Below are 230,686 nucleotides of genomic sequence, written 5' to 3' on the forward strand. Positions count from 1 at the left end.
CGGTGGTGACAGGGGATCCCGCCACCAGGACGACCACCAAAGGCTTGTCCGTCCCACCCAAGGCCTTGATCAGGTCGACCTGGTTGCTGGGAATGTCCATGTGGGAACGGTCCAGGCCCTCGGATTCGCTGCGCTCGTCCAGGCCCACGCAGGCAACGATTACATCAGCCTGGTCGGCCGCAGCGACGGCCTGGTCGATCAAAGATTGGTTCTTCTCGCCATGGCGTTCATATCCTTGACTGTAGGAGGCCAGCTCCAGGCCGTCGCCGTTGCCCTGCCTGAGCAGGTCCAGCATGCTCTCCTGCTTGGCCGCGTTGACCTTTGAGGACCCAGATCCTTGGAATCTTGGAGTCTCGGCCATGTCGCCGACCAGGGCGACCCGTGTGCCGGCGGCCAGTGGTAGGCGTCCCTCCCGATTGACTAGAAGAACGGCGGATCCCTCTGCAATGCTCCTCGCCACCTGATGGTGATCCCGTATCTGGTCTGTGGTCAGGTTCCCATCGAGGTCCATGTCGGAGTGATAGGTAAGCTTGGCCAGTCGGGCCACTTCTTCGGCCCGGGCATTCAGGTCGGCCTCGTCCAGGCGGCCTTCCTGCACTGCCTTGGCTATCTGGCGGACGGAGTCGTACCCGGCTTGGGGCATTTCAAGGGAGGAGCCATTGGCGGCTGCAGCGACCGCACTGTTGGAGCCGCCCCAATCCGAGACCACCATGCCGTCGAAGCCCCACTCCTTGCGCAGGATGTCCTTGAGCAGGTGGGGATTCTCGTTGGCATAGGTGCCGTTGACCATGTTGTAAGAGGTCATGATGGCCCAGGGATGGGCCTGGCGTACGGCGATCTCGAATCCGGTCAGATAGAGCTCGCGCATGGTGCGCTCATCTACCACGGAGTCGGATGCCTGGCGGCGCAGCTCCTGGCTGTTCATGGCGAAATGCTTGGGGGTGGCGGCTACTCCCTGTGACTGGATGCCTTCAATAAGGCCTGCAGCCATATGACCAGCCACCTGGGGGTCTTCGGAATAGTATTCAAAGTTTCTGCCACATAGGGGGTTGCGCTTGATGTTCATACCCGGACCCAGGACCATGTTGACGCCCAGGCTTCTGGCCTCGCTACCCAGCGCCTGGCCCATGGTCTTGGCCAGCTCCGGGTCCCATGAGCAGGCTACAGTGCCGGCTGTGGGGAAGCAGGTGGCGGGCTTGGATTTGCCCATGCCCAGGTTGTCCCCTGATCCGGTCTGGCGCCGCAGGCCGTGCGGACCGTCGCTCAGGACCATGCTCGGGACGCCCGCCTTCTTCAAGGCTCGAGTCGCCCAGGTGGATTTTCCGGAGAGCAGCGATGCCCGTTCCAGAACTGTCAGATCTTTGACTTCCATGGTGTTCCCTCTCCACGACTACTTCGGTGGCTAACCGGCCAGTCTCCCAGAGAGGTCAAGACCTATCTCGAAGTTCTCTTCAGGTTCAGAAAACACCGAAGTTTTCTGATAATGGCTCAGTTCTGCTTTGTTTGTATTATCAGCGACTATGCCTTCAAGGGCACAACCCTGTTCCTAATCTGTTTTATCGGGCGCATAAATAGTCTCTTATCGGTCTATAGGCGTCTAATTCTGGCTTCTTTTGGAGGTTGACCTCAGCCACTATCTTCCTTATCTCAAAGACGAGGCCACGATAAAAAATCAACCCGGATCACTGCAGGGAACCGAAGAGCGGCGAAAGAGTCAAAGTACAATAGTGTAAGGGTCCAGGGCTCGATGACTTAGTTTGATCAGTCAGCGGATCAAATCCAACTGGGCGCACCTGTATGACCTGCTTTTAACAGTCGTTAAGAACGAGTTGTGCCCTAAGGCTTCTTTTCTGCTTGATGCTTCAGTCTCAGCGTTTTTATTACCGGTTTGGGAAACCCGCATTTGTGCGCTATCACGTGATATTTTGTTTTCCGGTTTTGAAAATTGCCAATTCGGGTTGTGGCTCCGCCAAAGCTAATGAACTGACGTATGGGAAAGGTCAAAATTGTACAAAGGCTTAGCTTTGGTATTTTCTGAATAAGAATGCCAGGACGTAATGCCCATGACGGCTTGATGAAGTGAAGATTCTTTCCCTTGTCTTGCAAATACCGATTATAAAAAACGGTGCACCAAAGATACGGTGCACCGTTCTTCTTGCTGCTCAGATTTCAAGACATAGCAGTGATTAATCTCTGCCCGCCAAGAGTTGACTTGGATGGCACAGTAGTAGTCAGGCCTTCCTTCTCTTGATGAATCGCCTTATGGTCATGTACTCCGCCAAGGCAGCGAGGATGGCTGTGATCACCCAGACTACACGCATAGCTATCTTCCAGGAGGGTAGCTCTGCCTTCGGCTCTCCATTGGCATAGGCCCACCCATTCACCGAGGTGAAGAGGATATTGTGGCAGGCCTGCCGCATGGCTTTAACGGAGGTTGCGGACTTGTCGGTCACATGATTGGTGATCTTAGTAGTAGCAAGCATGGCATCACCACCGGCACGGATTATCTGGTCGGCGTTCATATACCCATTGCCGCCAAAGTAATCCGTGATGGTGAATCCTTGGAATCCCCATTCTTGCCTTAGCAAGGTTGTCAAGAGAGTGGGGTTGGCTCCGGCGTACGTAGGCCCCACATAGTTGAAGGATGTCATGGCAGCTTTGGCTTTTCCTTGTTTCACGCTCATCTCGAAGGGCTTAAGGAATATCTCACGCATGGATTGTTCGTTGGCCCAAGTGCAGAGCATCTGAGATTTGTTGCTCTCCTGCTCATTGAGGGCGAAGTGCTTCATGAAAGCATAGACGCCATTGGATTGTGCGCCGGATATCTCATTGGCCGCCATTGTGCCAGCTATGAGAGGATCCTCGGAGAAGTACTCGAAGCTGCGGCCGCTGAAGGGGCTGCGGTGAATGTTCATGGCTGGGGCATACCAGCCGTTCACATGCATTTCCTGCGCCATTTTGCCGATGATCTTGCCATATTCCTTCGCCAGAGCTCTATTCCAGGAGCAGGCGAAGGAAGTAGAGGCCGGGAAACCGATTGAGCTGACTTTGGTGAAGTTATTGATCAAAGCTGCAGGCCCGTCGGCCTCGGAGGTCTTGACCTTCCCGATAGAGGAGATCTCTGGTGTGGTGTACCCGCTGTTGGCTATCAAGTCATCCATTTGTGAGAAGGTCAGCTGATTGAGAAGCTTCTCCCACAGCGGGTCTTCATAAGATTTGCCCCTCAAGGAAGCCAGGCGTATGCCGTTGTCGGCACCCATCTTCGGCATCTTGTCGGAATTTCGATCGTGATCGGTTGGCTTGTAGGTCCCGTTGTTGCTGAATCGCGCCTTGGTCGCGTCACTCATGGTGAAGTTGGTGGGAGCTGCTGTGGCCTGACCATAGTTAGCAAAGTGATTGGCCCGGGAGAGGTAGGTTATATTCTCTCCCTCAGCGTCGTCGAATATATTGGTGGCAGGGATTTTGTCACCGTTGTGGGTCTGGTCCTTTCGGTTGTATGTTATGGCCTCGGCTATCTTGACAGTTTTGGAGTCAATCGCAGTGTGGGCGTCGGATTGAAGACGTATGGCATAGTCACCTGCCTCCAGCACATATGCCTTGGCGTGCAGGTAATCGTAAGATGCCATATCAGAGTCATTAAAAGCGATGTGCACCTTCTGCGAATCACCGGGCTTCAGCAGATTGGTCTTGTCGAATGCTACAAGATTGGTGGAGGCTTTCTCGATGCCGCCGTCAGTATATGGGGGGTCGTAGTAGATTTCGACTACATCTTTGCCTGCCTGTGAGCCGGTATTGGTGACTGTCACATCGAACGAGATTTTTCCCTTTTCGTGCTTGACTGGTCCCATTTCCTGTTTGAACTGGGTATAGGAGAGTCCGAACCCGAAGGGGAACTTGACCATATTGTCGTAATTGATCAGGCCTTCCTTGGCAGCCGTTTCATAGAAGCGGTAGCCGACGTAGATTCCCTCCGTGTAGTTGACGAAGTGGGGCTTCACCTCTTTCTTTTTGCCGCGAAAATCAACTATGTTCTGATTAAATTCAGAAGTGTTGTGATACTCGAAAAAGCCGAAATTATTGTATGAATTTGACTTGGTTAGATCTTTCAAGAAGGTGTCCGAGGTACGACCTGAAGGGTTGATTTTGCCCGTGAGGACTCGGCCAAGCGCCTTGAAGCCGCTCTGGCCGGCAGGGGGGCACCAGAGCACCGACTTGATCTGCGGGTAGGAATCCAGGAAATCCATCTGGAAGGCGTTCGCCCCGTTGTAGATTAGAGTCACATGCTGGAAGTTTTTGGTGACCATGTTGATCATATCTCTCTCAGACTGGTCCAGCTGGAGAATATGATCGCCGAATTTGAAGTCTTCGTACTCCTTGGTGTTATCAGTGAAGTTGATCTTCCTACCCTTATGCTTCATATCCTCACCTTTGACATTGGTGGGGAGGTCGGCACCCTCACCGCCTGTACGGGCCAGGACGACAATGGCCTGATCGGAGAAGCTTTTGGCATTTTGCATCAGTGATTGGGGATACTGAGATGCCGGTGGTTCAGGAAGGCTCCAATCCTGTCCGAACATGCCCACTTCGGGCCGGGCGCTTTTGTAATCTTTGTAGAACTTGGTTACCTGTTTGTTGGTTTCAAGGCCGGCCTGGTGGAGGCCCTCCAGAAGGGAGACTTTCGGGTATTGATCGGAGATAGATCCCGATCCGCTGCCGCCGTAAACCGGGTTGGTCGATGCCCATCCGAAAACATTGATTTTCTTTGTCTTAAGAGGAAGATTAGAGTCCTGATTCTGCAACATGGTGATGCCTTCACCCTGTGCTTTCTCAGCCAGCTTGGTGGCTTCAGCTATGGTTTGCTTAGTCAGCTCATGCTTAGATGCCGTGGCGTTGTTCAGAAGCGTGGCCATGGGGCCTTCCAGCATCATTGATATGGCTACGACCGAGCCAATTAGGGCGATGATCCATGATTCGGAATGAATGATCTTCCTAGTCTTGATGTCCCCGACGGTTTTCCTATTTACTGCGATAGTGATGATCAGTGCCAAAAGGAGCAGTACACCGGCAACCGACAGATAAGGTACCAGTGAATGCATAACGGCAACGACATCGGCCATATTGATTTGCAACACGGTTCTTGTCTCTCCTTGTTATCTTTTGCTTGAAACAAGCGGACAAAGGCCATGCGCTCGTGTTTGATAAGGAGCAACCTTGGTCTTTATCACCTGTCTTTTTTCACTATGACAAGGGGTGTGAAATGTCTCAAACAAATATCATGAATTGTCGATTAAGCCGTCTGATCTGTCAAAGTGAAGCTGGATGGAATCGAGAAAGAAGAGGCAGCTCTTATTCGCTCTTACTTCATAAATGGCAAGATCAACTGTCCCCACTGGTATTGGCAGTCTAATTGGTCGTCAGTAGCCCCACGATGCTGAGCAATTAACTCACCATGCCGGGCCACTACTTTGCCGCTCCAAGGGAAAGGACGCTTACGCCGTTGGGTTTGGTGAGTGCCGTATGACCTTTATTGTGATGCTGTAGGAATACCCGGGCCTGCTCTCTTGCTCGCTTCAGCATACGGATAAGCAGTTCTTGTGGTCTGTTTTCCGATAGAATTCCATTATGGCCCAAGGCAGAAGCTGTGTTCATCCTCAGTGTTCCACGCATTCACGTTTGTATTGGACGTGGATTAGAGGTACACGCCTTGTCTTCTCGATGAATCCAGCCCCTCGCCGTGCCCCTATTATCCTTTACCTCCATGGTGGCCCGGGCGATGCCTGCATTCCACTCACCATGCGCTACAACGCGGCCTTGGAGCGCGATTTCCGTTTCATCAACCTGGACCAGCGAGGCAGCGGTCTGTCCTACCATCCCTTTGCCCCTGGCGAGGCGGTGACCATCGATTCGATGGTCGAAGATGTTCACCAGTTCGTGCTAAAGCTTCTTCGAGCCTACGGGCAGGATTCTCTGATTCTCATCGGTCATTCCTGGGGTAGCGTCCTAGGGCTGGAGATGGTGAAGCGCTATCCCTCGCTTGTTCGTTGCTACATCGGCCTTGGGCAGGTTGTCAGCATGCGCGCCGCTCTTCGGCTAAGACGGCATTGGGGGCAACGGAATTTGGGTCCCCGGCTCGGTTCGGTCGTCAGCAGGGAGAGCGGAACCGCTGACATGGTGCTCATGATCAATGAGTTGTTGTCTCGTGGCGGGGCTGCCATGCTGTTCGGATCCCTGGGACGGATCATGACTTACCTGCGCTCGCCCTACTACAACTGGTCGCGTCTGCTCAACCACGCCAAGGGGGTGGCTCAATCCCGCGCTCGCTTGGATGCTGAGCTGGAGCAGGTTGATTTCAGCAGGCAGACTTCTTTCGTGGCACCGGTATATTTCATTAGCGGCAAGTATGACCGTCATCTGCCAGGCACTCTGGTTGAGCGGTTTGCAGATGGGTTGAAGAGCCCGCATCGGTTTATCCGCTTTGACCGGTCAGGACACTGCCCGCAGTGGGATGAACCAGAACGGTTCGCGGCGACGGTTAAAGCCCTCTGCTTGTAGTGCTCTATTGATAAGCAAGGGTTGCCTTGCCGCTTGTACCCATTCGCATGGTGGAAATACATGCTGCGCGCGACGAAAACTACTAATATGAGTCACTGGAAGGTATTGGTTTGAGCCTCGCTGGAGAGTGTGCGGGGTTCCTGGATTGACGAAGGTCGATGAAACGGGGACTATGTCGATGGAAATCGACACGCCGTAGAATCCCCGGAATCATTGGGTTCCTTCGATATTTTCCTATGCCAATTTGCGGGACAACGCAACTTCGTGTAAGTTTACTTCTTGCTGCCCGGCAGTGATGAGAACTCTTCGGAGGGCTTGGAGCTGTTGGTGTGGTGGTGGTTTGAGAACTCAAGAGCGTGTTTGTGCTACTTATAGCTTTTTGATTGCCAGTCCGATGCCTTCCTTGTTTTGGGGTTTCGTGGGAGCGTGTAATTGGTGTCGGGGTTTTTCGTGGGTTGGTTTCCTCCTTATGGAAGCTGGCCCGTCAATTATTGATGTGGGCTGTTTCGGCCTTCTTCATGGTTTTTTGTGGAGGGTTTGATTCTGGCTCAGGATGAACGCTGGCGGCGTGCTTAACACATGCAAGTCGAACGGGATCCGCCAAGCTTGCTTGGTGGTGAGAGTGGCGAACGGGTGAGTAATGCGTGACCAACCTGCCCCATGCTTCGGAATAGCTCCTGGAAACGGGTGGTAATGCCGGATGCTCCGCATCATCGCATGATGGTGTGGGAAAGGGTTTACCGGCATGGGATGGGGTCGCGTCCTATCAGCTTGTTGGCGGGGTGATGGCCTGCCAAGGCTTCGACGGGTAGCCGGCCTGAGAGGGCGACCGGCCACATTGGGACTGAGATACGGCCCAGACTCCTACGGGAGGCAGCAGTGGGGAATATTGCACAATGGGCGCAAGCCTGATGCAGCGACGCCGCGTGCGGGATGACGGCCTTCGGGTTGTAAACCGCTTTTGATTGGGAGCAAGCGAGAGTGAGTGTACCTTTCGAATAAGCACCGGCTAACTACGTGCCAGCAGCCGCGGTAATACGTAGGGTGCAAGCGTTATCCGGATTTATTGGGCGTAAAGAGCTCGTAGGCGGTTCGTCGCGTCTGGTGTGAAAGTCCATCGCTTAACGGTGGATCGGCGCCGGGTACGGGCGGACTGGAGTGCGGTAGGGGAGACTGGAATTCCCGGTGTAACGGTGGAATGTGTAGATATCGGGAAGAACACCGATGGCGAAGGCAGGTCTCTGGGCCGTCACTGACGCTGAGGAGCGAAAGCGTGGGGAGCGAACAGGATTAGATACCCTGGTAGTCCACGCCGTAAACGGTGGATGCTGGATGTGGGGCCCGTTCCACGGGTTCCGTGTCGGAGCTAACGCGTTAAGCATCCCGCCTGGGGAGTACGGCCGCAAGGCTAAAACTCAAAGAAATTGACGGGGGCCCGCACAAGCGGCGGAGCATGCGGATTAATTCGATGCAACGCGAAGAACCTTACCTGGGCTTGACATGTGCCGGACGGCCGCGGAGACGCGGTTTCCCTTCGGGGCCGGTTCACAGGTGGTGCATGGTCGTCGTCAGCTCGTGTCGTGAGATGTTGGGTCAAGTCCCGCAACGAGCGCAACCCTCGCCTCGTGTTGCCAGCGGGTCGTGCCGGGAACTCACGGGGGACCGCCGGGGTTAACCCGGAGGAAGGTGGGGATGACGTCAGATCATCATGCCCCTTACGTCCAGGGCTTCACGCATGCTACAATGGCCGGTACAACGGGATGCGACATGGTGACATGGAGCGGATCCCTGAAAACCGGTCTCAGTTCGGATCGGAGCCTGCAACCCGGCTCCGTGAAGGCGGAGTCGCTAGTAATCGCGGATCAGCAACGCCGCGGTGAATGCGTTCCCGGGCCTTGTACACACCGCCCGTCAAGTCATGAAAGTGGGCAGCACCCGAAGCCGGTGGCCCAACCCGCAAGGGGGGGAGCCGTCTAAGGTGAGGTCCGCGATTGGGACTAAGTCGTAACAAGGTAGCCGTACCGGAAGGTGCGGCTGGATCACCTCCTTTCTACGGAGATTACGGAAATCCCCTGCGTGGTCTGCGTGGGGGTCGTGCCTGCGGGCCGGCCGGCTGGCCGGTTGGCGTGGGTGTGCTGGCGTGGAACGGTCTTGAGGCTGTGGCATGGATGCGCTGTTGGGTTCCCGGACCGCCACCCTTGTGGGTGGTGTTCCCGTCGCCCGTCGGGTCCTGCGTGGGGTTTTCCCTGTGGTGGGTGCCGGCGGCGCGCTGGTGGTTTGAGAACTGGATAGTGGACGCGAGCGGATGGCTGGCCTGGTGCCGGCTGTCTGCTGTATTGTTTCGTCCGGGCCCATGTGAGTGGGTTCGGGTCGATCGTTTTGTGATCGTTTAGTGTGATGATTTGTCGTCTGGCAGTTCGCAGTTGTTGTTGTCGTGGCATGGCCTGTGGTCGTGTTGTCGGCAAGGGCGCATGGTGGATGCCTTGGCAGACAGGACCGATGAAGGACGCGTGGGGCCGCGATAGGCCTCGGGGAGCCGCCGACAGGGCTTTGATCCGAGGGTGTCCGAATGGGGTAACCCGCCGGCCGTGATGGGCCGGCACCGCATTCGTGCGGGGGGTACGCAGGGAAGTGAAACATCTCAGTACCTGCAGGAAAGGATATTCCGTGAGTAGTGGCGAGCGAAAGCGGATGATGGCCAAACCGGTGCCGTGTGAGACCCGTCGGGGGTTGCGGCATGGGTGTTGTGGGACTTGGCGTCCGGGCTCCGACGGGCCCGGCGGCAGTGATAAAGCGGCGTGTGAGGCGAACGGGATTGAATTCCCGGCCGTAGAGGGTGATGGCCCCGTAGCCGAAGGCGCGCCGCCTGCCGGTTCTTGTTCCCAAGTAGCGCGGGACTCGTGGAATCCCGTGTGAATCGGCCCCGACCGTGGGGTAAGCCTGAATATTCCTGTCTGACCGATAGCGTACGAGTACCGTGAGGGAAAGGTGAAAAGCACCCCGGGAGGGGAGTGAAAGAGTTTCTGAAACCGTGTGCCTACAATCCGTCGGAGCCTTTCGGGGTGACGGCGTGCCTATCGAAAAATGAGTCTGCGAGTCAGTGGTGCGTGGCGAGGCTAACCCGTGTGGGGCAGCCGTAGCGAAAGCGAGTCCGATAAGGGCGTTTCCAGTCGCGTGTCCTGGACCCGAAGCGGGATGATCTAGCCCTGGGCAGGTTGAAGCGCGGGTAAGACCGCGTGGAGGACCGAACGGACCTGGGTTGAAAACCGGGCCGATGACCTGGGGCTAGGGGTGAAAGGCCAATCAAATTCCGTGATAGCTGGTTCTCTCCGAAATGCATTTCGGTGCAGCGTCGCGTGAGTGCCTCCATGGGGTAGAGCTACTGGATGCTTGAGGGCCCGTATCGGGTACCGACAGCAGCCAAACTCCGAATACGTGTGAGGTGTATCGCGGCAGTGAGTCGGCGGGGGATAAGCTCCGTCGTCGAGAGGGAGACAGCCCAGATCGTCGTCTAAGGTCCCCAAGCGCGTGCTAAGTGGGAAAGGATGTGGAGTCGCATAGACAGCCAGGAGGTTGGCTCAGAAGCAGCCATCCTTGAAAGAGTGCGTAACAGCTCACTGGTCTAGTGGTTCCGCGCCGATAATGTAGCGGGGCTCAAGCACGCCACCGAAGACGCGGCAGCGCAGTTCGCTGTGCTGGGTAGGAGAGCGTTCCGCGTGGGGTGAAGCGGCGGCGTGAGCCGGCCGTGGACCGCGTGGAAGTGAGAATGCAGACATGAGTAGCGAGAGGCGGGTGAGAATCCCGTCCGCTGGATGACCAAGGGTTCCGGGGCCACGTTCGTCGTCCCCGGGTGAGTCGGGTCCTAAGGCGAGGCCGACAGGCGTAGTCGAATGGATGAAGGAGTCGATATTCTCCTACCGGCGTCAAGCCGTCCAATCCAAGACGCGGAAGCGTGCCCTTACCTGTGTCGGGTGGCGGTCTTCGGACCGTCCGATGGCATGGGACCGGCGTGTGGATGCGTGGCGGGTAGCGCGGGAGTGACACGGAACGGGAGCCGGGCCGCGGTGGTGGTTGTCCGTGGTCAAGCATGCGGCGCGTCGGGCAGGTAAATCCGTCCGGCATGAGCGCGAGGTGTGATGATGGGGGGTCTTGTGCCCCGAATCCGGTGTGCCGTTCCGTCGAGAAAAGCTTCGGCGTGAGGAGTGGCGCCGCCCGTACCCCAAACCGACACTGGTGGTCAGGTAGAGTATACCAAAGCGATCGAGCGAATCCTGGTCAAGGAACTCGGCAAATCACTCCCGTGCCTTCGGTATAAGGGAGGCCCCTGCCGGTGAGGCGCTTCACGCGCGGAGCCGGCGGGGGCGGCACAGACCAGGGGGTAGCGACTGTTTACCAAAAACACAGGTGCATGCGAAGACGTAAGTCGCTGTATATGCACTGACGCCTGCCCGGTGCCGGAAGGTTAAGAGGATCCGTCATCCCTCTTCGGAGGGGGCAGCGGTGAATTCAAGCCCCGGTAAACGGCGGTGGTAACTATAACCATCCTAAGGTAGCGAAATTCCTTGTCGGGTAAGTTCCGACCTGCACGAATGGCGTAACGACTTCCCCACTGTCTCGACCAGGAGCTCGGCGAAATTGCAGTACGAGTAAAGATGCTCGTTAAGCGCAGAAGGACGAAAAGACCCCGGGACCTTTACTATACCTTGGTATTGGCGTTAGGTGCGGACTGTGTAGCATAGGCGGGAGGCTTCGAAGCGGGTGCGCCAGCATCCGTGGAGCCGGAATGTGAAATACCGCTCTGTCCTCATCTGGCCTCTAACCTCGGCCGGTCATCCCGGCCAGGGACAGTGCCTGGCGGGTAGTTTAACTGGGGCGGTTGCCTCCCAAAGAGTAACGGAGGCGCCCAAGGGTTCCCTCAGCCCGGTTGGCAATCGGGTGTTGAGTGCAATCGCACAAGGGAGCTTGACTGCGAGACCGACGGGTCGAGCAGGGACGAAAGTCGGAGATAGTGATCCGGTGCCGGCGTACGGACGCGGCATCGCTCAACGGATAAAAGGTACCCCGGGGATAACAGGCTGATCATCCCCAAGAGTCCATATCGACGGGATGGTTTGGCACCTCGATGTCGGCTCGTCGCATCCTGGGGCTGGAGCAGGTCCCAAGGGTTCGGCCGTTCGCCGATTAAAGCGGCACGCGAGCTGGGTTCAGAACGTCGTGAGACAGTTTGGTCTCTATCCTCTGCGCTCGTTGGAATCTTGAGGAGCCCTGCCCATAGTACGAGAGGACCTGGGTGGACGAACCTCTGGTATGCCGGTTGTCGCGCCAGCGGCACGGCCGGTTGGCTACGTTCGGATGGGATAACCGCTGAAAGCATCTAAGCGGGAAGCCCCCTCCAAGATAAGGATTCCATGAAGCCCCCGGGCTTCTGAAGACCCCATGCAGAACACATGGTCGATAGACCGGACGTGGACACCCCGCAAGGGGCGGAGCCGACCGGCACTAATGGTCGAGGACAACACAACACCCGCCCTGCGAAGGGGCGGCGGCATCAACCCTGCTGCGAAGCCTGCCTGCGGCAATATGCACGAACATTCGCAGGCGATCGAAGAACACGAGACACGCGTCCACCATCCGGTCCCCAAGCCGCCAGGACACCCCGACCCCCCACGGGATCGGCAGAATTGAAGATTCGCGGCGGTCATGGCCTGGGGGAGACGCCCGGTCCCATTCCGAACCCGGAAGCTAAGACCCAGCACGGCAATGGTACTGCACCCGGAAGAGTGTGGGAGAGTAGCACACCGCCGCCACAACACGAAAATATGGGAGGGATCCTCAGGAGACAGTTCCTGAGGATCCCTCCCTTTTTTATACCCGTCTCAGACCTATATTTGAAAGTTCCTGCCTCCGTGCATGAAGACACATGCCAAGCAAGGGAACACGGTTAATCGGGACAAGTAAGGTTGCCTTTGACTTGGGCAGTCTGCGATTTGATCTTCGGAAGCACTGATGCCGCAACTGTCCTTCACTTTGTCACCTGTTGTTTATGGTCTAGGACACCTAAAATGAAAACAGCCAAATCAGGCGCGTAAATACATAGGCGAAGAAAGCGGATGAGCATGGGCAAAAGAATCATTCTTGTAGGAGCTACCGGCAGAGTGGGTGCATTGACACTCGAGGATCTCGTCAAAGCAGGCCATCAGGTTGTAGCCTGCGCACGAGGAGCCTCGAAGATTCTGGCCAGCCAGCAGGTGGAACCTATGACCCTGGATCTGCATGACCCGCTCTCCCAGATAACCGACGCGTTCCGCAAGATGCATGCGGACGCCGTAGTTTTCACTGCTGGTTCGCGTGGCAAAGACATCAACCAGATCGATGCCCTGGGAGCAATGAAGACCATAGAGGCCGCCAAAGCGGTCGGCATCACCAGGTACGTCATGTTGGGGGCCATGTATGCAGCCGACTGGCTGCGCTGGGAACAGCCCCAGGTCAAGCCTGCCATTGATGCCCTCGCCGATTACTACGTGACCAAGAACATGGCCGACCAGTACCTGATCGGCTCCGGACTGGACTACACCATCATCGAGCCGGGCAGCCTGACCGAGCAGAAGGGCACCGGAGTCATTCAGGTAGAGCCAGACGGGCCCGGACCCATACCGATCCCCGATGTGGCACAATGCCTGGCCGACTGCGTCGACCTGCCGCAGACCGTAGGCGGGATCTACAACATCGTCGGAGGCAGCACTCCCATCAGACAAGCCCTCACCGCAAAGCGGTGACAGAAACCCACCCAGTCCCTCAACAGAGGCTTTTGACGCCAACCATAGCGTGTCTGCATAGCAACAGGGATGGTACCTTGGGTGCAATGCTTGTTGCCGTAGATTGTGCGCTGGTACACCAGGCTCCTGTTATTTTTATGGAGGCGGGGGTGGCTTAGAGACAGGGCGGATATTAAGGAGGTCGTCGATGAACATTGCCAATTTTCGGGATCTGGGAGGTATACGGACCATTCATGGCCGTCTGGTCCGTCCCCATAAGTTTATCCGCTCCGGGCAATTAGTGGGTCTGGACGAAGAAACTAAGAGGGAGCTGGTCGACCGCTACCAGGTGACCCAGGTTGTGGACTTCCGCCGGCCTTTCGAGATACAGGAAAGTCCAGACGACCGGCTCGACGGTGTGACCTTTACCAACATTGATCTACTGGAGCAAAGCGGCACCAACAGCGCCAGCCTGGACGATTTCGCCTCGATAGGTTCGGCGGATCAGGTCAACGGGCACATGATGAATGTCTACCATGACCTGGTCATGAGTCCTGCGGCCCAGCAGGGGTATGGGAGGTTCCTGCGCATCGTCGTGGATAACACCCAGGGGGCCACTCTTTTCCACTGCTTTGCCGGCAAGGACCGGACCGGGTTCGCCGCGGCACTGGTGCTCTGGCTGCTGGAGGTGGACGACGACCAGATATTCGCGGACTATCTGAAGACCAACCAAGAGAGGGTCGGGGCCAACAATCAACTGCTGGACCAATTCCGTGCCAAAGGCTTCGACCAGGATTCACTGGACGCCCTGCAGATTGCGCTCTGCGTCAAGAAAGAGTACCTGGCTCATGCCCAAGAAGCCATGGTCGAGGCCTACGGGGATGTCTTCGCCTATGCGCGTCAGGCTTTGGGGTTCGGGCCGGACCAGGTGGATGCCCTGCGCAGCAACCTGCTGGAGTAACCGCACACGGCTACAAGTAGCTGGTACGGGTAGACTCGAGCCTAGACGTCAATTACGAGGAGGACATTGTGCGATACATGAATTTAGGACGGTCAGGATTCCGGGCCTCCCGTGTGGCCCTGGGGGTCATGCGGATTGATCAGAAGAGCCGCGAGGAGGCGCGGACCATTGTGGAGACGGCCATGAATGCGGGCGTGGACTTCTTTGATACAGCAGACTGCTACCATGCCGGGGCCAGCAGCCGCGCCCTGGGGCAGGCTCTGAAGGATCTGAGCGTAGACCGTGACAGCGTGGGCATCCAGACCAAGTTCGGCATTTTCCGCAACCCGGACAGCGACCAGATCACTCGCTATGACTTCTCTAAGGATCATCTGCTGAAGGCCCTGGATGAAGAGCTGGTCAATCTGCAGACCGACCATGTCGACTTCGTGCTGCTGCATCGCCCCGACACCCTGGTCGACTTGGACGATCTGGCTGAAGCCTTCAATGAACTGCAGTCCAGCGGGAAGGTTCGGCACTTCGGCGTCAGCAACGTCAACCCCATGCAGGTGGAGCTGCTGCAGAGCGCGGTAAGCCAGCGGTTGGAGGTCAACCAGTTGCAGTTCGGCCTGGGGCACACCGGCATGGTCGACCAGGAGATTCATGTCAATATGGGCGACGATCCCAGCCTGGATCACGATGGCGGTCTTCTGGCCTATTCACGGCTGAAGTCCATGACCATTCAGGCTTGGAGCCCCTTCCAGACCGGCTACTTCGACGGGGTCTTCCTGGACAATCCCCACTACCCCGAACTCAATGCCGAGCTGGACAAACTGGCCAAGCAGCATGGAGTGACCAAGAGTGCAATCGCAGTGGCTTGGATTCTGCGGCACCCCGCCGGCATACAGGTGCTCCTGGGATCCATGAACCCTGAACGCATCACCCAGATGGCAGCTGGTGCAGATGTGGATCTGACCGCCCAGGAATGGTACGACCTCTATCTGAGCGCCGGTCACGACCTGCCCTGATCCCTGCCTGCTGTAGGTAGGGTCGCTCACGTCCGTTCGGTTTCTGCCCTTGCCGCTTCAGGTTATGAAGGATTGTGCTCTGCCAGTCTGATCTTGCATCAATTTTCATGCATCATCGGTTTGCGTCATTTGGCAGGGCCTGCTTTATCGGGCATTGGGCGTCATGAGTGCAAAAGTGCGCAGAAGGATAGTCAGATCGGTTGCGAGGTAGTCGTACGCTGTCATGCATTATTTCACCCCACGACGTTGCGCTGCTACGTCCAAGATCATGTATCACGATCGGGCCAAGGCCCAGCAGGCCGCCGACCGCAGCATGGTCGAACGCAACGTTCTTCTGTGGGTCTACCGTTGCGATTACTGCGGAAGCTGGCATCTAACTAGCCATGAGCCGGGCTCCTACCAGCGTATGAGGACTGCCTCGCGAGCTTTGAAACCACACAGCCGCAAACGTGGGTACAAGCCTCGTCGCAGGTGAGGCAGTCATTGTCTCTCTGCAACCCCAGCGTTCTTGGTGATTGCCAAGCTGATTCTGATTGATTCTGACGGCCCCGAGCAGCAAGATTGGATTCCACTGATCTCGCTGTTTGGGGCCGATTGGACTTTGTCCATTCACCTAAGGCTGGTGAACTAGCCGGGTGAACTTATCGGGTGGCCATTGCGGTTGACTGGCTGGCAGGGATTTCGTCGCCTTAGCAGGCTGGGTCGAATCCCTGTCGGCGGATCGAATCCAGCATGGGTTCATGGCCGGAGGCAGGGTTACGAACCTTGTCAGCCATCATGGCGCTGAATGAACGGTGGGGATCGTCCATGTGCCGGATGTCGCGATAATAGCGGGTGACCGTCTGGTCGAAGTCGACCAGGGCATCCTTCATGTCTGCATCTTCATCGGCCCGTTGATAGGTGTTGGTGAAGATTTGCGCCTGACGAGGCATCCTGGGTTTGGGATCCGGATCCTGGGCCGGGTGACCGATGGCAAGACCCAGCACCGGATAGACCAGTTTGGGCAGCTTCAGCAGATCAATCAATCTGTTCGTGTCATTGATGACGCTGCCTAGAATGACTCCGCCCAGGCCCAAGGCATTGGCTGCGGTTTCCATGGCGTGCAGGGCCAAGACCGCATCGTTCTGCGACTGCAGGAAGACATAACCGGTGTTGAGCAGGGTGGTATCCGGGTCCAGATCATCGGCGGATCGTCGGACCAGATCTGCATTGCGACGCTGGTCGGCCAGGAAGATGTAGAGCAGCGGAGCTTCGGCTACATAGCGCTGGTGAGCTATATCCGCGATTGCCAGCGCCTCATCATGATCCGTGACTCTGATAGCCGACCATTCGTGGAAGTACCGGCTGGTTGCTGCATGCTGGGCTGCCTGCTCCAGCAGGGCGACGGTCTGGTCGTCAACCGGCTCGTCGGTGAATCCGCGGATGGAGCGTCGCTCAAGCAAGGTCCGTATGGTGGGATTGTCGGCCGAATTTGTGGCCGGGGTTTTCTGTGAATTTGCTAAGGTCATTTTGACATTCTGGCCGTCAATGCCTGCCAATGCAAGACCTTGTCGTCAAAATCACGCAATCAGCGTTATCAGGCTCAGCTTGGTTGCCGGTCAGCATCCTATGCTTTCAGCGCTGGTGGCAGCGACCAATCCGAGCCTGGGGACCACACCTGGGCAGGCCGGAACCAGGGCGGTGACGGCTGCCGACAGAACGCTGAAGAGGGGACCTGGAGGCCCGGACCATTGTGAAGAAAGTCATGAATGCATGAGTGGGTTCTCTTCCACACAGACGGGTTGCCGAGCAGACTGCGATTATAAAGTCAGCAAAACGACACTGAAGCAGCTGGATTCGTCTTGGCTCAACATATCAACGTTGCAGGCGTTTGGATGGTTGAGGCGGATTTTGGACTCAGTTTAAAAGAGGTATCCATATTCTGGAGCGGTTGCGATTGTCTCCCTGCCTACTTTGTTTTCGTTCTTTCTTATGCCGCTGGAGGTCAGAAGAGACCGTTGCCGTTGTGGGACTGTACGCCTTTGACGTTGTGCTCGATGATGCCGATTAGCGGGTCAAGGGACAGGAAGCCCTTGATGGACTCCAGGAAACCAGCCTTCCCGTCGGCGCAGGTTGAGTTGTGCTGAATGTAGTCGTCCCGCATGAACCTGTCGATATTGCTGGTGTCTCCCCGAGTGAAGACCTGATCGTAGAATGCTTGCGCCAGGGACTTGCAGGCTGCCGTTTCAGTCTCGCTCATCAGGAATCTTCGTTTTCTGCTTATACATAGGCTTTCGAGTTTTTCATGATGGGTGTTTTCGCTCAGGCTCGTAGGCACGTATAAAACCAAGATGAGCAGGTGGATGGCGGCTGACGGGAAGGCTATCAGGCCTTGAAGTGGCGCTCGTCGTTCATTGTGGCGAAGTTCAGGCCGATCAGAATGCCGCCGCCGATGTAGTTGCCCAGCATGGCCACCAGGACCACCAGGATCGCCTTCAAGGCGTTGACCCGCCCGAAGACGCCCAGGATGAGGAAGAGGGCCGAATCCGCTATCGAGTGCTCAAATCCGCAGAAGGCGAAGACGAAGACGGCCACGACCATGATGATGCACTTGGTGAAGTCGTTGGAAAGCTTGCCGTTGTAGACCATGAGCATGGCGATGTTGATGCAGAAGTTGCACAGGATGCCGCGCACGAAGAGGTCCGCGAAGCCCATGGGACCGCCTGAGACGTAGCCGATCTTGGTCGTCGCGGCCGCCAGCATCTGGTCCAGGGTAGGACCGCTGACGATGGATGAGAATCGCAGGATGACGGCCACGATCAGGGCTCCGACCAGGTTGCCCAGAAGGCAGAGGACCAGGATACGCAGGGAGGCCAGCCAGCCCAGGCGCTTGTGATAGGCGCCTATGGTGACCACCATCATGTTGGAGGTCAGCAGTTCGGAGTTGGTGTAGTAGATCAGGACCAGGGCCCAGCCGAAGGTGGTCGCCGCCAGGACCCGACCTGCCAGAATCAGGCCGTGGTCGGCGGGGTTTTGGCCGGCCTGGCCCATGATGACGAAGAAGGCCGTGAAGAAGATACCCACAAAAAGGCCCGCCATGGTGGCCCGCTGCATGTACTTGCCGGTCAGGGCGCCGCTCATGGTCTTCTTGCTCTCGACCACATCCAGGACGGTGCTGATAAAGGCCCGCCCGGGGAAGAGGGGCTGTCTCTTCTGTTGATCTGTCATCTGATTGGATTGCTCATTCACGGGGTTCATTATGGCATTCCTGAGTAAAGAGGGACCGCCCTTAGGGCCCTACTGTGCGGGAATTCACTTCTTTGCCGGTGTCACCCAGTGTCACTCAGCCTCACTCGGTGCGCAGGGCGGTGGCAGGATCCTGCTTGGCCGCCTTCCGTGAGGGGATCAAGCCGCCGATCAGAGTCAGGACCACGCTCAGAATGACCAAGGCTATCCCGCCCGAGGCAGGTAGGGCCGCATTTACCTCGGTAGTCCCCATGAAGTGATGCATGATGCTGTTGGCTGGAATGATCAGCAACAGGGTGATGCCCACTCCCAGCAAGCCGGCCAGAAGACCGATGAGGCCGGTCTCGGCGTTGAAGACGTTGGAGACGTTCCGCTTGGAGGCCCCCATGGCGCGCAGGATGCCGATCTCCTTGGTCCGCTCCAGAACCGATATGTAGGTGATGATGCCGATCATGATGGAGGAGACCACCAGCGAGACCCCGACGAAGGCTATCAGCACGTAGGTGATGACGTTGATGATGGTGGTGACCGAATTCATCATCAGGCCGACGTAGTCGGTATAGACGATCCTGTTCTTCTCCGCGGCCTTGTCGTTGTAGTGCTTGATGGAGTCGCCCACGGAATTCTTGTTCTCGAAGCTATCCGTGTAGATGCTGATGCGGGAGGGGGCATCCCGGGAGATCAGGCCGAAGTCGCTCAGGTTGTCGGCATAGGTGCCGGTGGAGACGTACTGGTTGTAGATGGCGACCAGGGCCTCCTGCGGGGCGGTGGCGATGTACTGGTCGAAGGCCTGGGCCGTCTGTTGCTCGGCAGAGGCCCCCGTGGGGATGCCTGCAGAACCTTGTGCTCTGGCAGCGGCTCCGGCCCGGCCCTGGGCTTGGGTCTCCTGGCCGGCCATGGCCGCCGAACCCTTCATGATCTCCTGGGCCATGCTGGCTTTCTGTGTGACGCCCAAGGATGCGATGTAGGCCTTGGCATCGTTGGCCTTGGCGGTATCGTCGGAGGGGGCAAAAGCCATCCCGTTGAGGACGCTGTGGCCCTGGTCAGCCTCCTGGTCGGTGACGATGGGGCTGGTCTTGGCCTGGTCAATCAGGTAATCGGTCAGCTGGCGGGTGTACCCGACGCCGACCTTGAGTGGCGTGGCCTTGGCCCCCTGGTTGGGGCGAACAATGCCGACGATGTGCAACTGCAGACCCTGGTCGGCGGCCTTGGACATCTGGTCGGTGCTGTCGCCGATGTAGTGGTAGTGGCCGTCGGTCCCTTTGGCATACTGGTTCGCAGCGGGCACCAGGGAAAGCTTCTGGTCCATGGCCTTGGCGTATTCGATGGGCTTGGTGTCAACCTTGACCTCCTGTCCGCTGTTGAGCTTGTTCATCATGTCGGTGTACTGGCTGGAGGGGAGGATGCCTAGCTTGTAGAGGCTGGTGACGGGCATCTGGTTGTTCTTGTCCAGCACCAGGACCACCTGATCCTTGGCCTTGGGCCAGGTGCCGTTCACCACCTGATAGTTGTCGGTCACCACCTTGCTGATGGTGGTCTTGGCATCGGCGCCCGGCATGATCTCACCGAAGATCTCCGGGGCCTTGTTCTTCTCGGTCTTGCCGGTCAGGTAGGACATCTGCATGGATTGGATGTCGCCCATGTCGCTGTCGGTGTTGGCCGTGGCCATCTGGCTGGCGGTGGAGCTGGCGTCGTCCTGCCCGCTCATAGTCACCTTGTCCGCAGAGACCAGCTTGCCGTCCGGATCGTGTCCGAAGACCGAAAACTTGGTGGCGTAGGAATACTGGATGCCGACGGACCCCACGTACTGGTGGATTTCGCTCTTGGGATTGTCCAAGTATTTTTTGAAGTCAGTCAGATTGTTCTGGGTGATGCTGCTGGTCAGGCTGGAAGCCCCCTTGATGCTGGAGTCGTCCGGCTGGATGGCCTTGAGATCCTTGTGGGCCTTGGCCTCCTTCTGGGATTCCTGCGCGGAGTCCACTATCTTGTTCAGGTCGAAGGACTGCTCCTGAATGGTGATGGGGTAGGAGGTCATGGTCTCCCGCTGCACCCTGTCGATGTAGCGGTTGACTCCGGTGGATACGGACAGGATCAAGGCGATGCCGATAATGCCGATGGATCCGGCGAAGGCTGTCAGCGCCGTCCGGGCCTTCTTGGTTCGAAGATTGTTGAAGCTCAGCGACAGTGAGGTCAGTAGCCCCATGGAGGCCTTGCCGAAGGTGCGGTGGCGGGCGCGGCGGATGGGTACCTGGTCGTCGGGCAGGGGGTCGGAGTCGCTGATCACGGAGCCGTCGTGCAGCTCCACGATTCTGGTGGCGTACTGGTGGGCCAGTTCGGGGTTGTGGGTGACCATGACCACCAGCCGGTCCTGGGCCACCTCCTTGAGCAGGTCCATGATCTGGATGGAGGTCTCGGAATCCAGAGCTCCAGTGGGCTCGTCGGCCAGGAGGATGCGGGGGTTGTTGACCAGGGCCCTGGCGATGGCCACCCGCTGCATCTGCCCGCCCGAGAGCTGGTTGGGTCGCTTGTTCACGTGCTGGCCCAGCCCCACCTGCTCCAGGGCCTTCCTGGCCCGCTCCCGCCGCTCCTGCCGGTGTACGCCGGAGATGGTCAGGGCCAGCTCAACGTTAGACAGGATGCTCTGGTGGGGGATCAGGTTGTAACTCTGAAAGACGAAGCCCACGGTGTGGTTGCGGTAGGAGTCCCAGTCACGGTCCTTGTACTTTTTGGTGGAGGTGCCGTTGATGATTAGGTCGCCCTGGTCATAGCGGTCCAGCCCGCCGATGATGTTGAGGAGGGTGGTTTTGCCGGAGCCGGACGGGCCCAGGATGGCCACGAACTCGTTGTCACGCAGGTTGACGCTGACATCATTCAAGGCTTGCTGGACGAAGTCCCCTGTTTTGTATTGCTTGGAGATGTGTTCGATCTGCAGCACCGTCGTCCTCCGCTTTCTGCATTCTCAATGGCTCGATGGCATGGACTTATGGACTCTTGGAGTGCCAGCTTACGCCATGAGCATGGGTAAATGCCGATATGGCCTAGTCCACCGACTTAAGAGCCTCGAGCATGTCCACATGCTTGAGCTTGTTGTTGACCATCCAGCCCAGGCCGGCCGTGATGACGGTGATCATGACCAGGGGCACGACGAAGGCCACCCAGCTGATGGAGGGGTCAAAGAGGACGTTGTCCGGAGGGACGGTGGTGATGATGTAGTGGTGCAGCCAGGCCCCGAACCCGTACCCGGCCAGGACGCCGATAGCCGATAGGAGGATGGTCTCCCGGTAGATGTACATGGTCACCTCGCGGTCGTAGAAGCCCAGCACCTTGATGGTGCTCAGCTCGCGGATCCGCTCCTCCACGTTCAGGTTGGTCAGATTGTAGAGGATGACCAGGGCCAGCAGGGTGGCCACGATGATCAGCACTTGCATGATCATGTTCAGGGACGTGACCACGGTGTCAATCTGGCTCATCAGAGTCGTGTTTTGCACCACTCCCTGGATCCCGTCGATCCGCATGAAGGAGGCGGCCTGCCTTCTGGTATTCTCCGCGCTGGAGTCCTTGAAGGTGACCAGATGGGCGTTGGGCGAGAAGTCCTGGTGGAAGACGGTCCTGTAAGCCGATGGACTCATGAAGACGAAGTGCCCCAGGTACATCTCGCAGATGCCGTCCACCCGCATGGTTCTGTTCCTGCCACCTGAATCCTGCAGGGTGATTCTGTCGCCGGTCTTGGTCCCTGTCAGCTGAGCGATTCGCTCGGAGAGGATCACACCGTCGCCCTTGAGGTTCAGGGGCTTGTGCCCAGACCGGGTGTTTATGCGGATGAAGTCGTCCAGGTGCTCGGCGCTGGCCGGCGCGATCATGGTGATGGACTGCTTGTCGGCGTTGTGGCCGGCCGTCTTACTCATCTCCTCGTAGCGCACGTTCAGGGAACGGGTCACATCGGGCTTTTCCAGCCGTTTTTTGATGGATTGACGCTGGTCGGTGGTTGCCTGGCTGTTCTCGGCAGCAATCAGGTCGTAGCGAATGACTTGGCCGAATTGGTGCTCGTTGATGGCCGAGATGGACCCCTGCACACCGAACCCGGCCATCAGGAGAGCCACTGACCCGCAGACACCGAAGATGGTCATCAGCATCCGTTGCTTGTAACGGAAGATGTTCCGGGCGGTGACCTTGTGGGTGAAGTTGAGCCTGTTCCAGATCAGGGGGATGCGCTCCAGGAAGATTTTCGATCCGGCGCTGGGGGGCTTGGGCAGGAGGAGGGCCGACGGCTTCTCGCGCAGCTCCCGCCAGGCGCTCAGGAAGGCCGGAACCACGGCGCTCAGGAAGGCCAGCAGGCAGGCCAGGAGAGTTATGGGCAGGTGGAAGCCGTAGTGGATGGGCGGCATGTCGAAGGCATGGGCATAGGCCTGGTAGACGATCCAGGGTAGGAGGGTGTGGCCGGTGATGATACCCAGAAGCGCGCCCAGGGCGGAAGCCGCTCCGCCATAAACCAGGAACTTGGCCATGACATCCCGGTCCCTGTAGCCCAGGGCCTTGAGCGTTCCGGCGTTGATCCGCTCCTCGTCCACGAAACGCGTCATGGTGGTGAAGGTGACCAGGGCAGCAACCAAATACATAAAGTAGGGGAAGACCTTGGCCAGCGAGTCCACGATGAAGGAGACGGATGCGTAGACCTTGTAGCCCTCTGAGCCGGGCGCTTCACGGCGTGAGTCCAGGGCGTAGACCGGCTTTTCCAGACGGCTCAGCTGGTCGGCCGCCTGGTTCAGCTTCTTCTGGGAGTCGTCGATCTTCTTCTGGGCGTCCGGGCTCTCCCTGTTGAACTTATCCAGTTTGGTCTGGTATTCCGCGGTTTTCTGATCCAGGGTGGCCTGGGCCTGGTCAATCTGCCCCTGGGCCGAGGCGCGGCTGCTGGCCAGCTGTTGCCGGGCCTGGGCTATCTTGGCCTTGCCTTGACCCAGCTGAGCTGAGGCTTGGTCAAGCTGTGCCTTGCTCCGGGCCAGTTGGCGCTCGCCTTCTTCCACCTTGGCTCTTGCCTGGGTCAGCTCCCGACGCTTTGTGTCCAGGATCTGTTGGTTGGTCGCAACCTGTGCCATGCCGGGGGCGTACTGGTTGGTCATGAAGGCATCGCGGCCCGCCTTGGCCTTGGTCACCAGGGCATCGATTTGCGGTGATTGCCGGTTGAGTTCTGCCAGCTGCGCCTGAAACCCGGCCTTCTTGCAGTTGAGCTCCTCCTGCTGCTGGGGGGTCAGTCCGGGCTTGGCCAACTGGGCGTCGATGGCCTGAACGAGGCCGGTGACCTGCGCAATGCCCTGTCTGCATTGCTTCTGCGCTTCCTGGGCCTGGACCACAGTCTGGTCGGCCTGGGCCTTGCCACCCTCCAGCTGCTGGCGGGAACCATCAAGCTTGGCCTGTCCCTGGTTGATGGCCTGCTGTCCCTGATCGGCCTGCTGCCTGCCCTGGGCCACCTGGCTGGCGGAGGACTGGTACTGCTTCTGCTTCCGAGCCAGTTCGGCCGAGCTCAGGTCCACCTCCTGCTGTCCCTGGTCGATGGTCGCCTGGGCCTGTACAGTCTTGGCGGCCAGTTGGTTCCTGGCGGACTGGATGCTCTGGGCACCCTGATCCAGATCCTTCCTGGCCTGGTCCAGCTGCTGCCGGTTCCCTTCGAGTTCCTTTCTGGACTGGTCCACCTGGTCCTGCCCCTGGTCCAGCTTCTGCTTCAGGGGGGCCTTGATGGCGTTCAGTCTCGCTGTAGGGCGCCCTGACAGAATCCTGTTCAGATCGTCCTTGTGGGTCTGCAGGGCCTGAATGTACCGGTCGGAATAGTGGTCCCTGATCCGGTCCAGATCCTTGAAGGTCAGGCGGGCGATCATGTACTCGTCCGAGTCGAAGGCCTTTGGCGTGGTCACTGCGTAGGAGTCCAGGGATCCGGATCCGGCTGTGGAGGGACCCATGTTGACCTTGCTCAGGATTTCGGTTGACCTGACCGTGCCCACCACGTGCAGCTTGTGGTGCTTCAAGACCTTCCTGCCCAGCTGGTCAGCCTTTTCGTCCACCTGGATGCTGCTGCCGATGGGGTGGCTCTCACCCAGGGCCGTGTCGACCGCTATCTGGTCGGGTCTGGTCGGCATGGATCCATCGACCAGCTCATAGGTGGAGATCCGGTCGGGGGCGGAGTAGATGCGCAGGCTCTTGTCGGTGCCCTTGAGCACAACGTCTTTCAGATATCCGTATTCGATTCCCGAGTTGCCGGGGGCGGTGTCGATGGCATCCTGATCCTCCTGGTCGAGCCCGTAGCTGCTGATGACCATCAGGTCGGCCAGATGGTGGTCGGACAGGTAGGCGTTGCCGGCCTGTCGCATGTCCGGGCCGGTCACGCTCAGCCCGACCAGGGCGAAGGAGCCCAGCGCCACCAGGCAGACGATGGAGATGAACCGTCCCAGGGACTTGCGCAGGGAGATCCGGATGTCGTGCCAGAGCACCTTCCTGACGGGCCGCATCCTCACCACTCCACGTTTTCGATGTCTTCAGGGCTGTCATTGGTCTGCACGGCCTGGACCCGGGCGTCGTGCATGCGGATGACCCTGTCGGCGATGGGGGCGATGGCCGCGTTGTGGGTGACGATGACCACGGTGGCGCCATTCTTGCGGCACTGGTCCTGGAGGATGCGCAGCACCTGCTTGCCGGTCCGGTAGTCCAAGGCCCCGGTGGGTTCGTCACAGAGCAGGATCTTGGGGTTCTTGGCCACGGCCCGGGCGATGGCCACACGCTGCTGCTCGCCGCCGGAAAGCTGGGCGGGGAAGTTGTCGATCCGGTCGCCCAGGCCCACGTCGACCAGGGTCTGGACCGGATCGGCGGCATCGTCCACGATCTCCGAGGCCAGCTCCACGTTCTCCCTGGCGGTCAGGTTGGCCACCAGGTTATAGAACTGGAAGACGAAGCCCACGTCGTAGCGGCGGTAGGTGGTCAGCTGCCGGGCGTCGTAGCCGGCGATGTCCTTCCCGTCTACGATCACCTGGCCCTCGTTACAGGTGTCCATGCCGCCCAGAATGTTCAGCACGGTCGACTTGCCCGCTCCCGAGGCTCCGAGGATGACCACCAGCTCGCCCCTCTCGATAGAAAAGGTGACGGCATTGTTGGCCACGATGGTCGTCTCGCCGGTCACATACCGTTTCGTCTCTCCGATGACGTCGATATAGCCCATCATGCCCTCTCGTAACCCTGACCGTGCGGCGGGGCCGTCCGACGCGAGGGACGCCCCCTGATGCTCTTTTCCCCACTACTGTATACGTTCGCGGGGTCCGGAACACAGGAGAACCGCCTGCCGGGAGGCGTCATGTTCACCGACCTTGCAAGGGCTCGGAGGCTCAGAGGGCTTGCAGGAGGTTACCCAGTTTGCGGCTGTCCCTGACCGGCCTGCCCTGGCGGAAGGTGATGAACCGCTGGCAGGTCTGGGCCAGGAACTCCTGGTCGTGCGAGATGACGACCACCATGACCCCCAGGGAGCGCATGTAGCGGATCATTGCGGTCACCTGGTTCATGTGGAGCAGATCCAGACCGCTGGTGGGCTCGTCCAGAACCACCAGGCGCTTGCCCGACAGTATGGCGGCCGCAATGGCCACCCGTTGCTTCTCCCCGCCGGAGAGGGTGTTGGGGTGCCGGCCCAGGAGCCGATCCAGGTCCAGCTTTCGCGCCACCTCCTTGAAGAGGTCGGTCCGCCTGGCCCCAAGGAGCATCTCGCCCTCCACGGTCTCGCTGAAGAGCTGGTAGTTGACATCCTGGAAGACCATATAGGAGTCCTCGATGCGCTCCCTGCTGGTCTGCCTGGTCCCGTTCAGACTGATCTCCGATCTATCGCCAGGCTTGAGCAGTCCGGTCAGGATCGAGGCGAAGGTGCTCTTGCCGGCACCGTTGCGGCCGATGATGCCGGTGATGTCATCGCTGGACAGGGTCAGGTCGTCCACATCCAGTGCTGGAGGCTGGTCGTGATGGTAGGCATAGGTCAGGTTCCTGACCCGCAGCAGGTCGGGGGTCTTCTCGCTGATGACCCTGGCTGGGGCGCTCGCGTCCTGGCCCGCATCCAGGGTCAAGGCTCGTAGCCCCATGGCCTGACGACTCGGGCCATCCAGCTCCCTCATAGCGGCTGGAGTCAGATGCTCTGCCAGCCTGCCGTCCTTCATGACCAGGAAGTCGTCGGCCAGGCCGTCCAGGTAGTAGAGGCGGTGCTCGATCAGGACCATGGTCAGGCCCCGGTCCTTCAAGCGGCCCAGGATCTGCGCCAGGCCGGCCACTGCTTCGACGTCCAGGTTGCCGGAGGGCTCGTCCATGACCAGGATCTGCGGGTCCATCATGCAGGAGGATGCGATGGCAATCATCTGCTTCTCACCCCCGGACAGGGAGAAAATGTCCCGGTCCATAAGCGGGGCGATGCCGAAGAGGTCGGCCACCTGGTCTATACGCTCCCGGATGGCCTCCGGCTGGACCCCGGTGTTCTCCAGGGGGAAGGCCAGCTCGCTGCGGACATCGGTGGTGAAGAACTGCGTCTTGGGGTTCTGGAAGACCGACCCCACCTGCTCCGAAAGCCGGTAGATGGGCCGGGCCGTGGTGGGCTCGCCCCCGATCAGGCACTCTCCCTCCAGCTTGCCCTCGTAGAGTTCGGGAATCAGGCCGTTGATGACCCTGGACAGGGTGGTCTTGCCGCAACCGCTTGGCCCGGTGACCACGGTCAGCCGACCTTGGCCCATCCGGCAGGAGACCTCCTTGAGGGATGGCTGGCTGGCGCCTTCGTAGGTGAAGCTAAGCCTGGAACATTGCAACATAGGCTCCACATCCCATAAGGACCAGACCCAGGGCACACATGAGCGCATCCAGTCTGGTGAAGGCAATCCGTTGGATGGAGGTCTTGGGTCCGGGGTCGCCAATCCCCCTGGTCAGGGCAGCCGAGGTCAGGTCGGAGGCCACATTGGTGGCGTTGTTGAGCAGGGGGACGTAGATGTATTCCATGGTTCGCATCGGATGCCGGACCATGTCGCCGGTGGTGACCGCGATCCCCCTGAACTTCATGGCCCGTCTGATTTGGGCATAATCGTGCCTGACGGTCGGGAAGAAGCGGAAGAGGACGCTGACAGGGATGACCAGCCACTGGGGGGCATGAATCTTGCGCAGCAGGTAGACCAGCTCCGAGACCTTGGTGGTGCCCATCATGAAGGCCGCCACCAGCACCAGGGGGAGGATCCTGCCCACGCCGACGAAGAGGAAGAGCAGGTAATGCCCCGGCAGGTTCTCGGGAAAGACCATGGCCAGGGAGGCGCCCAAGGCGAAGACCAGACAGACCAGAAGCCAGGCCTGGCCCTTCCTCACTCTGCCCACGATGACCTGGAAGCTGCAGAAGTAGATGTTGATGGCCAGGACCAGCGGAGTGGGGAGGGTGACGAAAATCAGGGCGTTGGCGAAGATGACCAGCAGGAATCTGGTGTAGATGGAGATGGGCCTCATTGCTTGGCGGGTATCCGGTTGAAATGCCGGTCGACGATCCGGGCGCCTATCCATGCCCCGAGCAGGGCGCCGACCAGGGTGGCCAGGATGCAGACCAGGAAAGTGGCTCCGGTGATGGGTGCGAAGACCCCGTTGATGTACTCCTGGCTCTTGCCGCGGCGGACCAGGCTGGCCACATAGGCGTCCTTCATGAACCAGAGGGGTAGGACGGGGCCGGTGCAGCCGAAGGTGAGGATGACGTAGCTCAGGTAGCGGGCCAGGTTGGGGCGGCTCTCCCTGAGCGAGGACTGAACCAGATCGGCCAGCAGGCCGCAGAAGGCGTAGGGGATGAAGGAGAGGGCGAAGTGGCCGAAGACCAGCAGGAAGAGGCCCATGATGACGCCGACGATGGTGATGGCCCCGAACCTGGGCACGCGGCGGATCATCAGCATGTAGACCGGGCCGGAGACCAGCCCCACCACAGCGGGGATGAAGAGGGAGGACAGGCCGGGCATGACCAGGCCAGCCAGGAAGACGGTGATGAAGTTGCCCACCGCCATACTGACGAAGTAGAGGGCCGTGAAAATGCCGACGTTGACCAGGTCTTTTGTCTTCAGTGCTTTCATAAAGGATCGCTCCCATCCGGGTGGCGGTCGCTCGGCCCTAGGCCATATCCGCCGATTTCAGGTTGTGCCGTCAAGTTTAGGAGGGCCGGGAGGGAAAGTAAATGATAATTTTTTATGTCTCTTGCCAGTGCTTCACAATCAGGGTATTGCCTGGCGCGCAGAGATTTTGTTAGTGTCCACTGAGAGGGGCGTATCAGAAAGGCGGCACGGAGGACAGGCATGATCAGCAAGCGACTACTTCATCTACCGGGAGCCAGGATGGGCGCCAGCCTCCTGCTGGCCCTCCTGCAGACGATCGGCGCGTTGGCGGAGGTCCTCCTCCTGCCGGTGGCCATCGCGGCCGTGGGCCGTTCCCTTGGCCTGCCTGTCCCTCATGCCCTTGCCTGGGTGCCTAATCGGCCCGGGCCTCTGGCGGTCTTGATAGGCGGGCTGATCCTGGTTCGGTTCCTGACTCAGGCGATCGCCAGGTCCGTAAGCGCCCGGCTGGCCGATGGGATGGGCAAGGCGCTCTCCCAGGCCCTGTACCTATCCGTGTTTGACCCCAATAGGCAGGAGGACGACCTGGGTGTTCCAGCGCAGACCCTGGCCAGGCTTTCGACCGAGGGGGTCAAGTCGGTCGTCTCCTACTTCACAGCCTATATTCCGACCCTGGTCCAGACTGCCCTGATGCTGGTCGTGACCCTGGCCGTCCTCCTGCCTGTCAGCCCTTTGGCTGCGGGGATTGTCGTGATCGGCATGGTGGCTCTGCCCCTGGCCTCCAAGCCCACCATGGGCGAGAACATCAAGGTGCAGCTGGGCCAGCTGCGCAAGTATGACAAGGTCGGCGTCCACTTCGAGCATGCCCTGAGGGGACTCAACACCTTGAAGATCTTCGGGGCAGACCAGCGGCAGGCCGACGACCTGGCCGAGGAGTCCGAGGGATTCCGCCGGATAACCATGGGGGTCCTTGGCGGGCAGCTGCGCTCGCTGATCAAGGCCGACGTGGTCATCTACACCAGCCTCATTCTGGCGGTGGCAGCCACGGTCCTGATTGGGCAGGACGGGCCCTCTCGAGTGCTGTCCTGTTTGGTTGTCGCCCTGGCCGGGGTCCGGCTCTTTGCACCTGAGCGCCAGCTGGTCTACATGATGCATTCCGGCATGGTCGCCATCAAGCAGGGCAAGGCCATCGATGATATTCTGCAAGCGCGGCAGGGGAGCAACGGGGAGTCGGCGGCTGCAGGTGCGACTCTTGAATCAAGCAAGAAAGTGGCTTCGGAAGGTGCTTCGGCAACGATTCCGGAGGCATCCGCGGCAGTGGATTCAGAAGCAAGTCTTGAAGCATCAGAGGGAGTAGTTCGGGAGTCCAACTCGGGATCTGCTTCGAAGTCTGCTTTGCAACCTACATCGGAACCTGCATCGGAATCCGATTTGGAACCAGCTTCGGTTGTTGTCCGAATTCCTGTATCGGGATCCGCTTCCAACCTTGCATTGGATACTGTCCAAATTTCTCCATCGGGTTCTGCCGGCGCAAGGAGGCAGAAAATTGATTCGGCGCAATCGGGCTCGGAGCAGGCAGATCAGGCAGAAATGTCTGACGACGATTCGTTGGGCATTCGCGCTCGCGATTTGACCTACACCTATCCTGACGGCTTCCAGGCCCTGACTGATCTGAACTTCGACCTGCCTTCTAAGGGGCATGTGGGTCTGGTCGGCGCTTCGGGTTCTGGCAAGAGCACCTTGGCGGGCCTGCTGTCCGGGCGCTTACAGGGATATGCCGGAGAGCTGACCATTGGCGGTCGCCAGATCAGCGATCTGTCGCGCCAGGACCTGGTCGGTCTGCAGACCGTGGTTCGGGGAACCGACCACCTCTTCACCGGGACCATCAGATCGAATCTCGATCCGGCCGGACTGGGCTACTCGGATTGGGAGCTGCTGGATGCACTGGACCGGGTCGATCTGACCGGTCTGGTCCAAAGCAAGGGCGGACTGGACGCTCACATCGATCCTGAGGGAGGCAACCTCTCTGGTGGACAGCGCCAGCGCCTATCCATTGCCCGCGGGCTTCTGAGGCGTTCTCCCGTCTATATCTTCGATGAGGCCACCAGCGCCGTGGACCGCGAACATGACGCTACACTGGCAGCCCTGATGGATGCGCTGGGCAAGGAGTCCCTGGTTCTGACCATCACCCACCGCCTGGCTGGGGTCCGCAATGCCGATTCCATCCTCTTCCTGCAGGAGGGCCGTCTGGTGGAGTGCGGCGGCTTCCGTGAATTGATGGATGCTGGGGGCGGATTTGCCGCCCAGTGGAAGGAGCAGGCCCAGTATGAGGACGGGGAGTGAAGACATGCAGCAGACGACGAGCAACCTGACGATGATGCGTCGCATGGCCCGGCTGATGAAGCCCCTGGCTGGTACGGAGGGCAAGGCCATCCTCTGCGGTAGCTTGGGCCATCTTTTCGCGGTCTGGAGCATGATGGCTGCCGCTGCGGCCCTGATTGGTCTGGTCACGGACTGGCCGCCGCTGAGTGGCCAGTGGGTCGTCTGGGCCCTGGTGGCGGTTCTGACTGCTCTCGGTCGGGGGGTCATGGCCTATGGGGAGCAGTACTACAACCATGAGATGGCCTTCAGTATGCTCCGTGACATCCGCACGACGGTCTTCGACAAGATGCGGTCCCTGGCCCCGGCCGGCCTGCGGGACCAAGCACGCGGAGACATGGTGACAGTGATCACCAACGACATCGAGCTGCTGGAGATCTTCTACGCTCACACGCTTTCGCCCATCGCCATCGCCCTAGTGACCTCCTTGGCCAACCTGGCTCTGCTCACTTGGCTCTCGCCATGGATGGGTTTGGCCGCCCTGGTCTCCTACCTGATCGTCGGTCTGCTCATACCCATCCTGAGCGCAAGGCCCACCTTCAAGGTAGCCATGAAGGAGCGGACGGCCCAAGCCAATTTGCACTCTCTGCTTCTGGAGACCCTTCAGGGCCGCGCAGAGCTGGCGGGGCTGGGCGCTCTGGCGAATACCCGTCGCCGGGTAGGAGCCGCCACGGACCAGATGCTGGATGCCAGGGGATGCACATCTGGGCGGACCATCGCCAACGATCTGGTCACCAACGTGGTCACTCTGATCTGCGCTGGAGTCTTCACATTGATGGCCTGCCACCTAGGTTCGGCAGGGTTGGTGAATCCTGCACGGGGAATGATCGGACTGGTCGGCTTCCTTTCCTCCTTCGCTCCCTTGATACCTGTAGCTCGGCTAGGCGCTGGCCTGCAGCCCACTCTGGCTGCTGCCCGACGGGTTTTCTCGCTTTTGGACAAGAAGCCGCCTGTACGTGAGGTGGAATCCGGTCATGGGAATCCCCTGACGGAGTTCACTGGAGAGGAGGCCAAGGCGGTTTCCTTCTCTTACGCTGGCAAGACTGACACGGGCAAGACTGACTCGGGTGAACATGGCGGTCGAATTGCGGTTTTGGATAAGCTGGATCTTTCCATCAAACCTGGCGAGTTGATCGGCATCCAGGGGGCCAATGGAGTCGGCAAGTCCACCTTGATCGACTTGCTGATGCGGTTCCAGGAGCGCAGCGGCGGGGACCTGACCGTCTCCGGTCTACCTATCGAAACCATCCGCACCGCCGACCTGCGCGCCCAGCAGACTCTGGTGAGCCAGGACACCTACATATTCAGTCTCACTCTGGCGGATAACATCGCTCTGGCCAGGCCCGATACCTGCAGGGCGGATATTGAGCAGGCAGCTCACGACGCGTGCCTGGATGATTTGATTGACCAGCTGCCCGATGGCTTGGATCATCTACTTGCCGACAACGGCTCCGATCTGTCCGAGGGGCAGCGGCAGCGGATAGCATTGGCTCGCGCCTTCCTGAGCTCGGCCCCCTTCATGCTCCTGGACGAGCCCACCAGCAACATGGATGCTCTCTTGGAGGGCCGGGTTCTGGCCAGGCTGATTGAGCGGAAGGATGACCGTACCTGTCTGATTGTTTCTCATCGTCCTTCGGTCTTTGCCCGGGTTGACCGGTTGCTGACGCTACAGAATGGCAGACTGCTAGTTTCTGCCTAATTATTTTTTGGATGACATGCTGACTAATTACAATGTTGACTAGAATCTTTGTATATATACAAATCTGTGTCAGCAATAAATATGTAAAAGACAAGAGAACACACTTGAGAGTTCCTTATCGCCGAACCTGAAACGAGATTACTCACTAGAGACAAATCAGAGGACATTAGTTCGAAGGGGCAAGTGCGCATTCTTGTACTGGAATGACGATACGGATCTGAAACAGGACCTTATCCGAAGATTTAGCAAGCACGAAAGGATAGGAAAGTTCGCTGATGGCTCCTATACTGATTTGGGCCGGACAGATGAACAATCAAGACTGGCTCAGTGTCATTTGACAAGATTTCAGTTTAGTGCACGAACGTGCCAAGATAAAATGCCGTTACGTTGTTCTGGCTTTCTGCACGGCTTTCTTTGGGTGAGAGGAGAGATCGTGGCGTCAATAATTTCGATAGACCAGATTTTCTTTAAATAAGCTAGGTGTAGAGTGTTTGTTATTTACATTGCCTACTAATTCGAATTGGGTCTGCGTGAGCATTCGGAGATTCTCGGAAAGCTGGACATGGGGGGCAGTTTTAATAGACTGAGGTATGACCGTAGTCATTGCGGTGCGAGCCGTCCAGGTTGAGCTTGAGCCCAAAGGAATATGTGTTGGCAAAGGCGTTAGCACATCGTACTTCCGTAATTAATGCTTCTATATTAGATGCTTAATTGCCTTATTCACTTTCCATAAGTATAGGTGCTCTATTTCTATTCACTTATCCTTATGTTGAATACTGTGTAATAATAGATATTGCTGGAGAGCGGTAAAACTCTCGAAAATGAGGTTCGGCTATAAATATACTTGCAAAAAGATATACGGATTTCTCTTACACAAAGAGCCTTTGGGTATGAATTTTCAGTTCAACAATTAGATAATTCACGTGTATTGAGCAATAGTGTTATCAAAGAGGAAGAACTTTGAGGGATCGCTGATGGTTTTGCGAATAGACAGAATTGATACAAAAGAGCAGGCGCAGATCTTTGCCGAGAGGTTGGTATCTTCATCGCAAATATATTTTCTTGATGGAGCATGGGGTAGCGGTAAGAGTGAATATCTGAAAAATGTAGAGTCATATTTGCCTAAACAATTCAAATTCGTTCAATTGACGTTATGGAAGCCTAGCAGTAAGGCTACATTGGCCAAAAAGCTGTTTGCTGTTACTAATCCTTACCTGTCATTTTTGGGCACTTTTTTGGGGTGGGTTTTGATATCCATTATGGTATTTGGCAGTATCGTATTGACCTATGAAAGTGTTATGCCGACTAGTAATACTCGAGATATCCCTCTGCTCATTACCGCAATAGCTGTCATAGTGACCACATTATATGGGTTCTTGAAAAGAAAATGGTTGGACGTAGATTGTATAAGGATGGTTATGTCCTCGTGGACTTTAAGATCTAAGAGACACCATAAAATACTTGTTGTGGACGATTTCGACCGTCTTGATGAAAATCTTCAAAGAGAGTTATATATACTTTTCAACTCTGTTAGGGCGGTACCTTCTGGTTTGCTTAACGCATTTCAGGAACCCGCACGGGTAGTGTTCGTGGGTGACTTGCGGAAGTTAAAAAATACTGAAGATAATTATTTGGGCAAAATAATAGATCAAAAGGTTGCGCTTCCCTTCCGGCTCCAATCCAACAGTGTTGCACACTACATGGCTATTAAATTGACAAATGAACTGGGCTGTGACTGTTCAATGATTAAAGGATTGTTCACTGAAGAGAAGCGTACATTACGTGACGCAAATCAGTTCCTTGCTTATGTAGAACAAGAAGTAATGGAGGAGCGAAAAGCAGGAAAAGTCCAATTAGATCAAGAGCTATTTGTTATATATCTCTATGTGTTTCATCCAGACAAATATCGCATGTTATTAGATGGCTGGTTGCCAGAGTCAAAAGGAAGTAAAGAAGTAGTTTCTCCAACCAACAGAAAAGTTGAAGATAAGAAGCATGACACGACTCTGGTTACGGAACTGATGCAAGCGATGTTTCAGCCTAGATCGTCAAATCCCCCTGATTTTCAGAAAAACAAGTCGGCTTATTTTGTCAACGAGCTAGCTACTAATCACTCGCTTTTTGAATTAAGAGAAATCATTGATTCGGATTCAGAAACTCTTGTTAGATTGCTTAGCGCTAATGAAGCTTCTAAAGATGCTTGGTATGAAGAGTTTTGTTACTTTATCGAAAACATGGTAGCAGAAGAATATGAGACGGTTCAACAGGTGCTAGAGCAATCTGCGATGTTGATCATGAGATCTGAAGTGAGGCATCAACCAAATTCTCTTATTCGTCTTATTTTCAGAAGGCGCTGCGATGCAATCATTGGAAAGAATAGAGATATTCATGATAAAGATCTCATAATAAAATATAATGAGATTTTCGCTAGTGCTGGGGTTATAAATCCCACTGAATGCATGTTTTATTACAGAACGTGTTTGGACTTATACGGTAGGTGGGAATACGAAGGAGGGTATATATCCCGTTCGGTACCATCTATTAATAATAAAAATGTTATGGAATATTTTAGTGATACTGCGAGGACGGTGGAGGCGAATCTAAATTTTGGTAAAAACGATTATGATGCAGAGGCCCTGATTGTGCAATTGGGATATAGCTATTATCTTGACGGACCAATCGATCCACATGTGAATCCTGATTTCCGATCAAAAGTCGGATCAATTGAAAAGCTAAAGCCGTCTGAATATCAAGCATTTTGGAAGACGTACAATATCCAACCTTGGGAAAACGATAGGACTGTTTTAACTGGTAGTAAAGCTTTGGATTTCGACTATAGAGGTCAAAAATATAGCGTCAACGTATTGAATCGCCTAACTCGCGGGTCTAATCAAGGTTAATATTCAGCTTCATTCGTCAGATCATACCATTGCTGAATTTGGCTAATAGTAGTATTCCAAGAGGTACTGAAGAAATATGCCTGATGACTGTGAATTGTGAGTATGTGGGTATTGAATGATAGGGAACAATTGGTAAAAGCATCTAATTCTGTTGTCATTAGTCGTAACCACTCAAAGTAGAGCAATGGCTCAATTTGGTAGTTTATCAAGATGTATCTGAAGCTATTGGTTGTAAAGCTCAGAGATATGCTCTGGCAGCAAAACGGTCAATTTGTTATTAAGCGTCTGAGTAACCTCAAGAATGTTTGGAATTTGAGCTGGTTCGGAATTGTCATGAATTCGGTTCCTTGCGATTGTTTGCCGGTAGCTAGAGCTTGAAAGTCCAGTGTCAGCAGTGACTCTTTGCTAGAAGAGTAGAGTTTTTGGTAATACGCTCTTTGGCATTATTGATGTCTAGGTCTAAGACACCTCCTCTCTCCCCCCCCCCCCCTCCCCCCAGCCGGAGGAGCTTTATCTTTACGCTTATGCGATTAGAGAGTGTTGTTTGTCTCATCATTTATACACGACGTAATGAAATTAACTTATTATTTGACACAACCCTAGTTATACTTCTGTCGGAAGAATTTCTTCCGATCCAATACTATAAATATATAGGAAACGCAGAGGAACATTAAAGAGAAAACTTAAAAACGGAGCAGTTCAAGGTGTAGATTTATAACTTGACAGCTCGCACTAAAAGACACAATTATTTGTGGAGACTATAAGGCGGTATTGTCATGTGACTTCAGCGTACGATCGAACTCTTGCCTACTATCGTAATGGTTATAGGGTCAAAGACCCCTCTGGCAGCCAAGAATGACGAGGTTAGTAAAATGAATTAGGTTTTGGCCGATTATTGAAATGCTCTCGAATGGGAATGTAACTAAAACGTGGATGTATGAAAGAGGCATAAATAGCGCAAAAAGATAACTAGTTTATTGGTGCCTTTAGAGTTTTAAAGTTTGACTATAGTATCATTTTTCCTTCTCTCTCATTTAGAAATAGCAAGCTACACGAAATCTTGTCATGTGCTATTGCTTAAAGATGCGTTAAAGATACAGTTGCATAAACAGGACCGAATTCATAGGCTCGTGACATGGTTGTCAAGATGACGGTATTTGAAGCCTAGCAACCGTTAACGCATGAATCGAGTCCTCCTCCTGGCTCCTATGGAGTCAACGAGATGATTTCACCACTGCTATCTTCGTAGTTCTAAGGGATTCTTGAGCATACGACTGGGATTGTGCGGACACCAGCAGGATCATGAGCTGATGAGGCAATTAGCGATCCTCTCGTTCTGTTCTATAAGATTAAGGGCTCCCATGTTTTCCACCACAAAACGAGATTACGTCAAGAAAAATGTGCGTAAAACCAGCTTTTTCACAGGATTTGGTTGTTGTGTAAATTGATTCATTCCATTTAAGAATAAGTTATGATTTTTCTGCTTGTTGGTCATAAACACATAAAATACTTTTCAGGCGTGATTATTGTTAATCTGTTTTTGGGGATGCCATTATCCTCGGCTCTTGAGCGCATTTCGTTATTTCGCCTAGTGTCTTCTTTTAAGCTTGTACTGCCATGATAAGTAATAGTCCATTTCGCTTGTGGATATACTTGTGCTATTTTTCTTATATACGGTGTGTCGGCTTCCCCTAATGAGTGACCGATAACAATAATCTCGTCGACTGGTTGTTTATTTATATTAGTTAGGAAAGATTCGAGGGCTTCAAAACCGGCATCGAGATTTTTTTCAGTTATAGAAATGATTGATTTACCTATACTTTCAGCAGCTTTGTTTATTTGATCATCTACTGTTTTTTGGAAGACATAGGGATTTATGTCATAAGGGGCGTATTCTTCACTTTCTTTATCTATAAGACCCCTTACTTTGGTGCTAGGACCATGACCGACGATTATTTCACCTGAAGCGGTGGAACCGTGAATATGACAAACTCGATCTGCTTTCACTGCATATTTCTTTTCAAGTGTCATTGTATAGTTGAAAGTTATAAATAGATCATCGTGCGATGGCCAATTCGGAACAGTACAGAAATCTTCATCAAGGTCGATGTTGCTAATCCATTCTTTTATATGTTCAGAAAGAGCTCCGTATTCATTAATATCTACATTTAAGACATTCTCTAACAAAAGATTATCGGGTTCAATTGGACCTACATCATCCGGGTTGCTTGAGCTAACTACCTCACGGTAAGCACTTTTAAATTTCCCAATTATCTCTTCGACATTTGGTCTGCCGAGGTTGCTCTCCAAATCTGCCCAGGGATGTTCAAGGTCATCTGGACTTTCAAACATGTCTGAATGCCATAATTGACCAGAAGGGGAAGTTATAAAATTTTCCCAACTGGTATTTAAACCATGGAGAATATCAAAGCCGTTACCAATGATATAAAGACGTCCCATTACTATCTCCATCTCTATTTCCTCTACCATTTTGCTGTTTATTAATTCAAAATGGTAATGTGCTTGGAGTGAATAACGGAATCAGTCGTGTGTATATAATTTTATTTTGTATAGTAAAATGTTGGCTCTGATGGGCTTGATAATCTTGGTGGCATACGGGAGACCCATACAATAAGCAATTAATGTGGTTACTGAGCAACAAATGATTCCTCAATAAAACTCATTGATGACCCAGAATCACGTAAACAGGAATAAATGTTTCTAAGTTTCGAAGTAACCGAAAATACATGGGATCACGTTATGCGTCTAGGCTCAGTGAACTGATGGGATACCCAGCCAATATTGTCTTGGCACTGCAGATGATGGTACTTGGATGACATTTAATTGATGCGTTAGGTATATCAAAATTGAATCATAGCAGGTAGGTCATGGAAGGCTGATTTGGAAACATAGAGATGGGCATGCCGTTACAAGAATGCAGTCGGGCGCATTAATCGACATGAGCACCAAAAAGCTCGACTACGTAATATGACAGATACAGAGGTCTGAAGTCACGCAGCAGCTAAACGAGACGCGTTTCACTTATGTTCAAAAATATAAAGAGAGCTACGGGAATCTGAGCCTAAAATAGAACGTGCATGAGCCAATCAGTAAAGGCTATACTTAAAGGACAAGGCCATTGAATGCACATGGTGGGAGGATAATAGAATAGATTTGCCGCAAGAACCAGCAGATTCATGATATGAAGTAGTCAATAAGAGATGAGTCTGTAACTGATAAATAGCTATAAATAATCTTAAAAACCTACCTGTGGAGCTAGCCGGATTCGAACCGGCGACCCTCTGCTTGCAAAGCAGATGCGCTACCAGCTGCGCCATAGCCCCGTAAATGTGTAAAGAACTTCAACCGCACAAGAATGCGTGGGCCTGGGAGGACTTGAACCTCCGACCTCATCCTTATCAGGGATGCGCTCTAACCAGCTGAGCTACAGGCCCATGCCGTGTGACCGAAGAATCACACAAGTGGATAGCTTACCATAGTGTCTCCTCAAGTCAATCTCGGCGGCGTCGCGTCGCGTCTTGGCGGAAGAATGGGGGTCATGAGGCGGAAACGGCGTGCGGAACTAGTCCGGTCGGAGCAACTGGAAATCGGTGGTGAGACGGTTCTGGTCATCAGGAAGCGGATCGCCAACGTCTATCTGCGGGTCAAGCCGCCTGACGGCCATCTGGAAGTGGCGGCGCCTCTAAAGCTGGGCGATGACCAGATTCGTGCCTTTATCGACGGCAAGCGCCGCTGGATCGCAACCACTCGAGAACGTCTAGCCCGCTCACGCGATGTATACGCCCAGCCTGGAGCTGATGGTCTGCTGTCGCCAGACCGATCCGAGGCCGAAGCAAAGAGGATTCTCCGTGAGAGGTTGCCCATCCTTCTGGATCGCTGGGTCCCTGTGGTAGGCCGTCGGCCTGAGCGCATCAGTCTGCGGAAGATGAAAACCCGCTGGGGCTCCTGCACTCCCGCCACTGGCCGTATCCGGCTTAATACCGACCTTGCTTGGCTGGATTCTGACCTGTTGGAGTATGTGTTGGTTCACGAGCTGACCCACCTCTACGAGCACGGTCACGGTCCCGGCTTCCGCGCGCGGATGGATCGTTATATGCCCGACTGGGCTGAGCGCCGTCGTCGGCTCAACCGCTATTTAGCTCTGTGACCTCCGAAGCTTCGACATCTGAAGTCATGATTTCCAGAGTCATGATTTCGGGAGCTGTGAACTCGGCGTGATTTCTAAACTTGCGCACTGCGAGCCAGTAAATTATGAACCCACAGCATCATTCGTACTGATGAGTTCCGAATCGAACCCCCCCCCCCCGCTAGGCCATCTCGTACGAACCCGATTGGTTTTTGACGCATCCTTTCGATCCTGATCTAACCTGACTATGCGGCCTGATTCAGCCCGATCTGACTTTGATTTATTTTGACTCAACTAATCTGCCTTTGATTCGTTCCGACCCTGCTCAAGGCTGGTTTAATGCGCCACATTTGTCATCGAAGACCGAAGAGAGACTGCCGCAGCCCATGATGGTGCGCTAGCGTTAAAGAAGAAGGGCGATCCTGCAGCAGCTAGGCAGGCTCCCTGCGAACCGGAGGCAAGCGTGGAGTCAATCCGGGGGAATAGATCATAAAGGAGCGGATGAGATGACGGAATCCAAGAAGACAATCAAGCGTGCCGTGGTGACCGGCGCCTCCAGCGGTATCGGCCAGGCCAGTGCTCGGGCCTTGGTGGACAAGGGCTGGAAGGTGGTCGGCCTGGCCCGGCGCGAGGACAATCTCAAGGCTTTGGCCGACCAGCTGGGTCAGAACTTCACCTATGAAGTCTGCGATGTGACCGACGAGGATTCCACACAGACGGCCGTCGATGCCGTGCTCAAGGGCGGGCCGGTCAAGGCTCTGGTCAACTGCGCCGGTGCAGCCTTCGGCAAGGACCCGGTGGCTACCTCTAGCTTGGACGACTGGCGCGGCATGTACGAGCTGAACGTCATCGGCACCCTGCGGGTCATCCAGAAGCTGCTCCCGGCCCTGAAAGAGTCGGAGGGCACGGTCCTGGTCATCTCCTCCACTGCAGGCATCGAGCCTTACGAGGGTGGCGGCGGATACTGCGCTTCCAAGGCGGCGGAACGGGTCATGGCCCGTATTCTGCGGCTGGAACTGATTGGCGAGCCAGTGCGCGTGGTCGACATCGCTCCGGGGCTGGTCCACACCGATGAGTTCTCCCTGAAGCGGTTCGGCGGCGATAGTGACCGGGCCGACGCGGTCTACGCCGGGGTGCCTGACCCGCTGACCGCCGACGACATCGCCGGATGCGTCACCTGGGCCCTGGAGCAGCCCGACACTGTGGACATCGACCAAATCGTGGTCCGCCCCCGCGCTGAGGGCTCCTACACCAAGCTCTACCGTCGCAGCTAAGCCTGATAAGGGACCGATTCTGTCAAAACTGATTCTGTCAAAACCGAGTTTGGCAGGCTGATTCTGGCAGGAACCGGGTCTGGCAGAGGTTGAGTCTTGGCGGTTAAGCCTATGTGTGCCTGGCAGAACGTAGTCGACCGGGGATGGTGCCGACAGCCACGATGAGCACGGACAGGACCGATCCTGCCAGCACGCCCAGTAGGGCTGACTCCAGATGCGGGGAACCAGCGAAGGCCAAGTTGGCGATCAGGAAGGACATGGTGAAGCCGATTCCGCAGAGCTGGCAGAGGCCAATCATGTTTCCGGTCGTGGAGCCGGCAGGCCGCTGCAGCCCCAGACGACTTGCCAGGATCACCATGGTCATGATTCCCAAGGGTTTGCCCAAGGCCAGACCCAGCGTGGCCCCCCAAAAGACCCGGTCCGTCAGCAGTCCGGGTCCCAGCTGATCCAGGGAGATGGACAGCGAAAAGAAGGCGAAAAGGGGCAGGACCACCAGGGCGCTCAAAGGGGTCAGGAAGTGGTCCAGCCGTTCAGCCGGTGATAGCGTCGGGTTGCGGTTTGGCTCAATCTCAGTTGGTTCAAACCCAGCTGGTTTGGTATTGGCTTGACTGGTCACTGGTGGATGGGTCTCGGTCGGCTCGGTACCGGATGGTTTTGTATCGGTTGGCCTATGCTCGGTTGGCTCAGTTACGTTCGGCGCGGTACTGGCCGAAGGCTCTTCCGCTTCTGTTGCTTCCGCTTCGGCCGCATTCGGCCTGGCAACAGGGGTCAATAGGCCCATCGCCACTCCCGCCAGCACCGGGTGGATTCCAGCCTTGAAGAGGCTGTACCAGGCCAGCAGACCGCCTGCGAGAGCGCCCAACAAGCAGAGAAATACCAAGGGTCGCCAGAGCGGGCAGAAGCGGTTCGCCGCTCGGACCAGCAGGGCCCAGACCACAAGGCCGGCCAGGCTGACAAGTAGCCAACTCGGTTGTCCCAAACTGGAGTAGCCCAAGGCGATCAGCAGGACGCCGACCAGGTCGTCGAAGATGGCCAGGGTCATCAAAAAGGCCTGCAGGGCGGGTCCGGCTTTGGGCAGGAGCAGTTGCAGAGCCGCCAGGGAGAAGGCTACATCGGTGGCCGTTGGGACAGCCCAGCCACGCAATCCGGCGGGGGAGCCCAGGTTGAACAGGCAGTAGATCAGGATCGGAACGGCCACACCGCCCAAAGCGGCCAGCATGGGCAGCAGGACCTGCTTGTGGTCGCGCAGAGTGCCCGTGGCAGCCTCCTGGCGCAGGTCAAGACCCATGGTCAGGAAGAATATGGTCAGCAGCCCGTCCTGTATCCAGTCCCTGAGAGACAGGTTCAGTCCACCGGGCAGGTCCAGAGGAATCCAAGCGGCAAGAGCCTTCAGCCCCGGCCCGGTCTCTGGCAGATTGGCCAGGATCAGCCCAGCCAAGGCACAGGCCATCATAAATAGCCCGGTGATCCGGTCGTTTTCAGCCAACGACGACAGGGCGGTGAAGAAGTTTGAAAGATGGAGTCGTTTGTGCCGGTCCTTGTCAGATCCGCCCTGCCCATGCTGAGGATTTGATGGTTGGGCATTCGATGGCCTGGAATCCGACGGTCCGGAATTCAGTTGGGTGTCTGAGGGTTGGGGGCCCGACTGCCTTGGATTGAAAAGTTTAAGATTCTGCTGCGAATTCGAATCGTCGCAATCCTGACGATGCGAATTGACTTGGAATGTTGGGAATGTAGGCGTGGGCGGCATGATACTCCTGGTCGGGCGGGTAGGGTTCGGTCTTCCATGGCCGACCAGTCTTCCCGGCGTGAGGCAGCGCCCGGCTGTCTCCCAAGTGCCAATTCTATCCTGAGTTCCTGCAGTCTATCTCGGTCAGAGAAAATGCCGGCGGCCCCGCACCTTCACGATGCAGGGCCACCGGCATACCGCCTATCGAGGGCGGCGATGAGTTCTCAGAACTCAGTAACTCAGTAACTCAGAACAGGTGGCTGCGCATGAACCACTGGAAGTGCTCCAGCTCCTGCACGTGGTCCTGCAGAATGTTGGAGCTGACGATGTCCAGGTCGTCCAGCTCCTTGATGGCCTCGCGGTCGCGCTTGATGAAGGTGGTGTAGTAGGTATCCAGGGCCTTCAGGTAGTCCAGAGCATCCTGGCGGCCGGTCATGGTGATGCCATCCCAGTCGCGGTTCTTCATGATGTCGTCGGGCCGTCCGGCGGGGGAGCCGCCCAAGGTGGCGATGCGCTCTGCGGTCTCGTCGGCCATGTTCAGCACCGAATCGACCTCGGGGTCCATCATCTCGTGAATGCCGATGAATTCCTTGCCCTTCATGTTCCAATGGGCGTGCTTGAGGATCAGGGCAGTCTCCTGTTCCTGGCTCAGACGGCTCTGCAGGATGGCGATGACCTTCTCGCTGGTCGCTTCGTCGAGTCCCGGTACGGTAAAGTTCAATGCCATAATCGCTCCTTAAATATGAAATTATGCCTGCGGTCGGGTCAGCCCGACCTTGTATCTCCAGACTAGAGGAAAAAGCAAGGAAACGCTTGGATTTTGCGGGAATCAACCAGTGAAATCATTCACGGACCATCGGCTACGCTGATAGTCATTTTTCCTTGACTGGCGTGAGGGCGGTCACCGGCTGACTGCTAGCCAAGCACTGGCTAGAGGATAGCTGGATTCGGTTAGACGATAGCTAGGCTCTGGTCGCAGTATCGTCTCGGCCCGCCTTGGATTGTCGTCTTCCTTCTTAGCTTCGACCAACCTCGGTCAGGTTAGAGCCGGCAAAGCTATCCTCGGTCAAGTCAGTCTCGCTCAGATTAGATCTGGTCCGGTTATCCTCAGTCCGCTCCTGCTTCGGAATTCGACCTGTCTTCACCCTTGCCATCCGCGTCGGCCTCGTCATCATCGGCGACCTGGTCCTCGTCCTGCCGCCGCCTGACCTCGATGGTCTCGATGCGCCGACCATCCACCTTGGTCACCACCATGTCATACCCGTCGTCGGAGTGGATTACGTCGCCCACCTGCCCCATGCGCCCGGTCTGGGCCAGGAAGTAGCCGGCCAGGGTCTCGTAGGGGCCATCCTCCAGCTCGATTCCGGTCAGGTCGGCGAAGTCCTCGATGGTCATGCCGCCGTCGACCGTGGCGACTCCGTTGACGAAGGCGGTTGCCTGGGGATGGGCCGGGTTCTGCTCCTCGGGCAGGTCGTACTCGTCGCGGATATCGCCCACCAGCTCCTCGGTCATGTCTTCCAGGGTGACGATGCCGTCGGTGCCACCGTACTCGTCGATGACCACGGCCAGGTGGATGCCCTTCTTGCGCAGCTTCTCCAGGCTGGGCAGGAGCTTGGAGGTGCCGGGCAGGGCGATGCCGGGCCGGGTCACGTCGGCCACGGTCTTGGCATGGGGATTGCGCACGTCCATCAGATCGCGAACGTGGACGAAGCCCAGCACGTCGTCAAAGTCGCGTCCTGTCACCGGGTAGCGCGAGTAGGGCTCGTCGTGCACGAATTCGACCGCATCCTGCAGCGGCATGTCCCCGGCGATGAAGACCACATCGGCCCGGGGGCGCATGACCTCGGCCACACTGGTCTCTGAGGCATCGAAGACGTCGCCCAGGATCATCCGCTCGTCCTTGCTCAGGTTGGTGTTGGAGGAGACCAGCATTCGCAGCTCGTCGTCGCTGACCTCGGTGTCGGTCTGCTGAGGGTCGAAGCCCAGGATGCGCACGATGAGGTCGGTGTTCTTGCCGATCAGCCAGATCAGCGGTCTGCACAGGGTGGTGAAGACATCGATGGCCGGAACGACGGCCCTGGCGATGGCCTCGGTGCGCTGCATGGCGATCCGCTTGGGCACCAGCTCGGAGATGACGATGGAGCAGTAGGAGATGATCAGGGTCAGGATCACCGTGGTCAGGGTGCCGGCCAGACCCTCGTGCACGCCCCACCCGGTCAGGACGGGCACCACGTAGGGGGTAATGGATGATGCGCCGAAGGAGGCCGACAGGAAGCCCGTCAGCGTCACGCCGATCTGCACGGCGGAAAGAAAGGTGTTGGGGTCGCGGGCGATGCGGGCCACCCGGGCGCCGCGCGCGTCCTGTTGCTCCATCTGCTCCAGCTGCGAGCCTCGCAGGGAGACCAGCGCCAGTTCAGTCCCCGAGAAGACGGATCCGAGCAGGAGAAAGAAGAGAATGAGCAGGATGTTCAGCCATAATGCCATGCCTCTAATGCTAGGGTATGGGCGCCCCATGTGCCCTATGTCACACCCCAGCGGCGAACCTCCGTCTTCCCCATGCAGCGCTTCCTGACTAGCATGAAATACGGAGACAGGTTCGGCTTCAGGCCGACGTTCCCAATGCTCCCGAAAGGATTTTTTCATGTCACAGCTTCAGCACGAATTGACTGAGTTCACCACGCAGGCCTACCAGGATAACAAGACCTTCCCGGTCTCCAAGAAGGATCTGCTGGGCCACTGGTCCCTGCTCTTCTTCTACCCTGCGGACTTCAGCTTCGTCTGCCCAACCGAGCTGGAGGATCTGGCCAGCAAGTACGAGGACTTCAAGAAGATTGGCTGCGAGATCTACTCCGTCTCCTGCGACACCGAGTTCGTCCACAAGGCCTGGCACGAGGCCAACGAGAAGATCGCCAAGGTCCAGTACCCCATGCTGGCCGATCCGACCGCAACCCTGGCCAAGGACCTGCAGACCTACAACGAGGCCGAGGGCAAGGCCGAGCGCGGCGACTTCATTCTGACTCCTGAGGGCAAGGTCGTGGCCTACGAGGTCATCTCCTCCAACGTGGGCCGCAACGCCGACGAGCTGCTGCGCCGCGTCCAGGCCTCCCAGTTCGTCTATGAGCACGGCGATCAGGTCTGCCCTGCCAAGTGGGAGCCCGGTGAGGACACCATCGAGCCCAGCCTGGATCTGGTCGGCCAGCTCTGATCCGCAGCTGCCAACATCGGGAACTCGCCGATCGGAAGCGACCAGGGCGGGTTCCCTTTTCTATATTTACGACCAGCATTCAAAACAGCATATCCGTGCATTCCTTCGGAAGAGGCATTCATGACGGAAGACAAGAATCTTTATGACGTGGTCATCATTGGTGGCGGCCCTGCAGGCCTGAGCGCAGGACTCTACCTGGCTCGGGCGCGGTATCGCACCCTGATCCTGGAGAAGGACGACTTCGGCGGCCAGATCACCATTACGGCCGACGTGGTCAACTACCCGGGCGTGGCCAGCACTGACGGCCGCAAGCTGACCGAGACCATGCGCCAGCAGGCCCAGAACTTCGGAGCCGAGTTCATGAGCGCCGAGGCCACAGGCATTGATGCCCAGGGTGACATCAAGGTGGTCCACACATCCCGGGGCGACCTGCGCACCTTCGGCATCCTGATCGCCACAGGTGCCAGCCCCCGCAAGATCGGCTTCCAGGGCGAGCAGGAGTACGCGGGCCGCGGTGTGGCCTACTGCGCCACCTGCGATGGCGAGTTCTTCACCGGGCGTGAGGTCCTGGTGGTAGGCGGCGGGTTCGCTGCAGCTGAGGAGTCGGTCTTCCTGACCAAGTACGCCACCAAGGTGACCCTGCTGGTGCGCGAGGAGGACTTCACCTGCGATGCCGCCGTGGCTGACGAGGCCCGGAACAACGACAAGATCGAGATCCACTACTCCACCGAGCTCAAGGGGGTCTCCGCAGGCCCCGGCGGACTGGTCGAGGCCACCATTTTGGACCGCAAGAGCGGGCAGACCACCACCTGGAAGCCCCAGGACGGTGGCACCTTCGGCGTCTTCGTTTTCGCTGGCTACGTGCCCCAGACCGGCATGCTCAAGGGCGTGGTGGATTTGGACGACCACGGCTACGTGCTGACCCACGACTACCTGGAGACCTCGGTGCCGGGCATCTACGCCGCCGGGGATCTGCGGGTCAAGAACCTGCGCCAGGTCATCACCGCCACCGCCGATGGGGCTGTGGCCGCCGTGGAGCTGGAGCGTTACGCCTCCAACATGTCTGACAAGACTGGTCTGGTACCGCCGCGACCCGAGGATTCTCCCTATGCCCGTTCTGAGCGGCAGGCCGAGAATTCCGCACTGGCCTCGGGCACTTCGCCCGCGCCTGTGGCCCAGGAGCACGACCAGGCCCCGGCCAAGACCTCCGGCTTCTTCGGACCGGACATCCGCAAGCAGCTGGACATGGTCTTCGGCAAGATGACCGGAAAGCTGGAGCTGGCCCTAGACCTGGACGGCAGTCAGGTCTCCAAGGAGCTGGAGGCCTTCGTGGACGAGCTGGTCGGGCTCTCCGACGGCAAGCTGACCTCCAGGGTGGACTCCCGCACGGATGAGGACGGCAAGGAATACGATCCCGCCGGCGACCTGCCCGATGCCCGACCCAGCGTGCGCATCTGCCGCGTGGACGACCAGGGCGTCTCCCAGCCGACCGGGTTGGCTTTCCATGGCGTGCCCAGCGGCCACGAGTTCAACTCCTTCGTTCTGGCCCTCTACAACGCGGCCGGCCCCGGTCAGCAGGTGGATCAGCCCACCTCGGACCGTATCGATGCCATCAAGGACCAGGTGGACGTGATGATGCTGGTCTCCCTGACCTGCACCATGTGCCCGACCACGGTCCTGTCCGCCCAGCGTGTGGCTGCCCAGAACGGCAAGGTGCGTGCCGAGGCTTACGACCTGGCCCACTTCCCCGAGCTGAAGGACCAGTACCAGGTCATGAGCGTCCCCTGCATCGTAATCCGCAAGGACGGCCAGGAGACTGTGGAATTCGGCAAGAAGTCCGTCCCCGAAATGCTGGATCTGATCGGAGCCTGATCTGGGTTCGAGCCTGAACAGAGTCTGAAAGGGCGCTGGCGTTACTGCCTTTGCGGTGTGACGTCAGCGCCTTTTCTGATTTAAGTCCCTAAATCATATTGATGAAAAAACTGCTGATGCTATCCACGGTCTACATGGTCTGCCACATTCATGGCGCATGCGGCGATTGTTGTCATCATGACCGGCTCGACACAGTCTGGAATGACTACGCTCTGTCCCACTGCATCCTTAATTGAGAAGGTCCCATGGGGGGGGGGTCGCTTACACGTTCCTGCGGAGACACTTCAATGCGGTGTTAATGGCCGGAGCAGTCAAGTAGTCTATTAATCAGGAGCTGCCTACCGCAGTGGAGCGGGCGGCTCACTGGTTCATCAAGCATTGTTGTTTTTGCACATGTGTGCCGTAGCTACCAAAGGATTTTTCATGCTCTTCCCACAGTCGGTCCATTCAAATCAGCCGCTCACCTACATGGCCCTGGGGCCCATCACCCCGGGTGCCGATATTCCTGACATCAGGGGACTGTATGCAGGCCCGAACCTGAATGGCTTGGAACAGACTCCCGCCTGGACCTCAACCCATTCGCCCCTGCTGCTGGAGCATGCGCAGAACACCTACCTGCACCCGGGCCTGACCGGGCATCGGATCGCCCACGGCCCCGAGGGCATCCAAGCCGGGCGCTCATGGTCGCCGCGATTCCTGGTGGAAAGTCAGCCCGAGCAGACCGCCGAATCGCTGACTATTAGAGCCCGTGACGAGGATGCCCAGCTTGGGTTGGCGACCAGGGTGGAGGCCATGGCCGGCGGTTCCCTGCGGATTCGCCACACCCTGCGCAACCTGGGCGTCGATCCCTTCCTGGTGGAGGATCTGGAGGTCCGCCTTCCCCTGGACGACCAGCAGACCCAGATTCTGGACTTCGCCGGCAGACACGAGCGTGAGCGCAGCCCCCAGCGCCATGACCTGGCCGACGGGGCCTGGGTCCGTGAGTTTCGCTGGGGTCGCACCGGCTTCGAGGGGCCTGTGGTCATGGTGGGCACCCCCGGGTTCAACTTCCATCATGGCAGGGTGCTCTGCGTCCAGCCGGCCTGGAGCGGGAACACCGTGCTCCGGGTGGACCGGAACAGCGCCACCCCGGCCGGCGTTAGCGCTGGCGAGCTCCTTCTGCCCGGCGAGGTGGTTTTGAGCCAGGGCCAGGAGTACAGCACGCCCTGGATTGTGGTCACGGCCTCCGACCATGGCATGGATCCGATCATGAACAGCCTGCATGCCTGGGAGCGAACCCTGCCCGAGCACCCCCGCGAGCAGCCGGTAATCCTGAACGTCTGGGAGGCCATCGGTTTCAAGCACGACTTCGATACCCTGCGCGACCTGGCCGACCGCGCTGCCCGCATCGGGGTGGAACGCCTTGTTCTGGACGACGGCTGGTTCCACCTGCGCCGGGACGACACGGCTGGTCTGGGCGACTGGTGGGTGGACGCTGCGGTCTGGCCACACGGTTTGGAGCCTTTAGTTGATTATGTCCATAAATTGGGGATGCAGTTCGGCCTCTGGTTCGAGCCGGAGATGATCAACCCGAATTCGGATGCCTTCCGCGACCATCCTGAGTGGGTCATGAGGGCATCCTCCAGAAACCCCGAGCTGCAGCGCAACCAGCTGGTCCTGGACCTGACCAATCCCCAGGCCTTCAACCATGTGCTGGAGGCCATGACCCGGGTTCTGGAGTCCTGCCAGATCGACTACGTCAAGTGGGACCACAACCGCGATCTTCTTGAGGCTGGTTCCCAGGCCCGTGGAGGCGCGCCGGCCATCCATGAACAGACCTTGGCCTACTACCGCCTTCTGGATACTCTCCGCGCTCGCTTCCCCAAGGTGGAGTGGGAGTCCTGCGCCTCGGGCGGCGGCCGCATCGACCTGGGTGTGATCGAGAAGATCCGCCGCTTCTGGACCTCTGACATGACCGATGCCCTGAGCAGGCAGATGATCCAGCGCTGGACCGAGCAGACCGTAGCCCCCGAGTATATCGGCGCCCACATCTCCCAACCCTCCTCCCAGCAGACCGGCAGAACCTACAGCCTGGATTTCCGGGCGGCCACGGCCGTCTTCGGATCCATGGGCATCGAGTGGGACATTCGCCAGGCCAGCGAAGAGGACTTGGAGCGGCTCAAGGAATGGATTGCCTGGTACAAGGCCAACCGTGGCTTCCTCCACTCCGGCCGTGTGGTCCGCCTGGACCTGGCCGACCCCTCGGTACTGGCCCATGGCGTGGTGGCCCCCGACCGCAGCCGGGCCATCCTGGCCCACGTCCAGTTGGACGAATCCCTGCATAATCGTGGTGTTTATCTACGTATTCCCGGCCTGGACCCCAAGGCCCGGTATCGGCTGGCCTGGACCGGCCCCGCCAAGCCCAGGGCTTCGCTGGAGCACTTGGATCCGACGGGTCCGCTGGGCATCGCTGAGGTCACCGGCACCTATCTGGAGCGTGTGGGCATCCGCATACCCCGCTGCCAGCCTGAGACCATCCGCCTGATCGACCTGGTCCGGGTCTGACCCGCCGCCATCAGCCACACCACAGGGATGAAGGAGCTCTGAATCATGAACCCCACCAGCCTTAGTCTGAGAGAGCCGAACTGGATCACGCTGACCACCGATGCCGACAGGGAAACCGTGCCCGCAGGCCCAGGACTACATCCGTAAAGACATCGCTTAGCTGGAGGAGTGAGCTACCAGCTGGTCAAGCAGCTTTACCGGGCCTCTTCGAACAGGCCACCAAGACCGGAATGCTGGTCCAGGGTTGCAACGTGGTAGGACACCTGGGCATCGGCTTTATGCAGATCAACCAGACTGGCACCCCACTCTTATTCTCGGCCCGCCCGGCAGCCTGACCGCCGCCCAGGAGGACCAGCTCAAGCAGGCGCTGGCCGTGGCCTCGGCCGGTGGCGCCCATGCTATTCCGTCGGACTGGCTGGTCAACGACTGCCCTGAGATTTGGACTGACAACGCCGGCACCCACCGATACTTCTGGTATCAGTCGGCTGGCCTGGAGTTCTCAGACATGCCCGATCGCTACGACGGGTATCTTTCCGCCATTTAGAAGTAGATGACGGCCGTGCTCGGTTGGGATGGGCACAGCCGCCAGTTCGCCGGATTGCAGTGATGGGAATCCGACCTTACTCGTGCGAAGTACAGTGGGGGATATTCGATAACGCCATTTACAGAGCCTCCCAAGAACTCTACCGACTGACTCCCCAGCAGCCGGTGCAGCTAATTCGTTTCCGCGTCTTTGTACAGTGATACAACCTTATCATCGCGCAATGACTATGGCAGCCTGATCCAGTGTCGGCGGAACTCATAGTTGACAGGTTAAGTAAACAGCGGCCAGGCCGGCTGCGGGTTTCTGCCCACGGCTGGCCCAGCCGTGTTTCCCTCCCCTTCCAGGCGGGGCGGGGCGTTCATGCCTGCCTTGAACTCCAGCAGGCGGAAGTGTGGTGGGGGCGCGGGAGGGAGTGTCGGCTCACTTGGGGTTGAGCCTTGACTGACACCGGCCTCCCTGCCCCCTTTTGTGGGCCGGGGGCGGGGGGATTGATCCGCCCGCGGCTCGTCTTACTCGTGTGTAGTGTGCGACAGCAGGCGTGTTTCTCTCTGGTGGCGGCGGGATGCCAGGACCCCGCCCATGCCGGTCATGCCGGTGGCCAGGGCGAGCAGGATGCCTTCCCCGCCTGCCTTTGGGAGCACGCCTGCAGCCAGGTATGTGTATTTGAGGGAGGTGTCCGGCTGTTGGGCTGCGCCGCCTATCGTGTAGTCCACGCTGACGGTGACCGTGCCCGGCATGTGCGCGGGCGTAGTCACGGTCACGCTGCCGCCAACGCCGGGCTTCAGTTCTGATACGGGGGTCTGGTCGAATCTGACGCCGGTGATCGCAAGCTGCAGGTTGAACACCGGCGGCACAGGAACATTCGTGTCAATGGTGTTGTTGTTGCCGAGCTGGCCATAGTAGTTGTATCCCCATGCGTAGGCGTTCCCATCGCTACCCATGGCCAGCGAATAATGGTATCCACCGCTGACCTGTACGACTTTCAGCCCTTTGCTTGCGTCAGTGGGGCTGGCGGGGTCGCGCACGCGCACAGGAACAGGATTTACATAGTTGCCGCTGGTTTTGTTGCCGAGCTGGCCAGCGAGGTTGCATCCCCATGCGTAGGCGTATCCGTCGCTGCCCACAGCCAAGGAATGATCGCCTGCGGCGTGCACCTGTACGACTTTCAGCCCTTTGTTCGTATCAGTGGGGCTGGCGGGGTCGCGCACGCGCACAGGAACAGCCGAATCCGTTGTGCTGTTATTGCCGAGCTGGCCATCATTTCCGTTCCATCCCCATGCGTAGGCGTATCCGTCGCTGCCTACGGCCAGCGAATGATTGCCTCCGGCGCTGACCTGCACGTAGGCGAAATCCGTCGGCGCGCCTACAGGTATGCGCACCCTGACCGGCGTATTCTGCTTGGTGGTCGTCCCGTCGCCGAGCTGGCCATAGTAGTTGCTTCCCCATGCGTAGGCGTTTCCGTCGCTGCCCAGGGCCAGAGTATGACTGCCTCCGGCGCTAACTAGAACGTAGGCGAAGTCCGCTGGTTTTCCCACTATGTTCGGCGTTTTCCGGTTGTTGTAGGTCCCGTCGCCGAGCTGGCCAGAGTTGTTGTATCCCCATGCGTAGGCGTTTCCGTCGCTGCCCAGGGCCAGCGAATGATTGCCTCCGGCGCTGACCTGTATGTAGGTGAAATCCGGAGGCGTGTTTGCAGGCTTGCTCACCCTGACCGGCGTCTTCCGTTGAGTGGTCGTCCCGTCGCCGAGCTTGCCATACGTGTTGTCTCCCCATGCGTAGGCGTTTCCGTCGCTGCCCAGGGCCAGCGAATGAGTGCTTCCGGTGCTGACCTGTATGTAGGTGAAATCCGGAGGCGTGTTTGCAGGCTTGCTCACCATTACCGGCGTAGTCCGCTTATCGGTCGTCCCGTCGCCGAGCTGGCCATAGTAGTTGCTTCCCCATGCGTAGGCGTTTCCGTCGCTGTCCACCGCCAGGGAAAAGCTGCTGTCTAGTGATCCGCTGACCTGGCTGAACCTGATGCCTCGGCTGGCGCTGTCTGGCGGGGTGATGGTGGTGGGGTCGCCGCCCGCCTGGCTGCCCTGGCTGGGGCTGATGCTCCACGTGTTGTTCCGGCTTGCGGGCGTCCACTTCGCGGTCAAGGTCATGTTGTTGGTGACGGGCCTACTGAAGTCGTAGGCGACCTGTCCGGTGAACCATCCGTCGAACAGGAAGCCTTGGCGCGTCGGGTCGGGGGAGGGCCGCTTCACCCTCCCATACGGGGTGGTGAAATTCTGGTCTGCTGGTTCGGGGCTTCCTCCGCCCGTGTCGAAGTGGACCGTGAGCGTGGCTCTTGGTTCGATGTCTCGTGTCAGCGGCTGGTCGACCGTGTAGTTGAGGCTTCTGGTGAAGGGCTGGCCGTCCTGCCTGCCGGTGATGAGGATGGCGGCTGGCCCAGGATTGCGGGCGGGTATGTCCGCCTGCCATGAGTCGTTGCTCCTGGTGAGTTTGAGCGGTTGGCCATCCATGCTGGCTGATTCCAGTGTGGGCGCGGTGCCGGTGTCGAGTCTTGCTGGCTTGCCTGGATTGCCTTGATGGTCCGGGCTCCACGTGAACATGCTGCCTTGCCGGTCGATGGCGGTGATCCTGTTGCCGACCTTGGCGGCCTGCATGTACTGCTGGTTCCCGTCGTCCGCCTGGGTGGGCTTGCTGCCCGGCTTCCAGGCCCAGAGGCGGCCGTCAGTGCCGGTGATGACGGCCTGGCCCCGGTTGGCGGTGATCCTGCTGGCCTGCACGCCGTCTTGCAGATTGAGCTGGGTCATGGCGGTCGTGCTGTCTGGCAGGTACCAGGCCTGCCCGTCCGTGTCCATGAGGAGGAACCCTGGGTTGAGGGCTTGGGCCTGGACGGTGCGCGTGCCCGGGTCCTGCTTGATGCGTGCGGGCTTGGCGTTTCCGGTATTGGCCGTTTCCCAGGTCCAGGCCTGCCCGTCAGCGTCCACGATGAGGATCCGGCTGCCGGAGGCGACGGCGGTGACGGCCTGCGCCTTTCCGGGCAGGCTGGTTGTGGCCTGCTGTATGAGTTTCGGATTCTGATTCTGGTTGTCGGCATCGCTGGCCTGATAGGCGTGGACCTGTCCCTGCCGCTCCACTGCCAGCAGCCGGTCGTCGTTCATGCTGATGCTAGTGTATCCGCCATCCCGGCCGGTGCCGAGGATGGCGGGCATCGCTTGCCCAGTGGTCCAGGTGTAGATATGCTGATCGGATCCCAATGCTGCGTGCAGTTGGCTGTCGGCTGCGGCCTGCAGATAATGGAATCCGTCGGGAGCTTGGGCGGGAGAAGGAACCCGTTTGGGTGTACTGTCTTTCGTCCATGTGTAGATATAGCCGTCGCCGGTCAGGCCGACTAGTTGCTGCCCGGCAGCTTGCACGCTGACGTAGTAGGGCTTCTGCCTGTTGGGCGGGCTGATGGCCAGGCGGGCGCCGGTGGCTGGCCCGTGATCCGGGCTCAGGGTCCAGTCCGTGGTCTTTGACCACTTGGCTTTCAGGGTCGTGTCCTGGAGGATGGGGGTCTGCAAGTCGAAGGGCTGGCTGTCGTATGTCCACCCGTTGAACCGGAAGCCGGGACGCTGCGGGTTCTGCTGCGGAGGGGATACAAGGGTGCCGGTCTTCACTGTTGACTGTGTTGGCTTGCTGCCGTCGGCCGGGTCGAAACGCACCATGTGCGAAGCTTGATCTTCCGTCTTGTCGGCCGACTTGGTTGTAGCGGAGCCTGCGCTGTCGGGTGTGCCCGTCGTCGATGACGGGGTGCTAGGCGTGGGGTTTAATGGCGTGGTGGTTTGTATTGGCGATGGGGTGGGAAGTGGAGAATTGGTTGCGTTGCTGGGGAGAGTGGCGGGGTTTTGCTCAGCTACGCGAGGGGTCTGACGACCCCCCCCCCCCGGTGAGTACAGGAGCGTCCGCTTGGGCGGATGCGACACCCAAGCCTGCCAGCAGGCCCAACAGGACGGCCGTCATCGCCAACGTGCGATGCAAACGGGAAACCAGATGCATGAAACCAAACCCCTTTACCAACACCAAACGGTGCCAATAGCTCGCCTATGTAAGCTTCTTGCTGCCGGAAAGCCGCCCGGCCTGCCTACGCCAGCCCTGCACCCGATCGCAGGAACCAATGGCGGAAGCCAGCCGTCTCCCGACACCCCACTTCTCACCCTACCACCCAGCTGATAAACAACGCACATGGTTGCATCAGAGGCGTGCGAATACAACAAGACCCCGCCTCCTGCTATTTGCAAGAGAACGGGGCCCACATTCTTAAACCGTCAGGTTGGAATCAGCCGGTGTTCTGCAGGCCGGCGGCGACTCCTGAAACGGTGCAGAGGATCAGGTAGATGAAGTCGGCCTGTTGGCTCTTGCTGAGCTCCTCCTTGTCGTTGCGACGACGCAGGGCCCGCAGGGCGCGCACCTGGGTCACCGACAGGGCGTCCACATAGGGAGAGCGGATCCGGATGGCCTGGCCCAGTACGTGACGATGCTGCAGGGGCCACTCGTCGCCTACGATCTGCAGAACCCACTTGCGGGTCAGCTCCATCTCCGAGAGGACCTTCTGGCTCAGGTCGTCCCGGTCTCCCAGGGAGAGGTACATCTTGGCGATGCGCTCGTCGGTCTTGGCCAGGCTCATCTCGATGTTGTCGATGAAGGTGCTGAAGAGCGGCCACTCCTCATAGGCCTGACGCAGGGTCTCCAGGTCGCCGAACTTCTCGCAGGCGGTGCCCAGGCCGTACCAGGCGGCCAGGTTGATTCGTGCCTGCGCCCAGGAGAAGACCCAGGGTATGGTCCGCAGATCGTCCAGGGACTTGGCGCCCAGACCACGCTTGGCCGGCCTGGAGCCTATAGGTAGTAGGCCGATCTCGTTCAGCGGTGTCACGATGGAGAACCAGGGGGCGAAGTCCGGCGTGTGCAGCAGGTCCAGGAAGCGCTCGTGGGCGGCCTGGTCCAGCTTGTCGGCCATGTCCGCGTACTTCTCGGTCATGGTGGTGTTGCGCTCCTCCACGCTGGGCGCGGACTGGAGCAGGGTGGCTGCAGCCACGGACTCGATATGGCGGATGGCCAAGACCGGGTTGCCGTAGCGGGCGAAGATGACCTCGCCCTGTTCGGTCAGCTTGAACCGGCAGTTGACCGAGCCCACAGGCTGGGCCAGCACGGCACGGTTGGCAGGGCCGCCGCCACGGCCTACGGCGCCGCCGCGTCCGTGGAAGAGGGTCAGGTCGATGTCATGGCTCTCGGCCCACTTGGCGATGCGCTCCTGGGCGGAGTGCAGGGCCAGGGTCGCTGAGACAGGACCGGCATCCTTGGAGGAGTCGGAGTAGCCCAGCATGACCTCCATCTTGTTGCCGGTCTCCTTGAGTCGGGCCTGGACCTCGGGGATCTTGATGATCTCCTCAAGCACGTCCACCGAATTCTGCAGGTCCTCCAGCTGTTCGAACAGGGGGATCACGTCGATGACCGGCACGTCCTCGGCATGCTCGAAGGCCAGCCGGTTGAGCTCGTAGACGTCCTTGACGTTCTGTGCCGACTTGGTGAAGGAGATGATGTAGCGGCGGGCGGCCTTCTGGCCGTTGCGCTTCTGGATGGCTCCCAGGGCCCGGAAGGTGTCGAGCACCTCGTGGGTCATGGGCTGCAGCTCGCCGCGCTCGCCATGCAGGCCGTGCTCGCGGATGTCCTCCAGGGCGCGGGCGTGGACCAGTGAGTGCTGGCGGAACTCCATCTCCACCATGTGGAAGCCGAAGGTCTGGGCCTGCCAGATTAGATCCTGCAAGGGGCCGTAGGCCTGACGGACCGCGCCCGCCTTGGCCAGGGAGTCCTGGACCACGCGCAGGTCGGCGATGAAGTCGTCGCAGTCGGCATACATGAGGTCAGCGTCACGCTGGATGGTGGCCTGCAGACGGTCGGCGATGACCAGGACCACGGCCCGGTGCAACTCATTATGCGAGATGGTGGTGGCCCTATCGGTCAGGCGCTCGCTCATCTCCTTCTGGTGGCTCCACAGGCTCCTCAGCTCGGGGCTGGGGGGCGTGGTGGTCAGCTCCATGGTCATATTGCGGCCTACGGTGGTGGTGGCCTTGACCAGTGCCTCGAGCATGTGGTCGGAGAACTTGCGGGCCACCTTGCGCGAGACCTTGGCGGTCACATTAGGGTTGCCGTCGCGGTCGGAACCGATCCAGCTGCCCGGGTGGAAGAAGGCGGGGCAGACGGGCTTGACCATGCCGGCCTTCTTGCCCAGCATCCAGTCGTCGAAGCGGCGGTAGACCTTGGGAATGGTCTCGAAGAGCGTAGCGTCGAAGATGTCCAAAATGGTGTTGGCCTCTTCGACGGGCGTCGGCTTCTTGGCTGCGATGGGCGAAGTGCGGAAGAGGGCGTCGATCTCGTTGTGCAACAGACGCTCATTCTCCTCCAGCTCGGAACCGCCCAGGCCGCGGCGAACGGCCAGCAGGTTGGCGATGCGCCGGATCTTGCCCTCCACGGCCTTGCGCCGCGCCTCGGTGGGATGGGCGGTGAAGACGGGGTGGAACTCCAGCTTCTCCAGCAGCTCCGAGGCCTTGGCCGGGCCCATCTCCTGAAGGAGCTGGCTGTAGGCGCTGGTCATCTCGTTGATGGGGTCGGTGCCCTTGACCTTCAGGTCCACCTTGCCCTCGCGCTCATGCAGGACCTTCACCCGGTAGTTCTCCTCGCAGAGGTTGGCCAGGTGGAAGTAGGTGGTCAAAGCGCGGGCCAGCAACTGGGAATCCTTGACTGAGGTGTCGTCGATCAGGGCTACGGCCTTGGACAGGCCATCCTCGTCAGGCACGGGGTCCGAGGGGTGGCGGTTGAAGTGCTCGGCGCTGGCCGTCATCACGTCCTCGCGCAGGGAGTCGAAGCGCTTGAGCAGCTGTTGATCGAATTCCCCCAACACATCCCTGAGCAGCCGCAGGCACAAGGCCATGTCCTCATCCAACGATTGAGGCAGCTTGCGTTCCTCCGGCCCTTTTGTCCCGGTGCCGGATGTGACCAGGGTCGCATCGGCAGCCGTGATTTGCTGATTACTATCTGTCATCAGTCCTCCTTGTCGAATCGCAGGTTGCCCGGTCTTCGGCCATTCCACGGCTCCTCCGCGGTTATTGGTGGTCGGCGTTGCAGGCCCACAGCCTTCGGTTCGATGGCTCGCGGCCCATTCTAGGACGCTTTCAGGTCGAATACGTTTCATGGTCCCATGCGGCGGTGCAAGCTCACGTGACCCGGGTGGAGTATGAATGTGGGTGTGAAATTCAAGAGCAGGAGTTCCAAGGACAGCTATCGCGGCAGGGCCGCAGCCGAGGTCAGACGGGTGAGCAAGTACCACACCCACTCCATTCCGCTGGATATGGAGGATATCGAACGCGATTACGACAAGCCTATCGTCGAGGCCTGCATCGCGGCCAAGACCAGCTTGATCGTGCGGGTGGGCATGCTGGAGCTGGGGGCCGGCACAGGAAGCTTCCGCGTGCGCGAGATGATGCATAGGATTGCCTACCCTATGGGCGTGCATGTGCGAGCCGACGTGAACCTGACCGATATTGAGGCCACCTGCACGGATGGCGTGTCTCGGATCACCGAGGTGGTGGACCTGCCCACCACCGGGGTCAACACCGAGCGGATCTGGCTCCTGGAGCACTTCGCTGACTGGCTCAGCGTCAAGTGCGGGCAGGCGGGAACCTACCACGCCATGACGGTGGTTTCCCGGGAGCTGGTGGACAACCTGGACGAGCCGAACGTCTATGCAGCGGCCCGCAAGGCGGTCAAAGAGGTGCTGGCCCAGGACCAGGATGCGGCCAAGGCGCTCAAGGACGCGGTGGCCACTGCCGTACACAACGAGGACGAGATCAGCCAGAGCCGGATCGATGCGGCGGCCATAGACACCAGGACAGCCGCCGGTCTGGGAACCGTAGGCTCCACGCCTCGGCCGGAGGCCACGCCGACCGCCGCAGCCTTGGAGGATTCCGAAGATTCCAAAGCTGCTTCTGTTTCTGCTGCCTACGCGATTGAGAATTCAGATTCGAGTGCCGCTGGTTGTGCAGCCATTGGATCATCTGCAACCAGCCAAGGGCGCGACTCCGCGTCTGAGCAGCTTGGGTCTGGACGGCCTGCGTCAGCCCAAGGCCAAGCACATGAAAAGGCCAAGTCTTCCGAGGGTGCGGCACCCTCCGAACAGCCGGTGTCTTCCGACGGGTCCGCATTGCTCAGAGAGGCAACAGACTCAGCAAAGGCTGCATTTTCCGATGAGCCTGCCTCCTCTGACAAATCCGCGTCCCCAAAGCCGCAGGCAAGGGGTGGCATCACGGTCCGGCAGGCGCATGAGCGTCTGGACCTGATCGAACGACGCAAACCCCTCTATTCGCCCCTCTTTTCGGGCTTCGCCTCGGCTGTGGCCTGCGCAGCCTTCGTCTTCCTGCTGGGCGGCGGTCCCTACGACATGGCCGGGGCTTTTGTCGGCGCTGGCATAGGCCAGTGGGTGCGTCGACAGATGCTGGGCAGGCGGATCAACCAGTTCTTCGCTACCGGGGTGGCGGTAATCATTGCCGCCCTGGCCTGCGTCGGCACGCTGAGGCTGGTGGGTATCTTCGACCCGGTGGCTCTCAAGCACGACACGGCTTATATCGGCGCCATCCTCTTCGTCATTCCCGGCTTTCCCCTGGTCACCGGCGGCCTGGACATCGCCAAGCTGGACTTCCCTTCGGGGGTGCAGCGCATCACCTACGCCTTCTCGATCATCCTGGTGGCCACACTGGGAGGCTGGGCTGTGGCGCGGATGGTCATGCTCAACCCCCAGGGCTTTGAACCGATGAACCTGAGTCCCCTGCTGATGGCCGGACTGCGCATGATTGCAGCATTCTGCGGGGTCTGGGGCTTCTCGGTCCTCTTCAACTCACCCCAGCGCATGGCCCTGGTGGCCGCCGTCATCGGCGCTCTGACCGACACCATGCGCCTGGAGATGCAGGATCTGCTTCATGTCCCTCCGGAGATGGCTGCTTTTCTGGGTGCCTTCCTGGCCGGCATGCTGGCTACGGTCTGGCGCTCCTCGGTCCGTCACGGCCTGCTGCCGCCTCACCTGGGCTATCCAAGAATTAGCCTGACCGTGCCATCCATCGTCATCATGGTGCCTGGCCTGTATATGTACCGGGCCATGTTCTACCTGGGACAGTTCAATACGCTTAACGCCTTGGACTGGGCCTTCCGGGCCTTCATGGTCATCATCTGCCTGCCCATCGGCCTGGTCACGGCCCGGGTGCTGACCGATCGCTCCTGGCGGTACGACGTCTAGTAGCGCATGCCCATAGCCGAGCGGACCTGATCAAGGGTTTCCTCGGCTATCTGGTTGGCCCGCTTGTTGCCCTCGATCAGGATGTCGCGCACGGTGTCCATGTCCTTGGCCAGCTCGGCACGACGCTCGCGGTGGGGTGCCAGGAACTCGTTGACGGACTTGGTCACGTAGGCCTTGAGGGCGCCCGAGCCGGCATTGCCGATCTCTTCGGCGATATCCTCGGGCTTGCGGTCGGTCACCAGGCCGGCTGTGGTCAGCAGGGCCGAGACCTGGGGGCGGTTCACAGGGTCGAAGGTGATCCTGCGTTCGGAGTCGGTGGGCGACTTGCGGATCAGCTTGGCCGTCTCCTCGGCGGTGGCACCCAGCATGATGGAGTTGCCGTAGGACTTGCTCATCTTGCGGCCGTCCAGACCAGGAATTTCCGGGGTGTCAGACAGGATGGCATCAGGTTCTGGGAAGACCGGAGCTTGGCCGGGGTAGCGCTCGTCGAATCGGCGGGCGATGGTCCGGGTCAGCTCCACGTGCGGCAGGTTGTCCTTGCCAATAGGAACCACGTTGGCCTTGCAGAAGAGTATGTCGCAGGCCTGGTGGACCGGGTATGTCAGCAACAGGCCGGTCAGGGCATGGCCGCTGGCCTCCATTTCGGCCTTGACGGTGGGGTTGCGGTGGAGCTCGGCCTCGGTCACCAGCGAGAGGAAGGGCAGCAGCAGCTGGTTCTCTGCAGGGGTGGACGAATGGGTGAAGATCATGGTCTTCTTGGGGTCGATGCCCGCAGCCAGATAGTCAAGCACCAGGTTGAGCACGTTGTCGCGGATGTGCTCGGTGGTGTCCCGGTCGGTGATGACCTGGTAGTCGGCGATGACGATGTTGGTGTGCACCCCGCGATTCTGCATCTGGACACGCTCGCGGATGGAGCCGAAATAATGACCCAGGTGAAGCCTGCCGGTCGGGCGGTCGCCGGTCAGCATGGTGTAGCGGCTAGGATTCTTGTCCAGTTCGGCCAGCACCTGGTCGGATCGATGCTTGGCGGCTCTGAAGCTGTCGCTGATCTCGTTGCCTGCCGCTGTGACTTCTTCCTGCATGGTCCCACCCTCGTCGTCGTGCCGAATGTCCTTCTGGGAATTGCTTTTATGGTAAAAGTCCGAGCCGACAAGATGCGTAGGTGGTACTCTCATAAATGATGCAAATTCACATTCAAGTTGCCTAAGTGCACGTTACCTGGCGAAGGGGGTCGGATGGGCCGCGGACGTCAGAAGGCTAAGCAGACGAAAATAGCCCGGAAGCTCAAATATCTGACAACGGACACGGATTACGACGAGCTGGCCAAAGAGCTCAGCAGCAAGGAACCCGGAACCAGGGGCAAAGATCCCTTCAAAATGGTTGAAGAGGAGTACTCCAAACCGGATTCGCGCAAATCGGGGGGCCAGGACCCCGAGGATTCCCCGGACGATGATCTGAGCGATTACGCCCGGTGGGCCGCCGAGGCTGCTGCCAAGGCCACCTCTGGGGAGATGCCGGCTACGCCCAAGCCGCACAAGCGCATACCCATCCCCGTGCCCAGCGCGCTCAAACACCATAAAGATCAGAAGACCGCAGCAAAGGGGTCGTCGAGCAAGTAGCCGGCCGCAGAGGTGGCCGACTATTGGTCATACCAGTGGCAGTAGCTCGTGCAGATCGTCGCGCTCGCCCACGGCGCTGATATGCCCGGCGGCGGCTTCTTCACTCCAGCTGGTGATGCCAGCGGCCAGCCGCAACCAGACATCCGGGTCCAGTTCGATTACGTCAGGCGGAGTCAGGTTATGCGGGTCGGACGCAGGCCCGTCCAAAATCTTGATGGCTCCCCAGGGGGCTACCCTGACCTCTACGCCGGGACCGGGGGCCTTGATCTCCAGCATGTGCAGGGAATAGCGGACGGCCATGGCCTTGCTGCGCCTATCGGTTTGCGGGGCCACTGTCAGGCGGTTGCCCTCCGGGCCTAAATTGCCTGCAGCCTCCTTGGCCGCATCGCGCCAGGCCAGAAAATCCCGGCGGCCTTCCTCCATGTCTGCTTCCCGTATGGCACTCATGGCTCCATTGTGACGCGCCGCCCCAACAGGCGTGTCCGGCAGGCTGCGATCAAGCCAAAATCAGGCATGAAAAAAGGAACCCGTTGCCCTCACGTTCTTGACGCTGGGTCGGATTCCTTCCCGACCGGAACGGTCAGGCCTGTGCGCCCGCTTGCAGAGGGGCCTCGGGATCTTCAGACCCCTTGTCCTCCTCATCCTTGGCCAGGCCCAGGTCGACTGGCGATGAGCTGTTCTCCCAGGGCTCCTCCCAGGGATCGTAATCCGGGTTCTGCTGCTTGTATACGAACAGAGCGACAACGCCGGCCAGCAGCGTGCCGAAGAGCAGTGCAAAGAACTTCCAGCCGTTTGAAGATGAATTCTCCATGTTTGGCTCCTTTCGACGACTTTCGTCGGTCCTGCCCACTTCGACCGACCTAGTCAACATCCTAGTAGAAAGCGGTGAACTGTGGGGCACATCGGTGCCATTGCGGCACGGAAACCGCACACCCCGGGCCGGACGGTCAGGTAAGGTATGGTTCATGGTCAATGGCACGGGCACCGGTTTCACAGGCGGAGGAAACGGTCGGGGGCCGCTGGGATGGGTCCGGCGGCACTGGGGCGACCAGGCTCCGGTGGTGACGATAGCCATCACCCTGATCTGCATAGCGGCCTGGGTCATCCAGATGGTCCTGTATCTGCTGGCTCCGCTTCGCTACCAGCGGCTTTTGCTGGGCTACTGGGCCTTCGTGCCGATTACCGCCATTCATGAGCCCTGGATGTTTGTGACCAACATATTTCTGCACGCCACCAATGTCTCGCATATCCTCTTTAATATGATCACCCTCTGGGTTGTGGGGCCGGTGCTGGAAAATCTGATAGGGCATGGGCGTTTCCTGGCGCTCTATATGATCAGCGGGCTGGGCGGAGACCTGGGGCTGATGGTCTATGCAGTCCTGTCGCCCAATGGCTGGGGCACGTCGGCCATCGGGGCCTCGGGCGCGCTCTTCGGGCTCTTCGCCGCCATCCTGGTGGTCTATCGCCGTTTGGGGATTAACATCGTTTCCATGGTGGTCTGGATGGCCATCAACTTCTGCATGCCCCTGTTCGTGCCCGGCATTGCCTGGCAGGACCATGTGGGCGGTTTCATAGTCGGCGGCCTCTTCATGCTGGCCCTGCTGCACATGGGCCGGCCCAGCTCGCGGGTGCATGGCCTGCTCTCCTGGTTGCTGCCCACGCTGATCTTCCTGGTGGTCCTGGTCCTGCTGGCTCTGGGCTGCAACGTGTTCAACCCCATGCGCTGACAATCAGCAGCTGCCTGCTTTGGTCAAATGACATGAATGTCACCTATCCACATTTGTTGATAATCGTGTGGATAACCTGGGAATAAGTAACCAGAACTGGTGCATATATATCGGTAAAAAGTGGATAAGTAAACACAGAACCTAACTAGCAGTAGGGTTGTGGACAGGTGTCTTAGGCTGTCCACGATAAAGCCGGGCGATTGTGGATAACTTTGGTTTGAGTCTCGAAACAGTGGATGAAATAGGTGGAGCCGGGAAATTGAATCCACACATGCCTGACGCTCAGGGGTGGATGGATATGCAAAGAACCCCACATCCGTGCCTGGGCGGTTGCGGGGTTCCTGAAGAGTAAAGCAGCTGGATCAGTGCCACCACATGGTCATGAGGAAGCCGACCAGCAGGATGCCGAAGCCTACGGCCAGGTTCCAGTTGCCGATGCCGGGGATTGGGAAGACATTTCCCCTGGTGGAAGCGATGTAGTAGACCACGATCCAAATCAGTCCCACTACCATCAGCGTGACGAAGAGAGGCACAAACCAGCGCGGATTGGCCTTGGTGCTTTTGATGGTGTCTTCCACGCGGCGGGTGTTCTCTTCCTGACGCTGCACGATGCGGCGCATCTGCGGAGTCATGTGCTTTTTGTCAACGCTCTCGTTGAGCACGGCCTCCACCTTGTCCATGGACAGGCCATACTCCTCGTCCTCTGCATCCTCGCCAGTGCCAGCGGTCTTGTTCTCGGCCTCGGCCTGGGTCTTCTTGGCCTCGTCCACCGCCTCGTCCTCGTCATCATGGAGTTGATGCTCTGCCATGAGGTTATTCTCCTTCATTAGATCTACTAAGCCATAGTAGCGGTTAGACTCGAACGTAATACTATCGCAGATGAGGATGAGGGTATGCCTATGACCAGACGGACGGGACGGCACGGAGCGCGCAGGTCCCTGGTCGGCACATTGTCCGTGGCTGTGGTGCTGGCCCTGGTCGGGTACATGCTGACCACCAACATCCGTGTCAACAGGACGGTCACGGTCACCTCGGATACGGCCGGGCTGGTGGAAGAGCGCGAGAACAAGGCTGCGGAGCTGCGCAAGGACATCAATGACATGAGCTCGCAGATCAACGCTCTGAAGACCATCACCGACGACGACAAGGGCAACTCGGACCAGGCCCGTGAGGACCCCGGTTCGGGCACGGTGCTCAAGGCCGTCCAAGGGCCGGGACTGACGGTAACCCTCGATGATTCCCCGCTCTGGAAGCAGAAGGTGGGGTCCGACGGATCGACGGCCAACATCAATGATTACGTCATCCACCAGCAGGATGTGGAGAGTGTGGTCAACGCGCTCTGGGCCGGGGGAGCCGAGTCCATGAGGATCCAGGACCAGCGTGTCCTGCCCACCACGGCCGTGCGATGCGTGGGCAATGTGCTGCTGCTGCACGGTCGAAAGTACTCGCCGCCATATAAAATTTCGGCCATAGGACCAGTCGATCGGATGACCAAGTCCCTGAATGCTTCGCCATCCATCCAGATTTACAAGGAATACGTGAATACGGTGGGTCTGGGATGGAATGTCGAATCTTCGGGCAATCTGAGATTCCCTGAGACGACGGCTGTCCTGCAGCCACTCCAGTATGCATCTCTAGATGAGAAGGCACGGTAAATGACGACAGAAGACTCGGAGAATGACTGGATGTCGGTTGATAAACCTGCCGATAAGCGACGAAAGTGGCCGGTTGGGATAGCAGAAATCGTGGGGGAGCTGCTGATGACGCTGGCCGTCATCTGTGCCCTCTACGTGGTTTGGCAGCTTTGGTGGACCGGTGTGCAGTCCGAGCATCAGCAGTTGGAGACCCGTGCCTCGACCGCTTGGAGCGACCCGGGATCGGGAGATACCCGAAAGGTGGCCAAGCCTCAGAGCGGAATGCCGCCGGTACAGCCCGAACACGCCTCCGAGGGCGATCTGATGGCCCAGATCTACATCCCCCGTTTTGGACAGCGCTGGGAGCGCAACGTGGTTCAGGGCACGTCGCCCAGGGATCTGGCCTACGCGGGACTGGGGCACTACTCCAACACGCAGATGCCGGGCGAGCTGGGCAACATGGCTATTGCCGGACACCGCGCCGGCTATGGTGAGCCGCTGGGCCATGTGGACCAGCTGCGTGTGGGGGATGCCATCGTCCTGCGCACCAAGGATTACTGGTACGTCTACCACTACACCCGCTACAAGATCGTGGCTGCCAACGAGGTCAGCGTCATCGCCCCCAACCCTTATTCGCCCAACGAGGCTCCAGATCGGCGCATGATTACACTGACCACCTGTGAGCCCAAGTACACCACGGCCACCCACCGCTGGATCAGCTGGGGCGAATTCGGCTACTGGGCCAAGGTGTCCGACGGGGTGCCTAAGGAACTGCTTGGTGATAGAGGCAGCAAGGTGGCCTTTGCAGACGACAAGGGATCGGTCATAGCCAGGGTGGGTTCTCTGCAACCGGTCTTCCTGGTTTTGGTAGCAGCCTATCTGATCATCTACCTGGCGGCCCTGGTTGCATGGCGTTACCCCTTGCTGCGGCAGATTCGCAAGGGCGAGAAGCCACAGCCCATGATCAGCCTCTACGGCTGGCTGCTGCGGCACCAGTCCGGCATAGCTCCGATTCGCTGGCTTCTGCTGATTCTGCTCCTGCTGGCTCTGACCTGTGCCTTGATGGAATGGGGCTTCCCATGGCTGGCCAGCAACGTGCCCTGGCTCAGACAGATATCCAACTACTCCGCTTTCTGATCTAGGCGGCGTGGAAAAGCGGCGGGGCCGCAGGATCCAGTGTGATTCTGCGACCCCGCCGCTTATTGATAGTCATGTCTTGCCGACTGTCAGAAGTAATTGCCAAAGGCAAAGGCAGAGGCAAAGGTCTTGTCTACGTCTCTCCAGCGGCCATGGTCCTGATGACGCAGTGCTGCAAGTCAATGCGGGTTTGTCGCAATCTGGCGACGCGACTTGGCAAGCGGCCAGTCCGGCAGTTATGGGTCAACCATTATGGATTGGTTGATGGGTCCTGGCGTTTAACGCTTGGAGCTCTGGTCTGTCAGCAGAAGTCATGACTGATGTTTGTGACCGAAAGTCTCGGTTCTCAGCCTAATGACGCGGACTAATAGCCATCGCTCTAATTCATCCCGTATTCACTCTGCCTGGCTCTTTATGACACAACTATATGACCCGGCGGCAATGCTGTGGCCGCCGGGTCATACGATCAGTTGGTGGAGCTGACGGTGGTCACAGTTATGGGGGTGTTGTCGTCCACCTTGCTGCCGGCTCCGGGACTTACAGCGGTCACCTTGTCCGTGTCCTTGCCGACAGAAGTGATTCTGTCGGCGCTGACACCGCTGTTGGTCAGCTTCTGCCGGTAGCTGCCCAAGGTCTCGCCCGGGGCGATGACTGGGACGCTGATGGCCGTGGTCAGGGTGATGGTGTCCTTGGACTTGTCGAAGGAGGCGCCTGAGGTGGGATCCTGGCCGGTGACCACGGCGTTGTCGTTGTTGGGGCCGTTGACCTTGATGTTGACCCCCTGGCCCAGGTTGCGCTTGGCTTCGCCCAGGGTCATGTCGATGTAGTAACCCAGCTTCATGCCGCTGCTGACGGTGACTGTAATCATGGCTCCCTGCTGGATGGAGGATCCGGCAGCCGGGTCGGTGCTGATGACCACGTCCTTGGCCACGGTGTTGGAGGCCTGCTCGTGGATGGTGATGTTGAAGTGCAGACTCTGCAGGGTCTTGGTCGCGTCGTCCTTGCTCTTGCCAGACAGGTCAGGCACCTTGGTCATGCCCGAGGAGATGTAGAGCAGGATGCTGGTTCCTTTGGCCACGCTCTGGCCGGCGGCGGGATCCGTGCGGGTCACATGGTCCTTGGGCACGTCTTGGCTGTCTTCTACCGAGGCGGCGGGAGAGGCCTTGAATCCGGCCTTCTCCAGGGTTCTGCGAGCCTCCTGCTGATTCATGCCCTTGACGTCGGGAATGGCCGTGTCCTTGGGCCCGGAGGAGAACCAGACGGTCACTGTGGAGCCTTTGGGAGCCATGCTTCCGCCCTTGGGGCTCTGCTTGGTGAAGGTCCCCTTGGGCTCGGCCGAGTCATGGTCCTCCTTCTCCTGGTAATTGAAGCCTGCGGCGGTGACCTTCTCACGGGCGAGAATTCGCGACATCTGAGCATTGATGGTGGGTACCTCGGCCATCTGATGGCGGTTTCGGCTCATATAGGTCACGCCAAGTCCGGCGGCCACCAGAAGCAAGGCCGCCACGATGGCGGCGATGATGATCTTCTTGCGCCGTTTGGACTTCTGCTGGGCCGCCTTGGTGGCCGTGCGCTCAGCTGTGGCGAGATCGGTGGCAGCGGCCGGATTGAGCGGGTCCTGAACAGGGTTGAAGGCCTGGGTGGCGGCCGTCTCCTCTTCGGTCATCGGCATGGTGGCCGTTTCGGTGCCCTGCTCGGCATCCTTGCGGGCCTTGACGTTGGCCAGGTCGGTCAGCGGGTTGAAGGCGGCAGCCACCGGGGTCCCGCCATTCATGAAGGCCAGGATGTCGCTCTTGAAGGCGGCGGCCGTGGCGTACCGGTTCTGACGATCCTTGGCCATGGCCTTGGCGCAGATGGAATCCCACATCTTCGGCAGGCCGGGCACAATGGTGCTGGGCGGGGTGGCTACCTCGGTGACGTGCTGGTAGGCGATGGCCACGGCCGAATCCCCGTTGAAGGGCGGCCGTCCGGTCAGCATCTCGTAGAGGACGCAACCGGCCGAGTAGAGGTCGGAGCGCATGTCCACGCTCTCGCCGCGGGCCTGTTCGGGGCTCAGGTACTGGGCCGTGCCCACCACGCCCTGGGACTGGGTCATCGTGGCGGCCGAATCGTCCATGGCCCGGGCGATGCCGAAGTCCATGACCTTGACGATGCCCTGCTCCGAGATCATGATGTTGCCGGGCTTGATGTCCCGGTGGATGACCCCCATGTGGTGGGAGTAGTCCAGGGCGCTTAGCATGCCCAGCATGACCTGCTCGCTGTCGCGCTGGCTCAGGGCCCCGTTCTCCTTGAGGATGGACCTCAGGGTCTGCCCCTTGACGTACTCCATGACCAGGTAGGGCACCCGCTCATGGTTGCCCTGGTCGTCGGTCAGTATCTCCTCGCCCGAGTCGTAGATGGAGACGATGTTGGGGTTGTTGAGCAGGGCGACCGAGTGAGCTTCTCGCCGGAACCGCGATAGGAAGACCTCGTCGTTGGCCAGATCGGACCGCATGATCTTGACCGCGACCGTCCTTCCCAGACGCGTGTCCACAGCCTTGTGGACCTCGGCCATGCCACCGCGTCCGATCAGCTGTCCCAGACGGTAACGTCCGTCCGCTAGGGACGGCGGCAGTGTGATGCTCATAGGGTATCCCCTCCGTTCGTCGCTTCAAGGCCGCGCTGTGCGCTTCCTTCTCCATAGTGCCCCCAGAAGGGCCTGAAGATGTCTTTTGCCGCGTGTGGCCTGCTCACAATGCGTCGAGGCATGGGTGCGCGCGGGTCGATGACCTCCGTCTCACCCAGCTGCTGGTCCAGCAACCGCTGCTCGATCCTGGCCAGCGTGTGCGAGACCACCAGGGCATTTGCCGGGCGGTCTCGCGGGTCCTTGGCCAGCATGGACATGACGAAGTTCATGAGTTGGTTGTCCACCGAGTCGGGCAGTGGCGGCACAGGGTCGTTGACGTGTGCTGCGGCGATGTCCACCGGGGTGGCGCCGGTGAAGGGCCGGTGCCCGCAGAGCCCCTCGTAGGCCACCACACCCAGGGAGTAGATGTCGGACTGGGGGGTGGCCTGGAGGCCCTGGGCCTGCTCGGGCGAGATGTACTGGGCTGTGCCCACCACCATGCCGTCCTGGGTGATCTGCCCCTGGTTGGTGGAGTAGGAGACCCCGAAATCGGTGATCTTGACCTCGCCGGTGTCGGAGACCATGATGTTGGCCGGCTTGACGTCCCGGTGGATGACCCCGTGGGAGTGGGCCACGTAGAGCCCTCGGGCCGTCTGTATCAGGATGGGCAGCAGCTCGATGGGGTCCAGGGCGCCCCGGTCCCGATAGATGTCTGCCAGGGATTGGCTGGGCACGTATTCCATGATCAGGAATCCGATGCCGTCGTGCTCGTAGTACTCGAAGAGGGCGGCGATGTTGGGGTGGGCCAGGTTGGCGGAATTGTGCGCCTCGGCCCGCAGCCGCAGCAGCTTGGACTCCTCGTTGGTCAGATCCTCGCGCAGGGCCTTGATGGCCACAACTCGTCCCAGTTCGATGTCATAGCCCTTCCAGACTTCGCCCATGCCCCCTTGGGCCAGGCGACGGTCCAGACGGTACCGTCGATGGATGAGCTGTCCTTGTACCAGTTTCACTTGGCAGCCTCCTGCATGATGCGTTTCATAATCGGTCCGGCAATGTCTATGCCATAGGAGGAGATTCCATGCACCACGACGGCTACGGCTACCTTGGGTTTGTCGGCCGGAGCGAATCCTACCATCCACCCGTCATTTGCCGTATTGCCCGTGCCGATCTGGGCTGTGCCGGACTTGGAGGCCACCTGTACGCCTGGAATCTCAAGCTCCGGATAGCTCTTGGTGGTTACTGCCTCCATCATGGTGGTCAGGGCCTTGGCGGTGTCCGATGAGAAGGCCTGTGAGTAGACCGAGGGCGTTGTCTCACTGATGACGCTGAGGTCGCTTGAGCGCACCCGGTCCACCAGGGTCGGTTGCATGAGCTTGCCGCCGTTGGCCACGGCGGCGACCGTCATGGCAGCCTGGAGTGGGGTGGATAGGGTGTCTCCCTGGCCGATGGAAGCCAGGGCGATCCGGTCCTGGGACTGGTCCTCGGGGAATTTGGAGGCCACGGCCTTCATGGGCCGTCCTGTGGAGGTGGTCCCGTCCAGGGTGATGGTGGAGCCGTAGCCGAACTTGCGGGCCTGCGCTGCCAGCGTCTTGCCGCCCAGGGCGACCCCTAGCTGGGAGAAGGCCGTGTTGGATGAGTAGGCCAGGGCATTCTCCAGGCTGATCTTCCCGTTGACCCCGCCGGCCGCTGTAGTGGTGTTGGTCAGATTGTAGTTGGTGCCGGGCAATGTGTATGAGGCCCCGGCCGGCAGTTGGCTATCGGGGTGATACTGGCCGGACTCCAGGGCGGCGGCGGCCACAACCACCTTGAAGGTGGACCCGGGCGGATACAGCTGCGAGGTGGCCCGGTTGAGCATGGGGTTGTCGGAACGGGAGGCCAGCTTCTGGTAGGCCTGGGAGGCATCGCCGCTGTCGTGGGCGGTCAGGTCTTCGGGGTTGTAGCTCGGTGTGCTGACCATGGTCAGGATGCGGCCTGTGGAGGGCTCGATGGCCACCACCGAACCGGACAAGTTGCCCAGCATGGCGTAGGCGGCCTCCTGCATCTTGGGATTGATGGAGGTCTCGATGGAGGCGCCCTTGTTCTGGGTGCCGGTGAAGAGGGACTTGACCCGGTCCATCCACAGGCTGTCCGACTGTCCGCTTAGCAGACGGTCGCGCGAGGCCTCGATTCCTCGGTCTGCCGGGCTGGTGATGGAGTAGTAGCCGGTGATGGGCGAGTAGACGGGCCCCTTGTGGTAGTGCCGCTGGTACTGGAAGGAGTCGTTGATGGGGTCGGACTGGGCCATGACGGCGCCGTCCGAGGTCAGGATGGCCCCCCTGGGTGCCGCATACTCGTGGTACAGGGCACGCAGATTGCGGGGGTCCGAGTTAAGGCTCTCCGCCCGGATCACCATGATGATGGAGCTGGAAACCCCCAGGATGACGAAGAGGACGATGACGGCGTTGAAGAGTTGACGCAGGGCCTTGTTCACTGTCCACCTCCTCGGACCTGACGGACGGGGATGCGGCCGGTGACTGGCAGGTCGGTCTCCTCGTCCTGGTCGGTCTGCTCGATCGGCCCGGCATGACGATCATGGGACTCTAGGTTGTCAGAGTCTGAGTCGGGGTCCGAGTCGTCCTGGCTGTTGCGCTTGCTGGTCTCCTGCTGGCGCAGGACGGCCAGGGCCTCGTACTTGAAGGTGTCCGAGCTGACCTCCGGCGCAGGCTTGTTGGCCGCGTTGGAGATGATGATCAACAGAACGGCCAGGATGCAGTTGGCCACCAGACTGGAGCCGCCCGCCGCCATGTAGGGCATGGTCAGTCCGGTCAGGGGGATGACCAGGGTGATGCCGCCCACCACGGTGAAGACCTGGAAGGCCATGGTGAAGACCAGACCGGAGGCCAGGAGCTTGCCGAAGCCATCCTTGATCTTCATGGCCGTGATCATGCCCGAGGCCACGATGACCAGGTAGAGGGCCAGGACCACCAGCAGGCCGCTCAGCCCCAGCTCCTCGCCCACCGACGTGTAGATGAAGTCGGAGTTGGCCAGGGGGGTGATCCAGGGGCGTCCCTGGCCCAGGCCGGTGCCTGTCAGCCCGCCGGCGGCCAGGCCGAAGATGCCGCGCACCAGCTGGCCGGACCCACCGAAGGCCTTGCTGAACTCAGCATCGCTGAAGGGGTGCAGCCAGGCGTCCACACGGGCACCCACATGGGCGAAGATCATGGAGGCGGCCACAGCCCCGATGACGAAGAAGACCGCGCCTATGGCGATCCAGCTGGTGCGGCCGGTAGCCACATAGAGCATGGAGACGAACATGGCGAAGTACATCAGCGAGGTGCCCAGATCATGCTGGATGACCAGGACGGCCAGCGAAATAAGCCAGACGATGATAATGGGGCCAAAGTCCTTGATTCGGGGCAGCCGCACGCCCAGGAACTTCTTGCCGCCCACGGCTAGCTGGTCTCGGTGGTCGAACAGGTAGGCGGCGAAGAAGAAGGCCAAGAAGAGCTTGGCGAATTCGCCGGGCTGCAGGGTGTGAGACCCTATGCCTATCCAGATGCGGGCGCCGCCGATTTCGCGGCCGATGCCGGGAAGCATGGGTGATAGGAGCAGGACCAGGCCCACCACCATACTCACATAGGAGAAGCGGCGTAGCAGCCTATAGTCCCTGAGCAGCACCACCAGCAGCCCGCACAGGACCAGGGCCAGACACAGCCAGATCAGCTGGGTGAAGCCCACTCGTGTAGGCTGGCCAATCCGGGCGTTGCGCAGATCTATGCGGGTGATCAGGGTGATGCCCAGGGAGCTCAGGATGACGATGCTGGGCAGGATGGCCTGGCTACCGTAAGGCTGAAAAATCTCCAGCAGGACCCAGAGGGCGATGAAGAGGGCGGCGGTGACTACCAGCAGGGCTGCGTAGTCACCGGGGAAGCGGCCCGCCGCACGGGCGAACATCTGGAAGAATCCGATGAACCCCACCAGCAGGGAGAAGAGCAGAAGGCCTATGCGGCGCAGACGGGTGATGATCATGATTGCTGCCGCCCGCTTTGGTCGGTTTTCGACGGTGAGGGCGAGGCTGAGGGGGAAGTCGTCGCCTGGCCGGACTCGTCCTTGGCTTCCTTGGCCTGTTCGCGTTTGAGGTCGCCGGCCTCTTTCCGGATCAGACGGGCGTGCTCCTTGGCGTCGTCCATGCTGGAGACGGTGATGCCTTCTTCCAATTGGTCACGCCAGGACTGGGGAAGCCCCTTGACGGCGATGTCCGTGGTCTGCACTGGGTGGGAAAGCGAGAGGGCGAAGGCCTTGGTGGGCACGCCCTGGTAGATGACCACACGGCCCTGGTCCGTGCCCAGGTAGTACTGTTCCTGGCTCCAGCGATAGGCAGCCGCCGTGCCTCCGGCCAGGGCAAGGATCACCAGGGTGATGATGCCGGCCAGGATCAGCCGAATCCGCCGATGCCGGGCGCGCTGGCGTTTGCGCTGCTCCAGGTGCTCCTTGTGGATAGCATCGGCCACATCTGGATCGTAGGGATCGGCAGAGTCTGAGCCGTCCTTCTTGTGGACGATGGGGATCTCGCTGGTGTCGGGCACATGCCGTTCGCCGCTCTCCTCGCGGGCAGCCGAGGGCTGGGCGGTGCGGCCGTCGCCATCCTCGTCCTCCTGCTTGTCGGCGTCCCGGTCCTGGGCCAGGTCGGCGGCCCGCTTGGCGGGGGACTCCCGGGACTCGTCACGCAGGCGCGGTGCGGCCGCTACGGGCTCATCCAGGATGTCGGCCAGGGCCTCCAGGTTGGAGCTGGCTGCGCCACCGACCAGAGGAGTCTGATGGGGCAGGTCGAAGGCGTCGGCGTCCAGAGCCAGCGTGGCATCGGCGATGACCACGGTCACGTTGTCGGTGCTTCCGGCCTTCAGGGCGAAGGTGACCAGCTGCTGGGCGCACTCCGCCTGGTCCGAGACCGAGGACAGCACTTCGGCGATGGTCGAGTCCTCCAGAACGCCGCAGAGACCATCCGAGCAGATCATCCAGCGGTCTGCTGGAAGGGCCTTGGAAATGGAGATGTCCGGGCGGGGGTCGATGTCGAAATCCCCCAGGACCCGCATGACCACGTTGCGCTGAGGATGGTTGCGGGCCTCGGCCGGGGAGATGCGGCCAGTGTCGATCAGGTGCTGCACGTAGGAGTGGTCCTGGGTCATCCGGATCAACTTGCCCTCCCGCAGGAGGTAACCCCGGGAGTCCCCAATATGGGCCAGCACCCAGGAGTCGTTGGCCAGAGCCAGGGCCGTGACCGTGGTGCCCATGCCTGACAGCCGGTGTTCGCGCTTGGCCTTGCCCACGATGGCGTCATGGGCCGCGATGACCGAGGTCTCCATCATCCGAGCCAGGGACTGCACGTCCTGTTCCCGGTCGTCGCGTTCGATGTGAGCCAGGGATCGGATGGCTATGGTCGAGGCCGTATCCCCGCCTGCGTGGCCGCCCATGCCGTCGCACATGGCCACCAGGCGCTCGCCGGCGAAGGCCGAATCCTGGTTGTTGCTGCGCACGTACCCCACGTCTGAAACCGCCGTGGAGTAGAGGAACAGCTTTTGGCTCGCATCGTTCCTGGTCATGGGCGGCTACCTCAACTCGAAGGTGGTGGCTCCGATGCGTACAGGAACCTCCGCCGGTAGGATTGTCGGAGCTGTGATTCTCTGCCCCGAGACGACGGTGCCATTGGTGGACCCAAGATCCTCGATGGCCCATCGGCCTGATGCAGGATCCTGGTAGACCCGCGCATGATGGCCGGAGACGAACTCGTCGTCCAGCACCAAGGTGTTCGAGGAGGAGCGGCCCAGGGTGATGGGACGCCCGGACAGCGGCGTGGAGGAGCCGGCCAGAGGTCCGTCGATGACCACCAGCAGGGAGGGTTCGTTGTTCGCGTGCTCTGTCTTGCTGACTGGGGCGATAGGCACGGATCTGGCGGCCGCCGGCAGCTTGCGCTGGGCTGCGCGTTCACTGCGTCGACGGGTATGGGAAGTCTTGGGGCTGAAGGTCTCGATGTCTTTGCGGAGTGAACGGACGGCCAGCCAGACGAATACCCATAGCAGAGCCAGGAATCCGTATTTGAGGATGGCGAATGTCAGTTCAGTCAGCATAATGATTCGACCTTACTTCAAGGTCTGGGCGACTTACGAATCCTGTTCCTGCGACGATGCCCAGTAGAGGATGCGGGTACGGCCGATGGTGATGGTATTGCCGTCCAGCAGGGTGGCCGCGGGAACCTGATGTCCCTCTACATAGGTGCCGTTGGTGGACCCCAGATCGCGGGCTACCACGCCCTTGTCGGTGATCTCGATCTGGAGATGTCGGCGGGAGATGCCTGCGTCGTCGATGACGATGTCGCAGGAGGATCCACGGCCGATGGTGGTGATGGGGGCGGTCAGTAGGTACTGGCGGCCGTTGATCTCCAGCACCGGGCAGTCCTTGGACTCTTCGGGAGTGGTAACGGGCGCCGCGTTGCCCTGAACCGACTCGGCAGACAGGTGGAAGTCACCCTTGTTCAGATTGAGGTCCTCTTCGAATATGACCACGACCGGGCCGACGAAGGCATAGTGCTGGCTTTCGGCGTACTTGGTCAGATTGTCTGCCAGCTCGTTGGCCAGAGCCTCCGAACCCCACTGCTCGATGCGGTCGAAGTCCGGGGTGGATAGTCTGAATCGATACTCGTTGGGCGCCACGGTGCGGTCGCGACCAACGGGCATGGCCTGTGAGTCTATCTCACGCTCGAGGGCGCTCGACAGGTCGACGGGCTGTAGGTCCTTGGAGCCGAACTTCGAGAAGACACCGTTAACGGCGCCTTCCACGCTCTTCTCGAAACGATCGAGAACGCTCATAGTCATCCCTTTCCATATAACCCTTTCATAGTACGTGACCCTGCCAGAAGGGGGTAATGAGTGGTCGGATGCTTGCAATTTCTCCAATGAACGGGTTCGAACGGACCGCTACCGTCAGGATGAGACATCGGTATTGAGGCTGATCGAATTCCCCTTTGGCGCTTGGGCGCTTATCATCGTGGCAGACGCATGGTCATGGGGATCATGTCAGAGATATTCGAGGAGCGAGCATGGCCGAAGAGGTGGATCGGGCGATGGAGGCATATCCGCGGGCCAAGGCCAGGACCCTGCGGTTTACGTTGGGTGCTCCACGGTCGGCCCTGGCGGTGGGGGACGGTTCACGGGCCGTCTTCCTGCGCTCCGACGGGCCTGAGGACCTGGTGACTGGGCTCTGGCTGTCCGTCTTTGACCAGGAAGGCCGCCACCATGAGGTGCTCTTGGCTGACCCCAGGGCCCTGCTGGAGGATGCGGACCAGGAACAGGTGCCAGCCGCCGAGCTGGCCCGCAGGGAGCGCTCGCGAGAGGGCGGCGAGGGCATTGTCGATTACAGCGTGGATGCTGCCGGGGATCGGGTGGTCTTTGCCCTGGGTGGTCGGCTCTGGCTTTCGCTGATAGCCCCTGATGGTCTCACCGCCTCCACACGGGCTCTGAGCTTGGAAGACAGTGATTCGGCTGTGCTTAATCCCGCCATCAGCCCGGACGGCACCATGGTGGCCTATACGACTGGCGACCGGCTAATGGTGGTCACCATCGGGCAGGGTGCCGAGCAGGATCATGAACGGGCTGTCCTGGCCCTGCGCCCCGGCACTGATAATCGGATGCAGCTGGGGCTGGCCGAGTTCGTGGCCGGCGAGGAGATGGATCGCTACCAGGGGTTCTGGTGGTCGCCGGATTCCCGGGCTCTGCTGGTCGAGCACACTGATTCCTCCGATGAGCCGATCTGGTACATCAGCGACCCGGCCAATCCCCAGGTCGGGCCGCGCGCCAGGCGGTATCCCCAGGCTCTGACTGCCAACGCACGCGTTGGGCTGAGCCTGGTCCTCCTGGGCCAGGATGACGCCGACCCCTGGGTGGGCGAGGTGGACTGGGACCATCAGGCCTTCGAGTACATGGCCGTGGTCCGCTGGCAGGAGGGGCATCGGCCCCTGCTGCTGGTTCAGAACCGCCGACAGACCGAGGACAGGATCCTGGATGTGCAGGTGCCGGATGCCCGTCAGGATTTGGAGCCGGGGCGGAATATGACCCTGCTTGATCCCGAGGCGGCACCCAAGGTGTCCACCATGGTGCTGCAGGAGCATAGCAACGACCAGTGGATCGACCTGGTGCCCGGGCTGCCGGCCTACCGGCCCCAGGGCGGGCTGGTGGATGCCTTCATCGACACAGAAGCCGACACCACGCGGCTGCGCCTTGACGGAAAGGTCTTCTCCCCAGCGGGTTGCCAGATTCGGCAGGTGCTGTCTGTGGAGGACCACGATGTGCTGGCGGTGGTCTCCACTGATCCCCGCAGTTTCGATCTGATGCGCCTGAGCTATGACGGCTCCATCCATGTGCTCAACCGCCTGCCTGGAGTGTGGTCCGCCTCACGAGCCGGCCATGGCATCGTGGTCAGCGGCCGGACCATGGCTTCGGCGCAGGGACAGGTGCGGCACTGCTATCTGGGATCTGATGGGGATCTGGACCGCCTGGGTGCTGAAGGGCTGGGCCTGGTGGGCGAAGCTCGCCCTGACAGCAGCGCTAGGCAGACAGGCGAACCTGTACGGCCGGAGCATCAGGATCGTCCTGATCGTCGGGCCGTGGATACAGGTCATATCAATAGCCAGGGGGCTATGAGCGCTGTCCTGGCCGACACCAGCAGCGATCCCGGGTTCACCCCCAACGTGGACTTCGTGCGCATGGGGCAGCACGAGCTGTTCGCAGCCATCGTCAGGCCCTCTGAATCCAGCCCTTACGCCAGCGCCGACAGCCTGCCCGTTCTGCTCAAGCCCTACGGGGGGCCAGGTGCCCAGCAGGTGGTCTTTAACCAGTCCTACTACTGGGAGTCCCAGTGGTGGGCCGATCAGGGCTTCCTGGTCCTGACTGCCGATGGCCGAGGCACGCCTGGTCGTGGTCCTGCCTGGGATCGGGCCATCTTTGAGGACATGGCCCAGGTGACTCTGGATGACCAGCTTGAGGCTTTGGAAGCCCTGCCGGACTTCGCTCCTGAGGCCGACCTGGGGCATGTGGCCATGATCGGCTGGTCCTATGGCGGCTTCCTGTCGGCCCTATCGGTTCTGCGGGCTCCCGACCGGATCCATGCGGCCTGCGCGGGTGCCCCTCCCACGGATTGGACTCTTTACGACACCCATTACACCGAGCGCTATCTAGGTCTGGACCCGGCCGTCTACCGCCGTAATGGGATCATTGATGACGCCCCCTCGCTGCGTCGCCCGCTGATGCTGATTCACGGGTTCGCGGATGACAACGTATCCGTGGCCAACACCCTGAGGCTCTCCGGCGCTCTGATGGCGGCTGGACGTCCCCATACGGTTCTGCCGTTGACCGGCATCACCCACATGACCAACGACGAGACCGTGGCCGAGAACCTGCTTATTCTGCAGCGGGACTTCCTCTACCAGGCCCTAAGGGTACAGCCAGTTCAGGCTTGATCCGGGCTGGCTGAACCGGCTGGGCTGACTATGTTGACTGTCGGCATAAGGACCAGACAGCCCACGCCATGAAACCGGCCGAACCTGGTCTCGAATTCTCCTGCCATGCCTACTACTATGAGCGTGACGCTGTCAACCGGCAGGATTTCCTGGCCTTAGATGAGGATATGAAGAGCTTCATCACCGTGGTGGTGGATGTGGCTGATAACGTTCGGGCAGCCGACCATAGCAGGCGTGACATCATGCTGTGCTTCGGCGACTGGGGGGGGGGAGATCTGGAAACAGGATGTTTGGAACCAGCAGGAGGCGTATCTGAAAGCCCGTCAGAGCCTAGGCGGCAGCCCTTGGCCGAAGCCCTCCGTTCCAAGCGGCTTATCGCCCATGCAGCCCTATAAGTTCTAGCGGCCCTACAGCCCCTGGGTCCGGGTATCCGCTAGATTAAGCACTGTGATGAGTGAGCAGGATACAGAGGAGCATGCAGACCGACAAGGCCTGGGGCAGGTCGGCAGCCCGGGTGCGGCTCCAGTACGGCTGACAAGATCAGTCAGACGACTGCTGGGTCTGGCCATCTCAGTTCTGGTGCTGGGCCTGGGAGTAGGGCTGTCCTCAGGTCTGCTCTCCCTCTTTTTTGCGGGATCAGAAAAGCTCATGTTGGGCTTTGTGGAAGGCCCCCATCAGGCCGGGGCCTTCCAGACCCCTGCCTTGCGCCGGTTCATATCGGTCAGTCTGGCCGGTCTGGTCACCGCCATCCTCTGGTGGCTGCTGCGCAACCGTACCCATCCGGTTCCCTCTGTCAAAAAGGCTGTGAGGGGAGCCGATATGCCTGCCTGGCAGACTGCGACCCATGTGCTCTTACAGATTTTTCTCGTAGCTTCGGGCGGCTCTATCGGTCGTGAGGTGGCCCCCCGGGAGGCCGGGGCCATGCTAGCCACTTACTGGACACGCCTTCTGGGCCGCCTAGGCCTGCGGAAGGCAGACCGGACCATGCTGGTTGCAGCTGCCGCCGGCGCCGGGTTTGCCGGTATCTACATTGCCCCCCTGACCGGCGCCTTCTTCGGTATCGAGGTCCTCCTAGGCCAGGTCAGCATCACGGTGGTCATGGTCAACCTGGGTATGTCCGCCCTGGCTACCCTAGTAGGAGGGGTCATTAAGGGCTTCGGCCCCTATTATGCCCTCCCTAACCAGGCTTTTTCTCCCTGGATGATGGGCCTCTGCCTGCTCATAGGTCCCCTGATGGGGCTAGTGGGAACCGGCTTCCGCAGGCTGACCAGCTGGGCCGAACAGCACCAGAGCACGGGTAATCCTATTCTCTTCCAGCTGCCCGTCGTCTGTATCCTCACCGGCCTGGTCGCCATCTGGATGCCACAGGTCATGGGCAATGGTCGTTCCATGGCCCAAACCGCCATGAACCAGACTTTGCAGGGCATAACGGACGCTCATGCCTTGGTCATGGCCCTGGGGACCCTCTGCCTCTTCGCCTTGGTCAAGGCCGTATTCACCGTGGCCACTATCCGTTCTGGTGCCTCTGGCGGCACCCTGACTCCCTCGATAGCCATCGGGGCCAGTCTCGGGGCCGGGGTGGGCCTGGTGGGTGCCTGGTTTCTACCGGCAGTGCCGGTCTGGCAGTGTGCCCTGATCGGGGCTACTGCCCTCCTGGCAGCCTCTCAGCAGGCCCCCCTGATGGCCCTGGCCATGCTGATGGAGGTCAGTCACCTTCCCATTACCGCCATCATGCCCCTGGGCTTTGCTGTAGCTCTCTCCATTTTGGTTTCACAGGTGCTGTTGAGCCTGAGCCAGAAAGCCGGACATGAGCTAGCGGCCGCACCATGCAACCATACGGCCGGGGGAACAGGCTGACAGGCCATAGGTACCAGGAGTAGGGGATGTTCTTGTCTAAGCTAGGGGGAGGAGCCCTCCCGATGATGCAGGTGCGGGTCGGTCCCTCTGGGAGGGGGCAACTTCACGACCAGCTGACTGGATTCGCTGGTAAGAGAAGATGGCTATACTCAGGCGAGGCATTGGCGGGCAGCTATTTTTGGTCTGTCTCTAGGCAGTCCCAGCTTCAGTCACTGTCGTAGACATACGATAATCGATACTGTAAGGAAGTAAAGGTCCTGTCACTGGTAGGGCCAAATAAGGTAGGGCCTCATCTGTCAGGGTCATACAGGTACCCAGGAGGTGGAGTAGGTCGTGAAAGTTGTCTTACAGATCTTTTCACGGGATCTCCTGCGCCTACTGCGCAACCCAGTGGCCTTAGTGGTCACTATTGGGGTAGCTGTTCTGCCCTCACTCTATGCCTGGTTCAATGTCATTGCTCTCTGGGACCCCTATGCCAACACAGGCAATATTCCCGTGGCTATAGTCAACCTAGACCGGGGGGCTGATTCTCATCTCACCGGTAGGATCAATGCTGGCAGGGAGGTCACTGACGAGTTGCGCAAGAACACCAGCTTAGGCTGGAAATTCATGGATGATCAGCAAGTGGCCATTAATCAGGTTCATGCAGGTGAATCGTACGCGGCTATCATTATTCCCCAACACTTTAGTCAGGACTTAATCGGGGTTATCAACGGGTCTCATACCAAACCAAAACTGAATTACTACGTCAACGAGAAGAAAAATGCCCTGGTACCTAAGGTCACTGATACTGGAGCTTCTACGATTGATGAGCAGATCAATTCCACCTTTATATCCACGGTCAGTGACACCTTAGCAAATAAGGTGCTGACCAAATATCATGATGCCAAAGGTTCAGCTGATCAAACCCGGCAGTCTGTAGTGGATGACCTGGGTAAGACCATGGATGATGTCCAAGAGATATCAGATTCCCTGGGACGAATTCAGAACACAGTAGGCCAGGCTAAGCAAACGGTGGCTGAGTCCCAAAAGACCCTGGACTCCCTCAATAAGCAGATCGGTTCGGTTCAGAAGGCCCTGTCTGAGACAGATGCCAATTTGGGCACTGTGCGTACAGGATTCCTAGAATTTTCTACTGCCCTCAATCAGGCCCTGTCAGATGGGTCCATGAAGTTGGCGGGTACAGCCAGTGATGTAAGTCAGGCTGCTGGAACCTTGCAGGATGGCTTTAATACGACCCAGGATAAGGTAGATCAGGTTACCTCCAGCCTGGGCCAGATTGTAGACGACAGCGGGAAGGCTATTGACCGCCTGCAAAACGGCTTAAATCAGTCTGGTCTTCAGCCGGGAGACCCCTCGTATGACAGTATTCAGGAACAGCTCAATAAGCTGAAATCCGCGCATGACAACCAAAAAAAGGCCTTGGACGGTTTTACTAAGAATTCGACGCAAATCCTACAAGCAGGCAAGCAGGCAACGAAGGATCTCAGTGGTGCTATTACCGGTTCTGCCCAGGCTGGACTAGGCAGGCTAAACCAGACCAGTAGCGCTCTGACTGGCACACTCATGCCCAACCTGATCACCGGCATAGATGGTCTTTCCACGATGACAGGTACCTTGCAGGGGACCCTCAATGGTCTGACGACCACAGTCTCCCAGTCCAAGAGTCTCCTCGACCAACTTGACAGCACCCTGGACCGGGCTGACTCTACACTTGCCACCACAAGTACCTCCCTGGATGGGGTACACACTGATTTGGACAAAGTGCGTACAGATGTGGCTGCCTTGGGTAGCTCCTCCTCCTGGCATAAGATGGAGGATGCCCTGAACCTTGATTCCGACTCGTTTGGCAGGGCTATGGCATCGCCGGTTGCGCTCACCACACACACGCTCTATCCCATTCGTAATTATGGCTCTTCCCTTTCCCCCTTCTACACCAATTTGGCTTTGTGGGTAGGGGGTTTCATCCTCATCGCTATCTACAAGCTCGAAGTGGACAAGGAGGGGCTGCGTAAATTTAACGCCACCCAGGCCTACCTAGGACGCTGGCTACTCCTGGTCTTCATCGGTTTCTTCCAGGCGGTAATCGCCACAGGCGGTGACTTGATACTGGGCATTCAGTGCGAACACCCTGCCCTCTTCATGTTGACCGGCGTATTCGCTTCCTTTATCTACATCAATATCATCTATGCCTTAGCTGCCACCTTCCGTCATATAGGTAAGGCACTGGCAGTTGTTATGGTTATCTTGCAGATACCAGGCTCAGCCGGTATGTATCCCATAGAAATGATGCCTAGCTTTTTCAGAAATTTGAGCCCCTGGCTCCCATTCACACACAGTATTGATGCCATGAGGGAGACCATCGGAGGCATGTATGGTTCCCGCTACTGGCTGGATATGCTCACGCTCTTCTGGTACCTGCCTGTAGCGCTTTTTATTGGTTTAGTTGTTCGCAGATATATGCTCAGTCTGAATGCCCTCTTCGACCGCAGGCTGGGTGCTACCGATCTGATGTTGACGGAGAAGAACCAGTCGGCCGGTCGGCCGGTCGGCCTAAGCAGCTTGGTCAAGGCCTTCCTGGGTACAGGGGGTGAAGGCGACTTCGAGAATGAGTACAAGCTCCTTATTCGACGGCGGGCACATCGTTTCCTGGCAATTTATCCCCGTCTGATCCGCACCGGGTTGGCCCTGGCCCTGCTCCCCCTCCTCTTCCTCATCCTTCTCTTTAGTGTCGAGGCAAAAATTGTTATGCTCACCCTCTGCATCGTCTCTATTGTGCTGATTGACGCATACCTCATCATTGTGGAATACGTCTGTGACAGGTACGTGAGCTTACTGGGAATGACTCAGGTACCAGGTGGGGGACTACGCTCCCTCTTGCGGCCTGGTGGGGCTCAGTTCGAGACTGCTGATAGCGCTGATCACTCATGAAAAACATATGGAAGATCTTCCGCCGGGACGTGCTCGATGCCACCAATAATGTCATCGCTGTCATCGTGCTGATTGGCCTGATCATCGTGCCAGCCCTTTACGCCTGGTTTAACATCGCTGCCAGCTGGGATCCCTACAGTAATGCCAAGTCAATCAAGGTGGCTGTGGTCAATATGGACACCGGATACAAGTCAGATCTGATCCCGGTCAAGATCAATGTGGGGGAAACAGTAGCCAATACCCTCAAGGCCAACGATCAGCTGGATTGGAACTTTGTAGATCGGGAGTCAGCGCTCGATGGGGTTCGGTCAGGGCAGTATTATGCCGCTATCGTTATCCCCAAGGATTTCAGCGCAGACATGATGACCCTCTTTTCGTCCGATATTAAGCATGCTCAGCTGGGGTATTACCTGAATCAAAAGAAGAATGCTATCGCCCCCACCGTAACCGAGAAGGGGGCGGATACGGTGGCAAGCACTATTGACACCACCTTTGTAAAAACTGTCGGTCAGGTAGGTATTGATCTGGCTAGTCAGGTTTTCGCATACTCGCAGAGTCCACAGGCCCAGCAGTATCTCGATACAGCTACAAGTCACCTCAACGAGATGGCCAGTCGCCTGGATACGGCCTCAGCCCAAGTAGTCGCCTACGGTGGGCTTTTAGACTCTTCAGCCCAGTTAGTGGACTCGACAGGTAAGATTATTGGTCAGTCCGGATCATCCATCACGCAGGCCCGCAAGGCCTTGGGGCAGGGTGTCAAGGGAACGAAGAGTGTTGGTAAGGCCCTGTCAGGGGCTGCTGATTCAGTGAATACTGCTCTAGACCAAACTGGCTCAGCCTATGACGCTATAGCCAAACAGGTTGACGACGCTTTTAGGAATGTTGGTCTTCAATCAGATGCGGTGGCTAATCAGTTGCAAACCTTGAGTGACCAGGTCTCGAACACTACTGCCGGCTATGACAAGGTCATTCAGAACCTACAGGCTGTCAGAGAATCTGTGGAGTCTAACAATGCTCTGACTCCTGATGCTAAGCAGAAGCTCTTGTCTTCGTTGGACAATGCCATCGCCAACGTGCGTTCAGCGCAAGATGCGCAAAAGGACCTGTCTGACAGACTGGGTGCCGCTTCCCAAAGTGTCAAGGATAATAGTGGTTCCCTCCAGTCCAGTCACCAGGACCTGCAGAAAAGTATCGTTCAGGCCAGGAAGTCAGTGGATAAGGTGTCCAAGGATTATCAGGATACCCTGCGGCCTCAATTGCAGGCTTTAGCTGATTCAGTGGATACCGTTGTCAGTCAAACAGGCGGACTGCTTGACGACTTAGATGACAATAACCAGGGTATCAGCTCCCTGTCCAGTTCAGTTTCTTCAGACCTCAAAGGGGCTCAGGATCATCTGCATCATGTCGCAGACAAACTCAGCCAGGCTTCAGGTAAATTGACGGCTCTGAGTGGTCACCTGGCAGATACGATGCAGAGCGATAAGGGCCAGGAGGCAACGGATGCGCGCAAGCTGCTCAGCGGGGATGCGGAGACCCTGGCCTCCCTACTTACCTCGCCGGTGGCCGTCCAGCGCAAGGCCGTCTTTCCTATTGCCAACTATGGCTCGTCTATGGCCCCCTTCTATTCAACCCTTTCCATCTGGGTGGGGGCCACCATCCTGGCTGCCATGATGACGGTGAGTATCTCCGACAGAAAGAAGGCCCGCGTCCTGGGCCTGGACTCTTTGAAGGCATCCTGGCTGCGGGCTGACGCACTGGATGAAGAAGGCAAACAACCCTGGGGACCTTTTCGACCTGAATCACCTGGTAATGCCCGACGGTTCGGAATGAAACTCTACCAAGAGTATTTCGGACGGTTCCTGGTCTTCGCCGTCATGGCCATCCTGCAGGGCTGCATGGTCTGCCTGGGTGACCTCTTCTATCTGAAGATCCAGTGTGAACACCCCCTCCTCTTCCTCCTGGTCGGTATCCTGGCCGCCTTTGTCTTTATGAACTTGATTTACACCCTAGTGGTCTCCTTCGGCGATGTGGGTAAGGCCCTGGCCGTGATCCTGCTGGTGATGCAGGTGGCCGGTTCAGGTGGCACGGTCCCCAGGGAGGTCCTGCCAGACTTCTTCCAGACGGTCTACCCCTTCCTGCCTTTCGTTCACGCGATAGCCGCCATGCAGTCGGCCATTGCCGGCGTCTACGGGATGGAATTCTGGCGCGAGATTGGTGCCATCTGCCTCTTCCTGGTTCCCTCTCTCCTGCTGGGTCTGGTTCTGCGCAACCCTGTTATCCGCTTGAACAGTTGGTTTATGAGGAATATGGAAAGCACGAAGCTCATGTAGCTTGTGAGTGAGTGGAAACACCCCCAAGTCCCCTAGGGTTTGAGTCCTCTAACCCCGTTTTAAGGCTTCTGCGGATAAGTAACAAGTCAGGCAAAAGCCGTGTAAAGCTGATTGGGGAAGCCTGACTCCTATAGGCTAGGACTATGAGCGTGGATTTAATTGATGAGCACGTCTACGAGCAGACCATGAAGAATAAGGTCCTGCCCAGCCTGGCCAGGTGCAGCCATGAGGGTTGGATGGACTCCTGCCAGCCCGGGGATAAGGACAGTTTTCGTTCAGACATACCCAATGAGGACACGGGTGACCCCCACAAGCGGCTACATTACGTCTGCTATTCTGCTTCAGAATTCCAGGATGCCACCCCAACCCATGTGATGGCCCGCTACCGGGGAGCCATCGTCATCTCCCACGGATTTAGCGAATTTGGCAGGAAGTATGAGGAGCTCACCTGGTACTTCCTTATGGCCGGGTACTCAGTCTGCATCCTCGACCACTGGGGACATGGTCTGTCAGGGCGCGGGGTTGATGACCCCAACCTGGTCTGGGTGGACAACTGGGAGCGCTACGTGGCTGACTTGGCTGGCTTTTGCACCCAGGTGGCCCAGACCTATGCCGGTGAGCACCCGGTCTACCTTTATGCCCACTCCATGGGGGCGGCCATCGGGGCGAGAATGCTGGAGCGTTTCCCTGACATCATTGGCAAGGCTGTGCTCTCCTCACCGATGATTGAGCCAAAGACTGGGCATATGCCCCTGGCGGCACTGGCAGCAGCGGACGCAGCCTGTGCAGTAGGCATGGGTGAGAAGCCAGTGCCGGGCTTCCACCCTTTTGACGCCAACTTGGACATGTCCAAATATAAGCATGGCAGTCTGGCCAGGGTTGAATGGGCCCACCAATTGCGGGTAGGGCAGACCTGGTACCAGACCAGCCAGGTGACCTACCAGTGGATCAAGGAAGCACTTCAGATGTGCCGTGAGCTCATGCGACCGGACCAGTGTGCTCAGGTGGAGGCTCCCATTCTCCTATTCCAGGCTGAGCCTGACAGGTTCGTCCTACCCAAGGCCCAGGAGAAGTTTGCCGCCCAGGTGCGTGACGGTGGCTGTGAGGTCGAGTTGGTCAAGGTGCCTCACAGCATGCATGAGTTATATGAGATGCCCAACGCGGTCCTGGGTCCCTACTTGGACCGGATTTTTAGCTTCTTCGAACAACCTTACGCCCTGCTCAATGATGAGGCCTCCGGGGAGGCGGGCGATTAGTAGGGCCTGGACGACACGGCCCACGTCTAGAGTGGGGACAAACCAAGAATCTGGGAGTGACGATGCATCGTTTTGCAGTGGGCTATGAGTTTGTATGCAGGATCATCATGATGGTCGCGGTGGTTCATCTTGCTTTCCTGATCCATATGCTGCTGGGCCTGGTCCTTGCAGGATTCTTCCCCTCCATTGCTGCCTCCTGCTCGGTCTACAGAACCTGGATCCTGGATCTCCATGACCGCTCTTGGACGGTCAAGCAGACCTGGATGGCCTTCCACCAGGCCTGGAAGGTGGAATTGGGGCCCGCCAACCTCTTCGGCTGGCCGCAGTTCCTGCTCTGGGTTCTCCTAATCTGGGAGTACTGGCTGACCATGAGCAACGATATGGGTACGACTGGACTGGTGGTATCCGGCCTGCTCCTGGTCCTCAACATTGTGTATGGTCTCTTCGTCTGCTTAAGCTGGGTCGTCCGCTCCAATTTTGCCCAGGGTCCTATCTGGGTTGTGAAGACCTCCCTATCCATGGTGATTGCACGCCCCCTCTGCAGCCTCATGCTGGTCCTCCTCCTGCTTATTACCGTCTGGGCCTACTACACCTGGCCCGGTCTCATGGTTGCCTTCGGGCTGGCTGTCCCCATCTTCGCCGATATGATGGCGGTCTATTCCTGGGGCCGGATTCCTGGTATGGATGTCCACGTCCTTGAGCCCAGGGAGTCCAAGAGGCACAAACAGGGTTAACCCCTGCCTGGTCTGGTGACCTTGGTGGTAGCGAGTAATGATTTTCTGATTCCCGCCCACCATAGGGTCCAGGAGGGGGATACTGCTTGTGCGTTAACTAATTTTATTTTTTCGCACACCTGATAAATTCCTAATATCTCAGTATTTTATATCTCTTGTTAACTAGTTACTGCTGCAAGTTGACATAAACGAGTTAACTCTTTTACTATGACCTCGCCAGGAGAAGGATGGGTTGCACAGTCGCCTGATCATCGCGCTCCTGGCGTCACCAGTAAAGGAGAGTGTGATGGCACAAAGAGGTGTGTGGAAAAGGGTTGTGACTGCCGCTGCCTTATTTGGCATGGTGGTTCCACTGGCTGCCTGTGGTTCTAACAAAGCTGAAAACAGTACCGAGGCTGATGGTAAACCGGTCATAAAAATGATGATCACGCGCTATTCTACCGATACGCCTATGACCAAAATGAAATGGGCTAAGGATGTAGAGGCAGCCTGTGACTGTCATATTCAGTGGGAGGATCTCGCGGATTCTGCTTGGAGTCAGCAGAAGAGCGCCAAATTAGCTTCTGGGGATATAGCGGATGCTTCGATTTTTGCCTTTGACCCAGGCGATGCAGTCAAGTATGACTACTTTGATGATCTGAACGCCAATATGGACAAGATGCCCAATGTACAGCGGTTCTTCAAGGACAATACCGTCGCTGAAAAGATGGTGAAAGACAAGGAGGGGCACGTATACGTACTCCCTACAGACCGTGGTAAGAGCTACCGAGTCTCAACGAGCCATTTCATGATTAACAAGAAGTGGCTCGATAAACTCGGACTTCAGATGCCTAAGACCTGGGATGAACTGACACAGGTACTTACCGCCTTTAAGACCCAGGATCCCAACGGAAATGGAAAACCTGACGAAATACCCTTCAATATGCGCCGCCTGGATACCGATGGGTTCAAGCTCTGGAACCCCTTTGTCCTGCTCAACTCAACGGGCATTACCACGAGTTTTGCCGGCACCTCGCCTTCCCTACAGGGCTACTATGTCAAGAATGGCAAGGTTGACAGTTTCTTAACGCAACCTGAGTACAAGAAAGTGATTACCTATCTGCACTCACTGATGGAGCAGGGTCTGGTGCCCAAGGATGCCATGACCCGAGACGATGCAGCCACCACGGCGGCCACAACCGGAGATGGGAAGACTGCCCGCTCCGGACTGATTGTCGGCTGGGCAAAGACGGATTTTGAAAAGCTCAAGGATGAATATGTCCCTATGCCGGTGCCTAAGGATAGCGCCGATAGGCCTGACTCTGAAGTTACCTGGGATTACACCCAGGATCTAACCGAATTGAGCAATCACGGTATCGCCGTTTCCAAGAATGCAAAGAACAAGGAGACTGTCTACAAGGCTATCAACGCCCTCTATAGCCCTAAAATTTCAGTCGCCCAGTACTACGGTGACATTCCTGACTTTGTTGAGGAAAAGGGAGACAAGGTCTACAGGATGAAGGACGGCTGCTATGACGGCAAGATAAAGTGTGCTGCCGTAGCTGACCGGTTTGCGGGATGGATTCCCGACAGTATCAGCGTCGAAAATGACCAAACTGCCGAGGCGCTCCAGGAGGCCGATAAGGCCTATAAGGACACCCTGGCCAACGTCGACCCAGTCAAGGATGTCATGCCTGCCTACGTCCGTATTGACAGTGAGGAAGATCAAACCGCCCTGGGTAACAACAACACTGCTATTCTCAGCTACGCACTGGCACAAACCGCTAAGTGGATCCAAAAGGGCGGGGTCGATGAGGGCTGGGACTCCTATGTCAAAAAGCTTGAAGACCCCAGTCTGGGCCTGAAGCAGAACATCCAAATTTGGCAGAAGTATTACGACCAGTACACCAGTGAAGCCAACTAGGAGAGTTCACTGATCGATTGGGGCCACGAGGCGTTTGCCTCTGGCCCCGGACGGAGGGCAGCCCTCGAGGGTCTGAGATCTGGCCTAGTTGGGATCCTTCCCCGTCGCCATTGAATACATCTTGAGTGAATGGAGTGCTCATGAAAGCGAAGCAGGTGGTGGTTCACGAGAATACACCACACGGGATGCGAGGGATCGTGTGGTCCTTCAAACGGTATTGGCAATTGTGGCTGTTGGCCCTTCCCGCAATCTTCTTCGTCGTCCTGTTTGCCTACGTTCCCATGTGGGGAATCCAGCTGGCCTTTAGGAAGTTTGAGCCCAGTAAGGGTATTACGGGCGGCAAGTGGATGGGGCTGTCCTACTTTAAGCAGTTCTTTGCCTCCCCCATGTTTGGCAACATTATGAGGAACACCATAAGCATCAGTCTGTGGACCCTGGTTATGGGCTTTATAGCCCCTATTATTCTGGCCCTCCTGATCAATCAGATAGCCAGCACCAAGATCAAGGGCCTTGTGCAGACCATCACCTATATGCCTCATTTCATATCCACCGTGGTAATTGTGGCCATGCTCAATATTTTCCTGACGCCAGAAACTGGCCTCCTGGGAAAGTTTCTGGGCGATACCAGCCTTTTGGGAGAGCCACAATGGTTCACCCCAATCTACTGGATTAGCGAGGTCTGGCAGCACTGCGGTTGGAACTGTATTATTTACCTGGCCGCGCTCAGCTCAGTGGATGTTGCCCTCTATGAGGCAGCTAAAATCGACGGCGCCGGCAGGATGCAGCTGATTCGCTACGTTGATATTCCCACCATTTTGCCCACCTGCGGAGTCCTGCTGATCATGAACATGGGGTCGGTCCTCTCTGTCGGTTTCGAAAAGGTCTTCCTCATGCAGAACGCGCTCAATTCCTCGGCCTCAGAGGTCATCTCAACCTACACCTACAAGATAGGTATTTTGGGCAGTCAATTTTCCTACTCCACGGCCATCGGGCTCTTTAACACCCTTGTCAACTTCTTCTTCCTGATCCTGGCGAATTACATCTCGAAGAGGGTCTCTGACACCAGCATCTTCTAAGGAAGTCATATGGTACAAAAAGCATCAACACCAGTGCAAGCCCCTATGAACCCTCGTGATGCTAACTTGCTCGCTGCCCGCAACAGTGGGGAGCAGGTTCCTTTCAATAAGAAGGTCCACCAGCAGAGGAGTTTTTCAGATTGGATGGTGGATATCGCTATCTGGGTCGTCCTGATCCTGGTGGTCTTGGCCGTCCTCTACCCCCTCTGGTTTGTTGTCATCGCCTCAGTGTCTGACCCCAAGCTGGTGGCCAGCGGGCAGCTGAGCCTACTCCCCAAGGGGCCGACTTTGAAGGGTTATGAAACTATTTTTCATGATGCCCGCATCTGGCATGGCTACGCCAATACCATCCTCTACTCGGTGGGCGGCACCCTGCTGAATATGGTGGTTACCATCCCTGTGGCCTTTGCTCTCTCTAGGAGGGAGTTTAAGGCCCGTCGCCTGATCATGTTCCTCTTTACCTTTACCATGTTCTTCGGTGGGGGACTGATCCCCAGTTACCTGCTCTATAAGCAGCTGGGCATCCTCAACACGGCCTGGGTCTTTATCCTGCCGGGGGCTGTCAGTGTCTACAATGTCATCATCACGCGCTCCTTCTTCGATACTTCCATCCCTGAGGAGCTGCATGATGCTGCACAGATTGACGGCATGAGCTACATCGGATACTTTATACGTATTGTGGTTCCGCTGAGTTCGGCCATTATCGCAGTCATCGCCCTCTACTACTTCGTAGGGCACTGGAATGACTACTTTACCGGTCTGATCTACATTACGGATATGAAGAAGTGGCCCCTGCAAAATGTACTCCAACAGATCCTGCTCGCCAATCAGACCCAGTCGAATATTGCCTCCGTTGGCGCCCAACAGGCTCAGGAGGCTGCCGAGCAAATCAAATATGGCATCATTATTGTGTCGACACTGCCTCTGTTGGTCCTCTATCCCTTCTTGCAGAAATACTTCAATAAGGGAGTCATGATAGGGGCCATCAAGGGCTAAAGTCCACCCATAAGAATCGAAGAAAGGGGGAAGATCGTGGTCACGATGCAGGAAATCGGGGACAGCCTCGGTGTTTCCAAAGCAGCTGTATCGTTAGTGCTCAATGGTAAGGACCAGGGCCGAATCCGCCGGGAAACGGCTCAGGCCATCCGGCAGACTGCCCAGGTCATGGGGTACTCCCCCAAGAAAACCAGTTATTCCAGTGAGAAAAAGACGCGGATTCTGGGATTCATCAGTGACCACATTGCCACCTCCCCCTATGCGGGCAGGCTGATTTTTGGGGCCCAGGAGGCTGCGCGACAGCTGGGTTACATCATCGTCGCGGTCAATACGGATGGGGATGACCAGCTGCAGGCCTCTGAAATTTCAGCCCTGAAAAGCTATGGAGTAGATGGTTTCCTCTATGCCTGTGTCTATAACCAGGTGATCCACTTGCCACAGAGTCTGAACGGGGAGCGGGTGGTGATTGTGGACGCCACTGATACCAGCGGCCATGTTCCCTCCATCATTCCTGATGAGCGACATATAGGCAGGACCGCCACCCGTCACCTGATCGATGTTGGGTGCAAACGTATTGCCTTTATTGGTTCATTCGGCCCCATGCAGGCTCAGCGCGGTCGACTGGCTGGTTACTGCAAGGAACTCACCGAGCACGGCATAGCAGTAGACGATAATCTGATCGTAAATGTAGAAATGGGCCAGGATGGGATGGAAAAGGTGGCCCGCTTGGTAGACCAATATCAGCCCGATGGCTTTTTCTGTTTCAACGATGCCCGAGCCTGGTACGTCTATAGCGCAGCCATGCGGCGCGGGCTCAATGTGGGCCAAGATATCTCAGTAGTTGGGGTGGATAATCACCAGGTTGTTGCTGAAATGATGGCCCCCTCGCTCACAACTATCGAATTGCCGCACTATGAGATGGGGTACTGGGCAACCCTGAAACTCATCTCACTGATTGAGCGGCGCCGGTTAGATGATCTTAAGCTCTTGCCCACCAATGCTCCCATTCCCTCGCTTGATCGCATTCACGCCCAGGTCAAGTGTGTGCTGATTGAGAAGGAATCAGTGGTGGGGCATTCATGATTAGTCTGCCCCTCCACTAGTTGGATTTCGTATTCCTCAAAGGAGAAGATGATGGAAAACCAGGATTTCGATAGGCTCCCTGGCAAGGACGAGCCCCCTGCAGGCGTTGAGGCCGAGGCGGGAAACACGATGCAGGTAAGGGCCCGCAGGTGGAGGAAGAAGCATTGGGGCTTGGTCTTTGGAACCTTGCTGGTTGTGATATGCCTCTTGGGAGCCCTCATACCGGTCTTTGCGCCAGGCTTGAGTTTCAAAGGTAACCAGGAGGCTGAGGCCCAGAGTGCTAAGGAGAGCCGGTTGACTCAGAGTAAATTTAAGCAACGATATCATTACTACAACCCAGCCGGATTCATGAACGATGTGCAGACCATCTGGCAGGACAAGAACGGACTATACCACCTGATCTACCTGCAAAACGCCAAGTACAAGCATGAGGGTGATGGGACTGAGTGGTATCAGGTAACGACCAAGGATTTTATACATTATCAAAATGTGGGTGTCTCCATCCCCAAGTTCGCTGGATCCTGGCAGGATATGGCGACCGGTTCCATTCTGCCTAACAGCTTTGGTTTCTTCCCTCAACTCGACAGGGAGGATCTGGTGGCCTACTTCACCAGTTACGTTAATGGCAGGCAGGAACAGTTCGTCGCTTACTCCAAGGACGAGGGCAAGACCTTCACCCCCTATGTGGACCATGCCGTCATGAAAGCTCCCGATGTGACGGCCAACTTCCGTGATCCGTATGTCACTTACAGCGCTGATAAGCACTCGCTCATGATGTATCTTGCAGAGGGTGACAAGATAGGTACCTACAGGAGCGACAATGGGGTCGATTTTCGCTATGTCGGTGGGACCATGATTAACGCTGACAGCCTGCAAGACGGAATGGGGCTGGGCCTGATTGAGTGCCCCAATCTGAAGACCCTGATAGACCCCAAGACTGGGAAAACCCAACACATCATGTTTTTTGGAGCCAATGGGTACGAGCATTCCCGGCCTACAGGCACTTACTATATGGTGGGTCATCTCAACGAGGAGGAAGTATTCGTGCCCGACCAGGAACCCGAACGCATGGATGACGGCTCAGATTATTATGGGGCTAACTTCATGCAGGAGAATGAGGGCACCATTCTCTCCTTAGCCTGGATGGGGAACTGGGATTATACCTCCAAGGCCCTAGAGGATGGGGAGGGAGAAGTCTATAATCTGGGTTCGTTGAGTCTTGCGCATAGGCTCACCTTGGCTGGGCAGGAAGGTGAGTATCGGGTTCGGAATACCATTGTTGAGCCCGAGTCTCTCTATGGGCAAGCCCTGCGAGGTCAGGTGCAGATAGGGCCAAAATCCCGCCGGGGTCAGCAGTTTGAACTTGAGCGTTCCTCCTATCAAAAAATGCGGTTTGCCTTTAAGCCCAAGGACGGGACCGCTGTCGGTTCGGCTGGCAGCGTCAAGCTTACCCTGGCCCAATCTGATGCCAGCCTGAACGTGGATTACGATCTGGAGAGCGGACAATATAAGGTCAGCCGGACTACAAAACGATTTTTGGATGCTCAGGGCCAGGCTAACTACAGCAAGCAGTATGCCCCGGTCGCCAGCGGCCTTGAGGAAGGGCAGGAGCCTGTACTGCATGTGCTGGAGGATCAGAGTAGCGTAGAATTCTGGTTTGAGGGCAGTGGGAGAGTCTATTCCCTCACGAAGTTCTCCACGGATAAGACGACCAAAATCGCCGTCCAGGCTACTGAGCCCATGGATCTTACCTATACCCTGGCTGATGTCGCCAGTAATGCTGACCACGAGTAGGGCCGGACAGGGGGTTCAAAGGGCCTGCAGTGACAGGTATCTGCATGGGCCTCCGCCCACCAGGGTAGCCCGGTGGGCGGAGGCCAAAAATTTCTATGTATGCATGCTGGGCGGTACCTGAGCCAGGTGGGCGCACCGGCTTGGCCGGAGCGCTACCGGCTTACTTGTTGAGCACCTTCTCCGGGTCGGCGTCGAAGGTATCGACGCAGTTCTGCGAGCAGAAGTAGTAGGTCTTGCCCTGGTAGTCGCGCTTGGCTGCGGCTGTGTTGGGGTCGATGGTCATGCCGCAGACCGGGTCGGTGACCTTGCCCGTCGTCGCCTGATCCTGCTGCATGTTGTCATGATGATGGAAGAGTCCCATCTCGTTTCCTTTCTCTTGGTTGTGTTCTTGGTGGGTGGAAATACTGAGGTCCCTGGTCAGGGCATCCATGTCGATTGGCCTGGCCTCCTTGATTGGCCTGGCCTTCAGGGGCGTGTGCCGCAGCCGGTTGGCGTTGAGCACCACCGACAGTGAAGAGAAGGCCATGGCTGCGCCGGCGATCATTGGGTTGAGCAGGAGGCCGATGAAGGGGTAGAGCACGCCGGCGGCGATGGGGATGCCCAGGCCGTTGTATCCAAAGGCGAACCAGAGGTTCTGATGGATGTTGCGCATGGTTGCTGCTGAGAGGTCAATAGCCTTGACGGCTGCGTTCAGGTCGCCTGAGACCAGGGTCACGTCGGCGGACTCGATGGCCACGTCCGTTCCGGTGCCGATGGCCATGCCCAGATCGGCCTGGGCCAGGGCAGGGGCGTCGTTGATGCCGTCGCCGATCATGGCCACCTTGTGTCCTTGGGCCTGAAGGGCCTTGACGATGCTCGCCTTGTCCTCGGGATGGATCTGCGCCACCACCCGGGTGACCCCTACCTGGCCCCCGACCTGCTCCGCGGTGCCCTGGTTGTCGCCGGTCAGCATGATGGTCTGGATGCCACGCTCGTTCATGTCGTGGATGGCCTGCTTGGAGCCGGTTTTGACCTGGTCGGTCACTGCCAGGACCCCGGCAAGCTTGCCGTCGATGGCTACGAAGATGGTCGTGCGGCCCTGATCCTCCCAGCTGCGGGCAGTGTCCAAGAGGGATTGCGCGCCAGTCCGGTCCGCTATTTCGTTCTCAAGTTCGATTCCCCTGCTCTCGAGCAGTCTGCGGTTGCCGACAAGAACATGCGGGGTTCCTTTGCCTGCCTCGAAGGAGCCAGAAGGGAAGGTCGCATCGATGCCAGCGCCGGTAACCGAGTCGAAGTCCTTGGCCGGGACCAGCTCCAGGTTGCGGTCCTTGGCAGCCTGGACGATGGCCTGGGCCAGGGGGTGCTCGGAATTGCTCTCGGCGCTCGCGGCCGCCTTGATCAGCAGGTCATCATTCATCCCCTGCACGCTCAGGGCATCAGCCAGTTCAGGCCGGCCCTGGGTTATGGTGCCGGTCTTGTCAAGGACGATGGTGTCGATGTCATGCGCTCCCTGCAGGGCCTCCGCCGACCGGTAGAGCACACCGGCACGGGCGCCGCGTCCGGTGCCGATCGTTACGGATAGGGGAGTGGCCAGGCCTAGGGCGCAGGGGCAGGCGATGACCAGGACGGAGACCGCCGCCACGATTCCGTATACTCCGCGGGGCATGGGGCCGAACGCCCACCAGGCCACGAAGGTCCAGAGCGCTACCAGGATGACTCCGGGGATGAAGATTGACGATATTCGGTCGGCCAGTTTCTGAATGGGCGCCTTGGAGGTCTGAGCCGTCTTGACCAGCCGGATGATCTGTGCCAGGACCGTGTCCTGCCCTACCTGGGTGGCCTTGTAGCGCAGGGAGCCCGTGCCGTTGACGGTGGCTCCGACCAGGGAATCGCCCTCCTGCTTGAGGACGGGCATGGGCTCGCCGGTCACCATGGATTCGTCCACTGAGGACGACCCGGATATGACCTGGCCGTCCACCGGCAGCTTCTCGCCCGGATGGACCTGAATCACGTCTCCGACGACCACATCGTCGACGGCGATCTCCTGGGCGGTTTCCCTGCCGTCCTGGCCGGTCCTCACCACGGTGGCGGTCTTGGGCCTTAGTCCGATAAGGGCGCGGATGGCATCGCCGGTGCCGCGACGGGCCCGCGCCTCCAGGATCTGGCCGAGGATCATCAGGGTAATGATGGTGCCCACGGCCTCGTAGTAGGGTTCACGGCTTCCCTCAGGCAGGAGTTGCGGGGCCACAGTGACCACCAGTGAGTAGAGGAAGGCTGTGGCAGTGCCCAGGGCGACCAGCGAGTTCATCTCCGGGGCCCGGTGCGCCAGGGCCAGCCACCCGGTGCGATGGATGGGCCAGCCCGAGTAGAACATCACTGGCAATATCAGGACAAGCTGGACCCAGGGGTTCATCAGAATGTGTGGCATGGGCAGGAACATGCCGAACATGGCTGGGATGAAAACCGGGAGCGTGAAGACCAGGGCTACGATGAATCGCCTGGTCAGGTCACGGATTTCTGCCGTGCGTTCCTGATCCGCCTCGTCCTGGTCGCTGCCGCCATTGGCCTGGGTGGATTCGGCTTGTGGGCGCTCACTTTGTGGCTGGCCGCCCTGTGGTTGGTTGGATTGTGCCTCGGTATTGCCGGTCTTGGGTCCGTCGGTGGCCCGGAGCATCCCGTGAAGCATGTTCATCCCGCAGGCGAAGGGATAATCGCCGGCCTTGGGCGGGGTCAGCTGGACGGTTGAGGTCTGAAAGGCAGGCAGGGTCTTGTCGATATTGAAGTCATTGAAGACCACGTGTGAGGAGCATTCCCCGCTCTCCTGGCGGTCGAAGACCAGCTTGACCGGCCGCCCGGCCTGAACCTGGATCAGCTGAGGGCTGTATCCGCCCTTGACTGTGATGTGGACGGTCTGGACGCCGTCCTCATCCTTGGCCTGGGTGGCCTTTCTGGGCGCGAAGAAGTACCAGATGATGCCCGCCGTGATGACCAGGGCTGCAATAAGGACCAGGAAGTTGCTCATGTGGCCCACTATACCCCCCAGGGGTATACTGATAGTGAATTTCGAGATGGGTTTCATGAATTCGAGTTAGTCCCGGCTCAACCATGAATGCCATTGACTAGGAATGGAGTGAATCGTGCCCGGATATGCCAATGACAAAAAGCGGACTATCACCAGACTCCGGCGTGTCGAGGGTCAGGTCAGAGCCATCGAGCAGATGGTCGAGTCGGATACCTACTGCATCGACATCCTCACCCAGATTGCCGCCTCGACCAGCGCCCTGAAGTCGGTGGCTCTGACCCTGCTGGACGACCACATGAACCACTGCGTCCGCGAGGCTGCCGAAAAGGGGGGCGAGGAGGCTGACGAGAAGATGCAGGAGGCTTCCGAGGCCATCGCCCGCCTGGTCCGCTCCTAGCAACCCCTGTCAGCCAGGCCTAATCCGCCAGAGAATAGCAGTCCATAAGCAACGGGTATAGGCATTCTTCCGGGAATCGCTGAACTTTCGCTTCTTTCCTGTTAGATTGAACCCCAACCCCAGACCGTTCGGTCCTGGGAAGAAGAGGTTGAAGGGGAGAGGCAATGTCGGAAACAAGTTGGGATTGGGCGGCCCTGATAGTGGTCGTCATTCTCTTTGCGGGGCTGGCCCTGCTGAGCAGGAAGACCAAGGTCAACTTCAGTTGGCGGGTCATCATAGCGACGGTACTGGGAATACTGGTAGGTGTGGGCTTCTCCGGTCACACCACCTATGTGGGGGCATTCGGCAACGTCTGGTCCGAGGTCATTTCGGCCCTCGTGGTACCCCTGCTGCTCTTCAGCATCATTGCCAGCATCAGCCGTATCGGAGGGTCTGGTCGGCTGAAAAGCATCAGTGTGAAGACCATCGTTCTGCTGCTGGTCAACACCTTCACAGCCGCCGTGATAGCCCTGGTTTTGGGGCTGCTCTTCCAGGTCGGCAAGGGGTTCAACCAGGCCCTGCCCAAGGAGGCCAAGCCTCACGAGGTGCCAGGAGTGCTCGATACCCTGGTCGGTCTCTTCCCTTCGAATCTGGCGGCAAACTGGGCCCAGAACCAGGTCATCCCTGTCGTGATCTTCGCCATCCTCCTGGCCGTCTCTCTGAACAAGGCTGCCTCAACCCCGCGTGGCGAGCAGAGCGTGGCCCCCTTCAAGGCTTTCGTGGAAGCCGGCAATGTGGTCCTGTCCAAGGCCACCCAAATCGTGGTCGGCTTCACCCCCTATGCGGTCCTCTCCCTGATCGCAGCCGCCATTGGTCGCAGCAACCTGAAGAGCCTTCTGCCCCTGCTGGCAGTTCTCTTGGTGGCCTACCTGGGCCTGGCGATTCAGCTCTTCCTGGTCCAACCCCTGATCCTGGCCCTGGTCGGCCGGGTCAATCCTCTGCCCTTCTTCCGCTCCCTTTGGCCGGCGGGCGTGGTGGCCTTCACCTCCGAGAGCAGCATCGGCACCATTCCTGTCACGGTCCGTCAGCTGCGCTCTGCCGGTGTTCCCGAAGAGACGGCTTCCTTCGTGGCCAGTCTGGGAGCCAATCTGGGCATGCCCGGATGCGCCGGGCTCTGGCCAGTTCTCCTGGCGGTCTTCGCTATCAATGCTCAGGGGATTCCTTACACTCCCCTGCGCTTCGCCCTGCTGATCGTCTTTGCTCTGGTGGTTTCCGTGGGGACGGTGGGCGTGCCCGGTACAGCCACGATTACTGCCACTTCCCTCTTTACGGCGGCTGGTCTGCCGGTACCCTTCATCGCTATCATGCAGCCTATTTCCCAGATTGTGGATATGGGCCGCACGCTGGTGAACGTGGCTGGTGCCGCCAACACGGCAGTCATTGTGGCCAGGACCGAGAAGGAGCTGGACCTCGATCTTTACCAGGGTCGCAAGGTCTTCGACGACCAGGACATCGAAGAGGGCGGGGAGAAACAACAGTCAGCAGACTAGACCCGGATGCGTTCCATTCCTGCGCACATGAGCAGGAAAGCGCCCACCCCGTGCATGTCGTTGATGCTGGTGGGTCGCTGGCAGTATTCCTCATAGCTGCCGGGGCCGGTTCCTATGCAGATGTCGCCGATGAGGAGGTCCTCTCCCCGCCACTCAAGGCTCTTGATGACCCCCTCATACCCTTTGCTGGCCGCTTCCAGATGAGCCTTGTCCAGAATGCCTTGGTCTACGGCCTTGCAGATGGCGGCCACGAAGAGACAGGTGCAGGAGTTCTCAGGCCAGTTGCCTTCCTGACCGACCTTGTCGAGAACCTGCCACCAGCGGCCGTCGGGGCCCTGATAACGGCAGACGGCAGTCAGCAGGTCGCGGACCAGGTTTCGCAGATTCTTGCGTCCCGGGTGGCTCTGTGGCAGCAGTTCCAGTTCATTGACTACCGCCATGGGCACCCAGCCGATGGACCGCCCCCAGTATTCAGGCGAGAGGCCTGTTACAGGGTCGGCCCAGGGTTCCTTGCGATCGGGATCATAGGCGTGCCGCCAGAGCCCGGTTTCAGGTACGCGGGTTTTCTTCTGCATCAGGAGGGCCTGTCTGACCGCCTCGTCCACCAGATTCCTGCGTCCGAAGCGGGTGCCGTATTCCACCATCATGGGGCCACCCATATAGAGCCCATCCAGCCACATCTGCCGCGGTACTCCGTCGTTGTGCCAGAATCCGCCCTCGTCGTTCTTCGGATAGGCTTCAAGGTCGTCGGCCAACTGGTCCAGGCCGGTCTTGTACCGGGGGGATCCGAAATGGTCATAGAGGGGGAAGAGGAGGATGCCTGGCTGGATGTCGTCCAAGCATACTGGATCGTGGTTGAGCACGTGGCCCTGGTCATCCAGGTTGGATTCGACCCAACCCCTTATGTACTCCAGATAGGATTCGTCATTGTTGATCAGATAGGTTTGGTGCACTCCAGACAGAAGGACGCCCTGATGGTAGTGGAAATGGCGGATCGGTGGCAGGTCGGCCGGGTTCGGATACGTGCGGCGGAGTGTGTCGACCGCTGCCTGGGCATACTCCAGTGGTGTTGACGGGGTCTGAACCATGGTGCCTTCCTCGTTGATGGGCTGGTTTCATCGAACATCCTACTGTTTTGCAGCCCGGCCGTCTCCCCTGGAATATCGGTCCGGAGTGTTGCACATACGAGGTTGAAAGCGCCTGCAACTTTCTTGTCGCAGAAGTCGTTGCCTGATAGTTTGAGGCCAATCCAGCGGTGGTGCTGTTCGGCCGTACATCTGAAGATGCGGCATGCCCTACATAGTTTCCGTGAGCGCAACAGTCGGTGATGAGGAGGTCATCATGGCAGAGTTTTCCATGTCGAGGTTCTCTCTGAAGGGGAAGGTGGCCTTGGTGACCGGCGCTGTGTACGGGATCGGGTTTGCAATAGCCTCCGCCCTGCATGAGGCGGGCGCGACCATCGTTTTCAATGCTTCAAGGCGCTCATCGGTGGACAAGGGGACCCAGGCCTACAGGCAGGCAGGTATCCCAGCCCGGGGCTATGTCTGCGACGTAACCGATGAGGGTGCCGTGGTCGACATGGTCGACCGGATTGACAGGGAGGTCGGCACCATCGACATTCTGGTCAACAATGCCGGCATCATCAAGCGGATCCCCATGCTGAACATGACTGTCGAGGACTTCCGCAAGGTGGTGGATGTGGACCTCATTGGGCCTTTCATAGTTTCCAAAGCCGTCCTGCCGGGGATGATCAAGCAGGGGCACGGGAAGATCATCAACATCTGCTCGATGATGAGCGAGCTGGGTCGGGAGACCGTCTCGGCCTATGCGGCCGCCAAGGGCGGATTGAAGATGCTGACCCGCAACATCTGTGCGGAATATGGCGGGTCCAACATTCAGTGCAACGCCATCGGACCTGGCTACATCGCCACCCCGCAGACCGCGCCTCTGCGTGAGCGTCAGCCCGATGGATCCAGGCATCCCTTCGATCAGTTCATCGTTTCGAAGACGCCCGCAGCCCGATGGGGCAATCCCTCGGACCTCCAGGGTCCTGCGGTCTTTCTGGCCTCGTCGGCCTCGGATTTCGTCAACGGGCAGGTGCTGTATGTCGATGGCGGCATTCTGGCCTATATCGGCAAGCAGCCTCAGTAAGGCCGGGGGATCACAAGCTTTCGGGTTACTTGCGCGAGGGGATGCAGGGGTTCAGACGGGTAGTGAAATCAATCAGTGATGAGGGAGAGTAGGCGGAGCATGAAAGTAGCGTTGATCAACGAGAACTCGCAGGCCTCGAAGAACGCCCTGATTTTCGCGACCTTGAAGGAGGTCTGTGATCAGAAAGGGCTTCAGGCTTTCAACTATGGCATGTACGGGAAGGAGGGGGAGAGCCAGCTGACCTACGTGCAGAATGGCCTGCTGGCTTCGATCCTGCTCAATAGCAAGGCGGCCGATTTCGTCGTCAGTGGGTGCGGAACTGGTCAGGGGGCCATGACTGCCCTGAACAGCTTCCCCGGCGTGGTCTGCGGGTTGGCCGAGGATCCGACTGATGCCTACTTGTTCAGCCAGATCAACGGGGGCAATGCCCTCTCGATCCCCTTCGCCAAGGGGTTTGGCTGGGGAGCCGAGCTGAATCTGAAGTTGATTTTCGAGCGTCTCTTCGCCGAGCCAGCAGGTGGCGGCTACCCCAAGGAGCGGGCAGTGCCGGAGCGTCGCAATGCCGGAATTCTGCGTGATGTAAAGAATCAGGTCTACCGTCCGTTGCCAGAGGTGCTGGAGCGGATTGACCAGGGCTTCCTTAAAGAGACCATTTCCGGCGAGCATTTCGCAGAGTACTTCATGGCCAATGCGGAGGATGGGAAGATCAAGGAGATGATCGCCGCTCGCCTGTGAAAGCCGCTTGGCAGGCGAGATATAAAAAGATGCCGTCGACAGGGAGGATTCCTTGTCAACGGCATTTTGTTTGGTGCGAACGGAGGGAGTTGAACCCTCACGAGCATCAGCTCACTGCCACCTGAAGACAGCGCGTCTACCATTCCGCCACGTTCGCAGACAACAGGAAAGGCTAGCACGTTTGTCTATGCAGCGCAATAATGGCGTGTTGGCTCAGCCCTTGGATCCGTGGGCGTAGAACCGGGCCAGCGTCTCCTTCTTGTACTCGTCAAAGTAGCCGCCGTCGATGGACTGGCGGATCTCGTCCAGTAGCCTCACAAAGAAGCGTTCGTTGTGAATGGTGGCTAGCGTGTACCCGTTGAGCTCATGGGCGCGAAGCAGATGGTCGATGTATGCCCGGGAGTAGTGGGTGCAGGTGTAGCAGTCGCAGTCTTCTTCGATGGGTCTGAAATCGGTCTTGAACTGGGCGCGCTTGATGTTCCAGCGGCCGTCACGGGTGAAGACGGCCCCGTTGCGCCCGCAACGGGCTGGGGATACGCAGTCGAAGGTGTCTCCGCCGTTCTCCACGCCTGCGAAGATGTCGTCCACAGCGGCGATGCCCAGCACGTGTCTTGGCCGGGATTCGGGCATTTCGTCGCAGATCCAGGCGCAGGTCTGCCCCAGCAGCCGTTTCTCTATGGCGCCTCCTATGCCCACGCCGTCGAAGTCCAGGGAGGCGATTTGGCGGGCGGCACGTCGGCGCAGATCCTCATAGTTGGCCCCCTGCACCACGCCGAACAGGGCCTGGTAGGGCTTGCCGGTCCGTGCCTGGGTCAGCCTGTGGTGCTCGTCCACGCAGCGTTTGGCCCAACGGAAGGTGCGCTCCACCGACTGCTCCTGGTAGGTGCGGGTGTTCATCAGGGTGGTCAGCTCGTCAAAGGAGAACATGATGTCGGCTCCGATGCGGTGCTGGATGCCCATGGAGATCTCGGCCGAGAAGCGGTGACGGTCGCCGTTGAGCGGGGACTTGAAGGTGACTCCGTCCTCGTCCACAAAAGCCAGGCGCTCCTTGCCTTCGGCGATCACCTGGTCCGACTTCATGCCGGTCACGTCCATGGCCAGGGTCTTCTTGAATCCCGCTCCCAGCGAGAGGACCTGGAAGCCGCCCGAGTCGGTGTAGGTGGGGCCGTCCCAGTTCATGAACCGGGCCAGGCCTCCTGCTTGGTCCAGAATGTCGGGGCCGGGGCGTTCAAACAGATGGAAGGCGTTGGCCAGAAGGACCTGGGCGCCCAGCTGCTGCATTTGCTCGGGCAGGACGGCTTTCATGGCCGCCTGGGTGGCCACGGGGATGAATGCGGGAGTGTGGATGTCTCCGTGAGGAGTGTGGATGATGCCGGTGCGGCCGTAGCGGCGGCCATTGTGCCCCAGGCCATCGGGGCTGTCAGGCAGGCGGTTCAGGGTCTCGAATGAGAATGCGGCGCGGTCGCCGGGTCGGCCCGGCGTGGCTCCCAGCGGGTTGGTGATCAGGCTCATGGCTCCACTGTATCCAAGACATCCAACCGTTCTGTTGTGCCCTGTGTACAGTCGATGTGACTTTCATACAATGTCCAGATAACATTCAGCATTTCGGCTCTAGACTTGGAAGCAATGCATGCGAGGACCCGCTTCGCCTGTCAGCCGGAAACAGCAAAAAGCGCGGGCGACGGGGTAGATTGACAAGCGTGACCGAATAGCAGGCAGCGGCATCGATCCAAAGGAGCAGAAATGGCTGAAGAGCACAAGGCCGACCCTTGGAGGGGCGGCGATGACGATCAGTCCTGGCAGCCAAGCCACATCGAGCGCGGGGCCGCCAGTCAAGAGCAGGAGACGGGAGCTTCCACAGACCAGACCGACTCTGCTCAAGTCCCCACGCCAGAAGAAGGGGATCAGCAGACTCAGGCTTGGGACCAGAGGCCCACGACCCCTATTGCCATGCCTGGCGGCGATGCACGACCCGCGACAACGGAAAACGGGTCGAATGGTGATAGCGGCACCGGGGCTTCAGCCTCCGCCTCCAGAGGCTCGGCCACGGGGCAGGATGCGCCGACGCAGCGGCAGCCTTATTATCGGCCTGCGCCCGAGTATGGAGCATATGCGCCAGCAGGCTCACGTCCGCCTGCCAACAATCAGGGTCAGCAACAACCCAATCAGCAGCCCAACCAGCAGCCTAACCAAGGATATGGCTCAGGTCCTCAGCAGGGCTTCTTCGGGCAGTACGGCCAGCCAGGCCAGTTCGGTCAGAACGGCCAGCCACGTCAGAACGCCGGCCAGAACCCCCAGGGCGGCCAGCCTTCCGGCCAGGGTCCCTATGCGCCTTTCGGATCCGGCGGCCTCAACGGTCGGCCTGGTCCTGCCCACAACGCCAGCAGCAACATGAGCGGCACGGGCAAGTACGTCTTCACCGCCGTGGTGGCTGCCCTGGTGGCTGCAGCTCTCATGCTGGGCCTGGGATGGGCGGCTCTGTCCAACGGATGGATCACCTTGCCCTCGTCCTCCTCGCTCAGCGGAGTCTCCTCCAACTCCTCGGGCCAGGGCACAGCCAAGGTCGAGGGCGGGCAGGCTCCTGACTGGCAGGGCATCAGCAAGCAGGTCTCCGAGTCCGTGGTCTCCATCCAGGTGCAGACCAAGAGCGGGGTGGGGGCCGGATCGGGCGCGGTCTTCGATACCCACGGCCATGTGGTCACCAACAATCATGTGGTTGATGGCGCCCAGGATATTCACGTCACCCTCTCCAACGGACAGATGTACACGGCCAAGGTGGTCGGCACCGACACCACTGCCGATCTGGCCGTCCTCAGCCTTGATCAGGCACCCTCCGACCTGAAGCCTGTGAAGTTCGCCGACTCCGAAAAGCTGGCCGTGGGCGAGAACGTCATGGCCATCGGCAACCCCCTGGGCTACGAGAACACGGCCACTACCGGCATTGTCTCGGCTCTGAACCGCCCGGTCTCGGTCATGGACGAGAGCAACAACAACCCCATCGTGACCAACGCGATCCAGCTGGATGCGGCCATCAACCCCGGCAACTCGGGCGGCCCCACTTTCAATGCGGCCGGCGAGGTCATCGGAATCAACTCCTCCATCGCTTCCATGGCCTCCTCCAAGTCCGAGGCAGGGTCCATCGGCATCGGATTCGCCATCCCATCCAATCTGGTCAAGCGAGTTGCTGATGAGATCATCAAGGACGGCAAGGCCAAGCACGTCTCCCTGGGCGTCACCATCCAGAGCAGTACGGCCCAGGCCGACGGGGTCACCCGCGGCGGCGCCAAGGTCACCAATGTGGTTTCGGGCTCCCCGGCTGACAAGGCCGGCATCAAGGTCGGGGACACCATCGTGGCCTTCAATGGCCATGCTGTCAACAACAACTACTCTCTGCTGGGCTTTGTCCGGGCTGCAGCCTTCGGCGACTCGGTCAAGATCACTGTGGTGCGCGACGGCAAGACCGCCGAGGTGAACGCCACCTTGGATAGCGAAGAGCAGAACGTTCAGGGCAAGCCCAGGACCAACAGGAAGAACTCGGGCGGCAGTGGCCAGGACGGCGACTCCGACCAGGGCGGTTCGGGCGACGACGATGACTCCATGGATCCCTTCCGCTTCTTCTTCGGGCAGTGATTCAGGACTGAACCCAGGGGCCGCATCCGTCACTTTGGCGGGTGCGGCCCCTTGTCGTATCCGCCGTACACCGCTGGCCCTGGCGCGGTATAGGCTTGAAGTGTCAAGAGCAGAAGAGAGCCGTGATCCGGCTACGGCTGTCAGGTAGACAAGTCCGGAGCGGGGAAGTGGTCATGTCAAAAGTCCTGAGTTTCGCCAAGAAAGTCCCCATGCTTTGGGTGGTTCTGGTCTGCGGGCTGGTCATGGGCCTGCTTTGGCACCCCTATCGCCAGGCTGCCCAATGGCTGGTCGCCGTCCTGGTGGCTGTCTCGTTGGTGGATACCCTCAAGGGGATGATCGATGACGTGCGCCAGGGCCATGTGGGCGTTGACATCCTGGCCGTGGTCGCCATCCTCTCCACCCTCGCCGTCCGGCAGTACTGGGCCAGTTGGGCCGTGGTCCTCATGCTTTACTCAGGCGACGCCATCGAGCAGTACGCCGGGAACAAGGCGCAGAACAACCTGACCGTATTGGTTCAGGCCGCCCCCCAGGTGGCCCATGTTGTCCAGGCAGATTTGCCGGAGGGGGAGCATGCCCTTCCCAAGGAGAGCGACTGGAACACGGTTGAGGTCGATAAGGTCCGTCTGAACGACCTCCTGGTGGTCAAGCCGGGCGAGACCGTGCCTGTTGATGGCGAGCTGATCAGCCCAACCGCCACCTTGGACATGTCCACGATCAACGGCGAGCCCATGCCCCGCAGGCTCTATCAGGACGCCCAGGTCATGTCCGGAGCGGTCAATGGTTCGGGCACCTTCCTGATGCGGGCCCGGCAGCTGGCACGGGACTCCCAGTACCAGCGAATCCTCAACCTGGTGCGCTCCGCCCAGAACTCCCGGGCTGCAGTCGTCAGAACAGCCGACCTGATGGCGGTCCCCTTCACCGTGGTGGCCTTCATCATTGCCTGCGTGGCCTGGATCATCTCCGGCGTGCCGACCCGGTTCGCCCAGGTCCTAGTACTGGCAACCCCCTGCCCTCTGCTGATTGCCGCCCCCGTGGCCTACATGGCCGGGACCGGGAGGCTGGCCAAGGCGGGGCTGCTGATCAAGACCCAGGACGTGATTGAGAATCTGGGCCGGGTCTCGCACATCTTCTTCGATAAAACCGGCACGTTGACCGTCAAACGTCCCCAGGTAGCCAAGATCGACCTCCCTGACGGAGGGAAGCAAAAGGTCGATACAGACCGGATTCTGGCCATGGCGGGCGCTGTGGAATCCTACTCGGTCCACATCCTGGCCAACGGGATCGCTGAAGCCGGGGCCGCCGCCCAGGAGCGACTGCGGGCACAGAGCAAAGGTGAGACCCACCTGCATGCGCGGGAGGTTCGGGAGGACTCCGGCAACGGGGTCCAGGGCCAGGTCGATGGTCATCAGGTCAAGGTGGGCAGGGCCCAGTTCGTGGCTGACGGGCATTCAAGTGATTTATTCGGCCCCCTGGCACCTGACGAGATGGCCTCCTATGTCTCTATCGATGGGGTTTTGGCCGCCAGGGTCGTCATGAAGGACGTGCCCAGGTCGGATGCCGCCCAGACCATCACCCAGTTGCGGGAGTTGGGCATTACCCGTCTTTCCATGGTCACCGGCGACAAGGAGGCCTCGGCCCGGATTATCGCCGACCAGGTGGGCATCACCGACGTGCATGCCGGCCTCTTCCCTGAGGACAAGGCCAATCTGATCGCCAAGGCCTCCAGGGAGGAGCCCAATCGGCAGCCATTCTGGGACATCTGGCTGTCTAAATTCCTGGGGGAGTCAGTGACTAAATCCATCACCCTGATGGTGGGGGACGGGGTCAACGATGCTCCGGTCCTGGCCGCAGCCGACGTGGGCATGGCCATCACCGACGGGACCACCACGGCCGCCTCCGAGTCCGCCCAGGCGGTGATCATGAACGACGACATCGCCTGCCTGCCCAGGTCGATCACCATCGCCCGCAGAACCAAGCGGGTCATGCTCCAGGCGGTCATGCTGGGGCTGACCCTGGCCACGGTGGGCATGCTCTGCGCCGCCTTCGACCTGATTCCGGTGGTTGTCGGCGCCTTTACACAGGAGGCCATCGATGTGGTTTCCATTCTCTGGGCCCTGACTGCGCTGATGGACCGGGACTGAGGCCATTCCGCGACGCTTGGTGAAAGTCCCGGGGATGGAGCCCGATCGACCCTGTTCCCGCCCGCTGCTTTGAGTTAGGCTGACAAGCATGAGCGATAATAATGTCAACGATTCCACCATGCCCGCACCGGCCCGCGGCGAGGAAGCCGGCTCACCCCTGCGCGTGGCCGTCATAGGCGCGGGGCCTGCAGGGGTCTACGCCTCTGACATTCTGCTGCGGCAGCTGCGGGAAAAGGGTGCCGACCTGGGTCTGGGCGACCGAGCCCGTATCGATTTGTTCGAGAAGCTGCCCGTTCCCTTCGGTCTGGTTCGTTACGGCGTGGCCCCGGATCATCCCAGCATCAAGTACATCGCCGGCGCCTTGGAGAAGACGCTGGACAACCCTGAGATCCATCTCTATGCGGATGTGGAGTTCGGCAAGGACGTCAACCTGGATGATCTGCTTGAGCGCTACGATGTGGTGCTCTTCGCCACCGGTGCCGTGGATGACCGCCCCTTGGAGATCGCCGGCCACGAACTTGATGGCGTTCACGGGGCCGCCCACTTCGTCGAGTGGTATGACGGCTATCCCGACGCTGACCAGAACTGGCCCCTGGATGCCAAGCAGGTGGCCGTCATCGGAGGCGGGAATGTAGCCATGGACGTCTCCAGAATCCTGATGCGCCGGGCAGACGACCTGCTGGGCACCGACATCCCCGACAATGTCTACAAAGGGATTCAGGGCAACCAGGCCCGCGAGCTGCACATGTTCATCCGTCGTGGCCCGGCCCAGGCCAAGTTCTCGGTCCAGGAGCTGCGTGAGCTGGAGAAGCTGCCCGGGGTGCAAATCGTCATCGACGAGGAGGACTTCGACCTGGATCAGGAGACCATCGATCGAGCCGGTGCCGACAAGCTGACCCGGCAGATGCTGGAGGAGCTTTACACCATCAGGGAGATGGCCGAGGACATGGCTGAGGACGGCGGTGTCGACTTCGAAGGCAATCCTGCCGACCGCCATTTCTATATGCACTTCTACCGGATGCCCGCCGCAATCATCGGCCAGGACGGCAGGGTGACCGGCATTCGCGTGGAGAAGACCAAGGTTACGCCCGAGGGCACCATGGAGGAGACCAGCCAGTACGAGGAGTACCCAGTACAGGCCGTCTACCACGCCATCGGCTACAAGCCTGCCGAGGTTCCGGGCATTCCCTATGACTTCTCCGGCTACACCCTTTCCAACGTCCACGGTCGCGTGACCACTGCTCCCGAGGGGCAGGACGGCCGGCCCATCGACCGTCTTTACGCAACGGGCTGGGCCAAGCGAGGACCTGTGGGGTTGATTGGATCCACCAAGTCCGATGCCTTGGAGACCATCGGCAACATGCTGGATGACCTGGCCGCCAGCCCGGCTCGCGGCCGCTTCGCCAAGGACCGTGACGACGATTCGATTGATCGCTTCCTGGCGGGCAAGGGCATCAAGCCCATCGACTTCGCCGGCTGGAAGCGGGTAGATGCCTATGAACGGGCCGAAGGCGCCAAGGTCGGCCGCGAGCACATCAAGGTCATCGATCCCGACCAGCTTCGCCAGCTCGCCCACGGCGAGTAGGCGATCGCTCTTAGGCCTGTGTTGGCAGTAGCAGGGCCTGGATGAGGTTCATGAATCCTCACCCAGGCCCTGTTTTTTAATCCGATCTACGGGGGAGCGGCCTCCCGCAGAGTATTGCGATCGCTTATACAGTTGAATCGTCCCTTTATCCCTATTGTCTTAATGAGCGTGTGCCAGTCAAGCGTTGATGAACACACTCGAGATTCCTCTGGTCCACGGCAGGCGGAACCATACTGATAAGGGAACAGCCAGGAGGGCTGAACAATGAGGATAGCTGTCGTCTTTGGCGGAACCAGTTCCGAGCGCGAGGTATCGGTCGCCTCGGCTGTCGAAGTCATTCGTGCGCTCCGTGAACAAGGCCATGAGGCTATCGCCGTTGACAGTGCCCGCGGCAGGTTGAGCTTGGAGGAAGAAGGCAGGCTGGCCCTTTCTTCTTCGGCTTCGACTCCCATCCAGAATCAGCCGGGTGCCAAGCAGCTTGAAACATTGAAGCGGACCCATTCTGAGGTGAATCTTTCGTCGGCTGTCCTGGACTGTGATTTGGTCTTCCTGGCCCTGCACGGGGGCTCGGGTGAGAACGGGCAAATCCAGGCCCTTTTAGAGTTGGCTCAAATTCCGTTCACTGGGTCAGGGAGCACAGCAAGTGGCCTGGCCATGGATAAGGAACTCTCGAAGAGGGTGGCTGGAAGTGCGGGCATCCTCACCCCTGATTGGCTGACAGGCTCCGTCAGCGCAGGTGAGGTTGAGGATCGTTTGGGCTGGCCAGTAGTAGTCAAGCCGGATGCTGAAGGTTCCAGCGTCGGCCTGAGTATTGTGGGCAATCCTGACGGTCTGCCTGCTGCCATTCAGGAGGCGGCTGCCTATGGCCAGGTGATTATAGAGCGTTACATTACTGGCAGGGAGTTCACTGTCAGTGTTCTGGGCGACTCCGCACTTCCAGTCGGTGAAATCGTCAAACCAGACGGGCAGGTTTTTGACTATGCCTCAAAGTACCAGAAGGACGGGGTGGATGAGGTCTTTCCGGCCCGAATACCTACAAGCTTGGCTGAACGGCTCCAGGAGGGGGCCGAGACCATTCACCGAGTTTTCAAACTGCGTGGTTACAGCCGCAGTGACTTCATTGTGGATGAAGAAGAACAGATCTGGTTCATGGAGGCTAACACTTTGCCCGGCCTGACGCGGTCCAGTCTCCTGCCCAAGGCGGCAGCGGCAGCTGGTATAAGTTTTGGCGATCTATGCGAACGGATCTGTCAGCTGGCTCTGACTAAGGAATAAATCGCTCTTTGGTTTCATGAAAGTGTTCCCTCTAGCTGCTCCTCAGGTATATGTTTCAGGTCTGGCATGCATAAAACCAGTTGGACTTACAGGCTTCGTTCAGCAAAAATTCAGCGGCATTGTCTACCATGGAACCCATGAATGGCAAGCTGAAGGTTCACGGACATTTCAACGGCCTGAAAACGACGCTTTTGTTCGCCCTTATGTGGGCCGTTATTATGCTCATCTGGTGGCTGACCGGCGGTCGCCAGGGGACGCTGGGCATCTATATCCTCATAGGCCTGGCCACCACTTTCGGATCCTACTGGTTCTCGGACAAGGTGGCGATCGCCTCCATGCATGCCCGGCCGGTCAGCGAGCAGGAAGCTCCCGACCTTTATCGGATCGTCCGAGAGCTGTCGGGGAGAGCCGGCAAGCCCATGCCCCGCATCTATATTGCCCCTACCGACTCGCCAAACGCTTTCGCTACAGGCCGCAACGAGCGCCATGCTGCCGTCTGCTGCACCCAGGGGATCCTGCGCATCCTCAACGAGCGGGAGATTCGCGGGGTGCTGGGCCACGAGCTCATGCACGTCTACAACCATGACATCCTGACCTCTGCCGTGGCTTCGGCCATGGCCACGGTCATCACTTACCTGGGATACTCCCTCATGTATTTCGGCGGCGACAGCCGGGACAGGGATAATGATTCCGGCGTCTTCGGCCTCTTGGGCGTGCTGATCAGCTCGATTCTGGCCCCCTTGGGCGCCTCCCTGATCCAGATGGCCATTTCGCGCACCCGTGAGTATGACGCCGACGAGGACGGCAGCCGGCTGACCGGGGATCCGGCGGCTCTGGCATCGGCTCTGAACAAAATATCCTACGGGTCTCAGGCTGCGCCTATGCCGCAGACCGCCGGCACCCAGAGCGCCGCCGCCATGATGATCGAGAACCCCTTCTCGGTCAAAGGATTCAGCAGGCTCTTCTCCACCCATCCGCCCACCGATGAGCGCATCGCCCGCCTGATGCAGATGAGTCAGGAGATGGGGCAGACCCAGGTGAATTCCGGGCATGGAGCCCAGGTGGGGTACTGAGAGGCCAAGTAGCTTTGCGTCCCTGTCGATAGGAGATGATGCCTGGGATGACGGAGACCATCAATCTGGCCATCGTCGACGATCAGGAGCTGGTCAGAGCAGGACTGGTCTCGATACTGGCTGATGAGGACGATATCAACATTGTCACGGATGCAGCCAGTGCCCGGGAGCTTCTGGAGCACCCTCGCCTGAGCGATGTCGATGTGGCCCTGGTTGACTGCCGTATGCCTGACATTGACGGGATTCGCCTCATCGACATCTTGCGTAAGAGAGGACTGAAAGCCCGATGCATCGCACTGACGGCATTCGACGAGGATGAGAACCTTGTGGGAAGTATCAAGGCTGGAGCATATGGGCACCTGCTCAAAGATGCCGATGCAGAGGAGATCATCGGCACCGTGCATAGGGTCTATAGGGGTGAACGCGTCCTCGGGACTGCAGAGTCGGGTAGGCTGATGGACCTCATCAGCAGGGAAGGCGAACCGTCGCAGCCTGTCAAAGCAGCGGGAGGAGTCGACGTAGCCGACGACTTCGATCGAACTGACCGTCAGATCATCGACATGATTGTGGCTGGTTTAACCAACAGGGAGATTGCCGATCATCTCTGCCTATCCCTGGGCACGGTCAGAAACCGCGTCAGTAGCATTTTCGACAAAACCGGCGTGCGCAACCGTACCGAGTTGGCCATGACCTCAAGGCGGTCATGAGCCCGTCAGAACCTGAGCCGTCTCAGGAGCGGAAACCAGGGTCCCTCCCATACGTGGGCCTGGTGGAGGTCGCTTCGTTCTGCTGCTCCTTCCTGTGGTCAAAATATGGCAATCCTCTCAACTTCTTCCTCTTTCAGACGGCCATGGTGTCGGCCTGGCTAGGTTATAGGCTGGTTCGGCGACGTATTCCTGCCCTCATTTGTGGGGGCCTTCTCATCGCGGTTTGTCTGGCAGCCACTCTCTTCGACAATCCGCCGCAGATGTTTCTCACCACCATCGTGACCGTGGATGTTCTCTTCGCCTTTCCGGAGATCTGGACCTGGGTCGCAGTGGGAGGGGAAATAGGGGTCTACATTCTGCATATGGCATGGAGGGGAGAATGGCGACGGGCCTCCTGGGGCGATACGGTCCTGAACCTGGCTCTGATCGTCTTTTTCGCGGTGGCTTTCCTCTTTTACGCACGGGCCAGCCGTCTGCTCATTGAAAAGAACCGGCAGCTCGCCAGGCAGTCGCTCACAATAGAGAGCCTGGCCCTAGCTAAGGAGCGGGCAGAGATGGCCTCGCAGATGCATGATTCGATTGGTCAGTACCTGTCGCCATGCACATGGAGCTTGAGGCGGCGCAAAGGACCCTGCACAAGGGTTCATCCATCGACCGGGCCCTCACCCATGTGATCAAGGCCGAAGACATCGATAAGAAGGCACTGGCTCAGGTACGTCAGTAGGCCAGGGCTTTGAACCCGGCTGCCTTTGGCGGGGAGCTGACCAAGGAGTCGATTGTCGGTCTGGCAGACTCCTTTGAATCCACAGGTCTGCATGTGACCGCTACGGTGAATGGGAGCCTGGAGGGCCTGTCATCGCAGAATAAGGTCCTTATCTACCGGGCCTTGCAGGAGACTTTGACCAACGTGGTCCGTCACGCCCATGCCTCCTCCGCCTCGATTGTTATTGATCTGGCACCGAGAACCCTTCGCCTGTGTGTGACGGACGACGGGGTGGGTCCTGGCAAAGGGTCTGGTCGGTTTGTGCCGGGCTTCGGCCTGTCCTCCCTTGAGCAGAGGGTAAAGGGCTTGGGCGGCTCCTTGCAGGTAGGACCGGCAGAGACAGCGGAGTCTTCCCGAGGTACCCGGGTAATACTCTCCCTTCCATTGACCGCGGATTCTTGCAGGTAACTTCTGCAGTGCAGCGGACGCAGTGACATTTGTCCTCCTGATGGTGACATCTGTCGGTAGCATCTCCACTATCCGTCGATATAGCTTGGCCCTATGCAATGGGCAGCAATAGGCGGTGAAAGGAAAGAACACAGAACGGAAGGGGCTGAGGGGCGGAGTATTAGGGTCGGGTACATCCGCCTGGTGAATTCCTTGTGGAGGGGAAACCGCGGCCTGCAAATCCTGAACATCCTGGCTGGAGCCTGTCCCATGGCCTTGATCCTCCTGGTTCTTGAGGCCATGGTCCGGGGAGGAGAGGGAGCCGATTCGACCACTCCGGTAGTCATGGTAGCCATCTTTCTGGCATCTTCAGCTTCTGTTTCCAAGACCATCAGCGACCATGCCTTCACTGCTCAATGGGACAGGCTCATGCGCATCCGTCTGCTGGGCGCCTCCCCCTGTCGGCTCCTGGGCTCGATACTGGCCGTCCAAGGTCTCATGGCTGCCTTCTCAGGCCTCATTGGCGTGGCTCTGGGCGAGCTGATGAAGCCTCTGGCAAGGCCTGCCATGGCACGGCTGGACATGCTTTTGCCGGAGCATGGCATCCTGCCAAACCTCTCCTCCATTCTTATGACGGTCCTGCTTTCCGTTTTGTGCCAATGTCTGGGCGCCATATTGGCTGCAGTGAGGGTCATCCGAGCTCGGCCCGATTTGCAGTCCATGCCCCGCTCTTCCGGGAGACGGCACCGCGCCCTGTCTACTGCGGCCATGCTCCTGGTGGTCCTTGCGACTTGCATGATGATCTACCTAAAGGGGACTGGAGCGGCCGCCGGCGGTATGGGCATCTTTTTGATTCCTCTCTTGGCATGGGCCTTGATAAGAGTGGGCAGACCCATATTGAACCGAGCAGCGGGGGTCATCATGGCGGGTTACCCAAAAGGTCCTGTGGTCACCTTGGCTTTGCGCAATCAGGAGACCACTAGGGCGGCCTCGCTCTTCACGATGGTGGTCGTCGCCACTGCAGTTGCCTGCGGACTTTTCGGCTTCTTGGGATACAGCGATGCCAATGCGCGCGCCTCTCTGACCACGGCTCTGGCAGGAGGGTCTGTGATCAGCCCGGTCGGCAGTGACCGAGGGGCCCTGGATCATTGGGCTGCCTATGTTCGGTCGCGCGATACTGATCCTCTCATTCTGGCTCCTGCCACCGTAGTGCCTATGGCAAAGGACGGTGCGGGATGCGACCGGCAAATACGCCGGGCCGCCTCCTACTATCGTGGTGCCTCACGCCTTCAAATAGATGGCGATCTGAGTCGGATTTTTCCGTCGGCAGCCCTGCATCCTGCGCGGGATGGTACAGGATTGGACGGGCTCGATGGGGTGGTGGCTTCCAGTCCGGAGGTGGGTGCGGGTCTGTCCCTCGGCGCGCCGGTCTGTATTGATGATGGGAACGAACCAGCTCGACGGAGTCGGATTGCGGCTATAGCTGACCTGCCGGGTGGAATGGGTCAGTACTTCATCCCCTCGCATCTATCTACTTCTACCTCCCGAAATGCATGGAAGACCGGATATGAACGTTGGGGCGGGCGCACTCCCCTGGCTCTGGTTTCGTCACAGGTGGGTGGCCGGGAGGTGCCGACAGGGGTCGTTGACCAGACGGTTGAAGCATGGGTGGCGAATCTGCCGACTGGCAAGATCTATGCACAGACCGGAGGGGAGGGGATGAAGGAAATGGCCGTCATCGTCTACCCGGTCTTGGTCATATGTGCCGTGGGCGTCCTGTCGCTGATTTTCACCATGGTTGAGGAGAGGCGTAGGACCAGGGCCGTGGCCGTCCTTCTTGATTTGGGAGTCTGGCGGTACGGATGCAGTGGGACGTTAAGGTATCTGAGCGAAGTCTTGCCGGCCTTCCTGCTGGCCTGCGCCGGTTCGCTCCTGGTTGTCAACCTCTGCTCTCACCCGCAGTCAGTCGAACTCTATGGAGGTATCTCCTTTTACTGTCCCGCTGGGCAGCTGGGCCTGCTTCTGGCGGTGGTCCTGGCGATGGGGCTGGTGGCCCTGGTCGCCCACATGGTTTCCTATGTTCGTCTGGCCTGTCAGGGATGAGCAAAGCAGCCCGTGGTGGCGTGGAAATAAGTGAGAGCGCCATGAAACGAGACGGAGTCTTGCATTCGGCGGTTGTGAGCGAATGTTTTGAAAATTGCGTGTAAGAAGGTCGGACGCGAGAAGGAGGGATGTGTGGAAACAGGACATGATGGATGGGATGCAAGAAAATCTCAGGTAACTGCCCAGGGTGCGGGCCCAGACGGTGGCGGTACGGTCTTGCGGGCCATGTCTGTTTGCTACGACTACTCGGAAAATGGACGACGCAGGCATCGTCTGCTGGGAAAGTCGTATGACAGGAATGGGCCGGCACCTCAAATCGGGCCAGTCAATATAGAACTGCAAGATGGCTGTATTACGGCACTGATCGGACCCTCGGGATGCGGGAAGTCCACTGTGCTCAAGCTGCTTGCCGGCATCCTGACCCCCTTGCGAGGTCAGATCTGGTATGAGCATCGGGATATTGCTCGGCAGCCGGATTTGCGCCGGGCAAGGCTTCGCAGGACCGAATTCGCCTTCATTTTTCAGGATTACATGCTGGTCGATTCTTTGACGGTCGCCGAGAATATCATCCTGCCGCGGTCCTTGAATGGTTCAGCCACCGATGATGGTGCTGTACGTCGGGCTCTGGCCTGTGTGGACCTGCCGACCGGTGTAATGAGGCGAAAGGTGGGCGAGCTGTCAGGAGGTCAACAGCAGCGGGTGGCCATCGCTCGGGCCATGATCATGGATGCGCAGGTTCTCTTCGCGGATGAGCCCACCGGCAATCTGGATCCCAGAGCCCGTGAGGACACCCTTGATGCCATCCAAGCAGCCATGAGTGCGGGACTCAAGGCCAGCCTTCTGGTTACTCATGATGCCAGGGTGGCTTCCAGGGCCGACAGAATTCTGTATATGCAGGATGGGAGGATTTGCGGTTCCTATCCCCATATGGATCAAGAGGATATAGAGCGGCTCCTTCTGTCCGGGTCGGAGTAGGAGGAGCCGCTGAGGTCGATTCAAAGCTGAATTCTGTGCCCGTTACAGACCACGGTTTTGACGGACCAGTCAGCCGGGTTCAGGAGGAGGAGGTCAGCCGCATAGCCGGGTGCCAGCAGGCCCAGCGGAGCACCGGTGATCGGGTTGGAGCGGTCCAGTCCCAGGGCCCGGGCAGGTGTCAGCGTGGCGGCTTCCACGGCCTGGGGGGCTGGCAGGCCGATGGCCTGGATAGCTCTGCCGACTGCCACATCCAGGGTCAGGGTTGAGCCGGCGATGGCCCCGTTGGAGGTCAGACGGGCGTGGCCGCCCTTCACTGTTACATCCAGGGAACCCAGCTTGTAGGCGCCGTCCTCGCAGCCGGTGGCCTCCATGGCGTCGGTGACCAGGGCTATCCGATGGGGGAAGAGCCTGAAGGCCAGGTCGACGCAGGGGTCCTGCACATGGAAACCGTCGTTGATCAGCTCGGCCGTAACCCGGCGGTCCTCCACGGCGGCTGGAATGGGGCCCGGCTGACGGTGGTGGATGCCGTTCATGGCGTTGAAAACATGAGTGAGTATACGGGCGCCGGCATCGAATGCGCGGCGGGTCTGGTCATAGTCGGCATCGCAATGGCCAACCGCAGGCACCACACCGGACTCGGCCAGGCGGGATATGGCCTCGTAGCCATGGTCGCGCTCGGGGGCCAGGGTCACCTGGCGCATGCAACCGTCGGCAGCCTCCAGGAGATTGTCAAGAACCGCTGGCTCAGGATCGCGCAGGCACTTGGGATCGTGCGCGCCCTTACGGGAGAGGGCGATGAAGGGCCCTTCCAAGTGGGCGCCCAGCACGTCGGGCCTGGAGTCCATGACCCTCTTGACTGAGCGCAGATTGGTGCACATCGTGTCGACCGGGTTGGTGATTAGGCTGAGCACCTGCCTTGTGGTTCCATGGACCATATGGCAGGCCCTGGCTGTGCGAATGGCCTCGTCGCCATCATCGAAGGAGTGGACCCAGCCGCCGTGGGAGTGGATGTCGATGAACCCAGGGGTGAGGATGAAGCCGGCTGCGTCGATGAACTCAACACCGTCCGCATTCACGTCATGGGTATCTGATCCAGGCTGGAAGGAGGGCGGCAGGCTGGGCAGGCCAGCGGCCCTCAGGGCGGATTCCAGGCTCTCTCTGCCTTGCCCGACCTGCTCAATCCTGCCATCCAGAGCCAAAATCCAGCTGTTTTCCCTGATTCCTCGAGCGTCTATCAGCCTTGCGCCAGTCAGGACAAGGGGATGGGCCGGTCCGTGGAGGGATGATTCAACCGCGAGCCCCGCCGACTCGTATGCTTCCTTGGACATGTTTGGTTTGCCTTCTAGATGGACTGCCAGTCAGGCTTGTTGGCGTATGCCCACTTGTAGTAGTCGCGGTTGCGCAGGCGGGAGGCGGCGGCCTCGTCCACGATCACAGTGGCGTGGGGGTGCATCTGGAGGGCGGAGGCCGGGCAGAAGGACGATATGCCGCCCTCTACGCTCTCGGCCACGGCTTCTGCCTTACCGGCACCGAAGGCCAGGAGGACCAGCTGGCGTGCCTTGAGGATGGTCCCGATGCCCTGGGTGATGCAGTGGGTGGGCACCTGATCCATATCATTGTCGAAGAATCGGGCATTGTCGATGCGGGTCTGCTCGGTCAGTGTCTTGATGCGGGTGCCCGAAGCCAGGGAGGATCCAGGCTCATTGAAGCCAATGTGCCCGTCTGTGCCGATGCCCAGGATCTGCAGGTCGACTCCGCCGGCATCCTTGATTGCCTGGTCGTACACACGGCCAGCGTCCTTGATGGTGTCCAGGTTTCCATTTGGCACCTGCACCTTGGCAGGGTCAAGGCCCAGAGGCTCGACCACGGTCCGGTTGATGGTGGACCGGTAGGACTGGGGGTGGGCCGGATCCAGGCCAGCGTACTCGTCCAGGGCGAATCCGCGCACCTGGGAGACATCGATACCTTCCTTGTGGACCAGGTCGGCCAGCGCCTGGTATGCCGCCAGGGGGCTGGATCCCGTTGCCAGACCCAGCACGCAGTCAGGCTTGCGCCGGATCAGGTCGGCTGTGCAGCGGGCATAGATTTTCCCTGCTTCCTCCTGGGACTTGACGATGATGATTTCGGTCATGATGCGATTTCCTTTCCAATAAGCTCAAATGGGCGGCTGTCGGCGGCCATGCGTCCTGCCAGGGCGGCGCCGATGGCTGCGATGGGCAGGTCGGCTGGGGCCAGACGCAACCGGTCGGGTAGCCTCAGCGAGGCGATGAAGTGGCTGCAGGCCGCGCTCTTATTCAGATGCTCGGTGACCAGATCCAGCAGGGGCTGGCCGGTTTTGCTCATGCCCCCGCCCAAGATGATGACTGCGGGGTCGATAGCCAGGGCCACGATCTGGACAGCCAGGGCAATGCCATGGCCGATGATGTCCTGGACTTCCTTGGCGTGCTGGTTCCCCTTGCTTGCCTGGGCAATCAGGTCAGGCAGGGGGTGGGCGATTCCCGGCCAAAGGGTTTCCACTGCCGCACCTGAGGCCACGGTCTCCAGACAGCCACACTGGCCGCACTTACAGGGGAACTGATGGGCATCCACTGAGATGTGGCCAATTTCGCCGATTGCCCCGCTGGCTCCGTGTTCGATCCGACCCTCACGGATGATGCCCGCTGCCAGACCGGTGCCTAGGTTGATGAAGGCCACTACGTGGTCGTCCTGGTCGGGCAGGGCCCTGGGTCCGTCACGCCCAGGCTCTGATGCGGATCGTCGGGCCTGGTCCCGGGCAGCCTCGGAGTGGGGTGTGGTTCCAGGGGCTATCAGGGTGTTGTCAGCCTGCGAGGCGGCTCCCAGAGCAGCGATGTTGACATCGTTCTCGACGCGGACGGGCAGACCGGTCGTCTTGGCAACGGCAGGGCCCAGAGCCATGTGGCGGATTCCCAGATTGACTGCGTCGTCCACCATTCCACGGTTTGCATCCACGCGCCCCGGGATCCCCAGGCCTACGGTGACCGGCCCCCGATTCAGGCCAACCGGATCCAGTAGGTGGTGGATAAGTGTCACGGTGTCGTCATGAACCGCTTGGTTACCCTTGCGCGTGGGTATTCGGTGGCAAGCCAGCAGGCGCTTGTCGCCGTCTATGGCCACGCCTTCGATCTTGGTACCGCCAATGTCAATTCCTAGGCTGATCGGACCGGCCTGGACGCTATCTGTATCCGCCTCGGGATGCGGGGTCGATGCTGCCATGGATTTCAGCGGGCCTGATCCTGCTCCGCCTGCCCCTGTCCGCAAGCCTTCTTGATGGCCGTAGCGATGGAGACCGCCGGGTCGTTGTAGGGGATCAGGGTGGACTGGAAGGCATGGTAGAGGTCGGACTTGCCGGGCCAGACCGTGCCGATCACGTGGTTGTCGGCATCCAGCTGATGCCACCAGGATCCGCCTTGGTGATCAATCAGATAGTGGTCTACATAGCTGCAGAAGGTGGCGTACCAGTCAGCGTAGGTGGCCTTGCCGGTGGCTGCGTATAGAGTGGACGAAGTGTTCAGGGCTTCGGCCAGGGTCCAGTGCATGCGGTCGTGGACCACCGGGCGGCCCTGCCAGTCCGTGGTGTAGACCAGGCCTTCGGCTCCGTCAGCGGCCCAGCCATCCTCAACAGCCCTGGCGAACAGGTGCTCGGCTGCCTCGATGTAGCGGCTACGGTCGGCCTCCCGATCGAACCGGCTCAGGGCGTACTGGGTGATCAGCCTGGCCCATTCGATCCCGTGGCCCGGCGTGGCACCGTAGGGCTTGAACTGGTCGGCCTTGTTGTCTTGGTTGTAGTCCAGGTCGGCCTGCCAGTCGCTGTTGAAGTGCTCGGGGATGCGCCACTGGTTGTTCTCAGCCCAGCTGATGACATGGTCGATGATGCGACCGGCGCGCTCGCGATAATCCTCCTTGCCGGTGGCATCGGCCACGGCCAGGAAGGCCTCGGTGCTGTGCATGTTGGCGTTGAGCCCCCGGTAGGGGTCCAGACGGGTGAAGCCGCTGTCCCAGGTGTCGACGGCCAGGCCCTTGTCGTCATCCCAGAAGTAGCGGTTGAAGATCTCCAGCGCCTGATCCAACAGGTCCTGTCCGTCAGGGTCGCCCGCCAGCATGGCCGAGGAGGCAGCCAGGACTACGAAGGCATGGGTATAGCAAGTCTTGCCGCTCTCGGGCTGGCCCTGCCAGGAGACCGAGGGGTACCAGCCGCCGTGTTCGTCGTCGTGCAGGTTGCCTTGAAGGGCCTGAACACCGCGATGGGCCAGCTCCGATGCGCCCGGGTAGCCCAGGAGGCTGCCGATGGCGTAGACATGGGTCATCCTGCAGGTGATCCAGGTCTGGATTCCCTGCTCGGGGTCGATGCTGCCGTCGTCATTGAGCCAGCCGGCGCCGCCCTGCTCGGTGGGGAACCCCCGCCCGAAGTCCAGGAAGCCATAGGTTTGCGAGGCCATGAAGATGCGGTTGGCTTCGTTGCCCAGCAGGTAACGGGGATTTATGGCGGACGGTGAGGCTCCCGAATGGTTCGGTGTCGTGGTCATGGCGATCGCTCCTTTGCTCAGCGAGGGGATGCAGCTGTTTCTGGTATCTGTTCATAGCCTAACACGTAATTGTTAGGGAACTGAACTTTTTGCTGACTGCCCCGTTGTCTTGTCTATGATGCTAGTGCGCAGTCTTGAAAAATGAACCGCTCTGGTGTCGCAATGACGAGGTCTGAGCCTGCCCGGAAAAGGGCGTTTACAATATAAGATGCAAGTATGGATGGGCGCGGTCACGGGGTTCAAGGCCCAATCCCCACGGCGGGTCCCCGTCCCCGCATTATTTATCGTCAGGTGAATCATGACCATCAATACCGGCAACCTGTCCAAGGCGTTGCCTGAGTCGGTGCGGCAACACAACCGAGCCATCCTGCTTAGGCTGCTCTATCCTGATGTCAGTATGACCAGGGCTGACCTGGCCCGAGCCTCCGGGCTGACCAGGGTCGCCATATCGGACATCGTGGCCGAGCTGCTGGGTGAGCATCTGCTCATGGAAGTTGGTTATAGCAAATCCACCGGGCCGGGCAAGCGTGGACGGCTATTGCGCATCAATCCCGACGGGCGAAGCATCCTGGCCCTGGACCTTTCCACTCCTTATGTCTTTAGGGGAGCGGTGCTCAACCTGACCGGACAGGTGGTGGCGCGTGAAGAGATCCCTCTGACCACTGACGGCAAGGTTCCCCTGGACTTGGTGGGGGAGTTGTCCGATTCGCTGATGCAACGGGCGGCCCATCCCATCATGGGTATAGGCGTATCTAGTCCCGGCATCGTCAGTGCTGAAGGCGTGGTGGACGATGCCACCAACCTGGGCTGGGTTCAGACCGACCTGCGCGGCTATCTGCACGAGAAGACAGGCCTGGAGGTAACGGTCAACAACGATGCCAACAACGAGGTCCTGGCCGAGCGGCAGTTCGGCTCAGGTCAATCCGACCTGCTGCTGGTCCACCTGGGCAACGGAGTCGGGGCAGGGTTGCTGGTCTCTGGCGAGCTGGTGACCGGTTGCAACCGTGCAGCCGGTGAGATCGGTCATGTAGTGGTGGACCCAACTGGTCCTCAGTGTCGCTGCGGCAAGCGCGGCTGCCTGGAATCCTTGATTAGCGTTCCCAGGCTGACTGCTGCGATGGATCGGGATCCTGACAATCTGGCAAGCATTCTGCGGCGGGCTGGTGAACTGCTGGGCCGTGTCCTGACCATGCCCGCCGGCCTTATGGACATTCCTCGCGTGACTGTTCTAGGGGACTCCAGGGTGGTCAACCGCATCTTCCTGAGCGCCATGGAGAAGACTATGAATGATGCCCTGGCCACTGATTTTCGGCGACCTCTTGTGGTTGACCGCTCGGCCTTGGGGGAGGATGCCGCCTTGCTCGGGGCCTGCTCCACAGTGGTGGCCGACCTGATTGAGCCTGACGGCACTGTCTGAAAGTGGGTTGAAGACCTTGCTCGCAACCGTGCTCGGAGTTGGTGATTGGCGCACATCGCCGAGACCTGCTACCATGGTGACTCGCATGCGGTTGGCCGAGGCCTGACCCCGGTAGCCGGATTTGCGGGCGTAGTTCATTGGTAGAATGGAAGCTTCCCAAGCTTCAGAGGCGGGTCCGATTCCCGTCGCCCGCTCTCGGAAATTATTTTCATGTATATTCTCATGACTCATGTATTAATCTGATGCGCGATTCTCTCCAGTCTCCCCATTTCCATCTATTTGCAGCGTTCCGATCTTGTTGGCTGAACTCGTAAATTTTTCGTAAGATAATATCAGCACTCAGATGATCATCGTTTAGAAAGGTTATCAGCTCTTGTATAGTTATTGCAAAAATATCTACTCCATCAGTAGGTGCAGCTTCCTTTCGTGAAGAGTGGTAAAGCTCTATGTTGCTAGCGGCTCTATAAATATTGGCGACATCACTGTCTATAGCATTTGAGCAAAATATAGTTTGCACGCAGCAGTCAGGATTATCAATTGTAAGATTCGTTGAGTGTCTTATCACGGGTTCAAGCTCGCCTCGCTTTTGGGTGTTGCCGTTCATTAGCGAAGCTTCGAGAAGAACGATTGCAGAATCACTTTGTCGCACTTCAATGTCCCCTGCACCTCCTGAGGCGTGAGACAAGGGGCGCATATTGCCGTCGCACGTCAAATTCATTGAGGTAAATGGATCTATTGTTTTGTTCGAGAGATAGAACCATGCAATATTTAGAATGTACTCGAATATTGTTGGAATATCTGTCGCATCGGTCACGTTACTTTTTACATATTTATCAGCGCGTCGTGCTACTGATTTGTCTGTATCGTTATGCTGATCGATCTTCTGCAGTATTTCAATGACTTTGTTCCTAGGAAATTCCGATATAATTAAATCCTTGAATTGATTGCTTTGTATATTCCGGAACTGTTGTCGCAAGTTTTCTAAACTGGTAGCACCAGATTCCTTAATGAAGCCGTCTAAGAATTCCTTACATAGGTCTGTAGAATAGCCTAAAATATCTACAACTGATTGATCTCTGTAGAATATGCTATTCTCATCTTGCTCATAGGCCTTATATGAACCTGCTCCATTCAGCGGAATATCGCGATAATCAAGCAATGCTTTCCATAATTTAGAATAACGCAAGCTGAACTGGCCGCTAATATTCGTAATTATACCGGACAGCAACATTATTCTACTGCTCATATCAAGATATTCGGCTCTCAATGATTCGTTCTTGCTATAGATGAACTGCATGTAAATTGCATAAAAATCAAGAGGATGTTGCAAGTAGATACTTGAACTGTTCGCGTCTAGGAACTGCTGTACGCCTGGATGCGGCTGATTTTCGGATTGGAACAGCCTGCCCCCCGCGGCAAACGCTGATCGAATAGAAGGTTTGTTTGAAATCTGCTTGAGTTGCGCTAAGGTTTGTGAATCATGAGCTTTATTGAAGCGTATCAAAAAATGGAAGAATAGATAATACTCCGAAACAGCATTCCGGCTCTTACGATTGTAGAATGCGCCTTTGAAGAGATTTATAAAGTTATCGGAACAATCATTAAGATTTGGAGAGCTAAAGTCATTTCTGCTGAAAAGCTCATCAATGTCGGTCCGTGTTTTATCCCCGGTAGGACAAGAACCGGGAATGCTCTCACTTAGCTTCTTTTTAATTCTTTCTTTTTCGCTCTTCGCAGGCCTGTGATTGTCGTAAGTAGACGCTATTTCGATTAATTGGTTTATCGAATCTTTGCTCAAAGAGGGTGTAATTGAAAAGAAAAATAGGGAGAATACATCCTGAGGCATCCGCTCGACAACAGATAATATCTTAATAATTAAACGAAAAGGATATACGTATTGTGTTCGCTCTTTGTCGTAAAACCGTAATTTGAGCAATTGTCGTAAATAGAGGAGATTGTCTTTCTTTAGCCCAACCAGACTCTCAATCTGATCCGGTTGTTTGATATCGGATGCAGTATCAATCCAGTTCTTTGCCACCTGACTTACAACTCTATCGGGAGTGCAGAGTCCTAATTTGGCTAATATATCTGTGTTCGTTCGACCACGTTGACTAAGTCTACTTCTGTCTGAGCTATTTGCGAAGAAATCAGAATTATCCAAAAGTGACTTGTAATATTCAGCTTGAATTGTGGGATTCTCGTTCCAAAAAACTTCTTTATTGTCAATTTTAAGCTGGAATAAAGTTCTCAAGCAGTATGGCAGCACTGTTGCATAGTCATGCCTGCGGAAACTAGTATCCCCCAGATTCAGTAGTTGCTTTTGTCTCATTTTATACATGCAGAGGCCTTTCTCTGATAATCATTTCTAGTAATTGGTAATCAAAACCTCGTCAGTGCTGCCTGAGCGCACTGTATTATAACTAGAGTACGAATATGACATGTTCAAATGGTGAATGTGGTATTTATTGGACCATTTTATCAAACTGAAGTTGGTCTTTCCTTTGAGTGTAAATACGTTACTTAAAGCAAAGCGACCCCCGAGGTTGTCAATACTATCTAAATATTCAAACAGCAGTTGGTCATTCTTCTCATTCCAGGAAGTCGCTTCATTGTAAACAGCAGTAGTCAAAGAATACGGAGGGTCAGCGTATACAAATGCATTCCGACCATAAAAACCAATGTTGCTAAAATCCTCGTTGCAAAAATGTATATGTTTGGACTGGCTAGCGTGTATGAAATCTCGCAGCTTTGCCTGCATACGTATGTTGAAGTCCCTTTTACCAACTGGATTGTTAAAGGCTCCATGCCGATTAAAGCGCATTTGATTGTTGTACCCAAAAACTATCAGAGCATATAGCAGATCTAAATTATCGTCGTTACTGCTGTCTCCGTTGTTATAGTCGAAGCGCATACGATTAAATGCTTTTCGATTGATGTTTGCCAGGCCCTTTGATGAGTTTACTTGATAATACGCATATCCATATTTGTCTGTGTTCGATAGCCTGTATTGCTCAGCTATGTCTAGAATATGTTTTTTGAATTCTGGGTATTGTTGATTGCTGATCCTAGATAGTAATTGAATTAGGTGGGTGTCAATATCATTGGCCATTATCGTTTCACAGTTAGAGAAGTTTAATGACACCACAGCACTGCCACAGAACAGATCAATAAAAGTATTGATATTGTCGTGAGGGAATAATGGGAATAGCTGAGGAAGTAAGCGAAATTTATTTCCGGAATAATTTAAGAATGACCTTATTGGCTTCATTGAACTATTCCTCTGTGTCAACTAGATACAGGTACTCTCGGTGGTCTTTCAAATGCGTCTTGCCGGTAGTATATGCATGAAAGGGGGTAGAAAAGATTTGTAACTTACCTCGTTTAGACAATATGTCTCGCATCTCTTCGTCACTAATTTTGGCGTTTGAGCGTCCGTTTCCCTTTTTCGCCATGTTGTTATAAGACACCAGGATATACCGCGTATTAAGGTGTTGAATTAAATCGTCGAACGCAGATCCAGCCTGTGTAGTGCAATAGAGACTTCTGGTGCTGCTTCGGTCCATAGCCTTACGGGATACCCCGTACAATTTTGGTTTTTTCCATAGAACGATATTTTCTAGCACATGGTACGTATCGCCATATTGACGTGAATTGTAGGGAGTATCTATATAAATTAGATCGTTATAATCTAATTTTCGAACAAGTTTATTGGCGTCTTCTTGGTAGATTTTGGCAGGCATGCGTCTATTGTTTGATTTGTAGTCAGGTAATAGGAAGTGAATGGGTTCGATGGAATCCATAACTTTGCGATAAGCATCATAATGACCTACGGTATTGGCTACTTTATCCAATCCATAAATGAGAGAGGTAAGCAGTATATCTTTTTCGCGAGCGGATATATATTTTTGCGCTTCAATGTACTCGCGTGCAGAATCGATTTTCATAGCATTTTCTACAGAGAAATACCTGTCTCCATAATTTTGGGTTACATAACCACGATGTCCTCGTAGGGAATTCATTTCATTAATCCAATTGGTGATACATAAGGAGCGCACATGCTGAGCTCCAAAGAAGCAGCTGTAAACTACGGCATTTGAAGCTAATATATCGTTTACGGTGATTCGTGCACCACGCCTGCTGAACATGTTAGCAACCGAGCCTGTTCCGGCGAATATGTCTGCAACAGTTGTCACATTGACCGTATGGTTGTTGACGACCTCCTGAATAAAGGGGAGCAGACGCGTTTTAGATCCCAAATATCTGCGATTGCCAATGCTAAAGGTTCTTAGCGATGTCTGCTGCTTTGAGTGGTTTCTCTGCGTATCGCCAGAGGAATGATTTGCTATATGCTGTTTCAGCGATATTAATGCTGTCTGATTCCAGATATAATGACCCCTGTTATCGCGATCGATTTTAATAGCTCCATTTTTTGCCCACTTATAAAGGGTTTGTCTGGTAAGACCCACTTCTTGAGCTACGGCATTTGTAGATTGCTTTAAAGGCATCTGCGCATCGTTCATAGTTAACATTATTGGGTTGTCCATAGACAATTAGTAGATAATCAACTCAGGTACGTTCAGTTTATTGTTTCTGCGCATTCTGGAGTGTCGAAGCACGGTGCCTCAGGCTGGGCAGTGGAAGATGAGGGGGTACAGGGAAGTATGGAAAGGACGGCCATCATGGCTGATTATCACGTGCAATACGACGGGGATCGCGATCTCTGGACAGTCAAGCGGGCCGGTGCCTCACGCGTCTCTCGCACTTTTGCTACCAAGGCGGAGGCCACCAAGCAGGCCAAGGTCTTTGCAGACCGGTCCGGCGGTGGTGAGGTCAATATCCATAACAAGGGTGGCAACAAAATCCGCGACAAGCGCACCATAGGCAAGAAGGATCCTCGAGACATCAAGGGCTGAACGCCAACTGAGCTCTGGGACTTTTCGCTGTCATCGGGCCTGTGCTGGTGCCGAACGTCGCGGCGATAAGTAACTATGCGCTTCTGCCTAGGCCCATCTATCAGCCCGGCAGGATGTTGGGATGGTGAAGCATTGGCCGGCGTCGCCGGTCTGTATGTGTCCGCCCCCATAGACTGAAACCAACCGTGAAAGGTGGCGAAGTCGATGGCCGATGGATTCAACCAGCTGGATCAGCGGCTGGCGGACAGCGGGTATGACGAGGGTCTGCCAGCCTCCTACCCTCCCCACCCCGGTATGGACGAGCGTCCTATTCAGATAGCCCATGCCAACATCTGGAGTCGGTTTGCGGCAGTCACAGGATTGGTGTCAGCTCTTGCGGGCGCGGCCTTGCTGGCTCATGCCATAGCCCCCTCCAGGCTGGGAGTCATAGGTCAGGTGGGCATTTCGGCCTGGGTGGGTGTCTCCGTCGCTTTTGCACTGTTGACCATAATCCTGGTCGTCATAGCCCGTCATTCCGGACCAGTCCCGAATCGGCCATCGGTAGGCTCGGCGGGCATCATTCTTTTGGTTTGCGGAATGCTCTTGACAGTGGCAGGCCTGCTTATTGCCAACTCTTCCCCCAAGGGCATCATCAAGGCTCCTGCGCGTGACGAAGCGCCCATCAGCTCGCCTCAGGCCATGACCGGCGGTATCGACAAGGCTGCTGGCCAGTGCGCTTCAGGTTGGCATGACATCGGCTTGGACGGGTATGTGGGCATCTCCCAAGCCCGGTATTGCACGGATACGACCATGGCCTACGTGGTCTTCGACAACGATTCAGCGGCCTCCTTGGCCAAAGGGCCTATCCGCGCTCGCGTGCCTGACCTGATTTCCCGCTATGGAGGAGGGTTGCAGCCCCAGGATCTATGGCTGCTGACCGGCAAGCGTTGGATGGTGGTGGGCAGCAAGGCCCAGGTGACCGGACTGCAGAGCCAGTGGGGTGGCCAGGCCGAGCCACTCATAAGTCAGCATTGAATGACCGGGCCGGTCGACTATCGTGGCAGATATGGATCAAGCACAAAAGGATAACGACGGATTGGTGGGTCGGCCCTCAACAGTGGTGCCCGGACGTTTTGGGCAGGAGCTCAAGGTCGAGCAGGTCCTTTGGTCCCGCAAGCAGGGCACAGCCAACCCCTCGCGGCCCATTTTTGTACTCATGCACGGTTGGGGCTCCAATGAGGAGGACATGGCTGACCTGATGCGCTACGTGGCTCCTTACAACGACTACGCCTCCTTGCGGGCACCCATGGTGGTGCCTGGCAGCGAGCGCGGCATGTTCGGCCCGGGCTACACCTGGTTCCACGATATGCGTCCCGAGCAGGAGGATCTGGATAGGGATGGCTATGCAGCAGCTCGGGCTGTGGATGCCTGGGTTTCAGCCAACATCCCCGAGGACCGACCTGTAGTGGCCATGGGCTTCTCCCAGGGAGCCATGTTGGCTGTTCATCTGCTTCGGGTCAATCCTGAGCGCTACCGGGCCTCCATATGCCTGTCCGGGTTCCTGGCCCCAGGCCTAGTGCCCGGTACTGCTCCTGCGGATGAGCGCCTGGCTGGCTTGAACAAGCCGGTCTTTCTGGGCTTCGGTTCGGATGACACCACGGTGCCCAAGTACGAATTCCGTGCCCTGGCCGCCTGGCTGGACGAGCACGTATGGCTGCACACCACCGAGTACGACCACCTGGAACATGCCGTCGACATGCGCGAGATGAATGACCTTCGCCAGTGGCTGGGCGAGATCGACGTGACCTCGGGCCTTATGTAGATCGGCTCACAGGGCCGAGTCAGCGTCAACCTGCATGACGTAGACGTTGCGACGCATCTTCCGTGCTGTCGTGCGTGAGATTTCACCGGATTCGACCATGTCCTGGATTTGGCTCAGTTCGATGGCGTATCCCTCGCGCTTGGTCTCCTCCAGCTGATCCCTGATGGCAGGTATGCCCGCGTATTCGGTCTTTCCCTCCGCCGAGGATTCGATCATTTGGTGGTTGATGATGGTGTTCAGCAGATCCTCGGTCTTGAAGCGGCCCTTGCCCAGCTCGGAGTAGAGCTTTTCAATCAGGAAGTGGTTCATCTCTGCCTGCAGGTGGCGCCCGGCAACGAAGACCTGGTCCTTGTCGATCGGCTGGGTCAGGTGCTTCAGGCGGTGGAACTGGCTGTGCAACAGCCCTCTGAGTCGTCTGCGAGCCGTGTAGGCCCTCCAGCGCAGCTCCCCGCCCCTGTCCAAGTGGAAGAGGGACCCGGATATGGTGGACAGGATCCTGCGAGCGGCCTGTTCCTGGCTGCGCAGATTCAGCAGTTCCTCCTGGTCGTCTCCCCGTTCACTGCGCCGGTCGATCAGCTGGGCATCGGCATCCCTGTCGGCTACGGTCTCGGCCTCGGTGCTGGTCTCGGCCTCGGTCTGGTTTCCGGTGGCAGACTGCGTTGATGCAGGCGTCTGTTCTATGCCTGCGTCTTCGCTTCTGAGCCGCTCCTCCAGCTGATCCTGAGCTTCTTCGATCCGGCTCAGCCGCTCCTCCATATAATCCTGTTCCCACTCCATAGTCTGCACCTGCAGGTCCTGGAAGTCCTTGGGGGAGTACTGGCCGATCTCTGACTTGAGCTTGGCGATGCGGTGATTGTACTGCTTGATTACCTGCTGGACGGCCAGCCGGTTCTCGTCTGTAATCCTGCTGGAGAGTTCCCGGACCGTGCCCCTGAGCACCTTGATGGATTTCTCGACCTGCTGGGCCGGTACCTCGCTGCTCTGTGAAGGAGCCAGCAGGGGCAGGGCGAAGTTGGCCAGCACCAGGGTGACGATGATGACCCCGGCGGCCACGAAGATCAGCTCGCTGCGCATGGGGAAAGCCGACCCGTCGTCGGTCATATAGGGGATGGTCAGGGCCAGGGAGAGGGTGATGGTTCCCTTGGGGCCGCCGAAGGTCATGACGGCCGCCGACCTCAGGAGCTTGGATGTCATCCGTCGCCTACTGCCGGTTTCGCGGTCCTTGGTGAAGATCAGGACACTGGCTGTCCAGAGGAAGCGCAGCACGATTACGGTCAGGCAGACCAGAGTAATGGTGGCTACCAGCATCCAGTTGCTGACCCGCCGGTCTCGCCAGCTGGTGCCCATGGCTGCCGGCAGCAGCATGCCCAGAAGGACGAAGACCGCACCGTTGAGGCTGAAGGAGAGCACCTTCCAGACGCTGGATGAGACGATGTTGGCCTTGGAGGTATTGGGGCCCACTCCGGTGTGGTCGAAGCGTATCAGCAGTCCGGTGGAGACCACGGCCAGGATTCCGGACACATGCAGAATGTTCTGCCCGACCATGTATATCAGGAAGGGCAGGAAGAGCTCCAGCAGGATCCGGGTGGTGGTGGTTTCCCAACCCAGGCGGCGGGCCGACTCAAAGAGCCAGTTGATCACAAAGCCCATGATCAGGCCGAAGCCGATGCCACCCACGAACTCAACGAAGAACTCGCCCAGGGCCTGGGGCAGGGAGAAGGATCCGGTCACGGTGGCCAGGATGGCGAACTGGAAGCCGATGACGCCGGTGGCGTCGTTGAAGAGCGATTCGCCGGCCAGGATTGAATGTTCGTCCGGTGTCAGGTCGGCGCTCTCGCCCAGGGAGGAGACGGCCACGGCATCGGTGGGCCCCAGGGCGGCGCCCAGGGCCATGGCTGCAGCTAGGGGGAACATGGGCCAGGCGGCATGCAGGATGACGCCCACCATGAGCATGGTCAGAGCAGCCAGGCCAATGGCCAGGGAAAGGGATGATCGCAGCCCCTTGAGCAACTCCACCTTGTTGATAGTGTGAGCCTCGTAGTAGAGCAGGGGCGCGATGAAAAGGACCATGAACAGCTGGGGATCCAGCCGCATCCGCGGGAAAATGGGTAGCAAGGCCATGACTGCGCCCAGGACGATCTGGACCAGGGGGGTGGAGATCCGGGGAATGAACCTGGAGATGAAGGAAGAGACGAGGACGGCAGCAAGTATGCACAGAATGAGGATGAATGTTTCCACGGGCTTCCTTTCCGCCACGCAATCCCGGGCGGGCTGCTGCAGGCCCGACTAGCAGGGTTCGTTCGACCAATGAAGGAATCTCCGAGTGCAGGGTCGCATGAGGATCGACGTCGCATCGTCCATTATACGGAATGGCGATATCCAGGAACAGCATTAATGGACAATGTGCGCTAAGTTGACACCTCAAGTAAAAATGGTGGAAAGACTGCGCTCGCGATAGGCGAACATTTGTGAAAATCCGGCCCGGGGACCCCTCGTAAGTGCATGAAAGGCCGACTTAATCGGTATACTCGTGAAGACCGGGAAGGCTCCGAACCTCCTAGAGGTGCACCGCTTGCGGCGGCTGATCATGGAGCCCCATCTCTTGACCCCGGGGACTTGCGCGCACGCTATTGTTTCCCCGATGCTTTTGGACATCCCCCGGTCCAAAAGGAAGATTGCATGAACGTCTGCAGAGGGTCGCATGCGGGGACAAATGACCGATCCGGTTTGGAAAGGCCAGGTTGACCGATGACATCATCCATGACATCTACAAACATCAAGAATCAGAACGCTGCGGCAGCAGGGACCGACATGCGTTTCGACGACACCGACTGGCACAGCCTGGAGACCTCGGCTGTGCTGGAGACCCTGCACACCGGGGACCAGGGTTTGGATACGCAGGAGAGCGCACGCCGACTGGAGCTCTTCGGGCCCAACAGTCTGGCCGAGGCCCAGGCCAAACCCCGTTGGAAGCTCTTCCTGGAGCAGTTTGCCGGCCCCCTGATCGCCGTCCTGATGGTCTGCGGCATCATCACCATTTTTCTGCAGCACTATGTGGACGCTGCGGCCATTTTCCTGGTTCTTTTTCTCAATGCCATCATCGGCTATGTGCAGGAGTCCAAGGCTGACAAGGCCGTAGAGGCCCTGACCACCCTATCTACCCCCACCACACGAGTGGTGCGTCAGGGCAGGATGGAGCAGATTGACGCCGACCAGCTGGTGCCGGGCGATCTGGTCCTCCTGGAGAGCGGCGACCGCATCCCCGCCGACCTGCGGTTGATCGAGGCCCTCCACCTGCGCATCGACGAGGCCATGCTGACGGGCGAGAGCGAGGATGCCAAGAAGAATACGGACCCCGTGGACCGCGATGCAGCCCTGGGCGACAGGCGCTGCATGGCCTTCTCGGGCACCATGGTCACCAGCGGCCGTGGACGAGGGCTGGTGGTGGCCACTGGTTCCGATACCGAGTTGGGCGAAATCAACGATCTGGTCCATGTGGCCAAGGGCCGCACGCCCCTGCAGCGGATCATCCACCGCACCGAGGTGGGCATCGCCATCGCCGTCATCTTGGTGGCCATCTTCGTCTTCATCGGCGGAGCCATCCTCAATGGCGACGCTACGGGGGCCTTCCTGTCTGCAGTCTCCTTGGTGGTCGCCTCCATGCCCGAGGCCCTGCCCATCGTGCTGACCGTGGCCATGGCCTTGGGAGTCTCAAGGATGGCCGAATACCATGCCATCGTCCGCTCTCTGCCGGCCGTTGAAACCCTGGGTTCCATCACCGTCATAGGCTCGGACAAGACCGGTACGCTGACCCAGAACCGCATGACCGTGGAACAGTTCACCCTGGGCGGCGGTCAGCCGGTCCCCGTCGAGGGCCTGGACCTGGGCGCAGCTGCTGTATCCGGCGACGACCGTATGCGCGGTCTGGCCGCCCTCGTTCGGGCCGGGGCTCTGACCAATGAGGCCCACCGGCAACCGAATGAACAAGGCGGCATCGAATACAGCGGCGACGCGGTCGATATGGCCATGGCCCGCCTGGCCGACCAGACCGGGGCCGTGACTACCGAAGACTTGGACGCTCCTATCGTCATGGAGACCCCCTACGAGCCGGAGCTGCTCCACTCCATGACCATCCGCCGCAGTCCAGACGGCACCTTGACCCAATATGTCAAGGGCGCCCCTGACGCGGTCATGGCCATGAGTCGAACCATGCTGGACCCGGATGGCCAAGTCGTCCCCCTGGATACCCAGGCTGTCCACAAGTCCTACGAAGCCATGGGCTCCCAGGGGTTGCGTGTCATAGGCGTGGCCAGCAGGGTCCTTTCCTCTGGCCAGGATCCCGCTTCCCGCCGTCGACCTGACGACCTGACCTTCCTGGGACTGGAGGGCATGCTCGACCCGCCTCGACCCGGCGTGCGTGAGGCCATTGCCGAATGTGCCGGTGCTGGCATCCGCGTGGTCATGATCACCGGCGACCACCCGGTGACCGCAGCCGCCATAGGCCGGCGCCTGGGTCTGGAGCACACCGATCAGGCGCTGACCGGCAGTGAAATGCTGGAGATGAGCGACGAGGTCCTCCGGGCCCGTCTGCGTGAGACCTCCATTGCCGCGCGCGTCTCCCCCCAGGACAAGCTGCGCATTGTGGAGGCTCTGCAGGATGAGGGCCACGTGGTGGCTGTGACCGGCGACGGCGTCAATGACGCCCCGGCACTGAAGGCCGCCTCGGTGGGCATCGCCATGGGCCGTTCCGGCACAGACGTGGCCCGTGAGGCCAGCGACGTGGTCCTGACCGACGACAACTTCGTCACCATCACCCAGGCCGTGCGCCAGGGAAGGGTCATCTTCAAGGCCATCCGCGGGTCCGCCTACTTCCTCCTGTCCACGGCTGCAGCCGCCATGATCGCCGTGGGGGTCAATGTAATCTCTGAGGAGCCCCTGCTCTTCCTGCCCCTGCAGATGCTCTGGATCAACTTCGTGACCAACGGTGTCCAGGACATCGCCCTGGGATTCGAGCCTGGCAATGGGGATGAGCTGGAGTCGCCCCCGCGTTCGTCTGGAGAGGGTCTGCTCTCGCGGGTGCTCTGGGAGCGACTTGCCGTCTGCGGGCTCTGGATGGCCACCTGCATCCTGGTCCTCTTCCGCTTGAACATCAACGCGGGAATGGATCTGGCCCACGCCCGGACCATCGCCCTGACCCTGCTGGTCCTCTTCAACTTCTTCGTCGCCATGTCGGCCCGGTCCGAGAACAGGCTGATCTTCCAGCTCAACCCCTTGGACAACACCTTCCTCCTGGTGGCTTCGTTCGTGGCCCTAGGCATCCATGCGGGGGCCATGTATCTGGCTCCGGTTGCGGGCGTTCTGGGCATGGCCCCCTTGAGCGCAAGCCAGTGGCTCATCTGCCTGGGCATTGGGCTGACGGTCCTGATCTTCAGCGAGGGCGACAAGATGGTTCGTGCCTTCCTGGCCAAACGGGGCATAGGCACGTCCGGGCGGCCCAAGGGCCATCTGCACCATGTGCGCCGCCGCATCGCAGGCATGATCAACTGAACTGACCTGTCGGGCTGGACTGTCAGACTGAATCCGTGCGAGAACGGTGGAAGGCGCCCATGGAAGAAGCCCTGCGACTGGCCGGCATAGCCGGAGACCGTGGGGACGTACCCGTGGGTGCCTTGGTCTTGGATGCCACGGACCGGATCATCGGCCGGGGCTTCAACCAGCGTCAGGCACTGGGCCGTCCCCTTGCCCACGCCGAGATGGAGGCCATCGAGAAATCCGACATGGGCTGGGATCTGGCAGGGTGCACCATGGTCGTTACCCTGGAGCCCTGCCCCATGTGTGCAGGAGCCCTGATGGCCTGTCACTTCAGCAGGGTGGTCTTCGGCGCCTGGGATCCGAAGATGGGAGCCTGCGGGTCGGTCTGGGATCTGCCCCGTGACCCGCACACCGGATCAAAGGTCGAGGTGCTGGGCGGTGTATGCGAACAGGCATGCGCCGGAATTCTTGCCGACTTCTTCGCCCAACACCGCCAGGACTGAGTCCCTTTTTTCAGCGGTGGTTGTGATTGGCTCTGTACCGCTGGAAGGCCGGGGTAACCTGGAGAGCCGCCCAGATGCAGCGCAAAACAATCAGGCAGAGGTAGGCGGCGAACAAATTGGCACCCATTCGCGCGCTGACCCCCGAGGCCGCCCAGGTGCCCACCGGTGTGGTCAGAGCAGCCACGATTCCCAGAAGCAGCCCCTGACCGGCATGGACCAGGTGGTGTCGCAGGTTGGTGAACGTCCCTGACAAGGAACTGGGCAGGATGGCCAGCAGGGAGGTTCCCCTGGCGATCAGGTCGCTAGCCCCTAGCAGGGCCAAGGCCGGCACCGCGATGGCTCCGCCGCCTACGCCCAGCAGCCCTGACAGGGTTCCGATCAGGATGCCGACCAGCAGAATGATCATGGCCACTACCGGGCTCAGCTGGATGCTGCTCTCCCTGGAGGGTGTGGACAGCAGCTGCTGGGCAATGACTGCCATCAGGAAGCCCACGTAGAGCCACCTGAGTATTACCTCTGGAAGCCGGTCCAGCAGCCAAGTGCCGATCTGCGCCCCAATGACCGTGCCGACGGCCAGCAGTAGGGCGGCCAGCCAATCCACATGCCCGCCCAGGGCATAGGAGGCCACTCCGGCCAGCGACATGGGGATCATTGAGGCCAGCGAGGTGGCCGAGGCCTGACGCTGCTGCAGTCCGGTCCATACCAGGGCTGGCACAATAATCGATCCGCCGCCAATGCCGAACATCCCCGACAGGAATCCGCTGATCACGCCCACCAAAACCAGGATGGCCAGGGTCCGCCGGTCCATCCCTCCGGCTCCTCGCTGTTCTTTCTGCATGGGTTCCAGCCTAGGTCGACGTTTTCGTTGGGATGGCAGGATGTCCGCATGTACGGTCATGTCCTCCAAGGTGCAGAAATCCACGCATATTCCAACCCTTATGTCCACCATGCGACCGTTGCCCTGGTTCCCTTCTGCCGCCTCGGCATACTGCTTGGTATCCCCCGGGCCGGTCCCTGGAGGTGCGTTGTCCATTCAAGAGAACAAAGAGGGTGTATTTCGATGCGATATACGGTCATCGGTGCCGGAGCCATGGGCTATCGTCTGGGTGTGCTGCTGCAGGAGCAGGCCGGCCTGCAGGTGGATTTCGTGGATACCTGGATGCCCAATATTGACAAGGTTCATGACCAGGGAGGCGTCTATGTTTCCCGCGATCATGAGAATCGGCATTTGGTGCCCGTCAACATTTACACCCCCGAGGACTACAAGGGCGACCCCGACGTCTGGATCGTCATGCTCAAGCAAATGCAGCTGGAGGGGGTCCTGGAGCGTTGCGCACCGCTCTTCCGCGACCATCAGGTGGTCTTCTCTGCCATGAACGGCTGGGGTCACTTCGACAAGCTGCTCAAGTACTTCCCCAAGGAGCGCATCTACGGCGGCACGGCCATGATCGGCACGGTCCTCAATGGGCCGGGCGACGTGGACTTCATCGGCAAGTCCGGGGCAGGCTCCATGCACCTGTGCGCCATGACCGAGCAGACCACCGACCTGGAGCGCCGGATGGCCGAGGACTTCAAGGCCGCCAACCTCAACCCCATCCTGACCGAGAACTTCGAGGGCACCTGCCTGGCCAAGATCATTTTCAATTCGGTGGTCAACACCATCTGCACTATGTACCAGATCACCATGGGCCAATTCATCTCCTACCCGGGTGCCAAGGACATGTCCCGCCAGCTGATCGACGAGGCCTACGACGCCTGCGAGCGGGCCGGCAAGCAGCTGATCCAGACCCGGCAGGAGACCCTGGACGAGGTGGACTATGTCAGCCGCGTGGGCAATCCCCTCCACTACCCCTCCATGTACCAGGACATGTCCAAGGGCCGGCCGACCGAGGTGGACTACATCAACGGCTACCTGGCACGCCTGGGTCGCGAGCATGACTATGTCTGCCGGACCCAGGAGTTCCTGACCCACGGCGTCCATCTGGCCGAGCTGGCCTTCCGCGTCCATCATGAGGAGCAGTCCGACCAGGGGTGATGCGAACGGCTGCTGAGTAGATTTCCGTGAATTACTTTCCCAAGTAAGAAAAACACGCCCTTCCAGACAAGTTAGCCGCAGGTCCCTAGCATGGAGCCTGATTTATCAGTGTCGGCGACCGACATCGCCGGGCTTATGGCGGAGGTGTCATGGAGGATCATCGCGGCGGCCCAAGGACGGGGTCTTATCAGAGCAAATCGAATCTGGGGGTTCCCCTCAGGTTGGTTTACATGGAGCAGTCCGGGCTGGCCCTTGCCGTCCTCTTCCCGGGGAAGGGTCTGCCGCGGATCGTTCACTGGGGCGATCCAGTGGCCGATCCGCAGGCCCTTCTGGGAACCTACGACGCTCTGGCCCCGCAGCGGGTCTCGGGAGGGCTGGACCTGACGGCCTGGCCGAGCATTCTTCCGACCCAGTCCGAGGCTTGGACCGGACAGCGCCGACTGTGCATCTGCCGCGGCGGAGTCGAGATCTTTTGCCGCTTCCAGGTGGAATCAGTAGATCTGGGTACAGGCCCGGTCCTGTCTGATGACTTGACTGCACCGACTTTGACGGTTCGCGCCTGCGACCGGGGCCAGGGTGTGGGACTGACCTGGCGTTGCCAGGTGTTGCCGTCCGGTCTCGTCAGGCAGCGTGCGGACCTGCTCAACCTGGATACGGCCAGAGATCTGGATGTCAATGGCTTGGAGCTGGCTTTTCCCTTGCCGGCTGAGGCAAGCGAGATCCTGACCACCACCGGTCACCACCTGCGCGAGCGCAGCCCGCAACGCCAGCCCTTGACCATAGGCCGTCTGGAGCGTCCAAGCCTGGTGGGACGACCGGATTTTGACTCCTCCCTGGTCATGTGCGCGGGCCGACCCGGGTTCGGATTCGAACATGATGAGGTATATGCGGTCCACTTGGGCTGGAGCGGCAATGGTCTGCTCAGCGCCGAGCGGATTCCTTCAGCTCCCGCATTGCTGGGCGGGGGCGAGATTCTGATGGCCGGGGAGATCACGCTTCCTCCTGCTGATGGTTATTCCGACCAGCAAGCATATTCAACGCCCTGGCTCTATGGTTCCCGGGGCAAAGGGCTGGACCAGGCGGCCCACAGGTATCATGCTTTCCTGAGGTCCCTCCATCCTGGGTTGGCCTCACGTCCCAGGCCTGTCACCCTGAACACCTGGGAGGCGGTCTACTTCGACCAGTCCTATGACAAGCTGGCTGCCCTGGCCGAGCAGGCAGCCCGTATGGGTGTGGAGCGTTTTGTCGTTGATGATGGGTGGTTCCAGGGCAGGCGTTCGGATGAGTTCGGGCTGGGGGACTGGTCCATCGATCGGCAGGTATGGCCCGAAGGGCCTAAGAGCCTGGAATCGCTAGCCGCCAGGGTGCATCAGCTGGGAATGGAATTCGGCCTCTGGTTCGAACCCGAAATGCTCAGTCCGGACTCGAATGTCTTTCGCGATCATCCTGACTGGGTCCTGTCCTCGGGGCCATCCCGGTTGCCTGTCGAAGGCCGCAACCAGCAGGTCATGGATCTGACCAACCCCGATGCCTATGCCCACGTGTTCGAGGCAATGGACTCGCTCATTGCGCTTATGGGCATCGATTACATCAAATGGGATCATAATCGCTATGTGACTGAGGCCCGCTCTCCCCGGTCGGGACGTCCTGCCGTGCATGCGCAGACTGAGGCGGTCTATGGAATCATGCGCGACCTGAAAACCAGGCATCCCGGTTTGGAGATCGAGTCCTGCGCTTCAGGGGGCGCACGGATCGATTTGGGCATACTGGAATTTGCCGACAGGGTCTGGGTCTCGGACTGCGTTGACCCAGTCGAGCGGGCCGACATCCAGCGGTACACATCTCTGCTGGTGCCGCCGGAGATGTTGGGGGAGCATGTGGGTGATTCCCCCGCCCATTCCACCGGCCGTGCCACCTCGCTCGGTCTGCGTGCGGCCATGGCTTTCTTCGGCCATATGGGCGTGGAATGGAACCTGCTTGCCGTGCCCCAGGATCAGCTGGACGAGCTGGGACGCTGGATCGATCTGTATAAGCAGTGGCGGCATATGCTGCACACCGGTCATGTAGTACATGGCGATACGCCGGACCCGGCAGTCCGCTTGGACGGCGTAGTCTCTGCTGACGGCTCGCAGGCGCTCTACCGCTTCACCCAGTTGACCTCTTCGGTCAATTACCCTCCGCAGCCTTTAGCGCTTCCCGGCCTGGATTCCAAGTCTGATTACCGGATCAGGCCCTTGGACATCTGCAGTGACCTGGATCGGATCGGCAGTGGACAAAGCCCTCTGGCCTGGTGGTGTCCCAAAGGCACGGTTCTCCCGGGTGCGGTCTTGGAAGCTCAGGGAGTTCGGCCACCGGTCATTCATCCGGCGGAGGCAGTGATTTTTGAAGCGAGCCGTATCTGAATCTGCCCAGTCGTTTCCCGAGTCATTCGGGCTTATCGGCCTCTTCGGGACCCTGCAGGTACCGTGCGATTGCTCTGGCCGCCGGCGCTTGTGCCCAGCGGAGCCAGTCGCTGTCGATGATCTTCATAGGGACCTCGACCATCTGGCTGTGGCGGAATGAGGCAGTGCCCTTGCGTACGGATTCGATGCACCTCTTCATCAAATAGGAAGTCTCCCCACCCACCAGAACCTTGTCAGGCAGGGCCACGTTGGCCACCAGGGCGATCAGAACCCCTAGCCGATAACCGGTCAGATTGAGCAGGGTCTCCGCCTGCGGCATGTCCTCCTCCAGGTCTTTGACCAACTTCTCAAGGCTGGCGGCCTGTCCGATGGCATGCGAGTACTGCTCAGCCAGGGAGCCTGTAGTCAGGCACTGGGCGCAGCCACGATGGCCCAGATAGCAGACCGGCCCATCCGGATCCACCAGCTGATGGCCGATCAGCCCAAACCCTTCATCCGGCGAGGAGACGGGCATGCCGTGCTCGCTTAAGGCATAGCCAATGCCGGATCCCATGGTGATCAGAGCGAAGCGGTCCAGTCCGATGCCCTCGCCAAACCATCCTTCGTACAGGGCCAGGGCATCGAGATCATTGAAGATCAGGCAAGGCAGGTCACATGTGTTTTCCATCTCGGTGGCAAGATCGACGGGTTCGCTCCAATGCAGGAATGGGGCGTAGGTGACGATCCTGTCTCCCTCCGCCCGACCGCCCAGGGAGATGGCAAGGCCAGAGGGGCTGGGTAATCCGGTTTGGTTGATCTCACGCATGCACTCCTGAGCAAGGTTTGACAGCATCCTCACGACCTGGCTTGGGCTGCGTTGACGTATGTGATGACTGTGAGACCGGCCGACCGGTCGACAGGCCAGGTCCGTCGCCGTGGCCAACGCGGTGCCGCCGTGAAGATTGATGCCGATGAAGGTCTTGGCTTCCCGACGGATGACCAGGGCCTGCTGCGGTCTGCCTACGCTAATGGGGCCATGCTTGCGGTCACCCTGCCTTCCTGGGCCCTTGCCTGCCCGCAGCAGTGTGCCTGCTTCCCTGATGACCCCTAGATGGGTCAGATCGTTGGTGATGCGTGATACAGCGCCCTGGGTCAGGTTGAATCGTCGCGCCAGGGCCACTCTGGAGATCGGGCCGTGCTGGAGGATCTCAACGGCGATGCGGTGGGTGTACCTGGAGGCCGTGAACCAGGCCGGGAACGGCCGTGCTTCCCCTAAACAGTCGGCATCCTCGTGTTGGTTTGATCTCTGGTTGTCTCTGTCGGCCACGGTGCCTCCTCACGGAAAACTGGTCCGACCTGATTGCGGACAAGCCCCTTATACTGAACAGCCTATCTTAATTACTTTCTTAACGAAAGGAACTCGCCAGAGCTGGGAATGAAATATCCCGGTCCCCTATGCTGGTCCGAAGAATCATCTAGGTCATTGTTGCCCGTATGGATGGTAAAGGAGCCAAATATGAATGATATCGGCAGTAGGGAAGGATCCCGGCTTGGTCGAATATCGGCCTGGGTCCGCAATGGAGTCGCCTCACTCCTGGCTCTGTTGACCGTCGTGGCAATGGCTGGCTGCGGTTCCGCAGATTCAGGCCTGGTCACTCTGGACTTCTTCCAGTTCAAATTCGAGGCCGCCGACCAGTTCAAGGCCATGGTGGCACAATTCGAGAAGGAGAATCCTGGCATCAGGGTGAACATCAACAATTCGGCCGATGCCCAGACGGATTTGCGTACCCGTCTGGTCAAAAACCGGGTGCCCGATGTCATCACATTCAACGGCGATATCAGCTTCGGCATGTTCGCGGCATCCGGGGTCTTCCATGATTTCACTGACGATCCCCTGGTCAAGGAGCTCAATCCGGGCATGGTGTCGATAGCCAGGAACCTGGTCCAGACCAAGGATCCTTCGGCCAAACGCCTGTATGGCCTGCCCTTTGCCGGCAACGCCAGCGGATACATATACAACAAGACACTTTGGCGAAAGGCAGGGGTAGATCCTGACAATCCACCGCGTACCTGGTCGGAGTTCACAGCCGTCATGGACAAGTTCAAGGACCAGGGCATCGAACCTGTGCAGGGCACCCTTTCCGATTCGTGGACCGCTCAGGCTCCCTTGGCTTCACTGGCGGGAACCCTGGTCCCCGAGAGCAGATACAGGGATCTTCTGGCTGGTAAAACCGATTTCAAGACCCTGTGGACACAACCTGCTCAGCGCGAGGTCGAGCTCTTCAGCCATTCCACTGGCGACAAGGGCGTCACCTATCAGCAGGGCACTCAAAACATGGCCAAGGGCAAGGTGGCGATCCTTCCTCTGGGAACATACGCCATACCGCAAATCAGGATGATTGATCCGGATGTGGACCTCGGATTCGCCCAGATGCCGGCCGATGATTCCCCCTCCCGGCAGATACTGACGGCTGGCGACGATGTCATGCTGACCATGGGTGCCACCACCAGGCATCCCAAGGAGGCCATGCGGTTGATCCGTTATCTGATGCAGCCCCAGCAGCTGCGCACGTATGCAAAGGCCCAGACTGCCTTCACGCCGACCAGAAAGGTGGAGGCAGGCGATCCGGCCTTGAACGGGGTTCTTCCATTCTTCCAGCAGAACCGCCTGGCCGATTTCTGCGACCATTACATCCCCTCGTCCATCAATATCGGCGGATACCTGCAGACCATGGTCACCAGGGGGGACGTGGATGGCTTCATCGGTTCCATGCAGAACGAATGGGACAAGGTCCAGGCAAGGAACTTCCAATGATGAAAGGTCAGGATTCAGACATGGCACAATCCAAGGTCGTCGGCATCCGTACCGCTGACGCAACAGCCAAGGCCGGAAAACGGCCTTCAAAGTTCTCCAATCGCAAGGTGGACCGCGCCTTCTACTGGATGGCGGTCCCTGCGGCACTTATCTTCACGCTCTTCCTCTATGTGCCTTTCCTCCAGGGTGTGGCCTACTCCTTCACGAATTCCCAGGGATACGGGCGCTTCTCATGGATCGGCTTCAAGAATTACGGAGCCCTCTTCCGTGACGGCCGTGTGGGCCACGCTTACCTGTTCACTCTGCTGATCGCCATTCTGATCACCCTGTTGGTCAACTTCATCGCCCTGTTCATCTCGGTGGCGCTGAATGGAAGGATCGCCTTCAAGAACGGGTTTCGGGTCATCTATTTCATCCCCTATACGCTCTCGGTTCTGGTTATCGGCTATGTCTTCAAGTACATCTTCATGACGCCCCTGCCGGCTCTGGGGAAGGCCTTGGGCATCAGCTGGCTCTCCCAGTCCCTGCTGACCAGCGAGCACTATGCATGGATCCCTATCGTCTTCCTCTCGGTCTGGCAGGCAGTAGCCTATTCAACCTTGATCTATCTGGCTGGTCTGCAGACCATCGATTCTGAGGTCTATGAGGCCGCATCCATCGATGGCGCCAACGAGTGGCAGAAATTCTGGAGGATCACCTTCCCCTTGATTGGCCCATTCTTCACCATCAATCTGGTGCTGACTCTGAAGAATGCCTTCAACACCTTCGATCAGGTGGTGGCCTTGACCGCAGGAGGACCTGACTCCAAGACAGAAACAGTCACCTATCTCATATACAAGGGCGGCCTTACCGGAGGCGAGTACGCCTATCAGACGGCCAATGCGGTCATGTTCTTCATCGTCCTGGCTGTGATCGCGTTTATCCAGCTGGGCATTTCCAGAAGAGGGGAGAAGATCTGAGATGGCACAGACAGCGCTTATGCAACCGCAGACATCTGAACAATCAACAGGAATAAGTGGAAGGCGGCATTGGGGATTTACGGGATCGCGCCTCAAAAGGGTCAACTGGTGGCTGACGGCCACTGTGGCCGTCCTCTCCCTGACGATTCTTGTGCCGCTCTATTTCACCGTGGTCACGGCTCTGAAGACTCCTGCGGAGGCCGGAACCTTCAGCCTGCCCTCTTCCTGGCAGTGGCACAATTTCGCCGATGCCTGGAACAAGGTCAACTATCCCAAGGCTGCGCTGAATTCGGCCATCGTCACGGTCTGCGCAGTGGCACTCACCCTGCTGACCAACACCTTTGTGGCCTATGCCGTGGCCAGGAATATGGACAAGCGCTTCTTCCGTTTCCTCTACTACTTCTTCATCGCGGCCATGTTCGTCCCCTTCCCCGTGGTCATGCTTCCCATCGCCAAGCAGTTCGGCAGCTGGCACTTGGACAACGTACCCGGTCTGATCCTGCTTTACGTGGTGTTGGGCCTGGGCACCAACCTCTTCATCGCCACGGGGTTCATCCGATCCATCCCCACCGCTCTTGAGGAGGCCGCCCGCCTGGATGGCGCAGGCACCTGGAGGATATTCTGGACCATCATCTTCCCCCTGATGGGGCCGATCAATGCGACCATCGCCATCACCACGGCCCTCTGGGCCTGGAACGATTTCCTCATGCCGCTGATTGTCCTGACGGATCAGACCAGCCAGACCATCCCACTGGCGCAATATGTCTTCAGCTCCCAGTTCGCCACCAACTACCCGATGGCATTCTCCAGCTACCTGATGGCCCTGGCGCCCATCCTGATCGTTTACTTGTTCGCACAGAAGTGGGTCATCAGCGGCGTCATGAGAGGAGCTGTCAAGTAGCCCTGCCAGGACAGGCAGTTCTGGTCAGCCTATAGTAGAGGTCACAGAACAAGGAAGTCCCAGGAATCCAATCTTCGTGAGGAGGACCATGACCCAGGAAGAACGCATGCAGCTGCCCGACCAGGTACGGACCAACGGAGCCACCCCCAATCCCTGGTGGGCCAACGCGGTGGTCTACCAAATTTATCCGCGGTCCTTCCAGGACACCAACGGCGACGGCTTTGGCGACCTGCCGGGCATCACGCAGCGGCTGGACTACCTGGCAGATCTGGGCGTGGACGTGATCTGGCTGAGCCCGGTCTACAAGTCCCCCCAGGACGACAACGGCTATGACATCGCCGATTACCAGAACATCGATCCCATCTTCGGCACCATGGACGATATGGACGAACTTCTGGACCAGGCCCACAAGCGGGGGATCAAGGTGGTCATGGACCTGGTGGTCAATCACACCTCAGACGAGCATGCCTGGTTCCAGGCCTCCCGCAACAAGGATGATCCGCACGCCGACTGGTACTGGTGGCGCCCTGCCAAGGCCGGCCATGAACCGGGGACTCCTGGCGCAGAGCCCAACCAATGGGGGTCCTACTTCGGAGGCTCCGCCTGGCAGTACGATCCACAGCGCGGCGAATACTACCTGCATCTGTTCTCCAAGAAGCAGCCTGACCTCAACTGGGAGAACCCCCAGGTCCGGCAGGCCGTCTTCGACATGATGAACTGGTGGATGGACCGGGGCATCGACGGGTTCCGTATGGATGTGATCGTCATGATTTCCAAGACTGTCGACTCCGAGGGCCGCCTTCCCGGCGAGGATGGATCGGCCATCGCTGACGGTCCCGTTGGGCCTGAGGGGTACTCGTCCTCGGTGCCCTTCTGCGTGGACGGCCCCAGGCTGGATGAGTTCCTCAGGCAGATGCGCAGCCAGGTCTTCCAGGGTCGGCAGGGCTATCTGACCGTGGGGGAGGCTCCCAGCCTGGCTCCTGCCCGCAGCGGGCAGATCACCGATCCCGCCAACCATGAGCTGGACATGCTCTTTCTCTTCACCCAGACCGAGGTTGACACCGGGGACAGCAAGTGGGACATCCGCCCCTTCCAGGTCTCCCGGCTCAAGGCGGTCATGGACGAGCAACAGCAGGCTGTGGCCAAGGCTGGATGGGCCAGCCTCTACTTCGACAACCACGATCAGCCCAGAATCGTTTCCCGTTGGGGCGACACCTCGAGCGAGGAGCTGCGCTCGCGTTCGGCCAAGGCCCTGGGGCTTCTCCTGCACATGCACCGGGGAACCCCCTACATCTATCAGGGCGAGGAGCTGGGCATGACCAATGCCGGCTTCACCAGCCTTGACCAGTACCAGGATCTGGAATCCATCAACCTCTACCATCAGCGGGTCGACCAGGTGCATGAGCAGGATCCGGAGTCCATGATGGCCGCCCTGGCCTATATGAGCCGCGACAACGCCCGCACCCCCATGCAGTGGGACTCCACCAAGTTCGCCGGCTTCACGGCTCCATACGCTCCCAAGGAGCCCTGGCTGGCCGTCAATCCCAATAGGGATAAGGTCAACGCCAAGACCGAGCTGCGTGACCCGGACTCGGTCCTGGCCTTCTACCGGGAGCTGATCCGCCTGCGTCATACCAATCCGGTCGTGGCGGCCGGCGACTTCGCCCTTCTGGATCCGGATGCGGACCAGATTTACTCATTCACCCGTTCCCTGGACCAGGCGCCCGAGCCCAAGTCGGGACCCGAGGCTGCCAGCGTGCTGGATGCCCTGCCCTGCCAGCGCCTGCTGGTTGTGGTCAACCTGAGCAGCCGCACGGCCTCACTACCGCCTGAAACCGCCGCACTTCTGGGCCTGGACCAAACCGGATTCACCTCCATGGCTCTCGGAGCGGTGGACCCCGATCGGATCCTCATATCAACCTACAGACCGGAGCAAACCGCCAGCTCCCTGCTGACCGGCCGCCTCTCCCCCTGGGAGGGCTTCGTCTACCGACTCTGAGGAAAACCCCGCCGTCGGCACGCTTTCCAGGCTAGAGTGGAAGTCAGCGATGCCCCGATGGGCCTGTGCGGACCGGTCGGGTCCGCGGGTCCCGGGGCGATGGGTTCGCGCTGTGGTCAATCCCGATGATTCCGGCGCGGACGGGAAAAGAAAGCGGGTTGCATGTCTCGTCTGATCATCGTCTCCAACCGTTTGCCCATGTCATTGCAAGCACGGGAGGACGGCTCCTACACCTTGCGCCAGAACGTGGGTGGACTGGCCACGGCCATCGGTCCCTACCATCGTTCCCATAAGGACAGCCTCTGGATCGGCTGGAGCGGCATCGATCCTCAGAAGTACTCGGAAAAGGAGCTGGACCGTATCCGTCAGGCCTACCGGGAGAGCCGGTGCATTCCTATCTTCCTGAGCAAGGAGGAGCTGAACGGATACTATGCCGGGTTCTCCAACAACACACTCTGGCCGCTCTTCCATGACTTCTCGCATGAGGCCGTCTTCCGCCAGGAGGACTGGGAGATGTACCGCAAGGTCAACATGCGTTTCGCGCAGGTGGTGGAGCCGCTCATCCGCAAGGGCGACACTATCTGGGTCCAGGACTACCATCTGATGCTCCTGCCCAAGATGCTGCGCGAACGCTACCCTGACGCCTCCATCGGCTGGTTCCTGCACGTGCCCTTCCCCAGTGCCGAGATCTTCCGCTCCCTGCCATGGAGCCGCGAGATCCTGGAGGGTGTCCTGGGTGCCAACCTGATCGGCTTCCATACGGTGGACTTCTCCGCCAGCTTCCTGGCCTCGCTGCACAGGCTGCTGCCAGAACTGCCGGTCAACCGGGACGGTGTGGTCGAGATGCCTGACGGCCACCGCGCAGCCATCGATGCCTTCCCCATCGGGATCGACTACAACCTCTACCGGCGTACCGCCCACTCCAGTCTGGCCCGGGCCATGCGTCGGGGTATCGACGAGGTCTGTGGCAAGTCCCCCCGCCATCGCTACCGCACCTCGGTGACGGCTGAAGGGGTAGCAGCCAACGAAGCCGCCGCATCGGACGCCAACTGGTGGAGCCACTACATGAAGGAGGACATTCCCGAGTCCACGCTGGCCAAGCAGGCGGCCTCCTCGGTGGGTAGCCGGTCCAACAAGGTTATCGTTTCGGTGGACCGTCTGGACTACACCAAGGGTTTGCCCGAGCGTCTACAGGCCTTCGGCCGCATGCTGGACAAGTACCCTGAGTGGGTGGGTCATGTCACCTACTACCTGCTGGCCACCCCGTCGCGGGAGGTTGTCGAGTCCTATCAGCGGCTCAAGGCCCAGGTGGATCAGCTGGTGGGCGAGATCAACGGTCGCTACTCCCTGCTGGCCTGGACCCCCATCCACTACATCACCCGCTCCCTGTCCATCAAGCCGGTCTGCGGCATCTACACGGCTGGCGACGTAGCTTTGGTCACCCCCCTGCGCGATGGGATGAATCTGGTGGCCAAGGAGTACCTGGCCTGCCATGACGGGCGCGACGGCACCCTGGTCCTGTCGGACATGTGCGGGGCCGCCGACGAGCTGACCGATGCTTTCATCGTCAATCCCTATGACATCGACATGGTCTGCGAGGCCCTGCACAACGCCCTGGAGATCACCCCCGAGGAGTCCAAGCGGCGCAACATCCGCATGCAGGCCCGACTCAAGGTGCGCACTGCAGCCAACTGGTGCACCTCCTTCCTCGACTCACTGCGGCAGGTGTCTGCTCCGGGCATGACCGATAGGAGGCTGCGTATGGATCACCACAACGCCATCGTTCGTCAGTGGGACGGCGCCCATCGTCGTTTGATCCTGTGTGATTATGACGGAACGCTGACCCCGCTGGTTCGCCGTCCTGAGCGGGCCAAGCCCACCCAGGCCCTCCGCCGTCTGCTGACCCAGGTGGGAAGCAATCCTGATGTGGATTTCCTGCTGGTCTCCGGCCGCAGCCATCAGATCATGCAGGACTGGTTCGGCGACCTGCCAGTGGGGCTGATCGCCGAGCACGGCGCTTGGAACCGCAACCTGCCTGGCAGCAACTCGGGCGAGTGGCAGCGGGCGAAGGGCCTGCCCGACTCCGATACCTGGCAGAAGGTGATCCGGCCCATCATGGATGAGTCGGCCACCAGGGTCCCCAACTCCTTCGTGGAGAGCAAGTCCGATGCGGTGGCCTGGCACTACCGGATGAGCGATGCCCAGGTGGCCGACCAGGAGCGTCAGGATCTGCTCCGTCGTCTGCGCGGCGTAGTGGTCGGCCTAGGGCTGATGATCATGGAGAATTCCAAGGTCGTCGAGGTCACCCCCGTGGCCACCAGCAAGGGCCAGGCCATCCTGCCCTTCGTCAACAGCGGTGACTACGACTTCATGATGGCCTTGGGCGACGATGACACCGACGAGACCATGTTCGCCGTCATGCCCGATAAGGGCTGGACAATCAAGGTCGGGCCCGGCCAGACCAAGGCACGGCTGCGGGTCAACGATCCGACCGCGGTCACTCTGCTGCTGGCCGATCTGGGTGCCGGCGTTACCCATGACTCTAATGAGCCCGTGGCCTCCCACGGCTTCCGCGACGACCATACCGTGGTCGACGAGGCACATGCCCGGCTCACTGACGACAAGTAAGGCAGGTCACCGCTAACCGCTACCGGTGGCAGCTAGTGAATGCCGGCAAGTTTACGAGTGGCTGGTGGCGATCACCAACCACCGGCGGCAGCCTGCAATGACCATGGTCGGTCTGTTGCGACCGTTGCCTTCTGTCGCCTGTCCTGTCTGTCGGTGGCGACTGGTGAGGGGTGTGGGTAACTATTGGCCGCAGACGGACTTTTGCTCATCATGCCGACTTGTTTGTCCAGCTTGATCGCATTGGCGAACCAATCTGTCTGTTGGCACGCCAATCCGTCTGCTGCTGGTGACTCACCTGGTTATCGGTCTGGTTGTTTCAATCCTCTCTCATACTTGTCTGGTCCTTGGGTGCCCAAACGTCCGATTGCTCACATGTTTTGGTTTTCTGGCATGTTTGGGTGTCCACCATGTTGACGGCTGACCCCATTGGTCGTGCCCGGACGACCATACTTGGAGCATGGATACTTCAACAATCACTGCCTCTCTTGAGGCCGATCATGCCGCCGATCTGCGCAACGCCGCCCAACGTTTGGAAGGTGTTGCCCGCCATACCCTTATCGAGGAATCCGATGACCTGGGTGCTCGGATAGGCCATCGCGTTCTGCTCAAGCCGGAGAATCTGCAGCTGACCGGATCCTTCAAGATTCGCGGAGCTTACAACAAGGTGGCCTCGCTGAATCAGGACGAGCTGGACCGCGGCATCGTCACCGCTTCAGCTGGCAATCATGCCCAGGGGGTGGCTTTTGCCGCACGTAGCAGAGGTGCGAAGGCCACGATTGTCATGCCCCGAATAACGCCGCCGCTCAAGGTCGATGCCACCCGGGCCTATGGTGCCGAGGTTGTCCTGCAAGGCGAGGTCTTCGATGAAAGCTCTGATTACGCCTTGGGTCTGGCACGTGATCGCGGCATGACCTTCGTCCCGCCTTTTGACGACTACGAGGTCGTCTGTGGTCAGGGGACCATCGCCATGGAAATTCTTCAGGATGTGCCCGATGTCACCGATATCGTGGTTCCCCTGGGAGGGGGCGGGCTGGGCGCCGGCGTGGCGCTCGCCGTAAAGACCTTCAAGCCTGAGGTCAGAGTCATCGGAGCCACCCCGGTCGGATCTCCGGCCTGGCGTGAATCTCTGACAGCTGGTCATGTGGTCGCAGCAGATCAGATGCGTACGGCTGCCGAGGGCGTAGCCGTCAGACGTCCCGGCGATCTGAACTATGCTCTGCTCAGCCGCTATATGGATGATCTGGTTCAGGTGACTGAAAGCGACATCTCCGAAATGATCTTATTCATGCTCGAGAAGCACAAACTGGTGGTCGAGGCGGCTGGCGCCGTCTCCCTGGCAGCACTGGGTCAGCTGGATCTACAATCCGATGTCTTCCGATCGGCCCCGGGTCCGCATGTGATCGTCCCCATCATCTCGGGTGGCAATATCGATACGGTCACCATGGGTGCGGTCATCCAGCGGGGGATGATCTCCCGCGGGCGCATCATGCAGTTCGGGGTGGAGTTGCCCGACGTTCCTGGTCAGCTGGTCAAGGTGGCCACGGTCCTGGCCGATCTGCGTGCCAATGTGATCGAGCTCAACCACGATCAGTTCAAATCCTCTGGCCACTATGACAACGGCGTGCTCTTGGAGGTAACTGTGGAGACCAACGGCCCCGATCACATCACCCAGATTCTGGACACCTTGCGCAGCCACGGCTTCCAGGTCCATCAGAACTACTGAGCATGGTTTCCCAATCGGCCCGGGGCCCGGTATCCATCTTTCCAGGTTCCGCGATAAGGATGATGGCCGATAGAACAGTCAGACTGGCTGTCGCCAATGCTGAACTTGGCTGATGGGCCCGACAGATTCTTGTATGGCCCAACTATGGCGATCCTTGCGCTGTCTTTCGTCTCGTCGCAGGCGGACTCCGCCTTTCTCGATGCTGTAATGAAGCCTGCCCTTTGCGCCGGCGTCGGCCAGGGCCGCGTTCCAGAGAGCGGCTACATGTTTCAGCGACTGTTTGAATCTAGTGACGAAGTTTCGTGTTTCGGCTTAGTTCGAGCCCATCTGGTTCTGGAGCGATTTTCAGGTGATGAGCGGGGTCTGGTAGGCGCGTGAATGGTTGAGAGCGTATATGCGCTCGACAGCCATGCGTAGATGTCGGAGTAGGACAGGGCACTGATCTGGCGTTTGAAGTTTTCGTAATCGGTTTTACGGGGCTTGCGTTGGATGCCCAGGTCCTTCCATCAGCTGCCGCAGCGTGAAGGGAAGCATGATGACGCGGCTGGTCTTGTGCTTCTTCTGGCGCACGACTTGGGTGCTTATCCACACCATGAGCAACCTGGCCTTCTTCCTGTACGGCCAGATGTGGGTGATGCCCTTCCCCAGGGTCGTCACGGTCTGCGGTTGGAGGACGTGGGTATATCAGCCTATTTCGATAATCGACGAACAGATTTGCTTTATTTCTTCATTGTGCGTTGAGATGATGACGGCGGCACCTTGTTGGGCAAGTTCGCACAGTATACGTATTACGACGTTAGCGTTGTCTTGATCCAGCGCAGATGTCGGCTCGTCTGCAAGAATGACACTCGGCTGTTTGAGCAGGAGCCTTGCGAGGGCGATTCTTTGTTGTTCCCCGCCCGATAGGGTGTAAATCTTTTTCTTCTGTGAGCCATTCATCCCGACGATGTCAAGTACGCTGTCGATTCGTTCGTCCCGTTCCTTGCGATGCTCGCGCTTCTTCATTTTGAGGGGAATCTGCAGGTTACGCGATACGTTCCACTGTTCGACAAGACCATAGTTCTGGAATAGAAATCCTATGTTTTCGCGAAGACACACTCGCTGTCCCTTCCTGCTCTTGTGTAAGTAACCGGAACGGAATGTCCCTTCGTTGTAAGTGACCGATCCTTCATCGAAGTCCTCCAACAAGCCGACGCAGTTGAGCAGGGTCGTCTTGCCTGCACCGGACGGCCCGCTCACTGCGATTATGGAACCAGGTCCAGCGTCGAAGGACAGTCTCGACCATAAGGTGTGTTCTGCAAATCTCTTGGTAAGTCCTTCGACTTTCAATGTCGGCTGCATGCCTGCGTCTGTCATATGCATCTCCCTCCGCACCGCGGATTCACGGGCGTTTGATGTCGTCGGCACGGAACCTTGATTCGTATGCCGATACGGTAATGGCCATGATGAGGCTGGATCCGGCGAAGAGCAATGTTCCAGCCACCAGATCCGCAACCTTGTTCATCGAGCCGATCATGCCGACTGCTATGAGGGTCAGCAGCACCCCGGTGTTCTGCATGATAAGGAAGCCTCCATGTCTTCTGAAAAACCCGTATCCATGGATGAATTGGACGAAGGAGAGCCTGCGTCGTCTTGCGCAATACGCGGCCGAGCACACAAGGATGGCCATCATGGCAGCGGCCAGACCGAACGATATGGCTATAATGTCCCCGCGTTGCTCGTTCCTGGATAATGACAACGTATACGCCACCGAGTCTTTGGCGTTGTCAATACCCTGGAAGTTTCCAGAGATTCCATAATGGTCCAGCTTGCTTTGCAAGAGTTCCGGATCAGAGAACAATACACTATCGCTTGATGTGTATGACAGGTATACCATGGGGCTGATCAACCCTGACGATGGGGATGTGACGGCTACCACTGGATCTTTCAAAGACAGCCTCTGCTGATCTTCCGCAGGCATGAACTGGGTCCCCGAGAAGAGAGATATGTCTTGGCCCGAACGTGTGCGGACCAGGACGCCGTGAGGGTTGCAGGAATATGGTTTCTGTTTCCGGGTAACACCCAGTTGGCACTGTGTCTTGAAATATTCGGCGTATTTCTTCAACAAGGCTCCGGGGTCCCCTTTATATGATGAAGGCACCAGGAGTGTGAAAGCCCCGATATCTCTTTCAGACACTCTAACCGGTTTCCCATCAAGTCCGGCAATGGGTTGTTTGTCAAGATAGTTCGGGCTCACTATCATCGAATCGGATCCGTCCGGTTCGTAAGGATCATTGTTCCCATCAGCGGGACGAACGGAGTCACCGTTATACCCGACCAACATCGCCTTCCCTCTACTGTCAAGATCCTCGATCACTTTCATCAGGGGAGGCGCTGCCCGGAGCATATCCTCCTGTGTGATGTTGATTTTGGTTGAAAACCTCAGGACATATTGATCCGAGATGCGAGACCACTGTGCCAAGGACCGGCTGGTGCTCTGTACCGCGCTGATTCTATTCAGAGAACCGCTGATGGTGCCAAAGAGAACAGCCACCACCATGAACTGGGCAAAACCCGCGATGATGCCATCACGGAGTTCGTTGCCCTCTCCGTTGAGAACGGCGGGTATTCGATCGCGGAATGTACTGGCACCACCCAAAACCAACGCCAGGAAGACAAGATATGCTGTCAATACAGCCACGGCGACAAACAGCGCTCGAAGGAGTCGCCAAATCTGGTGGAAGTTATTGATAAACCAGAGGAAAGGTAATCCCACTAAGGTAATTGTCACCAATCCCACGGCGAGTGTGGCGAGCAGTGATACCAGCTCGCCGACGAGTATCCTTCCGCTGGTATAACCGTGCATCGCCTTGATCGCATGTATCTTCCTGTTCCTGGACAGGGAATACGCGGTGGAAACCACCAATGTGATGGCGATGATAACGACTCCCGCCCAAAGGCCACCCTTCCCTAACGCGTATATCATCGCAGCTATCCAGAAGCCTCGTGACCAGAGGCTTTGTGATTCGTCAACCACTATCCGGGAACGTGACAAAGCCTTGGCGAGCTGTTCCATATGCGACCTATCCGCATTGGTCGCATAGCTTCCGCGCAAGTCCTGGGTGGTAATCTCTTCAAAAGAAACTACTTTCGTTGACTGGTCACGCGTTGAAAAGGAAGGATAATCGTACCCTCCATTTCGTTGAAAAGACTTTTGGTCGCCCACAAAGGCCACGAGAACACGAGACTTCATTGAATCACGAAATGAAGGTTGGATTTTGAAGACATTAATCCCTAAATTTCTTGATGCTTGAGCAATCGCACGCACAGCATCCGCCTTGGTCGCGGTATCAACCCTCTCGACGGTGAAAGAGGTACCGGTACCTGCCGGAAGCTCCTGGTCGATAGTGATAAGCATCTCGAATGTCACCACTATGGTGAGAATCAAGGAAGCCCAAATCGTCAACCGTTCAATCCAGTGAATTCGCAAATACCTCACCCAAACTTCCTCAAGTCTTCTCCTTTGAAGGCAAATATGATGGCGAAAAACCTTCCATCACATGCTATCCTACCCCATAAATACAGCTGATTCATTCCGGCCTCTCACATATAGAGACCGTTCTTATGCCAGTGATACCGATGTGGAATCCGAACCGGTACGATGACGCTGGCTACTCCTGGAACAATACCCTTGCCGGAGTTCGAACAACAGATCCAAGACCAGTTTGCTTGGTTACACTCACACCATGAGCATGGGATGTTTTAGTGGATGTAGTGCGGAATCATGTAGAGAATGTCGCTGGTGATGACACTGGTGGGGATGGTGGCGGTCAGCCAGTTGCGGATTTGATGTCAGTCGAGCCGGTTGCCCATTCGCCTGATCTGCTCGCTGGCCTGTCTATCGAGTGAGGCCGGGGCCTCGTCGAGGTGTCGTGTGACGTCGTGGGCGCGCGAGTCGAGCCTGCTGTTCTGCCTGCTCTGCAGGCTTAAGAGCTGCTCGTCCACGTCCCGCTGCTAGTCGTACATCTTCCTGAGCTGTGTTTCGTTCCTGCTGGCCGTTTGCTCCACGCTTTCCTCGAACGCCTTGTAGTCAGAGGGGATGACCTTCCTTGAGGCTTCGTTCTGCCTGTCGCCTGAGTCCTCTAATCGCTGCAAGCTGATCAACAGCATCTGGTTGGCCTGTTCCGTCGTGGAGGTTATCGCCTCCAACTGCTCCTTGCGGTTCACCTGGTGGCTGGTGACGAGCTGTATCTGCGCGCCCTGGTAGTTCCTGAGTTCCTCGAGCGCCTGCCTCGTCTCGCACAGTCGTGCACTCAGGTCCTCCTCGTTGCTCTGGTTCGGGTTCTTGTCCATGTCTCCTCGTTTCGTCCAGCAGCGATTGCAGTTCTCCGGCCACGCTCTTAATCTGTTCGCGCAGCTTCTCAATGAGCGTCTCCCCAATGACCGCGAAGCAAAGTCATCCACCGTCAAAATCAAAATCAAAAATTCAAGTTTTCTAGTATAGGTATATAGGTATATAGGTATATAGGTATATAGGTATATAGGGGATTTCTGATTAGATTTAATGTGCGTGGGGCTAAGAGGGTTTGCTGAATTCAAAGTCCCTCAAATTACATTCAAGGTCCATCTCTTGAATTTGGTCTGATTGTGGCTTATCTGGACGTGATTGCTGTCTGCGCTGGTTGGTGCACTTGGGATGTGTTGGTGATGGTGGTTTCGTGATTGCTGGTGGGTCTGATGCTTGGGTGGTTACGTTTGGTGGGCTGTGATTGCTGGTGTTTTATGGATGTGGTGGGCTGGTTTCGGACCCTTTCTGGGATAACGGTGAAATGCTCGTTTCTGACTGCGGCGGTTCTTCCGGCGCGTACGTCCGGCTCTGTTCTTTCCTGCCGGCTCCGGCAGGCTTGTACCGCATGCATGGAGGTGGAGAATCTGTCCACCAGGAGGATGGCCCAGGACCGGCTGGCCGTCCTGGGCATGCCCTGCGGGATCGCCTACGCGCAGCCGACCGCATGACCGCATGAACGAAGGGCGCCCCCGGACCCGTGATTCATGGGTTCCGAAAGCGCCCTTGCGTCCTGGTGCGGTGGCCGTCAGGCGGTTGTCGGCTGCTTGTCCGTGGCCTGGACGTCCCGGGCGACGGCCTTGCAGATGATGGCCGACTTGGGGATGCCCTCCTTCTTGGTCAGTCGGCTGGCCTTGTTGTCCAGGTCCTTGGGCACCCTGACCCTTCAGGCGTGTCGAGCGGTCCGTGCCTCGGCCCGCCGCTCCTCCAGTTTGTCCAGCTTGGCCATGCTCTGGGCCATGAGCGATGCGGCCTGCTCGTCGGTCAGCAGCGGGGCGCCGGGGTCCCGCCGGATGGCGGCCTCCGGGTGGTGGATCAGCTCCCCCCGGTCGGCTGCGCGGATCATCGCATCGATGTCCTCCTGGTTCTCGGATGTGACTTGCTTGGCCATTTTGCGCTCCTTTCCCTTTCCTGCACGCCTGTCCCTCTCCGCCCTCACCGGGTGGCCTCGGCCCGGCGCAGGCGCATCTGGTCGAATTCCTCCTGGAGGTCGCGGAAGAACTCGTCCTCATCCACTCCGCGGTTCGGATCCTTGCGTCGTACGGAGCCTGGTATGACGTCCAGGCGCTCCCCGCGTTCGGCCTTGGCGTTCATCTCCTCCATCTGCCGGCGCTCTTGTTCCGTCTTAGGCTCGTACTCGTATTCGTTCATGGCTATTCTCCTGTATCCAATAACATGGCTTTTTAAATTATTGGTTGGTGTGGTCTGGCCGTCTATCGGTCGTGCTTGTGCGACCTGATCAGCCGCCGCCACACGTCGGTGACGGTCATGATCTGGAAGGTGACGAAATCCCCGGGCTCGGCTTCCTTGACTATGACCTCGATGCAGCCCTCTTCAAGCGCCCCAGGATGCCTGGGCCCGACGAGCACCACGGCATCCAGCCCATTCCGATCCTGAATCTCCTTTTTGCCTGCATGATGCAGGACGGCATAGCCGATTTTCTGGCAGGCGTTACACCATGACCGCCGGCGCTTCTGGCCATCTTGAGCGTTTGGGCTCCCCTCTCCCCCGCCCTCCATCCATATAGCACCACACTGACGACCTACAGTCAAAGGCCGCACTCTTTTCCTCTGGGTGTTCCTTGGATCTTCCAGCCGCGGCCCTGCTGTGGAGGGCATCCCCCTCGATATCCGCTCCAGCTTCGGATCCTTTGACTGAAAACCCTGATATGCCCTCCCGGAGCTCCGGCAGCCCATCCTCGCGCACGCCCGGCCTTTTTTCATGGGCATATGTCCCGCCCCATGCGTCTTTATGATAAGGGCCATGGCAAGCGAGGAAGTGTCTCCGGAGGACAAGGCCAGGGCTGAGCAGGTGGCCAACAGCGTCATCGGCCAGCTGCTGGCGGGCCGGCGGATGACCCTAATCGACGAGGACTCCCCCAGGGGCCGCTACCTGCACGCCCTGATCGAACGGCGCCGGCAGGAGCACCTGATCGACATAGGCCGGTCCATGGGGCATCTGGCCTGGGTCACCCGCGAGCAGGCCGAGCAGATCAACGAGTGGTATGCCAGCCGGCGGGCCATCTACGCCAGACTCCAGTCCAGGGTCCGCCGCTGGTGACCGGACGCAGGCTCCCGGCAAGGCCTGCATGCCGGGTTATCCACATTTCTCACGCCGGGCCCTGGCGTCTTGCCTCCAGGCTGTAGGCTGGGCCTTGCCGTGCCGTCCGGCTTCCCCCGAAGCATGCGGGCGGCATGGCGTTTTTTCAATCGGCTGGGGCCTGCTTCCTGCCCCTGCCCTGGCGGCGGCCGGCGGCCTCGATGGTGGCCAGGGCCTGGGCCTTGTAGCCCAGGTAGAAGGCGCTCCGGGCCGGGGCGTCCAGATGGTCCGGGTAATGGTCGCCCCACCGGGGTGACGGCCCGTGCCAGATGCAGGTACCATCTCCGGTCGGCCTTGGAGGGGCTTGTGCGCAGGCGCCGATCGAGCGCGGGGATGCCGTGGGACGGGCGGGCGGCTGTGCTGCATAGCGTCTGTCTGAGAAGGGGTTTGAACGTTCCCGGGCTGTTGAGCCGGCGGATCTGCGCCGCATACATGTAGTAGACCCTGCCCAGCCGGTAGCCCAGGCAGTCGGAGTCCTCGTGCGTGCCCGGCCCGAGGATCCCATGGGGGCAGGCCTTGTCGGGCCTCCTGGCGTAGTAGGCGCGCAGGAGCATGGCATCCGTGCCGCTCACATCGCCGGCCCTGCGGATGTCCTCCTCCACCAGGCGGGGCAGTCCGGCCGGGTAGGGGCCGCCGGCGAACATGGTTCGGAGCATGGCCACGGCCAGGCCCTGCTCCTGATCGCCGAGACTGTCCAGGATGCGCCCCATGTCGGGGGCGGGCCCGTCCTCGTCGCCGGTCATGTCGGATGCCGTCCGGCGCAGTCGGCTGCGCATCCGGCCGTATGAGGCGTCCTCGTGCATGAGGACGATGGCCCGCCCTTTGGCCGAGCTCAGGGCCATCACATGGCAGGGCATGCTCTCGTCCAGGCCGTCGGCGTCTTCGGGCGGCGGGGTCTGCCGAAGGCCGGCCTGATGCAGGAGGGTGTCAGGGTACCTGGGGTCGGCGTCGTCGGACCAGCAGACCACCGAGGCGGCCCTGCCGATGGGCGCATGCCATCCTGGCGTCGCCAGCATGTAGTTGAGCGCATCCGCATAGGCTGTCGCCTCCTGGGCGCCGACCGGGGACACCAGGCCCCGCTGCTTGCCGTATGACCATGAGGATTCCGGTGCGGCGGACACCAGGGAGGCCCCCATGCCTTCGCCGCCGGGCAGGCCCTTGATCTTGGGATGGGAGCCGATCATCCTTATTTGGTGAGACGGCAGCTCCTGGTCAAAGGAAGCGCCTGATGGCAGGAATCCTTTGCCTCTTGAGCCTATGATTGACATATGAATCCTAAAACACAAAATGCAATAGACAAATTAGCAGATATTGAAAAGCAACGTCTTCCCCGATTTGATAAATCTCTCAATCTCGGTATTGGTAGAAAGTATATGAATGTTAAGAATTATTCTTCATCGTTGGCGGGGTTCCTGGCCAATGCTCAGGATAACCTGTACCTAAATTTCTTAGCGCTTTGTGCTGATATCACCGACAGCAAGCAATTAGAAGACATCTGCAAAGACCTAGGGAGAACGCTGTCGGTTCTGAAGGCTTTCAACGAAGATCTGGATTATGAGAACATAGGATGTACTCTCGTCTGCAATGATCCCAATCAGTGGAAGCGGTTTAAACATGCCTTGCATATTCTGCAGGCAGCACCGGCATCTTGGCGGCAGCCAAGACAACCATTTGATGTATCTCAGTTGGCAAGTACGGCCTTTTTCTCATTGCTGTAGCTCTCTGAAAAAGCGGAATAGGCCCGTCTGGCCCGGACAAGTGGCACCGTCCCGTCAGAGGCAAGGCCAGGCAGGCGTGGCTTTTCCTTTTCAGAGGTTTGCCTGGTGCTCCTCCTTCTTCCCTGCCCGTCCGATCGCCTTGTAGATGGTGCTTCGGCTGACGTTGAACCTGGCGGCTATCTCCTTGACGGTCACGGTCCTCGAGTCGTACAGCTGGCGCACCATGGCGACGTCCTTGTCGGAGAGCTTGTAGGGGCGGCCGCCTTTCCTGCCGCGCGCCCTGGCCGCCGTCAGGCCGGCCATGGTGCGTTCCCGGATCAGGTCCCGCTCGAACTGCGCCAAGGCGGAGAAGATATTGAAGACCAGAACCCCTCCAGGCGTGCTGGTGTCCATGTTCTCGGTCAGGCTGCGGAACCCCACCCCCTGTTTCCGGAACCGGTCCATCAGATCGACCAGGTTCTGCACGCTGCGCCCCAGCCTGTCCAGCTTCCACACCACCACCGTGTCGCCCTCGCGCAACGCCTCCAGCATCCGGTCCAACTGGGGGCGGCTGGCCTTGGCCCCGGAGGAATGATCGACATAGATCCTCCCGCAACCCGCCTTCCTCAGCGCATCGGTCTGCAGATCCTCGTTCTGCTCAAGCGTGCTCACCCTCGCATAGCCGATCAGCATGCACCCTCCCCCCGGCCGGCCGAAGGCGACGACGGCTGCGGCTGATCAGCAAAGGCCGCTGGATGGGTCTTCCTGTATGGGCCTTCCTTGGGAACGATGCGCTCGTTGATGATCTGCATCAGATAGTTGACCGCCATCACAGATACTGCCACGGAGTAGAACATCGAATAGCCCGCTCCTCCAATACCAAATAGTATCGCCGAAACAAAAATCACGAGGAAAATCATGCCTAAGATAGCGTAAGGCACAGTACGGATCCACCACCTGCCTGCCGGATCCCGTTCCTTTTTTTCCTTTTCGCTCAAGGAATCGGCAAAGAACCAATCTGAGAGAAAAAGAACGACCGTCGTCATTTCAACAATTGCAAGAAAAATCAGACAAATACCTGCGGCCCACAGATCCTGCATTACAGGGCTGGTCTTGGACTTCTTTAAGGTCGCATCCCATAGCACCAACAATGAGATGATCAGGCACATTATATAAGCGGCGTGCAAATAAAAAGGGCCTTCAGACTTCCATTCATCATCCTTATGCGATATCGATACACACGTCTCTATAAAACTGACACCGTAAAAAAAGAGGATATTGACGATTAGCCACGGGATGTAAGCAGAAGAGTAGAATCCAGCCATTCCGCTGTAAAGCCGGAAAGCATCTACGCCGCAAAGCACGAGATCCACGACCATAAGAAGTATGGAAAAGACACTAACATAGATATATAAAACATCCGGATAGTGGACCTTGAATGGATTCATTCCTGCAAGAAAATTTTTTACGCTATTCAACACTTTGTCTTTTCGCGCCATGGAAGCGCCCTCCCTTCGAGAATATCCAGCTTTTCATGGGTTTACTATACATAGATTAGTAGACGAATTAAACGACATTTTGCTTTCCTGGTAGGCAAGCAGGGAAGAAGCAATATTGACGTCCGTTAAACGGTCGTTTTCCGCTGGCGAGAGGCGCCGGTGCTTTCCCCGATGAATTTGGACTCGTGATCTTGTCTTTCAGGCGAGTTTCAGCTCGGCTATTACATGTTTAATCTACTTGGTGACTATCAGAGATTTAGATTCTATATTGGAAGCGTCGGAGCTCTGTTGGGACAAGGCGTTTCAGGCTTAGGCTCTACTAAAAGTATGCTATCGGGGATGAAAAGGCTCCGCTGGGATGTATGGCTGGAAGCCAGCGGGGTACCCACTGATCATTGTGGCGTGGCCATGGGTGTTTTGGAGCAAAGAATCGACTCTGCCGGTGCTGATAAGGGCATGTCCAGGGCATCATACTTTGCTCGGGCGGGAAGATTTTGGCTTCCGGAGTTGATTCGCTGTCCTTCTTGTGGGGCGGGGGGTCGCTTCCTGATCCAGAGTATCCGCGTGATAGGGGTGCGGGGTTCCAAAACGACGCTGACAGGGGACCGGTACAGGTGGAGTCTGTCTGTAGTGAGACGGAAGACGGCTCAAGGATTGCCATAGTGGGCCCTGCAGGTTCTTGCAGGGCCCATCAGAAATCTGCAGATCGCAGACCTGTTCCACTAATTGCGCCGAGCGGTTGGGGAATCATCCCTGTCCGGCGATGGTTTTGTCGACGAGTTTGGGCAGGGCTTCTTCGATAGGTTCGTGGATGAGTCGGGTTGCCAGGGAATCGTATTGGGTCGAGCCCATGTTCATGATGGTAATTGGCACGCCCGCCTGGGCTGCCACCGGCACCAGCGAAGCTGCTGGATACACTTCCAAGGTGGAGCCAATCACCCAGAACTGATCGGCCTGGCTGGCCAGCCTCATGCTCTTCTCCATGGCTCCTTCGGGCAGGGCTTGACCGAAGTAGACCACATCAGTCTTGATGATGCCGTTGCATGGCATGTTGCCTTGGTAGGGCATGGGCTTGTGGCAGTGTGGATCGGGTTCCTGATCAAGCTTGGCCATGATGTCGGCCGTCCGATATGCCTGACCGCACTTCATGCAATGGGAGCTGCCGATGGTCCCGTGAAGGTTGACGATGACATCCTCGGAGTTGCCGGCTTTCTCGTGGAGGGCATCGAAGTTCTGCGTAGCCAGCAGGTTCAGCATGCCTGCCTGCTCCAGCCTGGCCAGTGCCTTGTGCGCTACTCCGGGCTGGGCCTTCCAGACTGGTGACTCCTTCTGCCACCGCCATGAATACTCCCGCTGCTTCCGGTCACTCATGAACAGGTCCAAGTCATAAACGTTCATCTGATCGGGATGCTTGGTCCAAACCCCGTCAGGTCCGCGAAAATCCGGTATACCGGCGGAAGTCGAGATTCCCGCCCCGGTCAGTACTGCAATTGTTGTGCTCATACACCCGTCTTACCATCCGTCAACAGAATCCATGACTCGCAGACCTACATAGTGCGCGAACATACATCTATATCAACATTCATATTCGTAGGCTGTGGATGACTGGCGGTCGAGAACGGAAGGTGAACTCCGCATTGGATACAGCCGACTATGACCAGAGTTCAAAAGGACTATGAAGGGACTAATCCGACACGCCTATGGAGCTAGGGTCTGACGTAACTTTGTGAATAAAATGTGTGCATGAAGCCGTGGCAGTGCGCTGATGCCCAATCTTCGCGATGTCTAAAGTTAAAAAGGGACATGCAACGACACGCCGTTTGAGGGCTTGTTATTGCTGGTTTTGAGGGTCTTTTCGGAGGGGCCGGGTTGCGTTTTGGCCGGCTCGTGGTAAGTTTATCTCTTGCTGCTCAACACGGCGGTTCTTCTTCCGGGAGGAAGATGAACGCTTGTTGGTGTGGTGGTGGTTTGAGAACTCAAGAGCGTGTTTGTGCTACTTATAGCTTTTTGATTGCCAGTCCGATGCCCGCCCGGCTGTTGTCGGGTACGTGGGAGCGTTGTGAGGGGTGTCGGGGTTTTTCGTGGGTTGGTTTCCTCCTTATGGAAGCTGGCCCGTCAATTATTGATGTGGGCTGTTTCGGCCTTCTTCATGGTTTTTTGTGGAGGGTTTGATTCTGGCTCAGGATGAACGCTGGCGGCGTGCTTAACACATGCAAGTCGAACGGGATCCGCCAAGCTTGCTTGGTGGTGAGAGTGGCGAACGGGTGAGTAATGCGTGACCAACCTGCCCCATGCTTCGGAATAGCTCCTGGAAACGGGTGGTAATGCCGGATGCTCCGCATCATCGCATGATGGTGTGGGAAAGGGTTTACCGGCATGGGATGGGGTCGCGTCCTATCAGCTTGTTGGCGGGGTGATGGCCTGCCAAGGCTTCGACGGGTAGCCGGCCTGAGAGGGCGACCGGCCACATTGGGACTGAGATACGGCCCAGACTCCTACGGGAGGCAGCAGTGGGGAATATTGCACAATGGGCGCAAGCCTGATGCAGCGACGCCGCGTGCGGGATGACGGCCTTCGGGTTGTAAACCGCTTTTGATTGGGAGCAAGCGAGAGTGAGTGTACCTTTCGAATAAGCACCGGCTAACTACGTGCCAGCAGCCGCGGTAATACGTAGGGTGCAAGCGTTATCCGGATTTATTGGGCGTAAAGAGCTCGTAGGCGGTTCGTCGCGTCTGGTGTGAAAGTCCATCGCTTAACGGTGGATCGGCGCCGGGTACGGGCGGACTGGAGTGCGGTAGGGGAGACTGGAATTCCCGGTGTAACGGTGGAATGTGTAGATATCGGGAAGAACACCGATGGCGAAGGCAGGTCTCTGGGCCGTCACTGACGCTGAGGAGCGAAAGCGTGGGGAGCGAACAGGATTAGATACCCTGGTAGTCCACGCCGTAAACGGTGGATGCTGGATGTGGGGCCCGTTCCACGGGTTCCGTGTCGGAGCTAACGCGTTAAGCATCCCGCCTGGGGAGTACGGCCGCAAGGCTAAAACTCAAAGAAATTGACGGGGGCCCGCACAAGCGGCGGAGCATGCGGATTAATTCGATGCAACGCGAAGAACCTTACCTGGGCTTGACATGTGCCGGACGGCCGCGGAGACGCGGTTTCCCTTCGGGGCCGGTTCACAGGTGGTGCATGGTCGTCGTCAGCTCGTGTCGTGAGATGTTGGGTCAAGTCCCGCAACGAGCGCAACCCTCGCCTCGTGTTGCCAGCGGGTCGTGCCGGGAACTCACGGGGGACCGCCGGGGTTAACCCGGAGGAAGGTGGGGATGACGTCAGATCATCATGCCCCTTACGTCCAGGGCTTCACGCATGCTACAATGGCCGGTACAACGGGATGCGACATGGTGACATGGAGCGGATCCCTGAAAACCGGTCTCAGTTCGGATCGGAGCCTGCAACCCGGCTCCGTGAAGGCGGAGTCGCTAGTAATCGCGGATCAGCAACGCCGCGGTGAATGCGTTCCCGGGCCTTGTACACACCGCCCGTCAAGTCATGAAAGTGGGCAGCACCCGAAGCCGGTGGCCCAACCCGCAAGGGGGGGAGCCGTCTAAGGTGAGGTCCGCGATTGGGACTAAGTCGTAACAAGGTAGCCGTACCGGAAGGTGCGGCTGGATCACCTCCTTTCTACGGAGATTACGGAAATCCCCTGCGTGGTCTGCGTGGGGGTCGTGCCTGCGGGCCGGCCGGCTGGCCGGTTGGCGTGGGTGTGCTGGCGTGGAACGGTCTTGAGGCTGTGGCATGGATGCGCTGTTGGGTTCCCGGACCGCCACCCTTGTGGGTGGTGTTCCCGTCGCCCGTCGGGTCCTGCGTGGGGTTTTCCCTGTGGTGGGTGCCGGCGGCGCGCTGGTGGTTTGAGAACTGGATAGTGGACGCGAGCGGATGGCTGGCCTGGTGCCGGCTGTCTGCTGTATTGTTTCGTCCGGGCCCATGTGAGTGGGTTCGGGTCGATCGTTTTGTGATCGTTTAGTGTGATGATTTGTCGTCTGGCAGTTCGCAGTTGTTGTTGTCGTGGCATGGCCTGTGGTCGTGTTGTCGGCAAGGGCGCATGGTGGATGCCTTGGCAGACAGGACCGATGAAGGACGCGTGGGGCCGCGATAGGCCTCGGGGAGCCGCCGACAGGGCTTTGATCCGAGGGTGTCCGAATGGGGTAACCCGCCGGCCGTGATGGGCCGGCACCGCATTCGTGCGGGGGGTACGCAGGGAAGTGAAACATCTCAGTACCTGCAGGAAAGGATATTCCGTGAGTAGTGGCGAGCGAAAGCGGATGATGGCCAAACCGGTGCCGTGTGAGACCCGTCGGGGGTTGCGGCATGGGTGTTGTGGGACTTGGCGTCCGGGCTCCGACGGGCCCGGCGGCAGTGATAAAGCGGCGTGTGAGGCGAACGGGATTGAATTCCCGGCCGTAGAGGGTGATGGCCCCGTAGCCGAAGGCGCGCCGCCTGCCGGTTCTTGTTCCCAAGTAGCGCGGGACTCGTGGAATCCCGTGTGAATCGGCCCCGACCGTGGGGTAAGCCTGAATATTCCTGTCTGACCGATAGCGTACGAGTACCGTGAGGGAAAGGTGAAAAGCACCCCGGGAGGGGAGTGAAAGAGTTTCTGAAACCGTGTGCCTACAATCCGTCGGAGCCTTTCGGGGTGACGGCGTGCCTATCGAAAAATGAGTCTGCGAGTCAGTGGTGCGTGGCGAGGCTAACCCGTGTGGGGCAGCCGTAGCGAAAGCGAGTCCGATAAGGGCGTTTCCAGTCGCGTGTCCTGGACCCGAAGCGGGATGATCTAGCCCTGGGCAGGTTGAAGCGCGGGTAAGACCGCGTGGAGGACCGAACGGACCTGGGTTGAAAACCGGGCCGATGACCTGGGGCTAGGGGTGAAAGGCCAATCAAATTCCGTGATAGCTGGTTCTCTCCGAAATGCATTTCGGTGCAGCGTCGCGTGAGTGCCTCCATGGGGTAGAGCTACTGGATGCTTGAGGGCCCGTATCGGGTACCGACAGCAGCCAAACTCCGAATACGTGTGAGGTGTATCGCGGCAGTGAGTCGGCGGGGGATAAGCTCCGTCGTCGAGAGGGAGACAGCCCAGATCGTCGTCTAAGGTCCCCAAGCGCGTGCTAAGTGGGAAAGGATGTGGAGTCGCATAGACAGCCAGGAGGTTGGCTCAGAAGCAGCCATCCTTGAAAGAGTGCGTAACAGCTCACTGGTCTAGTGGTTCCGCGCCGATAATGTAGCGGGGCTCAAGCACGCCACCGAAGACGCGGCAGCGCAGTTCGCTGTGCTGGGTAGGAGAGCGTTCCGCGTGGGGTGAAGCGGCGGCGTGAGCCGGCCGTGGACCGCGTGGAAGTGAGAATGCAGACATGAGTAGCGAGAGGCGGGTGAGAATCCCGTCCGCTGGATGACCAAGGGTTCCGGGGCCACGTTCGTCGTCCCCGGGTGAGTCGGGTCCTAAGGCGAGGCCGACAGGCGTAGTCGAATGGATGAAGGAGTCGATATTCTCCTACCGGCGTCAAGCCGTCCAATCCAAGACGCGGAAGCGTGCCCTTACCTGTGTCGGGTGGCGGTCTTCGGACCGTCCGATGGCATGGGACCGGCGTGTGGATGCGTGGCGGGTAGCGCGGGAGTGACACGGAACGGGAGCCGGGCCGCGGTGGTGGTTGTCCGTGGTCAAGCATGCGGCGCGTCGGGCAGGTAAATCCGTCCGGCATGAGCGCGAGGTGTGATGATGGGGGGTCTTGTGCCCCGAATCCGGTGTGCCGTTCCGTCGAGAAAAGCTTCGGCGTGAGGAGTGGCGCCGCCCGTACCCCAAACCGACACTGGTGGTCAGGTAGAGTATACCAAAGCGATCGAGCGAATCCTGGTCAAGGAACTCGGCAAATCACTCCCGTGCCTTCGGTATAAGGGAGGCCCCTGCCGGTGAGGCGCTTCACGCGCGGAGCCGGCGGGGGCGGCACAGACCAGGGGGTAGCGACTGTTTACCAAAAACACAGGTGCATGCGAAGACGTAAGTCGCTGTATATGCACTGACGCCTGCCCGGTGCCGGAAGGTTAAGAGGATCCGTCATCCCTCTTCGGAGGGGGCAGCGGTGAATTCAAGCCCCGGTAAACGGCGGTGGTAACTATAACCATCCTAAGGTAGCGAAATTCCTTGTCGGGTAAGTTCCGACCTGCACGAATGGCGTAACGACTTCCCCACTGTCTCGACCAGGAGCTCGGCGAAATTGCAGTACGAGTAAAGATGCTCGTTAAGCGCAGAAGGACGAAAAGACCCCGGGACCTTTACTATACCTTGGTATTGGCGTTAGGTGCGGACTGTGTAGCATAGGCGGGAGGCTTCGAAGCGGGTGCGCCAGCATCCGTGGAGCCGGAATGTGAAATACCGCTCTGTCCTCATCTGGCCTCTAACCTCGGCCGGTCATCCCGGCCAGGGACAGTGCCTGGCGGGTAGTTTAACTGGGGCGGTTGCCTCCCAAAGAGTAACGGAGGCGCCCAAGGGTTCCCTCAGCCCGGTTGGCAATCGGGTGTTGAGTGCAATCGCACAAGGGAGCTTGACTGCGAGACCGACGGGTCGAGCAGGGACGAAAGTCGGAGATAGTGATCCGGTGCCGGCGTACGGACGCGGCATCGCTCAACGGATAAAAGGTACCCCGGGGATAACAGGCTGATCATCCCCAAGAGTCCATATCGACGGGATGGTTTGGCACCTCGATGTCGGCTCGTCGCATCCTGGGGCTGGAGCAGGTCCCAAGGGTTCGGCCGTTCGCCGATTAAAGCGGCACGCGAGCTGGGTTCAGAACGTCGTGAGACAGTTTGGTCTCTATCCTCTGCGCTCGTTGGAATCTTGAGGAGCCCTGCCCATAGTACGAGAGGACCTGGGTGGACGAACCTCTGGTATGCCGGTTGTCGCGCCAGCGGCACGGCCGGTTGGCTACGTTCGGATGGGATAACCGCTGAAAGCATCTAAGCGGGAAGCCCCCTCCAAGATAAGGATTCCATGAAGCCCCCGGGCTTCTGAAGACCCCATGCAGAACACATGGTCGATAGACCGGACGTGGACACCCCGCAAGGGGCGGAGCCGACCGGCACTAATGGTCGAGGACAACACAACACCCGCCCTGCGAAGGGGCGGCGGCATCAACCCTGCTGCGAAGCCTGCCTGCGGCAATATGCACGAACATTCGCAGGCGATCGAAGAACACGAGACACGCGTCCACCATCCGGTCCCCAAGCCGCCAGGACACCCCGACCCCCCACGGGATCGGCAGAATTGAAGATTCGCGGCGGTCATGGCCTGGGGGAGACGCCCGGTCCCATTCCGAACCCGGAAGCTAAGACCCAGCACGGCAATGGTACTGCACCCGGAAGAGTGTGGGAGAGTAGCACACCGCCGCCACAACACGAAAAAGTAAAGGCCTCTGATGACACGAATCATCAGAGGCCTTTACTGTATGCACGGACATACACCCAATGCCGCTTCTTCAGACATTGCGCCAGTTTTGAGCCTTCATCGCCTCGGTTCTTGCTTTGTCCTACAAACAAGACACCGGCCCTTGTTAGAGTGAGAAGAACCTGACAACAAAGGAGATGACAGTGAAGACGATTGAATTGGGTACCTCTGGTGTCGAATTCTCTAGCGTAGCCCTCGGGGCCATGAGGATTGACAACAAGACCAGGCAGGAGGCATCAGAGATTGTAAAGGCGGCACTGGATGCCGGCATAGATTACTTTGACACCGCAGACTGCTATCACGATGGTCTGTGCAGCACCATGTTGGGCCAGGCCTTGAAGGACTGCGGTGTGAAAAGGGAGGATGTTGGTATACAGACTAAATTCGGCATCTTCCGAGATAAGGAGAGCGGCAGGGTCACCCGTTATGACTTTTCCAGGAAGCACCTGTTGGAGGCCATGGAGCAGGAGCTCGAGAACCTGCAGACTGACTACGTAGACTTCGTCCTTCTGCACCGGCCCGACACCCTGGTCGAGCTGGATCAGCTGGCCGAGACCTTCAATGAGCTTCAATCTTCAGGCCGCGTCCGCCACTTCGGGGTCAGCAACGTCAATCCCATGCAGGTAGAGCTTCTTCAGAGTGCCCTGGATCAGAAACTTCAGGTGAACCAGTTGCAGTTCGGCCTTGGCCATACCGGTATGATTCGCCAGGAGATTCATGTGAATATGGCCGACGAGGCCAGTCTAGACCACGACGGTGGGATTTTGGCTTACTCCCGCCTCAAGCGTATGACTATTCAAGCATGGAGTCCTTTCCAGAGTGGGACCGGCGAGGGGGTCATCATCGACAACCCGAAGTTCCCTGAGCTCAACGACTGCCTTGCCAAGATCGCAGATGAACATGGCGTCAGTAAGAACGCCATTGCAGTCGCATGGATACTCCGTCATCCGGCCGGGATGCAGGTCATCATCGGATCCATGAACCCCTCCAGGATTGCTGAAATGGCCTCCGGGGCCGATGTAGAACTGTCTGCTGAGGAGTGGTATCAGCTCTATGTGAGCGCGGGCAACGATATCTTCTAAATCCTGTGGTCTTCCGCGCTGTACTGTCACAGTGCCTGCCGGATCTTTGGAACAGACAATCGGGAATCGGTGGGGAAGACCGATATAACTGCTGGAAAGCAGTTATTCCCATAGTTGCAGGGTCAGTTGCTATGCGTTATTTTGTTCCCCACCGGTGCCCCCGGTAGCGCCAAAATCACGTACCACGACCAGGCAAAGGTTGCTAGGGCCGCGGAGCTATATCGAACGAGGGGCGAAGCGCTGGGTCTCTCGCTGTGGCTTCTGCGGAATCTGGCATCTGGCCAGTCATGACCCAACCCTTTATGATCGCCTGCATGGGCATGATCACCGTGCTAAGCCGCGATCGGGGAAGAGGAGCTATAGCCACGCCATTGAAGAAGGGGAAGTCCAGTGCATCGGGTCGGTTGTGCTGGGCTTCCCCTTTATAATTCCTATTTTCATATTCTTCTTACTATTCCCGTAGTGGCCTGTCTGTCAGCTTGGATCATCAATACCATTTCAAATTTCCCCTGCACCCGGCCTGTAACTTGTCAGGAAAGCCCGCTTCTATCTGTTGCCAATCCGCCTCTGGCACCCGACTTTGCAGGCCGACGGTCGACGGTCCAGGTGGAAGCCTTGCCTTCGATGGATAGGAGCATGGACTCATGGGCCGACTCGGAATCCACAGCATGATCTGCGATGATGGCGCTATAGGTTCTGTGCGGGGTGTCCGTCTTCCTAATGTCTCTGTAGTAACGCCGGACTACCTCATCAAAATCGGTCAGGGTTCGCTCGGTTCGTTCGTCCTAGGGTCTGCCTTCAGCGCCCAACTCAGGGTAGCGGGTCTCGAATATCCGGGGCCGCATGCTGTGCCGTCTCTTCCAGCGCTTGGACATCATTGTCGCTAACTGGACGGCTCGGTGAAACGCCTGATGGACCGTCTCCCGTGAGCACTCGGATAATCTCGTTGGTCATCGGGTTTGAACCGGTATTGTCAGAAGGTTCCCTCGTGTGAGAGTTGCACCTGTCATAGGCTTACTCTGCTGTCAGAGGGTGCGACACACAAAAGAGCCAGCTCACATTATCGCTGACACGGCTTCGGCACCGATTCCGTTCTGCCCGATGGGCCGCTCTGCAACAGTCCCTGACTGATTCAACCCTAACGGCGTTGATGACGGCGGTCCACGAATGCCTGGGACCCCCGGTCGATCACTCCCGAGACCAGGGTGGTGAGGGCGGCTGAAAGGACAGCGAAGGCCAGGCTGGCTATAGCCCCCTGCTGCTGCCCCTCTTCGGACTCGAGCCCCCCATTACGTCGGGTCTGTGCATTGTCCCAGACTGATTGGAATATCTTGCCGGCTAGGTAGCCGGCAAGGGATGGCAAGACCCACTTGATGACCTTGTCGGTGAGGGAGTCTGGGTCAGATTTAACTGAAGAAGTCATATCGCGTACCTTGTCGTCTATTGCGTGGAAACGTTCGACGATGGCATCAGCACCGTCCTTGGAAGGCCCAATCGCACTAGTCATGATGCCATTATCCCACACTGCACCGCTTGTGCCTGATACTGAGGGCCGTCGTGGTCCATACGGATGGTGTTGCTTTCCGGTACCGCAGGGGGCGAAGGTAGAATAGGTACATGACAGTTTCACAGCCAATCGCGAGTGAAGGAGCTCGCAGCAAAGGACGCGTCGTCTTGCTGCGCCATGGTCAGACTGCATGGAGCCTGTCGGGACAGCACACCGGGAAAACGGACATACCCCTCACGGGGGAGGGGCGGGATCAAGCCAGGAAGGCGGGGGAAAGACTCAGACGGGCTTTCCCGGACGGGTTTGAACCGGAATACGTGTATGCATCACCGCTGAAGAGAGCCCAGGACACGGCCCGCTTGGCAGGTTTTGACAGAATGACCATATGTAATGACCTGGCTGAATGGGACTACGGACGGGCAGAAGGGCGGACCAGACAGGAGGTGTCGCATCTGGCCGGTCGTGAGTGGAACCTGTGGCGCGACGGCACTCAGGCTCTGGGATCGGACATGGATGGGACATGGCAGGACACCCTTCCGTCCGGAGAACATGTGACGGTCAGAAACGGACCGGGGGAGACTCTGAACCAGGTGGCCCTTCGGGCTGGGCGGCTGGTGGCCAGGCTGGAGCCTTTGGTCAATCAGGGGCGGCAAGTCCTTCTGGTGGCCCACGCCCATATTCTGCGGATTCTGACGACCCAGTGGTTGAGCCTGCAGGCAGATGATGCCTGCAAGTTCCGCCTGGACACGGCCCACTACAGTGTCCTTTCCCAGTACAAGGGCAACAATGTGATAGAGACTTGGAACTGCTGAAGATTCGGAGGGCCTTCCATCCTGGACCATACCGTCATCTTCTGTCCCAGGCACTTGTGCCTTCGGATTTGCCACTGGTAGATCCAGATGAGGGTCTTGACAGGTTTCCGCGCCATAGGTTACAGCTCCAAGGCAAAAACATCAGGGCCGCCTCGGAGTTTGCCGCCTGCGGGGGTACCAGTGCCCAGAGCCCGTTACGAGGTGGGTGGCATCGTCCTCGCCGACCAGAATCTAATGAAGGACTGCGGAGTCGGCACAGATATGGTGGCGGTAGCTCAAAACGATGCGCTGGATGAACGCATCTGTCGACTGGATCAATTAGACAGGCATGGCTGGTTTTCATGGCTGGTTTTTGAGACTCTGTGGGGGCTTGGGCGAGGCTATCATGAGAGTCAAAGTCAATGCTGACAACGTTGCTGCAAGGACCGGGTACTGGAATGACACTTATTAAAACTAAAACCGACTGGCCCATGCCGTACAATCCGAACGTGGACACAATCAGAGTTCACAGTGTTTTCGGCCCCATTCATGCGGGCGTATGGGGGTGCTGTGATGGCGGCGGAGCCTGACTGCTTCTTGGCCGTTGCATCTCTGGCGTGCGGCAATGACGAGCCGGAGTATCGCAGTGGCGGGGATCTTGCATCGGCGGGTGGCCGATGCCGACTATATTGAGGACGCGAAAGGGCGGACATTATGCCACAGCGATTCACCACGGTCTTCTTCGACCTCTATGGGACCCTTCTGGACATTAGGACCGACGAGGATGGACCTGAAGGATGGCAGTACCTCTGGGAGTATTTCCACTCCCACTGTGACATCTGGCCTGATGCCACAGCTGTCAGGAGGGATTTCAAGCGGATTCAGGCCCCATTACAAGCCGAGGCGGATCGCCGTTACGAGGTCGGTGAGGTGGAGGTCCGTAAGGTCTTCGCCGCCCTCTTTGATCAGGCTGGTCTACCCCACGATTGGCGTGATGTAGACGACCTGGCCTGGTCCTTCAGAAAGGCCACCACTACCCTTCTCAGGCCATACCCGGGTGCTTTTGACCTCTTGGAGGCTCTGAAATCGGCGGGGCTGCGGGTCGTTCTAGTCAGCAATGCGCAGGCCTCCTACACGGATCCCGAGTTGGATTTGACCGGCCTGCGTCCGCACCTGGACCGGATTTTTATATCCAGCGACTGTGGGGTGAAGAAACCCGATCCCGCCTTCTTCCGGATGGCTCTGGACGCAGAAGGGGCCGATCCGGACAGGACAGTCATGGTGGGCAACGACCGCGGTGCGGACATCATCGGAGGCAACCGCAGCGGTCTGACCACGGTCTATTTGGCCACTGGTATATCGCCGGGTAGTGACGGCGGTTTCTCGCCCGAAGCGGACCTCTCCCTTGCTGGTGCGGACTATGACCAAGTCTTCGACTTGGCCACAGGGGGGTCTCAATATCGGAGGGGACCGCAACCAGTCATAAGGAGGGGGCGATTGTAGGTTGTTCCTGGACTGCACGGATTCCGCGGATACGGGAGCATCCGACCCGCTGCCCGATCCCGAAGTGGGGAGGAGATGCAGCGGGCCGGGTTTGACCATTACCTCCAGGAATGAGCAACCGGTTTGTGAGGGGTTTTGATTTAAAGTGCCAGAACTGCGAAACTCTGTCCCCTCAGGGCCAGGGTGCCTTGGGAAAGATCGCTATTTACCATGACCAAGGGGCGGGGAATATGGTCGGTGGCACCGGCGCTGGCCAGACTCAGTGGGAGGTCCTCCTCCTTTCGGCTGGGATTGAGAGCCACCAGGAGGCGATCGTCGCCCTGGGTGCGGGTGTAAGCGAAGGAACGGCCATGCCTGGGGGCGTGGACCACAGCGAAGTCGGCGCCCGGTCTCAGGGACTGGTGCCCACTCCTCAAGGTGGTCATCTGCCTGATGAAGGTCAGGAGTGATTCCGGGTCTCCATCCTGGTCGGCCACGTTCGGGGCGTCGGGACTCCCGTCCACGGGCAGATAGAGTTCGGTCGGGTCGGCCTTGGAGAACCCTCTGTTAGCCGAGCTGTCCCACTGCATGGGGGTGCGGGAACCTGTCCGGTGATAGCCGCCCTCCTTGGTGGGCAGGGTTTGGTAGCGCATTCCGATTTCGTCACCGTAGTAGATGAAAGGAACCCCTGGCATGGTCAGGAACATTCCATAAGCCACCTTGATTTCTTCGGGGGTCAGGCGGGGCGCTAGGCGGGTGGTGTCGTGGTTGCAGGTAATGAAGCAGAAGCTTCCCAGATTTCGGCTACGCAGGTATTGGGGAAGGTAATCAGCCAGGAAGTCTGATATGCCGGTCTTGCTGTCTGCCTTGAAGTAGCTGGCATCGTCAGGCCCTTCCAGCTCGTCTTCAGTGTTGCGTGTCAGGAAGTTGTAACCGTTTGGTACGCCTGCCCACCGCCAATTCAGGTAGAAGTCCATGTCGAAGCCAGCCTCCAGGGACTGCCAGGGCTTGCCCCATTCAGAGACGAATGCTGCCTGGGGGAATTCCTTCCTGATCGGCTCGAAAAGGCGATGCCAGGTGTCGATGGTGGCCGTCTTTTCCTTGTCGTCGTTCTTAACGAGAGAGTCGGCCATGTCCACTCTGAAGCCATCGCAACCCTGACTCAGCCAGAAGCGCATGACGTCGATCATGGCCTGGCGGGTGGCTGTTGGACCCGGGTCGTCGGGTGACTGCTGCCAGGAGCGGTCCCTTGCAGCGAATCCATAGTTGAGGGCTGGTTGGCACTTGAAAAAGTTGAGGATGTAGGTGGCATCCCTGGGAGCCTCACCGCCTATGAAGGGCATGCCGGGGTAGCCCTCGAAGCTGCTGTCCGTCCAGATGTAGCGGTCGGAGTACTCGTTGCGGGAGGCCCGCCCGCTGCTGGCGAACCAAGCGTGTTCTTCGCTGGTGTGCCCGGGAACCAGATCCAACAGGACATGGATTCCCCTTCGATGGGCCTGTCCGAAGAGGTCGACCAGGTCCTGGTTGGTTCCGTAGCGGGGTGCCACCTTGGTGTAGTCCCTGACGTCGTAGCCTGCGTCCTTGAACGGGGAGTCAAAGCAGGGGTTGATCCACAGGGCGTTGCAACCCAAGGATGAAATGTAGTCCAACTTGGCTGTGATGCCCGGTATGTCACCGATGCCGTCATCGTTGCTGTCGTAGAAGCTTTGAGGATAGATTTCGTAGAAGACTGCTTCGTCCAGCCATGATGGTGTCTGGTGCATATATACTCGCTTTTTTCGTCTGACCTTCGTCGGTCTATCTGTATGGACGCTGACCATGGTAGAGATTGATGATGACAATGTATGCATCATAAAACGCTGGGACGGTCGATGACCGAGGCTGGCGGAACAGCGCGCCGTTGGTAGTGGGGTTCGGGCTGATTATCTGGGACAGGGCCGCATCGAGCACCCACGGCGGGTCCCAGCCAAGACCGGCTTGGGCGAATGAAGGACCAAAACACGGTAGAGACCGATACCCCGGCTCTGCGTGTTATGTCATATATCGTGGACCTCACCGCATACTTCTCGCTCACGCCTATCGGTTCGTTGCCGTCGCTCGCAATCAGTGGTAGGCAATGGTGCCCGTCTAGAATGAATGAACATGGTCACTCTTCAGGATATTGCCCGAGCCGCCGGGGTCTCGGTCGCCACTGCCTCGTGGGCTATCAATGATGACCCCAAGGCCCGTATTCCCCAAGCCACCCGCGACAGGGTACGCAGGGTGGCCTCCGAACTGGGTTACCGCCGCAACGCCCTGGCGCGTGGGCTTGCCAGGGGGCATTCCGATCTGATCGGCTTTATCAGCGACGGGGTCGCCACCTCACCATTCGCCGGTCAGGTGATTCGCGGTGCCCAGGATGAGGCATGGAGGCAGGGGAAGATTCTACTCGTCGTGGACACGGGCGGGGACAGGAAAATAGAGGAGAGGGCCTTCGAGTTTATGTTGGAACGCCGGGTGGAGGGGCTGGTCTATTCCAGCTGGGTCCACCGACGGGTCGACGCTCCTGCGGGGCTGGCCGGTGTAAACGCAGTGCTAGTCAACTGTTACGACCGGCTGGGCCGTCTGCCAGCCGTGGTCCCGGATGAGGTCGGTGGAGGGCTCAGCGCCACCCGCCTACTGCTCCAGGCCGGCCACCGGCGGATCGCCTTCATCAACGCCAGCGCCCGGACCCCGGCCTCCGTGGGTCGGCTCAAGGGCTACCGGCAGGCGCTGTCCGAGGCTGGTGTGGCCTACGACCCCTCCTTGGTGATCCGCGAGAAGGAGGCAGACCAGGAGTCGGGCTACCGGGCCATGCGCGAGGTGATGGCTACCGGTGCCACGGCCGTCTTCTGCCACAACGACCGCACGGCCATGGGCTTCTATGATGCCCTACGTGAATGTGGGCAGCGGGTTCCCGATGATATATCCGTGGTCGGCTTCGACAATCAGGAGGTGATATCCGCCCACCTCCACCCGGCTCTGACTACCGTTGGCCTGCCCCAGTATGACCTGGGGAGGTTGGGAATACGTACGCTCATGGCAAGGGGGGACGATTCGACCAACAATCCGGCTGCTGGCTCTGGCGGCCTCGAGCCGCAACTGGTTCCTTGCCCTCTGGTCGTCAGGGATTCCATAGCCCGGATCTGATCCTCTGTTGCCTCCGCCCCGGGGGCAGAAATTACCCGGTCTTCTCTGTGGCTATCTCATGCCATTCGTTCCGCTTCTTGTGGAAACTCCTGTCCGACTACTTGCCGGGTCGCCATCCCGTTTGACAGCGGCGTAGGCACTTTTATAATGGTTGCTTAACCGCTTAAACAACAGGCGGGATCCTGTCGAGGTCGTCGAGGAAGATGCGCGGCCCGGACGTATGGATCATCGGCGATATGAAAGGGTCAACATGAATAAGCTCTACTATCAATTCCCAGGCACCTGGTTTGGGGACTGCATGCCCTATGGGAAAGGCGATGAGTTCTTCCTCTTCCATCAGCGCGACACCCGCGATCCGGCCCCATTCGGGCAACCCTTCGGATGGGACCTGGCCACCACCAGGGACTTCGTCCATTACCAGGACTGTGGCACCGCCATACCCAGGGGCGGTGACGGAGACCAGGACCAGTTCATTTTCGCAGGCAGCGTCTTCGAGGGGCCGGACGGCTACCACGCTTTCTACACGGGTTTCAACCGTGATTATCCGGCCGAGGGCAAAGCCTCTCAGGTCCTCATGCAGGCCGTCAGCCAGGATCTCCGCCATTGGAGGAAGTTGGACCAGGCCCCCTCCATCGCTCCCCAGCCAGGGTACGACCCCGACGACTGGCGAGACCCAATGGTGGTCAGGGACGAGCAGGCCGGTAACTACCTGCTCATCCTGGGAGCGCGGAAGAAAGGGCCCAAGACCATGCAGACAGGCCGGACGGTCAAATTCACTTCCGATGACCTGGTTCACTGGGAGTTCGGCGGGGATTTCTGGGCCCCCGGTCTTTACACCATGCATGAGATGCCTGACCTATTCAGAATCGGGGACTGGTGGTACCACATCGTCACCGAATACAGCGACCGACATGGGATGACCTACCGGATGTCGCACAGCCTGGAAGGCCCGTGGACAGCCCCTGTGGATGACGCCTTCGACGGGAGCGGATACTATGCAGGTCGTACCTTCGAGCTGGGCGGTAGACGGGTCCTCTTCGGCTGGGTGGGGACCAAGACGGGCGACGACGACAGGAACAACTATGAGTGGGGCGGGACCTTCGTTCCCCACGAGGTCTATCAGAGGGAGGATGGGTCCCTGGGTGTGAGGCCGGTGGATACCCTCTGGGCCGCCTTCAACCCCCGCACCCCCATGGACGATGTGGACATCCAGGCACCTCATGAGAGGAAGGAGGTGGTCATTGACCTCGACTGCCCCGACCTCTTCTCATTCGAAGCTGATGTCAGATTCACCCCGGGCACCCGGTCCTTCGGTCTGCGCCTGCGGGAGGAGGCCGGGACCGGGCGGTCTTACCAGTATGACTTCCAAGTGGGGCAGGGACGTTACCTGTTCGAGGGGTCGCCCAATGACCCCTGGTTCACGGTCATGAACATAGGCCTTGAAAGGCCGATCCGTCTGGAGGCCGGACGCATCTACCACCTCCAGCTGGTGGTCGACGATACCATAGCCACCCTCTATGTGGATGGAGTGGCCCTGAATGCCCGGATTTACCGGCCGGGGCAGGCCTTGGGCATCTATGTGACCGAGGGCGGTCTTCAAGTCACCGGGATGAGCCTGGCCAAGGGCCTGCAGAAGTAGATGTCTTCCTGTCGGCCTCTGGTCGTACAGATCCGGTTCGGGCATCCTCCTGATGAATTTGTGCCATGACGGGAATAATATTTGCCTCGGGAAGTTGAGTGATGTAGGCTCAAGTTTCGGAGTGGTCATGATGGCTGCTTGCCCGGGCCGACGGGAGCCGGCCATCGGGACCACGAACGAAGCGCGAGCGGAGAACGTGAACGACGAGGTGCGGGGTCAGGCCCTACGCCCAATTTCATCAGGAGGTAACGAGTATGGCACGTGCAGTTGGCATCGATCTGGGAACCACCAATTCCTGCATTGCAACCCTAGAGGGCGGCGAGCCCACCGTAATCGTCAATGCTGAGGGCGCGCGGACCACGCCGTCGGTGGTGGCATTCAGCAAGTCCGGCGAGATTCTGGTCGGCGAGGTGGCCAAGCGTCAGGCCGTCACTAATGTGGACCGGACCATCAGCTCGGTCAAGCGCCACATGGGCACCGACTGGTCCGTCGAGATCGACGGCAAGAAGTGGACCCCTCAGGAGATTTCGGCCCAGATCCTTATGAAGCTCAAGAGGGACGCCGAGTCCTACCTGGGCGAACCGGTCACTGACGCGGTCATCACCTGCCCTGCATACTTCAACGATGCCCAGCGTCAGGCCACCAAGGATGCCGGCAAGATCGCCGGTCTGAACGTCCTGCGCATCATCAACGAGCCCACTGCCGCGGCTCTGGCCTACGGCTTGGAGAAGGGCAAGGAGGATGAGCGCATCCTGGTCTTCGATCTGGGCGGCGGCACCTTCGATGTCTCCCTGCTGGAGATCGGCAAGGATGACGACGGCTTCTCCACCATCCAGGTTCAGGCCACCAACGGCGACAACAAGCTGGGCGGCGACGACTGGGATCAGAAGATCATCGACTGGCTGGTCACTGAGGTCAAGAACAAGTACAACGTGGATCTGTCCAAGGACAAGATCGCCCTGCAGCGGCTCAAGGAGGCCGCCGAGCAGGCCAAGAAGGAGCTGAGCTCTTCCTCGTCCACCAGCATCTCCATGCAGTACCTGGCTATGACCCCCGACGGGACCCCAGTCCACCTGGACGAGACCCTGACCCGCGCGCACTTCGAAGAGATGACCTCCGACCTGCTGGGCCGCTGCCGTACGCCGTTCAACAACGTGCTGCACGATGCCGGCATTTCGGTTCAGGACATCGACCATGTGGTGCTGGTCGGCGGCTCCACCCGTATGCCCGCTGTCAAGGACCTAGTCAAGGAACTGACCGGCGGCAAGGAAGCCAACCAGACCGTCAACCCCGATGAGGTCGTGGCTGTCGGCGCTGCCGTGCAGTCCGGCGTCATCAAGGGCGACCGCAAGGACGTGCTGCTGATCGACGTGACCCCGCTCTCCCTGGGCATCGAGACCAAGGGCGGCATCATGACCAAGCTGATCGACCGTAACACCGCCATCCCCACCAAGCGGTCCGAGGTCTTCTCGACTGCTGAGGACAACCAGCCCTCCGTGCTGATCCAGGTCTATCAGGGTGAGCGTGAGTTCGCCCGTGACAACAAGCCTCTGGGGACCTTCGAGCTGACGGGCATCGCTCCGGCTCCGCGCGGCGTTCCTCAGATCGAGGTCACCTTCGACATCGATGCCAACGGTATTGTGCATGTCTCCGCCAAGGATAAGGGCACCGGCAAAGAGCAGTCCATGACCATCACCGGCGGTTCCGCCCTGCCCAAGGACGAGATCGATCGCATGGTCAAGGAGGCCGAGGCCCACGAGGCCGAGGACAAGCAGCGTCGTGAGGATGCCGACACCCGCAATGCCGCCGAGTCCGCCGCCTACCAGACCGAGAAGCTGGTCAACGACAACAAGGACAAGATCTCCGACGAGGTGGCCAAGGAGGTCACCGACAAGGTCAACGCTCTGAAAGAGGCTCTGAAGGGCGAGGACATGGACAAGATCAAGAATGCTCAGAGCGAGCTGATGACCTCCGCCCAGAAGATCGGCCAGGCCCTCTACGCCCAGCAGGGCTCCGGGGATGCTGCAGGCGCCCAGAGCGCTGCAGGTGCCGCCGGTGCTGCCTCGGGTGCGGGCTCCTCCTCGTCCGCCGATGACGACGTGGTGGATGCCGAGGTCGTGGATGACGACGACAAGAAGAAGGACGGCGAGTGACATGTCGGCCTTCGACAAGGATGATGCCGGGCCGCTGAAGGGCGACCCGGCCGCCGCCGGCGAACCGGACGGAAACGAGGCCAAGGCCTCTGACGCCGCCTCGACGGCCGGTCAGGAAGCGGCTCGTGGACGTCACGCCGACAAGACCGCTGCGGACGAGGGCCAGGCGGCCAGCCAGTCCTCGTCGGATTCCTCCGCCAAGGACGCGTCGTCAGCAGATGCTCAGGCTGATGACAAGGCTGGGTCTGACTCGGCTAAGGAAGACGGTGCCGACAAGGGATCAGGGGGACTGACCCCTCTGGGCCAGGCCAAGAAGGAGGCCGCCGATTATCTGGAGGCCCTCCAGCGTGAGCGGGCCGAGTTCGTCAACTTCCGCAACCGCGCCAAGAAGGAGCAGGACATCTTCCGCCAGCATGGCATCGTGGATGTGTTGACCGCCCTTCTCCCGGCCCTTGATGACATTGACCGGATCAAGGAGCACGGGCAGATGGACGACTCCTTCCAGGCTGTGGCCAAGAAGATCGACAAGACCTTCGAGAAGTTCGGTGTCGAGAAGTTCGGTGAAAAAGGCGAGGACTTCGACCCCACCAAGCATGAGGCCATCCTGCACAAGCCGGACCCCGATGCCAAGAAAGAGACCGTTGACACGGTGGTTGAGGCAGGCTATCGGATTGGCGACCGGGTGATCCGGGCCGCAAGGGTAGTGGTGACATCGCCCGGGCAGTAGCAGGGACGGTGATTGCGGACCTTCCGCAGGCTGAATCGACGCCTTCGCATGCGGCGGCTGGGTGGGGTTATGATCCCGCCCGCCGCCGCACGCGAAAGGGCGGATTCCAATTCGATATATTCGTAGCTTATGAGGAAAGGAGACATGGATGGCTGAGAATGAATGGCTGAGCAAGGACTATTACAAGGTCCTTGGTGTCTCCAAGGACGCCAGCGAAGCGGAGATCACCAAGGCCTACCGCAAGCTTGCCCGCAAATACCATCCCGATCTCAATAAGACCAAGGAGGCCGAGGAGAAGTTCAAGGACATCTCCGAGGCCTACGACGTGCTCAGCAACAAGGAGCAGCGTCAGAAGTACGATGCCATCCGCCAGTTCGGCATGGGGGGAGCCCGGTTCGCCGGGGGCTCCGGCCAGGGCGGATTCAACACCGATGCATTCTCGGACATCTTCGGCTCCATGTTCGGCGGGGCCGGGGCGCCGGGAGGAACCCGCATCCGTTTCGGCGATGGTTCCGGACAGCCCGACTTTGCTGACATCTTTTCCTCCTTCGGCGGGGGTGCCGGCGGTGGCGGTCGGACCGCTTACCAGGAGAGCAGGCTCAGGCCTGTCAAGGGAGAGGATCGCAACTCGAAAATTGGGCTGTCCTTCCGTCAGGCAGTCAAAGGGGCCACGGTCTCCCTGAGCGTGGGAGGCAAGCGCTTCAAGACGCATATCCCCGCCGGGGTGCGCAACGGTCAGCGGATCAGGCTGGCTGGCAAGGGTCGGCCTGGCAGGGACGGGGGCGCCAATGGCGACCTCTACTTGCAGATCAGCGTCCAGCCCAGCCAACGGTTCACCATGAAGGACAGGGATTTGGTCATGATCCTGCCGGTGACGGTAGCTGAGGCGGCCCTGGGGGCCAAGGTCCAGGCCCGGGACATCGATGACCAGATCGTCACCTTCAAGATTCCGGCTGGCTCCTCCAGCGGCGACGAGATTCGCATCGCCGGCAAGGGGGTTCAGGACCGGCGCGGCAAGGGCGACCTGGTGGGGCGCCTTGAGATCCGCATGCCCGGTCGGCTCGGCATGGCCCAGAAGAAGGCCATGCGCGACTTTGCCAAGGCAAGCGGTGACTTCGACGAGCAGATCGCCGGGGAGCGCATGAAGATATGAAGATCCGGATGCCGGATCAAGTCGGAACGAGCAGCGGAAAGGAGTGATGATCATGGTCAGGGTGGATCCCGAGACCAGGCGGATTTATCTGGCCTGCGCTCGCGGTCTGGTGGCCGGGCACATCAGCCTGGATGCTGCTGACGATGCTGGTTTGGACATCGAGCTGCCGGTCTTCAGTGTTGGCCAGGTCGGGCAGTTGGCCAACATCCATCCGCAGACCCTGCGCCAATATGACAGGCTGGGTCTGATTGTGCCGGAACGGACCGAGGGGGGTGCGCGCCGATACTCCCTGCGGGATCTGGACCGGCTGGGCCAGGCCCAGCATCTGAGCCAGGACGAGTCCATCAACCTGGCCGGGGTGACCAGGATCCTGGCCTTGGCCGAGGAGAATCGCCAGCTGAGGCGCCAGCTGCGCCGCTCCCACCAGTCACAGGGATCCAGCATGTTCGCAGCCGCTGCCGACGGCCGGGTCGTCGAAGTCAGGCGTTCCAGCAGGGCCCGGCTCTGGCGGCAGGACACAACGCATGACGAGGCCGACCCCACGGAGTCCAAATCGCTGATCGTCTGGAGCGTACGCTCCTGAGATGGGTGAGGGGCCTGTGCTATCGTATACAGGTTGGCCGCTCGCCCAAGAGCTGCGGCTGATCGTCGCCTGATTGCTTTGAGTACGGGGAAACCGCTTGCGCGAAATTCGTCATTCTCTGCTTTGCACGCGGCCTGCGAACTGTCGACCGACAGCACCGTTTTCTTCCCTGTTGTGAAAGGTCATTGTGACTGCTTCATCCATGCCCGATTCCAATTCGTCCAATTCCGGCCAATCTGCCGTAGAACCTATGACTTTCGACCAGCTGGGGGTACCTGAGCTCTTGGTCCGAGTCCTGCGCAAGGACGGCAAGACCAGCGCCTTCCCCATCCAACGGGACACCCTGCCTGATGCCCTGGCTGGCCGTGACATCCTGGGACGGGGGCGGACCGGTTCCGGCAAGACCCTGGCCTTCAGCATTCCTCTGGTGGCTCGACTGGCTGCTGGCGAGGGAGGACAGGCCCGCCATGGTCGCGGGGGCGCCGCCGGATCCGGCAGTCTGCCCCGCCCGCGTGGTCTTGTCTTGGCTCCCACCCGCGAGCTGGCCAATCAGATCGACGAGGTTCTCAACCCCCTGGCCCAGGCCTGCGGCATGCGGACCTGCACAGTCTACGGAGGTGTTGGCCAGGGTCGTCAGGTCGATGCCCTTCGGCGCGGGGCCAAGATTGTGGTGGCCTGCCCGGGTCGCTTGGAGGATCTGCTCCGCCAGCGCAAGCTCAGTCTGGAGGACGTGGAGATCGCCGTGCTGGACGAGGCTGATGAGATGGCCGACATGGGCTTCTTGCCCGCTGTGGAGCGGATTCTGGCCCAGGTTCGTCCGGGCGGTCAGCGCATGCTCTTCTCGGCCACCCTGGATCATGGTGTGGATGCCGTGGTCAAGCGTTTCCTCAAGGATCCCAAGATTCACGAGGTGGATTCGGCCACCCAGCATGTGGATCTGATGACCCACCACATCTTCGAGACGACGCAGGCCGCCAAGCACGACCTGGTCCGCACGCTTGCCGCAGGGCAGGGCAAGAGGATCCTATTCACCAGGACCAAGTTCCAAGCCAAGAAGCTGGCCAAGAATCTGATTGACAACGGCATCCCTGCCGTCCAGTTGCACGGCAACCTCTCCCAGGGGCAGAGGGATCGGAACCTCAAGGCCTTCTCGGAAGGTCTGGTCCGGGTCATGGTGGCCACCGATGTGGCGGCCAGGGGTATGGATGTCAGTGGGGTGGATTTGGTGGTTCAGGTTGACCCCCCGGCCGACTACAAGTCTTTCCTCCACCGTTCCGGGCGCACGGCAAGGGCTGGCCACTCCGGCGACGTGGTGACGGTCGTCCTGCCTGATCAGCGGCGAGACACACGACGGATGCTGCGTATGGCCCATATAGATGCCAAGCCGGTCGGGGTCACGGCCAACTCCCAGGAGGTGGGTGATCTTGTGGGACCTCACGCCCCCCTGGTTGAGGGCTGGTCCTTGGAGGCCGCCATGGCTGGAAGCCGAGGATCACAGGACGGCAAGCAGACCGGTTCTCGTGGCCGTCGATCCGGTGGGCCCGCCCGCGGGAGACGGGGATACAAGCGGTTCGACAGGCGGCCGAGGGATTCTGGCCGGGGATCTGATGGTGATGGGAGGAATCCCCACCGCAAGTGGGCTGATGGGCTAGATGAGGATCGCCCCTTCGACGGGCGTAGGCGGCACAGCTATGCCGACTCCAATCATGCCGCCCAAGCCGGTGGTCACCGAGGCAGAGGCAATCGTGGCCGTGCAGGCGGAGCTCGTGGGCGGGGTCGCCACGATGGCGGTCGTTTCGACGATGGCGGTCGCACTTACCGCAGCGGTGATCACAGGCACAGCGGAGGCAGGCGGAGGCGGCACAATAATCCCTTCCGCCAGGTTAAGTCACGCTGATTGCTCCCGCTGAGAGGATATACCTGTCGAATTCACTGACCGATCAGACCGCATGGGTCAGATCATGGTCCCCTCGCAGCTCTCCCGGAGTTGGACCTTCACGGGGAGCTCAGTGGAAATAGGCGGATCCTCCGGCGAGCCCAGGCGCCTGACCAGGGTGGAGACGGCGGCCCGGCCCAGATCGACCATGGGCTGGCGGACCGTGGTCAAGCGAGGCTGGGAGACGGCGGCCTCCTTGATTCCGTCGAACCCGGTGACGATGACCTGGTCGGGAACGCTTATACCCGCATCTGACAGGGCTCTCAGGACCCCAAGCGCCATCTGGTCGTTGGCACACACCAGAGCTTGGGGGAGCGTACCCTGCCTGGCCAGGCTGGTGGCAATCTGGTAGGCGACAGATTGGGAGAATTGTCCCCTGTAGATTGGTGAGGCCGAGGGTTCCAGCCCCTCTGATCTCAGACCCTCACAGAACCCTTCGTATCGTTTTCCATTGTCTGGAGAATCATCCGTCCCCGCTATGTAAGCCATTCGTCGTACCTGGTGTTTCTCGAAAAGGTGCCTGACCAGGGTGTACATGCCTTTGCGGTTGCTCACGCGGACCAGGTCGAATTCGCTTTCCTGGCTGATCGTGGCATTGGCAATTATGACCACGGGCAGGCGTTTGCGCAGGAAGGCCAGGACGTTGTCAGGTACGGACCTTGCCAGGACAATCAGGCCGTCCACCTTTTCTGACATGCTGTTGATCAGCTGGGGGATGTCGCCATCTTTCCCCTTCAAGCCGATGCTGACCATGAGGCTGAGGCCCTGCCGCCAGGATTCCAGTTCGCACCCCCTCAAGACCTCGTCGAAGTAGAGGGAATCAGAATTGTTCTCCTGGGCGTGGGGTGGGTCGACGACTATGTCGGCGGCATCCTCAGTGACCAGTTCGAAGTCGCTGATCTGGTCCAGTTGGTCGATGTTGGGCAGGAAGAGGCCTATGGTATTGGTCCGCCGGGCGGCTAGGCTCCGTGCGCTACCGCTTGGGAGGTAGCCCAGGAGGTTTATGGCCTTGAGTACGGTCTGTCTGGTCTCGGGCCTTACCTTCTCCGGAGTGCGTAGGACCCTGGAGACGGTGGCTATGGATACGTCGGCCTCGCGGGCGACATCGTAGACGGTCGGTTTCCTTGCCATCCGCTTTCCCTCTTTCATACATCGCATACAGCATATCATTGAAACGTGTAATTGACCGTGGAATTTGATAGCGCTAACATTTTCCTTTTATCTGGCAATATGGATGACTTTATTAAGTAATCTAAGGAAAGCATACGCTAAAAATCCCATGACAAAAGCAGATTTGCGCATTCAAATGTAAGCGCATACACTAGAAAGTGCGATGGTCGATCCGGTCCGGTCACAGGAAGCCGTGCAGATCCGGGAGCCCACTTGTGCATATACGCGCCGACTGGACTCCGATAGTAGAGGACGGATTTGGCCCGTGAATGTCAATGCGGACAAAGGAGACATATGAGACGGAAAACAGTGGCGGTGAGGATCCTCGCAACACTGGTTGCGGGGGCCACCCTCTTGGGACTGGGGGCGTGCGGAAGTAAGTCCGGAGAAACGCAGCAGGCTGCCGCAGGCAATCAGATCCTCTTCGGCGGTGACAGTGGCAGTCCAACTTTCACCCGTAATTTCAACCCATTTTCAACCAGCAAGAGGATAGGCATCAACTTCATCTACGAACCCCTCGAGGTGGTTAACAGCCTCGATGGGACCTCAACCCCCTTCCTGGCCAGCGGGCACAAGATCGTGGACCCCAAGACGGTCGAGTTCCAGATTCGTGACGGGGTCAAGTGGAGCGACGGCAAGCCATTCTCGGCGCAGGACGTGGTCTTCACCTTCAACCTGGTCAAGAAGGATGCAGCCATGGACTCCCTGGGGGTCTGGCAGCACATCTCCTCCCTTGAGGCCTCAGGCTCCAAGGTGACCTTCCACTTCAAGGACAACGACGTGCCTGCGGTGTCGATCGTCAGCCAGCAGAACATCGTCCCGGAGCACATCTGGAAGGATGTGAAGGACCCCCTCAAGTGGACCAATGAGAACCCCGTCGGGACTGGCCCGTATAAGTTGGGCACCTTCAAGCCCAACCAATACACCCTGGCGAAGAACAAGGACTACTGGCAGGCCGAGAAGGTTGCGGCCGACACTATCGTCCTGCCCGCCTCCAACAAGCAGTTGGACCTGGTCAACAAGAAGTATGACTGGGCCTACTCCTTCATCAACAACGTGGACAAGACCTGGGTGGGCGCTGACAAGCAGCACAACCACTACTGGTTCCCCCCGGGTGGCACAGTCTCCCTTTACCCGAACCTGACCAAGGCCCCCTTCAGCGACGTGAACTTCCGCAAGGGCCTCAGCTATGCCCTTGACCGCGACAAGATCGCCAAGGATGCCGAGGAGGGCTATGTGGACGGTGCCACTCAGACCGGCCTCATCCTGCCCAACCATGACAAGTGGGTCAACGATTCCATTCCCAACAAGGGGAAGGTCTCCCAGGACGAGGCCCAGTCCCTGGAGTACTTCGCCAAGGCCGGCTACAAGAAGCAGGGCGACCAGTTGGTGGACTCCAACGGCAAGCAGCTCGAGGTCAACATCACCGTGCCCAGCGGCTACACCGACTGGCTGCGCGGGGTGCAGACCATGCAGGGCCAGCTGACCAAGCTGGGTATAGCCGTCAAGCTCACCCAGCCCCAGCCCGCCGCATACACACAGGCGCAGAATAATGGCGACTATGACCTCCTGATCTCCTCCTTCGGAGGCACCGGCAGCGTCTTCCAGGATTACAACGGCTTGCTCAACAGTGAGTTCGCGGTTCCTGTGGGTCAGTCGGCCAACGCCAACTTCGAGCGCTACAAGAACCCCAAGGCCGATGAACTCCTGGCCCAGCTCAAGCAGGCGGCCGATGAGAAGTCCCAGAAGGACATAGTCGACCAGCTCCAGCAGATCGTCTACGACGATGTGCCTGTGATCGGTCTCTTCTACGGCGGTCTCTGGGGCCTGTTCAGCACACGGAACTACACGGGTTGGCCCAGTGAGGACGACCCCTACACCTCACCCAGCACCTGGACCCAGTCGGTCCTCATGGTGGTAACCCATATCAAGAAGGCCTGAGAGGCCGGGCCCATAAGGGCAGAAGGGGAGCGGGCTGGTTCGGTGGCGGTCCTGCCGGGCCGTCGGGACAGCCAGTCCCTCCTGGCCTGCCTACTGGGCCGCCCCCGCCCCTGACGGATGAAAGGTCGTCACGTGCGATATTTTTTCGGGAAAATTGGTCTATTCTTCGTTACCCTCTGGGCGGCCATAACCGTCAACTTCATACTGCCCAGGATGATGCCTGGATCACCTGCCGACGCGGCCATAGCCAAATTGTCCCAGAACGGGCCGGTCACTCCTGAGGTCAGGGCTTCCATAGAAGCCCAACTGGGCATGCCCAAGGGCAACCTGCTCAGCCAGTACTGGCAGTATCTGGGGGATGTGGTCCACCTGAACTTTGGCGTCTCGTACAGCAACTTCCCGCAGAACGTATCGGATCTGGTGGGGGCGGCCCTTCCTTGGACCCTGACACTGGTAGGGCTGGTCACGATTATCTCCTTCATCATCGGGACTGCACTCGGGGCTCTCATGGCCTGGAGGCGGGGGACCGCCGTGGACGTGACTGGTACGATCTCCAGCTCCTTCCTCTCGGCCTTCCCTTCCTTCTGGCTGGCCCTCATGCTCCTCTTCTTCCTCGGTTACAAGGCCGGCATCTTCCCGACCTCCGGCGCCTACTCGTCCACCGCGATACCCAACTTCTCGATGGACTTCATATCTGACGCCGTGGAGCACTCCATACTGCCGGCACTGACCATCCTGCTGACCTCCCTGGGCAGCTATGTGATGGGCATGCGCAACACCATGATCAACACATTGGGTGATGACTACGTCACCTTCGCTGAAGCCAACGGCCTGCGTCAGCGGACGGTTATGCTCAAGTACGCGGCCAGGAACGCCCTCCTTCCCAACCTGACCTCCTTCGGTCTGGTGCTGGGCGGCGTGGTCGGCGGTTCCCTACTGGTCGAGCAGGTCTTCAACTATCCGGGGGTCGGCCTCCTCCTCTATCAGGCCGTGACCAACCAGGACTACCCCCTGATGCAGGCTATCTTCCTGATGATCACCATCAGCGTGCTGGTGGCCAACTTCATCGTGGACATTCTTTACGGGGTCCTTGACCCGAGGACGAGGAGGTGAGGACGATGACGAACAGCATCGTCAGCACAGGGATGCAGACTTCCGCCCAGGGGGACGGGGATGACCCTCAAGGGCCGCAGGCCCGTACTGCCAGGGGCCAGAATCCTGTCCTTCGGGCCCTGGAGGTGATAGGCAAGGGGTTCAAGACGGTCTGGGAGGTGCCCAAGGCCAGGTTCGGCCTGGTCCTGTTGGCCCTGATTGTCCTTTCGGCCCTCTTCGCCCCCTGGCTCAGCCCCTATGATCCCAAGGCGGGCGATTTCGAGGCCAGCATCGGACCCAGTGCCCAGCACTGGCTGGGTACCACCAGTAACGGGCAGGACGTCCTCTCCCAACTCCTGTGGGGCGGAAGGGTCTCCGTCATGGTGGCCATGGTCTCCGGCCTCCTATCCACCTGCATAGCCGTGTTGGTGGGCCTGAGCTGGGGCTACATCCGCTCCTTCGCCGGGGAGTTCGTCGGTTTCATCGTCAACCTCTTCCTGGTCATTCCCTCCCTCCCCCTGATGATCATCATTGCCGCCTACCTCCAGAATGGAGGCATGAGCGTGATCATATTGGTTATCGTCCTTACCGGGTGGGCCTGGGGGTCCCGGGTCCTGCGCTCGCAGACCCAGTCCCTGCGTTCCAGGGACTTCGTCACTGCAGCAGCCTTCAGCGGGGACAGTTCTTGGCGGATTATCTTCCATGAGATCTTTCCCAATATGCTCTCCCTGATCATCAACAACTTCTTCGGTGCGGCCACCTCCGGCGCCCTGTCGGAAGCAGGCCTGGAATTCCTGGGCCTGGGCGACTCAACCACGGTCAGCTGGGGCACCATGCTCTACTGGGCCCAGAACAACAATGTGATTCTGACCGGCCAGTGGGCACTCCTGCTGGCGCCCGGTCTCATGGTCGCCCTCCTGGCGGTCTCCATGACCTTCATCAACTTCGGTGTGGACCGCCTGAGCAACCCCCGTCTGCGTGAAGGGAAGGCATGATGGAACTGCTACGTGTCGAGAACCTGTCCGTCGAATATGACAGCCCCGACCAGGAACCGGTCAAGGCAGTCGAGGACGTGAGTTTTTCGCTGGATCAGGGTGAATTCGTGGGCTTGGTCGGGGAGTCGGGGTCGGGCAAGTCCACCCTGGGCTTCGCCGTCACACGACTCTCCAAGCCGCCGGCCCGGATCAGCAAGGGGCGTGTGCTTTTTGGTGGCAAGGACATTACCACCCTCAGCCAGGAGGAGCTTCGTAGGCAGCGGTGCGGCGGATTCGCCATGGTCCTTCAGTCGGGCATGAACGCCTTGAACCCAGTGCGGACCGTCCGCAAGCACTTCGTGGACATCTACAAGGCCCATGGGAATGTGGAGAAGAAGGATTACGAGACCCATTCCAGGCAGCTGGTAGAGAAGGTAGGTCTGCAGGACTCCGTTCTCAACGCCTATCCGGGCGAACTGTCGGGCGGTATGAGGCAAAGAGTCTCCATATCCCTGGCTCTGGCCCTGGAGCCCAAGCTCATGGTGTTTGATGAGCCGACCACCGCTCTAGACGTCCTGGTCCAACACGAGGTGATGGGGACCATCCGAGAGCTGCAGAAACAGGAGGGCTTCACCGCCATCCTGATCAGCCACGACCTCGGTGTGGTCCTCGAGTCCACCCAGAGGGTCCTGGTCATGCACAACGGGCGGATCGTGGAGGATGCACCCAGCGAGCGGATCCTGACCGATCCCCAGGACGACTACACCAAGATGCTCCTCAGCCATTATGGAGACCCCAGAGCCGAACACGTTTCAGTGCCCGGTTTGAAGCCGCGTGATGAGGCCGCCGCCTCCGGCTCGGTTGGCGGAACCCCTCCACAGGCCGACGATGAGGAAGACATGACGGTCACGGTGACCGGCGTCTCCAAAATCTATCCCGCCCGCAAGCGGGGTGAGGATTCAGTGACCGCCGTCAACAATGTCTCCTTCACCCTCTCCCCGGGCCAGTCCTTGGCGCTGGTTGGGGCATCCGGATCCGGCAAGTCCACGATAGCCAAAATGCTCACTGGTGTGGAAAGGCCAACCTCAGGCAACATCACCCTGGGCGGTAGGCGTGTGGATCAGATGAAGCGGCGCAAGGATCTGAGGTCTCTGCGTTCCGACATCCAGATGATCTTCCAGGATCCCTATTCGGCCCTCAACCCCCTCCACACGGTGGAGTACACGCTGACCAGGCCCATCCTCAATTACACGAACCTGAGGGGTGACGATGCCCGCAGGCGGATGTTGGAACTCCTGGACACGGTGGGCTTGACCCCTGTGGAACAGTATGCCGCCAAACTTCCCCACCAGTTGTCGGGAGGGCAGCGTCAGAGGGTGGTCATAGCACGTGCGCTGGCCAGCAACCCCCACGTCCTGGTGGCCGATGAACCGGTCTCCATGCTGGACATGACCCTGAGAGCCGGAATCCTGGCCCTCCTCGACGACTTGAGGGTCCGGTTGAATGTGAGCATGCTCTACATTACCCACGACCTCCTTTCGGCCCGGCTGATCACCGATTCGATCATGGTCCTCAACAAGGGCACGGTGGTGGAGCGGGGGCAGACGGCCCAGGTCCTCCAACATCCAGAGAACGATTACACGATTAAGCTGCTCGACTCCATCCCCAGCCTGCGCACGCAGGCCTGAAGGCAGAAAGCTACAGGAGAGACAATGATATCCCACCATGCCGTGGACAGGGGTGTGCCCTTTGGGGAACTACCCCTGCCGGAAAACATTGAACCCATGGTCATACATGCCCCCGTGGGCGACCTGACCGCCCTCCATGCCCCCAAGGGGGTAAGAGGAGCGCGTGGAGTGGCCATGATGATTCCCGGCTTCACCGGTTCCAAGGAAGACTTCTACCAGATCAGCTCCATCTTGGGAGGGGACGGTTGGGATGTCTGGTCCTACTCGCAGAGGGGGCAGGCAGACTCGGTAGCTCCTCGTGGTAAGACTGCCTACGACAGGCGGGCCACGGCCGGTGACGCCGTGGATGTTGCCCGTATTCTGATCAAGCACACCGGGGCTAAACGGATTCACCTCCTGGGGCACAGCTTCGGTGGGGTGGTTGCCCAGGCGGCCCTTCTGGCCGAACCTGACCTCTTTGCCAGCCTCACCCTCATGTCGTCCGGCCCCCACGGTTGGCCGGGCCGGAAGGCGGACCTGCGTCAGCGGCTCCTGGATCATCCTGGCGGGGACCTGTGGAGGCTGGACAATCCGGACAGGGCCAGCCTGCCGGACGAGGAGCTGAATCCGCAAGACAGATTCCAGCGCCTTCGGGCAGAGCGGACCAGCCGGGACCAGCTCATCGGAGCCATAGACCAGCTGGCCGACCTGCATGACAGGACCGAGCAGCTGGCTGCCACCGGCCTGCCCATGATGGTTTTTCATGGCGAGCACGACGACTTCGCCTGGCCCCAGGACTGGCAGGCAAGGATGGCCCGCCTACTGGGTGCCCGCTATGAGGTGGTTGCGGATGCGGGTCACTGTCCCAACATCGATAGGCCTGAGGAGACGGCGGCCCTCCTGGACGACTTCTGGGCTTCTGCGCAGGATAAACGGTGAATTTCAGCAGGAACAAGCCTATTGGCAACGAAAGCGGAGAAGATGAACACAGGCACTCCACGCAGCAAGTCTCCCGATCAAGGCGCAGGTGACGGTGAAGGAGACGGGGGCCGGATGCGGCGGCCCAAAGGCATGACCGTCGAGAAGGGGGATTTCTCGGCTTCGTTCAACTTCAACGGGGATCTGACACTGATCAATGCAGGAGGCATCCAGATCAATCAGTTCCGGCCCTGCCTACATGACCGTCCCCTGGCCGGTCTCTGGCTCCGCCGCCATCGGGAGGGGCGGATCGACTCCATCCAACTGACCGGATCAGGTTCCCGGGCCTCCTTCGCTCCGGCAGCCGACAGCCCCGTCTGGGAGGGGAGGGATCTGGGTGTCCGCTGGCGGGTTCGACTTGTTCCAAAAGTCATATCTCCTGCGCTTTCCCGCGCTCTTACATCTGGTTATGAAAGCGGCGGGCCTGGTAGGGGAGCGTCATGGACCTGGGAGGTGTCGGTCACGATTGACCAGGGTAACTCAACTGGCGGCAGTAAGAGACAGAAATGGGATGACGTCATCTTGCCCGACGATCTGTGGGACCTGGTTTCCGCCCAGGATCTGGCCCTGGTGGAGCCAGCCATGGCTGCCGGCGCCGAGTCCTACATCTCCCAGTACATTGCCTACCATGTGCAGGACGTGCCCAATTTAGGCAGCGTCCTGTCAGGTCGGCAGACGATGGGTTGTGCCCCTCGGCTCCCCTTGTACGTTACGGGAATCTCACAGGGATGCAGGGCATTCATGACCGACGGTTACGACTTTTACGGGCTTGGTGCCCGTCTGGACGGTCAACCCGCGGCCCTTGGTGATGCCGACTGGGACCGGGGAGGTATAGATCAGTATGAGTTCGCCATGGCCTGCCTCCTCTCCACCAGGGTGCCGTTGACCCAAGGGGGTCTCACCTGGCAGGTGTGGAACACTGCACTGTCCGATTACAGGGGTGACCTGGGGGAGGCCTGCGCCGCCTGCGCAGAAGCCTCTGAAGAAAGTCGGAGTGGGGCAGGCGAGACCGAGGCGGATGGCGGACCATCCATCGGATCCTCTGACACATCACCTGTCTGTCCCGCTGCCACACGGGCTGAGCCAGCAACCTCACTCCTGATCTCTTCCGCACTGTTGAATGGCGACCTCCTGTCTGAGGATGAGTTCAGTCAACTGGGCAGAGGGCCTGTTCGCCAGCCAGAGGCGGACCAGACGGGCCATCTGCTCTCTTACTTCGGAGATGATGCCTGCCATGTGGTAAGCGCTCGCAAGGAACTGGAGGTGGCCCGCTCCCACGGGCAGATTCTCCTGTCCGGCAACCCGGATACCGACCCGTCACGGCCTACCATGGCCGCCACCACTTATGCCGGGGGTGTCTTTGCCTCACAGGTGGTCCTGGGCAACACCAATATGAACCAGCTGATTTCAGTCCAGAAGACCGGTTTGGGCCTCCTGCGCTCGCGAGGGGTCCGCATCCTGGTCCGGGTGGACGGGGCCTGGCGCCTCTTGGGGGTTCCTTCGGTCTACATCATGGATCTGGGCGGATCCCGTTGGGTCTATCGTCTGGGTGATCGGACCCTGACGGTGTCCACCATCGCCCACCTGGACAGGGCCGCCATCGACATCCATCTGGAGACAGATGACCCGATCCGGGCCCTGTTGACAATCAGCCTGGAAGATCCGTCCGCCTGGATTCGGAAGTTCGCTCCTGCCGATGTAACCCGAGAGATGGGGAAATCCATTTCCTTTACCCCTGCACCGGGTAGCCTGGCGGCTGAACGTTGCCCAGGACTGAAATATGTAGTCTCATCGCCCGACGCAAGGGCCGGGGATGATGGCCTCCTTTTCGATCCAGGCGCAGGGGCCCATACCACCGATCCGGCCATGGCCACATTCCTGTCGGACGGAGGCCGTGCCCTGTCCGTCACCATCGCCGGATCCATGGATGGCGGTGCAAGCAAGAAAAGCACGCCTGATGCAGCCCCCGCCGGCTCCGAAAGGGAGCTCCTCCATGCCCATTACCTGGCTATGACCTCCTTCATGCAGGGTCTGCATGTGGCAGGGGAGGGAAGATTTGCCGAATTCAATGATCTTCTGCCCTGGCTGGTGCAGAACGCCTTGGTTCATTTTCTGTCGCCCCACGGGCTGGAACAGTACGGGGGCGCCGCCTGGGGTACACGGGATGTCTGCCAGGGGCCCCTGGAACTGGCCCTGACCTTCGGCCATGCCGACCTGGCCCGGACCATCCTCCTCAAGGTCTTCGCCCACCAGAACCCCGACGGCTCCCTGCCGCAGTGGTTTATGTTCGACCAGTATGCGGACCTCTACCAGCACGATTCCCACGGGGACATCCCAGTCTGGCCCCTGCTGGCGCTGGCTGAGTACGTCGAAGCAGGCGGTAGGTTGGACATCCTGGATGAGCCTGTGGCTTTTTGGCGAGATGATGCCGCTCGCTCCTCCATATCATTCGAATCGGTCGAAACTGGAAGCCCAGTCAATCATGGTGGTCCCTCATCCAGCCTGCCCACGGTATCCGACCACCTGGCTCGGACGCTGGACTATATCCAGTCGCATAGAGTCCCGGACACCGACCTCTTCTGCTATGGCGAGGGGGACTGGGACGACACCCTTCAGCCGGCCCAGGAGTCCATGAAGAGACAGATGGCCTCCACATGGACCATCGCCCTCCTCTACCAGGCTTGCTGCGGATTGCAACCGCTCCTGGAGGCTGCCGGCCGGACCGAACTGGCCTCCCGCTTTGCCGGTGAGGCCGGCAGAATTAAGGCCGACTTCGCCGATAACTTTATCTTCCAAGGAGTCTTGGCCGGATACGTCAACTTCGTTGATGGCCAACCCCGCCCGGTCATACACCCCTCGGATAACAGGACAGGCATACGGTACAGGTTGATTCCCATGACTCGCTCCATCATCGCCGGCCTGCTCACACCTGACCAGGAGGCGGACCATGAGAGAATCATCGAAGACAATCTTCATTATCCGGACGGAGTGAGGCTCATGGACCGCCCAGCCTCCTTCCATGATGGAGTGACCAAGGTCTTCAAGAGGGCCGAACAGGCCGCCAACGTGGGCCGGGAGATTGGTCTGATGTATACGCACGCCCATGTGCGTTACACGGAGGCCCTGGGCTTGCTGGGCAGGACCCGCCTGGGTCAGGAACTCCTAAGAATCAGCCCGGTCGGCCAGTTCCGCCGCCTGACAACCAGCGAGTCCAGGCAGCGCAACTGCTACTTCGCCTCGTCGGACGCCGACTTCCCCGACAGATACACGGCCGCCTCACAATGGTCGAGGCTCAAGGAGGGGGCCAAGGACCCCGTAGGCGTGAGGGGAGGGTGGAGGATCTATTCCTCCGGCCCCGGCATCTACTGCCGACAAGTGGTCCAGCACCTCTTCGGCCTCCAGCTGCACGATGGGCGGGTTGTCTTCGATCCGGTCCTGTCCCAGGAAGATGACGGACTGGAGGTGACCATGACCCTATTCGGCCAGCCGCGTACATTCCGCTACCATGTGGCTGGTGGGTCGGCCACTGGACCAGGAGACAGAGACTCAAAGGGTGCAGGTTCGGATCGTCTATGGGTTGAGGCCGATGGACGCAGGCTTGAGGGCCGAATTCTGGATTTGCCTTACCGCAAGGGCGGGTTGGAAGTGACGCAGGACCAGTTGGCTGGTGCTGCCCATATCAACATCTTCCTCAGAGTCGATGGACAGACTGTACAGTAAGTGCCGACACCCATGTCTGTAACTGTCCACCGGCCCATGTTGACAAGGGAGGTAGCTGGGTGGCCAAGGTTCTGCAACAGGTCATCCGGCGTCCTTTTTTGTCTAAGCGGACAGAATGGGTGTTACGCGCAGAGCAAGAGTCCACGATGTGGCGTAGGAAGCCAGCGCCTCTATCGCCACGATGTCTTGCATCTACTGCCGATCGAGTCACGTAAGGGAATTCACGCGTTTGAAAGGGTTAGAAGTTTCCCAGCGGTTGAATGACATTCCGGGTGTAAGTGCGCGCAGCCTGGCTAGTGGAGGACCGACGTCCTGGGCATCTATTCAAGCGGACCTTTCTGCGTGTATAGGCCTGGCGATGCCGGCAATGCAAGTCCGGGCTGTGAGAAAGGCGGGGATGATATCGATATCTGCTCCCAGACTTTGTATTCCAATGAGATTCTGCGGGGGCCCAACAGGTCTGCTGGGATATGTGTCAGGCTGTGCTCTGCGATAGTTCTATGGTCGATAATAAAACACGATCGATTCTTGATATGGCTGGCCGCATCGATGGTCTGGCACTGTTCGCGTGGGCCGGTGTTACCTCCACTTCATAGGAGCTTCGCATTATGATGCAGACAGCTATGCAGATCCGGAGTTCCCAGGGTTCCCCTTGTTGTACGTCACTGAGATTAACCACAAGTGATTCGGTGAGTTAGTCGATCATCTTATTTCCGTTCATGACGCTCATCGGGTTGAGTTTGTGGGTTCCCTGATTAACCCCGTTATTTCGGAACCGTTCCATGTGGTCCAGGAACGCCTTGCTCGACTGGGCAAGTCTGTTCCGTCAACTCCAATTAATGAAGGCTGTAGTGGTGATCATCCCTTCCGGGTAAACAAAACAATGCTGTTGGTTTGTGATGTACCGGATGCAATCATCTGCGGGATTGACACAACAGCTCTGACCTTGTTTCATTTTCTCAGAGGATTAGGTGCGTGCGTCCTGGATGGTGTAATTGTTACCGGTTCTGACGGTATATACTGGCTGGCCGATTCTCCTAACTATTTGTGACCGCGGTCTAGTTGCCGATGCGGGACATCGGATGTCTGTCCGCTCGGGAACACGCAAAGCGAAGTAGAAAGCCATGGATTGAAGCCATGTCAATCTTGGTTCCTGAAAAGCTAGTTATTTGAGGGAGTTGTGGTTGTGCTCCTTCTGTGATGCACATATCTAACTGCCGTTAGGCTCCCGCGAGTGATTTGACTGGGCAAATCCAGTCGCATAGATTAGCTATGTAATCTAAGCCCTTAGATTACCGTAAATCACTTCAAGGAGGAACGTGATGAGAAGAAGTGCGTCAAGCGCAAGGGCTTTGGCAGGGGTCGTCATCAGCATTGCTACTGTCTTTGGATTCGCCGGTTGCGGAAGGACGAATAATGAAACAACTGCGGGGGGGGGGTGGTGATTCTTCCATAGCCCTTGACAACAAGCCGGCAACTGGTGAGTTGAATTTATGGGGTATTGGCAACGAGGGTGAGAAGTTGCCTGAATTGATTCGGGATTTTGAAAAGGAAAATCCGGATGTCCATGTCAAGGTGACCTCCATTCCATGGACTTCCGCACATGATAAATTTCAAACTGCCATCGCTGCGGGTACGGGTCCTGACTTGGCGCAGCTGGGGAGCACCTGGATGGCTGATTTCGCCAACGGGCTAGCTACGGTTCCCAAGAATCTGGACATGAGTGACCTGGCCAAGGGTGCTGTGGAATCCGGTAAGGTCGCAAAGCGTCAGGTCGGTGTTCCTTGGTATGTAGAAACGCGCGTTATTTATTATCGAACTGACATCGCAAAAAAGGCAGGGTGGGATCATGCACCCGGCAATTGGGATGAACTACGCGCGATGGCCAAGGACATGCAGAAACAAGAGGGCGTCAAATATGGAATCTGGCTGGTTCCCACCGGCCAAGACAGTTTCCTCGCAAGCCTTCCATTCGCTTTCTCCCAGGGTGCTGAACTGACTAATGCCGATGGCAGCAAATGGACGATTGATACACCGGAGATGAAGAAGGCCATTACATACACTAGCAACTTCTTCAAAGACAAGATTGCAAATGTAAACGCAGATGTCAGCCCAGGGGCTGACATGGCTGCATTCGCGGCAGGTACCACTCCGATGAAGCTTGACGGTCCTACCAGTATAGGACAGATTGAACAAATCGGTGGTCCTGATATGAAATCCAAGTTCACCACTGCTCCTCTTCCGAAAGGAGAGAAGGGGAACATCTCATTCTCGGGCGGATGTGGAATGATCGTCTTCAAGACCTCGAAGAACAAGGAAGCTGCCTGGAAGTTGATTCGTTGGCTGAGCAAGCCAGAAGTGCAGGCGAAGTGGTACAAAATCTCGACCGACCTGCCGGCTTCCCAGAAGGCGTGGGATGACCCAGTTCTCAAGAATGACGACAAACTGGCCGCCTTCTCCACACAGTTGAAGAGCATGAAAGCCACACCTTCGGTAACCACATGGCAACAGGTAGGCTCTGCCGGAGACAAAATCATCGAACAGATCAACAGGGGAGCCGTGAGCGTGGATGAAGGCCTGTCCAAGCTCCAGTCTGCAGCTGATGCGGCTGGGATGGGCAAATAAGCTATGAAGCTCTTCCGTAGCTCATCCGATGTCGGCGGTGCTTCCGCCGTCATGCGTCGCCGGCGGACCCTGGTGGCCTGGGGGTTTGCCCTCCCATTCACATTGGTCTTCTGCATTTTTATGCTTCTGCCTCTCCTCTCATCTCTGTTCATGTCCTTCACCGACATGACCTCCAGGGATCTGAGGACGCCGTTCAATGTGAACTTCATGGGGCTGTCACAGTATGTGGCCCTCTTCAAGGATCCGCAGTTCCTGCGATCTCTGAAGATCACCGGTATCTTTGTCCTGGTGGGTCTTCCCCTGACCATGGCCCTGGCCCTCTGTTTTGCCGTGGCCCTCAATAAGGGTTCCCAGCACCTGAACGCCTTCTTCCGGGCCCTCTACTATGCACCGGTGGTGGCCAGCGTGGTTGCCGTATCCGTGGTGTGGCGCTACATCCTTCAGAGGGACGGCTTGCTCAACTCAGCATTGGCCCTTATCGGGGTGCAGGGTCCGGACTGGCTCCACGACACCAGGTACGCCCTACCGGCCCTGATCGTCATGACTACCTGGCGGAACATGGGCACTCTAATGATCATCTTTCTGGCTGGTTTGCAGACCGTGCCAGAGGATGTCAAGGAAGCTGCGGCCATTGATGGGGCCTCCCGGAGGAGGATCTTCTGGAGCATCACCCTCCCCCTGCTCAAGCCCACTCTCCTGCTGGGGGCGGTTCTCCTCTCGGTCACATACTTACAGTTCTTCGAGGAATCTTTCGTGATGACCCAGGGGGGACCGTTGAATTCCACCCTATCGGCCTCCTACTACGTCTATCAGAAGTTCAGTTTCGGTCAGTATGGGATTTCATCGGCGGCCAGCTATGTCCTCTTCGTGATAATCGCCTTGGTCAGCGCCCTGCAATTCAAGGTGTTGAGGTCCGATGACTGAGGAAGGGGAGAGAGCAATGAAAGCACATATGGGAGTGAGAAGCACCGGCTTCCGCTCTTCTTCCACTGCCGGTGCCCTTGATGCCCGCAGGGTCCCATCTCCACTGAGGGAGAACACGCCTACACCCTGGCAGAGGTTCATGAGGGGGAGGGGCCTGTCCTATATGGTTCTAGCAGTGGTGGGCGGTTTCTGGGTCTTCCCATTCATCTGGATGGCGCTGGGCTCGCTAAAGACCCAGCGTGAGATTTTGGTTTCACCGCCCACCTTCCTCCCCGAGAATCCGACCACGGCCAACTACACCAAGTGGTTCAGCGAACTCCATTTCGGTACCTTCTTTGCCAACAGCCTCATCGTGGCCGTGGTGACCGTGCTGGGAAACGTGGTCTTCTGCTCCATGGTTGGGTATGCCCTAGCCAAGATCGACTTCGCCGGCAAGAAGATCCTCTTTGGGGCCGTCATGGTCACCCTGATGGTCCCCAGTGTCTCCACCTTCGTCCCCCTCTTCGTAATCATCGCCAACATGGGGTTGTCTAACTCCTACTTGGCCCTGATCCTCCCCTTCCTGACCCAGCCCATCGGGGTCTTCCTCATGCGGCAGTTTATCTCGGGCATCCCTGACGCCCTCCTTGAGGCCGCGCGGGTGGATGGGGCCGGCGAGCTGAGGATATTCTGGTCCATCGTCCTCCCCCAGTGCGGGCCACCACTGGCCACCCTGAGCATCCTCACCTTCCTGTCTTCCTGGAACAACTTCCTGTGGCCGCTTGTCGCCATGCAGACGGAAGATAAGTACACGCTCCCGGTGGCTCTTTCGCTCTATTCAACCGGTCAGAACGCCACGAATTATGGTGTCCTACTGGCAGGGGCCGTGCTGGTCATCACTCCCATACTTTTGCTCTTCGTTTTTCTGCAGAGGTACTTCATACAGGGAGTGGCCATGACCGGCATCAAGTGAAGGCAGCAGGTGAGGGGACGACCGGCACCCTCGTCTGGAAGATGCAGGCAGGCCGGTTCAATGGGCGACCCTGGGAGGGGCCGCCCACCCAATCCAACAAGGAAGGTACATTCACATGCCAACGCCTACATACACCTTTCCACAGGATTTCCTCTGGGGGGCGGCCACGGCTGCCCACCAGATAGAGGGCAACAATGTCAACGCCGACTGGTGGGAGCGTGAGCACCGGCCGGACAGCGACCTTAGCGAGCCTTCGGGGGACGCTGACGACAGCTACAACCGTTACGCGGAAGACATATCCCTCCTGGCCGGCAGCGGGTTGAACACCTACCGCTTCTCAGTGGAGTGGGCCAGGGTGGAGCCTGAGGAGGGATTCTTCTCGCAGGCCCAGCTCCTGCACTACCGGGCTATGATCGAAGCCTGCCTCCAGGCCGGGGTGACCCCCATGGTCACCCTGAACCACATGACCCTTCCCCGCTGGCTGGCCAGGCGAGGGGGCTGGCGCGATCCTGCCTCCACAGACCTCTTCGGCCGATACGTGGAGCACCTCATTCCCATTCTGGAAGGCGTTACCTGGGTCTGCACAATCAACGAGCCCAATATGGTGGCTCTGACCCAAGGGGGGCAGGAGGGCAGCGACATGGCTGCTGCTTCTCTGCCCACCCCCGACCCGGTCATCTCAGAATCCTTGGTCAAGGCCCACAGGAAGGCTCGGGAAGTCCTTTCCCGCCGACCGGGAATCAAGTCCGGTTGGACCATTGCCTGTCAGGATTTCCAGGCCTTGCCAGGCTGTGAGCAAGACATGGAGGAGTACCGCTACCCCCGTGAAGACTTTTTCACCCAGGCTGCACGAGGTGACGACTTCATAGGGGTGCAGGCTTACCTACGCACCTTCATCGGCCACGACGGTCCCCAACCGGTGCCGGAGGATGCGGAGAAGACCCTGACAGGCTGGGAGTATTACCCTGCCGCCCTGGGGGAGGCCGTGCGCCACACTTGGCAGACCGCCGAGCACACCCCCATCGTGGTCACCGAGAATGGAATTGCCACAGCCGATGACAGTCGGAGGATCGACTACACCTTCGACGCCTTGGCCGGCCTTCATCAGGCTATGGATGAAGGCGTGCATGTGGAGGGCTACCTCCACTGGTCCCTCCTGGACAACTACGAGTGGGGATCCTACGAGCCTACCTTCGGTTTGGTATCCGTGGACCACGAGACTTTCGAGCGTCACCCCAAGCCATCCTTGGCCTGGCTGGGTCAGGTGGCCCGTTCCGGCCTTCTTGCCCATCCCTAAGGCTAATACAGACACGAGCACGAACGTCCGGCCCCGAACCGACTTCATATCGGTCCGGGGCCGGGCGCTACCACATACCGCCCTGCGCTTACTGGCTGGTCGGGCGCGATGCCCTTGCCTGCACGGAGCCAGATCAAGAAGTCACGGTGGATACAAATCGAGAGATTCAGCCGATGAGCCAGCTGACGGGCCAGACATGCATGCACGGAATTACTGCTGAAAAGTGGAGCTGAGGGTAGTCGAAACCCCGACCTCTTCGATGCGAACGAAGCGCTCTACCAACTGAGCTACAGCCCCATTCGTTGCCCGACCGTAGCCGAACAACAGACTGTACTGTATCGCAGGGTGGGCACAAACGCAATTTGGACGGTCTGTGCCATGACTCCGTGTTACGACCCATGGTTCGGTTTTTGCGGATGCCGGATGGGTTGTCATATTCAGTCGCTGAGGTTCTCGTCCTGGTCAGCGGCTACCTGAGCGGATTCGGCCCTTTTGCCCCTGCCTGCTCTGGCCTTGATCAGGCCGATAACGGTCGGCATGACGGATATGAGCAGAATAAGGATGATGACCAGTTCGAAATGCTCCTGGACGGCCGGGATACCGCCGAAGAAGTAACCCAGGAGGGTGAAGAGGGTGGACCAGACCAGACCCCCCAGAACACTGAAGGGGGTGAACCGGCTCCACTTCATCCCCGAGATTCCCGAGATGAAGGGCATGAAGGTCCTGATGAAGGGGAAGAAGCGGCCTAGGAAAACAGCCAAGGGGCCCCACTTGTCTATCATTCCCTCTGTTTTGGCCAGCCGTTCCGGGGTCAAGGCTTTCACCCTGCCTGACCTGATGATAGCCCGTCCGAAAAAGTGCCCTATGAAGTAGTTGCTCTGGTCGCCGAGGATCGGAGCCAGGCAGACGACCGGCAGGAGGATGTCCAATGCCATCCCGCTGGTGGGGTCGTGTGCGAAGACGCCGGCCGCGAATAGGAGGGAGTCACCGGGCAGAAAGGGCATGAAAACCACGCCCGTCTCGATGAAGATGATCAGGAAGATGAATGCATATGTGGGCACCAGTCCCATGGCAATCCACCCCGCGATAGCGCTGCGCGGATCTTTGAGTAGGTTGATGAGCCAGTGTATGAATCCCATTTGTCAAAGACCGTCCTGTTATGTTGAAACATGAACAGTTTCAAACTGTAACAAGTCTGGTTCACGGCAGGTTGGCCTTCACCAGACCCTTGCGAGGAAGACACAACCGCCAGCCTCCGGCACAGGTCCTGTGCGAGGGAGGTAAATTGTTCCTATGGTGACTTAATTCGAAGGGTAACGGCTGGTGTCCATGGTCAAAGCCGTTATCAATGACTCCAGTCCAGCCAGTCGTCAGGTCCGCCTGACGTGCAGGTGGAAGGCGGTGGCCTGTCATGGGCTCCCGAGGCCTATCTGCGGATGCCGTACCTGACGGACTCTCTGATAGGGATAGCAAGAGGCGTTTCCTATTTGCGATTATTGGGAGTCCCCTGCTAGTCTAATTGACATAAGAGGAATTGTTAATTTAATATCCTATTTATAGGGCTTTGGTAAAACCAAAGCGAAAATACATGGCTGTATTCCATTTGACCATGTACCGCATTCGAAGAAGCGAAGTGGCTGACCGAAGGAGGAAGGGTGCAGGTTAATCATCAAGATGCGAACGTCGTTTTGGACCGGGCCGTCGGGTCTCCCGCGTCCGAAGCGACGCTGTCCCATAGTGCGCGAGCGTCCGCGCCGAAAAGGAAAAGACGGTTTTCAGGGAAGGTAGAATCCTCCAAGCGCCACGGTTTCAATCTTTGGCTCCTCATCGTTCCCCTTCTCATTTTCGTAGTTCTCTTTAGTTATCTCCCTCTGTTCGGGTGGGTTTACGCCTTCTTCGACTACCAGCCCCCTATCCCTCTGTCGAAGAGCAAATTCGTGGGCCTCCAGTGGTTCGAGATGATGATTCAGAACCCCGCTCAGCTTCGCGCGGTCTGGCAAGTGCTCATCAACACTTTCGGCATTAGCGGCCTGGGCATTCTGACCAGCATGTTCCCCCTCTTCTTCGCCATCGCTCTCAACGAGATCAGGGCCCGTTGGTTCAAGAACGTCGTTCAGACATTGACCACCCTGCCCAACTTCATCAGCTGGGTCCTGGTCTACGCCGTGGCATTCGCCATGTTCTCCTCCTCCGGAATGGTCAACGAGACCCTGATGGATCTCCATTTGATCACAGACCCCATCAAGTTCCTCGATTCCGACTCGCACACCTGGCTGAAGATGATGGCCTGGGGCTTGTGGAAGGGACTGGGCTGGGGGTCGATCATGTACCTGGCAGGCATCGCCGGCATTGATCCGGAGCTTTATGAGGCCGCCGAGGTGGATGGGGCCAACCGATTCCAGCAGATCATCCATGTGACGATTCCGCAGTTGATGCCCACCTACTTCGTGCTCCTGCTCCTGTCGGTCTCCAACTTCCTGAACAACGGGATGGATCAGTACTTCGTCTTCCAGAACGCCTTCAACCTCAAGCACATCCAGGTGCTTGACCTCTACGTCTACAACGTGGGCATGGGCCAGAACAGCCTCTCTCTCGCCACGGCCATATCCATGCTGAAATCCCTAGTCAGCGTGGTCCTCTTACTGAGTGTCAACGCACTGTCCAAACGTGTGCGCGGCGAGTCGATCATCTGAGGTCCCGAGCGGAAAAGGAGAGCTGAAATATGAGTGACGCCATCGACACATCTGCCGGGACCTTGGACGGGTCCCACCTGATTCGCAGATCAAAAGGGGAGAAGGTCTACAATGTTTTTAACATCGCTTTCTTCGTCCTCTTCGCCTTCATCTGTACATATCCCTTCTACTACCTGATCATCAACAGCATCTCCGACAATGATGCGAGTGCGGCTGGTGATGTCAACTGGTTCCCCCAAGGTTTCCACCTGGAGAATTACAAGGCCGTCTTCAAGCTGGAGGGTCTGGGGGATGCTGCCATGGTCTCCCTGGGTCGTACCGTGATCGGCACGGCCCTGACCGTCATGGCCAGCGCCTTCCTGGGCTTTATGTTCACTCAGAAGAAGATGTGGCACCGGTCCTTCTGGTACCGGTTCGTCATCATCACCATGTACTTCAATGCTGGTCTGATCCCTATGTTCATCACAATGAAGAACCTGGGTCTGACCAACAACTTCTGGGTGTACATCCTTCCGGCCATCGTGCAGCCTTTCAACATCATCCTGGTGAAGACCTACATCGAGTCCATCCCCTCCTCCCTTCAGGAGGCGGCCGAGGTGGACGGCGCTGGCACAATGACTGTTTTCAGAAAGATAATACTGCCTATGTGCACGCCGATCCTGGCCACAGTGGCTATCTTCTCGGCCGTAGGGCAGTGGAACTCTTTCCAGGACACCCTGCTTTACATGTCGGATTCCAAGCTCTACTCCCTGCAGTACGTGCTCTACCTCTACATCAACCAGGCGGCTGCCCTGGCCTCCTCGGTCAAGGCTAGCGGCACGGGCAGCGCTCTGAATGCGGCTGCTATGGCCACCCAGCAGACCCCGACCTCGATTCGCATGACTGTTGCCGTGATCGTGGTGCTGCCCATCCTCTTCGTCTATCCCTTCTTCCAGCGCTACTTCGTCAAGGGCATGATGCTCGGCGCTGTCAAGGGGTGAATCTTCCTCCTCCTCTCCGTAAAGCGGCATCCGGTCGGGAGGGGGAATTCGATCGGATCTGCCTGTGGGAGGTGAGATTAGCAGGACGGGTGGTTCCGGCCAATCGAGAAGGAAAAAAAGAACGGGAGAGCCGACTGGGGGCGTCGGCTTCCGGTCTGGCCCCAAGGGGTCGGACCGCTCCGGAAGAACCAAACAATAAGAATCAAAGATAGAAGAAAAAGGAGGAACAATGTCCCTCAAGAAGAAGGCATCAATGGCGATGGCCTTGATCCTGTCCTCGGCCATGGCCCTTGCAGGCTGCGGCGGTGAGAGCAGCAGCGAGGGTGCTGACGACAAAGGCCTGATGAATGTGGAGATGTTCTCCATGTCCGCCACCGCCCAGGGAGAGCAGAAGGGCTGGTTCGCCAAGATACTCAAGGACAAGTTCAATATGAAGATGAAGGTGGTTGCGCCTGCTCAGACGGGTAACGCGGAGACCATCTTCCAGACCAGGGCGGCCACTGGCAACCTGGGTGACCTGATTCTGACCAACACGGACAACGGTCGTCTGCAGAAGCTGGTCGATTCCAACCTGATTGCCGACATGACCCCTTACATGAAGAATGAGAAGAATCTAAAGAAGTTCCAGGGTGCCCTGGACAGGGTCACCAAGGTGGCGGGTAAGGATGGCGTCTGGGGGGCCCCGTCCGATGTGGCCACGCAGTCGCCCTCCAAGCCTTCCGCTGGTGATGAGCCGGGCACGGCCCCCCACATCCGCTGGGATTACTACCGCGAGGTGGGCTACCCCAAGATTAACAATCTGGATGACTTCCTCGACGTTCTCAAGCTCATGCAGGACAAGGCCCGTGAAGACACCGGGAAAAAGGACATCTATGCCCTCAGCCTCTTCAAGGACTGGGACCAGGAGATGATGAAGTACCCGATGGATATGGCCTCCTGGTACGGGTACAATCCCATGAACACGGTCCTTACCCGGGCCGACGGGAAGGACGACCAGCCTGTTACCAAGGAGGGTGGCATCTACGAGCAGATGCTGCGTTTCCTCAACAAGGCCTCCAGGATGGGCCTGGTGGATCCGGATTCCTCCACCCAGACCTGGGACAACATTTCCCAGAAGGTCCACCAGGGCAAGGTCCTGGCAGACATTTGGAGCTGGCTGGGCCAGCCGGCCGTCAATACCGTGGGCAACAAGGCCAAGGGGGTTGGATTCATGCTGGCCCCAGTACCCGGCCTGAAGGTCTACGCGGACGGGTTTATGCCCGACGGTCATGACCCGGTCATCGCCGTGGGTGCCAAGGCCAAGAACAAGCAGCGCCTGGTCGACTTCATCGACTGGCTCTACTCGCCCGAGGGTGTCTATGCCACGGCCACCGGTGCCATGGGACAGGCCTGCCCGGAGAAGATGTGCTGGGAGCGGACCAAGGACGGCAACAAGATGACCGACCTGGGTATCAGGGTCATGTTCGGGACTGATGAGGAAGATCCGAACAATACTCAACCGGTGCCTGCCAAGTTCGGCGGCGGTCAGTACGGCAAGGGAGTGTCGATGATGCACTTCACAGGCATCCACAAGAACGACATCGACCCGACCACCAAGGAGACCTATAACCCCCAGCTGTGGAAATCTGAGCTGGCCAAGCCTGACGCCCTCAGGGATGACTGGTCCGCCCATATGGACGGTGCTAAGACCGCTCTTGAGTGGCTGCAGAAGCACGACGAGGCCATGGTTGCCGTCGGGGCAGGCTTCGTAGCTCCGACCGAGGACTCCTCCATCAAGGCCCTGCGTGGCCAGGTCAAGTCCGAGATCGTCTCCCAGTCCTGGAAGGCGGTCTATGCCAAGGATGACAACGAGTTTGACACCATCCTGAAGACCATGAGAGACAACCTGAAGGGGCTTGGATACGAGCAGGTCGAGAAGATCGACATGGCCAACGCCAAGGCCCAGACCAAGGCCCGTCAGAAGATCGTCAAGGAATGGGAGGAACAGCACGGCAAGTGATCCGGTCCGCTGAAAGACGGCCCGGGTTCTGACGGGGGCTGTACAGGCCCCCGTACGGCCGCGATGACCTCCCCGGTCCGGCCAAGAAAATCCGATACAGATTTTCTTGGCCGGACCGGGGAGGTTGGACGGTGGTAAGAGACGCCACGGGTTGGGTGGCGGATGACAAAGAAGGAAGATAATCCATGAACCTCAAGAAGAAGGCAATGGCGGCGATCGCCGTCGCCATCACCGGTGCCATGTCCTTGGCGGGCTGTGGTGGCGGTGCTAATTCAAGCGATGGCCCGGACGACCACTCTGAAATGACCGTTGAGATGTTCTCCCAGGACGCCACGGCCCAGGGTATGCAGAAGGGCTGGTTCGCCAAGCTGATCAAGGACAAGTTCAACATCAAGCTCAAGGTCATCGCACCGGGTGTCACCGGCAACAGCGAGACTCTCTTCGAGACCCGTTCGGCAGCTGGAAACCTGGGCGACTTGATTCTGACCCACACTGGCAATGGCCGCCTGCAGAAGCTGGTTAAGGCCGATCTGATTACTGATCTGACCCCCTACATCAAGAACGAGAAGTACTTGAAGAAGTACAAGGGCGCCCTGGACAGGGTGACCAAGGTGGCGGGTAAGGATGGCGTCTGGGGCATCCCCGGAAACGTGTCCTCCCAGTCCCCGCTCAAGTCGAACGCCGGAGATGAGCCCGGCACGGCTCCCCACATCCGTTGGGACTACTATCGTGAGGTCGGTTACCCGGAGATTAAGAACCTGGATGACTTCCTCAACGTTATGAAGCTCATGCAGGACAAGGCCCGGGCCGACACCGGCCAGAAGGACATCTACGCTCTCAGCCTCTTCAAGGACTGGGATGGGGAGATGATGAAGTTCCCCATGGATATGGCCTCCTGGTATGGGTACAACACGATGAACTCGGTCCTGACCAAGGCTGACGGCTCCGATGACCAGACCCCCATCCAGGAGGGCGGCATCTACGAGAAGCTCCTGCGCTTCCTCAACAAGGCCCAGAGGATGGGCCTGATTGATCCGGATTCTTCCACTCAGACCTGGGACAACATCACCGCCAAGACCAGCCAGGGCAAGATGCTGGTCGACATCTGGTGCTGGCTGGGCCAACCCCGCATCAACTCTGCTGCCAACAAGGCCAAGGGAATCGGGTTCATGCTGGCGCCCCTGCAGGACATGGACATTTATTCAGACGGCTTCGCTCCCGATGGGGTGGATCCCATCCTGGCAATCGGTGCCAAGGCCAAGAACAAGCAGCGCCTGGTTGACTTCCTCAATTGGCTTTACTCGCCTGAGGGTGTCTATGCCACGGCCCAGAACGCCGGTGGCCCCGTCTGCCCGGAAAAGCTCTGCTGGACCAGGAGCTCTGAAGGCAACAAGATGACCGATTTCGGCCTTAAGGCCATGAATGAGGCCGACGGACTGAAGGTCCCCGCAGAGTTCGGCGGCGGTGACTACAACAAGGGCATCTCCATGATGCACTTCCAGGGGCTGAACCAGAACGACATCGACCCGTCCACCAAGGAGACCTACAATCCGGCCCTGTGGAAGACCGAACTGGCCAAGCCCAACGCTCTGAGGGATGACTGGTCCGCTCATATGGACGGTGCCAAGACGGCCTTGGAGTATCTGGAGAAGCACAAGCAGATCGTGGTCGCCCCCGGCTCAGGGTACATCCCGCCCGAGGAAGACTCCCAGATCACCGCAGTTCGCGGCCAGGTCAAGTCCGAGATCGTCTCCGAGTCCTGGAAGGCGGTTTACGCCAAGGATGACAACGAGTTCGACACCATCCTGAAGACCATGCGCAACAACGTGAAGGGGTTGGGCTACGAGAAGATCGAGAAGATCGACATGGCCAACGCCAAGGCTCAAACCAAGGCACGCCAGGATATTGTGAAGGAGTATGAGAACAGGACCAAGTGATTCCACGATTCCGGCCTGCCTGGCGGTCCATGATCCGCCAGTAGAGCCGGGGTCCTATCGGTAAGCGATGGGGCGGTGTCCGCCAGGTTTGGGGCCGGCGGACACCGCCTTTTTTGTACCCTATATGCCACTCTTGGCAGCCTGGATACAACTGCGGTTCATGCGAGCGACTTATGCCCGGTCAACCACGCGAAATGTGACGGCACCGCCTTGGTCACAGAGAACCGTTCTTATAGGTGGTCGTGGTGTCTCCCTTGGCACCCCGCTCGAAACGGTCGAAGGCCCGTAGATAGATCAGTGACTTGGCGTATGCCAGCCAGGAGAAGCCGAAGATTATGGCCATGACCCGCAGGAAGGGCACATAGTAGACGAGGAAGGCGAAGGCCACGTCGATGGCCAGGAGACAGATGGCGTAGAGGGGGATCCCCATGGGAACCCCGACGGAGAGTTTGAAGAACCCCCAAACCGTATTGGTGTAGCGGGATTGCAGGGGGTAAAAGAACTCGTATGAGAGGACGAGCAGAACGGTTCCGATGATCAGGACAATGAGGGCGAGGTAGGTCATTGCCCCCTTCATGCTCAGCCAGAAGGCCAGCGAATAAATGACGATGGCACCCAGCGCGACGTGGATGATGAAAGCGATTATGGACTGCTTGAACTCCCGGATGAAGCGGTGCAGGTACTGTCGGCAGAGGGGGATGTCGTCGTGGTCGTCATAGGCGAAAATCGTGCCGTAGAGGGCGCTGCGGGCGGGCCCTATCGTGACCAGGGGTATGCAGGTGACGACGAAGAGCAGGTTCAGAGCTGTGAATCTGAGCAGGGTGTTCACGAACTGCCAGAAGGGGCTTTCGAGGTTGAAGTGCATAATCCGCCTTTCCTCTTTGACTCTACCTGTCAGTGCACCCGGCGGGGGCGGCGGCACGCGGGCAGGAGACTGGGCGCGGCCATCCTGTTGTTCTGTCTTCTACTCCGTCGGCTACAGGAACAGCTGTCGGACGGGTCTGTCAGAAAGGTGACCGATCTTGCCTGGACCCATGGGTGGGAGCGGTCCTGTCTTACGTGGTGACATGCCTTGTAGCATACCGCGGCTTGACAGCTAAGTTAAATCGGTGTACTAATCTATTTACAAACATATAAATAAGCCTACTACGGTAAACACGGCGCCGAAAAGTAGTGGAAGCATTCGGCGCATGGCTGGCAACGCAATGGAGCGGGCTTATAGGAAAGACAGGAGGGCAGGATGTCAACTGGCGACATTCCGTTGAACGCCACCCGGCGGGGTAAGACTAAACGCCAAGGGGGCATAAGCGGCAAGAAGAGACACAGCATCAACCTCTTCCTCTTGACCGTCCCCTTTCTGATACTGGTCATCCTCTTCAGTTACTATCCACTGCTCGGATGGGTATATGCCTTCTATGACTATCAGCCACCCATTCCCCTTTCGGAGAGCCAATTCGTCGGCTTCCAGTGGTTCAAGATGATGATCCAGAATCCGGCCCAGCTGCATACGGTCGGCCAGGTCCTGATCAACACTTTCGTGATGAGCGGCCTGGGCATTCTGACCTCATTCTTCCCGCTGTTCTTTGCCATCGGCCTCAATGAGATTCGCAGCAAGCACTTCAAGAACGTCATCCAGACCCTGACTACCCTGCCCAACTTCATCAGCTGGGTCCTGGTCTACGCCGTGGCATTCGCCATGTTCTCCTCCACTGGCATGGTCAACCAGCTCCTGCAGAACATCCACCTGATCTCACAGCCTATTCACTTCCTGGATTCCGATAGCGGGACCTACATCAAGATGCTCCTGTGGAGCCTGTGGAAGGGTCTGGGCTGGGGGTCCATCCTCTACCTGGCCGGCATATCCGGCATCGACCCCGAACTCTACGAGGCCGCCCAGGTGGATGGGGCCAACCGATTCCAGCAGATCATACACGTTACGATTCCGCAGCTCATGCCCACATACCTGGTCATGCTGATGCTGAGCGTCTCCAACTTCCTGAACAACGGGATGGATCAGTACTTTGTCTTCCAGAACGCCTTCAACCTCAAGCACATCCAGGTGCTTGACCTCTACGTCTACAACGTGGGCATGGGCCAGAACAGCCTCTCTCTTGCGACGGCCATATCCATGCTGAAATCCCTGGTCAGTGTGGTCCTTTTGTTCCTGGTCAATTGGGCCTCCAAGCGGACCCGTGGCGAGTCAATCATCTGAGCGTGAGGGGAAAACAATCATGAGCGACAGCATGGCAATCGAATCGAAGGGCGTTTCTCCCCTCCTGCAGCGGACCAAGGGCGAGAAGGTGTTCAATGTCTTCAACATCGTCTTCTTCATCCTCTTCGCCTTTATCTGTACATATCCTTTCTACTATCTGATCATCAACAGCATCTCCGACAACACCCTGAGTGCCGCCGGCAAGATCACCATTCTGCCCAAGGGAATCCACTGGAGCAACTATGTGGAGGTCTTCAAGCTGGAGGGCCTGGGCACAGCAGCCATGGTCTCCCTGGGACGTACCGTGATCGGCGCCGCCCTGACCGTACTGGCCAGCGCCTTCCTGGGCTTCCTCTTCACCCAGGAGGGAATGTGGCATCGCAAGCTCTGGTACCGCTTCATCATCGTGACCATGTACTTCAATGCTGGTCTGATCCCTATGTTCATCACGATGAAGAACCTGGGTCTGACCAACAACTTCTGGGTGTACATCCTGCCGGCCATCGTGCAGCCCTTCAATATTATTCTGGTGAAGACCTACATCGAGTCCATCCCCAAGTCTCTCCAGGAGGCGGCCGAGGTGGACGGCGCCGGCACACTGACGGTCTTCTTCAAGATCGTCCTGCCCATGTGCACGCCAATCTTGGCTACGGTGGCCATCTTCTCGGCCGTGGGGCAGTGGAACTCCTTCCAGGACACCTTGATCTACATGACTGATTCAAAGCTCTACTCTCTGCAGTATCTGCTCTATCAGTACATCAACCAGGCAAGCTCCTTGGCCAGTGCAGTCAAGGCCAGCGCGGGCGGCGCCCTGAATATGGCGGCCTTGGCCACTCAGCAGACCCCGACCTCGATTCGCATGACTGTTGCCGTGATCGTGGTGCTGCCCATCCTCTTTATCTACCCGCTCTTCCAGCGCTACTTCGTCAAGGGCATGATGCTCGGCGCCGTCAAGGGCTGATCGAGAGGAGGCGCAACCTAGCCGCCGTGCGGGCCTGATCCCACGCGGCGGCCAGGAAGCGTTCATGTCGATTCATCAAGGAGGACAAATCGATGAGAGATGCAAGACCGGCAGTGGCCCCGCCGGTCCGAAGGAGATCAACCACGGGGTTGACCATCACCGCTCACGGAGTCGTCGGCGGTGGGCAGGGGCCTGGGGGCCGGGAGCATGGACTGAGGAGGACCACGCAGGCCGTTGAGACAATCGTAAGAGACATAGGGATGTAAGCGGAAGTCAGAACCCTCCTGATGACCTGCAGCCCGCCGACTTGCCGAAGGTGACAGGACGGGCCCAGGAGCCGGACGGTGTCTGGAAAGGGGAAACAATGCAAGCCAAGAAGCTGACGGCGGTGGCTGCCGCTGTCATAACCGTGTCCATGGCCCTGGCGGGCTGTGGCGGCGGAGACAATTCCGCCAACGAGAAGGACGACGGGTCGCTCATGCAGGTGGATGTCTTCGATGGTCTGGCCAACTACCAGGGCATCCAGAAGGGCTGGTTCGCCAAGATGGTCAAGGACAAGTTCAACCTCAAGTTGAACATCGTGGCCCCCAATGTGGCGGGCGGGGGTAGCACCCTCTTCGACACCCGTTCAGCAGCCGGGAACCTGGGTGACATCATTATCACCGGCTCCGGCTCCGGCCAGGCGGCCAAGCTGGTCAAGTCCCACCTGATCGAGGACATGACGCCGTACATGAAGAATGCGAAGAACATCAAGAAGTACAAGTCCGCCACCGACGCCCTCAACAAGGTGGCCGGGCAGACAAGCGGGGTCTGGGGGGTGCCCGGGTCGGTCACTTCTCTGCCGCCCACGGAGCCCTCCGAGGGGCTGGAGCCCACCTTCGGCCCCTACGTGCGGTGGGACATCTACAAGGAGGTAGGCTATCCCAGGATCGCCAACATGGATGACCTGGTCAATGTCCTCAAGCAGATGCAGGACAAGGCCCGGGCAGATACCGGCGACAAGAGCATCTACGCCATGTCCCTCTTCAAGGACTGGGACGGCAACATGATGAACAACGCCAAGCAGCCCACCTGCTACTACGGTTACGACGAGATGGGCTTCGTTCTGGCCAAGGCCGATGGCTCTGACTACCAGTCGGTCACACAGAAGGGCGGGATGTACGAGAAGGCCCTCCAGTTCTTCAACAAGGCATCACAGGCTGGCCTGGTCGACCCCGAGTCGACCACCCAGAACTACGACACCATGTACGCCAAGTACCAGCAGGGCAAGATTCTCTTCTCCTTCTGGCCATGGCTGGGGCAGGCCGCCTACAACACCACGGACAACAAGGCCCAGGGCAAAGGCTTCATGATCGCCCCACTGGAGGACATGAAGATCTTCTCCTATGGCGCCACGCCTGATGGGGGCAGCACCTTCATCGCTCTGGGTTCCAAGGCCAAGAACAAGCAACGCTTGGTCAACTTCATCGACTGGCTTTACTCGCCTGAGGGGGTCTACGCCTCCGGTGCCCAAACCGGCGGATCCGCTGGTCCTAAGAACCTGAACTGGACGGTCAAGGACGGCAAGCCGGTTCTGACCGATTTCGGCGAGAAGGTCCTCTTCGGCAACGGTGCCAACGTGCCGGCCGATTGGGGTGGCGGCACTTATAAGGACGGGGTTTCGGCCTTGAACTACCCGACTGTGATCGTCCAGGACAAGGATCCCTCCACGGGCTACCCCTACAACGCCAGCATGTGGCCCTCGCAACTGGCCAAAAATACGGACCCGCTGAGCACTGACTGGTCCGCCCACATGGGCGGGGCCAAGACCACCATGGAATATCTGAGGAAGAACGACAAGATCATGGTGGCCCCGGGTTCCAGCTACGTGACCCCGGACGAGTCCTCCCAGATCAAGACCCTCCGCGGTCAGGTGAAGACCGAGATCGTCAACGCCTCCTGGAAGGCCTCTTTCGCCAAGGATGACAACGAGTTCAATGCCCTCCTCGATGAGATGCGCTCCAAGGTTGACGGGATGGGCTACAAGCAGGTTCTCGATGTGGACATGAAGGACGCCAAGGACCAGAACACGGCCCGGGTAAACATCAAGAAGCAGTTCGAAGACAAGAAGTGAAGCAGAGTATGAGTGTCCGGCCCCCGTCGGGAGCCCCGGGGGGTTCGGGCCTCACATGAAGACTTGACCACCTTGCTGGGCCTGTGTCGAGCGACCGGCACGAGCCGACCAAGGGAGTCTGAAAATCAGACTATTGCAGAGAAAGGTAACAAGCAAACCATGAAGAAGAGCAAACTCGCAGTGGTGATGGCAGCGGTGCTGTCAGCCTCGCTGGCCTTGGCCGGCTGTGGCGGCGGAGGAGACAACTCGGCCAACGAGAAGGATGACGGCTCCTTGATGAAGGTGGACGTCTATGACGACCTGGCCAACTACCAGGGCATCCAGAAGGGCTGGTTCGCCAAGTTGATCAAGGACAAGTTCAACCTCAAGTTGAACATGATCTCGCCCAATGTGGCCGGCGGTGGCAGCACTCTCTTCGATACCCGTTCGGCAGCCGGGAACCTGGGCGATCTGGTCATCACCGGAGCTGGCAACGGCAGACTGACCAAGTTGATCAAGGCCCACCTGATCGATGACATGACACCGTACCTGAAGAATGCCAAGAACATTAAGAAGTACAAGTCCGCCACCGATGCCCTCAACAAACTGGCTGGGCAGAGCAGCGGGGTCTGGGGGGTGCCGCAGAGCGTCTCCACCAAGAGCCCGACCGACCCCTCCGAAGGTAACGAGCCTGTTTTCGGCCCTTACATCCGCTGGGACTACTACCGTGAGATTGGCTACCCCAAGTTCAACAACCTGGATGACTTCCTGCAGGTTCTCAAGCAGATGCAGGACAAGGCCCGGGCAGATACCGGCGACAAGAATGTCTATGCCTTCTCCCTCTTCAAGGACTGGGACGGCAACATGATGAACAACGCCAAGCAGCCCACAACCTACTTCGGTTACGACGAGATGGGCTTCGTTCTGGCCAAGGCCGATGGTTCTGACTACCAGTCGGTCACACAGAAGGGCGGGATGTACGAGAAGGCCCTCCAGTTCTTCAACAAGGCCAACCAGATGGGCTTGGTCGACCCCGAGTCCTCCACCCAGAACTACGACACCATGTCGAACAAGTACAAGCAGGGTAAGATCCTCTTCTCCTTCTGGAGCTATCTTGGTCCTGCCGCTTACAACACCACGGAAAATAAGGCCCAAGGCAAGGGCTATATGCTGGCCCCCATGGGTGACATGAAGATCTTCTCCTACGGAGCCACCCCCAATGGCGGCGCCGCCATTATCGCCGTCGGGTCCAAGGCCAAGAACAAGCAACGCCTGGTGAACTTCATCGACTGGCTCTATTCCAAAGAGGGCGTCTATGCCATGGCCGGCAATGTCAAGGGTATGAACTTCGACATCAAGGACGGCAAGCCCGAGCTGACCGACTTCGGCAAGAAGCTTCAGAGCGACAAGTCCTCCAAGGTCCCCGCCCAGTTCGGCGGCGGCTCTTACGCCGACGGTGTATCTGCCCTGAACTTCACCACTGAGCTGGCCACTGACATCGATCCTGATACCAAGGAGCCATATGACTCCAGCATGTGGAAGTCCACCATCGACCAGTTCAGCAACTCGGCCCTGGACAAGGATTGGTCCGAGCATATGGACGGGGCCAAGACCTCCATGCAGTATCTGGAGAAGGCGAACAAGCTCATGATCGCCCCCGGCTCCAGCTTCATCCAGCCCGATGAGTCCTCCCAGATCTCTACCCTGCGTGGTCAGGTGAAGACCGAGATCGTCAACACCTCCTGGAAGGCAGTCTTCGCCAAGGATGACAACGAGTTCAACAGCCTAATGGACGAGATGCGTTCCAAGGTCGACGGACTGGGCTTCAAGCAGGTACTGGATGTGGACATGAAGAATGCCAAGGACCAGAACACGGCCCGAGTCAACATCAAGAAGCAGTTCGCCAATCGCGAGAAGTCGGAAAGCAACTGATTCCGCGCCGGACGGTGAGGTAGGGGAGCTCTGGTGACCCTGCCCGCCGTCAGGCATGTACCGGTGGGGAGCGTTAGTCGGGCGGGTGGTCAGCCACCCTCTGCCGCGCTCCCCTTGCCATGCCGGTGATACAGTGGATGGTTCTACAGTCACCGGTGATGAAGCAGCATCGGTCCCAATCAGGGGCCGTGCTGCGAATGACAGAAAAAGACAGAGAAGGAAAACGAGGTGCGAGAGCTGCATGCTCCCATTTGAAAAAAATTCAAGGATTGTCTTCTGTGGAGACTCGGTCACTGATGTCAACCGTGATTACAAGGCCGTTCCAGCCGGCTGGGGCTCCTTCGGCGACGGCTATGTCAACCTGGTCCACGCCCTTCTTACCGCAGTCTATCCTGATCGGGAACTCATGATCATGAACGAGGGAGTCAGCGGAGACGACATCAAGTTGATGGCAGCCCGGTGGGACAGGGATGTGCTCGATATGAAGCCCGACTACGTCTCCGTTATGATAGGAATCAATGATGTCTGGCGTCACTTCGACGGTCCCTTCCGCCAGGCGGACCTGGTCTCTTTGGATGAATTCGAACAGACCTACGAGGATCTGATGGGCAGGACCGAGCCCCGTGTCAAGGGTCTGATTGTCATGAGCCCCTTCATGATGGAGCCCAACAGGGATGACCCGATGAGGGCCATGGTCGACCGTTATGCCGAGGTGGCCAGACAGGTGGCGGACCGGCATGGGGCCACTTACGTGGACGTCCAGGCCGCCATGGACCACTTCCTCGAGAAACAGAGCAGCTACATACTCAGCATGGACCGTTGCCACCCCGGGGTCGAGGGGCATATGCTGGTGGCTAGGACCTGGCTCCAAGCCGTCGGCTTTGATTGGGAAAGGACCACATTCGATGACGAAAAATGAACAGGAGCCCCGTCCCCTGCGTGAAGACGTAGTCGGGGCCGACAATCTTTCACGGGTGGATGACGAGATCAGCCGTGGTGCCTTCAAGGCCGATTGGGCCTCTCTGTGCGCCATGGAGCCCCCCACCTGGTTCGCCGATGCCAAGTTCGGCATCTTCACCCACTGGGGCCTATACAGCGTGCCCGCCTACCAGAGCGAATGGTACTCGCGCAACATGTACATCAAGGGGTGCCCGGAGTTCGACCACCACGTGAAGACCTATGGACCCCAGAAGGAGTTCGGCTACAAGGACTTCATCCCCATGTTCAAGGCGGAGCGTTTCGACCCCGACCAGTGGCTGGACCTCTTCCGCCGGGCTGGCGCTCGCTACTACATGCCCGTGGCCGAGCACCACGACGGATTCCAGATGTACCGCAGCGAACTGTCGGAATGGAACGCCTTCGACAAGGGGCCCCACCGCGACCTGATAGGTGAGCTGCGGCGGGCCACTCTGGATCAGGGCCTTCACTTCGCCCTGTCCGACCACCGGGCTGAGCACTGGTGGTTCATGGGCCACGGGCAGGAGTTCGACAGCGACGTGCATCAGCCTATGAAGAGGGGCGACTTCTACTGGCCTGCCATGCCCGAGCCTGACAACCAGGACCTCTTCAGCAAGCCCTATCCCACCAAGGAGTACCTGGACGATTGGCTCCTTCGGGTCTGCGAGGTGATCGACGCCTATCGGCCCGAACTCCTCTATTTTGACTGGTGGGTCCAGCATGAGGCGTTCAAGCCTTATTTGCAGCGCCTTGCCGCTTACTACTACGACCGGTCCGTGGAGTGGGGGGCCCCGACCGCCATCTGTTACAAGATGGACGGCATGGCCTGGGGTTCGGGCATCGTAGACGTGGAGCGCGGCGGCTTCGCCAACCCCACCCCCTTCGTCTGGCAGACGGACACTGCCATCGCCCGCAACTCCTGGTGCCACACGACCACCTTGGATCACAAGTCGGTGACTGAAATTCTGGCCGCCCTCCTCGACGCGGTCAGCAAGAACGGCAATCTCATGCTCAACATTGGTCCTTGCGCCGACGGGTCCATCGACCCCGAGGAGGAGGAGATGTTGGAATCCATCGGTCGTTGGATGGATGTGAACGGGGAAGGAATCTATGGATCCCGCCCCTGGTGGATCGCTCAGGAGGGTCCCACCCACCCGGCAGAGGGGTCATTCGCGGACCAGACCGAGGCCGTCTTCACCTCCGAGGATTTCCGGTTCACCTCGGCATCAGGCGCTATTTACGCCTACCAGCTCAAGCCTGCAGCAGACGGACGGGCCCTGATTAAGGCCTTCGCCCCACGCGGCAAGGAGGGGTCGGTCTTTCAGGGGATTGTCCGCCAGGTTAGCCAGTTAGGTGCAGGACCAGTCAACTACCAGCTGACGGACCAGGGACTGGCGGTTCAAGGCCTCAAGGACCCCGTCGCGACCACGGTCGCTGGTCTGCCCTTGGGCATCCGGATCGATGTGGAGTGAGATTCGGATTCTGCATGATTTCTGTCACCAGCTCTAGGACATAGTGACCGACAACAACAAGGAAAGTTAGGAAAACATGAAGTTTCTCAACGGAGAGTGGCTGGTGCGAGACGGTTTCGACGTCAAATATGCGGCCAACATCTACAGCGCCGACGTCGAAGAGAGGAAGCTGACCCTCTACGCCCCCTTCCAGGTGATCAGGAATCCGGGCATGACCCTGGACGGAGGGCTGCTCACCATCGAGGTGACATCCCCCCGTCCCGACATCATCACCACCCGGATCATCAATTACAGGCAGGACCACAGCCATGACCCCCGGTTCACACTGAACCGGACCGATCCCCCGGTGACGATCGAGGAGGAGGAAAAGGGATGGACCTTCACCAGTGGCAGGCTGGTCTTGAAGATCGCCAAGGGTGACGCCATAGACTTCGAGTACGAGTATGAGGGCCGTCCGTTGACCAAGTCGGCGTGGAGGGGCAAGGCCCTGGTGACCGATGACAATGGCAGGCCACACGTGGTCGAGTCCCTCAACCTGGGCGTGGGAGAGAAGATCTACGGTCTGGGCGAACGTTTCACCAACTTCGTCAAGAATGGGCAAACGGTCACCATCTGGAATCAGGATGGCGGTACAGGCACGGCCCAGGCCTACAAGAACGTCCCCTTCTATATGAGCAATCGGGGGTATGGGGTCTTCGTGGATTCCACTGATAAGGTGGAGTTCGAGATCGGTTCCGATGAGGTCTCCAAGGTCCAGTTCTCCGTCCCCGGCCAGGAGTTGACATACTCGGTGATCGGCGGCCAGGACCTCAAAGGGGTGCTGAACACCTACACCGATCTGACCGGCAAGCCCCCTCTGGTCCCCGACTGGAGCTTCGGTTTGTGGTTGTCGACCTCCTTCACCACCGACTATGACGAGAAAACCGTCAACGAGTTCGTCGACGGCATGGCTGAGCGGGACATTCCCCTGTCGGTCTTCCACTTCGACTGCCGTTGGATGGACGACCTGGAATGGTGCAACTTCGAGTGGAAACACTCCGCCTTCCCGGATCCCGAAGGGATGCTGGCCCGCCTCCACCAGAAGGGTCTCAAGGTCTGTGCCTGGATCAATCCCTACATCGCCCAGAAGTCCAAGCTCTTCAAGGAAGGGGCCGAGAAGGGGTACTTCATCAAGCGCACTGACGGCCAGGTCTGGCAGTGGGACAAGTGGCAGGCGGGCATGGCCATCGTCGACTTCACCAACCCCGAAGCAACGGCCTGGTACCAGAGCAAGCTCAGGCACCTGCTGGATCAGGGTGTGGACTGCTTCAAGACCGACTTCGGCGAGCGCATCCCCACTGAGGGCGTCGTCTATTACGACGGTGCCGACCCGGTCAAGATGCACAACTATTACACCCTCCTATACAACAAGGCCGTCTATGACCTCCTGGTCGAGGTGAAGGGGGCCGACCAGGCCATTCTCTTCGCCCGCTCCGCGACGGTGGGTGGTCAGTGCTACCCGGTCCACTGGGGTGGGGATTGCACCTCCAACTACCCCTCCATGGCCGAAAGCCTGAGGGCCGGCCTCTCTTTCGGCATGAGCGGATTCGGTTACTGGAGCCACGACATCGCCGGCTTCGAGGACCAGCCCACCCCCGACATATACAAGCGCTGGACCCAGTTCGGCCTCCTTTCCTCGCACTCCCGCTACCATGGGTCCACCGCATATAAGGTTCCCTGGCTTTATGGAGATGAGGCCGTCGAAGTCACCCGTGAGTTCGCCAAGCTCAAGCAGCGTCTTGTGCCCTATCTGATCAAAATGTCGCATGAGACCCATGAGACGGGCCTGCCCATGATGAGGGCCATGGTCTTGGAATTCCCCAGTGACCCGACCTGCGAGGACATCGACACCCAGTACATGTTGGGTGACGACATCCTGGTGGCCCCAATCTTCAACGAGAACGGGACCGCCCGCTTCTATGTGCCAGATGAGGGCACGGGCCGACCCTGGGTCAACATGCTGACCGGGAAGACCTATGAGCCTGGACGCTGGTACCAGGAGAACTACGACTACCACACCCTGCCGGTCCTGGTCAGGCCCGGCACCGATCCTCTCCACGTGTGAGCCAGATCCTAGTGCTACGTGCTACATGCGAGACCGGGTGCCGCTTTCGGCATCCGGCCCCTGTGCCCGGTGCGGTCCTCCCCGGACCAGTAGGTCAGGGGAGGACCTGGATTGCATAAATGAAAACGCTAATGGATGCATGTGCTCGTAGGCTTCCCCTCCGATTAAAGACCCTGCCGTCAGGGCGGTGCATCCCTTATCGATACAGCCTTATCGGCAGAAAGAAGTGGATGGTTCATGGCGACAGCCCTTGAATTCGTCAGACAGTTGGGCCTGGGTTGGAACCTGGGCAACACCTTCGATGCTTTTCCCCTCCAAGGGGAGCATGAGAAGGCCGTGAAAGAGGGTCGGACCTGGACCCCGGAGGATCAGGAGAAGCTCTGGTTCAACCAGCCCTTCACCCCTGAGTGCGCCCGCCTGGTCAAGCAGGCCGGGTTCGACACCATCCGCATCCCGGTGACCTGGGTGGAGTGGATTGACGGGGAGGGCCACGTGGACTCCATCTGGATGAACGCGGTCCGCCGGGCCGTCGACTGGAGCCTGGATGCCGGGCTCAAGGTGATAGTCAATGTCCATCACGATGGTGGTGAGGGTGATCTCCCTTGGATCCGCAAGGCGGACAAGGACCCGGATGGGGTCTGCAGGCGGTTCGCCGGACTCTGGCGTGAGATCGCCGACACGTTCAAGGATTACGGACAGGACCTCATTCTGGAGGGTGGCAACGAGATTGGCTTCGATGGCATGGACCGGGACCGGGCCTATGTACTCTTGGAAAGGCTCAACCAGATTTTCGTTGACACGGTCAGGGCCAGCGGATTGCACAACGCCGACCGCTTCCTGCTGATCCCCGGTTACAACACCGACACGGCCATGACCTGTGACTCCCGTTACCACCTGCCTAAAGACAGCGTAGCGGACCGGCTGATCGTATCCATCCACTATTACTCCCCGGCCGACTTCGCCCTGGCAACACACGACACCACCTGGTGCAAACCCAGGCAGGAGTGGGGCAGTGAGGCGGACGTCAAGGCAATGGAGGCCGATTTCGCCACCCAGCGCCGTCGCTTTGTCGATAGCGGCATCCCCGTGATCATCGGAGAGTACGGACTGCTGACCGAGGCCGTGGACGGGAAGGACCACGCCAGTAACCTCAAGTGGATATCGACCGTTCTAAACTGCTGCCGTAAGAACGGATCCTGCCCGGTCCTCTGGGATACCTCCACCAAGGAGATGTGTTTCCTGGATCGGACCACCGGCCACTTCTTCGACCCCGATATGGCCTCCCTATTCGCCCAGGCCAAGGCGGACCGCCAGTAGGGGGAGGTACCGCGATGACCCTGTTCAACTGCAAACCCGCCCTCCGGATCGCCTCAGGATTCCACCCGGACCCGACCATCTGCCGGGCCCCTTCGGGCCGCTACTTCCTGGTCAACAGCTCTTTCGAGTATTTCCCGGGGCTTCCCGTATACGAGAGTGGTGACGGGAAGCATTGGGCCCTGGTAGGGAACGCCATGGACCGCCCCTCCCAGTTCCCCTGCGAGGGCATGGGCAACAGCGGGGGCATTTACGCTCCCACCCTGCGCTGGCATGATGGCCTATTCTACCTGATTGTCACCAACGTCAACAAGGGGACCATGATCATGACCACGCCGGACCCCCACCAGGGATGGTCCGATCCTCTGTGGGTCAAGGGGTGGCCCGGTATCGATCCCACCCTTCTCTTCGATGGCGATGGAACCGTCTACATCTGCGGCAATGAAAGCGACCAGGTTGACCAGGAAGGTAATAGGGAGGTCCCAGGTATCTATCTGTCCCGTCTGGATGTGGGCACGGGAACCGTCCTGTCTAAAAGGGAGAGAATCTGCGGAGGGACCACCGGGGCAAATCCTGAGGGGCCTCACATGTACAAGCGGGATGGCCTCTACTATCTGATGTGGGCGGAGGGAGGCACCGAGGCTGGTCACATGGAGAACATGGCCCGTTCCGCCTCGCCCACAGGCCCCTACGAGATGTGTCCGGGCAACCCCCTGATCACCAACCGGAGCACCCACCTGACCCTTCAGGCCATCGGCCACTGCGACTGCGCCGGATTCGATGAGGACCGCACCCTGATGGTCTTCCACGGAACCCGGAACAACCATGAGTATCCCGCCCAGGGTTGGCTGGGCAGGGAGTCCTATGCGGTCTGGTTCGCATGGAAGGATGGATGGCCCACCCTGGCCGACCAGTCTTATGATGTCCCCCTTCTGGGCAAGGGGGAGGCCCTTGAGGATCAGATTGACTGGATCACCCCTTCCTTGGACAGGGCAGGTCGTTTTAGCGTGGCGGATTCGGGCGACCCAACGGCGACTCGCATACTTGTGGAGGCCGCAGGCCATGACTTCGGCCTGGACGACGGGGCGCCCATGATCGGGACCCGGCAGACCGACTTCCGCTGTACCTTCGAGGCCACCCTCCCCGAGCCGGCCCAGTTGGCTTATGGCCAGGCCGGATTGGCCGTCTACGCCAATGCCGACCATTACATGGATCTGTCGGTGAAACCTGCGCGCAATGGTCTGGTACATGTCCAGGTCCAGGTACACAACGCCGGCCTGGTCAGCCTGGTGGGGTCCGCAGAACTGCCGGCCGGGGCGCCCATAGGCCTTGAGGTCAGGGGGGACGAGATGGGCTACGCTTTTCGCGCTTCGGGGCGGGACGGGGATCACGATCTGGGTCATGCACCGGGCAAGGTCCTCAGCTTCACCAACGCCGGCGGCTTCACCGGAATCCTTCTGGGGGTCTACGCCCATGGAGCCGGACGGGTCACCTTCGATCCGGTGGCCTACCGGGTCTGAGCAATCCATACATTCGCAAAAAACAACAAGAGAAGTCGCCCGCTATGGAGCCATTTGGTGCCCGTCGGACGACCCGAAGGAGATTGATCATGAAACCCACATTCAGCAGTTTCCTGTTCGGGGGCGATTGGAATCCGGAACAGTGGCCGGAGGACACCTGGGAACAGGACATCGAAAAACTCGAGGACGCCCACATCAACGAGGCCACCATCAATGTCTTCTCCTGGGCCCTTCTGCAACCTTCGGAAGACAGATATGACTTCTCCATGCTGGATAAGATTGTGGCCCTCCTGGTCAAGCACCGGTTCAACATCGTCATGGCTACGGGGACGGCGGCCCTGCCTGCCTGGATGGTCAGGACCCACCCAGAGGTGATTCGGACCGACCAGGAGGGCAGGCATCGCGTTTTCGGTGGGCGACACAACTTCTGCCCCACCAGTGAATACTTCCGACAGGCATCCGGGGCTTTGGCAGACCACCTGGCCGAACGCTACGCCGACACCCCGGGCCTGGTGGCCTGGCATGTGGGCAACGAGTACGGCGGTGGCGGCGGCCTGTGCTACTGCGAGAACTGTGCACGGGCCTTCCGTGTCTGGCTGAAGGAGAAGTACGGCACGGTCCAGGCCCTCAACCAGGCCTGGTGCGCCAACTTCTGGAGCCACACCATCTACGACTGGGATGACGTGGTTCCACCAGTGACCTACGGCGACGGGATCGGTGAGAACAAGTGTGTGATCTCCGGGTTGCAGATGGATTACCGCCGCTTCCAGGAGCAGGCACAGCTGGCCTGCTTCACCAATGAGCGCGATGCCATCCGCCGCCACGACGGTTCCACGCCGATTACCACCAACCTGATGGGGACTTTCAAGGACCTGGACTACTTCGAGTGGGCCCAGCAGATGGACTTGGTCAGCTGGGACAACTATCCGGGCATGGACACCCCACCCAGCTTCACCGCAATGTCCCACGACCTCATGCGGGGAGTGGGCGGAGGCCGGCCCTTCATGCTGATGGAGCAGACGCCCAACCAGCAGAACTGGTTCCCCTTCTGCAAGGTCAAGCGGCCCGGAGAGGTCCGCAAGCTCAGTTGGCAGGCCGTGGCCCATGGGGCCGACACGGTGCAGTTCTTCCAGATGAAACAGTCCCGGGGTGGCTGCGAGCGCTTCCACGGGGCTGTCATAGACCACAGCGGCAGTGAGGAATCCCGGGTCTTCAAGGAGACCGCTGCCCTGGGGGCCGAGCTGGATCGGGTGGGGGCCCGTCTCATGGGTAGCCGAGTGGTGGCCAGGGTGGCCATCATGTTCGACTGGCAGAGCTACTGGTCCCTGGAAGGTTGTGTGGGTCCCACGGCAGGCTTCTCCTACCCCCAGGAGGTCCATCGCTTCTACCGGCCCCTCTACCGCCGCAACCTGGCCGTGGACTTCATTCCCAGCACAGCCCCGGTCGAGACTCTGAAGAAGTATGACCTGATCCTGGCCCCGGCTCTGATTTCCCTATTGCCCGGTGTGGCAGACCACCTGGAGTCCTATGTGTCCGACGGGGGCACCTTCGTCACCGGCTATATGGCCGGTATCCATGACGAACGCGACCTGGTGGTTCCAGGCGGGTATCCGGGTGTTCTGAGGGGGCTGACCGGGGTTTGGGTCAAGGAGATCGATGCCCTGGCGCCTGATGAAACCATACCGGTGGAAGGTCTGGCAGCTGCTGACGGCCAGCCTGCTGGTCAGATTGTGGCCAGCCTGATTCATTGCGAGGGAGCCAAGCCCCTTGCCACCTACGGGGGTGGTGACTTCTACGCCGGCAGCCCCGCCCTGACGGTGAACGATTTCGGCAAGGGGAGGGCCTACTTCGCTGGCACTCCTTTGGACGAGGCTGGCATGGATGCCTTCATGGATTCCATCATTGACAGCCTGGGGCTCCCCGCGGTCGATACTCCCAAGGACGTCAGCCTTTCCGTTCGCCAATCGGATGACGGGACACGGTATGCCATTGTGATCAACTCGGCCCACTCGCCAGTCACCATCGACCTTCCCCTCCTGAGGGGCGGTGAGGAACTCTTGGGCGGTGGCCGAGTGTCTGGCCCATTGGACCTGCCTCCCTACGGGGTGGCTCTGGTCGCACTGGCCTGACTTGTCAACGGTGAACCTGAGTATCCGGGTTCTGTTATGGCTGGCATCAAGGAGTTCTGAACTACGATAGTCAGGCGGTCGGCTCCCCCTGCCCCCTGAAGGTCCGCTTGATCCAGGCGGCCGCGAGACGTGGCCAGATCTGTACGCAGGGTTCGATTCCATTGGTTCCCTGCCAGGCGGTCTCTTCGGTCCCCAGGCCCAGACCGTGGCCTCCGTGGGGGAAGAGGTGGGCTTCCACGCTGACGCCAGCCTGCTTGCACGCTTCTACTAGCATGAGGGTGTTCTCCGGAGGGACCAGGCCATCCTCCATGGTGTGCCAGACGAATACGGGCGGGGTCTTGCTGTCTATGTGCTTCTCGATGGAAACCGCCTCTAGGGCCTCAGGGTCCTCCTTCTTGTCGCCCAGGAGGTGGTCGATGCTCCCTCGGTGGGCGAGGGGGCCGGAGGTGATGACCGGATAGCCCAGCATAAGACCGTCGGGGCGGACGGCGTTGGGGTCGTAGCCGTGGGCCCTGAGGTCCTGGTCTCCGGCGGTCGTGGCCAGGTTGGCTGCCAGGTGGCCGCCGGCTGAGAAGCCCATGATGCTGATGGCCTTGGGGTCCACGTGCCACTGCTCGGCGTGCTCACGGATGCGCTTCATGGCTTCAGCCGCTTCGACCAGGGCTGTCGGGTACACGGAGGGCCAGCAGGAATAGCGCAGGACGAAGGCATTGCAGCCAGCCGCCAGGAACTGTACGGCGATGGGTTCGGCCTCCCTGTCCGAGGTCATCTCATAGCCGCCCCCGGGGATGACCAGGACCGATGGGCGGACCCGGTCTGGCACTACCTCCTCGCTGTTATCCAGGCTGTAGCCGACGAACTTGGCCCGGCTGCCGTCAATCCCCTCAATCTCCTGCTCGAAATACTGCATCTGCTCTCATCCTCTTTGATACTTAGGGCCCTCAGGCCGGGACTCATTGTAAATCACCAGGTGGCTCGGCGGTCCTTCAGAAGGTCACGGTCACGTCTACGGGATTTTCACTGGTCTGGGGTGGTACTATCCCGCCACTCAGTTCGTGGCCGTCCAGGCTGATCGAACGCCTTCCAGTCCGCTTCATGGAAATCCGATAGGTGACCCCCCTCCAGGTTCTGCCGATGGTCAATTCGTTGAATTCGGTGGGCAGGTGGGGTTCGATAGCCAGCCCGTCCAAGGTGGGCCTGACCCCCAGCAGGTACTGGGAGATATCCACGAAGGACCAGGCGGCCGTGCCTGTCAGCCATGAGTTCTTTCCCTCGCCGGGGGTGGGGGACTCAGGACCGGCCATCATCTGGCAGTAGACGTAGGGCTCCACCTTGCGGATGTCGGACTTCTCCTCCAGGTAGGCCGGGCAGGTACGCTTGTAGACCGCAAAGGCCTCCTCGTCATCGCCGACCATGGCGTTGGCTATGGAGATCCAGGGGTTGACGTGGCAGAAGATGCCGCCATTCTCTTTGTAACCCTTGGGATAGGAGGAGATTTCGCCCAGTTCGATCCGGTAGGTGGAATAGGCGGGGGCCAGGATGGCGGTACCCCAGGAGGAGGTCAGCCTCTCCTTGACCGAGGTCAAAGCCTGTCGGGCCTTGCCGTCACCAAGACCAATACCGGCCATCACGCACATCCCCTGAGGTTCGATGTAGATCTGCCCCTCAGTGTCAGTGTGGGAACCGACAGGACGGGAGTAAGCATCGTAGGCCCTGAGGAACCACCGGCCGTCCCAGCCGGCACCCTCCACGGCATGGGTCATCTTCTCGATGGCCTGGCGGATCGTGGCAGTCTCCTGGGCCACAGCCTCCCTGCCCATCCCGCAATCCGTTCCGTAATGGTCCAGGATGTCGGCGTAGTGGCCGGCGTAGAGGACGAACATGCCCCCGATCAGAACCGACTCAGCCACGCCTGTGTCATTGTTCTCGACGGTCTGGAAACTCTCTCCCGGCGTATCGGAGAAGCAGTTGAGGTCAAGGCAGTCATTCCAATCGGCCCGTCCGATCAGGGGGAGCTTATGCGGACCCAGGTGGTTCATTGTGAACCCGACCGATCTGCGTAGGTGCTCCAGGAGGGGCTCTTCGGTCCCTTCCACATTGTTGAAGGGGACGGGCTCCTCCAGGATGGAGGAATCCCCGGTCTCGGCCAGGTAGGCGTAGGTACCGGCCACCAGCCAGAGAGGGTCATCGTTGAAGCCGCCGCCAATGTCGGCGTTCCCTCTCTTGGTCAGTGGTTGGTACTGGTGCCAGGCCGACCCATCCTCCAGTTGGGTTGAGGCGATGTCGATGATGCGCTGACGGGCGCGGCCGGGGATCAGGTGGACGAAGCCCAGGAGATCCTGGTTGGAGTCGCGGAAGCCCATTCCCCTCCCCGTGCCCGACTCGAAATAGGATGCCGAACGCGAAAGGTTGAAGGTGACCATGCACTGGTACTGATGCCAGATGTTGACCATCCGGTCCAGGCGAGGATCGCCGCTGTCCACGGTGAACCGACCCAGAAGGTCGGCCCAATAGGCCTTGAGGTCGGCGAAAGCCTGGTCGACCTGGTCGTCCCTTCTGAATCGGTCGAAGAGGGCGTGTGCGGGTTTCTTGTTGATGATTCCCACCTTGGCAGGGTCATCCGGGTCCTCCCACTTGTCTTCCTTGGGCAACTGGACATAGCCCAGGATGAATACCAGGCTCTCCTCCTGGCCGGGGTCCAGGGATAGCCTGACCCTGTTGGCGGCTATGGGGAACCAGCCGTGCGCAACAGAGTTGTGGGCTCTGCCTTCGGTGATGGCCTGGGGAGTGTCCCACCCGTTGAACCGACCCAGGAATTCGTCTCTGCTGGTGTCGAACCCGCAGGTATGTCGGTTGACGCTGAAGAAGGCGTAATGGTTCCGGCGTTCCTTGTACTCGGTCTTGTGGTAGAGAAGGGTGGCTTCTGATCCCTGCTCGACCTCCACTTCGCCTGTAGACAGGTTGCGCTGGAAGTTGCTGGAGTCGTCCACGGCGTTCCACAGGCACCACTCCACGCAGCCGGTCACATCCAGGAGGACGGGAGAGTCGGTGGTGTTCCTGATTCTCAGACGGTTGATTTCGGCATCGGCATCCACGGGAACGAAGGCGGTCATGACCGTGTCGATCCCCTTGTAGGAGGATTCGAAGACGGTATATCCGGTTCCCTGGCGGCAGCTGTACCGGTCAAGGGGGGTCCTGGAGGGCAGGAAGGTGGGGGACCAGGTGGCTAGGGGGGCGGACTCTGGGTTGTCCCGATTCATGAGGCTCAGGTAGTAGTTGCGGCTGCCGTTGTCGGCAGGTATCCCGTTGTAGCGGTAGCGGGTTATCCTCTGGAGCTTGGCGTCTTTATAAAAAGAGTAACCGCCGCCTGTGTTGGAGATGAGGGAGAAGAAGTCCTGGTTGCCCAGATAGTTGATCCAGGGCAGCGGGGTGGCGGGTGTGTCGATGACATACTCCCTGGCTGCGTCGTCAAAATGACCGTATTGCATGTTCTCCCTATCTTCGATGCAACCTTGGCTCAGCCCCTTGGGTTTGGGCCGGTTGGGCAGGCCGTAGGCAGCCCTTCCGGTCTGTACCAGGGGTCACGATATCCTGAAGGCAACAGCGTTCGATTGGAATAGCTGCCGGAATCGTACCCCACTCCGGGAAGGACCGCTAGGCTGGCGACCCGCGTTTGTATTATCGTTTGACTAAAATGATAGCATTCATTAATAAACCTATAGATAAGCGTGTGTGGATTTCCTTTAATGGTTGAAATCATGTGGCGACTAACAGTTCGGAACCCCAAGGGTTGGGAATGTTGGAGCCGCTTGCAGTTATGATGGGGACCCACGAGGGCGGGCTGCAACCGCAGGGACGGGGTCCCCGCCCGCAAGGTGCCTGTGTAAAGGAGGTTCATGACCGGCGTAGAGGATTGGAACCAGTACCGGGCCGGCAAGAGGGTCACCGGATCCGGCCCAACGGTCGGATCCACTTTCTCGGAGAACCCTCGTGCTCGTCAGGTGTTTACCGGCAAGGCCTTCACCCGGCGCAAGCGGATGACTGCCGATGAACGCAGGGACCAGATTGTGAAGGCTGCCGTCAAGGTGATTGCCGTCAAAGGCTTTTGGGGGATGTCCCTGCAGGACGTGGCCGATCAGGTAGGCATCACAGAGGCCGCTCTCTACCATTACATCAACTCCAAGAACGACCTGTTCAGCATGGTCATGGAGCAGGCCTATGACTCCCCTGAAGCCGACGAATTCATCTACAAGACCTGTACGGGGACGGATGCGGACGGACACAGCCTCCTCTTCTTCCCCCGATTCTGCGCCAACAACGTTATTTTCAATGCTCGCAGGCCGGAGATGGTCAAGCTCTTCTCCATCCTGAACGGTGAGGCTCTCAGCCCTTCGCACCCAGCTCACCGCTATTTCATAGGCCGCAACCAGAAGTTCTGGCAGACCATCAAGTCACTGAACTGGTGCCTGCCCAGAGGGTACGACCTGGACCGTTTCCACCACATGTGGATGCTGTGCATGTCGGCCATGGATGGCCTGCAATACCGC

Annotated in this window: 156 protein-coding genes, 5 tRNA genes, 6 rRNA genes and 1 pseudogene (2 of these 168 running past the window's edge); 104 read left to right on the forward strand and 64 right to left on the reverse strand. The window is 58.9% G+C overall.

The annotated features are described in order from the left end of the window. Positions 1 to 1,372, reverse strand: partial view of a glycoside hydrolase family 3 C-terminal domain-containing protein gene (locus ACVWNW_RS04790; protein ID WP_454481386.1) — the 5' portion only. The gene continues 1,058 nt to the left of window position 1, outside the view; 1,372 of the gene's 2,430 nt are visible here — the first part of the coding sequence; it begins with the start codon at positions 1,370 to 1,372; its stop codon lies off the left edge, out of view. 859 nt (positions 1,373 to 2,231) lie between these two features. Next, positions 2,232 to 5,132, reverse strand: a complete 2,901-nt coding sequence (locus ACVWNW_RS04795) for a glycoside hydrolase family 3 N-terminal domain-containing protein (protein WP_454481388.1) — start codon at positions 5,130 to 5,132, stop codon at positions 2,232 to 2,234. A 583-nt stretch (positions 5,133 to 5,715) separates the two neighbouring features. On the opposite strand from ACVWNW_RS04795, the gene ACVWNW_RS04800 reads away from it, so the two are divergent. The 8 genes from ACVWNW_RS04800 to ACVWNW_RS04835 all read left to right on the forward strand — a co-directional run bounded on the left by ACVWNW_RS04800 (position 5,716) and on the right by ACVWNW_RS04835 (position 15,750). Then, the gene (locus tag ACVWNW_RS04800) at positions 5,716 to 6,552 is read left to right on the forward strand and encodes an alpha/beta fold hydrolase (RefSeq protein WP_461196326.1); all 837 of its coding nucleotides are present in this window, start codon (positions 5,716 to 5,718) and stop codon (positions 6,550 to 6,552) included. A gap of 525 nt (positions 6,553 to 7,077) precedes the next feature. Further along, positions 7,078 to 8,602: ribosomal RNA gene (locus ACVWNW_RS04805) — 16S ribosomal RNA — on the forward strand. Positions 8,603 to 9,003: 401 nt separating this feature from the next. Further along, positions 9,004 to 12,074: ribosomal RNA gene (locus ACVWNW_RS04810) — 23S ribosomal RNA — on the forward strand. Positions 12,075 to 12,242: 168 nt separating this feature from the next. Next, positions 12,243 to 12,359 (forward strand): 5S ribosomal RNA (gene rrf / locus ACVWNW_RS04815). Together the 16S, 23S and 5S rRNA genes form the textbook arrangement of a ribosomal RNA operon. A 309-nt stretch (positions 12,360 to 12,668) precedes the next feature. After that, positions 12,669 to 13,328, forward strand: a complete 660-nt coding sequence (locus ACVWNW_RS04820) for an NAD(P)H-binding protein (protein WP_461196327.1) — start codon at positions 12,669 to 12,671, stop codon at positions 13,326 to 13,328. 187 nt (positions 13,329 to 13,515) lie between these two features. Next, on the forward strand, positions 13,516 to 14,268 hold the full coding sequence (locus ACVWNW_RS04825) for a tyrosine-protein phosphatase (RefSeq protein ID WP_454481394.1): 753 nt from the start codon (positions 13,516 to 13,518) through the stop codon (positions 14,266 to 14,268). 68 nt (positions 14,269 to 14,336) lie between these two features. After that, entirely contained in the window at positions 14,337 to 15,275 is a 939-nt protein-coding gene (locus tag ACVWNW_RS04830; RefSeq protein ID WP_110424647.1) for an aldo/keto reductase, read from the forward strand. Positions 15,276 to 15,498: 223 nt separating this feature from the next. Beyond that, positions 15,499 to 15,750 carry a hypothetical protein gene (locus ACVWNW_RS04835; protein WP_046322106.1) on the forward strand — a complete coding sequence of 84 codons (252 nt, stop codon included), beginning with the start codon at positions 15,499 to 15,501 and terminating at the stop codon, positions 15,748 to 15,750. 214 nt (positions 15,751 to 15,964) lie between these two features. Here the strand turns inward: ACVWNW_RS04835 and ACVWNW_RS04840 are convergent, their stop codons facing one another. From ACVWNW_RS04840 to ACVWNW_RS04880, 9 genes are all read right to left on the reverse strand, one after another. Further along, positions 15,965 to 16,783 carry a nitroreductase family protein gene (locus ACVWNW_RS04840; RefSeq protein WP_454481397.1) on the reverse strand — a complete coding sequence of 273 codons (819 nt, stop codon included), beginning with the start codon at positions 16,781 to 16,783 and terminating at the stop codon, positions 15,965 to 15,967. Positions 16,784 to 17,259: 476 nt separating this feature from the next. Continuing rightward, positions 17,260 to 17,514 carry a hypothetical protein gene (locus tag ACVWNW_RS04845; protein WP_454481399.1) on the reverse strand — a complete coding sequence of 85 codons (255 nt, stop codon included), beginning with the start codon at positions 17,512 to 17,514 and terminating at the stop codon, positions 17,260 to 17,262. A 125-nt stretch (positions 17,515 to 17,639) separates the two neighbouring features. Further along, positions 17,640 to 18,482, reverse strand: a complete 843-nt coding sequence (locus tag ACVWNW_RS04850) for a formate/nitrite transporter family protein (protein ID WP_454481401.1) — start codon at positions 18,480 to 18,482, stop codon at positions 17,640 to 17,642. 121 nt (positions 18,483 to 18,603) lie between these two features. After that, positions 18,604 to 21,435: an ABC transporter ATP-binding protein/permease gene (locus tag ACVWNW_RS04855; protein ID WP_454481403.1), complete on the reverse strand. Its 2,832-nt coding sequence runs from the start codon at positions 21,433 to 21,435 to the stop codon at positions 18,604 to 18,606. A gap of 103 nt (positions 21,436 to 21,538) precedes the next feature. Then, positions 21,539 to 24,997 carry an FtsX-like permease family protein gene (locus tag ACVWNW_RS04860; protein ID WP_454481405.1) on the reverse strand — a complete coding sequence of 1,153 codons (3,459 nt, stop codon included), beginning with the start codon at positions 24,995 to 24,997 and terminating at the stop codon, positions 21,539 to 21,541. Between the two features lie 2 nt (positions 24,998 to 24,999). Then, the gene (locus ACVWNW_RS04865) at positions 25,000 to 25,701 is read right to left on the reverse strand and encodes an ABC transporter ATP-binding protein (protein WP_454483383.1); all 702 of its coding nucleotides are present in this window, start codon (positions 25,699 to 25,701) and stop codon (positions 25,000 to 25,002) included. 163 nt (positions 25,702 to 25,864) lie between these two features. After that, positions 25,865 to 27,316: an ABC transporter ATP-binding protein gene (locus tag ACVWNW_RS04870; RefSeq protein ID WP_454481407.1), complete on the reverse strand. Its 1,452-nt coding sequence runs from the start codon at positions 27,314 to 27,316 to the stop codon at positions 25,865 to 25,867. Continuing rightward, positions 27,294 to 27,992 (reverse strand): energy-coupling factor transporter transmembrane component T, encoded by a 699-nt coding sequence (locus ACVWNW_RS04875; RefSeq protein WP_198216722.1) that lies wholly within the window; start codon positions 27,990 to 27,992, stop codon positions 27,294 to 27,296. The genes ACVWNW_RS04870 and ACVWNW_RS04875 overlap by 23 nt, the downstream gene beginning before the upstream one ends. Continuing rightward, positions 27,989 to 28,597 carry an MptD family putative ECF transporter S component gene (locus ACVWNW_RS04880; protein ID WP_101431750.1) on the reverse strand — a complete coding sequence of 203 codons (609 nt, stop codon included), beginning with the start codon at positions 28,595 to 28,597 and terminating at the stop codon, positions 27,989 to 27,991. The genes ACVWNW_RS04875 and ACVWNW_RS04880 overlap by 4 nt, the downstream gene beginning before the upstream one ends. 219 nt (positions 28,598 to 28,816) lie before the next feature. Here ACVWNW_RS04880 and ACVWNW_RS04885 point away from each other — a divergent pair, with 219 nt between their 5' ends. The 3 genes from ACVWNW_RS04885 (at position 28,817) to ACVWNW_RS04895 (ending at position 35,551) form a co-directional block, all read left to right on the forward strand. After that, entirely contained in the window at positions 28,817 to 30,916 is a 2,100-nt protein-coding gene (locus ACVWNW_RS04885) for an ATP-binding cassette domain-containing protein (RefSeq protein WP_454481410.1), read from the forward strand. A 4-nt stretch (positions 30,917 to 30,920) separates the two neighbouring features. Further along, positions 30,921 to 32,651 carry an amino acid ABC transporter ATP-binding/permease protein gene (locus tag ACVWNW_RS04890; protein WP_461196328.1) on the forward strand — a complete coding sequence of 577 codons (1,731 nt, stop codon included), beginning with the start codon at positions 30,921 to 30,923 and terminating at the stop codon, positions 32,649 to 32,651. A gap of 974 nt (positions 32,652 to 33,625) precedes the next feature. After that, complete coding sequence (locus tag ACVWNW_RS04895; protein ID WP_454481414.1) at positions 33,626 to 35,551, forward strand: P-loop NTPase fold protein; 1,926 nt, start codon at positions 33,626 to 33,628, stop codon at positions 35,549 to 35,551. Between the two features lie 1,491 nt (positions 35,552 to 37,042). Here ACVWNW_RS04895 and ACVWNW_RS04900 read toward each other — a convergent pair. The 3 genes from ACVWNW_RS04900 to ACVWNW_RS04910 all read right to left on the reverse strand — a co-directional run bounded on the left by ACVWNW_RS04900 (position 37,043) and on the right by ACVWNW_RS04910 (position 39,006). Further along, positions 37,043 to 38,023 carry a bacteriophage abortive infection AbiH family protein gene (locus tag ACVWNW_RS04900; protein ID WP_461196329.1) on the reverse strand — a complete coding sequence of 327 codons (981 nt, stop codon included), beginning with the start codon at positions 38,021 to 38,023 and terminating at the stop codon, positions 37,043 to 37,045. A gap of 799 nt (positions 38,024 to 38,822) precedes the next feature. Beyond that, positions 38,823 to 38,895: transfer RNA gene (locus ACVWNW_RS04905), tRNA-Ala, on the reverse strand. 37 nt (positions 38,896 to 38,932) lie between these two features. After that, positions 38,933 to 39,006: transfer RNA gene (locus ACVWNW_RS04910), tRNA-Ile, on the reverse strand. A gap of 104 nt (positions 39,007 to 39,110) precedes the next feature. Between ACVWNW_RS04910 and ACVWNW_RS04915 the strand changes: the two genes are divergently transcribed. Both ACVWNW_RS04915 and ACVWNW_RS04920 read left to right on the forward strand, forming a co-directional pair. Beyond that, positions 39,111 to 39,719: a M48 family metallopeptidase gene (locus ACVWNW_RS04915; RefSeq protein WP_454481418.1), complete on the forward strand. Its 609-nt coding sequence runs from the start codon at positions 39,111 to 39,113 to the stop codon at positions 39,717 to 39,719. A 485-nt stretch (positions 39,720 to 40,204) separates the two neighbouring features. Next, positions 40,205 to 40,972, forward strand: coding sequence for an SDR family oxidoreductase (locus ACVWNW_RS04920; protein WP_454481420.1), 768 nt, complete (start codon positions 40,205 to 40,207; stop codon positions 40,970 to 40,972). 109 nt (positions 40,973 to 41,081) lie between these two features. On the opposite strand, the gene ACVWNW_RS04925 is transcribed toward ACVWNW_RS04920, so the two are convergent. The 3 genes from ACVWNW_RS04925 to ACVWNW_RS04935 form a co-directional block, all read right to left on the reverse strand. Further along, positions 41,082 to 42,722 (reverse strand): Na+/H+ antiporter NhaA, encoded by a 1,641-nt coding sequence (locus ACVWNW_RS04925; RefSeq protein ID WP_461196330.1) that lies wholly within the window; start codon positions 42,720 to 42,722, stop codon positions 41,082 to 41,084. 226 nt (positions 42,723 to 42,948) lie between these two features. Next, the gene (locus ACVWNW_RS04930) at positions 42,949 to 43,428 is read right to left on the reverse strand and encodes a Dps family protein (RefSeq protein WP_015021094.1); all 480 of its coding nucleotides are present in this window, start codon (positions 43,426 to 43,428) and stop codon (positions 42,949 to 42,951) included. Positions 43,429 to 43,808: 380 nt separating this feature from the next. Continuing rightward, positions 43,809 to 45,185 carry a hemolysin family protein gene (locus tag ACVWNW_RS04935; RefSeq protein WP_454481425.1) on the reverse strand — a complete coding sequence of 459 codons (1,377 nt, stop codon included), beginning with the start codon at positions 45,183 to 45,185 and terminating at the stop codon, positions 43,809 to 43,811. A gap of 157 nt (positions 45,186 to 45,342) precedes the next feature. On the opposite strand from ACVWNW_RS04935, the gene ACVWNW_RS04940 reads away from it, so the two are divergent. From ACVWNW_RS04940 to ACVWNW_RS04955, 4 genes are all read left to right on the forward strand, one after another. Beyond that, complete coding sequence (locus tag ACVWNW_RS04940; protein ID WP_015021096.1) at positions 45,343 to 45,906, forward strand: peroxiredoxin; 564 nt, start codon at positions 45,343 to 45,345, stop codon at positions 45,904 to 45,906. Between the two features lie 120 nt (positions 45,907 to 46,026). Beyond that, on the forward strand, positions 46,027 to 47,778 hold the full coding sequence (locus ACVWNW_RS04945) for an FAD-dependent oxidoreductase (RefSeq protein WP_454481427.1): 1,752 nt from the start codon (positions 46,027 to 46,029) through the stop codon (positions 47,776 to 47,778). Positions 47,779 to 48,201: 423 nt separating this feature from the next. Then, the gene (locus tag ACVWNW_RS04950; RefSeq protein WP_454481429.1) at positions 48,202 to 50,322 is read left to right on the forward strand and encodes an alpha-galactosidase; all 2,121 of its coding nucleotides are present in this window, start codon (positions 48,202 to 48,204) and stop codon (positions 50,320 to 50,322) included. Between the two features lie 244 nt (positions 50,323 to 50,566). Then, complete coding sequence (locus ACVWNW_RS04955) at positions 50,567 to 50,866, forward strand: hypothetical protein (RefSeq protein WP_454481430.1); 300 nt, start codon at positions 50,567 to 50,569, stop codon at positions 50,864 to 50,866. A 509-nt stretch (positions 50,867 to 51,375) separates the two neighbouring features. Here the strand turns inward: ACVWNW_RS04955 and ACVWNW_RS04960 are convergent. After that, positions 51,376 to 54,889, reverse strand: a pseudogene (locus tag ACVWNW_RS04960) (RCC1 domain-containing protein). A 280-nt stretch (positions 54,890 to 55,169) separates the two neighbouring features. Beyond that, positions 55,170 to 57,929 (reverse strand): phosphoenolpyruvate carboxylase, encoded by a 2,760-nt coding sequence (locus ACVWNW_RS04965; RefSeq protein WP_454481434.1) that lies wholly within the window; start codon positions 57,927 to 57,929, stop codon positions 55,170 to 55,172. A gap of 306 nt (positions 57,930 to 58,235) precedes the next feature. Between ACVWNW_RS04965 and ACVWNW_RS04970 the strand changes: the two genes are divergently transcribed. After that, positions 58,236 to 60,173 (forward strand): threonine/serine exporter family protein, encoded by a 1,938-nt coding sequence (locus tag ACVWNW_RS04970; protein ID WP_454483385.1) that lies wholly within the window; start codon positions 58,236 to 58,238, stop codon positions 60,171 to 60,173. Here ACVWNW_RS04970 and trpS read toward each other — a convergent pair. Next, positions 60,170 to 61,255 (reverse strand): tryptophan--tRNA ligase, encoded by a 1,086-nt coding sequence (trpS, locus tag ACVWNW_RS04975; protein WP_454481436.1) that lies wholly within the window; start codon positions 61,253 to 61,255, stop codon positions 60,170 to 60,172. The genes ACVWNW_RS04970 and trpS overlap by 4 nt on opposite strands. Before the next feature lie 153 nt (positions 61,256 to 61,408). On the opposite strand from trpS, the gene ACVWNW_RS04980 reads away from it, so the two are divergent. Further along, complete coding sequence (locus tag ACVWNW_RS04980) at positions 61,409 to 61,792, forward strand: DUF3073 domain-containing protein (RefSeq protein ID WP_046322133.1); 384 nt, start codon at positions 61,409 to 61,411, stop codon at positions 61,790 to 61,792. Positions 61,793 to 61,819: 27 nt separating this feature from the next. Here ACVWNW_RS04980 and ACVWNW_RS04985 read toward each other — a convergent pair whose 3' ends face one another. Both ACVWNW_RS04985 and ACVWNW_RS04990 read right to left on the reverse strand, forming a co-directional pair. After that, positions 61,820 to 62,239, reverse strand: coding sequence for a sterol carrier family protein (locus tag ACVWNW_RS04985; protein WP_121913226.1), 420 nt, complete (start codon positions 62,237 to 62,239; stop codon positions 61,820 to 61,822). A gap of 133 nt (positions 62,240 to 62,372) precedes the next feature. Further along, the gene (locus ACVWNW_RS04990; protein WP_046322139.1) at positions 62,373 to 62,603 is read right to left on the reverse strand and encodes a hypothetical protein; all 231 of its coding nucleotides are present in this window, start codon (positions 62,601 to 62,603) and stop codon (positions 62,373 to 62,375) included. 154 nt (positions 62,604 to 62,757) lie between these two features. Here ACVWNW_RS04990 and ACVWNW_RS04995 point away from each other — a divergent pair, with 154 nt between their 5' ends. Next, positions 62,758 to 63,519, forward strand: coding sequence for a rhomboid family intramembrane serine protease (locus ACVWNW_RS04995; RefSeq protein WP_454481439.1), 762 nt, complete (start codon positions 62,758 to 62,760; stop codon positions 63,517 to 63,519). A 362-nt stretch (positions 63,520 to 63,881) separates the two neighbouring features. Here ACVWNW_RS04995 and crgA read toward each other — a convergent pair whose 3' ends face one another. Beyond that, positions 63,882 to 64,328: a cell division protein CrgA gene (crgA, locus tag ACVWNW_RS05000; protein WP_110424671.1), complete on the reverse strand. Its 447-nt coding sequence runs from the start codon at positions 64,326 to 64,328 to the stop codon at positions 63,882 to 63,884. A gap of 90 nt (positions 64,329 to 64,418) precedes the next feature. Here crgA and ACVWNW_RS05005 point away from each other — a divergent pair, with 90 nt between their 5' ends. Together ACVWNW_RS05005 and ACVWNW_RS05010 are read left to right on the forward strand one after the other, a co-directional pair. Then, entirely contained in the window at positions 64,419 to 65,174 is a 756-nt protein-coding gene (locus ACVWNW_RS05005; RefSeq protein WP_046322142.1) for a DUF881 domain-containing protein, read from the forward strand. Further along, entirely contained in the window at positions 65,175 to 66,290 is a 1,116-nt protein-coding gene (locus ACVWNW_RS05010) for a class E sortase (protein WP_144178613.1), read from the forward strand. Between the two features lie 466 nt (positions 66,291 to 66,756). Here the strand turns inward: ACVWNW_RS05010 and pknB are convergent, their stop codons facing one another. Genes pknB through ACVWNW_RS05045 form a run of 7 tightly spaced genes read right to left on the reverse strand, consistent with a single transcriptional unit; the run spans position 66,757 to position 75,737 of the window. After that, positions 66,757 to 68,916, reverse strand: coding sequence for a Stk1 family PASTA domain-containing Ser/Thr kinase (gene pknB / locus ACVWNW_RS05015; protein WP_454481441.1), 2,160 nt, complete (start codon positions 68,914 to 68,916; stop codon positions 66,757 to 66,759). Beyond that, entirely contained in the window at positions 68,913 to 69,905 is a 993-nt protein-coding gene (locus ACVWNW_RS05020) for a serine/threonine-protein kinase (protein ID WP_046322149.1), read from the reverse strand. Before ACVWNW_RS05020 ends, pknB begins: the two co-directional genes overlap by 4 nt. Continuing rightward, a complete protein-coding gene (locus ACVWNW_RS05025) occupies positions 69,902 to 71,365 on the reverse strand; it encodes a peptidoglycan D,D-transpeptidase FtsI family protein (protein ID WP_454481444.1) in 1,464 nt (487 codons plus the stop codon). The genes ACVWNW_RS05020 and ACVWNW_RS05025 overlap by 4 nt, the downstream gene beginning before the upstream one ends. Further along, positions 71,362 to 72,903 carry an FtsW/RodA/SpoVE family cell cycle protein gene (locus ACVWNW_RS05030; RefSeq protein WP_454481446.1) on the reverse strand — a complete coding sequence of 514 codons (1,542 nt, stop codon included), beginning with the start codon at positions 72,901 to 72,903 and terminating at the stop codon, positions 71,362 to 71,364. The genes ACVWNW_RS05025 and ACVWNW_RS05030 overlap by 4 nt, the downstream gene beginning before the upstream one ends. Continuing rightward, a complete protein-coding gene (locus ACVWNW_RS05035) occupies positions 72,900 to 74,474 on the reverse strand; it encodes a BofC C-terminal domain-containing protein (protein WP_046322156.1) in 1,575 nt (524 codons plus the stop codon). The genes ACVWNW_RS05030 and ACVWNW_RS05035 overlap by 4 nt, the downstream gene beginning before the upstream one ends. Before the next feature lie 6 nt (positions 74,475 to 74,480). Continuing rightward, the gene (locus ACVWNW_RS05040; protein ID WP_390895326.1) at positions 74,481 to 74,996 is read right to left on the reverse strand and encodes an FHA domain-containing protein FhaB/FipA; all 516 of its coding nucleotides are present in this window, start codon (positions 74,994 to 74,996) and stop codon (positions 74,481 to 74,483) included. A gap of 36 nt (positions 74,997 to 75,032) precedes the next feature. After that, positions 75,033 to 75,737, reverse strand: coding sequence for an FhaA domain-containing protein (locus ACVWNW_RS05045; RefSeq protein WP_015021121.1), 705 nt, complete (start codon positions 75,735 to 75,737; stop codon positions 75,033 to 75,035). Positions 75,738 to 75,967: 230 nt separating this feature from the next. Between ACVWNW_RS05045 and ACVWNW_RS05050 the strand changes: the two genes are divergently transcribed. From ACVWNW_RS05050 to ACVWNW_RS05105, 12 genes are all read left to right on the forward strand, one after another. After that, a complete protein-coding gene (locus tag ACVWNW_RS05050; RefSeq protein ID WP_454481449.1) occupies positions 75,968 to 78,382 on the forward strand; it encodes a S9 family peptidase in 2,415 nt (804 codons plus the stop codon). A gap of 68 nt (positions 78,383 to 78,450) precedes the next feature. Beyond that, positions 78,451 to 78,777 carry a hypothetical protein gene (locus ACVWNW_RS05055; RefSeq protein WP_454481451.1) on the forward strand — a complete coding sequence of 109 codons (327 nt, stop codon included), beginning with the start codon at positions 78,451 to 78,453 and terminating at the stop codon, positions 78,775 to 78,777. A 55-nt stretch (positions 78,778 to 78,832) separates the two neighbouring features. Continuing rightward, positions 78,833 to 80,239: a chloride channel protein gene (locus tag ACVWNW_RS05060; RefSeq protein WP_454481452.1), complete on the forward strand. Its 1,407-nt coding sequence runs from the start codon at positions 78,833 to 78,835 to the stop codon at positions 80,237 to 80,239. Positions 80,240 to 80,572: 333 nt separating this feature from the next. Beyond that, entirely contained in the window at positions 80,573 to 83,170 is a 2,598-nt protein-coding gene (locus ACVWNW_RS05065) for a YhgE/Pip family protein (protein WP_461196331.1), read from the forward strand. Further along, positions 83,167 to 85,500, forward strand: a complete 2,334-nt coding sequence (locus ACVWNW_RS05070; RefSeq protein WP_454481454.1) for a YhgE/Pip domain-containing protein — start codon at positions 83,167 to 83,169, stop codon at positions 85,498 to 85,500. The genes ACVWNW_RS05065 and ACVWNW_RS05070 overlap by 4 nt, the downstream gene beginning before the upstream one ends. 143 nt (positions 85,501 to 85,643) lie before the next feature. Next, positions 85,644 to 86,756, forward strand: coding sequence for an alpha/beta fold hydrolase (locus tag ACVWNW_RS05075; protein ID WP_454481456.1), 1,113 nt, complete (start codon positions 85,644 to 85,646; stop codon positions 86,754 to 86,756). A gap of 62 nt (positions 86,757 to 86,818) precedes the next feature. Next, a complete protein-coding gene (locus tag ACVWNW_RS05080; RefSeq protein WP_454481458.1) occupies positions 86,819 to 87,490 on the forward strand; it encodes a YesL family protein in 672 nt (223 codons plus the stop codon). Positions 87,491 to 87,776: 286 nt separating this feature from the next. Then, complete coding sequence (locus ACVWNW_RS05085; protein WP_454481460.1) at positions 87,777 to 89,393, forward strand: extracellular solute-binding protein; 1,617 nt, start codon at positions 87,777 to 87,779, stop codon at positions 89,391 to 89,393. A 185-nt stretch (positions 89,394 to 89,578) separates the two neighbouring features. Then, positions 89,579 to 90,469, forward strand: a complete 891-nt coding sequence (locus ACVWNW_RS05090) for an ABC transporter permease (RefSeq protein ID WP_232350660.1) — start codon at positions 89,579 to 89,581, stop codon at positions 90,467 to 90,469. A gap of 45 nt (positions 90,470 to 90,514) precedes the next feature. Beyond that, positions 90,515 to 91,465 (forward strand): carbohydrate ABC transporter permease, encoded by a 951-nt coding sequence (locus ACVWNW_RS05095; protein WP_121913231.1) that lies wholly within the window; start codon positions 90,515 to 90,517, stop codon positions 91,463 to 91,465. A 45-nt stretch (positions 91,466 to 91,510) separates the two neighbouring features. Beyond that, complete coding sequence (locus ACVWNW_RS05100; protein WP_121913210.1) at positions 91,511 to 92,548, forward strand: LacI family DNA-binding transcriptional regulator; 1,038 nt, start codon at positions 91,511 to 91,513, stop codon at positions 92,546 to 92,548. A 48-nt stretch (positions 92,549 to 92,596) separates the two neighbouring features. Continuing rightward, positions 92,597 to 94,342, forward strand: a complete 1,746-nt coding sequence (locus ACVWNW_RS05105; protein WP_454481462.1) for a glycoside hydrolase family 32 protein — start codon at positions 92,597 to 92,599, stop codon at positions 94,340 to 94,342. 160 nt (positions 94,343 to 94,502) lie between these two features. Here ACVWNW_RS05105 and ACVWNW_RS05110 read toward each other — a convergent pair whose 3' ends face one another. Next, positions 94,503 to 97,343: a heavy metal translocating P-type ATPase gene (locus ACVWNW_RS05110; RefSeq protein ID WP_454481464.1), complete on the reverse strand. Its 2,841-nt coding sequence runs from the start codon at positions 97,341 to 97,343 to the stop codon at positions 94,503 to 94,505. A gap of 115 nt (positions 97,344 to 97,458) precedes the next feature. Here ACVWNW_RS05110 and ACVWNW_RS05115 point away from each other — a divergent pair, with 115 nt between their 5' ends. Then, positions 97,459 to 97,740: a metal-sensitive transcriptional regulator gene (locus ACVWNW_RS05115; RefSeq protein ID WP_024627554.1), complete on the forward strand. Its 282-nt coding sequence runs from the start codon at positions 97,459 to 97,461 to the stop codon at positions 97,738 to 97,740. A gap of 164 nt (positions 97,741 to 97,904) precedes the next feature. Continuing rightward, positions 97,905 to 99,269, forward strand: a complete 1,365-nt coding sequence (locus tag ACVWNW_RS05120; protein ID WP_454481466.1) for a dicarboxylate/amino acid:cation symporter — start codon at positions 97,905 to 97,907, stop codon at positions 99,267 to 99,269. Here the strand turns inward: ACVWNW_RS05120 and ACVWNW_RS05125 are convergent. Next, positions 99,266 to 100,357 (reverse strand): glycoside hydrolase family 88/105 protein, encoded by a 1,092-nt coding sequence (locus ACVWNW_RS05125; protein WP_454481468.1) that lies wholly within the window; start codon positions 100,355 to 100,357, stop codon positions 99,266 to 99,268. The genes ACVWNW_RS05120 and ACVWNW_RS05125 overlap by 4 nt on opposite strands. A 202-nt stretch (positions 100,358 to 100,559) precedes the next feature. Between ACVWNW_RS05125 and ACVWNW_RS05130 the strand changes: the two genes are divergently transcribed. Then, positions 100,560 to 101,420: a gluconate 5-dehydrogenase gene (locus tag ACVWNW_RS05130; RefSeq protein WP_461196332.1), complete on the forward strand. Its 861-nt coding sequence runs from the start codon at positions 100,560 to 100,562 to the stop codon at positions 101,418 to 101,420. A gap of 99 nt (positions 101,421 to 101,519) precedes the next feature. Then, positions 101,520 to 102,155 (forward strand): RpiB/LacA/LacB family sugar-phosphate isomerase, encoded by a 636-nt coding sequence (locus ACVWNW_RS05135; RefSeq protein ID WP_454481472.1) that lies wholly within the window; start codon positions 101,520 to 101,522, stop codon positions 102,153 to 102,155. 71 nt (positions 102,156 to 102,226) lie between these two features. Here ACVWNW_RS05135 and ACVWNW_RS05140 read toward each other — a convergent pair. Continuing rightward, positions 102,227 to 102,312, reverse strand: a tRNA-Leu gene (locus tag ACVWNW_RS05140). A 56-nt stretch (positions 102,313 to 102,368) separates the two neighbouring features. Further along, positions 102,369 to 103,667 (reverse strand): tRNA guanosine(34) transglycosylase Tgt, encoded by a 1,299-nt coding sequence (gene tgt / locus ACVWNW_RS05145; protein WP_198191674.1) that lies wholly within the window; start codon positions 103,665 to 103,667, stop codon positions 102,369 to 102,371. A gap of 231 nt (positions 103,668 to 103,898) precedes the next feature. Between tgt and ACVWNW_RS05150 the strand changes: the two genes are divergently transcribed. The 10 genes from ACVWNW_RS05150 (at position 103,899) to ACVWNW_RS05195 (ending at position 116,794) form a co-directional block, all read left to right on the forward strand. Then, positions 103,899 to 105,785 carry a S1C family serine protease gene (locus tag ACVWNW_RS05150; RefSeq protein WP_454481475.1) on the forward strand — a complete coding sequence of 629 codons (1,887 nt, stop codon included), beginning with the start codon at positions 103,899 to 103,901 and terminating at the stop codon, positions 105,783 to 105,785. Positions 105,786 to 105,958: 173 nt separating this feature from the next. Further along, positions 105,959 to 107,926 (forward strand): heavy metal translocating P-type ATPase, encoded by a 1,968-nt coding sequence (locus ACVWNW_RS05155; protein WP_454481477.1) that lies wholly within the window; start codon positions 105,959 to 105,961, stop codon positions 107,924 to 107,926. Between the two features lie 118 nt (positions 107,927 to 108,044). Then, complete coding sequence (locus ACVWNW_RS05160) at positions 108,045 to 109,511, forward strand: FAD-dependent oxidoreductase (protein WP_454483391.1); 1,467 nt, start codon at positions 108,045 to 108,047, stop codon at positions 109,509 to 109,511. A 264-nt stretch (positions 109,512 to 109,775) separates the two neighbouring features. Beyond that, positions 109,776 to 110,786, forward strand: a complete 1,011-nt coding sequence (locus ACVWNW_RS05165; RefSeq protein WP_454481479.1) for a D-alanine--D-alanine ligase family protein — start codon at positions 109,776 to 109,778, stop codon at positions 110,784 to 110,786. A 137-nt stretch (positions 110,787 to 110,923) separates the two neighbouring features. Continuing rightward, complete coding sequence (htpX, locus tag ACVWNW_RS05170; RefSeq protein ID WP_121913517.1) at positions 110,924 to 111,859, forward strand: zinc metalloprotease HtpX; 936 nt, start codon at positions 110,924 to 110,926, stop codon at positions 111,857 to 111,859. A 38-nt stretch (positions 111,860 to 111,897) separates the two neighbouring features. Continuing rightward, positions 111,898 to 112,566 (forward strand): response regulator, encoded by a 669-nt coding sequence (locus tag ACVWNW_RS05175; RefSeq protein ID WP_461196333.1) that lies wholly within the window; start codon positions 111,898 to 111,900, stop codon positions 112,564 to 112,566. Then, positions 112,563 to 113,240: a sensor histidine kinase gene (locus ACVWNW_RS05180; protein ID WP_454481484.1), complete on the forward strand. Its 678-nt coding sequence runs from the start codon at positions 112,563 to 112,565 to the stop codon at positions 113,238 to 113,240. The genes ACVWNW_RS05175 and ACVWNW_RS05180 overlap by 4 nt, the downstream gene beginning before the upstream one ends. Before the next feature lie 59 nt (positions 113,241 to 113,299). Then, complete coding sequence (locus tag ACVWNW_RS05185; RefSeq protein WP_454481486.1) at positions 113,300 to 113,737, forward strand: sensor histidine kinase; 438 nt, start codon at positions 113,300 to 113,302, stop codon at positions 113,735 to 113,737. A gap of 249 nt (positions 113,738 to 113,986) precedes the next feature. Next, positions 113,987 to 115,819 carry an ABC transporter permease family protein gene (locus tag ACVWNW_RS05190; RefSeq protein ID WP_454481488.1) on the forward strand — a complete coding sequence of 611 codons (1,833 nt, stop codon included), beginning with the start codon at positions 113,987 to 113,989 and terminating at the stop codon, positions 115,817 to 115,819. 132 nt (positions 115,820 to 115,951) lie between these two features. After that, the gene (locus tag ACVWNW_RS05195; protein WP_454481490.1) at positions 115,952 to 116,794 is read left to right on the forward strand and encodes an ABC transporter ATP-binding protein; all 843 of its coding nucleotides are present in this window, start codon (positions 115,952 to 115,954) and stop codon (positions 116,792 to 116,794) included. Between the two features lie 20 nt (positions 116,795 to 116,814). Here the strand turns inward: ACVWNW_RS05195 and nagA are convergent, their stop codons facing one another. The 4 genes from nagA to ACVWNW_RS05215 are packed head-to-tail and all read right to left on the reverse strand — an operon-like array spanning position 116,815 to position 121,338. Continuing rightward, entirely contained in the window at positions 116,815 to 118,122 is a 1,308-nt protein-coding gene (gene nagA, locus ACVWNW_RS05200) for an N-acetylglucosamine-6-phosphate deacetylase (RefSeq protein ID WP_454481492.1), read from the reverse strand. A gap of 14 nt (positions 118,123 to 118,136) precedes the next feature. Further along, a complete protein-coding gene (nagB, locus tag ACVWNW_RS05205) occupies positions 118,137 to 118,925 on the reverse strand; it encodes a glucosamine-6-phosphate deaminase (RefSeq protein WP_046322199.1) in 789 nt (262 codons plus the stop codon). Further along, positions 118,922 to 120,028: an ROK family protein gene (locus tag ACVWNW_RS05210; protein ID WP_454481494.1), complete on the reverse strand. Its 1,107-nt coding sequence runs from the start codon at positions 120,026 to 120,028 to the stop codon at positions 118,922 to 118,924. Before ACVWNW_RS05210 ends, nagB begins: the two co-directional genes overlap by 4 nt. A 5-nt stretch (positions 120,029 to 120,033) precedes the next feature. After that, a complete protein-coding gene (locus ACVWNW_RS05215) occupies positions 120,034 to 121,338 on the reverse strand; it encodes an AGE family epimerase/isomerase (RefSeq protein ID WP_261252892.1) in 1,305 nt (434 codons plus the stop codon). 298 nt (positions 121,339 to 121,636) lie between these two features. Between ACVWNW_RS05215 and ACVWNW_RS05220 the strand changes: the two genes are divergently transcribed. Beyond that, complete coding sequence (locus ACVWNW_RS05220; RefSeq protein ID WP_046322207.1) at positions 121,637 to 122,755, forward strand: ROK family protein; 1,119 nt, start codon at positions 121,637 to 121,639, stop codon at positions 122,753 to 122,755. Between the two features lie 123 nt (positions 122,756 to 122,878). Continuing rightward, positions 122,879 to 122,949, forward strand: a tRNA-Gly gene (locus ACVWNW_RS05225). A gap of 26 nt (positions 122,950 to 122,975) precedes the next feature. Here ACVWNW_RS05225 and ACVWNW_RS05230 read toward each other — a convergent pair. The 3 genes from ACVWNW_RS05230 to ACVWNW_RS05240 are packed head-to-tail and all read right to left on the reverse strand — an operon-like array spanning position 122,976 to position 127,275. Then, positions 122,976 to 125,093 (reverse strand): AlwI family type II restriction endonuclease, encoded by a 2,118-nt coding sequence (locus ACVWNW_RS05230; RefSeq protein ID WP_454481497.1) that lies wholly within the window; start codon positions 125,091 to 125,093, stop codon positions 122,976 to 122,978. A 27-nt stretch (positions 125,094 to 125,120) separates the two neighbouring features. Further along, a complete protein-coding gene (locus ACVWNW_RS05235; protein WP_454481499.1) occupies positions 125,121 to 126,023 on the reverse strand; it encodes a Dam family site-specific DNA-(adenine-N6)-methyltransferase in 903 nt (300 codons plus the stop codon). A gap of 4 nt (positions 126,024 to 126,027) precedes the next feature. Further along, positions 126,028 to 127,275 carry a DNA adenine methylase gene (locus ACVWNW_RS05240; RefSeq protein ID WP_454481501.1) on the reverse strand — a complete coding sequence of 416 codons (1,248 nt, stop codon included), beginning with the start codon at positions 127,273 to 127,275 and terminating at the stop codon, positions 126,028 to 126,030. 159 nt (positions 127,276 to 127,434) lie between these two features. Between ACVWNW_RS05240 and ACVWNW_RS05245 the strand changes: the two genes are divergently transcribed. From ACVWNW_RS05245 to ACVWNW_RS05255, 3 genes are all read left to right on the forward strand, one after another. Continuing rightward, positions 127,435 to 127,668: a DUF2188 domain-containing protein gene (locus ACVWNW_RS05245; RefSeq protein WP_045934889.1), complete on the forward strand. Its 234-nt coding sequence runs from the start codon at positions 127,435 to 127,437 to the stop codon at positions 127,666 to 127,668. A 204-nt stretch (positions 127,669 to 127,872) separates the two neighbouring features. Beyond that, positions 127,873 to 128,682 carry a hypothetical protein gene (locus ACVWNW_RS05250; RefSeq protein ID WP_121913508.1) on the forward strand — a complete coding sequence of 270 codons (810 nt, stop codon included), beginning with the start codon at positions 127,873 to 127,875 and terminating at the stop codon, positions 128,680 to 128,682. Between the two features lie 31 nt (positions 128,683 to 128,713). Then, on the forward strand, positions 128,714 to 129,469 hold the full coding sequence (locus ACVWNW_RS05255) for an alpha/beta hydrolase (protein ID WP_198191683.1): 756 nt from the start codon (positions 128,714 to 128,716) through the stop codon (positions 129,467 to 129,469). 6 nt (positions 129,470 to 129,475) lie between these two features. Here ACVWNW_RS05255 and ACVWNW_RS05260 read toward each other — a convergent pair whose 3' ends face one another. Next, entirely contained in the window at positions 129,476 to 131,707 is a 2,232-nt protein-coding gene (locus ACVWNW_RS05260; protein WP_046322216.1) for a cation:proton antiporter, read from the reverse strand. A 510-nt stretch (positions 131,708 to 132,217) separates the two neighbouring features. Between ACVWNW_RS05260 and ACVWNW_RS05265 the strand changes: the two genes are divergently transcribed. Further along, on the forward strand, positions 132,218 to 135,016 hold the full coding sequence (locus ACVWNW_RS05265) for a cation-translocating P-type ATPase (protein WP_461196334.1): 2,799 nt from the start codon (positions 132,218 to 132,220) through the stop codon (positions 135,014 to 135,016). Between the two features lie 59 nt (positions 135,017 to 135,075). Continuing rightward, positions 135,076 to 135,504 carry a nucleoside deaminase gene (locus ACVWNW_RS05270; protein WP_454481507.1) on the forward strand — a complete coding sequence of 143 codons (429 nt, stop codon included), beginning with the start codon at positions 135,076 to 135,078 and terminating at the stop codon, positions 135,502 to 135,504. Between the two features lie 10 nt (positions 135,505 to 135,514). On the opposite strand, the gene ACVWNW_RS05275 is transcribed toward ACVWNW_RS05270, so the two are convergent. Beyond that, on the reverse strand, positions 135,515 to 136,342 hold the full coding sequence (locus ACVWNW_RS05275) for a sulfite exporter TauE/SafE family protein (protein ID WP_454481509.1): 828 nt from the start codon (positions 136,340 to 136,342) through the stop codon (positions 135,515 to 135,517). Positions 136,343 to 136,564: 222 nt separating this feature from the next. On the opposite strand from ACVWNW_RS05275, the gene ACVWNW_RS05280 reads away from it, so the two are divergent. After that, positions 136,565 to 137,539 (forward strand): ketopantoate reductase family protein, encoded by a 975-nt coding sequence (locus ACVWNW_RS05280; RefSeq protein WP_046322224.1) that lies wholly within the window; start codon positions 136,565 to 136,567, stop codon positions 137,537 to 137,539. 149 nt (positions 137,540 to 137,688) lie between these two features. Further along, on the forward strand, positions 137,689 to 139,941 hold the full coding sequence (locus ACVWNW_RS05285) for an alpha-galactosidase (RefSeq protein ID WP_198191687.1): 2,253 nt from the start codon (positions 137,689 to 137,691) through the stop codon (positions 139,939 to 139,941). Between the two features lie 22 nt (positions 139,942 to 139,963). Here the strand turns inward: ACVWNW_RS05285 and ACVWNW_RS05290 are convergent, their stop codons facing one another. Then, positions 139,964 to 141,247, reverse strand: coding sequence for an ROK family protein (locus ACVWNW_RS05290; protein WP_454481512.1), 1,284 nt, complete (start codon positions 141,245 to 141,247; stop codon positions 139,964 to 139,966). A 291-nt stretch (positions 141,248 to 141,538) separates the two neighbouring features. Between ACVWNW_RS05290 and ACVWNW_RS05295 the strand changes: the two genes are divergently transcribed. The 7 genes from ACVWNW_RS05295 to ACVWNW_RS05325 all read left to right on the forward strand — a co-directional run bounded on the left by ACVWNW_RS05295 (position 141,539) and on the right by ACVWNW_RS05325 (position 151,323). Beyond that, on the forward strand, positions 141,539 to 142,735 hold the full coding sequence (locus tag ACVWNW_RS05295; protein ID WP_454483393.1) for an ABC transporter substrate-binding protein: 1,197 nt from the start codon (positions 141,539 to 141,541) through the stop codon (positions 142,733 to 142,735). A 20-nt stretch (positions 142,736 to 142,755) separates the two neighbouring features. Next, positions 142,756 to 143,694, forward strand: coding sequence for a carbohydrate ABC transporter permease (locus ACVWNW_RS05300; protein ID WP_454483395.1), 939 nt, complete (start codon positions 142,756 to 142,758; stop codon positions 143,692 to 143,694). A 1-nt stretch (position 143,695) separates the two neighbouring features. Next, entirely contained in the window at positions 143,696 to 144,595 is a 900-nt protein-coding gene (locus ACVWNW_RS05305) for a carbohydrate ABC transporter permease (protein WP_232339551.1), read from the forward strand. Between the two features lie 88 nt (positions 144,596 to 144,683). Further along, the gene (locus ACVWNW_RS05310) at positions 144,684 to 146,594 is read left to right on the forward strand and encodes a glycoside hydrolase family 13 protein (RefSeq protein ID WP_454481514.1); all 1,911 of its coding nucleotides are present in this window, start codon (positions 144,684 to 144,686) and stop codon (positions 146,592 to 146,594) included. Positions 146,595 to 146,756: 162 nt separating this feature from the next. After that, positions 146,757 to 149,222, forward strand: coding sequence for a trehalose-phosphatase (gene otsB, locus ACVWNW_RS05315; RefSeq protein ID WP_454481516.1), 2,466 nt, complete (start codon positions 146,757 to 146,759; stop codon positions 149,220 to 149,222). 457 nt (positions 149,223 to 149,679) lie between these two features. Then, the gene (ilvA, locus tag ACVWNW_RS05320; RefSeq protein ID WP_454481518.1) at positions 149,680 to 150,945 is read left to right on the forward strand and encodes a threonine ammonia-lyase; all 1,266 of its coding nucleotides are present in this window, start codon (positions 149,680 to 149,682) and stop codon (positions 150,943 to 150,945) included. A gap of 144 nt (positions 150,946 to 151,089) precedes the next feature. Continuing rightward, entirely contained in the window at positions 151,090 to 151,323 is a 234-nt protein-coding gene (locus ACVWNW_RS05325) for a hypothetical protein (RefSeq protein ID WP_461196335.1), read from the forward strand. A 306-nt stretch (positions 151,324 to 151,629) separates the two neighbouring features. On the opposite strand, the gene ACVWNW_RS05330 is transcribed toward ACVWNW_RS05325, so the two are convergent. From ACVWNW_RS05330 to ACVWNW_RS05360, 7 genes are all read right to left on the reverse strand, one after another. Continuing rightward, a complete protein-coding gene (locus ACVWNW_RS05330; RefSeq protein WP_052733229.1) occupies positions 151,630 to 152,301 on the reverse strand; it encodes an ATP-binding cassette domain-containing protein in 672 nt (223 codons plus the stop codon). A 25-nt stretch (positions 152,302 to 152,326) separates the two neighbouring features. Then, complete coding sequence (locus tag ACVWNW_RS05335) at positions 152,327 to 154,000, reverse strand: bacteriocin-associated integral membrane family protein (RefSeq protein WP_461196336.1); 1,674 nt, start codon at positions 153,998 to 154,000, stop codon at positions 152,327 to 152,329. Positions 154,001 to 154,938: 938 nt separating this feature from the next. Continuing rightward, the gene (locus ACVWNW_RS05340) at positions 154,939 to 155,277 is read right to left on the reverse strand and encodes a hypothetical protein (RefSeq protein ID WP_198217519.1); all 339 of its coding nucleotides are present in this window, start codon (positions 155,275 to 155,277) and stop codon (positions 154,939 to 154,941) included. A gap of 740 nt (positions 155,278 to 156,017) precedes the next feature. Then, on the reverse strand, positions 156,018 to 156,146 hold the full coding sequence (locus ACVWNW_RS05345; RefSeq protein ID WP_454481523.1) for a hypothetical protein: 129 nt from the start codon (positions 156,144 to 156,146) through the stop codon (positions 156,018 to 156,020). A 9-nt stretch (positions 156,147 to 156,155) separates the two neighbouring features. Continuing rightward, positions 156,156 to 156,380, reverse strand: a complete 225-nt coding sequence (locus ACVWNW_RS05350) for a hypothetical protein (RefSeq protein WP_454481525.1) — start codon at positions 156,378 to 156,380, stop codon at positions 156,156 to 156,158. Positions 156,381 to 156,424: 44 nt separating this feature from the next. Further along, complete coding sequence (locus tag ACVWNW_RS05355; protein ID WP_110424717.1) at positions 156,425 to 156,640, reverse strand: hypothetical protein; 216 nt, start codon at positions 156,638 to 156,640, stop codon at positions 156,425 to 156,427. Positions 156,641 to 156,702: 62 nt separating this feature from the next. Further along, complete coding sequence (locus ACVWNW_RS05360) at positions 156,703 to 157,008, reverse strand: hypothetical protein (RefSeq protein WP_454481527.1); 306 nt, start codon at positions 157,006 to 157,008, stop codon at positions 156,703 to 156,705. Positions 157,009 to 157,252: 244 nt separating this feature from the next. On the opposite strand from ACVWNW_RS05360, the gene ACVWNW_RS05365 reads away from it, so the two are divergent. Further along, positions 157,253 to 157,549, forward strand: coding sequence for a hypothetical protein (locus tag ACVWNW_RS05365; RefSeq protein WP_454481529.1), 297 nt, complete (start codon positions 157,253 to 157,255; stop codon positions 157,547 to 157,549). Here ACVWNW_RS05365 and ACVWNW_RS05370 read toward each other — a convergent pair. Next, positions 157,513 to 158,856, reverse strand: a complete 1,344-nt coding sequence (locus ACVWNW_RS05370; protein ID WP_454481531.1) for a type I-C CRISPR-associated protein Cas8c/Csd1 — start codon at positions 158,854 to 158,856, stop codon at positions 157,513 to 157,515. The genes ACVWNW_RS05365 and ACVWNW_RS05370 overlap by 37 nt on opposite strands. Here ACVWNW_RS05370 and ACVWNW_RS05375 point away from each other — a divergent pair, their 5' ends adjacent. After that, the gene (locus tag ACVWNW_RS05375; protein WP_454481533.1) at positions 158,857 to 159,306 is read left to right on the forward strand and encodes a hypothetical protein; all 450 of its coding nucleotides are present in this window, start codon (positions 158,857 to 158,859) and stop codon (positions 159,304 to 159,306) included. Positions 159,307 to 159,396: 90 nt separating this feature from the next. Here ACVWNW_RS05375 and ACVWNW_RS05380 read toward each other — a convergent pair whose 3' ends face one another. From ACVWNW_RS05380 to ACVWNW_RS05390, 3 genes are all read right to left on the reverse strand, one after another. Beyond that, complete coding sequence (locus tag ACVWNW_RS05380; RefSeq protein WP_454481535.1) at positions 159,397 to 159,978, reverse strand: recombinase family protein; 582 nt, start codon at positions 159,976 to 159,978, stop codon at positions 159,397 to 159,399. Further along, the gene (locus ACVWNW_RS05385; protein ID WP_454481537.1) at positions 159,972 to 160,784 is read right to left on the reverse strand and encodes a hypothetical protein; all 813 of its coding nucleotides are present in this window, start codon (positions 160,782 to 160,784) and stop codon (positions 159,972 to 159,974) included. The genes ACVWNW_RS05380 and ACVWNW_RS05385 overlap by 7 nt, the downstream gene beginning before the upstream one ends. 747 nt (positions 160,785 to 161,531) lie before the next feature. Then, the gene (locus tag ACVWNW_RS05390; RefSeq protein WP_046322234.1) at positions 161,532 to 162,287 is read right to left on the reverse strand and encodes a Sir2 family NAD-dependent protein deacetylase; all 756 of its coding nucleotides are present in this window, start codon (positions 162,285 to 162,287) and stop codon (positions 161,532 to 161,534) included. 653 nt (positions 162,288 to 162,940) lie between these two features. On the opposite strand from ACVWNW_RS05390, the gene ACVWNW_RS05395 reads away from it, so the two are divergent. The 4 genes from ACVWNW_RS05395 (at position 162,941) to ACVWNW_RS05410 (ending at position 169,358) form a co-directional block, all read left to right on the forward strand. Next, a 16S ribosomal RNA gene (locus ACVWNW_RS05395) occupies positions 162,941 to 164,465 on the forward strand. 401 nt (positions 164,466 to 164,866) lie between these two features. Next, positions 164,867 to 167,937 (forward strand): 23S ribosomal RNA (locus tag ACVWNW_RS05400). Positions 167,938 to 168,105: 168 nt separating this feature from the next. Continuing rightward, a 5S ribosomal RNA gene (gene rrf / locus ACVWNW_RS05405) occupies positions 168,106 to 168,222 on the forward strand. A gap of 197 nt (positions 168,223 to 168,419) precedes the next feature. Next, positions 168,420 to 169,358 carry an aldo/keto reductase gene (locus ACVWNW_RS05410; RefSeq protein ID WP_454481540.1) on the forward strand — a complete coding sequence of 313 codons (939 nt, stop codon included), beginning with the start codon at positions 168,420 to 168,422 and terminating at the stop codon, positions 169,356 to 169,358. Positions 169,359 to 170,496: 1,138 nt separating this feature from the next. Here ACVWNW_RS05410 and ACVWNW_RS05415 read toward each other — a convergent pair. Further along, a complete protein-coding gene (locus ACVWNW_RS05415; protein ID WP_121913075.1) occupies positions 170,497 to 170,865 on the reverse strand; it encodes a DUF4235 domain-containing protein in 369 nt (122 codons plus the stop codon). A gap of 110 nt (positions 170,866 to 170,975) precedes the next feature. Here ACVWNW_RS05415 and ACVWNW_RS05420 point away from each other — a divergent pair, with 110 nt between their 5' ends. Then, the gene (locus ACVWNW_RS05420; protein WP_121913005.1) at positions 170,976 to 171,677 is read left to right on the forward strand and encodes a histidine phosphatase family protein; all 702 of its coding nucleotides are present in this window, start codon (positions 170,976 to 170,978) and stop codon (positions 171,675 to 171,677) included. Between the two features lie 693 nt (positions 171,678 to 172,370). Beyond that, a complete protein-coding gene (locus tag ACVWNW_RS05425) occupies positions 172,371 to 173,159 on the forward strand; it encodes an HAD family hydrolase (protein ID WP_198191615.1) in 789 nt (262 codons plus the stop codon). A gap of 140 nt (positions 173,160 to 173,299) precedes the next feature. Here the strand turns inward: ACVWNW_RS05425 and ACVWNW_RS05430 are convergent, their stop codons facing one another. Continuing rightward, positions 173,300 to 174,901: an alpha-amylase family glycosyl hydrolase gene (locus ACVWNW_RS05430; protein ID WP_454481543.1), complete on the reverse strand. Its 1,602-nt coding sequence runs from the start codon at positions 174,899 to 174,901 to the stop codon at positions 173,300 to 173,302. A gap of 379 nt (positions 174,902 to 175,280) precedes the next feature. On the opposite strand from ACVWNW_RS05430, the gene ACVWNW_RS05435 reads away from it, so the two are divergent. From ACVWNW_RS05435 to ACVWNW_RS05465, 7 genes are all read left to right on the forward strand, one after another. Beyond that, on the forward strand, positions 175,281 to 176,306 hold the full coding sequence (locus tag ACVWNW_RS05435) for a LacI family DNA-binding transcriptional regulator (protein ID WP_232339523.1): 1,026 nt from the start codon (positions 175,281 to 175,283) through the stop codon (positions 176,304 to 176,306). Positions 176,307 to 176,556: 250 nt separating this feature from the next. Beyond that, positions 176,557 to 177,945, forward strand: a complete 1,389-nt coding sequence (locus ACVWNW_RS05440; protein ID WP_198191612.1) for a glycosyl hydrolase family 32 — start codon at positions 176,557 to 176,559, stop codon at positions 177,943 to 177,945. Between the two features lie 254 nt (positions 177,946 to 178,199). Further along, on the forward strand, positions 178,200 to 180,098 hold the full coding sequence (gene dnaK, locus ACVWNW_RS05445) for a molecular chaperone DnaK (protein WP_261252821.1): 1,899 nt from the start codon (positions 178,200 to 178,202) through the stop codon (positions 180,096 to 180,098). A 1-nt stretch (position 180,099) separates the two neighbouring features. Continuing rightward, on the forward strand, positions 180,100 to 180,825 hold the full coding sequence (grpE, locus tag ACVWNW_RS05450; protein ID WP_454481546.1) for a nucleotide exchange factor GrpE: 726 nt from the start codon (positions 180,100 to 180,102) through the stop codon (positions 180,823 to 180,825). 148 nt (positions 180,826 to 180,973) lie between these two features. Beyond that, positions 180,974 to 181,978: a DnaJ C-terminal domain-containing protein gene (locus ACVWNW_RS05455; RefSeq protein ID WP_144178253.1), complete on the forward strand. Its 1,005-nt coding sequence runs from the start codon at positions 180,974 to 180,976 to the stop codon at positions 181,976 to 181,978. 52 nt (positions 181,979 to 182,030) lie between these two features. After that, positions 182,031 to 182,561 carry a heat shock protein transcriptional repressor HspR gene (locus ACVWNW_RS05460; RefSeq protein WP_110424916.1) on the forward strand — a complete coding sequence of 177 codons (531 nt, stop codon included), beginning with the start codon at positions 182,031 to 182,033 and terminating at the stop codon, positions 182,559 to 182,561. Positions 182,562 to 182,763: 202 nt separating this feature from the next. Next, positions 182,764 to 184,458 (forward strand): DEAD/DEAH box helicase, encoded by a 1,695-nt coding sequence (locus ACVWNW_RS05465; protein WP_454483397.1) that lies wholly within the window; start codon positions 182,764 to 182,766, stop codon positions 184,456 to 184,458. A 57-nt stretch (positions 184,459 to 184,515) separates the two neighbouring features. On the opposite strand, the gene ACVWNW_RS05470 is transcribed toward ACVWNW_RS05465, so the two are convergent. Beyond that, on the reverse strand, positions 184,516 to 185,628 hold the full coding sequence (locus ACVWNW_RS05470) for a LacI family DNA-binding transcriptional regulator (RefSeq protein WP_046322252.1): 1,113 nt from the start codon (positions 185,626 to 185,628) through the stop codon (positions 184,516 to 184,518). A gap of 333 nt (positions 185,629 to 185,961) precedes the next feature. On the opposite strand from ACVWNW_RS05470, the gene ACVWNW_RS05475 reads away from it, so the two are divergent. The 10 genes from ACVWNW_RS05475 to ACVWNW_RS05520 all read left to right on the forward strand — a co-directional run bounded on the left by ACVWNW_RS05475 (position 185,962) and on the right by ACVWNW_RS05520 (position 201,837). Further along, a complete protein-coding gene (locus tag ACVWNW_RS05475) occupies positions 185,962 to 187,608 on the forward strand; it encodes an ABC transporter substrate-binding protein (protein ID WP_454481549.1) in 1,647 nt (548 codons plus the stop codon). Positions 187,609 to 187,740: 132 nt separating this feature from the next. Beyond that, positions 187,741 to 188,721 carry an ABC transporter permease gene (locus ACVWNW_RS05480; RefSeq protein ID WP_454481551.1) on the forward strand — a complete coding sequence of 327 codons (981 nt, stop codon included), beginning with the start codon at positions 187,741 to 187,743 and terminating at the stop codon, positions 188,719 to 188,721. A 5-nt stretch (positions 188,722 to 188,726) separates the two neighbouring features. Then, positions 188,727 to 189,695, forward strand: coding sequence for an ABC transporter permease (locus tag ACVWNW_RS05485; protein WP_454481553.1), 969 nt, complete (start codon positions 188,727 to 188,729; stop codon positions 189,693 to 189,695). Then, positions 189,692 to 191,362 (forward strand): ABC transporter ATP-binding protein, encoded by a 1,671-nt coding sequence (locus ACVWNW_RS05490; protein WP_261252807.1) that lies wholly within the window; start codon positions 189,692 to 189,694, stop codon positions 191,360 to 191,362. Before ACVWNW_RS05485 ends, ACVWNW_RS05490 begins: the two co-directional genes overlap by 4 nt. Before the next feature lie 24 nt (positions 191,363 to 191,386). Next, positions 191,387 to 192,280: an alpha/beta fold hydrolase gene (locus ACVWNW_RS05495; RefSeq protein WP_052733233.1), complete on the forward strand. Its 894-nt coding sequence runs from the start codon at positions 191,387 to 191,389 to the stop codon at positions 192,278 to 192,280. 42 nt (positions 192,281 to 192,322) lie between these two features. Next, the gene (locus ACVWNW_RS05500) at positions 192,323 to 196,039 is read left to right on the forward strand and encodes a hypothetical protein (protein WP_461196337.1); all 3,717 of its coding nucleotides are present in this window, start codon (positions 192,323 to 192,325) and stop codon (positions 196,037 to 196,039) included. Between the two features lie 1,416 nt (positions 196,040 to 197,455). Further along, a complete protein-coding gene (locus tag ACVWNW_RS05505) occupies positions 197,456 to 198,664 on the forward strand; it encodes an extracellular solute-binding protein (RefSeq protein ID WP_232350600.1) in 1,209 nt (402 codons plus the stop codon). Between the two features lie 3 nt (positions 198,665 to 198,667). Further along, the gene (locus ACVWNW_RS05510) at positions 198,668 to 199,588 is read left to right on the forward strand and encodes a carbohydrate ABC transporter permease (protein ID WP_198191602.1); all 921 of its coding nucleotides are present in this window, start codon (positions 198,668 to 198,670) and stop codon (positions 199,586 to 199,588) included. A 16-nt stretch (positions 199,589 to 199,604) separates the two neighbouring features. Continuing rightward, complete coding sequence (locus ACVWNW_RS05515) at positions 199,605 to 200,540, forward strand: carbohydrate ABC transporter permease (protein ID WP_454481559.1); 936 nt, start codon at positions 199,605 to 199,607, stop codon at positions 200,538 to 200,540. A 115-nt stretch (positions 200,541 to 200,655) separates the two neighbouring features. Further along, positions 200,656 to 201,837: a glycoside hydrolase family 1 protein gene (locus ACVWNW_RS05520; protein WP_454481561.1), complete on the forward strand. Its 1,182-nt coding sequence runs from the start codon at positions 200,656 to 200,658 to the stop codon at positions 201,835 to 201,837. A gap of 224 nt (positions 201,838 to 202,061) precedes the next feature. Here ACVWNW_RS05520 and ACVWNW_RS05525 read toward each other — a convergent pair. From ACVWNW_RS05525 to ACVWNW_RS05535, 3 genes are all read right to left on the reverse strand, one after another. Next, positions 202,062 to 202,134: transfer RNA gene (locus ACVWNW_RS05525), tRNA-Ala, on the reverse strand. A gap of 140 nt (positions 202,135 to 202,274) precedes the next feature. Further along, positions 202,275 to 202,976 (reverse strand): VTT domain-containing protein, encoded by a 702-nt coding sequence (locus tag ACVWNW_RS05530; protein WP_144178250.1) that lies wholly within the window; start codon positions 202,974 to 202,976, stop codon positions 202,275 to 202,277. Between the two features lie 636 nt (positions 202,977 to 203,612). Next, positions 203,613 to 203,837 carry a hypothetical protein gene (locus ACVWNW_RS05535; protein WP_454481563.1) on the reverse strand — a complete coding sequence of 75 codons (225 nt, stop codon included), beginning with the start codon at positions 203,835 to 203,837 and terminating at the stop codon, positions 203,613 to 203,615. Here ACVWNW_RS05535 and ACVWNW_RS05540 point away from each other — a divergent pair, their 5' ends adjacent. The 4 genes from ACVWNW_RS05540 to ACVWNW_RS05555 all read left to right on the forward strand — a co-directional run bounded on the left by ACVWNW_RS05540 (position 203,838) and on the right by ACVWNW_RS05555 (position 209,446). Beyond that, positions 203,838 to 204,530 carry an ABC transporter permease subunit gene (locus tag ACVWNW_RS05540; RefSeq protein ID WP_454481565.1) on the forward strand — a complete coding sequence of 231 codons (693 nt, stop codon included), beginning with the start codon at positions 203,838 to 203,840 and terminating at the stop codon, positions 204,528 to 204,530. A 29-nt stretch (positions 204,531 to 204,559) separates the two neighbouring features. Next, positions 204,560 to 205,510, forward strand: coding sequence for a carbohydrate ABC transporter permease (locus ACVWNW_RS05545; protein ID WP_144178249.1), 951 nt, complete (start codon positions 204,560 to 204,562; stop codon positions 205,508 to 205,510). Positions 205,511 to 205,763: 253 nt separating this feature from the next. Next, positions 205,764 to 207,509 carry an ABC transporter substrate-binding protein gene (locus tag ACVWNW_RS05550; protein WP_461196338.1) on the forward strand — a complete coding sequence of 582 codons (1,746 nt, stop codon included), beginning with the start codon at positions 205,764 to 205,766 and terminating at the stop codon, positions 207,507 to 207,509. A gap of 185 nt (positions 207,510 to 207,694) precedes the next feature. Further along, positions 207,695 to 209,446 carry an ABC transporter substrate-binding protein gene (locus tag ACVWNW_RS05555; protein WP_198230264.1) on the forward strand — a complete coding sequence of 584 codons (1,752 nt, stop codon included), beginning with the start codon at positions 207,695 to 207,697 and terminating at the stop codon, positions 209,444 to 209,446. Positions 209,447 to 209,660: 214 nt separating this feature from the next. On the opposite strand, the gene ACVWNW_RS05560 is transcribed toward ACVWNW_RS05555, so the two are convergent. Then, positions 209,661 to 210,311: a YesL family protein gene (locus ACVWNW_RS05560; RefSeq protein WP_454481568.1), complete on the reverse strand. Its 651-nt coding sequence runs from the start codon at positions 210,309 to 210,311 to the stop codon at positions 209,661 to 209,663. 375 nt (positions 210,312 to 210,686) lie between these two features. Here ACVWNW_RS05560 and ACVWNW_RS05565 point away from each other — a divergent pair, with 375 nt between their 5' ends. The 10 genes from ACVWNW_RS05565 to ACVWNW_RS05610 all read left to right on the forward strand — a co-directional run bounded on the left by ACVWNW_RS05565 (position 210,687) and on the right by ACVWNW_RS05610 (position 226,139). Then, entirely contained in the window at positions 210,687 to 211,658 is a 972-nt protein-coding gene (locus tag ACVWNW_RS05565; RefSeq protein ID WP_198191597.1) for an ABC transporter permease, read from the forward strand. A 31-nt stretch (positions 211,659 to 211,689) separates the two neighbouring features. Then, positions 211,690 to 212,619, forward strand: coding sequence for a carbohydrate ABC transporter permease (locus tag ACVWNW_RS05570; protein ID WP_046323602.1), 930 nt, complete (start codon positions 211,690 to 211,692; stop codon positions 212,617 to 212,619). Positions 212,620 to 212,983: 364 nt separating this feature from the next. Continuing rightward, entirely contained in the window at positions 212,984 to 214,732 is a 1,749-nt protein-coding gene (locus tag ACVWNW_RS05575; protein ID WP_454481571.1) for a type 2 periplasmic-binding domain-containing protein, read from the forward strand. Between the two features lie 159 nt (positions 214,733 to 214,891). Further along, the gene (locus ACVWNW_RS05580) at positions 214,892 to 216,643 is read left to right on the forward strand and encodes a type 2 periplasmic-binding domain-containing protein (RefSeq protein ID WP_046322271.1); all 1,752 of its coding nucleotides are present in this window, start codon (positions 214,892 to 214,894) and stop codon (positions 216,641 to 216,643) included. 241 nt (positions 216,644 to 216,884) lie between these two features. Next, on the forward strand, positions 216,885 to 217,562 hold the full coding sequence (locus tag ACVWNW_RS05585) for an SGNH/GDSL hydrolase family protein (protein WP_198229905.1): 678 nt from the start codon (positions 216,885 to 216,887) through the stop codon (positions 217,560 to 217,562). Continuing rightward, complete coding sequence (locus ACVWNW_RS05590) at positions 217,549 to 219,072, forward strand: alpha-L-fucosidase (protein WP_454481574.1); 1,524 nt, start codon at positions 217,549 to 217,551, stop codon at positions 219,070 to 219,072. Before ACVWNW_RS05585 ends, ACVWNW_RS05590 begins: the two co-directional genes overlap by 14 nt. A gap of 76 nt (positions 219,073 to 219,148) precedes the next feature. Continuing rightward, the gene (yicI, locus tag ACVWNW_RS05595; RefSeq protein WP_454481576.1) at positions 219,149 to 221,176 is read left to right on the forward strand and encodes an alpha-xylosidase; all 2,028 of its coding nucleotides are present in this window, start codon (positions 219,149 to 219,151) and stop codon (positions 221,174 to 221,176) included. A 237-nt stretch (positions 221,177 to 221,413) separates the two neighbouring features. Further along, positions 221,414 to 222,493: a glycoside hydrolase family 5 protein gene (locus ACVWNW_RS05600; protein ID WP_454481578.1), complete on the forward strand. Its 1,080-nt coding sequence runs from the start codon at positions 221,414 to 221,416 to the stop codon at positions 222,491 to 222,493. 14 nt (positions 222,494 to 222,507) lie between these two features. Beyond that, complete coding sequence (locus ACVWNW_RS05605) at positions 222,508 to 224,010, forward strand: glycoside hydrolase family 43 protein (protein ID WP_454481580.1); 1,503 nt, start codon at positions 222,508 to 222,510, stop codon at positions 224,008 to 224,010. An 89-nt stretch (positions 224,011 to 224,099) separates the two neighbouring features. Continuing rightward, positions 224,100 to 226,139 carry a beta-galactosidase gene (locus ACVWNW_RS05610; protein ID WP_454481582.1) on the forward strand — a complete coding sequence of 680 codons (2,040 nt, stop codon included), beginning with the start codon at positions 224,100 to 224,102 and terminating at the stop codon, positions 226,137 to 226,139. Between the two features lie 70 nt (positions 226,140 to 226,209). Here the strand turns inward: ACVWNW_RS05610 and ACVWNW_RS05615 are convergent, their stop codons facing one another. After that, on the reverse strand, positions 226,210 to 227,049 hold the full coding sequence (locus ACVWNW_RS05615) for an alpha/beta hydrolase (protein ID WP_454481584.1): 840 nt from the start codon (positions 227,047 to 227,049) through the stop codon (positions 226,210 to 226,212). Positions 227,050 to 227,125: 76 nt separating this feature from the next. After that, positions 227,126 to 229,627 carry a GH36-type glycosyl hydrolase domain-containing protein gene (locus ACVWNW_RS05620; protein ID WP_454481586.1) on the reverse strand — a complete coding sequence of 834 codons (2,502 nt, stop codon included), beginning with the start codon at positions 229,625 to 229,627 and terminating at the stop codon, positions 227,126 to 227,128. A 408-nt stretch (positions 229,628 to 230,035) separates the two neighbouring features. On the opposite strand from ACVWNW_RS05620, the gene ACVWNW_RS05625 reads away from it, so the two are divergent. Then, a protein-coding gene (locus ACVWNW_RS05625; RefSeq protein WP_110424761.1) for a TetR/AcrR family transcriptional regulator crosses the window boundary here: on the forward strand, positions 230,036 to 230,686 show its 5' portion. 171 nt of this gene lie beyond the right edge of the window; the window shows 651 of its 822 coding nt (coding positions 1-651); its start codon is at positions 230,036 to 230,038; its stop codon lies beyond the right edge, outside the window.

The sequence above is a fragment of the Bifidobacterium sp. JNUCC 75 genome (genome assembly GCF_054819865.1).

What these genes read in the sequence shown, in the direction of transcription:
- ACVWNW_RS04800 (WP_461196326.1), top strand. Translation starts at nt 5,716, where the DNA reads ATGAATCCAGCCCCTCGCCGTGCCCCTATTATCCTTTACCTCCATGGT.
- ACVWNW_RS04820 (WP_461196327.1), top strand. Translation starts at nt 12,669, where the DNA reads ATGGGCAAAAGAATCATTCTTGTAGGAGCTACCGGCAGAGTGGGTGCA.
- ACVWNW_RS04825 (WP_454481394.1), top strand. Translation starts at nt 13,516, where the DNA reads ATGAACATTGCCAATTTTCGGGATCTGGGAGGTATACGGACCATTCAT.
- ACVWNW_RS04835 (WP_046322106.1), top strand. Translation starts at nt 15,499, where the DNA reads ATGCATTATTTCACCCCACGACGTTGCGCTGCTACGTCCAAGATCATG.
- ACVWNW_RS04840 (WP_454481397.1), bottom strand. Translation starts at nt 16,783, where the DNA reads ATGACCTTAGCAAATTCACAGAAAACCCCGGCCACAAATTCGGCCGAC.
- ACVWNW_RS04845 (WP_454481399.1), bottom strand. Translation starts at nt 17,514, where the DNA reads ATGAGCGAGACTGAAACGGCAGCCTGCAAGTCCCTGGCGCAAGCATTC.
- ACVWNW_RS04850 (WP_454481401.1), bottom strand. Translation starts at nt 18,482, where the DNA reads ATGACAGATCAACAGAAGAGACAGCCCCTCTTCCCCGGGCGGGCCTTT.
- ACVWNW_RS04860 (WP_454481405.1), bottom strand. Translation starts at nt 24,997, where the DNA reads ATGCGGCCCGTCAGGAAGGTGCTCTGGCACGACATCCGGATCTCCCTG.
- ACVWNW_RS04865 (WP_454483383.1), bottom strand. Translation starts at nt 25,701, where the DNA reads ATGGGCTATATCGACGTCATCGGAGAGACGAAACGGTATGTGACCGGC.
- ACVWNW_RS04870 (WP_454481407.1), bottom strand. Translation starts at nt 27,316, where the DNA reads ATGTTGCAATGTTCCAGGCTTAGCTTCACCTACGAAGGCGCCAGCCAG.
- ACVWNW_RS04875 (WP_198216722.1), bottom strand. Translation starts at nt 27,992, where the DNA reads ATGAGGCCCATCTCCATCTACACCAGATTCCTGCTGGTCATCTTCGCC.
- ACVWNW_RS04880 (WP_101431750.1), bottom strand. Translation starts at nt 28,597, where the DNA reads ATGAAAGCACTGAAGACAAAAGACCTGGTCAACGTCGGCATTTTCACG.
- ACVWNW_RS04885 (WP_454481410.1), top strand. Translation starts at nt 28,817, where the DNA reads ATGATCAGCAAGCGACTACTTCATCTACCGGGAGCCAGGATGGGCGCC.
- ACVWNW_RS04890 (WP_461196328.1), top strand. Translation starts at nt 30,921, where the DNA reads ATGCAGCAGACGACGAGCAACCTGACGATGATGCGTCGCATGGCCCGG.
- ACVWNW_RS04895 (WP_454481414.1), top strand. Translation starts at nt 33,626, where the DNA reads ATGGTTTTGCGAATAGACAGAATTGATACAAAAGAGCAGGCGCAGATC.
- ACVWNW_RS04900 (WP_461196329.1), bottom strand. Translation starts at nt 38,023, where the DNA reads ATGGAGATAGTAATGGGACGTCTTTATATCATTGGTAACGGCTTTGAT.
- ACVWNW_RS04915 (WP_454481418.1), top strand. Translation starts at nt 39,111, where the DNA reads ATGAGGCGGAAACGGCGTGCGGAACTAGTCCGGTCGGAGCAACTGGAA.
- ACVWNW_RS04920 (WP_454481420.1), top strand. Translation starts at nt 40,205, where the DNA reads ATGACGGAATCCAAGAAGACAATCAAGCGTGCCGTGGTGACCGGCGCC.
- ACVWNW_RS04925 (WP_461196330.1), bottom strand. Translation starts at nt 42,722, where the DNA reads ATGCCGCCCACGCCTACATTCCCAACATTCCAAGTCAATTCGCATCGT.
- ACVWNW_RS04930 (WP_015021094.1), bottom strand. Translation starts at nt 43,428, where the DNA reads ATGGCATTGAACTTTACCGTACCGGGACTCGACGAAGCGACCAGCGAG.
- ACVWNW_RS04935 (WP_454481425.1), bottom strand. Translation starts at nt 45,185, where the DNA reads ATGGCATTATGGCTGAACATCCTGCTCATTCTCTTCTTTCTCCTGCTC.
- ACVWNW_RS04940 (WP_015021096.1), top strand. Translation starts at nt 45,343, where the DNA reads ATGTCACAGCTTCAGCACGAATTGACTGAGTTCACCACGCAGGCCTAC.
- ACVWNW_RS04945 (WP_454481427.1), top strand. Translation starts at nt 46,027, where the DNA reads ATGACGGAAGACAAGAATCTTTATGACGTGGTCATCATTGGTGGCGGC.
- ACVWNW_RS04950 (WP_454481429.1), top strand. Translation starts at nt 48,202, where the DNA reads ATGCTCTTCCCACAGTCGGTCCATTCAAATCAGCCGCTCACCTACATG.
- ACVWNW_RS04965 (WP_454481434.1), bottom strand. Translation starts at nt 57,929, where the DNA reads ATGACAGATAGTAATCAGCAAATCACGGCTGCCGATGCGACCCTGGTC.
- ACVWNW_RS04970 (WP_454483385.1), top strand. Translation starts at nt 58,236, where the DNA reads ATGGAGGATATCGAACGCGATTACGACAAGCCTATCGTCGAGGCCTGC.
- trpS (WP_454481436.1), bottom strand. Translation starts at nt 61,255, where the DNA reads ATGCAGGAAGAAGTCACAGCGGCAGGCAACGAGATCAGCGACAGCTTC.
- ACVWNW_RS04980 (WP_046322133.1), top strand. Translation starts at nt 61,409, where the DNA reads ATGGGCCGCGGACGTCAGAAGGCTAAGCAGACGAAAATAGCCCGGAAG.
- ACVWNW_RS04985 (WP_121913226.1), bottom strand. Translation starts at nt 62,239, where the DNA reads ATGAGTGCCATACGGGAAGCAGACATGGAGGAAGGCCGCCGGGATTTT.
- ACVWNW_RS04990 (WP_046322139.1), bottom strand. Translation starts at nt 62,603, where the DNA reads ATGGAGAATTCATCTTCAAACGGCTGGAAGTTCTTTGCACTGCTCTTC.
- ACVWNW_RS04995 (WP_454481439.1), top strand. Translation starts at nt 62,758, where the DNA reads ATGGTCAATGGCACGGGCACCGGTTTCACAGGCGGAGGAAACGGTCGG.
- crgA (WP_110424671.1), bottom strand. Translation starts at nt 64,328, where the DNA reads ATGGCAGAGCATCAACTCCATGATGACGAGGACGAGGCGGTGGACGAG.
- ACVWNW_RS05005 (WP_046322142.1), top strand. Translation starts at nt 64,419, where the DNA reads ATGACCAGACGGACGGGACGGCACGGAGCGCGCAGGTCCCTGGTCGGC.
- ACVWNW_RS05010 (WP_144178613.1), top strand. Translation starts at nt 65,175, where the DNA reads ATGACGACAGAAGACTCGGAGAATGACTGGATGTCGGTTGATAAACCT.
- pknB (WP_454481441.1), bottom strand. Translation starts at nt 68,916, where the DNA reads ATGAGCATCACACTGCCGCCGTCCCTAGCGGACGGACGTTACCGTCTG.
- ACVWNW_RS05030 (WP_454481446.1), bottom strand. Translation starts at nt 72,903, where the DNA reads ATGATCATCACCCGTCTGCGCCGCATAGGCCTTCTGCTCTTCTCCCTG.
- ACVWNW_RS05035 (WP_046322156.1), bottom strand. Translation starts at nt 74,474, where the DNA reads ATGACCAGGAACGATGCGAGCCAAAAGCTGTTCCTCTACTCCACGGCG.
- ACVWNW_RS05045 (WP_015021121.1), bottom strand. Translation starts at nt 75,737, where the DNA reads ATGAGCGTTCTCGATCGTTTCGAGAAGAGCGTGGAAGGCGCCGTTAAC.
- ACVWNW_RS05050 (WP_454481449.1), top strand. Translation starts at nt 75,968, where the DNA reads ATGGCCGAAGAGGTGGATCGGGCGATGGAGGCATATCCGCGGGCCAAG.
- ACVWNW_RS05055 (WP_454481451.1), top strand. Translation starts at nt 78,451, where the DNA reads ATGAAACCGGCCGAACCTGGTCTCGAATTCTCCTGCCATGCCTACTAC.
- ACVWNW_RS05060 (WP_454481452.1), top strand. Translation starts at nt 78,833, where the DNA reads ATGAGTGAGCAGGATACAGAGGAGCATGCAGACCGACAAGGCCTGGGG.
- ACVWNW_RS05070 (WP_454481454.1), top strand. Translation starts at nt 83,167, where the DNA reads ATGAAAAACATATGGAAGATCTTCCGCCGGGACGTGCTCGATGCCACC.
- ACVWNW_RS05075 (WP_454481456.1), top strand. Translation starts at nt 85,644, where the DNA reads ATGAGCGTGGATTTAATTGATGAGCACGTCTACGAGCAGACCATGAAG.
- ACVWNW_RS05080 (WP_454481458.1), top strand. Translation starts at nt 86,819, where the DNA reads ATGCATCGTTTTGCAGTGGGCTATGAGTTTGTATGCAGGATCATCATG.
- ACVWNW_RS05085 (WP_454481460.1), top strand. Translation starts at nt 87,777, where the DNA reads ATGGCACAAAGAGGTGTGTGGAAAAGGGTTGTGACTGCCGCTGCCTTA.
- ACVWNW_RS05090 (WP_232350660.1), top strand. Translation starts at nt 89,579, where the DNA reads ATGCGAGGGATCGTGTGGTCCTTCAAACGGTATTGGCAATTGTGGCTG.
- ACVWNW_RS05095 (WP_121913231.1), top strand. Translation starts at nt 90,515, where the DNA reads ATGAACCCTCGTGATGCTAACTTGCTCGCTGCCCGCAACAGTGGGGAG.
- ACVWNW_RS05100 (WP_121913210.1), top strand. Translation starts at nt 91,511, where the DNA reads ATGCAGGAAATCGGGGACAGCCTCGGTGTTTCCAAAGCAGCTGTATCG.
- ACVWNW_RS05105 (WP_454481462.1), top strand. Translation starts at nt 92,597, where the DNA reads ATGATGGAAAACCAGGATTTCGATAGGCTCCCTGGCAAGGACGAGCCC.
- ACVWNW_RS05110 (WP_454481464.1), bottom strand. Translation starts at nt 97,343, where the DNA reads ATGAGCAACTTCCTGGTCCTTATTGCAGCCCTGGTCATCACGGCGGGC.
- ACVWNW_RS05120 (WP_454481466.1), top strand. Translation starts at nt 97,905, where the DNA reads ATGTCGGAAACAAGTTGGGATTGGGCGGCCCTGATAGTGGTCGTCATT.
- ACVWNW_RS05125 (WP_454481468.1), bottom strand. Translation starts at nt 100,357, where the DNA reads ATGGTTCAGACCCCGTCAACACCACTGGAGTATGCCCAGGCAGCGGTC.
- ACVWNW_RS05130 (WP_461196332.1), top strand. Translation starts at nt 100,560, where the DNA reads ATGCCCTACATAGTTTCCGTGAGCGCAACAGTCGGTGATGAGGAGGTC.
- ACVWNW_RS05135 (WP_454481472.1), top strand. Translation starts at nt 101,520, where the DNA reads ATGAAAGTAGCGTTGATCAACGAGAACTCGCAGGCCTCGAAGAACGCC.
- tgt (WP_198191674.1), bottom strand. Translation starts at nt 103,667, where the DNA reads ATGAGCCTGATCACCAACCCGCTGGGAGCCACGCCGGGCCGACCCGGC.
- ACVWNW_RS05150 (WP_454481475.1), top strand. Translation starts at nt 103,899, where the DNA reads ATGGCTGAAGAGCACAAGGCCGACCCTTGGAGGGGCGGCGATGACGAT.
- ACVWNW_RS05155 (WP_454481477.1), top strand. Translation starts at nt 105,959, where the DNA reads ATGTCAAAAGTCCTGAGTTTCGCCAAGAAAGTCCCCATGCTTTGGGTG.
- ACVWNW_RS05160 (WP_454483391.1), top strand. Translation starts at nt 108,045, where the DNA reads ATGCCCGCACCGGCCCGCGGCGAGGAAGCCGGCTCACCCCTGCGCGTG.
- ACVWNW_RS05165 (WP_454481479.1), top strand. Translation starts at nt 109,776, where the DNA reads ATGAGGATAGCTGTCGTCTTTGGCGGAACCAGTTCCGAGCGCGAGGTA.
- htpX (WP_121913517.1), top strand. Translation starts at nt 110,924, where the DNA reads ATGAATGGCAAGCTGAAGGTTCACGGACATTTCAACGGCCTGAAAACG.
- ACVWNW_RS05175 (WP_461196333.1), top strand. Translation starts at nt 111,898, where the DNA reads ATGCCTGGGATGACGGAGACCATCAATCTGGCCATCGTCGACGATCAG.
- ACVWNW_RS05180 (WP_454481484.1), top strand. Translation starts at nt 112,563, where the DNA reads ATGAGCCCGTCAGAACCTGAGCCGTCTCAGGAGCGGAAACCAGGGTCC.
- ACVWNW_RS05190 (WP_454481488.1), top strand. Translation starts at nt 113,987, where the DNA reads ATGGCCTTGATCCTCCTGGTTCTTGAGGCCATGGTCCGGGGAGGAGAG.
- nagA (WP_454481492.1), bottom strand. Translation starts at nt 118,122, where the DNA reads ATGTCCAAGGAAGCATACGAGTCGGCGGGGCTCGCGGTTGAATCATCC.
- nagB (WP_046322199.1), bottom strand. Translation starts at nt 118,925, where the DNA reads ATGACCGAAATCATCATCGTCAAGTCCCAGGAGGAAGCAGGGAAAATC.
- ACVWNW_RS05210 (WP_454481494.1), bottom strand. Translation starts at nt 120,028, where the DNA reads ATGGCAGCATCGACCCCGCATCCCGAGGCGGATACAGATAGCGTCCAG.
- ACVWNW_RS05215 (WP_261252892.1), bottom strand. Translation starts at nt 121,338, where the DNA reads ATGACCACGACACCGAACCATTCGGGAGCCTCACCGTCCGCCATAAAT.
- ACVWNW_RS05220 (WP_046322207.1), top strand. Translation starts at nt 121,637, where the DNA reads ATGACCATCAATACCGGCAACCTGTCCAAGGCGTTGCCTGAGTCGGTG.
- ACVWNW_RS05230 (WP_454481497.1), bottom strand. Translation starts at nt 125,093, where the DNA reads ATGTATAAAATGAGACAAAAGCAACTACTGAATCTGGGGGATACTAGT.
- ACVWNW_RS05235 (WP_454481499.1), bottom strand. Translation starts at nt 126,023, where the DNA reads ATGAAGCCAATAAGGTCATTCTTAAATTATTCCGGAAATAAATTTCGC.
- ACVWNW_RS05240 (WP_454481501.1), bottom strand. Translation starts at nt 127,275, where the DNA reads ATGAACGATGCGCAGATGCCTTTAAAGCAATCTACAAATGCCGTAGCT.
- ACVWNW_RS05245 (WP_045934889.1), top strand. Translation starts at nt 127,435, where the DNA reads ATGGCTGATTATCACGTGCAATACGACGGGGATCGCGATCTCTGGACA.
- ACVWNW_RS05250 (WP_121913508.1), top strand. Translation starts at nt 127,873, where the DNA reads ATGGCCGATGGATTCAACCAGCTGGATCAGCGGCTGGCGGACAGCGGG.
- ACVWNW_RS05255 (WP_198191683.1), top strand. Translation starts at nt 128,714, where the DNA reads ATGGATCAAGCACAAAAGGATAACGACGGATTGGTGGGTCGGCCCTCA.
- ACVWNW_RS05265 (WP_461196334.1), top strand. Translation starts at nt 132,218, where the DNA reads ATGACATCATCCATGACATCTACAAACATCAAGAATCAGAACGCTGCG.
- ACVWNW_RS05270 (WP_454481507.1), top strand. Translation starts at nt 135,076, where the DNA reads ATGGAAGAAGCCCTGCGACTGGCCGGCATAGCCGGAGACCGTGGGGAC.
- ACVWNW_RS05275 (WP_454481509.1), bottom strand. Translation starts at nt 136,342, where the DNA reads ATGCAGAAAGAACAGCGAGGAGCCGGAGGGATGGACCGGCGGACCCTG.
- ACVWNW_RS05280 (WP_046322224.1), top strand. Translation starts at nt 136,565, where the DNA reads ATGCGATATACGGTCATCGGTGCCGGAGCCATGGGCTATCGTCTGGGT.
- ACVWNW_RS05285 (WP_198191687.1), top strand. Translation starts at nt 137,689, where the DNA reads ATGGAGGATCATCGCGGCGGCCCAAGGACGGGGTCTTATCAGAGCAAA.
- ACVWNW_RS05295 (WP_454483393.1), top strand. Translation starts at nt 141,539, where the DNA reads ATGGCTGGCTGCGGTTCCGCAGATTCAGGCCTGGTCACTCTGGACTTC.
- ACVWNW_RS05300 (WP_454483395.1), top strand. Translation starts at nt 142,756, where the DNA reads ATGGCACAATCCAAGGTCGTCGGCATCCGTACCGCTGACGCAACAGCC.
- ACVWNW_RS05305 (WP_232339551.1), top strand. Translation starts at nt 143,696, where the DNA reads ATGGCACAGACAGCGCTTATGCAACCGCAGACATCTGAACAATCAACA.
- ACVWNW_RS05310 (WP_454481514.1), top strand. Translation starts at nt 144,684, where the DNA reads ATGACCCAGGAAGAACGCATGCAGCTGCCCGACCAGGTACGGACCAAC.
- otsB (WP_454481516.1), top strand. Translation starts at nt 146,757, where the DNA reads ATGTCTCGTCTGATCATCGTCTCCAACCGTTTGCCCATGTCATTGCAA.
- ilvA (WP_454481518.1), top strand. Translation starts at nt 149,680, where the DNA reads ATGGATACTTCAACAATCACTGCCTCTCTTGAGGCCGATCATGCCGCC.
- ACVWNW_RS05325 (WP_461196335.1), top strand. Translation starts at nt 151,090, where the DNA reads ATGGCGATCCTTGCGCTGTCTTTCGTCTCGTCGCAGGCGGACTCCGCC.
- ACVWNW_RS05330 (WP_052733229.1), bottom strand. Translation starts at nt 152,301, where the DNA reads ATGACAGACGCAGGCATGCAGCCGACATTGAAAGTCGAAGGACTTACC.
- ACVWNW_RS05335 (WP_461196336.1), bottom strand. Translation starts at nt 154,000, where the DNA reads ATGGAACAGCTCGCCAAGGCTTTGTCACGTTCCCGGATAGTGGTTGAC.
- ACVWNW_RS05340 (WP_198217519.1), bottom strand. Translation starts at nt 155,277, where the DNA reads ATGGACAAGAACCCGAACCAGAGCAACGAGGAGGACCTGAGTGCACGA.
- ACVWNW_RS05350 (WP_454481525.1), bottom strand. Translation starts at nt 156,380, where the DNA reads ATGGCCAAGCAAGTCACATCCGAGAACCAGGAGGACATCGATGCGATG.
- ACVWNW_RS05355 (WP_110424717.1), bottom strand. Translation starts at nt 156,640, where the DNA reads ATGAACGAATACGAGTACGAGCCTAAGACGGAACAAGAGCGCCGGCAG.
- ACVWNW_RS05360 (WP_454481527.1), bottom strand. Translation starts at nt 157,008, where the DNA reads ATGGAGGGCGGGGGAGAGGGGAGCCCAAACGCTCAAGATGGCCAGAAG.
- ACVWNW_RS05365 (WP_454481529.1), top strand. Translation starts at nt 157,253, where the DNA reads ATGGCAAGCGAGGAAGTGTCTCCGGAGGACAAGGCCAGGGCTGAGCAG.
- ACVWNW_RS05370 (WP_454481531.1), bottom strand. Translation starts at nt 158,856, where the DNA reads ATGTCAATCATAGGCTCAAGAGGCAAAGGATTCCTGCCATCAGGCGCT.
- ACVWNW_RS05375 (WP_454481533.1), top strand. Translation starts at nt 158,857, where the DNA reads ATGAATCCTAAAACACAAAATGCAATAGACAAATTAGCAGATATTGAA.
- ACVWNW_RS05380 (WP_454481535.1), bottom strand. Translation starts at nt 159,978, where the DNA reads ATGCTGATCGGCTATGCGAGGGTGAGCACGCTTGAGCAGAACGAGGAT.
- ACVWNW_RS05385 (WP_454481537.1), bottom strand. Translation starts at nt 160,784, where the DNA reads ATGGCGCGAAAAGACAAAGTGTTGAATAGCGTAAAAAATTTTCTTGCA.
- ACVWNW_RS05390 (WP_046322234.1), bottom strand. Translation starts at nt 162,287, where the DNA reads ATGAGCACAACAATTGCAGTACTGACCGGGGCGGGAATCTCGACTTCC.
- ACVWNW_RS05415 (WP_121913075.1), bottom strand. Translation starts at nt 170,865, where the DNA reads ATGACTAGTGCGATTGGGCCTTCCAAGGACGGTGCTGATGCCATCGTC.
- ACVWNW_RS05420 (WP_121913005.1), top strand. Translation starts at nt 170,976, where the DNA reads ATGACAGTTTCACAGCCAATCGCGAGTGAAGGAGCTCGCAGCAAAGGA.
- ACVWNW_RS05425 (WP_198191615.1), top strand. Translation starts at nt 172,371, where the DNA reads ATGCCACAGCGATTCACCACGGTCTTCTTCGACCTCTATGGGACCCTT.
- ACVWNW_RS05430 (WP_454481543.1), bottom strand. Translation starts at nt 174,901, where the DNA reads ATGCACCAGACACCATCATGGCTGGACGAAGCAGTCTTCTACGAAATC.
- ACVWNW_RS05435 (WP_232339523.1), top strand. Translation starts at nt 175,281, where the DNA reads ATGGTCACTCTTCAGGATATTGCCCGAGCCGCCGGGGTCTCGGTCGCC.
- ACVWNW_RS05440 (WP_198191612.1), top strand. Translation starts at nt 176,557, where the DNA reads ATGAATAAGCTCTACTATCAATTCCCAGGCACCTGGTTTGGGGACTGC.
- dnaK (WP_261252821.1), top strand. Translation starts at nt 178,200, where the DNA reads ATGGCACGTGCAGTTGGCATCGATCTGGGAACCACCAATTCCTGCATT.
- grpE (WP_454481546.1), top strand. Translation starts at nt 180,100, where the DNA reads ATGTCGGCCTTCGACAAGGATGATGCCGGGCCGCTGAAGGGCGACCCG.
- ACVWNW_RS05455 (WP_144178253.1), top strand. Translation starts at nt 180,974, where the DNA reads ATGGCTGAGAATGAATGGCTGAGCAAGGACTATTACAAGGTCCTTGGT.
- ACVWNW_RS05460 (WP_110424916.1), top strand. Translation starts at nt 182,031, where the DNA reads ATGGTCAGGGTGGATCCCGAGACCAGGCGGATTTATCTGGCCTGCGCT.
- ACVWNW_RS05465 (WP_454483397.1), top strand. Translation starts at nt 182,764, where the DNA reads ATGCCCGATTCCAATTCGTCCAATTCCGGCCAATCTGCCGTAGAACCT.
- ACVWNW_RS05470 (WP_046322252.1), bottom strand. Translation starts at nt 185,628, where the DNA reads ATGGCAAGGAAACCGACCGTCTACGATGTCGCCCGCGAGGCCGACGTA.
- ACVWNW_RS05475 (WP_454481549.1), top strand. Translation starts at nt 185,962, where the DNA reads ATGAGACGGAAAACAGTGGCGGTGAGGATCCTCGCAACACTGGTTGCG.
- ACVWNW_RS05485 (WP_454481553.1), top strand. Translation starts at nt 188,727, where the DNA reads ATGACGAACAGCATCGTCAGCACAGGGATGCAGACTTCCGCCCAGGGG.
- ACVWNW_RS05490 (WP_261252807.1), top strand. Translation starts at nt 189,692, where the DNA reads ATGATGGAACTGCTACGTGTCGAGAACCTGTCCGTCGAATATGACAGC.
- ACVWNW_RS05495 (WP_052733233.1), top strand. Translation starts at nt 191,387, where the DNA reads ATGATATCCCACCATGCCGTGGACAGGGGTGTGCCCTTTGGGGAACTA.
- ACVWNW_RS05500 (WP_461196337.1), top strand. Translation starts at nt 192,323, where the DNA reads ATGAACACAGGCACTCCACGCAGCAAGTCTCCCGATCAAGGCGCAGGT.
- ACVWNW_RS05505 (WP_232350600.1), top strand. Translation starts at nt 197,456, where the DNA reads ATGAAACAACTGCGGGGGGGGGGTGGTGATTCTTCCATAGCCCTTGAC.
- ACVWNW_RS05510 (WP_198191602.1), top strand. Translation starts at nt 198,668, where the DNA reads ATGAAGCTCTTCCGTAGCTCATCCGATGTCGGCGGTGCTTCCGCCGTC.
- ACVWNW_RS05515 (WP_454481559.1), top strand. Translation starts at nt 199,605, where the DNA reads ATGAAAGCACATATGGGAGTGAGAAGCACCGGCTTCCGCTCTTCTTCC.
- ACVWNW_RS05520 (WP_454481561.1), top strand. Translation starts at nt 200,656, where the DNA reads ATGCCAACGCCTACATACACCTTTCCACAGGATTTCCTCTGGGGGGCG.
- ACVWNW_RS05530 (WP_144178250.1), bottom strand. Translation starts at nt 202,976, where the DNA reads ATGGGATTCATACACTGGCTCATCAACCTACTCAAAGATCCGCGCAGC.
- ACVWNW_RS05545 (WP_144178249.1), top strand. Translation starts at nt 204,560, where the DNA reads ATGAGTGACGCCATCGACACATCTGCCGGGACCTTGGACGGGTCCCAC.
- ACVWNW_RS05550 (WP_461196338.1), top strand. Translation starts at nt 205,764, where the DNA reads ATGGCGATGGCCTTGATCCTGTCCTCGGCCATGGCCCTTGCAGGCTGC.
- ACVWNW_RS05555 (WP_198230264.1), top strand. Translation starts at nt 207,695, where the DNA reads ATGAACCTCAAGAAGAAGGCAATGGCGGCGATCGCCGTCGCCATCACC.
- ACVWNW_RS05560 (WP_454481568.1), bottom strand. Translation starts at nt 210,311, where the DNA reads ATGCACTTCAACCTCGAAAGCCCCTTCTGGCAGTTCGTGAACACCCTG.
- ACVWNW_RS05565 (WP_198191597.1), top strand. Translation starts at nt 210,687, where the DNA reads ATGTCAACTGGCGACATTCCGTTGAACGCCACCCGGCGGGGTAAGACT.
- ACVWNW_RS05570 (WP_046323602.1), top strand. Translation starts at nt 211,690, where the DNA reads ATGGCAATCGAATCGAAGGGCGTTTCTCCCCTCCTGCAGCGGACCAAG.
- ACVWNW_RS05575 (WP_454481571.1), top strand. Translation starts at nt 212,984, where the DNA reads ATGCAAGCCAAGAAGCTGACGGCGGTGGCTGCCGCTGTCATAACCGTG.
- ACVWNW_RS05580 (WP_046322271.1), top strand. Translation starts at nt 214,892, where the DNA reads ATGAAGAAGAGCAAACTCGCAGTGGTGATGGCAGCGGTGCTGTCAGCC.
- ACVWNW_RS05585 (WP_198229905.1), top strand. Translation starts at nt 216,885, where the DNA reads ATGCTCCCATTTGAAAAAAATTCAAGGATTGTCTTCTGTGGAGACTCG.
- ACVWNW_RS05590 (WP_454481574.1), top strand. Translation starts at nt 217,549, where the DNA reads ATGACGAAAAATGAACAGGAGCCCCGTCCCCTGCGTGAAGACGTAGTC.
- yicI (WP_454481576.1), top strand. Translation starts at nt 219,149, where the DNA reads ATGAAGTTTCTCAACGGAGAGTGGCTGGTGCGAGACGGTTTCGACGTC.
- ACVWNW_RS05600 (WP_454481578.1), top strand. Translation starts at nt 221,414, where the DNA reads ATGGCGACAGCCCTTGAATTCGTCAGACAGTTGGGCCTGGGTTGGAAC.
- ACVWNW_RS05605 (WP_454481580.1), top strand. Translation starts at nt 222,508, where the DNA reads ATGACCCTGTTCAACTGCAAACCCGCCCTCCGGATCGCCTCAGGATTC.
- ACVWNW_RS05610 (WP_454481582.1), top strand. Translation starts at nt 224,100, where the DNA reads ATGAAACCCACATTCAGCAGTTTCCTGTTCGGGGGCGATTGGAATCCG.
- ACVWNW_RS05615 (WP_454481584.1), bottom strand. Translation starts at nt 227,049, where the DNA reads ATGCAGTATTTCGAGCAGGAGATTGAGGGGATTGACGGCAGCCGGGCC.
- ACVWNW_RS05620 (WP_454481586.1), bottom strand. Translation starts at nt 229,627, where the DNA reads ATGCAATACGGTCATTTTGACGACGCAGCCAGGGAGTATGTCATCGAC.